The organism is Pandoraea capi (assembly GCF_902459735.1).
Lineage (GTDB): Bacteria > Pseudomonadota > Gammaproteobacteria > Burkholderiales > Burkholderiaceae > Pandoraea > Pandoraea capi.
Window position 1 is genome coordinate 114,719 of record NZ_CABPRV010000009.1, and the last position, 172,159, is coordinate 286,877.

The following is a 172,159-nucleotide window of genomic DNA, read 5'->3' on the forward strand; positions in this document are numbered from 1 at the left end:
GCCGTCGTGCGGCATGGCGGCGTGTGCGCCCGTACCTTTGACGACGATACGGAATTCGTTGCTCGACGCCTGCGTCGCCCCCACGCGCGCACCGAAGCTGCCGGCGGCGAGTCCCGGCCAGTTGTGCAGCGCGAACACGGCATCGACGGGGAATTTTTCAAAGAGACCGTCTTCGAGCATGGCCTTCGCGCCGCCACCGCCCTCCTCTGCCGGCTGGAAGATGAAGACGATGGTGCCGTCGAACGTGCGGTGTGCGGCGAGATGTTGCGCCGCGCCGAGCAGCATGGCCGTGTGACCGTCATGACCGCAGGCGTGCATCTTGCCCGCGTGTTTCGACGCGTGCTCGAACGTGTTCAGCTCCTGGATCGGCAGCGCGTCCATGTCGGCGCGCAGGCCGATGACCTTCTTGCCGGTGCCGTTGCGCAGCACGCCGACGACGCCCGTCTTGCCGAGCCCGCGCGTGACCTCGATACCCCACGATTCAAGCAGCTTCGCCACGATGTCGGACGTACGCGCTTCTTCGTAGCGCAGCTCGGGGTGCGCGTGGATATCACGTCGGATGGCTTGCAGTTCGGCCGAGCGTTCGGCGATTTCGGGAATGATGGACATGTGAGTCGTCTCTTGATGAATGCCCCGGATGGCGCGACGCGTGCCGGTCGAACCGACGATGTCGATGGCGTCGGTTGTGTCGGCCGGTCGGGCCATTGGACAGGGGCAGGTTTGGGAGGCATGTGACGGGCGCACCGGCGAAATCCATCGCCGGGCGCCGTGATGTCGTGCGGTAGTGCAGATCGTTCGTTGGTGGTGTTCGCGGCGGTTCTCAGAGCAGCGGCTGGCGCGAGCGGTCCTTGAGCAGCAGGATCGTGACGAGCCCCACGGCAGCACCGAAGATGCCGTAGTACACGACGGCGAGCTTGTCGCCCGTCCAGCCGATGAGCAGCGTGGCGATGGCGCCGGCGAATCCGCCGAAGATCATCACGGCGAAGTTATAGCCGATGGCCATCGACGTGGCGCGCACCCGCGAGGGGAACAGTTCGCACACGAACGCGCAGTAGGAGCCCTGGAACAGACCGAGAGAGAGCATCAGGCAGCACTGCACGAAGATCAGCATCGGCAGCGTCGGCACGTGACTCACGGCGAGGAACAGCGGATACGCGATGATCAGGCTGATGAGGGCCGAGGCGGTCATCGGCTTCTTGCGGCCGATGGCGTCGGAGATGCGGCCCGACGCGAACGTCCCCACGATATAGGCGATGGCCGCACACAGCGATGCGATGACGCTGCTCTTGAACGGAATGCCCAGCGACTTCGTCGCGTAGCTCGGCATGTAGTAGTAGAAGATGTACGTGCCGATGGTGCCGTACACGGTCAGACCGAAGCCTGCCACGACCTGACGCCAGTGGACGGTGATCGATTCGAGGAACGGCGAGCGCTTCTCGGCGTGCTGGTGCTTGCGGGCGTCCTTGAAGACGGGCGACTCGTCCAGACGCGAGCGCACGTAGAGGCCGACGGGCACGATCAGCAGACCGATCACGAACGGGATACGCCAGCCGAAGGCGTCGATCTGTTCGGGGGTCAGTGCCTGCGTGATACCGATCGAGACGATGGCGCCGAGCAGCATGCTGCATGCCTGCGCGATCATCTGGAAGCTGCCGTACACGCCGCGGCGCTCGACCGGCGCATGCTCGACGAGGAATGCCGTTGCGCTGCCGACTTCACCGCCAGCGGAGAACCCCTGAAGGAAGCGGCCGATGAGCATCAGCACGGGCGCGGCCATACCGATTTGTGCGTATGTCGGTGCGAAGGCGATCACGGCGACGCCGAGTGCCATGACGGAGATCGTCAGCAGGAGTGCGGCCTTTCGTCCGTGTTTATCGGCGTAGGCGCCGAGGACGATGCCGCCAAGCGGACGCGTCAGAAAGCCCACACCGAAGGTCGTCCATGCTGCGAGCAGCGCGGCCGTGGGGTTATCGCTGGGGAAGAACTGGCGCGCGATATTCGCGGCGAAGAATGTGAAGACGGTGAAGTCGAACCATTCGAGCGCGTTGCCGATGGTGGATACCGCGATGATGCCGACGTCGATACGCTTTCCCGAGCGCTCGCCGACGGCGGAGTTTGCGGCGCCGTCGCGCCCAACCGAAACTTCCATGGGGATACTCCTCTTCTATGAAGTGTTTTCGTGGCAAGCCGACCGCACTCGCTTCGCCCCATTCTGCTTGTGCCAAAAAACCAATAAAAGCTAGAATTTGTGATCCTTCATCGCAACTTTTTTGATGAATTGATCGGTGAGTTGGGAGACGGGTTTGGTGGCAGTTCGGGGGCGTTTCGGGGTTATTTCGAGGTTATTTCGAGGTTATTTCGGGGTTGCCTTGAGGTTGCTTTCAGGCGTCGGGCGAGATTGGGTCCGGGACTGGAGCGAATTCGAGGACTGACGCCGTGTGAGTCGGTGCGGTTGGGGATATTCAACAACGAGCGAACTATGAGCAATTTGCGATTTATGAGGACGTTTGCGGCGGTCGCGAGACACGGTTCGTTCGCATCAGCCGCCGAACATCTGGCGATGACGCAGTCGGCGGTGAGCATGCAGATGCGGGCGCTGGAGGAGGAGTTCGATCACCCGCTGTTCGACCGTGTCGGGCGTTCCGTCTCACTCAATGCCATGGGACGTGTGCTGCTACCACACGCCGAGCAGTTGCTGACGCAATACCAGACGATGCGCATGCTGGCCGCCGGGATCGAATCGACGGCGGGACCGGTGACGATTGGCGCGGTGGAGTCGGCGGTGAGCGCACTGGCGCGAGCGGTGACACAGATCAAGCAGGCGCAACCGCATCTGGAAATCCTGATTCAGACGGCCCGCTCGATAGAACTAACGGCAAAGCTCGACGCCGGCGAGATCGATTGTGCGGTGCTGGTGGAGCCGACGGGACGGCGTCCGGCGGGCGTCAGGTGGACGCCCTTGTATCGGGAGCCGTTGGTGCTACTAGCCTCCTCGGCATTGAAATCGGCGTCGGCCGCGAAGTTGCTGGAGACGGAGCGGTTTCTGCGGTTCGACCGCACGCAACGAACCGGCGCGCTGATCGATCGTGCCGTGCGACGTCAGCACGTGAAGGTAAGCGACTTTCTGGAACTGAGTTCGATTGAAGGGATCGTTGCGCTGGTGCGGCAACGTGTAGGTGTTGCCGTGGTGCCAATGCTGAGAAGCGCCACATGGGCGCAGGAAGACTCGCTACGCATCGTTCCCCTGCCCGGGGTGACGGAGCAGCGGAGTATCGGACTGCTGGAACGCAACCGTCACGACAAGATGGGGATCACGACGGCAATTGCGCAGCAGGTGATGGCGCAGGGGTGAGGGGGCGTCATGCCTAGAATTGAGCAGCTTTTCACTGGGTCAATACACGATCAAAAAATTCCTATAAATATCTTATTTCATGATGCTACAAGCGATCCATCATCTCGCACCCAGATAATTGCGGGGATACTATAAAAATAAACAGCTAATTCAACATCATTTTCGTCTTTTACCTGCGGCGGCCACCGCGAACGGAGCTTTTTAACGATTACTCCCGGTGGTTCCCGCCAGTGTGCACTCTCGTCAAATATTGTTAGGCTCGGGTGAGGATTTTTAGGCGAAACATAGCAGTCAGCACCAGGAGCAATGAACTTCACTCGGCCCTTCTCGAGCAACTCATAAACAACGCCGAAAAATGCCTCCTTTTTCTCCTCAAAAGTCATTTTTGGGTTCCACGCCCCGATCGAACTAAATAATCCGGAAATCCACAAACCGAACGAGTCTCTTAAGATATCGTCTAGGTGTTCAACGCCTGTCACTTGATCCCTCATCTAACAAATTTTATCTCGGGGTTGTAAGTTGTCCCCGTTGCTGCCTTAGGTATATCAATCGTCCACGCTTGCCCCGTTTGGCTTGATGATGTGGAGAAATCGCGCAGCGTGAAATTACCATTAGGGGTGTTGACGACGTATATAGTCCCCTTACCAGGAATCACTCGAGCGGGTGGCATCTTCGCGATCCCAACAAGTTCGAGAAAATACGCCTGCACTTGAGATTCTGTGGCACCGGCAAAAATCGCCGCATTACCAACGTTTGGAGCTTCGGAAAACGATACACCACCAATGTTTATAGTGCCCGGCGAATTCGACGAGAACAAGTTCTTTGTCTGCTGCAGCGCAGATACTGTCGCTCCGGCAGAAGATTGATTTTGATTGACGTAAACGTTCGGTAGGTCGATATCGCCACCGGCGGATACTCCAGCAGAATTCGATGCGCCGGCGCCCGCTGGACGTGTGAAAACCCCACGAGCCCCAACAATCAATCGCCCGATAAGCCATCCACCCACCAAACCGAGTACACCTGACCCCACGGTGGTTGCCGCGACACAACCTGTCGTCTGACAATCTGGGGTGTTCTGTACGAACTGCTGCAAGCTTTGGCCATTCAGATACAACTGTGCAACGTCATTACGCGCGGTCTGGCACGCCGCACTATCTCCACCGGGCACACACTGTGTCGCAACATCCAGCTTCGCTTGAATATACGCAGTCTGGGTCGCGGTCAACGTATCTCGATAGCAATTCATACTCTGCCCGCTACAAGCCTGCTTCTGGGCAGTCAGATACTGATACTTTCCACTCAGCGCATTGTTCGTCGCCTCGTTCTGCGCGGCAGTCGCACCAGCGTTCGGGTTCTGACCCAATAGCCCAGACAAGCCTGCGCCCGACAGCCCTGCCATCAACGCTATCCCCGCGTTAATCGCCGTATTGTCGTAACTGACCGTCTTGGTGATCGTGCCGTCACCATTGTCCGTATACGTGACGGTCTCCGCACCGTTGTACAAGGCGTCACGCAACAAAGGACTGAGCACCGCGCTGGTCGCTGCGCCAATCGCCCCTCCTCCGCATCCAGTGCCAGACGCCGCCGAGCTGGCACATCCCAATGCAGCGTGCGCCCCCACATATCCCAGTTGACCTAGCGTCTCCGGACCCAGCGACCCAATCTGATACGCCAGCGCAGCACTCAGATTGCTGACCCCGCTGGTCTTCAACGCATCAAGGAAACTCCCTCCCTGAATCGTCGACTGCACACCCGCTTGAATCGCCGACTGACCGAAAATCGCCAAACCTTGCGAGAGTAGTTTGTCCGCTGTCGTCGCCGCTGCGTTTCCTGCTGTACCGCCGACATAACTCGGATTAACGCCCGCCAAACTACTCAAGCTGTTGCTCGAACCGCCCAACGTTGTAACGCCGAGCCCTTCTCCCGCTGTGTACGTTATGCCGTTCAGCAATCCCGCCGTAATCGCGCCAGACAATCCGCTCGTGACTACCGAGCCGAAGTTGATCGATCCCGTCGTCGCCAATTGCGTGAACGCGGAACTCGTCATCGCCGTCAGACCTGCGCTCAATGCGATATTGCCTAGCCCTGCGCCAATCGCGATGCCTTCTGCCGTCGTCCCCGCCGCGGCCATCATCGTCGCTGTACCCGCCGTCGCGCCCGCGAGGTTACCCACCATTGCCGAGAACATCGGTCCCAACACCGCCGACATAGCGACGGCTGCGACGATCATCCCAACCTGCTGAATCCCGAAGTTGCCGCCCTGCTTTACGAAGTCCGTGTGCAGATCGTTTTGCAGGGTCTGCTGCACGAAGTTGTCGCCCAGTTGTGCGGCGACGCCCGCGATGAACGCTTGCGTTGCAGCTTGGTCGACTTCTCCGTTCTGTCCCAGCAGTTGCAGTGCGCCGCCGATCTGGTTGAACTGATCGACGTTTAGCGTCAGCCCGCCCGCTGCTGCACTCATGAAGCCGCCCGGTTGCACCATCGTGCCGGTTGTCTTCAGGTAACCCGCGTCCTGGATGTAGCTCCAGATCTCACCGACGTCCACCACGTTCGCGCGGTTCGTCAGCGTGCCGGTGTTTACCGTCAGAGAGCCACCCGACGTGATCGAGCCCGTGTTCAGGATGCTGCCGCCCGTCGCCGTGCTGCCGAAGTTCAGCGACAGATCGTTGCTCGCCAGAATCTGGCCGCCTGCCGACAGCGCCGTGAAATTCTCCGGCAGGTACACCTGCGGCATCAGTGCCGTCACTGTCGGGCACTTCGCGTTGCCCGTTGCGGCGCAACCCGGCTCGGGCACCGTCTGCTCGACGTACCACAGCATCGGTTGCGACAACCCTGCCACCTGCTCAGGTGTCAGCGCTTGACCCAACTGGATGTTGTTCGTCTTCGCGTACTCCACCGCGTTGCCGTACAGCACCAACTTCTGCTGGTCGTTCACCGTCAACTGCGACGTGCTGTCCGTCGACAAGCCATTGATGAAGCTCGCCTTGCCCGTTTGCGTCAGGGCGGCTTGCTGGAGTTGGATTGCCTCTTGTTGAGGCGAGAAGTAGAACGTCGTCGTGCTCGGTTGCAGCGACGCTGGCAGATTCGAAATCAGTACTTGCGGTGACACCGGATCGAGCGTTGCTCCCAATCCGCCCACGATGTAGCTCGGCCCGTTCTGCTGGCCCGTGGCCCCCGTCAGAATCGACGACCCTGCGCCGCCCAGGCTCGCCGGGATCGTCAGATTCAGACCACCGTTTGCCGGAGCCAGACTGATCACCTGCGGTGCGTTGCCCACCTGCGGCGTGTACGTGTTCGCCGTCGTGATGCCGTTGATCAGGCTCGTGCCCGTGAGCGACACCGACTGGCCCACCACGTTGCCCACGTTGACGATCTGACCGCCCGACGTCACCGTCAGGTTCGGTGCCTGGATCGTTGCGGCGATGTTGCCCACCGGCGTGGGCGGATTGATGACACCGCCTACGCTCGTGTACGCATCGCCGTACAGGGACGTACATTCCGCAGCACTGCCGCAACTCCACACGTCGTGACGTTTGTCCGACTCGAACATCCCCGTCTCTTGTACCCAATGCGAGTGCCAGTAGGCGTTGAGCGTCTGCGCGCTGTTCACTACGGGGCCGCTGACGTTGATCGTCGCGTTAAGGCCCGCCGTGATCAGGCTGCCGACGTTCGTCAGCGACCCCGCATTGATCGTCAGGTTGTTACCGGCACCGATGATCGACGAGTTGCCTGACTGCTGATCGACGTATGCTTCGCAGTAACTCTCCTTGTAGCCACCCGCAGTCATACAGCCCGAGTACTTTTCGAGCTTGCCGTAGTTCTCGTGCACCTGCACCGGCGGAGGCAACGTGTTGATGATGCCGCCCGCAACGTTCAACGTCAGGTTGTTACCCGCGAGGATGTTGCCCGACGTGTTCGTCAGCGAGTCCGCCGCTGTCGTGCCCGTGGCAGACGAGCCGACACCGCCGATCACGAGATCGTGACCCGCGATGAGATCGCCGTATTTGTTGTTGATCGTGCCCGCCGCAATCGTCAGGTTGTTGCCTGCGATGATCGCCGCGTTGTTCTGCGCGAAGGTGAATGATGTGGTGTTCGGGTTCTGCCCGCGAACGTCGTTGCCCCGGTAACAGGCGATGTTGCTCGTGCCCGCAGCACATCCGGCTTGCGACGAAAACTGCTGGGTATTCCCCCCTTGGTTGGTAACGCTCGCCGCGAAAATATTGACGTTGTTCTGGGCATAGATCATGCCCTCGTTCACCAGATTGCCGCCGTACAGATTGAGTGTGTTGGCCGCAGTGATCAGACCAAGCGACGTCGACCAGGAAATCGTCGACGTCGATGTCGGCGCAGCCGATCCGGTAGCGATACTGAATGAGACCAGTTGATGCGCCTGCTGCGCATCACCCAGATTCTGGTTCTGATAAGCCGGCACTTCAATCGTGCCAAGCGACGCGAGCTGTGCCAGAAACGCCGAGTATTGCCCCTGATCTACCGAGTTGACGACGTTGCTGGTCGTCGTCGGAGATACCGCGCCATTGGAGAGCGAGCCGACATTGAGCGTCATGTTACGGCCCGCGGCGATCTGCCCGCCTTTATTCGACAGACTCGCGGTCGTCAGCGAGATGTCGCCGCCCGCGATCATCACGCCCGCCGCGCCCATTTGCATCACCGTGGACGTCTGATTCACCGTGGGCAATGCAATCGCGACCGACGCTTGTGCACCCGGAATCGGCGCACCGCTCATCTGCCAATAGTCATAGTCGACGGCGTTGTCGCCAACCATCCGACTACCCCGCAGCTTGTTCATGTAGAACGTGCCGGAACCTGTCACCGGCGCGGCTGTACCAGCGTTACACGCCAGCAGAGAACCGGTAACCCCCGAACAACGGTCTCCGGTCCACGGGCTGACGTCGTCCCGCTTACCTTCCAGCGTAACGCCCGTCGGAGAAAGCAGGTCGCCGAGTGTTGCCGTAGCCGAGACATTCTTCCAACGCACATTCATGTCCCCTTCGCCACCGCCCGGCCCTTCGCTCAGCATCGAACTCCGCATGCCGATCACCGCACTCCAGATCAGACTCGGGTCCACCACCGTGGTCGTGGTGGTCACCGCACCCGACCCGGCCGCCTGATCGTTCACCACGGCTCCCGCATTCACCGTCAGGTTGTTCCCCGCGATGATCGTGCCGCCGATGTTGTTCAGCGTGCCCGGCATGTTGAACGTGATGTCGCCGGCGGCTTGCGTCTTCGCACCGATGTTCGTGAAGTTGCCGCCGGTCACGCTCAGGTTGCGGTTCGCTTCGATCACGCCACTGTTGACGACGTCCCCCGTCAACGACAGGTCGCGATCCGCGTGAATCGTCGCACCGGCACCATTGATGAGCGCCGCGTTCACCGTCACATCGCTGCCGCCGATCACGCTGCCGATGTTGGTGAACCAGCCATTGCTCGACAGCGTCAGCGCGCCATTGCCCTGAATCGTCCCGCTATTGATGAACGACGCCAGCCCCGTGAGCGAAACGTTAGCGCCGCCCAACTGCAACATCCCGGTGTTGTTGATGGCGTTGGCCGTGATCGACATCGTCCCGCCCGCTTGCAGCGCACCGCCCGTCACGTCGAATGTCGCGGCGCGCATCGACGCGGCAAGGTTGCGTGTCGCGGCAAGCTCGCCGCCCGCCGTCGTCACTGTGTCCGACCCGTTGACGGTCAACGCAAGATCCGCGCTCGCGGGCGTCGCGCTCGTGACATCACCCGCCAGAATCATGCCACCGTTGTTGTTCAACCCACCGACGTTCAGCGTGACGCCGTTCGCGCCCAGCAACGTGCCGCTGTTGGTCAACGCCCCGCCGCCCGTCACAGACGTCGTATCGCCGTTCATCAACCCGGCATTGGTAATGTTGCCTGTCGCGTTCAACGTCAGCGCCTTCGTCGACGCCAGTTGTCCCCCCAACTGGTTGACGATGTTGCCCGCGCGAATCGACAGCGGTCCCGCGCTGAGCACCGAGGCGCCCGTCGAGTTGGTGAACGTGCCGGTGCCTGCGTCGAACGTCGTCGCACCGTTGATCAGTGCGAGGCCGTGCGTGCGGATCCACTGCGTTGCCGTGACGTCCAGCGAACCGCCCACGATCATTGCGCCCGTGTCGACGCGCGCGCCCGCGAGCTTCGCGCCGTTCGTCACGAAGAGTTGCCCACCGCTCGCGTCGAACGAATCGGTCGCGGTGGCGGTGAAGGCCTTGGATGCCGTCGTCGCGCCGGTAATGACGACGTTTCCGCCTGTGAGCGCCATGTCGCCCACGACGGTGTTGGTGCCGCCCATCGTCAACGTCTGGCCCGCATGCAGCGTGACGGTGTCGTTACCGGACACGTCCACCACGCTCAGATTGCCGCTTTGTGCAGTGAGCGTCATGGCGCCCATGCTCGACAAGCCTTGCAGCGCGCTCAGATAGGTCGCTGCCGTCGCGTCGAGTGTGCCGCCGACGAGTGTCTTGCCAAGCGTCAGGCCGCCCGCCGTGCTCGCGAGCGTTAGCTTGCCCATCGACGTCAGCGCCCCGAGCGACGCATCGCCTTGCGCCTTGATGCCGAGATCGCCCGCCGTATCCACACTGCCCAGCGTCAGCTTGCCGCCCGAGGTGATCGCGACATCCTTGCCGAAGGTGAGCGCCGCGTTCGTACCAGCGATATCGCCGCCCGATTGCAGCGTCGCCAGCCCCTTGCCGATGAGATGCCCGTTGAGGGTCATCGCGCCGCCCGAGGTCAGCGTCGTGTCGCCATTGATCTGGCCAACGGTCTGCCCCGAAGTCTGCGCGCTGCCGAGCGCGAGCGCGCCGCCTGCGGTTGCCGCGAAGTTCTTGATGGCGGTGATCGGCCCGGCGAGCGTGAGGTTGCCCCCGGTCGCCGTGAGTGCGATGTCCTGATTCGCCGACAACGCACCGACCACGCTCAGGTCGCGTGCTGCGGTGACGGTCACACCGTCGCCCGCCGTTACCGCACCGCCCAGAACGACATCGCGTCCCGCCCCGATGGTCAAGCCGTTACCCGTGGCGATATCGCCCGTCACCCGGACGTCGCCCGTGCCGCCCGCCGTCAATGCCGCGGACTTGCCTGCCTGAACGGACCCTACCGACAAGTCGCCCGACGTGGACATCGTCAACGCATTACCTGCGACGACAGCGCCGGTGACTTGCGTCGCCTTGCCCGAGGTCGTGGTGAGACCGCCATTGCCGAACGTCAGCGAGGTTGCATTCAGATTGCCGCCTGCCTTCAGCACACCGGCCACGGCGTCTGCCACGTCGGCAGCGACGCCGCGCACATTGCCCAGCGTCATGTCGCCGCCCGATATCAGACGCACGAGGCCATTCGCCGTCGTGTCGCCCTGCATCGTCAGCGACTTGCCAGCATTGACGGAGAGATCGCCCTGCGCGCCGACGTTGCCCGTCGAGATCGCACCATTCGATGCCGTCAACGTGAGGTTGCGTTCCGACGCGGTGTCGCCCTGAAGACGAATGTCCCCCGACGTAGCGGTCAGCGTGACGTTGTCACCGCCAACGGTTTTGCCGGTCACCGACACGTCGCGCGCGCCGGTCATCGTCACGGTGCCGAGTGCTACGGCATCGCCGCTCACGCCCACGTCGCCACCGCCTGCGGTGCCGTCCGCCGTGACCGTCAGCGACTGCGTCGCCTGCACGTTGTGCAAGCCTGCATCGTTTGCGGCGTGGATGTCGACGTTCTTGCCTGACAACGTGCCCGTCAGCGCGGTGTTGCGTCCGGCATTCAATGTGACGTCACTGCCGAACACCGTCGCGCCATCGCCGTTGATGTCGTTACCCGCGCGCAATGCGCCGATACCTTGCACACTCGTCTGCCCGGCGAGCGTCAGGTCGTTGGCTGCCGAAGCGCGCAAATCGCCCTGGAGATTCAGCTTGCCGCCAAGCGACGCATTGCCGCCACTCGTCGCCAGCAAGGCGCCTGCCGTGGTGATGTCGCCGCTAATGGCGAGATCCCCCGTGCGCGTGAGCAACGACAGGTCGCCCAGCGTCAGGGCCGATCCGGTGACGGAGAGATTGCGCTGCGCGATCAGCTCGCACGCGGCGCCGCACGTCACGCTGCCCGCCAGCAGCACGTCGCGCGCTGCCGTTGCCAAGAAGGCGTTCGGCGACGATACCGCGCCGTTGAAGACGATATCGCCCGGGCCACCCAATACACCCTGCGCGCCCGCCGTGCCGGTCGTCGTCACCTTGATCCCGGCGGCGGAGTTCAGCACACCGAGCGTGGCATTGCCCCCCGCCGTCACGTCGATGCCATTGGCTTGCACGCCGCCCGTCAACTTCGTATCTCCGGCCGAAGCGAGCGTCGCCGTGCCCGTGAAGACGGCCTTGCCACTGCCATCGCCCGCGTCGAGCAGTGTGCGGCCCGCCGTCAGATTGGCGTTGACGCCGACGAGGACGGCACCGAGTTGCAGATCGCGACCTGCGTTCACCGCGATGTCGCGCAAGGCGCTCGTCGATGCGCCCAGCACGACGTCCTGCGCGGCACCGATGGAGACGTTCCCCCCGCCGCTGATGCCACCGCTGGCGAGCACGCTGCCGCCGCGTGCCGTCAGAAGTGCGTCGCCGACCGACTGGATCGCACCGGTCACCTTGATGTCGCGCTGCGCATCGAGCGTCGTCGTGCCGCCACCGCCCAATGTGCCGGTGACGCCGATGTCACGCGCAGCCTTCAACGACACGACGCCAGAGGCCCCCGTGCCGCCATTGACCGTGATGTCGCCGCCGCCCGCGAGACCGCTGGCGGTGAGCGTCAATGCGGCCGTCGATTCCGCATTCCTGACAGCGACGTTGTTGCCCGCCGTGATCGTCAGACCGCCGCCTTGCAGCAAGCCGTCATGGGCGACATCGCGGGTGGCGCTCACATCGAACGCACCCGTGAACGATGCCGTCCCAGCCCCGCTCACGTCGCGACCGGCATCGATCCGGCCTGTTCCCTGCCCGTTGATCGTGCCGGTGACGATCGTGTCGCGGCCCGACGTCAGCGTCGTATCGCCCGACACGACAGTCTCGCCACCCATCGCGACATCCGTGCCCGCCGACACGCCAAGCCGGTTACCCACGCCCAGCTTGCCCTGCTGATTGACGCTACCTTGCGTCGCCGTCAGCACGATGTCTTTAGCGGCCTGCACCGTGCCCGTGACATTGACGTCTCGCGCGCCGGTCAGCGTCGCCGTGTCGCCCGTCGCCAACGTGCCCGCCACGGTCACGTCGCGCGCCGCGCTCGCCTGCACTCCACCGACCACATTCGACGTGCCGTTCACCACGACATCGCCACCGCCCGCGTTGCCGCTTGCCGATACCGTGAAAGCGCCGTTGGACGTGACGCTCGACACCGTGGCACTGTTGCCTGCCGTCACGCTCACGCCATTGCCCTGCAACACGCCGGACAGGTTGACGTCGCGATTCGCACTGAGCTTCGCGGTATCGGTGAATGCCGAAGCACCGGCACCGACGAGGTCGCGCCCGGCCTGCATCACACCCGCCAATCCGACCAGCGCGCCGCCGAGCACGATGTCTTGTCCGGCCGTCACGGAAGCGTTGCCGATGGCACTCGTCTGCGGTGCGCCCAGCGTCACCGTCTGCCCGGCGTTCAGCGTCAACTGGCTGTTCGTACTCAGATTGGCGGTCGTCGACAGATTGCCGGACGAGGCCGTCATCGCGACATCGCCCACGGCCGTCACCCCGCCGTCGATCCGGACATCGCGCCCAGCCGTGACGCCGAGCTTGTCGTTCGCTGCGATGCTGCCGGTCGAGGTGACGAGCATGTCGCGCGCCGCGCGCAACGTGGCAACGCCGAACGACGCAAGCGGTCCCGCCACACGAATATCGCCGCTACCATCGAGACCGTTAGCCATGACGTCGAGCGTGCCGCCTGCCTGGACGTCGCCAAGTGTGACCGCGTTGCGGCTGGTGACGACGAGGTTCGCGGTCTGCAACTTGCCGCTCAGCGTGGCATTCGCGCCGGACGTCAACGACGTATTGCCGAGGAAGTGCGCACCACCGGTGATATCGAGATTGCCCCCGGCGTCGATCGTGCCCAGCCGTTGGCCGGACACATTACCTGCGACGCGTAGATCACCACCGGATTGCAGATTGACGTCGCCCGCTGCGGTCGCACTGCCCGCCACATCGAGCGTCGTACCGGCGTTCGCCTTGAGGTCCGCGCTCGCTTCGATAGCCCCAGGCACCGTGATGGCATTGCCCGCGGTAATCGACAGCGTCTTCGTCGTGCCCGCCGTTTGCAGCGAGCCTGCGACGCCAACGTTGCGCGCGGCGTTGAGCGTCACCGCGCCGCCACCGGCCGTCGTACCGTTGATGAGGATGTCGCGCGCCGCGTCGAGCGCCGCCGCACTGTAGAACGACACTTTGCCTTGCAGTGCGATATCACCACCGCCGGCCGTGCCCAACGCCCGCAGCACGGCCGTGCCGGTGCTCTGCATGTCGTTCAGCAACAGGCTGTTCTTCGCTTCGACGTCAAGCAAACCGGCCAGCAGCGTGCCGGTTAGCGAGACGTCGCGATCTGCGCGCAGCATGGCGGTCGTGCCGAAAGCCAGCTTGCCTTTGCCGGTGATGTCCGTACCCGCGCTAAGGGCGGCATCTGCCTGTCCGAGCAGCGTGCCGTCGACGTTCAACGCACCGTCTGCGCTCAATCGCGCGGTGCCCGTCGACGCGATATCACCCTGCACGTCGAGTCCGCCCTTTGACGTCATGTCCAACTGCGCGCCGGAGGCCAGCGTGCCATCGATACGCGTGTCGCCGGTGGATTGCGTCGACACGGCACTGTGCCCTGTCAGACGCGCACCTTGCGCAATCTGGAAATCGCCGCCGGTCACGACGGTAACGTTGCCGTTCGCGCCCGTGCTGTCCGTCACGACAAGACTGCGCGCGGCGTTTGCGGCGAGCGTGCCGGCTACCGTCACCGGCCCCGTCAGACGGATATCGCCAAGCGATGCGTCCTGCGTCGCCAGCGACAGATCGCCGCCGACTTGCGCTTCCTTGAGCGTGAGCGCCTTACCCGCGTTGAGTGTCGTGCTGTCGTTGGACTGGAGGTTGGCGAGCGTCAGATTCCCGCCCGCCCGGAGGTCCATCGCCTTGCCCGACTGAAGCGATCCCGTCGACGACACGTCGCCGGACGCCGTCAGACGATAGCCGGTCTCGCCGAGTCCGGTGCCGGTGAGCGCGACGTTTCCCCCACTGGTCATCTGCACCTGCTGCTGCGCCGCGTGGTTGGCAACGGTCAGATCGCCGCCGGACGACAGCGTGAGATCGCCGGCAGTCGACGCCAGATCGCCCGCCATGCGCACGCCGAGTCCGGCCGTCGTGCCGATCACCTGAATCTGTCCGGCGGTCATGGCGCCGAAGCGCGTGGCGTCGATGGCGAAGGCCTGCCCATTACCGCCATTGGCGAGCGCGCTCTGCACGGCCTGCGCCGTGTTTGCAGCGCCATTCGACGCCGTGACGTAACGCGTGCCGGTGCCGTCCACCGAGCCGGTCAGCACTTGCTGGTTGCCGGTGATGACGTTGATGCGCGTTCCCGCGTACAGCGGCGCATTCACGCCGACCGTCTGCCCGATCAGATCGATGCTACCGACGGTGCCTTCGATGCCGCTGCCCGGACCGTTCACACCAGCGTTGCCTTCCAACTGAATGTGGCCGCTGGTCACGTTGTAGCCGAGGGCCGTGGCATGGGTAAAGTCGGTCGGCGTGCCACCGGGGCCGGTAAGGAACTGCGGCGTACCGGTCGTCAACGTCACGCCGATCGTGTTCGTGAATCCCGCGCCCCGCACGGAGATACCGTTCGGGTTCGCGATGATGACGGTAGCCGGCGCACCGAACACTTCGAGCGGGCCGTTCAAGGCGCTCGCGTAAGCGCTGCCCGACGACGTCACCTGGTTGACGATGGTGCTTGCCGTGCGCCCTGTGAGGTTCGGGTTCGCGGCAATCGCGCCGCCGTTGAGCGACGTGCCGTTGAGCAGGCTGTTGTTAAGGATCAGGCCTGCCGCGTCGACGTTGAAACTCTGATACTGGTTGAGCGAGATCCCGGCCGCATTCGGCGCAGTGATGTTGACGACCGGCACACCGGCGCCGCTCGTGGTGATCTTCGGCGCGAAGACGACGGGGGCAGTCGGGTCGGTAATCGGTGCGGCCATTGCCTCACGCATGCCCACGTGAACACGCAATGTGGCGAGCGAGCGCAATACCGTCAACGCCGTCTCGTCGAAGCCCGGGCGGTTGGCAGCAAGTTCACGCGCGGCCGACTGACTGAGTTCGAACGTCACCGAAATCGGGCTGACGAGCAACGTCAGCGCCACGCTGGCCGCAATGGCGCGTTGCCACAGGCGGATCGCAGGCTTCTCGTCGAGACCGGGCAGCGGCGTGCTGTCATCGACCTCGGTCGATTGACGTACGTGATTCCCGACTTCGATGATCTCTCGCGAAGTTGCCTTCATGACGTGCCCTGTTTTTTCAATGACTTGCGCTGCCCGACAACGCCGCGCGCACAAGCGATACGCAGCCGTTCGCCGCGACGCTCACGATGGCCTTGGACGGCCCGCGACTCGTTCGGTGATGCGAAGCTTTCGACCCGCAGCCTGTGAGTCGCGCCCCGACGAGGTCCACGACCCACGGCCGAAGGCCAACGATTACTGCTGAATGCGTGCGCTCTTGACGAGATCGCCGATGATTTGCGCGGTCGCCTTCTCCATCGCGACCTGCTCAAGCTGCTTGCGCAGCAGTGGTGCGCTTTCCTCGAACTTCGGAATCTGCGTGGTGCGCTTGTCGTCGACACGAAGAATCCAGAGCTGGTCGCCGAGCTTCAGCGGCTCGGCAGACACGGCGCCCTTCGGCAGCTTCACCAGTGCTTCCGCAATCGGTTGCGGCCAGTTCTGCGTATTGCCTGCGCTGATCGGTGTCTTGAACGAGACCCAGTTCAACTGACCGCCTTGCGCGGCATTCGGGCCCTGGCTGTACTGGCGTGCCAACGACGCGAAGTCGGTGCCTTTCTTGAGTTCGTCGAGCACTGTCTGTGCCGTGACGGCGTCTCGCACTGCGATCACGCTCGCGTGGTACTCGTTCTCGCCCAGCGTGGCGACGACGGCGTCGTACTTCGCCTTCACGTCGGCATCGCTGACCGGCGCGGCGTTGAGATGTTCGGTCATGTAAGCGCGCGTGACGATCATCGTCTTCGCCGCTTCGAGGGCAGCCTGTACTTCAGGACGCGTCTCGTAGTGCTGCTTTTGCGCCGCCTGCTTGAGCAACTCGTTGGCAATCAGTTGCCCTTTGAACAGTTCACGCAACTGCGGACTGTCGGGCTGGCCGCTGGCCTTGACCATGGCGTCGACCGACACCTTCGAGATCACGACACCGTTGACGCTCGCCACGGCGTCCGTCGGCAACGGCTTGTTCTCGGATTGGCTGTCGGCGGTACCGGCGGATTTGCTCCCCGACTTGACCGACGACGGCGCCGCAGCCGATTTCGCGGCCATCGCCGGACCGGTGACAACGCTCAACACTGCGCAGACACCCGCAGCCACCCACACACGACTGAACTTCGCTTTCATGACAACCTCTCCCGCAACGTTGACGGACACCGCGAGCCGAGCGCCCGCACGTCCGCATCTTCCAATTCACCCCGCCCAGTTGAGCGTGACGAGAACGACACTGCCTTTCGGCCCAAGCGACGCCGGCTGTACGAGGGCGCGTCCGGCCATCAACTCGCCGGAAAACGTCTGCCCACGGAACTGCCACTGCGCGCGCACCCCTACGCCTGCGCCGACAAGCGTCGGCCAGCCGGCTTCGGCCACCAGATGCGCCTTGCCGCCGTCGAGGAACAGATACGGTTCCCAGCGAAGTCCCTGCCAGACGGGGGCGTTGGCCCACACCGCCTCGTTGCGGACGTAGAAACCGCTGTCTCCGGCGATGCCGCCTTGCAGAAAGCCACGGACGGAATCCGTGCCGCCGAGGAATATTTGCGCGTTGCCGAAGAGCGCTACGGGGCTGTATTGACCGGTGAGTGAGGTGCGCCACGTCCAGTAGGTCGGACCGAGCTGGGCAAGCGGCATCTGGACGGTGGTGCTGGCGTCCAGCTTGGTGAATTGCGCGTGGGCGTCTTGTTTCTGAATGCCGTCGAAGTCTCGCGTGGCGTCGAGCCACGGCAGGCCTTGCGAGATGCCGAGCGAGGCCGTCAACGCGCCGGGCAGGCCATTTCGCGTGAAGCGCCAGAGGCCGGAGACACCGACGCGCAGGATCGTGAGGTCTTGAGGCGAGAGGGGAATGTCGTTGACGTCACGCTCGGTCGACAGTTTGGTCAGCGTGGCATCGAGACTCAGCCGCCCGCTCGACGACCGGGTGAACACGGTATTCCATCCGAATATCTGACTGAGCGTGCGGCCATAGAGCAATGCGGTGCCGCCGATGATCTGCTGGTATTCGGAGAGCGCCGCCGTGTAGCTGAACGTCTGGTAGCCATAGGGCACCGCCGCCGAGACGACGAGCGCGTTGCTGTCGCGCGTGCCCGTGTAGGCGAGACTCAGGGACTCCTGCAAGCCGATGACGTTGGCGGCTTCCACCGAGGCACGGGTGCGCCATCGTCCGGTTGCCGTGCTGCCATAGTTGTCGACACCGACGTTGTAGTTCAGCCGGCTGCCGAACGGGTTCTGGATCGCGACGATCGACTCGCCTGCGGCCTGCCCGGGCAGGATCTGGATCTGCGCCTGATTGCGGCGCAGCCGGTTGATCTGATCGACGCCCTGTTCGAGCGCGGGAAGTTCGAGAACATCACCGACCGAGGCGGGGAAGGCCCACGCGGTGCCGGCGTCCGTGAGCAGACCGCCGCCGTCGCCCGGTTTGCCGTCTCCCGTCGGACGCAGCGCGCCACCGTTCAGCGTGAAGCCGCTGATGCGACCGGCCACGAGCGTGATGGCGAGCGTGCCGGACGACAGGTTTTGCGGCGTGGCGAGGTAGGCGCGCGTGGTGATGAGGCCATTAGCCACGAAGGCTTCCGTCAGACGTCGCAGCAGCAGATCGATGCGGCGCCGACCAAGCGATTTGTGCAGGAAAGGCGCCGCGATGCGATCGAGTTGCGACTGACTGAGGACGGCATCGCCTTTGAAGACGATATGGTCGATGCGGAAGGTCGGCTCCGGATCGGGGAGCGTTTCGACGTCGGCGTCTGCCGGGAGATCGGGCACTTGCGACGCCGCGCCGGGGGCCACTTCAATCTGCGCGGGTTGGCGATCGAGTTCACGCTGCAACTCGCGGTTGCGTTGCTCGTCGAGCAGACGCTGCCCAGGGTCCTGTTGCGGGACGATGCCCGGAGGGAGTGCAGGCACGGGCGGCAGACCCGGTGGCGTTTGCGCGAATGCCGGGGACACCATCCACACGACGGCGAGCGTGGCGGCGATGCGGCGTGCGGAGTGTACGCTGAGACGCGTTCTCAAGGTCATAAAGGTCATAACCCGAACCACGTCGTCAGACCGAGATGAGTGCCAATGCGCGCAGGTTCACGGTACGGCACGTATGCCGTCTCGATGCCCTGCGGCGCGCGCACGCCCTTCGCGCCCGTGATCACGCCGCCTTTGACGACACCCCGTCCTGTGAGCAGGACTTCACCCGATGCGGCCGAGAACAGACCACCGTCGTTCTGGGCGTAGATGGCGGCCCAGTGGTTGCCGAACCACGCTTTCAGCCCACGTGTGCCGTTGTAGGCCGTGTAGCCGAGCAAGCCCTGCGCCGTGACGAGTGGTGCGTCTACCGTCAGATCTCCGCCCCAGGCGATCACGTTGCCGCCGACGTTGCTGGCGCTTTGTCCCGCGTGCAAGGTGATGCTGCCCGCTGCCTGCATCTGCCCGCCGTAGGACGCCGTGGTGCTCGACGCCACCGCCTTGCAGAAAATGAAGCACGAACGCTGATACGACGCCTGCCCTGCCATGACGGCCTGATTGACGAGGTCGCTCGTGGCCGTCACGCGAATATCGCCGCCGTTGGTCAGCACCGTGCCGCCGTTGTTGTAGACGTTACGGCCGGAGAGTGTGACGTTGCCCGCGTCGGCAATGATGTAGGAGAGCTGGCCGGGCGCCGGAATCGCACCATAGTCGACGGAGAAGCCTTCGTCACGTGTCGAGAAGAGGAGCCAGCGGCGGCCGCTGGTCGCATAGGCGGTCGAGACACCGCCGTTGGCGCCCTCGATGTGGGAGATGACGTTGCTGAGATCGCCCTGCGCCTGCATCGATACCGATTGGTTCGATTCGATGCGCGCATTCAGGTTGACGATGTTGCCTGCGGCGCGCATTACGACGTCGTCGTTCACACCGAAAATGACGCCGAACGCGCCGCCCGGATTGCTTGGGTCCGATGTGTTGGTGATGGTGCCGGTTGCGTCTAACGTGATCGCGCCCGCCGACGACGTCAACGCGGAGTCGCGCGACACGCCCTGGATCAGGCTACTGACGTTCGTGACGTCACCCTGACTGTTGATCACGATGCCGCTACGCGACGACACCAGCGTCGACTGGATCGCACCGGCATTGGCGATGAACACGCCGTGACTCGACAGGTTGATCGAGCCACCGGCGAGTATCGAGGCGCCGCTCAGGGTTGTCTGTCCCTGCGACTGCCATGACAGGTTGTTCGCGACATTGATCTTGCTCGATGGCGCCAGCATCACGTCGCCCGCAGACGTCAATGTGAAGTCACCGGCATTCGCCATCAGCGCCCCGGCATGACGCACACCCGCGCCGAGGTCGGTCGTCAGCAACTGGATACGGCCCGAGGTGATGCTGCCGTTCGGCTCCACGTCGAGCGCGATGGCGGCGGGATTCGCTTGCTGGTTGTTGGCGAGCGAGACCCAGTCGTTGTTGTTGTCGTCCGGCGAAAAGCTGGTGTTGAGCGAGACCTTGCTGCTACCGGCGATCACGCGCACGTAGGCCGTGGGGGACGAGAAGTCGTTGGTAATGGGCGCGCTGACCTTGACGGTCTTGGCGATGAGTTCCAGCCCGATGAGCGTGCCCGCGAGACCGCCGCCCGCCACCTCGATGGTTCCCTGACTGGTGTTGAGCACGACGTTGCGCTGGTAGAGGCCGGGGGCGACGAGCACGTCGGTGAACGATACCTGCCCGGTGCTCAGCGCGACGTGGCCTGTGTTGACGAACGATCCGCCGTTGACGGTAATGCCGTTCGGGTTCGCGAGCACGACGTTGGCGCGCGGCCCGGTCACGGCGATCTGCCCCTGAATCAGGCTCGGCGACGTACCCGTCACTTCGTTGACGATGGTTCGTGCGTTGACGCCTGTGTTGTTCAGCGTCGCGCCAGCGCGATCGACGTTAAAACTGGTGTAGGTGTTGTGCGACACCCCGTAGACAGGGGGTGCGATGGCGACGTTCTGGCGGCCATCGGGACCGACGGTGACGGCAGTCGCCGTGCCGCCATCCGGGACAATGCCCGCGGCGTGACAATGCGCGGCCGCGACGAACATCGTCGTCAGGCCGAACCTAGTTACGCTTCGAAACTGCTGAAACCGCCGAATCCCCGAACTGCGTGTGGTGTGCCCGTCAATCTCGCCGGCCAACGGCGAGACTTCGCGCGTTGATTGCCAAGGCATCTGATCTTTCGTTTCTAGTTGTTTTACTGCTCGCAACATCCGACGGCCGTCACGAATGTGGCGCATCGCCACTTCGTCGACGTTCCCCGAACAGCCCATCGCGCGCCGGCTATCGTGTTGTGCCAGCTTTGCGCAACGTGCCGCGCCCGTCGGATTCCTAGCTGGTGAGAACCAGCCCAGAGAGAGCATTACGGATGCAGATTGAGATTTCTTTAGGGTTGCGACGTGATTTTTTTACATTTATTTGCGCACAGTCGGTATTGACTTGGATGATTGACCGAAGGGATGTTGCTGCGACCTCCATCTACGTTACGGTGCATAACATGATCGTATGCCATTGATTTATATATATTTCATTGGAACCCAAACGCTTACCGTATTGACATGAAATCTTGCGCAATTGACTATTTTTCAATAGGTGAATTTATTGTTTTCATAGAAATATTTCGGATTCCGGCGATAAGTCGACTCGTGACGACTAGGCATTCCGAATCTGCATGTCATACCGACCAGGTGACGCTCATCATCGTCGAGTGAGACGCCAAAGGTCCGGCGGAGCGTAACGGAGCTGGAGAAGATACTTGGCACACCCCACCTCAGCTAGTGGAAGCGATGCGCGGGGAGGAAGGGTTTGCTACGTCAGAATGGACCGGTCAAAAAAACGCGAACTTGCTCGTCTTCATGGCATGTCTTCCGTTTCAAACTGTCAAATTCATGCCGGATTTTCTACTTTTCAGCGGCACTGCTTTCTGGGGTAGGGTCAATTGTGGCCACTCTCAATCATTGATTAAATGCTACCCCTGTCCACTAAATCCTGGTAACTCCATTTGTTGTTTGTGCTATAGCCGATTTCGTACCCGAAAATATTGCAGAATTGCCACGATCCAGAAGACTAGAGCCATGAGAGAACCACGAATCAGAACGAACCGTACGTCTTCCATTCCCCACCGATACGCTCCACCGTAAAACATTACAGCCATCAGGACAGACGATACTTTGATCGCCGCGAAACATAGCATCGACAGGGCATAGGCCAATAGCAGTAGGAGCACTAGACGCATCAATTTTTTGCAGACTCCATTTGTAGTGGTCAACCCATCCCGGCTCACGCGTTATCGGGCAACGCTAAGAGACCGCTTCAAAATGACTATTACGTACGTACGAAGATGTTCTAGCAAGCGAGGGAGCAACTGAGTTTGAGGAGGGCTTTATGAGCGGTGCCTTACCCTTTACGGCCCACCTTCTCTAGGCAACGCCCACCCCCACATGAGTAGTTGAAACTCAGCCAATCGGTCTGCTACGTCCGCAAATTCAGGTATTTCCGACTCTATCTCCCAGCGTTCCAGCCAGTCCAGATGACGAGGTTGCATTATCAATCCCGCCTTCGTGTCGGATATCGCTTCGAGCAACGGCGGATAAGTTGCCAAAAAATCCACGTCCTTACTTTTGCCGTGATTTCTTTGAAGCGCGACCTCAAGCATTTCCGCATGCTCTTTCAATTTGACTGCATTCATTGCCTCAGACCTCTAATTTCCCCGATCTTGTTCGCGTTCGGATCTGTCCATTGACTGCGATTAGGGACCAAAACCTGTTGGGCGCCTCCGGGGGCAAAGTACGCTCCCTGTTGCACAGGCACAACTTCACTTGTGAACACCGTCGCGGGGGATCCCTGTTTCGGTGTCATTGAGTACACGTCAAACCCAAACTGCGAGCCTCTAATTCCTTGCTCTGCCGGGAGGCCCAACCTTGCCGCGATTTGATTGGAAGGAAGTTTGGATAACGAGTCATATTCTGCTTTCGTCATAAAGTAGGCAGAACTGTTACTGATAACATCGTTGCCGTTGATAGCCTTTGGCACCAACTTTATCAACTGGGTATCCGCCCCAACGGCGACCGCAGTAGGTAATGCAGTCCCGGTTTTTATAAGGCCGGCGGCGTAAACGTAAGCGCGGTCAAGAGGCAGTCCAGATAACACATGTGAATCCACAATAGCTTGCGCCTGCGCCGTCTTCATTAGTTCGGCAGAAGGCTGCAATCCCAGGACACCGAATTTCTCGGAAGGAATGTAAGACAGCCGAGATAGGTCATTCAATGCCGCAGTTTGTTTGGCCGAAATATTTTCCAGTACTGAACCCGTTAATGCCCCGCCCAAGCTAATTGCAGCATAGGTGAACGCAGCCGTCTGGGGACTTAGCCCCACACTCAGCAAGGCCTGCTTGCCATAAGTTGAATTAATGTCGCCGGTGTAGTGGTCAACCCATCCCGGACATTGAGTCAAGTTTTTCTTCTGCTACCGCAGGAGCTAGCCTCTCGTCGCACACAACCATTTTTCGTCAAACAAACAACATGGATGACAGACTCGGTGCCTCCTCCCGTAGGAATCTAACATGCACCTTAGAAAAAAAACCTTTTGATTGCCATAGCCCCCAAGATTGCGCACGCTATGGCAACACATACCCAATAGACGGTCCGATCTTTTGAACTCATTTTCTCCCATTGCTCTGGGGTTGGTCCTCCGCCTGCAGCCATAATTACCTCCCTTATTTCAACGGTTCCGTTACCTGAGTGGAATGCCCCCAAGGCTGTACGCCGACGGTGAGCGGACCTAGCGTACCGATGCCCAATTCAATCCCGGTCGCCCCTCCGTACGAATGGGTGATCGCACCACTAACGTTAACCCTAAAAGGTGTTGGAATGGAAATGAACATCTGATTGCCATCCCCTGCAAGGAAACTGCTAGTTCCTTTGGCGCTGTCAACACCAAAGATCCAGCCAACGGTGGCGCTTAAACCAGGCCGCCAAGAAATTGAAGATGGATTTGTTTGAGCCACGCCTCCTGATAGATAGGTAGATCCATCGTAGAAATTGATGACGCCGGTCACAACCCCAGATAAGGTCCCGGTATTCAATGTTCCGTAGTCGGGCTTAAGACCACGACCACTTGTGCCCAACCCTGCTGAATAGTCCCCCGTATTAAATCCCGGTGAAAACGGCCCGTTACCTTGACTATTCGGCAAATCGGCATGCGAGCGCCCAATACTCTCAGACGACGATACGTTCCAGCTGTACGGCGAACTTCCTCCCCCAGTACTCGCTGCGATCAAGTCGCGCAACGCATCGGGAGGTGGGGATAGCATCGCAGCATCCTGAACAAGATACTTGTTTCCGGACGCATCGACGAAAACACGCATGCCGGTACTATCGTAAATCTCCTTTGCCTTCGTGTCGGAATTGAGCGGCACTAGCATCCCTGTCCATGCGGTCTCGCCATAGGCGCTGTTATTGGCCGAGCGCATAGCATTTTTAATTTGATCTATCGAGATCGGAGATCCATCTTGGTTGACGATGCCTCTCCGCCTTGCATCCTCTAAGACTCTCTTAGCAAGCGCCTTTTCATCCGGATGCAACTGCCGATTAAACCGATCGACGTTATACCCGGTAAACGCCCCAGAACTCCCACCAACCGCTGCTCCCACCGCAGTACCAACGCCCGTCGCCACGATCTGGGCCAGCGCTTGATCGATGTCGGCGTTGCCTGTCGGATGAGCCTTCTGAATGTTCTCGCTAAGTTCGTTCAGTGTCCCGCCGAGCTTCGACGTCAACCCCGCGCCTAGCGCACCACCGAGCGCATTCCCGCCGCCTAAGCCCGCGATGATGGCGCCGCCCGCCGCGTGCATTGCCGCACGGTAGTCGCCGCCCTCCTTCCAGTCGTCGGCTTCCTTCTGATACTGCGCCTTCAATTCCGGATCGGTCGTGGCGTCGGCCAGCTTTTGTGCCGCGTCTCGCTTCTTATCTGCATACGTCCCGATATCGCGTGCCACCGCTTCCCCAGCCGCCGTCGCCGCCGCCATCAGACGTGACTGATCGTTAAGCAGGTTCTGCAAATCCGGTGTGCGGTTCACCGTTTCATTCAGATTCGACGTATCGCGATTCAGGCTCGCCAGATCCTGCGTCTGGTTCGCGCCGTTCGTCAGCGTGATCGTACCTTCGCTCACCCCGCTGCGCGTCACGCCTCGCTCACTACCGCTCTCCGACTGCGGCAGCATCGGTGCAAGGCCGCCCGTGTTCTTGCCCGAACTCGGCCCCGTCGTCCGCTCGTTTGCACCGCCATTGCCGAACGAGCCCCCACCGCCAAAACCGAAGCTGTTCGCGCTGTAGTCGGAATGGTTCTGGATGTCGGAGAACGTCAACGTGCCCGTCGTGAGTTGATTCTTTGACGGGTCTGCCGTACTGGCGATATACGAGCCTTTCAGATCCGTATTCCCCGCGACATTGATGTCGAATCCGCCAGAGCCCGCCTGAATCCCCGCTTGCTCAACCACACCCGCATAGTTGCCGCTCGCGTTACCGCGCGAATAGCTGAAGCTGCCCGAAGCGCCGCCCATGCTCGCGCTGAACCCGCCGCCCATGCTCTCTTGGTGCGCTGAACTCTCGCTCGTGTCTTGCACGCTGGCGATGTTCAGATCGCCGCCCACACGCGCAATCACCTTGTCCGCATTCACATTGCCGCCGACGATATTCGTATCGCCGCCGCTCACAATCACCGCAGTGTTGCTCGCATTGATGTGGGAGTTGTTCTGGAACGTCGAATCCGAGTTGGCGTCGCCGTTGGACTTCGAGAACGATGCCGATACACCCCAGCCACTCGTGCCAAACGACACACCGAAGCTGCCGCCCTTCGACTCGTTATCGCTGCGCGTCGACTCCGTGTCCTTGCTGCTGAGAATATTGACCTGGTTGTTGGCTTGCAGGAGAACGTCCTTCGCATCGATGTTCGAGCCGATGATGTTGACGTTACCTTTGCCCGACGCCGCGTCGCCAGTGGCGACAAACGCCGTCGTGCCGCCCGATCTGATGTTGCTCGACACGTTCTGCGTCGTATCGACGGATGATGTCGATCGGCTGCTCGACGAGCCAAAACTGAGCTCGACTTTGGCCTCCGGTGTTTTGCCTGCTTCGAGCATACTCAGCGCACCTTTGGCCTCGCCGAATGCACCCACCGCGCCACTTGCCGCAGCATACCCACGCAGCGCCGAGACACGCGCATCGCCCCCCGAATCCACCGCAGCCTTGACCTGATTCGTCACGTTTTGCACTGCGTCGATGACCGGCGACTTCACTGCCAACGTAAAACCCGAGCTCTTGAACTCATGCATCTCGTCATGATGCTGCTGATTAAGCGCAGATTCGATCGTGACGTTCTGACCGATGCCGGTGATATCGCCGGCCGCCATGATGTCGCTGCCTCTGACCCGCAGGTCGTTGCCCGCCACGATACTGACATTGCCGTTCAGGCTGCCGACCATGCTGCCTGTCTGCGTCACGCTGCTGTCGTTAGTCTGGTCACGTTGCTCGTTCTTGCCGTACGAAATACCCACACCGCCCGACGAACCCAAGCCAGAACTCTTCTTCTCGTAAAACGAGCTGCTCTGGCTTTCGTTCTGCGCCGACTCGATGCGCACATCGCGTCCGGCCTGCAAAGCGACGTCCTGCGTGCCAACGACCGTTGAACCACTCACGACGAGGTCCTGGCCCGCCGACACGCCCACTGCATTGCCGGACACGGTCGATCCGACCGCAATCGTCTGATGTGAGCTGGATGACGACGTCTCCTCCGTTTTGGAGAGAAATCCGGAACTGCTATCGTGCTGCCAATTCCGACTATCGTGGGTCTCCGTCACCGTGCCTATATTGACGTCCCCCGTCGCCGCCAATGCGATGGTTCCATTGCCCTGCGACGACACGGATGAACCCAGCACCGACAGATTTCCGGTGCCTGACGAGGCCGCGACCGGACTGATCTGATACGCGCCGAGCACGCCACCGACGGCACTCGCCTGCCCCGCGCCGATCAGCACGTGGTTGCCCCCGCTCACAGACGCACCATTGACCGCCTCGTCCAGCGACGACTTCGTGTACTGCAACGTGCCGCCGAAGGAACGCTCGTCGTGCGTGTGCGAATCCTTGACCGCCGTGACCGTGACGTCATTGCCCGCGAGTACCGTCGCATTGCCACCTGCGGCTACTGTCGTTCCGCTCAACGTGGTGTCGCGCCCTGAGACCGTCGTCAAATTTCCGCCAGCGGAGATCGCACTGCCGACGTTCTGCACAATGACATCACGACCACCGTTCTGCCCATCGGTCGTACCGACGATCTGCGACTGACCGACCGTCAATGTGTTGGCATTGATGTCGCGTCCCGCCGCAACCACCACAGCGCCATCGCTGGCGATCGCGCCCGCATTGAGGGTGACGTCGCGCGCCGCCACGGCGGTGGCGCTGTTCGATCCCGAGATGATGCCGACTGCACCGATACCGGTGGCCGATGCGGACGACGTAAAGCTGCCACCGTTGTCCGTCCCTGCCGTCTGCGTAAGCGTGGTGGATTCGTTGATGAGATCGCGGCCAGCCTGCACCACGACATCCTTGCCGCCGATGCGCCCGCCGGTGTTCCGGATATCGCCGAGCGACGAGAGCGCGGTCGTGCCACCGCTACCGATGACGCCGAGGTTGACGATGGCGTCGCCGAGAATCGTCGTCGCGGTGTCGCTGACGATCTGGCCACTGTTATTCACATCGCCCGTCGCGGCGAGCTTAACGCTGCCGCCCGAGACCAGCGCGCCCGTGTTCGTCAGATCGACGGTATTGGCCTGCGCCAGGTATACCTGCGGCACGAGCACGGACTGCACCGAGCCGTCGGGCAGCGTGACGTCTTGCGAGACCAGCCACACCATGTCGCTGGTCAGTTGCTTCATCTGAGCATCCGACAGCCCCACACCCACGCTCAGGCCAAATTGCTTTCCGTACGTCACACCGTTGTTGAGCAGCGCCGTGTATTCGTCGAGATGGTTGGTGTATCCCGCGAGCAGTGTCTTGCCGGTCAGCGCCGTGATCTGATCCCGCACCAATTGCGTTTCATAGAAGCCGTCGCCGATGCGCTTCTGCGTTGTCTGCGGATCGAGATTCAGCCCAGTGAGCATGTAGTCGCTGGAGATGAATTTGCCGTAATCGGTGAAACGCGAATCTGTGGCGACGAGATAGGTCTGCCCCGGTGCCGAACGCAATTGGAACAGCGCGTTTTTTGGCAAGGTCAAGCCGGGAATCGCCTGCGCAGACGAGCCGAGCGTCTGACGGTTGGCCACCGCGCCCGACAAGTTGCCCAACTGGGTTCCCGCCGCATTCCCCCCAGTCACGCCTGCGCTACCCACGGTGTTACCGGAAGGGTCCACGCTCGACACCGTGATGTTCCGACCAGTGGATTGCACTGACTGATTGCCCACGGCAATCGCCGGAAGCGATGCAAGTGTGGTCGGCGGCAACGGCGTGACGGGGTAGGCCACCGTCTGCTGGTCACTGTCGCCGCCCGATTTCTGATGCCAGTAGAAGGTCGACGTCTGCGTCTGTGTCACTGTCTCCTGCAAAGTGATGCCAACGTCGTTGACGGACCCGCCGGTCGCTCGTCGAATCAGATCACGCCCGGCCGTCATCGTCGACGACTGGTTGTTGATCGCACCGCCATCGGCATTGATGCGAATCGATCCCTGTGCCTGTAGCTTCGCTTCGGGAGATGCACTGATGAGTTCGTCACGCGTTCGTGTCGTCGTGACGATGCGCGTGATTTCGTTGTAGTCTCGCTGGTCGATCCCCAGATCGCCGCGGGAGATTGCCTGATCCGGCCGGATCATCGTGTTCGGGTCCCAATCCGGCCAGAACACGACACGGTAGCTGTCCCCGTTATCGACGATGCTGTTGAAGTACTGCGTCGGGTTCTTGCCGACGTCGCGCGTCTTGGTTGTCGAAGCGCACTGACCGTGATCGTCGCACGGACCCTGGCCTTGCGTCGTCATGTCCTGATACGACTCTTCGAGCGGCTTCGTCAGACTGAAGGTCTTCGCCGCGAGATTCACATTCGTCACCTGCGACTTCGGAATATCGACGGTCAGCGGTCTGGCAAGCGTCTGCAGCAGAGACGACGATATCGGTGCCCGGCCCCCGCTCCAGAACCATTCGGGGAACGTCAGGCTCATGTGCATCAGCGTTTCATCGCCACCCGTCAACCCCGCCGTGTAGAGACTGAAGCCCTGCGTCGTGGACTGCGGCGTTCCCGGCTGCGTCACGATGCTGGTGCGGGAGTTGTTGATGACGCGAGCCGCAATGTCCAGATTGCCGTCGGCAACGATGTTGGCCGAACGGTTGGTCAGCAGCGCCATCTGATTGGCGAGCAGCCCCTGCCCGTCGCGCGTGCCGTCACGCGCAATCTCGATGTCGCCTGTGCTGTAGAGCAATGCCCCGTCGTAGTTGGAGACGGAGTTGGACGCATATAGCGCGAGCCGCCTCGCGCCCCCCATAATCGCGGACGCGCTGCTGTTCTCGATATCGACGGCATCGATCTGCACGTCGTTACCCAGTACACCGTAGCCATTGAAGAAGTAGTTCGCCTTGAGCCGCACCGTATCGCCACTGATGTTGCCGGTATTGGAGAACAGGCTCGCAGCACTCAGTTGTGTCGTCGTCGCATTGATCGAGCCATTCGCGTTATTGACGATCTGGGCGGCTTGTACGTCGAGCGTGCCGGGCGCCGTGAGCGTGCCATCGTTGGTGAAGCGTCCCGTCGACGTGAGCTTGAGGATGCCGTCCGCACGCAGACGGTTGGCGGATGCGTTCACGTAGTCGCCGATGGCAGCAAGCGTCAGATTGCGACCCGCCGTCATTTGTCCCGCACCGTTCATGGCGCCGCCTACGCCCACGTCGCGGTTCGAGCGAATGACGCCGCTACCGTTATCGAGCGAAGCGACCTGCAACGAGACGTCGCCACGACTCTCGATGGTGCCGCCCGCATTGTTCAAGCGTGCGGTGGCTTGCGTCACCGTCAGTGACATGCCGCCGAACAACTGCCCCGCCGAGTTGTCGAGCAAGCCGACGACACCCAGCAGAACGTCTGCACCGCCAATGATCTTGCCGCCGGCGATGTTGCTCAGCGACGCCGCATTGACGTTCAGTTTGCCGTTGCCACCGATCGTTCCTCCGGCATTGCTCACGTCCCGAACAGCCGTCACGGTCGTATCGCCGTCGCCTGCATTCGTCAGTTGCCCGGACGCGTTCGCGACACTACCGACTGCTACCGTCAGCGTATCGTGTGCGCCGTTGGCACTGATGCGGCCACCGATATTGGTGAGCGTGCCGTTGGCATTCAGCTTGATGGCACCACCGGACTGCATCGATCCCGCCGTGTTGTCGATGTCGGTGCTCGCCGAAACCGTCAGACTATTCGCGCCGTACACCACACCGCCACTACGATTGACGATGTTCGCAGCGGCGGTAAGCCACACGGAATCGCCCGCACTCAGCTCGCCGCCCGTGTTATCGATACGCGCCGCCGAGATCCGGAGCGCGCCCAGACTTCCCAGCAGACCGGCTAGGTTTGTGACGTCACCCGTCGACACGACCGACAAGGTGCCGTTGCCGAGATGACTAATCTTCCCCTGGTCGTTGACCAGTTGTCCGACGTTCAGCGCCAGCTCGGCGGCCTTGGTCGCTACCGTGCCAGCACTGTTGTCCAGCGCGCCATCGACTTTGATGGTCTGACCCGAATCGCCGTATTGCTTGATCTCTCCCGAACGGTTGGACGCATCGCCCGACACCGACAACGACAAGGTGTCCGCGTCGATCAGCCCATGATCGTTGACGAGTTTTCCAGCGCGAAGGGTCGATGTCGTCGCGGAAATTACGCCCTGACGATTGGTCAGAGCACCATCGGCGCTCACATCGATTTGTGCGCCGGAGAGTGTCCCGTTGGTGTTGTCCAGTTGCCCGGACGTAAGGGTCATCGTCGTCGCGGCAACGAGTTGCGCGGCATTGATCAGGGAGCCGGCATGCAGGCGCAGGTCGCCGTTGGTGCCGATGACCCCGCCGGCTGCGCCGAGTCCGTTCGTGCCCGCCGCGTTGCGCAATTCGCCGTCGATGTCGATCGAATTGCCGTCGCCACCGAGCGATACTACGCGCCCGGCGGTGTTGTTCAGCGACGCACCCCTGACCTTGAGAAGCCCACCCGATTGCATCAAGCCGCGCTGGTTATCAAGACTTGCCCCGGTGACGTCAAGCCGCGTTCTCGCGGCCGTTTGTGCATCGGTGTTGTCGATACTGCCCAGCGCTGTCAACGTGATCGTGTCGGCCGCCAATGCCCCGTTGGCATTGAGGACGCCTTGCGCGGCCTTCACGCTCAGCGCGTTGGAAGCCGCGACAATGGCGCGCTGAAGGTCGATATCGCCTGCCCGCGACGTCAGCGACAAGCTTTGACTCGCATCCGTACGACTGCCGGAAAGGTCCAGCGCATCGGCGACGAATGTCATGTCGCCGCGAGCGACGTTGCGCCCGGTCGCGACCACCTTTCCGGAGGCCGTCACACTCAGATTGCCCGTGAGTGTCGGCTGACCAGCGGTGTCGATACCGGCTCCGAGCGTGCCGCGCGACGTCAGACCGGCGGCCTGCGCGATCAGATTCCCCGATGCGCTCAGCACACCGCTGTTATCGAGGATGCCGCCGGAGCGGATGTCCGCCAATCCGCCCGCATAGACGTTGCCCTGATTGTCGATGCCTGCCCGAGCGTTGAGGCCCACATTGCCCGTTGCTTCGATCTTTCCAGTCGAGACGAGCTTGCCCTCGGTCGTCAACGTGAGATCGCCAGCCTGCGCCGCAATCACGCCCTTGTTGGAAACGCCGACACCATTTTCCGTGCCCACGAGAAAGATGCGCTGCGCGTACATCCCGCCTAACTGACCGACGTCCACTGCCACGTCGGGTGCGACACCGTCGCCCGCCGTCTTCTGCACCGCAAGCGTTTCGTGATCGACACGATTCGTGCCCGTTACCACATTGAGTTGCTTTGCATGCAACGCAGCGTTGACCTGAACAGCGCGTGCGATGAGGTCGACCTGATCGACATTCGCCGCGTTCAGGCCGTCTCCCTGAATCACCAGACGCCCGCCATTGACCTGATAGCCGGCCAGGCTGCCGTCCCCGCCCATGATCGGGATACCGGTGGTCAGTACCGCACGCGTGGTGTTGATGAACCCGCCACCGTCGACCATGATCCCCGCGCTGTTCGCCACGACGACCTGCGCAGCCTTCCCGGCCACCTCAAGGTAACCACGTAACTGACTCGGCGAATTGCTGTTGACCTGATTCAGGATGACGCGGGCAGCCTGATCTCGCGCCAGATTCGGGTTGCCATTGACATACCCGGCCTGTTGCGTGTTCACGATCGTTGGCGAGTTATTGAGAATTACGCCTTGGCGCGGCACGTCGAATTGCGAGTAGACGTTTTTCGACACCCCGGCCGCCGTCGGCGCAGTGATGTTGACTTGCTGCAGTCCGTTTGCCGTCTGCACAACACCGGGCGCATTGGCTCCCGGAGCCGCGACGACCTGCGCGCGAACTGACACCGGCGCAACAACCTGCGCCAGAACAAGCGCGCGCACCATGGCGCGCTGGAGGCCGCCCTCTGCCCGATTTCCCCGAATCACGCCGTGGGCACGGCGATTGACTTGTGATTTCATCTGATCTTTTGTACGACTATTTTTAGTAGGGTCTTCGCCCGATTTCTACTTCTATCGATACAAACTTCGCATGTCGAATAGTACTCAATAATTTAGTATTTGTTTGTACAACTAAACTGCCTTTATGAAATAGACTTTTACCTGTAACATTCCGATAAATAAATAATCCAAAGCAAATAGCACGGGGATCATGTTAGAGTCCGACGCCTGATTTCGGCGGTCCACATCGGGACACGCCGCTCACACTTTGCTTCGCATTCCACCCCCCATCTTTGGATGGCGCGATAACGCTCGCCCTAGCACCGCGAATCACCACCGCCGCTTCGCAATGAATCTCGCTTCGCACCGCTCCGTAACGAATGTCCGTCGCCTGCTTTGCGCGCTGGCGGTGTCGTTCGCTTCGCTTCCAGGCGTTGCCCTTGCGCAAGCCGCGCCGCCGGCCGTAGATGCCGCCGCGACAAACGCCCGCCAGCAGCAGTTGCTTGAACAACAGCGCCAGGCGCAGGAACGCGCCGCCGCGATCAGTGCGCCAACGGTGCGCTCGGCGATTCCCGCTGCGGATGGATTCCCGACGCTTCCCGTAGAAGCCCCATGTTTTTCGGTCGAAAGATTTTCGCTGCACGTTCCAGAGATACTCCGCAAACGTGCGCAAGCCGCCGGTGCGTCATCGCTTCCTCTCGATCCATTTGCGTTCGCTACGGACTGGCTTGCGCACTATCGGGGCGAATGCGTCGGCCGCGAGGGCATTGCAGCGATAACAGCCGGGCTTACCAGGGCGATTCTGGCCAAGGGCTATGTGACAACACGCGTTCTCGTGCCCGAGCAGGACCTCACGACGGGAGAACTGAAGCTCACGCTCGTTCCCGGCCTCGTCGGGGACATCCGCTTCTCTGATGCATCGCAATACGGCACTTGGCAAACGGCGTTCCCCACACGCCCAGGCGATCTCCTCGAACTGCGCGATCTGGAGCAGGGGCTTGAGCAGATGAAGCGCGTGGCGAGTCAGGACGTGACGATGCAGATCGTGCCGACGGAAGCGCCCGGAGAAAGCGATGTCGTCATCGACGTCAAGCGAACAAAGCGATGGAGCGTCGTCGCCTCGGTCGACAACTCAGGGTCTCGCGATACGGGGAAATTGCAGGGTAGCCTCGCCCTCGGCATCGACAATCCCCTGGGTCTGAACGACATCCTGAATGTCGGCGCGACACATGATCTGTCGTTCGCTGACAAGCGCTTCGGATCGAACGGATGGAATGCTTTTTACTCGATTCCGTGGGGGTTTTGGACTGCGACTGTGGCTGCTTACGCCAATCGGTATAACCAACAAATCGCAGGTGTGAACGACACTTTCGTGACTCGTGGACAGTCGCAGAATCTCGATTTCAAACTGTCGCGGGTACTTCAACGCAGCCAGAGCAACGTGCTGAGTGCGCACGTTCGGTTAAGCAAGCGCTTTGGACGCAGTTTCCTCGAGGATGCAGAAATCGATCAGCAGTATCGGAACAATACTTTCATCGAGTTCGGTATCTCGAATCGTCGCTACATCGGTGTCGGGCAATTCGACGGCACCCTTGCTTATCGTCAAAGCGTGTCGGGGCTCGGGGCTGCGCCGGATAACGCCTTGCCTGGCACGCCAACGTATCGCTTCAAGATGGCGGTACTTGACGCGAACCTGTCACTGCCGCTCGGTCAATTGCCACTTCGCTACGTCACGACATTTCACGGGCAATTCACCGGCGACGTGCTGCACTACATCGACGACATGAGTATCGGCAGCCGCTATACCGTTCGTGGATTTGACGGTGAATCATCCCTTGCTGCGGAAAAGGGCTTTTACTGGCGCAACGAATTGCAGTGGGCACTCAGCGCGTCTGGCGTATCGCTCTTCGCCGGTGTGGATTACGGGCGTGTCAGCGGCCCCAACGCGCAGTACCTGGCCGGGACACAGCTTGCGGGCGCAGTCATTGGCGTACGCGGCAATACCAAGCTCCCATTCGGTTTTGTCACTGGTGAAGTCTTTGCCGGCACCCCAATCTATAAGCCAACTTCGTTTCAAACCGCACACGCTACTGTCGGATTCTCGCTTACCGCGCAGTTCTGATCGCGCACGGCGAGCGCATCCCAGCCCCAAATCGGGCGAGCCACTCGCTCAGGAATCCTGCCTCCTAATCAGGAAACGCCAGATTATTGCGCCTAACGCGCCGCCGACAAGCGGCGCCGCCCAAAAGAGCCAAAGCTGACCGAGGGCGTCAGTCCGGGCAAAAAGAGCGACTGCTGTCGAGCGTGCCGGATTGACCGATGTGTTGGTCACAGGGATCGAGATCAGGTGAATCAACGTCAGCGCCAGGCCGATGGCCAGCGGACCGAACCCGACAGGCGCGAGCTTATGCGTCGACCCAAGAATCACAATGAGGAAGCCGGCGGTTAGCGTGATTTCGATCAGCGCCGCCGATAACAACCCGTAGTTCCCCGGCGACAAATCACCATAGCCGTTAGACGCAAATCCGCCGGGTTCAAAACCGGGGGCGTCGCTGGCGATGACGTAAAGCAGTGCGGCGGCGGCCACGCCGCCGATCACCTGTGCGGCCCAATACGGGAGAACATCGCGCCAGGACATTCGCCCTGCGGCCGCTATGCCCAGCGTAACCGCGGGGTTGAAATGTCCACCGGAGATACCGCCAACGGCATATGCCATCGTCAGCACGGTTAGACCAAAAGCTAGTGCAACACCGGCAAAGCCGATACCAAGATTCGGAAAACCTGCCGCAAGCACCGCACTTCCGCAGCCGCCGAACACGAGCCAGAAGGTCCCAAATAACTCCGCAGTCAATTTCATTTTCATAGCAAACGCTTTAATTCAGGACTTCTTAAAACTTTTGGCTTCGCGTATATGCGCCGCCGACCTGCATCGCGCATCAATCCAGGATGAGATTTAATGACATCTGCGGCGATTTTTTACATGCAGAATGCTGGCCTTTTCCTGTTAATTCCCCGCAGTTGCATGGCATTCCGGATCACGTGTGCCCCGGAAATATCTACGCAATTTACGGCCACAACAGTATCAAAACTACTCCGCGGCGAATATGGGATTAGGCCCATTCTTGAAAGGAGAGGGGCAGACTTCCGCGCGCGTTCCGGGCTCGCGAAATCACAGGGGCGTGGAATTTCACTGCGCGAGCTGGATTGCGCAACGACCGAGCTATCGGAACCACGACGCCGTTGGGCGCCAGGAACGGGCCGATAAGGACGTTGAACGCGTGACGCTCCGCGAAGTTCTTCGTGCCGCGTTCAGTGATGGTGACGAAGTGCTCACGACCGGTGCCCTGTCGTCAGCTCGACGGCCTCGCAGGGGCATGGTGATTCACGACTCGCGCGGCAACGGCTTGAAAGGCCATCGCTGGGGACCAGATTGGAAACGCGTTGGTGATTTTAGAAACGCAAAGGGGTTACGAGAAATCTCGTAACCCCTTGCTGTATTTGGTGCCGGCTGCAGGACTCGAACCCGCCACCTGATGATTACAAATCAACTGCTCTACCAGATGAGCTAAGCCGGCGAAGTCGTGTATTGTAACCGATTCACCGGTCACTGCGACTACCTGTCAGTGCAAAATCGTTCGCTTTTGCTGTCATGCCGTGCGATGCCGAAAAAAGCATCACGCCAGCAGACCGGCATCGCGAATTACTTCACCACCTTCAGATGTGCGCGTCCGGCGTTGCCGCCAGCCGGGCTATTGCCGCCCGGGCGCGTCGGATCCGGATCGTCCTCGGCCAACTCCTGCGCCGGCGGTACCGCTTCCAGCTCCGGACTTTCGTCCGCACTTGCCTGCTTGTCGACCGGGAAAGCCATCCCCTGACCGTTCTCACGAGCATAAATCGCCAGCACGTTCGGCACCTGCACTTCCACCTTCTGTGAGATACCGCCGAAGCGAGCGCTGAATTCGATCCAGTCGTTGCCCATCTGCAAACCGCTCGTGGCGTCGAAGCTGATGTTCAGCACGATCTCGCCATCTTTCACAAACTCGCGCGGCACCCGCGTTTTGGCATCGACATGCACGGCCAGATACGGCGTGTAACCATTGTCGGTACACCACTCGTACAACGCGCGCAGTAAATAAGGCTTGGTAGACGTTTCAGGCATATAACCAACGTATCCCGCCGCGAAACCCGTCCATCTCACTCGACAGACCGGCATCGCCAGCGGGCAAATCAACACATTAACGACGCATGACCTTTTCGGACGGCGTCAGTGCTTCAATGTACGCCGGACGGCTGAAAATCCGCTCGGCATACTTCATCAACGGCGCAGCATTCTTCGACAACTCGATGCCGTAGTGATCCAGACGCCACAGCAGCGGTGCGATCGCCACGTCGAGCATCGAGAACTCTTCACCCAGCATGTACTTGTTCTTCACGAAAATCGGCGCCAACTGCGTCAGACGATCGCGAATCGATTGACGTGCCTTCTCGTGATTCTTCTCCGCAGCCTTGCCCTTCTCGTTCTCGAGCGCGCTCACATGCACGAACAACTCTTTCTCGAAGTTGAACAGGAACAGGCGCGCACGCGCACGCTGCACCGGATCGGCCGGCATCAGTTGCGGATGCGGGAAACGTTCGTCAATGTACTCATTGATGATGTTCGATTCGTACAGAATCAGGTCGCGCTCCACAAGGATCGGCACCTGACCGTACGGGTTCATCACCGCAATGTCTTCCGGCTTGTTGAACAGATCGACGTCACGGATTTCGAAATCCATGCCCTTTTCGAACAGAACCAGCCGGCAACGCTGGGAGAAGGGGCACGTCGTGCCCGAGTACAAAACCATCATAGCGCGTCTTCCTTAAAAACCAACGGGGCCGGGGCGGGAAATCGACGCTTCCCAAACCCTGGCCCCGTCGTACAGACGTTATTTTACTTCACGTCCTTCCAATAGGCCGAATTCAGGCGCCAGGCAAGTACCGTAAAGAGTCCCAGGAACAACAGAACCCAGACACCCAACTGCCGGCGCGTTCGCTGCGCCGGTTCCGACATCCAATCCAGATAAGATACCAAATCCGCCATAGCAGAATCAAATTCCACCGGCTTCATCGTCCCTTGAGTGATCTGCACGAACTGCGCCGGACCATGCTCCGCGCCCTCCACGTGCTTCAAACCCCGCTGTCCCTGCAACTGCCAGAACGGGTTCGGCATGCCCACATTGGGAAACGCCAGGTTGTTCCAGCCCGTCGGACGGGAATCGTCCCGGTAGAAGGTACGCAAGTAGGTGTACAGCCAGTCCGTGCCGCGTGCCCGGGCCTCGACCGACAGGTCCGGCGGCGCCGAACCAAACCAGTCCTTGGCGTCCGCCGCGCGCATGGCCACGGTCATCGTTTCGCCGATCTTGTCGGTCGTAAAGAGGAGATTGTTCTTGATCTCCGCTTCCGAGAGCCCCAGATCCTTGAGACGCGAATACCGCATCGACGCCGCCGAGTGGCAGTTCAGGCAGTAATTCACGAACAGCTTGGCGCCCCTTTGCAGCGATGCCAGATCGTCGATGCGATTGGGCGCAGTGTCCAGCGCCCCGCCTTCTTCAGCCATGGCCGGCGCCGTGAAGCCACTCAGGAGCGCCAGGATAAGCAACAGTTTTCTCATCTTGATATCCCTAGTCGTCGTTTGAGTGCGCTCAGTGCGCCGCGAAGGTCACGCGCTCCGGCACCGGCTTGAAGGTGCCGCGCTTGCTCCACAGCGGCATCAGCCAGAAGAATCCGAAGTAATACAGCGCACCGATCTGCGAGATGGCCGTCTTCACGGGCGTGGGGCCCTGAATCCCCAAATAGCCCAGCACGAAGAAAACGACGACGAGAATACCCAACAGCACCTTGTGGAATCCCGGACGGTAACGGATCGACTTCACCGGGCTATGGTCCAGCCACGGCAGGAAGAACAGCGTCACCACCGCACCGCCCATCACCACCACGCCCCAGAACTTGGCTTCCGTCAGGAACATGAACACCAGCAGCAACACGACACCGCCGGACGCCGCAACCTTGGTCGTCGCCGCGGCCTTGCCCTTGATCCACCAGACGGCGGTAACCAGCACCGCAACCCCCATCAACACGTACTTGAAGTCGTCGGTCGTGGCCCGCAGCATCGAGTAGAACGGCGTGAAATACCACACCGGGGCGATGTGCGGCGGGGTCTTGAGCGGGTCGGACGGAATGAAGTTATTGGCTTCAAGGAAGTACCCGCCCATCGTCGGCGCGAAGAACACGATGGCCGAGAACACCATCAGGAACACGCCCACGCCCATGATGTCATGCACCGTGTAGTACGGATGAAACGGAATGCCATCGAGCGGCCGGCCGTTGGCGTCCTTCTTGTCCTTGATCTCGACACCGTCCGGGTTGTTCGAGCCGACTTCGTGCAGCGCGATGATGTGCGCGACGATCAGCCCGATGAGCACCAGCGGGATCGCGATCACATGGAACGCGAAGAAGCGGTTGAGCGTGGCGTCCGAGACGACGTAGTCGCCGCGAATCCACAGCGACAGGTCCGGACCGATGAACGGGATGGCCGAGAACAGGTTCACGATCACCTGAGCGCCCCAGTACGACATCTGGCCCCACGGCAGCAGATAGCCCATGAACGCTTCTGCCATCAGGCACAGGAAGATCAGACAGCCGAACACCCACACCAGCTCGCGCGGCTTGCGGTACGACCCGTACAGCAGCCCCCGGAACATGTGCAGATAGACCACGACGAAAAACATCGAGGCGCCCGTCGAGTGCATGTAGCGGATGAGCCAGCCCCACGGCACTTCGCGCATGATGTACTCGACCGACGCGAACGCGAGGTTGGCGTCGGGCTTGTAGTTCATCACCAGAAAGATGCCGGTGAGGATCTGGATCACCAGCACCAGCATGGCCAGCGAGCCGAAGAAGTACCAGAAATTGAAATTCTTGGGAGCGTAATACTCGGACGCGTGGTCCTTCCAGAGCTGAGTGAGCGGGAACCGGCGATCGATCCAGCCCAGCAAGCCCGTCGTGTCGACCTGTTTGTCGGCGGCCATGATTACGCTTCTCCTTTTTCGTCTTTACCGATCACGATCTTGGTGTCGTTCACGAACATGAAACGAGGAACGTCGAGATTCATTGGCGCCGGCTTGTTCTTGAAGACGCGGCCGGACATGTCATAGGTCGAGCCATGGCACGGGCACAGGAAGCCCGGATCCTTGCCCAGCGCTGCCTCGGCGCCCGCCTGGTACGGCCCGGAAGGAATGCAACCCAAATGCGTGCACACGCCGATGACCACGAGGAGGTCCTTGTGCTCGACGCGCGCCCGGAATTCGTTCTTCGCGTATTCGGGTATCGGGAAGGTGAACGTCAGCTTGGAGTCCGGATCGGCCAGCTCAGCCGTCACTTTGGACAGCGAAGCCATTTCGTCCGGGGTACGACGCACGATCCAGACGGGAAGCCCCCGCCAGGCCACGGTCATCTTCTCGCCGGGCTTCAGGCCGCTGATATCGGCTTCGACGGGCGCGCCGCCAGCCTTGGCACGCTCCGAGGGTTGCAGGGAACTGACGAAAGGAACCAACGTTACAACGCCGCCCACGCCTCCAGCTACGGACGTTGCAATCAACAGGTTCCGGCGGTTGCTGTCGACGGCACATTTCTGATTGTCACTCATCACAAGCCCCACACGGTTGAATTTGTATTTCCGTCAACCTTAAATCATACGCGAGCGTAAATGCCTGAAACAACGGCAAAACGCCCCAGTCTCCTAGTGGTTTTCGCGTATTTTCAAAGGATTAACGTACCCTGCGGGTGGCTACCGCCCACCCGGGGTTTCGCTTCTGGGATGCTGCACGAGAACCGCTATGATCGCCGCTTTCGTTGACGCGTGCACGACATTTAGTCATCATTTTCCTTGTCTCGCCCCGGTGACATCGTGCGTGGCCTGTGGCAATCGCGTGACATTGATGGACGTTTTGATCGACGTCGCCGATGCCGTCATCCCGAGACCCGCATGAGATTACCGGTCAAATCAATGCCAATTCGAGATGGCTGGTGCAGCGATGCTCCCCCCGGCCATTCATCAAAATCAGCGGAGGAATGGCATGAGCTTCATGTCGGAATTCAAGGAATTTGCCGTCAAGGGCAACGTGGTCGATCTGGCCGTCGGTGTGATCATCGGCGGCGCGTTCGGCAAGATCGTCGATTCGGTGGTCAAGGACCTGATCATGCCGATCGTCGGTGCGATCTTCGGCGGGCTGGACTTCTCCAGCAAGTTCATCCTGCTGGGTTCGATCCCGCCGGACTTCAAGGGGAATCCGACGTCTTACGCCGACCTCACCAAGGCCGGCGTGGCGGTATTCGGGTACGGCAACTTCATCACCGTGGCCCTGAACTTCCTGATTCTGGCGTTCATCATTTTCCTGATGGTCAAGCAGATCAACCGCCTCAAGCGCCCGGCGCCGGAAGCCGCAGCCGCCCCGGCCCCGACGCCGGAAGACATCGTTCTGCTGCGCGAAATCCGCGACAGCCTCAAGAAGCAGAACGGGTAAAGCTCGGGCATCAGGTGTCCCATGGGGCCGGTCGGCGGCATGCTGGCCGCCCTTGCCCCCGCTCCCGCCAAGGGTCTCGGCAGATCACTCCCGTGCGCCCCCCTTGGGACGAGCGGCGCTATCAGGCCGGGTTCGGCATATCGAAGAAGCGATGTTCGAGACCGAACCGCCCGGCGAGATGCTCGCCAACGGCCCTCGCGCCGCCGCGCTCGGTCGCATGATGGCCCGCCGCGAGATATCCCACGCCGCTCTCCAGCGCGAGATGTTGCGTCGGCTCGGACACTTCACCGCTGATATACACGTCCGCCCCGGCAGCAATCGCCGCTTCGAAGAAGCCTTGCGCCCCGCCCGTGCACCACGCCACACGGCGAATTTCGCGCGCCGGATCGCCCAACATCAGCGGCTTGCGTCCCAATTGCTGATCGACGTGAGCGGCAAGGGCGGCCAGCGTCGTCGGTTGCGCCGGCGTGCCGAGCCATCCGAGTTGATCGGGGCCAAAGCGGCCGCCATCATCGGCAAACCCCAGCAATTTACCGAGTTGTGCGTTATTGCCCAGCTCGGGATGCGCGTCGAGCGGCAGGTGGAAAGCAAACAGGTTGATGTCGTGACCGATCAGCAGCCCGAGACGCTTGCGTTTCATCCCGGTAATCCGGGCATCTTCGTTCTTCCAGAAATAACCATGATGAACGAGAACAGCATCGGCGCCCCAGTCTCGCGCGGCCTCGAGAAAGGCCAGACTGGCGGTCACGCCGGTGGCGATCTTCTGGATCTGGTCGCGCCCTTCGACCTGTAGGCCGTTGGGGCAGTAATCGCGAAATTGCGCGATTTGCAGGGTATCGTTCAGATACAATTCGAGTTCAACACGATTCATATAAGGTCTCGCTCTTTCATGCTCAGACGCTTCTGGCTACTGTTCGCGCAAGCGGTCACCGTGCTGCTTGCGTTGCTCTTCATCATCGCCACTCTCAAGCCTCAGTGGCTGCAACGCCAGGGTTCGTTCGGCAAGCAACTGGCCAATCCGATCATCGCCTTGCAGGAAGTCGCACCAAGCCTGTCCGACAAGCCGGCAACCGGCTCGTACGCCGACGGCGCGCAAAAGGCCATGCCCGCGGTCGTCAGCATTTTTTCCAGCAAGGAACAAAAGCAGAATCGCGATCCGCGCCTCGATGATCCGCTGTTCCGCTATTTCTTCGGCGACGGCGGCGGCACGGTGCGTCAGGACCCGGTGTCGAGTCTCGGTTCCGGCGTGATCGTGAGCAGCGAGGGCTATATTCTCACGAATCACCACGTGGTGGACGGCGCCGACGAGATCGAAGTCGCGCTCGCCGACGGTCGCAAGGCTCGTGCAAAACTGGTCGGCAGCGACCCCGAGACCGATCTGGCCGTGCTCAAGATCACGCTCGACAATCTGCCCGCCATCACGCTCGGCAGGATGGATCAGGTGCGCGTGGGCGATGTGGTGCTCGCCATCGGCAACCCGTTCGGCGTCGGTCAGACGGTCACGATGGGCATCATCAGCGCGCTGGGCCGTAATCACCTCGACATCAGCACGTTCGAGAACTTCATTCAGACGGATGCCGCGATCAACCCCGGCAACTCGGGCGGTGCGCTGGTGGACGTGAACGGCAACCTGCTGGGCATCAACACGGCCATTTACTCGCGTAGCGGCGGCAATATGGGCATTGGCTTCGCGATTCCCGTGTCGACGGCCCGCTCGGTCCTGGAGAGCATCATCACGACCGGCGGCGTCACGCGCGGCTGGGTCGGGGTCGAGCCGCAGGACATCACGTCCGATATCGCCGAGTCGTTCGGGCTTCAGCAGGATTCGGGCGTCATCGTCGCGGGTGTCGTGCAGGGCGGTCCGGCCGACAAGGCGGGCGTTCAGCCGGGCGATATCCTGACGAAGGTGAACGACGAGTCGATTCGCGACACGACCGAACTGCTCAACGTCATCGCCCAGATCAAGCCGGGCGCGCAGGCCAAGCTGCATGTCACGCGCAAGAAGAAGGAGCTGGACCTGACGGTGACGATCGGCAAGCGTCCGCCACCGCCCAAGCGTGCGGTGCAGGACGACGAGGACGGCAACGACGAAAACAACGCCGACTGATCGGAACGACGCCCGGACGGATGTCCGGCGTCGGAGCACTGCCCCGGAGAAAGACAAGACGGCTGCGCTTCGGCGCGGCCGTTTTCGTTTGAGCGCCCGTGGACACGTGCCGTGACGTCTTAGCCGAACGACTGCCGAGCGCCATCCACGAATCGGCGCGCCGGTGACAGGTGCCCGGAGCCGTGCGTCGTGCGTCGTGCGTCGTGCGTCGTGCGTCGTGCGTCAGTATCTGCGGACAACAAAAAAGCACGGGACGATACCCGTGCTTTTTGTGGCGATGCTGCTTGGGAAACGGTCCCGCTGCATTACCGCCCGATCGGACGATTACGACGTGGCTTCCCCGTTCCCTTCGCTGTCGCTCTTCTCACCGCTCTGCGGCTGCTGTCCTTGCTTGATGAACAAACGGGCGGCAATCAGGCCGAGTTCGTAAAGAATACACAGCGGCACGGCGAGCAACAGTTGCGAGAGGATGTCCGGCGGCGTCACCACGGCCGCGAGCACGAACGCCCCGACCACCACGTACGGACGAATCTGCTTGAGCTTTTCGATACTCACCACGCCCATGCGCGCGAGCACCACGACGACCACCGGCACCTCGAACGTCACGCCGAACGCCATGAACATCGTGAGGACAAAACTCAGGTAATTGTCGATATCGGTGTTCATCTCCGCGCCCAACGGCTGGTTGTAATGCGCGATGAAGTGGAACACCGTCGGGAAAACAAGGAAGTACGCGAACGCCATGCCGATCAGAAACAGCGTGTAGCTGCTCACGACCAGCGGCATCACCAGCTTCTTTTCATGCTGATACAGGCCCGGCGCGATGAACGCCCAGATCTGATAAAGCACGATCGGCAGCGCGATCACGAACGCGACCATCAGCGTGACCTTCATCGGGACGAAGAACGAACCGGTGATGTCGGTGACGATCAGCTTGCCGTCGGCCGGCAGCGACTGCGTGAGCGGACGGGCAAGCAGCCGGAAGATGTCCGGCGCCCAGTAGACCAGCGAAAGGAACACCACGATCACCGCCGTACCCGCACGAATGATGCGGTTACGCAGCTCGATCAGGTGCGAGATGAAGGTCTCTTCGGCGCCCCCGTCGGGGATTTGTTTCTCGTCGCTCACGTCGACTTATCCAGGAATGAAGCCGGCACAGGGCCAGATGGCGGGAAGTTCGGGCGGTTGATCTCGGAAGCTCGCGCGGGGGTCTCGGCAGGTCTCGGAAGGCCTCGTGATCCCTCAGAAGAACTTGACGGGCCGGCGCAGCCTGGCCGGTGTGTGACGCGCCACGCGTGCCGCCCCCGACTGTACGCGCGTACGCGTGGTGCTCGCCTGCTTGAACCAGATGGGCGTAGCGGCACGACGCACGCGCCAGTTGCGGCGCTTGGTCGACGCACGAATGCTCGACGTCACCACCGGTTCGGCGAGATAGCTGTCGGAATACCCGGTCGCGGCATCGGTGCCGCCACCGGCGATTTCGCCGGAGGACGTGCCGGTCGCGCTCGCCCAGGCGTCGTTAAGCGACGCCTCCTGCTCATGCAACTGCTTCTGAACGGTGTTTTGAGCGCTGCGGGCCGCGTCCTCGAACTGGGTGCGCATATTGCGCAGCTCGTCGAGTTCCATCTCGCGGCTCACTTCCGCCTTCACGTCGTTGATGTAGCGTTGCGCGCGCCCGAAGAGCGCGCCCGCCGTGCGAGCGACCTTGGGCAGACGCTCAGGACCGATCACGACCAGCGCAACCACGCCGATCAACATCAGTTTGGAAAGACCGAGATCGATCATGTCGACGCCGGCTTAGCCTTGCTTGTGATTGCTCGCGTCCTTGGCCTGCACGTCGATGGTGGTCGAATCGCGCAGTTCCTTGGCAGCCGCCGGGTCTTCCTTGGCACCGGGGGCACCTTCGCCTTCCTTCATGCCGTCCTTGAAGCCCTTGACCGCTCCACCGAGGTCGCTGCCGATGTTACGCAGCTTCTTGGTGCCGAAAACCATCATCACGATCACCAGCACGATCAGCCAGTGCCAAATACTCAACGAACCCATGACCACTCTCCTTGCGTTTGCTGACCTCTGCCGCTTCGCGGCGAGGTTTTATCGAGCCCGACGGCCGGCGGCCTCATGGCCTGCCGCGCCGTGCGCTGTGTTTGCCCCGTGTTTCGCGACCACGTGCCCCATTGTGGCACATCACACGTCACGTCCAGCATCGTAACCGGGCACGGCGCCGGGTAGAAATAAATGTTTCGTGAAACCTTTCCCGATGCGGGAGCGTTGCACGTTCCCGGCATATAACGCGGCAAGATGTCGCGTTATTCCCGGAAAACCCGTCTTTCCTACGCGCTTACATGCGCTTCCATGGCCGAGGCCCGGCCAGAATGTGCATGTGAAGATGATAAACCTCCTGGCCGCCGCCGGGCCCGGTGTTCATCACGACGCGAAACCCGTTGCCCTCGATGTTCGACGCATCGCCGTCGAAGCGATACCCCTGCTCCGCCGCCAGCTTCGGCGCGAGCAGCATCATCTTGCCCAGCAGCGCCTGATCTTCCGGTTGGCAGTCTTGCAACGTGGCGATGTGCTTGCGCGGCACCATCAGCAAATGCAGGTCCGCCGCCGGATTGATGTCCTTGAACACCACGACATCGTCGTCGGCGTAGACCTGAGCGCTCGGGATCTGCCCGGCGACGATTTTGCAGAAGATACAGTTGTCATGCGTCATGCGTGTGTCGTCCTCTATGGCTCTTTGTACTTTGCGTGGGATCGAAGCGTCGCCCTGCCGTCAGACGCGCTTCACATACATGGGTTTACCGTCGTTCAGATAGAGCCAGCCCTTGACGATCCGGTACAGCGTCCAGATGAGCAACGCCCAGAGAATCGCAAAGCCGACAAGCACGAACGCCAGCGCGAAACCGATCACGCCCCAGACCACCGACCACCAGAAGGTGCGGATCTGCCAGGTGAAGTGGGAAGCGTAAAGCGTACCGACCGCGTCGTCGCGTTTGATGTAGTTGATGATGATGGCCACGATGGCCGTCACGCCGCCCGTGAGCCAGAACAAGGCATAGAGCGCGTAGAGCACGTGCGTGAGCTTGCGCATCGCACGCTCCTGCTCCTCGGTAGGCGCATTCACGATATTGGGCGGTTGAGCGGTATAGGAGGTATAGGGATGGTCCGGGCTGCCGGGGGAGCCGGACGAGCCGGGGCTATGCGGATCGTTCATGAAGCGCCTCCTACTGAGAGCCTGCGCGCCCCGACGTCACGAAACGGTCGGGGCAGCAGTGTCGGACAGATGAAAATGTCGCCGGCAAAACCGCAGAATCAGTCCGCGTGTTCGCCGCGCGTACCGCGTTGTGCTTTCTCGACAAGTCCCGACAATCCTTCGCGGCGCGCCAGCTCGGCGAGCACTTCGTTCGGACTCAGGTCGTGATGCGCGAGCAGTACCATGCAGTGGAACCACAGATCGGCAGTCTCGTTGACCAGCTTCTGACGCAGATCGTCGGCCCCGCCAATGCGGATGTCCTTGGCCGCGAGCACGACTTCCGTGGCTTCTTCGCCGATCTTCTTGCAAATGGCGTCGTCGCCCTTGTGGAACAGACGGGCAACGTACGACTTGTCCGGATCGCCGCCGCGGCGCGAGGCGATCACTTCGGCAACACGCTCGAGCGTATCGTTCATGGTGCTCACTTGTCGTAGATCTTGCTGGGGTCCTTGAGCACCGGCTCGACGGTGGTCCACTGACCTTCCTCGACGTTGCCCTCGAACTTCTGGAAGAAGCAGGAATGACGGCCGGTATGGCACGCGATCCCGTCGTTCTGCGTCACCTTGAGCAGCACCACGTCTTCATCGCAATCGAGACGGATCTCGTGCACCTTCTGCACGTGGCCCGACTCTTCGCCCTTGTGCCACAGACGCTTGCGCGAGCGCGAGTAATAGACGGCTTCGCCAAGTTCCACCGTGCGCGCCAGCGCTTCCCGGTTCATCCAGGCGAACATCAACACGTCGTTGCTGCCGACTTCCTGCGCGATCACGGGCACGAGGCCCTGCGCGTCCCAACTTACCTTGTTCAGCCAATCCTGGGTCATGATGCGTCGATTTCCGTTCAGAGGCGTACCGAAATGCCCTTGTCGGCCATGAAGCGCTTCGCTTCGCCGACCGTGTGCTCACCATAGTGGAAGATGCTCGCTGCGAGCACGGCGTCCGCATGGCCTTCGGTCACACCGTTGGCCAGATCGGCCAGCGACCCCACGCCGCCCGAGGCGATCACGGGAATGCTCACGGCATCGGACACCGCACGCGTGAGCGCCAGATCGAAGCCGCTCTTGGTGCCGTCGCGATCCATGCTCGTGAGCAGGATCTCACCGGCGCCCAGCGCCTCGATCTGCTTCGCCCAGGCCACGGCGTCGAGGCCTGTGTTCTTGCGCCCGCCGTGCGTGAAGACTTCCCAGCGCGGCGCTTCGCCGTCGGCTGAGACACGCTTGGCGTCGATCGCCACGACAATGCATTGCGAGCCGTACTTGGCAGCCGCGTCGGCCACCAGTTGCGGGTTCGCTACCGCCGACGAGTTCATGCTGACCTTGTCGGCACCCGCGTTGAGCAGACGTCGCACGTCCGCCACTTCGCGCACGCCGCCGCCCACCGTCAGCGGGATGAAGACCTGCGCGGCCACCGCTTCGATGATCGGCAAGATGAGGTCGCGTCCGTCGGAGGTCGCGGTGATGTCGAGGAACGTCAGTTCGTCGGCGCCCTGCTCGTCGTAACGGCGAGCGATCTCGACAGGGTCGCCCGCGTCGCGAAGTTCGACGAAGTTGACGCCCTTGACCACGCGGCCGGCCGTCACGTCCAGACACGGGATGATGCGTTTAGCGAGAGCCATGATGTTGGCAAGCGAGACGGCGCTAGCCGTCGTCCCGCTTATGCCGCTCCTTCGGAAAGCTCGTCCGCACGCGTTTGCGCCGACGAGAAATTCAGGTCGCCCGAGTAGATAGCACGGCCGCAGATGACGCCTTCGACGCCTTCACTTTCGACCTTGCACAGGGCATCGATATCGCCCAGATTCGACAGGCCGCCGCTGGCGATCACCGGCACCGTCACGGCCTGCGCGAGGCGCACGGTCGCGTCGATGTTGATGCCCTGGAGCATGCCGTCGCGGCCAATGTCGGTGTAGATGATCGACTCGACGCCGTAATCCTCGAACTTGCGCGCCAGATCCACGACTTCGTGGCCGGTGAGCTTGCTCCAGCCGTCGGTGGCGACCTTGCCGTCCTTGGCGTCGAGGCCGACGATGATGTGGCCGCCGAACGCGCTGCACGCATCGCGCAGGAAGCCCGGGTTCTTCACCGCCGCCGTACCGATGATGACGTACGACAGACCGTCGTCGAGGTAGCGCTCGATGGTACCCAGGTCACGAATGCCGCCGCCCAGTTGCACTGGGATGTCGGCGCCCACTTCCTGAATGATGGCGCGGATGGCCGCTTCGTTACGCGGCTTGCCAGCAAATGCGCCGTTCAAGTCCACCAGATGGAGACGGCGCGCGCCCTGATCGACCCAATGTCGGGCCATGGCGGCGGGGTCCTCCGAGAATACGGTGGCTTGATCCATGTCGCCTTGTTTGAGGCGAACACATTGACCGTCTTTAAGGTCGATGGCCGGGATGAGCAGCATAGGCAATCGTGAAACGTCGCTAGTGGGAAGTAAAAGGGATTCGCGAAGTACGCGGACAACACAAAACCGACCCCGGTCTTGCCGGACAACGGCGCATCGGGATCGGGTTCATCAACATGACACAGTATAAGCCGTGATGGAGAGCACGCTCTGGGAGGAAACCGGGAGCCACCATACCGCACGGGATTTCATCAGGGCTTCCACTGCGCAAAATTGCGATAAAGCGCAAGGCCGGCCTGGGCGCTCTTTTCCGGGTGAAACTGAGTGGCGAAGATATTATCTTGGGCCACAGCACAGGTAAAGGGCACTCCGTAGACCGTCTCGCCGGCCGTCAGTTCGGGCTTGGCGGGCACAACGTAGTAGCTGTGCACGAAGTAGAAGTAGCTGTCGTCGGGCACGCCGGCCCAGATCGGGTGACCGCCCTGCGTCTGGCGCACACGGTTCCAGCCCATCTGCGGCACCTTGAAGCGCGAGCCGTCGTCCTGCACCTGGCCCTCGAGGTCGAAACGCACCACGCGCCCCGGCAGCAGGCCGAGCGCGGGCGTGTTGCCCTCGTCCGACATGTCGAACAGCATCTGCTCGCCCACGCACACGCCGAACATCGGCTTGGTGGCAGCAGCCTCGACAACCGCCTCGCGCAGCCCCGATTCGTTCAGGCAGCCCATGCAGTCGCGCATCGCGCCCTGACCCGGCAGCACCACGCGGTCGGCGGCGCGAATCTCGGCGGCGTCGCTGCTGATGCTCACGTCGGCCTCGGGGGCTGCGGCCCGCAGCGCCTGATAGACCGAGCGCAGGTTGCCCATTCCGTAGTCGACAATCGCAATCTTATTCATCTCAAACCCGGCAGCAGTATTTTCAAACCATCGATAATGAATTCCACGGCCAGCGCCGAGAGGATCAACCCCATCAGACGCGTGCCGATGTTGATGCCCGTGCGCCCGAGCCAGCCTTCGATCCGGCTCGCACTGCGCAACGCCACCCAGCACACCGCCCCGACACCCACGCCGATCGCCATGAGCGCCAGAATCTGCGCCCAGCCGTGCGCGCGTCCCGAGTAGATGATCACGGTACTGATCGTGCCCGGACCGGTCAGCAGCGGGATCGCGAGCGGCACCACGGCGATGTTCGGCCGCTCCTCCGCTTCATGACGCTCTTCCGCCGTCGCCCGGGTGTTGCCCGTCTGCGCGTTGATCATGTTCACCGCCATGAGCAACATGATGACCCCGCCGCCGACTTCCAGCGACGCAATCGAGATGCCGAAGAAGCGGATGATCGTCTCACCGAACAGGCCCGACCCCGCGACCACAAGCGCCACGGCAATCGCCGCGACCTTAATCGTATGGCGCTTCTCTTCGCGCGTCTGCGCGGATGTCAGGCTGATGAACAGCGGGATCGCCCCAAGCGGGTTGATCAGCGCCAGCAGCGAGATGAAGAACTTGAAGGCGTCGAGCGTCATAGGAGGCCACCGGACGATCCGGAGCGCATGGGGCACGATCCCCGGCGTCCGGCCGGTCGATGAATCTTCGCAGGGGCGCCGGACTTTCGTCCGGCGGGCTATCCGGCGCGTGACGCCGTTCAGGCTGGCATCACGAACCGCTCACAGACCTTTCGCAACCTTCAGAGGCTACCCTTCGTGGACGGCACGACACCCGCCGCACGCGGATCGATCTCGACCGCCATGCGCAATGCGCGACCGAACGCCTTGAACACCGTTTCGCACTGGTGATGGGCGTTGATGCCGCGCAGGTTGTCGATATGGAGCGTGACGCCCGCGTGATTCACGAAGCCGCGGAAAAATTCGATGAGCAGGTCGACGTCGAAGTTGCCCACGCGAGCACGCGTGAAAGGCACATGGAATTCGAGGCCCGGACGACCCGAGAAGTCGATCACCACGCGCGAGAGCGCTTCGTCGAGCGGCACGTAGCTATGGCCGTAGCGCACGATACCTTTCTTGTCGCCGATGGCCTTGGCAACCGCCATGCCCAGCGTGATACCGACGTCTTCCACCGTATGGTGGTCGTCGATGTAGGTATCGCCCTTGGCCTCGATATCCATATCGATGAGGCCGTGGCGCGCGATCTGGTCGAGCATGTGGTCCAGAAACGGCACGCCGGTATCGAGGGTCTTACGGCCGGTGCCGTCCAGGTCGATCTTGACGCGTATTTGCGTTTCGCTGGTATCGCGAACGACTTCCGCAATGCGCATGATGGTGAGTTCTCGTCGTATAGCTTGTTAGAGCGATGCCGCCAGGGCGTTGACCATGGCTGCATTCTCCGTGGGGGTACCGACCGTCAATCTGAGGCAATTGGCCAGCAATACGTGCATTTTACCCACGTTTTTGATCAACACCTTGTGCGCGAGCAGGCCAGCGTGGGTTTTGTCGGCTTCCGGCACACGCACCAGCAGGAAATTGGCGTCGCTGGGGAACACCGTCACCCCGGGCAGCGCCGCCACGGCAGCCGCCAGCCGCGCGCGCTCAGCGCGCAATTCGGCCGCCTGGGCGTCGAGCACGTCGAGATGATCGAGCATGAATTCGGCGCATGCCTGCGTCAACACGTTGACGTTATAGGGCGGACGCACCTTGTCGAGCTGGTCCAGCCACTCGCTGCTGCCCGCGACATAACCCAGACGAATGCCCGCCAGGCCGAGCTTCGAGACGGTGCGCATGACCAGCAGGTTCGGGAATTCCATCACGCGCGGCATCCACGTCTTGCCGGCAAACGGCTGGTAGGCCTCGTCGATCACCACGAGCCCATTGCCGGCGGCGCGCACCAGCGTCTCAATATCCGCGTCGGCGAACAGGTTGCCCGTCGGGTTGTTCGGATACGCCAGATACACCACCGCGCCCGGGTGCGCCGCGATCGCACCCAGCATCGCCGACATATCGAGCGAAAAATCGGGACGCAGCGGCACGCCGACGAACTCGATGCCCGCAAAGCGCGACGACATCTCGTACATCACGAACCCCGGCATCGGCGCGATGACCGCCGCGCCCGGACGCGCCGTCGCCATGGCGATCATGCTGATGATTTCGTCCGAGCCATTGCCCAGCAGCAGCTTCGCCCCGGCCGGCACGCGCATCGTGCGGGCGAGCTTCTCCAGCAGCGCTTGCGGACGCGGCGCCGGGTAGCGGTTGAGCGCCACGTCGGCCAGCCGCTGCCCCAGCGCGGTGCGCAGCGCATCGGGCAGGCCGTAGGGATTCTCCATGGCGTCGAGCTTGAGGAAGCCGCTGGCATCGGGCACGGGGTACGTGCTCATGGCGAGCACATCGGGGCGGATCACTTGGCTGACGGACATGGCGATGAGTGTGAGGGAATGACGTTGGCCGAAGATGAGTGTCAGTTGAACGCGAACGTGAGCAACCCGGCGTCCGCACCGTCGATCTTGACGGTACAGCGTCGACCGGTCTCAACGCTGCCGAGCGCATCGGTAATACGCTGCACGCGCACGCCCGTCTGCCACGACAACGCCTGCGCCACGGCCGGGCTCACCCGGGTCCGAGACTCCTCGGCTTCGCAACGCATGGCGACGAGCCGGTTGCCCACACGGCCGAACACGCCGTGCGCGACCTCGTCGTCGGTGCCGCGCAGCGCGGTCTTGCCGTCCAGCCGCAGCACGTAGACGTCGTTATCGAACGCCTGACGTCGCACGCACACCGTCATCTTCTCGACGGAAGCGCCTTCGAACGTAGCGTGCTGACAGTAATTACCGGCCGCATGCGCGGCCGTGCTGGCAGCCAGGCCGAAGCCGAACAGGCCAACGATGGACACGACAGCGCGCAGCACAGCCCGCATCAAGCGGGCTGGCAGCGGCAGCAACAACAGGGAAAGGGAGGCGTTTGCGCGGGTCCGACGCCGGGCCGTGGCCGGCGTCGTTTGACAATACGCGGGCCGCAGGGCGTCGTCGCGCATGTCAGGACTCGTGGTGCAGACGGTATTCGGCGCTGCGCGCGTGCGCTTGCAGGCCTTCGCCGTACGCCAGTTCGGCCGCGATCTCGCCGAGCATGCGGGCACCGCCCTCGCTCACTTCGATGAGGCTCGAACGCTTGATGAAGTCGTACACACCCAGCGGCGACGAGAAACGCGCAGTGCGCGACGTCGGCAGCACGTGGTTCGGACCGGCACAGTAGTCGCCCAGGCTTTCGCTCGTGAACTTGCCGAGGAAGATCGCACCGGCGTGGCGGATCTTGTCGCCCCACTGCTGAGGCGTCTCGGCGGAGATTTCGAGGTGCTCGGGCGCGATCACGTTGGCGATCTCGCAGGCTTCCGCCATATCGCGCACCTTCACGAGCGCGCCACGGCCTTGCAGCGATGCGGCGATCACGTCGCGACGCGGCATGTCGTCGATCTGACGCTCCAGCGAGGCGTACACGCGGGCGATGTACTCGGCATCGGGGCACAGCAGGATCGACTGCGCGAGTTCGTCGTGCTCGGCTTGCGAGAACAGGTCCATCGCGACCCAGTCGGGGTCCGTCGAGCCGTCGCAGATCACGAGAATTTCCGACGGACCGGCGATCATGTCGATACCGACGGTACCGAACACACGACGCTTGGCCGCGGCCACGAAGGCATTGCCCGGGCCGACGATCTTGTCCACCGCCGGCACCGTCTCGGTGCCGTACGCCAGCGCGCCGACCGCCTGCGCGCCACCAATGGTGAACACGCGGTCCACCCCGGCGATGTGCGCCGCGGCGAGCACCAGCGGGTTCTGCACGCCATCCGGCGTGGGCACGACCATGACGATTTCCTTGACGCCCGCCACGCGCGCCGGAATGGCGTTCATCAGCACGGAAGACGGGTACGCTGCCTTGCCGCCCGGCACGTAGATGCCCACGCGATCGAGCGGCGTGACCTTCTGGCCCAGCACCGTGCCGTCGGACTCGGTGTACTGCCAGCTATGGCTGCCGCATTCGATGCGCTGCTTCTCGTGATAGGCACGCACGCGCGCGGCCGCAGCTTCGAGGGCTGCCCGACGCTTCGGCTCAAGGCTCTCGAGCGCGGCGGCCAGCACGTCGGCCGGCAGTTCCAGCGCCGCCATGTCGGGCGCGCTCAGACGGTCGAACTTGTTGGTGTATTCGATGACGGCCGCGTCACCGCGGGTCTTCACATCGGCGAGGATTTCAGCGGCCGCACGGTCGATGGCGGCGTCTTCGCTCGCCTCGAACGCGAGCACGTCGCGCAACTGCTTCGCGAAGCCTTCGGCGGTCGAATCGAGTTTGCGAATGTCGAGTTTCATACTGTTTGCCGGGACGCCTGCTCGAAGGCATCCAGAATAGGCTGCAACGACTCGCGCTTCAACTTGAGCGCAGCCTGATTGATCACGAGGCGGGACGAGATGTCCATGATCTCCTCCACTTCCACCAGATTGTTGGCCCGCAGCGTGCCGCCGGTGCTCACCAGATCGACGATCGCGTCGGCCAGCCCCACGAGCGGGCCCAGCTCCATCGAGCCATACAGCTTGATCAGGTCGACGTGCACGCCCTTGGCGGCGAAGTGCTCGCGCGCCACATGCACGTACTTGGTCGCCACCCGCAGGCGCGCGCCCTGACGTACCGCGTTGGCATAATCGAAGCCGTTCGGTACAGCCACAGACATGCGGCAACGCGCAATGTTCAAATCGATCGGCTGATACAGACCGCCGCCGCCGTGCTCGATGAGCACGTCCTTGCCCGCCACGCCGAAGTCGGCCGCGCCGTACTGCACGTACGTCGGCACGTCCGTCGCCCGTACGATGATGACGCGCAGGTTCGGATCGGTCGTCGGCAGAATCAGCTTGCGCGAGGTCTCCGGGTCTTCCGTGACTTCGATGCCGGCGGCTGCCAGCAACGGCAGCGTCTCCGTAAAGATACGCCCTTTCGAGAGCGCCAGCGTCAACGGTTGGGCTAGCGGCTTGGCCGACGTAGCCGACTTGGCGGAACTCATGCAATCTCTCCCTGGCGTGCTTCGACACGCCGGATTCGCGCGCCCACGGCGCACAACTTGGCCTCGATACGATGATAGCCGCGATCGAGGTGATGAATACGGTCGACGAGCGTGCGGCCATCGGCCGTCAGCCCCGCGACGATCAGGCTGGCGGACGCACGCAGGTCGGTGGCCATGACATGCGCACCGGACAGGCGCTCGACGCCCGAAATGCGCGCCGTGTTGCCTTCGATACCGATATTCGCGCCCAGACGCGTCAATTCCTGCACGTGCATGAAGCGGTTCTCGAAGATCGTCTCGACGACCTGCGACGCGCCTTGTGCAATGCAGTTCAGCGCCATGAACTGGGCCTGCATGTCGGTCGGGAACGCCGGGTACTCGGACGTCCGGAAACTCACCGCCTGCGCGCGACGATCCATCTGCACGCGCAGCCAGTCCGCACCGCCGGTTACGTTCGCGCCGGTTTCCCGCAGCTTCTCGATGACGGCGTCGAGCGTACCCGGAACCACACGGCGCAGCGTGATATCCCCGCGCGTGGCAACTGCCGCGCACAGGAACGTGCCCGCCTCGATACGATCGGGCACGACGTCGTGCGTCGCCCCATGCAGACGGGCCACACCCGTCACCACCAGACGATCGGTGCCGATGCCTTCGATCTTCGCGCCCATCTTCACGAGCAGATTGGCCAGATCGGTCACTTCCGGCTCGCGCGCGGCATTGGCCAGCACGGTCACGCCGTCGGCCAGCGTCGCCGCCATGAGTAGGTTTTCCGTACCCGTGACGGTGATCATGTCGGTCACCAGCGTCTCGCCGCGCAGACGCGACACGCGCGCGACGATGTCGCCGTGCGTGAGCGTGATCTCGGCGCCCATCTTCTGCAAGCCCTTGATGTGCTGATCGACGGGCCGCGCGCCGATGGCGCAACCGCCGGGCAGCGACACACGCGCTTCGCCGCAACGGGCGAGCAGCGGGCCGAGCACCAGAATCGACGCCCGCATGGTCTTGACCAGATCGTAGGGGGCTGCCGGTTCGGTGATGTGCGAAGCATCCAGCGTCACGGACTCGCCGTGGCGCTCGACCTTCACGCCCATGCGCGCGAGCAGCGTGAGCATGGTACGCACGTCATGCAGATCGGGGACATTGCCCAGCACCAGCGGCTCGGCCGTCAACAGGCTTGCACACAGAATGGGCAGCGCCGCGTTCTTCGCACCCGAGACCGTAATCTCGCCTGCCAGCCGCTCGCCGCCTTCGATTTCCAGGTGGTCCGCGGCCACTCGCTCGCCGGCGACAGTCTCACCGTTGCCGGCGGCGCCAGCGCTTTCTTGCGTAATCCTCATTGCGCCTGATACTCCGCCGGCGTGAGCGTCTTCATCGAGAGCGCGTGGATTTCGGCCTTCATGCGATCGCCCAGCGCGCCGTACACGAGCTGGTGGCGCGCGATGAGGCGCTTGCCTTCGAACTGTGCGCTCACGATGGTCGCGAAGAAGTGCTGACCGTCACCTTCGACGGCCACGTGCTCGCAAGCCAGGCCGGCTTCGATGTACTGTTTGATTTGTTCGGGGGTAGGCAGCATTGCTGATCCTGGAGAAGTTCAGTGACGCAGTTTGTAGCCGCGGCGCAGCAGATTGAGCGCCACGGTTGCGAGTATCAGGAAAGTCGCACCGACAACGGTGAGGCTCGTCGTCGGGGCCACGTCGGACACGCCGAAGAAGCCGTACCGGAACCCGTCGATCATGTAGAAGAACGGGTTGAAATGCGAGACAGCCTGCCACAAAGGCGGCAGCGAATGAATCGAGTAAAACACGCCCGCGAGGAACGTCGCCGGCATGATCAGGAAGTTCTGGAACGCGGCGAGCTGGTCGAACTTCTCGGCCCAGATGCCCGCGATCAGCCCCAGCGTGCCGAGAATCGCCGCGCCGAGGAAGGCGAAGCTAATGATCCACAATGGTGCGGCAAATGTGAGATGCGTGAACGTGACCGTCACCACGAAGACACCGAAGCCGACCGCCAGCCCGCGCACGACCGCTGCCAGCACGTACGCACCGAACATCTCCCAGTGCGAGAGCGGCGGCAGCAGCACGAACACGAGATTGCCCGTGATCTTCGACTGGATCAGCGACGACGAACTGTTCGCGAACGCGTTCTGCAACACGCTCATCATCACCAGCCCGGGCACGAGGAAGGACGTGTACGTGATCTGGTCGTAGACCTTCACGCGATCTTCGAGCACGTGGCCGAAGATCATGAGATACAGCAGCGCGGTGAGCACCGGCGCGGCCACGGTCTGGAAGCTCACCTTCCAGAAGCGCAGCACTTCCTTGTAGAACAGCGTGCGAAAGCCGATCATGCCGTCACCTCCTGTGCACGCGAGCCCGACATGATCTGCACGAATACGTCCTCGAGATCGGCCTTCTGAATGTCGATGTCCTCGACGATACCGCCCGCCGCACGGCAGGTGGCGAGAATGGATTCCACTTCGTCGCAGCCCGACAGACGCAACGCGAACTGATGCCCGCCCGTATCCTGGCCGTCGACCAGCAACGGACGCAGCTCGGCAGGCAACGTGCCTTGCTTGAAGCGCAGCACGAGGCGCGTGCCGGCGAACCGCTGCAACAGCGACGCGGTACGTTCGAGCGCTACGACTTCACCGCGCTTGAGCATGGCGATGCGGTCGCACAGCGCTTCGGCTTCTTCGAGGTAGTGGGTGGTCAGCACGATGGTGTGACCTTCGCGATTCAGGCGCGAGATGAACTTCCAGAGTGTCTGACGCAGTTCGACGTCGACGCCGGCGGTCGGCTCGTCGAGCACGATCACCGGCGGGCGATGCACCAGCGCCTGCGCCACCAGCACGCGTCGCTTCATGCCGCCCGAGAGCTGACGCATGTTCGCGTTCGCCTTGTCGGTCAGATCGAGGTTAGCCATCACTTCGTCGATCCAGTCGTCGTTACGCTTGAGTCCGAAATAGCCGGACTGAATACGCAGCGTTTCGCGCACCGAGAAGAAAGGATCGAAGACGAGTTCCTGCGGCACCACGCCGAGCTTGCGACGGGCGCTGCGGTAGTCGCGCACTACATCGTGACCGAGCACGCTGATGTTGCCCGAATCCGCGCGCGCAAGGCCCGCGAGAATGCTGATCAGCGTAGTCTTGCCCGCGCCGTTGGGCCCGAGCAGACCGAAGAATTCGCCTTCTTCGATCGAGAAGCTGACGCCTTTGAGCGCCTGCAACGCCTGATAGCGTTTTTTGACGTTACGGATTTCGATGGCGGCCATGGACTGCACGCACCCGTATCGACGGGTACGCCATTATTGTTTTTGGGATCGCATGCACTGCCATGATGGCAACGTCGATGCCCGGGAGGGGGTCACTGCCCAAAAGTCGGCAGAAAACCCCTGATTATAAAGGAAGCCGGTGGCGGCCGTGCTCACACCCGGGGGTCCGGCGCTGTAACCCCGGTAACGCAGGGATCGCGCCCAAGGTGCCTCACGGTGACTGCACGCCACCGCACATTCGCGCCAGTTCGCGCACGCCCATAAAAAAAGCGCCGTTCGGAGACGGCGCTTCTTCGTCAGGCGGCAGTGCGGCCAAACGAATCAGCTTGAGAGCAGATGGTCGACACCGTACACCAGCGCGAGACTGGCCAAGCCTGCCGGCAAGTTAGTGAACGCCAACGTCGCGCCCCGCCGACTCGCGTGACGGCGCAACGCCAGCAGCACCGCCAGCGCCGACGAGTCGAAACGCGTGAGCCCGGCGCAGTCGACCTGGGTCTCGCCTGCGTCGATGCGATCGATGGCCTGCGCGAGGACGTCGCCGGCAGTATCGTGAGTCAGGTCGGTCTGCAACGCGAGCATGGACTTACTTGCCACCTGCGAGTTGTTGGTTACGCTGGGTCAGGAACTGAATCAGCCCGTCGATGCCCGACTGGTTGATCTTCTCGCTGAACTGCGTCTTGTACGTCTGGATCAGCCAGGCGCCGAGCACGTTCAGGTCGTACAGCTTCCATTCGCCGGTTTGCGTCTTGTACAGACGGTAGTCGAGCTCGATCGGCTGACCGTTGTTGATGACGCTGGTGTACACCACGGCGTCGGTATCGCCGGGCTGACCGCGGAACGGCTTGTAGTCGACCTGCTGATCGCGAATCTGTGCGATGGCGCCGGCGTACGTGCGCAGCAGCAACGACTTGAACTGCGCGGTGAGTTGCTCACGCTGTTGCGGGGTGGCCTGGCGCCATGCCGGGCCGGTGGCCAGCTGCGTGGTCTTGGTGAAGTCCGCGTGCGGCAGGATCTTCTGCTCGACCAGACGCGTGATGCTGTTCAGGTCGCCCTTCTGGATGTTCGGGTCGCTCTTGGCGGCGGCCATCACTTCGGTGACGGTCTGCTTGACGAGCGCATCGGGGGCCTGAGCCTGTGCCATCGCCGAGCCAGCGGCGGTGTACGTCATGAAAGCCATGACGGGAATGAGCCAGAACTTCTTCATTGTGGACTTCCTCTTTCGAGTGACGAGTGTTGCGGGTTTGGATACCCGCGTCGCGTCGGGAGTTCTCGGAATGACGGCAGTGTCGTGTAACAAACTGTTGCCCCGCCATCGGGCAGGACATCTGCCGTCGACGCCCCGGCCTGCGGGGCGCCCCTTCATTTTTTCAGATCGACGCCGAAGGACTTGCGATCGACGACGCTAGCGACACATCAGCGAGTCGCGACCGGTAACATCAGCCGCTACCGGCGACTATCGAGACCCGCTCAGCGACGGAACGGCAGCCCCCCCGGCACCATCTTGCCCGGCACCGGCGAACCTTGCGGCACTTCCGACTCGCCTTGCGCGCCCGAAGCCGGCGCTGGTGCGCTGGCACCGGACGCAGGCTTGGCGGGCATCGGCTGACCGCTCGTACCGCCGGCTGCCCCGGCCGCACCTGCGGCACCATCTTCCTCTTCGTAGTTCGGCAGGGAGGCGTCGTTCGATGCACCGCCGTTGATCAGATACTTACGACGGGCCAGATACGCATCGCGCGTGAACGAGTACGGATCGAGCGCAGCGGCTTCGAGCAGGTTCGACGCGTCGAGCAGGTTGGCGCGCGTGTTCACGAGGCGAACGCCATACAGCGAGTAGCTCACCCAGTCCGGCTTGATGTACGAAGTCGGGTCGATGAACATGTTGCCGGCCATACCGACCGTGTCGCGCACCGTGCTCGGGCCGAGCAGCGGCAGCACGAGGTAAGGACCGTCAGGCACGCCCCACTTGCCCAGCGTCACGCCGAAGTCCTGACTGTGCTTGGGCAGACCGGCCGGCGTAGCGAAGTCGACCAGACCGCCGACGCCGAACACCGTGTTGATCGTGATACGCATCAGATCCTGCACAGCGGCCGTGACTTCCAGCTGAAGCAGGTTGTTGGCGAAGTTGTATACGTCGCCCACGTTGGAGAAGAAGTTCGTGACCATGTCACGCGCCGGTTCCGGCACGGTGAAACGGTAACCCTTCGCGACCGGCACGAGCACCGCTTTGTCGAGCGTGTCGTTGAACTTGTACATCGAACGGTTGAAACCTTCGACGGGGTCGGCGGGATTGGGATTGGTGACGGTGGCGCATCCGGCCAGCGCCAACGCGCCGGCGGCCAACACTGCCGAAGTACGGAAGCTGGTCATTTTCTCTTATTTTCCTTGGGTTGCCGTTGCTGCCCCTGGCGCCGGTGCGGGTGCCGTCGCCGGTGCCGCCGAAGCGCCGCCCGATTGGGCGCCGCCGGCGTCTGCTGCCTTGTTGTACAGGAACTGGCCGATCAGGTTCTCGAGCACGATGGCAGACTGCGTGAGCGTGATCGTATCACCGCCCTTGAGCATCTGATCATCACCCCCGGGTTCGAGCCCGATGTATTGCTCGCCGAGCAGACCCGACGTCAGAATCTTCGCCGACGAGTCCTTCGGGAACTGATATTGCGAATCGATGTTGAGCGTGACGTCGGCCAGGTAGCGCTTGTCGTCGAACTGGATCGACCCTACGCGGCCCACCACCACGCCGGCACTCTTCACGGCAGCGCGCGGCTTCAGACCGCCGATGTTGTCGAAGCGCACCGTCACCGGGTATGTATTCGAGAACGAAAGCGAACTCAGATTACCGGCCTTGAGCGCGAGGAACAGCAGCGCTGCGAAGCCGATAACCACGAACAGGCCAACCCAGAAGTCGAGGGGGTGTTTTTTCATTGTGTCAGTGTGCGCAAACTGTCTGTCTATCTATTGGCAGGCGAGCCGGCCCGTTAGCTGAACATGAGAGCCGTGAGCAGGAAGTCGAGGCCGAGAACCGCCAGCGATGCCTGCACGACCGTACGCGTCGTAGCACGCGACACGCCTTCCGGCGTCGGCTGTGCTTCGAAGCCCTGATAAAGCGCAATGAACGTGACGGCAATGCCGAACACGATACTCTTGACGACGCCGTTCGCGACGTCCGACCACACGTCCACGCCGCCTTGCATCTGCGACCAGAACGCGCCGGAATCCACGCCGATCAGTTGTACGCCGACGAGATAACCGCCGAAGATACCGATCGCCGAGAAGATCGCCGCGAGAATCGGCATGGCGATGACGCCCGCCCAGAAGCGCGGCGCGACCACGCGGGCGATCGGATCGATCGCCATCATCTCCATCGCGGTCAGTTGTTCGCCCGCCTTCATCAGACCGATCTCGGCGGTGAGCGACGTACCCGCACGCCCGGCGAACAACAGCGCCGTGACCACCGGTCCCAACTCGCGCACCAGCGAAAGCGCCACGAGCAGACCGAGCGCCTGCTCCGAGCCGTACTTGTTGAGTGTGTAATAGCCTTGCAGGCCGAGCACGAAGCCGACGAAAAGCCCCGAGACGGCAATGATCACGAACGAGTAGTTACCGACGAAGTGAATCTGATCGGTCACCAGACGCGGCCGGCGCAGCAACGCGCCGCTCGACGTGAGCATGCGCAGGAACATGCGGGCGCCGTAACCCAGGCGCTCGACGTGGCCGCGAACGAAACTGCCGATAGTGGTGATCATGCACGCGCTCCGATGCCGAAATCTTCCGCCAGCGGCGGCGCGGGATACTGGAACTTCACGGGGCCGTCCGGCTGGGCGTCGATGAACTGGCGCACCGTCGGATCGTTCGAGGCACGCAGCGCATCGGGCGAACCCTCGGCGGCAATGCGGCCTTCGCTAATGAAATAGATGTAGTCGGCGATGGCGAACGTCTCCGCAACGTCATGCGACACGATGATAGACGTCGCGCCCAGCGCGTCATTGAGCTTACGAATCAGGTTCGCGGTGATACCCATCGAAATCGGATCCAGCCCGGTGAACGGCTCGTCGTACATGACGAGATCCGGGTCCAGCGCGATAGTGCGGGCGAGCGCCACACGACGCGCCATCCCGCCGGAAATCTCGGCCGGCTTCATGTCGCGTGCGCCACGCAGGCCCACGGCATTGAGCTTCATCAGCACGAGATCGCGAATCAGGTCTTCGTCGAGACGGGTATGCTCGCGCAGCGGGAATGCGACGTTGTCGAACACCGTCATGTCGGTGAAGAGCGCGCCGAACTGAAACAGCATGCCCATGCGACGACGCAGGCGATACCAGCCATCGCGATCGAGCGTGGAGACGTCCGTGCCGTCGAAGTCGACTTCACCGCGACTGGCATGCACGAGCCCCCCGATCAGGCGCAGGACGGTCGTCTTGCCGCAGCCCGAACCGCCCATGACGGCAATGACCTTGCCGCGGGGAAACCGCATATTCAGCCCGGAAAGCACGAGACGTTCGCCATAACCGAAGCTGACGTCGCGTAATTCGAGCAGATTTTCCGGATTCGGGATAGGCACGTTTCAGATCTTATAGTGCGGCGCAAAACGCCAATTATAGGGGGGATTACCAATCGATGCCGTCCAAGCCCAATCGGCGAAAGCAAGGAACGGCGTAGCTCGGCGGGATTTTACAGGTCCCGCGCCGGTTCGCCGCATCACGTTCCAACGTGCGCAACGATGCAAAAACCTAACGGTGGCAAGGACTTATCTGCACGCGTCGGGACACCGGTGTTGCGCCGTTGCTACAATACGACGTTTCACGCAATAAATCGTTGATCGGGATGTCATCTCCCAGCCCCAAGCCTTTCCCTCCCATACGGTCGCATTCTGCGGTGACGCCGAACTTTCGGATCCGTCCGATGCGAATCGGCGACCTTCCCCACGTACTGGCAGTGCAGGCACTCGCTTACGGTGAGGTCATGCTCGAATCGGAAGCCACGCTCGCGTCGCGATTGCGACTGTCGCCGGGCACCTGCTGGGTCGCGGTCGATGCCGGGGTGACCCGCAACGACATTGCGGGCTATTTGTTCACGCACCCGTGGCATCTGAGCGCCCCGCCGCCGCTGGACACCATTCTCGACACCCTGCCGACACGCGCCGACTGCTGGTACGTGCACGACATGGCGCTGGCGCCGCGCACCCGGGGCGCGGGCGTCGCCGGTCAGCTCTACGCGGCCGCCCTGAGCGACGCGCAATCGCTCGGCTTGCAGGCATCGGCCCTTGTCGCGGTGCAGCAGTCACAGGGATTCTGGGCGCGCTTCGGCTACGAGGTGATGGCAGACGTCTCCCCGCAAATCGCCGCCAAACTCGCAGGCTACGGAAACGGCGCGGTATTCATGACCCGCACGCTGTAGCCTCCCGATCCTCGGCTGACGCCATCTCGCGGCCTGCACGGCACCGTCGCTGCGCGCATCACCGAACGCTCAGGACACGACCGGCTCAAGCCCGTCGCGCGAATGCCTGCTGCATCCCTTTCACCGCACCCGCCACATCGGACGCTTCCGTCACGGCCCGAACGACCGCCGCACTTCCCACACCGGTAGCGAGCACCTGTGACAGATTGGTCGCATCGATGCCGCCGATCGCCACGAGCGGGTAATGCGGTGCGATGAGCTTCACGTAACGCGCGAGCTTCGCCAGCCCTTGCGGGGCCGTGGCAATCACTTTGGTCGTGGTCGGAAACACGGCGCCGACGGCCAGATAGCTCGGACGGAAATGATGCGCGGCCAGCATCTCGTAATAGCCGTGCGTGCTGATGCCCAGACGCATGCCGCTCGCGTGCAGTGCGGCGACTTCGTCGGCCGAGAGCGCCGCCATGTCTTCCTGACCGAGATGCACCCCGTACGCCCCGGCTTGCGCGGCTTCGCGCCAGTGATCGTTGATGAACCACGCGCTGTCACGCGTCACACGTCGTCCGGCGGCAACCGTCCGCTCGATCTCCGAGCGCAACCTGGGATGCGCCGGATCCTTGATGCGCAATTGCACCGTGCCGACCTGAAGTTCGGCCATGCGCTCGCACCAGTCGGCGTCGGGCAGCACCGGATAGAGCCCGAGACGCGCCGGGCACTCGGGGAAGCGTCCCGGCGACGGCACTTGTCCGAGCACGGTAGGAAACGTCTCCAGCCGGGTCGGCCATGCGCCCAACGTATCGGCATCCCCTTCATCTCCCTTGCGCGCATGACTGCCGTCGGTGCGCCAGGCGCGGGCCAGCACGAGCGCATCGTGGGGTTCGAAACCGCAGTCGAGGAACGCGGCAAACGCCGGGAAGAACGACGGATCGTCGACGCCCGTCACGCGATAGACGCCGTCGCTCGTGTAGAGCGTGTCCTGCACATGCCCCTGCGCCGTCGCGCCGGTGCACAGCACGACCGCGCCGCTCGCACGCCACGCCTCTACCTTGACGGATGCCATCGTGCCCAACCCGTGCTCGGGCACGAGCGGCAGCCAGACCACGTCACCTTGGGTTGCGGCTTCGGGCGTGCTGGCATGCAGACGCCAGTCAGGCGACGTTGCGCTCGACGGCCACGGCGCGAGCCGTGCGCGAATCCCGTCGGCCGCCTGCCGCCATGCGTTCGCGAGAGGTTCGTCGGTAGGCAGGCACTGGACGTGCGAAAGCCCGGCGGCGCCAGCGTGCGTCGTCATGAAAAGTCCTTGTTGGTCTGATGTCCGGCAGTGGTCTGTCTGTGCAGGTCGCGATCAGGCGCCTGTCTGATGCCAGAACGGCACCCCGACGACCGGCGTGCTCGCTTCGGCGCTCTCGCGCTCGGCCATCGGCCCCGCGAGCCATGCGGCACGTCCGGCCTTGATCGCCCCGGCGAACGCCCCGGCCATCTCGACCGGCTGCGCGGCAAGCGCCACAGCGGTGTTGAGCAGCACGCCGTCGTAGCCCCACTCCATCACCTGACAGGCGTGCGACGGCAGGCCCAGACCCGCGTCGACGATCAGCGGCGTGTCCGGCAACCGGTCGCGCAGCAGACGCAGGCCATACGGATTGATCACGCCCTTGCCCGTGCCGATCGGGGCGCCCCACGGCATCAGCGCCTGACAGCCGACGTCCAGCAGACGGCGGCACAGCACCAGATCTTCCGTGCAGTACGGCAGCACCTTGAAGCCGTCACGAATGAGTTGCTCGGCCGCCGTCACGAGACCGAACGGATCAGGCTGAAGCGTGTAGTCGTCGCCGATGAGTTCGAGCTTGATCCAGTCGGTCTCGAAGACTTCGCGCGCCATTTGCGCCGTCGTCACCGCCTCCTCCACCGAGTGGCAACCGGCGGTATTGGGCAGCACCGGCACCGCCAGGCGGCGCAGCGTCTCCCAGAAATGCCCTTCGGACGCCTGCGCGCCCGTGCCCGACAACTGACGGCGCAACGCTACCGTCACCATGCCCGGCCGGGCGGCGTCGATCGAGTCGTTAAGCGCCTGCAGCGACGGGTAACGCGCCGTGCCGAGCAGAAAGCGGCTGCCGAAGCGGGTGTCGTAAAGCGTGAGCGCGTCGCGCGTGCTGCTGGCGGCCACGTTGTTCGATTCCGTGAATGCGTTCATTTCAGCCTCCGGCCACCGGTTGCACGACGTCGATCTTGTCGCCCTGCGCGAGCGCGCGCGCGGCGTATTGCGTCTTGGGCACGAACTGCCCGTTGATCGCCGCCGCGAACGGCGGTTTGGCGCCGTAGGCGGCGAGCGCCTCGGCCAGCGTCGCGGTCTCGGCCACGCTCAGTGTCTGTTGATTGATATGGATGTCCATCGCCTGCACCTTCCTCTCATGCCTGACGGAACAAGTCCGGCCAAGGCCGGCTCGCTCGCCACGTCTCCCAGTCGAACGCTTGCCCGATGCCCGTTGGCGCGCCCGTCGTTTGCATCAATGCCTGCGCCAGCGCGCAGGCTTCTCCCGTGACCGCCGGCGCCAGCAGATAGCCGTGACGGTAAAGACCGTTCACGCGCAGCAACCGCGCCCCGTCCCACTGCACACGCGGCAGATGGTCGGGCAGCGCCGGACGGCAATTGACGTTCAGCTCGACGATACGCGCCTCGCCGAACGCCGGATTCAGCGAGTGCGCAGCCGAGAGCAGTTCGAGCGCCGAGCGCACCGTCATCGGCGACATGTCTTCCGATTCGAGTTCGGTCGCGCCGATCACGTACAGATCGTTTTCCTTCGGTGCGATGTAGATCGGATAGCGCGGATGCAGCAAGCGCACCGGGCGTCGCAACCCGATCCCCGGCGCGTGAATGCGCACCACCTCACCGCGCACGCCGCGCAGTTGCGTGAGCGCCTCGCGGGCGCCCAGCCCCCGGCAGTCGACGACCAGACCGGCGTCGGGATATTCGCCTTCCGCGATCTCGGTATGCCAGTGCAGCTCGGCGCCCGCCTTTTCCAGCCCGGCGGCAAGTGCACGCAGTAACTGGCGGTTATCCAGTTGCCCTTCGTTCGGCAGCAGCCACCCTTCCTGGAAGCGCCCGGCGAGCGCCGGCTCGACCTCTTTCAGTTGCGCGCCCGCAATGCGCTCGACGCCACCGCGCAGCAGTTCCGGCGGCGCGTTGGCGCGCATGCGGCGATCGAACATGACGGCTTCGGCGCGGTCGGGCTGATGCCACACGACCAGCGTGCCGTTGCGTTGGAAGAAGACGTGTTCGGGCAGTCCGTCGATGAGTCCGGGCCAGCGCTCCAGACCGACGGCGCCCATCTCGACGATGCTCGGCTCGGCCACGGCGGCTTCGGCCAGCGGCGCGAGCATGGCGGCGGCCACCCAGCCGGCGGCTGACGAGCCATCGGCGTCGCCCCGCTCGTAGAGCGCCACGCGCGCACCGGCGCGAATCAGTTGCCAGGCCAGCAGACGGCCGGACAGCCCGCCGCCCAGCACGGCGACGTCGGGACGCCCGGCAGGACGTGAAGTGGCCGCGCTCATACGTGCTTAGCCGTGGAACGCGTGGAGCGCGCGCAAGCCATCAAGGCGCGCAGGCACTCACGGGAATTCGAAGGGTGTTGTGGAAGGCAACGCATGGGGTCCTTTCCTCATGAAAGCAAAGGACGAAACGGTGTTGGACACCTTACCCCACTGGAGGAGTCGGAAACTTCCCACGCCGGTATTACCCGGGTCGGGTGCAAAGGGTCTCTCTCAGCCCCGCATGATCTCTGACATGGTGACGCATGGTAAGCCATCGCCTGCGTCCCGCCTACGTCAGTTACGGAGCACCCCTGTTTCGCCCGGAGCCATTACAACATAGATGCCGACGCCCGTGCAAGCTGGCTTCCCGGGCGTTTGCACGCGATTTACCGTACTTGGCGTCTCGTTTTTCGACGAATCTCCTGGCCCTTGTAACGGTCCGTAAACTGAAAATCCCCGTCACACGCGTCTCAGGCCGTAAATCGTGCAACGCACCATCGGGAACTGCGGTCCAATCAGCCAAAGATGGCGCCCGACGGCGCTCGACAACGTAGCCACACCGCGGCCGCGCCGCCTGACGATCATGGCCAAGACGCCGATGTCCCCCACACCGCCCGCCGCCCCGGCCTCTGGCGTCACCGCCACGCCTGCGCCCAGACCGCCGAAGCATCCCAGCGCGTGGCAACTGATCCGGCCGTATTGGGTGTCCGAAAAGCGCTGGGAAGGCCGACGGCTGCTCGCCCTCGTCATCGCGCTCAATCTGGCGGTCGTGTTCATCAACGTGCGACTCAACGCGTGGAACGCCAGCTTCTACGACGCACTCGACAAACGTAACTGGCCGGTCTTCAAGTCGTCGCTCGCCGAGTTTGCAGTGCTAGCGTTCAGCTTCATCATCATCGCGACGTTTCGTACCTACTTCCGGCAGATGCTCGAAATCCGCTGGCGTCAGTGGGTCACCGACGCCAACCTGACCAAGTGGTTCGCCCATCAGGCGTATTACCGGATCGAGCGCGATCACCTCGCCGACAACCCCGACCAGCGTATTTCCGAGGACATCCGCACGCTCGTCAGTTCGTCGCTCGCGCTGTCGCTCGACCTGCTCACGACGCTCGTCTCGCTGTTCTCCTTCATCACCATTCTCTGGACGATTTCCGGCGCGCTGTCCTTCGCCCTCGGCGGCATGAACATCACGATCCCGGGCTACATGGTGTGGGTCGCGGCGTTGTACGCCATCGTCGGCTCGTTCTTCATCTTCAAGGTCGGCCGCCCGCTCGTGGGGCTGAGCTATCGCCAGCAGCAGGTCGAAGCCGACTTCCGTTTCCTGCTGGTGCGTCTGCGTGAATCGGCCGAGCAAGTCGCGCTCTATCGCGGCGAAGGCGCGGAGTTGTCGCGTCTGAAAGGCGCGTTCGGTGCGGTGCGCGATAACTGGTGGCAGATCATGGTCGTGACCAAACGCCTGATCTTCGCGAACTCGATCTATGCGCAGATCGCCATCGTCTTCCCGATCATGGCGGCCGCGCCGCGCTATTTCGCGGGCGCATTCACGCTGGGCGTGCTGATGCGCATCATCGGCGCCTTCGGTCAGGTGAGCGACGGCTTCTCGTGGTTCGTGAACAGTTTCCAGACACTGGCCGACTGGAAGGCGACAATCAACCGTCTGCGCGAATTCACGCGCGTGATCGACGAAGCCCCGCAAACGGCCCAAACGGCCCAGAAGGGCGGCATCTCGGTGGCGACGGTCAACGACGCCCCGGCCTACGCGGCGGCCGACCTTACGCTGTCGCTGCCCAATGGCACACCGCTGACGGTGGCGGGTTCGTTCGCGTTCGCGCCGGGGTCGCGCTGGCTGGTTCGCGGACGCTCGGGCTGCGGCAAGAGCACCATGCTGCGCGCGCTCGCGGGGCTGTGGCCGTTCGGCAGCGGACGCATCGAAGTCCCCGCCAACGCCCGCGTACTCTTCCTCTCGCAGCAGAGCTACCTCCCCATCGACACACTCAAGGCCGCGCTGGCGTTCCCGTCGCCGCCCGACACCTTCACGGACGCCGAATGCCGCGACGCATTGAGCGCGGTGAATCTGTCGCAATACAGCGACGAATTGCAGACCTCCGCGCACTGGGCACGACGCCTGTCGGGTGGCGAACAACAGCGACTCGCCGCCGCCCGCGCATTGCTGCAAAAGCCGGACTATCTGTTCCTCGACGAAGCGACCAGCGCGCTCGACGTCGAGACCGAAGCGGCCGTGTACGACGCCCTGCATGCCCGGCTGCCGGGCACGGCCATCGTGAGTGTGGCGCATCGGGAAACGCTCGGTCGCTTCCATCAGCACACCATGACGCTGCCGGCACTCGGTGGCGTCGAGTCGTCGCCGGTGGCGGCCGCGAGCTAGGTTGTCGATGTCGATCGGCACGATGGATCGGACGCCGGGGAGCACGCAGGCACGGGCGCTGCGCCCCGGTTGGTTCACTTCATAAATAATATTGACGCGTCTGGTCCGGCGCGCCGGGCGTTTGGCATAATCACGAGCACCCCTTAGGCTTCACCCGGGCTCACCGTGACTACCCCAGTTTCTTCATCCGGCCAGCCGATGCCCGTGCAGCCGCCCGCCGGACGCACCATCGTCGTGACCGGCGCCGCCTCCGGCATCGGTGCGGCCATCGCCCGCCGCCTCGCCTCCCCCGATTCCCGTTTGCTGTTGCACACCCGTGGCGCGTCAGATGAGAGTCAGGCGCGACTGGCGGACGTGCGTCGCCATTGCGAAGCCCTCGGTGCGCACTGCGCCGTGTGGCACGGCGATCTGACAGACACCTCGATGGCGGCTCGCCTCGTCGACGCCGCACACGACGCCTTCGGCCCCATCGACCAGTGCGTGAGCAACGCCGGTTTCGCAACGCGCCAGTCCGTGGCTGACATCGACGACGAGGCCTTCGCCCGCACGCTCGCCGCCATGCCGGGCGCGTTCGCCGCGCTGCTGCGCCACGCGCTGCCCGACCTGCAACGCTCGCCATTCGGGAGCGTCGTCGCCGTCAGCTCGTTCGTCGCGCACCGCTTTGCACCGAATCAGCCGGGCTTTCCGGCGACGGCCGCCGCCAAGGCCGCCATCGAAGCCCTCGCGAAAAGCGCCGCCGCTGAATACGCGCGCGCTGGAGTGACGATCAACTGCGTCGCGCCCGGTTACACGCGCAAGGACAGCGGCCACTCGGCGATCGATCCGGCCGCATGGCAACGCGCCGCCGATGCCACGCCGACCGGCCGGCTGTGCGAGCCCGACGACATCGCCGCGCTCGCCGTCTTCCTGCTCGGCCCGCACGCCCGGCAGATCACCGGACAAGTCATTCATGTCGATGGCGGTCTCACGCTGTGATGCCGTCCGCGATCCGTCATACCGCCATTAGCCACCCGCTTTCCCGAGTCAGACGTGGACTCAAACATCGATGCCATGCATCGAATGACAATCACCACACGTCACGCACATAACGACAAGCACACGATCCACCGAGGAGTCTTCATGGCATTTTTTTCCTGGTTCAACGAACTCAACACGAAGGAGCGCAAGGCCCTGTATGCGGGCTTCGGCGGCTATGCCGTCGACGCATTCGACTTCATGATCTATTCGTTCCTGATCCCCACGCTCATCGCCGCATGGGGCATGACGAAGGGCGAGGCCGGCATGATCGCGACCAGTTCGCTGATCTCGTCGGCGGTGGGCGGCTGGCTCGCGGGGATTCTCGCGGACCGCTTCGGCCGCGTGCGCGTGCTGCAATGGACCATCGCCACGTTCTGCCTGTTCACGTTCCTCTCCGGCTTCACGAACTCGTTCTGGCAGTTGCTCGTCACGCGCACGTTGCAGGGCATCGGATTCGGCGGTGAATGGACGGTCGTCACGATGATGATGGGCGAGATGATCCGCTCGCCGCAGCATCGTGCGAAAGCGGTCGGCACCGTGCAAAGCAGTTGGTCGGTCGGCTGGGCTGCCGCCGCGCTGCTGTACTGGTTCTTCTTCGCGGTGCTCGACGAAGGCACGGCATGGCGTGCGTGCTTCTGGATCGGCATCGTGCCGGCGCTGTGGATCACGTATGTGCGCCGCAATGTGTCGGACCCTGAGATCTTCACGCAGACGCGCCGCAAGATCGCCGAAGGCCAGTTGCAGGGCAACTTCACCCAGATTTTCTCGCGCGACCATCTGAAGACGACGATCCTCGGCAGCCTGCTGTGCACCGGGATGCTCGGCGGCTACTACGCGATCACCACGTGGCTGCCCACGTATCTGAAAACGGTGCGCGGTCTGTCGGTGTTCAACACGAGCGCGTACCTGATCGTGCTGATCGTCGGCTCGTTCGTGGGCTACATCGTCGGCGCGATTCTCTCCGACAAGCTCGGACGCCGCGGCGCATTCATCTTCTTCGCCATCGCCTCGTTCGTGCTCGGCATGGTCTACACGATGCTGCCCATTACCGACAGCGCCATGCTGTTGCTCGGCTTCCCGCTGGGCATCGTCGTGCAGGGGATTTTCGCGGGCATCGGTGCGTATCTCACCGAGCTGTATCCGAACCACATCCGCGGCTCGGGCCAGGGTTTCTGCTACAACCTTGGGCGTGGCATCGGCTCGTTCTTCCCGATTGCCGTGGGCACGCTCGCCCAGACCGGCTCGCTCGTGAAGGCCATCGGCATGGTGGCGGGCGGCGGTTATCTGCTGGTCGTCGTGTGCGCGTTGCTGTTGCCGGAAACGCGCGGCAAGTCGCTCGTCACGACCGACTTCGTGCATTAAGTTCGCCAGATGGCAAAACGGGACGCCGGATCGAACACCACGATCGACCGACGTCCCGCCGCCTCACCGGATAGCCATTTGTGTAAGCCAGCCCTCCGGAACCGCTTCAGTGCGCGCCGCTTATGTCGTTCTTTGCAGCGTCGCCACCTTCGTACCCCCGCCTACACACTGCCTGCCGTCGCCTCGGGCAAAGTGCCCGCCAATGTTCCGGCTAATGATCCGGCATAAGGCGTTTCCGGCAATCCCTGCACGCCGCATCGCACGGCAAATACGTGACCGTCGTGTTCGTTCGCGTTCGTCCCCGGACGAATGGACGTCACGAACAGCGTATCGAAATCTCGCCCCCCGAACGCGCACATCGACGGCTTCGACACCGGCAGCACGATCTCGCGATCGAGCGCCCCCGCCGGCGTGAATCGCAGCAGACGGCTGCCGTCGTTGGCACACGTCCAGTAACCGCCGTCGGCATCGACCGCCGCGCCGTCGGGGCGTCCCGGATACTGGTGCATGTCGACGAACAGACGCCGGTTGCTGATCGCACCGCGCTCGGCATCGAAGTCGAACGCCCACACGCGACGCACCGTCGGATGCGAGTCGCTCAGATACATCGTGCGGCTGTCCGGCGAGAAACCCAGACCGTTCTGCGTCACCAGACCGTCGACGAGCGGAGCGGACAGCCGTCCCTGCGCGTCGAAGCGGAACAGCGAACCTGCGTCGCTCGCGAGCGACATGTCGGCGACCATCGTCCCGGCCCAGAAGCGGCCCTGACGATCGCAACGTCCATCGTTGAAGCGCATGCCCGACGCCGGAAACACCGGCGCAGCGAGCCGTTCCCACGCGGACGTCGGCACCTGCCCCGGCGCGCCCAGCCGCACCGCGAACAGCCCGGTCTCGCACGCGGCGAGCAACGTGCCCGACGCGTCGAACGAGAAGCAGGCGACCTGCTCGGGGAATGTCCACTCGCGATGCTCACCGTCGGCGGGCGTCACGCGATGCAATTGCTTCGCGGGAATGTCGACCCAGTAGAGCGCCTGCTCGTCGGCGCGCCATAACGGGCTCTCGCCGACGGCGTGCGGCGCCGCACGCGACGGTTCGAGTCGCTCGATGGAGACGCCCGAGACACCCGACACGCCGGACACACTCACGCCTTCGGCTCCATCGGCCCCATCAATACGAACGGGCCGCCCTGGAAGCGCTGCGTCCAGTCGTCCATCTGCGGGTCCGGCGCCTTGGCCGGGAACAGACCGGCGAACTCGGCCGAGCTGTCTTGCGCACGGAAGCCGAGGAACGCCGCCTTGGTGTTGTCGACCCACAGCGTCGGGTTGTTCGACACGCCGTAAATGATCGCGTGACCCACACGGTTCGTGAACAGCGAGCAACGCACGAGTTCGACGAAATCGCGATAGCTCAGGTACGTCACCATCATGCGCGGGTTCTTCGGTTGTTCGAACGACGAGCCGATACGCAGACACACGGTCTCGAGACCGAAGCGATCGAAGTAGTAACGCGAGAGGTCTTCGCCGAAGCACTTCGAGATGCCGTACATGCCGTCCGGACGGTGCGGTGCGTCGATGTCGAGCACTTCCGTCACCGGATGGAAACCGACCGCGTGGTTCGAGCTGGCGTAGACGATGCGCTTCACGCCTTGCTTCTGCGCGGCGCTGTAGACGTTGTACAGCCCGAGGATGTTCGCCTGCATGATGTCGTCGAACGGCGCTTCGACGGACACGCCGCCGAGATGCACCAGGGCGTCCACCCCTTCGAGCAACGCATGGACGGCCGCGCGGTCGGCGAGGTCGACCTGCATGGCTTCTTCGTGCGAAGCTGTGTCGGTGATCGGCACGATGTCGCTCACGCGCACGATGTCCGCCCACTCGGCGAGTTTGCCGCGCAGTTGTTTGCCGAGATTGCCCGCTGCGCCGGTCAGCAGAAGACGACGGAAGGGTTTGCCGGAAGTCTGGCTCATAGTGATTCCTTATTGCTCCTGATTCATCGGTAAATCGCGATGCACGCTTGCCGCGCACGGCTTGTGGGTGACATCGCTACAACAAAACCGACGCCGCGCCGCACACCCAAGGGGGAGTGTGCAGCGCGGCGTACGTCAAATCTTCGGGTGACGATGGCGGGAATTGCGTCGTCCCGCATCATCGCACCGGACAGGCGAAGTTCGCTGGCTAGGCATTGGCCGTGCGACTCACGTCGACCTGGGTACGCGGGTTCACCGGCGCCGGCGTGGCCGTCCCCGAGATATGGGGCTTGACCACCGTCCACAGAATCACCGCGCCGATGATGTCGCCCAGGCCCAGCGCCACGAAGAACGGTGCGTAGCCCACTGCCGTCACAAACGTGCCGATCACCAGCGTGAAGAGCAGGTTGCCGATACCGGCGGACAGGCCCGCAAGGCCCGTGACCGTTGCCACTTCGTTACGCGGGAACAGGTCGGCCGACATCGAAATCACGGTGACGGACAACGTCTGGTGCGCAAAGCCGCCGAGGCACAGCAGGAAGATCGCCATCATCGGGTCTTTGACGAAGCCCACGCCGCACATCGCCGTCATGACGAGCGCGCCGATGGTGAACACCACGCGCTTGCCGTTGAAAATGGTGATCTTGAAATGCTTGTTCAGCCACACCGACACCGTGCCGCCCATCAGGCAGCCGATATCCGCCGCCACGAACGGCAGCCAGGCCGTGGCCGCAATCGTCTTCAGGTCGAAACCGCGCGCCTGATTGAGGTATAGCGGCATCCAGAACACAATCGTGCCCCACACTGGATCGGCGAAGAAACGCGGCAGTGCGATACCCCAGAAGTTGCGCTGACGCAGGATCGAGAGGAGGTTCGGCTTGCGGGCGTCTGCGGCGGCGTCGACAGCACGGCCTTCGTTGATGTAGTCCGACTCCGCCTGCGTGAGTGCCGGGTGATCGGTGGGATGGCGGTAGAACGCGAACCACAGCACGCCCCACACGAGGCCCAGCGCGCCGGCGATCACGAACGCCGTCTCCCAGTTGTAGCGCAGGATCGACCACGCGATGAGCGGCGGCGCGAGGATTGCCCCGATGGACGTGCCGATGTTGAAGATGCCCGCCGCGAGCGCGCGCTCCTTCGTCGGGAACCAGAACGCGGCGGCACGCATGCCCGCCGGAATGAACGACGCTTCGGCCAGACCCAGCAGACCGCGCAACACGAACAGGCCGATCCAGCCGTCAGCCAGACCGTGCAGCATGCACACCACCGACCACATCACGCCGCAAATCAGGAAGCCCAGGCGCAGGCCGATGCGGTCCATCAGATAACCGGTGATGGGGGCACCGATCGGATACAGCACAAGGAAGGCGCCCGTGATCCAGCCATATTGCTGGGTCGTGATGTGGAGATCCTTCATCACCGTGGGGGCGGCAACGGCAAGCGAGCTGCGTGCGAGGTAGTTCATGACCGTGCCGAGCGTCAGCAGTCCGATCATCCACCAGCGCAGGCCTTTGATCTTCAGTGCCATGATGGCTGTCTCTCTCCGTGGATATTTTTATGGCAAGCGAGTGGCTTGCTTGGAGAGGCATCCTACGTGAGACGATGTACGATGACAATGCTGAATTACGTCGTTTACGGATAATCCCCAGTCTTTTCGACGATTTGCGATGTCAGCGCCAAAAGCCTTATCATGCTTGAAGTTTGCACATGTTGGGAGAGTTTCTTCGCATGTGGAGGCGTCACAGTGACGTCCTGTTGTATGACGTCTTATATTTAGCAACCTACAGAATTTCACAGACCAAAGGGCGCTTGACGACCGGCGGCCTCACCAGGGGAACAGGCAAGAAAAAACCGTCCGGACGTTACCATCCGGACGGCTTCTTCACAGCGACGCAGATGCCTACCTCCGCGCCCCCTCCTCTCAACCTCACAACCACCCCGTATTTGTGGTTTTGGCAGGCATTACCGACACACCAGCTGAGTCATTCAGGCCCGGCGCACCCGAAGAAGGTGCGCCTCGAAACACTTGCCGGGACTCAGCGCGGCAGTTCCGAGTGGCCCATCAGGAACTCGTCCACCGCGCGGGCGCACTGGCGACCTTCACGAATCGCCCACACCACCAGCGATTGACCGCGACGCACGTCGCCGGCCGCGAAGACCTTCGGCAGGTTCGTCGTGTAGGCGCGCTCGCCTTCGGTCGACGAACGCACGTTGCCACGCGCATCCTTATCCACGCCGAACGCGTCGAGCACCGTTTGCAGCGGCGAGACGAAGCCCATGGCCAGCAGTACCAGATCGGCCTTGAGTTCGAATTCCGAGCCCGGCACTTCCTGCATCTTGCCGTCTTTCCATTCGAGACGCACGGCGATCAGCTTTTCGACCTTGCCGTTCTTGCCTTCGAAGCGCTTCGTCGCCACCGACCAGTCGCGCTCGCAGCCCTCTTCGTGGCTCGACGACGTGCGCAGCTTGGTCGGCCAGTACGGCCACACCATCGGCTTGTTTTCCTGCTCCGGCGGTTGCGGCAGCAGTTCGAACTGCGTCACGCGCTTGGCGCCATGACGATTCGACGTGCCCACGCAGTCGGAACCGGTGTCACCGCCACCGATCACGATCACGTTCTTGCCCGTAGCCAGCATCTGGTTCGCCAGCTTGTCGCCCGCGTTGACCTTGTTCTGCTGCGGCAGGAATTCCATCGCGAAATGAATGCCTTCGAGTTCGCGGCCCGGCACCGGCAGATCGCGCGGCTGTTCAGCGCCACCGGCGATGACCACGGCGTCGAACTGCGCCTGCAACTGCTCCGGCGAGATCGTCTCTTTGGAGAAGTTGTTGATGTGCGCTTCGGGGGCGTCCTTGCCCACGTAGACACCGGTGCGGAACGTCACGCCTTCGGCTTCCATCTGGCGCATGCGGCGATCGATCAGCCACTTCTCCAGCTTGAAGTCGGGGATGCCGTAACGCAGCAGGCCGCCCACGCGATCGTTCTTCTCGAACACGGTGACGTCGTGACCGGCGCGCGCGAGCTGCTGCGCCACCGCCATGCCCGCCGGGCCCGAACCGACGACGGCGACCGTCTTGCCGGTCTTGTGCCGGGCCGGTTGCGGCTCGACCCAGCCTTCGCTCCAGGCCTTGTCGATGATCGCGTGCTCGATCGACTTGATGCCCACGGCGTCGCTGTTGATGTTCAGCGTGCAGGCCGCTTCACACGGCGCCGGGCAGATACGTCCCGTGAATTCCGGGAAGTTGTTGGTCGAGTGCAGCACCGAGATGGCCGACTTCCAGTCCTGGCGATACACCAGATCGTTGAAGTCGGGAATGATGTTGTTGACCGGGCAACCGTTGCTGCAGAACGGAATGCCGCAGTCCATGCAGCGTGCGCCCTGCACCTTTGCCTGATCGTCGGAGAGCGCGAGCACGAACTCCTTGTAATGCTTGACGCGTGCCAGCGGTGCTTCGTACGACTCGCTCTGGCGCTCGAATTCGAGAAAACCTGTGACCTTGCCCATGTTTCTTCAGTCGGAAAGTTTTGTGGTTACCGTGCCTCACCCGCGCGCGGCACGCCTGCGGGGCCCTCACCCCGCGCGGCGTTGCCGCGCCAGCGGACTCAGGCCGCCAGTGCTTGTTTGTCGCCCGCCTTGGCCATTTCGCCCAACGCGCGTTTGTATTCGCTCGGGAAGACCTTTACGAACTTTCGGCGTGCGCCGTCCCAGTCTTCGAGCAGCGCCTTGGCGCGCGTGGAGCCCGTGTACTGGAAGTGACGCTCGATGAGCTCGCGCAGCAGCGCCTCGTCCGTCTGGCCGCGATGCCACAGGCCTTCGCTCACGGTGCGCTCCTGCTCACCGTGCGGCAGCACCGGATCGAGGGCGACCATCGCCGTGTTGCACTTGGCGGCGAACGTGCCGTCGACGTCGTACACGTAGGCCACACCGCCCGACATACCGGCAGCGAAGTTACGGCCAGTCTCGCCCAGCACGACCACCGTACCGCCCGTCATGTATTCGCAACCGTGGTCGCCCGTGCCTTCCACGACCGCCGTGGCGCCCGAGTTACGCACGCAGAAACGCTCGCCGGCCACGCCGTTGAAGAACGCTTCGCCTTCGATGGCGCCGATCATCACGGTGTTGCCCACGATGATGTTGTCTTCGGCATTGCCACGGAAGTCGTTGGTCGGACGCACGATGATGCGGCCACCCGACAGGCCCTTGCCCACGTAGTCGTTACCGTCGCCGACCAGATCCAGCGTGATGCCGCGTGCGAGGAACGCGCCGAAGCTCTGACCCGCCGTGCCCTTGAGCTGCACGTGGATGGTGTCTTGCGGCAGGCCTTCGTGACCGTAACGCTTGGCCACTTCGCCCGAGAGCATGGCGCCGACCGTACGGTTACGGTTACGCACCGGCTGGATGAACGAGACGTGCTCGCCCTTCTCCAGCGCCGGCAGCGCCTTCTCGATCAGTGCGTGATCGAGCGCACCGGCCAGACCGTGGTCCTGCGTCTCGACGTGCAGACGCGGCACGTCGGCTTCCACTTCCGGCAGATAGAAGATACGGGCGAAATCCAGACCCTTCGCCTTCCAGTGCTCGACACCGGCCTTGGTGTTGAGCAGATCGGCCCGGCCGATCAGGTCGTCGAACTTCGCGATGCCCAGTTGCGCCATGATCTCGCGCACTTCCTCGGCCACGAAGAAGAAGTAATTGACGACGTGTTCCGGCTTGCCCTGGAATTTCTTGCGCAGCACCGGATCCTGCGTCGCAACGCCGACCGGGCAGGTGTTCAGGTGGCACTTGCGCATCATGATGCAGCCTTCGACGACGAGCGGCGCCGTCGCGAAGCCGAATTCGTCGGCGCCGAGCAAGGCACCGATCACCACGTCACGGCCGGTCTTCATCTGACCGTCGGCCTGCACGCGGATACGGCCGCGCAGACGGTTGAGCACCAGCGTTTGCTGCGTCTCGGCCAGACCCAGTTCCCACGGCGTGCCGGCGTACTTCACCGACGAGAGCGGCGAGGCACCCGTACCACCGTCGTGACCGGCGATCACCACGTGATCGGCCTTGGCCTTCGCGACACCGGCAGCCACCGTGCCCACGCCGACTTCCGACACGAGCTTCACCGAGATCGACGACGACGCGTTCACGTTCTTCAGATCGTGAATGAGCTGCGCCAGATCTTCGATCGAGTAGATGTCGTGGTGCGGGGGCGGCGAAATCAGACCCACGCCCGGCACCGAGTAACGCAGCTTGCCGATGTATTCGGTCACCTTGTGACCCGGCAACTGACCGCCTTCGCCCGGCTTCGCGCCCTGCGCCATCTTGATCTGGATCTGGTCTGCGGAGACCAGATAGTCTGCCGTCACACCGAAGCGGCCCGATGCGACCTGCTTGATCTTCGAGCGCAGCGAGTCGCCGTCTTGCAGTTCGATGTCGGTCTCGATGACGTCGCGACCCACGATCGAAGCGAGCGATTCGCCCTTCTTGATCGGAATACCCTTGAGTTCGTTGCGATAACGACGCGGATCCTCGCCGCCTTCACCCGTGTTCGACTTGCCGCCGATACGGTTCATGGCGACGGCCAGCGTAGCGTGCGCTTCGGTCGAGATCGAGCCGAGCGACATGGCGCCCGTGGCGAAACGCTTCACGATGTCCTTGGCCGATTCGACCTGATCGAGCGGAATCGCGCGCTGCGGATCGACGCGGAACTCGAACAGACCGCGCAGCGTCATGTGACGCTTGCTCTGGTCGTTGATGAGGTTCGCGTATTCCTTGTACGTCTGGTACGAGTTCGAACGGGTCGAGTGCTGGAGCTTGGCGATGGCATCCGGCGACCACATGTGGTCTTCACCACGAATGCGGAACGCGTATTCGCCGCCGGCGTCGAGCATGTTCGAGAGCACCGGGTTGTCGCCGAAGGCGTCGCGATGCAGACGTACCGCTTCCTCGGCCACTTCGAAGATGCCGATGCCGCCGACGTTCGACGCCGTGCCCTGGAAGTACTTCTGGATCAGTTCCTGCGACAGGCCGATGGCTTCGAAAATCTGGGCGCCCGTGTACGACATGTACGTGGAGATGCCCATCTTCGACATGACCTTGTGCAGGCCCTTGCCCACGGCCTTCACGAAGTGCTTGATCGCCTTCTCGGGCGTCAGGTCGCCGCCTTGCTTGCGTGCGATCTGCGCGAGCGTTTCCATCGCCAGGTACGGGTGGACGGCTTCCGCGCCATAGCCCGCAAGCAGTGCGAAGTGGTGAACTTCACGTGCCGAACCGGTTTCCACCACGAGACCCGTGCTGGTGCGCAGGCCTTGTGCGACCAGGTGCTGGTGCACGGCGGACGTGGCGAGCAGCGCCGGCATGGCGACTTGTTCGCGGTTCGTCAGACGGTCCGAGACGATGAGGATGTTGTAACCCGACTTCACGGCGTCGACCGCTTCGGCGCACAGCGACGCGAGGCGGGCTTCGATGCCTTCCTTGCCCCACGCGACCGGATAGCAGATGTTCAACTCGTACGAGCGGAATTTGCCGCCGGTGTACTTGTCGATGTGACGGATCTTCGAGATTTCCTTGAAGTCCAGCACCGGCTGCGACACTTCGAGACGCATCGGCGGGTTGATGTTGTTCGTGTCGAGCAGGTTCGGCTTCGGGCCGATGAACGACACCAGCGACATCACCATGTTTTCGCGGATCGGGTCGATCGGCGGGTTCGTCACCTGCGCGAACAACTGACGGAAGTAGTGATAGAGCGTCTTGTTCTTGTTGCTCATGACCGCGAGCGGGCTGTCGTTGCCCATCGAGCCCACGGCTTCTTCGCCGTTGATCGCCATCGGCGTCATCAGCACCTTCACTTCTTCCTGCGTGTAGCCGAATGCCTGCTGCAAGTCGAGCAGCGGCGTTGCCGTGTCGTGATGCACGCCGGCTTCCTCGACCTTCGGCTCGATCTCGTCGAGCTTGATGCGCACGGCGTCGATCCAGCTCTTGTACGGCTTCGCGTTGGCGAGGTTGTCCTTGAGTTCCTTGTCGTCGATGATGCGGCCCTGATCCATGTCGATCAGGAACATCTTGCCCGGTTGCAGGCGCCACTTCTTGACGATCTTCGACTCGGGAATCGGCAGCACGCCCGATTCCGACGCGAGAATGACGACGTCGTCGTCGGTGATCACGAAACGCGCCGGACGCAGACCGTTACGGTCGAGCGTGGCGCCGATCTGACGACCGTCGGTGAACGCGATGGCGGCGGGGCCGTCCCACGGCTCCATCATGGCGGCGTGGTACTCGTAGAACGCGCGGCGGTTCTCGTCCATCAGCGTGTGCTGTTCCCAGGCTTCCGGGATCATCATCATCACGGCGTGGGCGAGCGGGTAGCCGGCCATCGTGAGCATTTCGAGACAGTTGTCGAACGATGCGGTGTCCGACTGACCCGGGTAGATCAGCGGCCACAGCTTTTGCAGATCGTTGCCGAGCACGGCCGACGAGATCGCGCCCGTGCGGGCATTGATCCAGTTCACGTTGCCCTTCACGGTGTTGATTTCACCGTTGTGCGCCACCATGCGGTACGGGTGCGCCAGCTCCCATGCGGGGAACGTGTTTGTCGAGAAACGCTGGTGAACGAGGGCGAGTGCCGAAACCGTGCGCGGGTCGGCCAGATCGCGGTAGTAGCGGCCGACCTGATCGCACAGCAGCAGGCCCTTGTAGACGATCGTGCGCGCCGACATCGACGGCACGAAGTATTCCTTGCCGTGCTTGAGTTTGAGCGCCTGAATACGGTGGCTGGCGGTCTTGCGGATGACGTACAGCTTACGCTCGAGAGCGTCCGTCACCATGATGTCCTGACCGCGACCGATGAAGATCTGACGGATCACCGGCTCGGTGGCCTTCACGTTGGGCGACATCGGCATGTCGCGATCGATCGCGACATCGCGCCAGCCCAGCACGACCTGACCTTCGGCCTTCACGGTGCGCTCCAGTTCCTGCTCGCAGGCCAGGCGCGACGCATGTTCCTTCGGCAGGAAGATCATGCCCACGCCGTATTCGCCGGCGGGCGGCAGGGTCACGCCCTGCCTGGCCATCTCTTCGCGGAAAAACTGGTCGGGAATCTGCAGCAGGATACCTGCGCCGTCCCCCATCAGCGGGTCGGCACCGACGGCGCCCCGGTGATCGAGGTTCTCGAGAATCTTCAGACCCTGCTCGACGATGGCGTGGCTCTTCACGCCCTTGATGTGCGCCACGAAGCCGACACCGCAGGCATCGTGTTCATTGGCCGGGTCGTACATGCCCTGTGCGTCCGGCGCCAAGTACGCCTCACCCGGCAGCGCTGCTGCCGTCGCAATCGGTTGTTGTTTCTTTTCCACGAGTTACACCGTCTCTTGGCGAGGCCGCCGCGCGCATGCTCGTCGCGGTCGACCGGGTTAAGTGGGGTTGGCCGGGCAGGCCAGCGCTGCGGATTCGCGTGCGTCGAAGGTCGTTCTCGTGCGTCGCCACAGGGGGCCGACTCAGCGCGCACGGTTTTCCGCATCGCACCAATCGGCCGAAGTTGGAATATACGCCATGAAATTCACAATGACAAAAGAATTTAAAGGGGTCAGATTCCAATTAAAAACCGCACCAAAAGCAGGCTTGTTTTTATTGGGGTCGGATTAAATTCGTGCGCAAGCGGATCGATAGAAAAATCCGTGATTTCAAATGCTTGGCGACGAGAGGAAGGGGAAGCGGCAGGCCGGAACCGACCTGCCGAAAAACAACGTCAGAGGGCTGAAGGCGTCGATTTGCGGGGGCGACCACGCGTCAGCGGACTCACCCGGCGATTGGCGGCCAGCGACATCCGGGCCTGATACTCGGGTCCGCCGAGGAGCCACCCCTTTTGCGTTGCTGTACGCAATGCGTCCACCTCGTGCGCCGGCAGTGGAATCGAGAACCCCTCCGCGTAAGCCCGTTGACGCTCGAACGGCGTATTGCCCAGCGCCCAGTAAAGCGCGTGATCGGTCACCAGACTGTCGACGGTTAGGCCGACGTGATGGTTGTAACTCGACCACAGGTAGTTACCCGGAGCATCGACCAGCCCCGCGCGCACCGGATTGAGTTCGACGTAACGGCTGGCGAGCAGCAAATAGTGCTCCGCCTCGATCACCGTGGCGCGATACCGGCCCTCCCATAGGGTGCCGGTGCGCTGATGACGCCGGTTGAAATAGAGCACGTAATAGCGGCCGACCGCCTGCAATGTCGCCGGCAAGCTGCGCTCGTCATTGGGTGTCGCGACCAGGTGCAGGTGGTTCGGCATCATGCACCAGGCATGAATCGCCAGACCATTGGCGCGCGCGGCGTCGCGCAGACGCTCGTGAAAAACGCGCCGATCCTCGTCGTCGACGAAGATGGCCTGCCGGTTATTGCCACGCAGAATCACATGCTGCGGCTGGCGCGGAATAAAGAGTCTCGGTAATCGGGCCATGCTGATTCAAATGTAATGCTTTAAAGCTCGACATCACGATTCACGAGAGAGATTTACCATGAAAAATCTCTTTAAATACTGATATCTAGCCAAACCCCGTCGATTCGTACAAAAGTTCTAGATCCGACGATTGCGCCCTGAAATCCCAAGCGCATAATGCATCGAAAAATAAATAAATAATCTTGGGAGGAAAGACAAATGACAACTCGGACCTATCGGTCCGCGGCGTGCCTTTGCGCGCTCGGACTCGGCATTTCCCTGGCGTCCACCAGCGCCAGTGCACAACAGGCCGGCGACAACGTCGTCAACCTCGGCTGGTTCCACATTGCCCCGCAGGACTCCAGCAAACCCATGACCACCAGCGTCACGCAGGAAGGGCTTACGCCCACCCTCGTGCCTTCGAACTTTACTTCACCTGGCAGCGGCGCGAAGGTCAGCAACGCCGATACCCTCGGCCTGGTCGTCACGCACTTCTTCACCGACAACATCGCGCTGCAAACGGTGGCGGGTGTTCCCGCCAAGTTCAAGCTGACCGGTCAGGGCGTGATTGCGCCCCCAGGACTGGCCGGCGCGCTCACGAGTATCGACCTCGGCGCGGCACAAAACAACCCGATCGTGCAAAGCGTGCGCCAATGGAGCCCGGCGCTCGTGCTTCAGTATTACTTCGGACAAGCCAATTCGACGTGGCGCCCTTTTCTGGGAGTCGGCGTGAGTTACACGTTCTTTACGAACGTGAATCTCAATCCGAGTTTTGAATCGGCGCTGAATCAGAATTTCGGCAGTGTGCTCGCTTTTACTTCCGGTCATAACGGTCCTACGACCGTCGAAGCCAAATCGTCGGCCTCATGGCAACCGGTATTCAATGCCGGCGTTTCTTATGCATTCGACAAGCACTGGGTGGCGAGCGCATCGGTCTCCTACTTGCCACTCAAAACCACTGCGAACATCAAGATCAAGGCGCAGGACGGAACAGTACTCTCGTCCTCGGACGCCGAAATCAAGCTCAATCCGATTGTGACGTTCGTATCGCTCGGCTACAAGTTCTAAACCCAGCAGGCGGGACGCTAATTGCGTTCCGCTAGCTGCGGCCAGAATATCGGACTCCGCAGTGAATTCCTAAAGCGTGCCTGACATATAAAGGCGCGCTTTTCTTTCGTCCAGCGCTTTTTTCTAAGGGCATTCCATAGGTCGATGCGCGGATACAACACCATTAGAGCGTGACCTCCAGACTCTTGCTATCCGCCACTTTGCACGGTCGGCATAATGGCCCTGAATTTCATTTAACGAAATTCTCGACAATAAAGAATCTTGAGCAGGAGACGAATCGATGAAGTTGAAGCATTTGACGATTGCTGCCGCGGCTATGCTGACGGCATCGGGGGCCGCCTTCGCACAGCAAGCCGGGGATAACGTTATCAACCTGGGTTGGTTCCATCTCTCGCCCCAGGTTTCGAGTGATCCGCTGCACGTGACCGGTTCGAATGTTCCGGGTCTGGCGGGGCTCGTGAACAGCCGTCTGGGTAATACGGGGGCTCAGGTCGACGACGCAGATACGCTCGGCCTCACGCTGACGCACTTCTTCACCGACAACATCGCAGTGGAAGGTGTTTTCGGGATTCCGCCGAAGTTCCGCCTGTACGGTCAGGGCAATCTGGCGCTTCCGGGCGGCGGATCACTGGCGTCGGCCAAGCAGTGGAGCCCCGCCCTGTTGCTGAAGTATTACTTCGGTCAGGCTAACGACACGTGGCGTCCGTTCGTCGGTATCGGTGCGAGCTACTTCTTCTACTCGAACATCGAACTGACGCCGGGCTTCCAGTCGCTGGCCAGCAACGCACTGACCGGTGGCCCGGGCGGAAACACGACGGCCTCGCTGACGAACTCCTGGGCACCGGTGTTCAACGCGGGTCTGAACTGGAACGTCGACAAGCACTGGACGCTGGCATTCTCGGTGTCGTACATCCCAGTGAGCACCACGGCCAAGCTGACGACGACCCGTGGCCCGATCACGACGACGAGCGAAGCCAAGGTCAAGCTGAACCCGGTGGTGACGTTCCTGTCGCTGGGTTATCGCTTCTAAGCTGCTGCAGTACAACGGAAGACGCGTCAAGTTGTACCAAAAACGCCGCCTCGTGCGGCGTTTTTGCATTTCTGACACTCCCCGTCATCGATCGCCCCCCAAGTCAGCGCATTCCGACACCATCTTCAGCCAAACGGCTGCAACTTTCTTTTTTGGCTGGCTGTCTTTCCAAGGTGTACGCACGCAAGCGGGCCGCGCCATAATGGCCGCTCGCCTCAGGGTTCCACCGGCGTCGGTCTCCCCCAGGTCTACCGGACGCCGCATTTCAATACCACCTCTTGGGAGTCTGAAAATGGGAATTGCCTCGAAAGCGGAAACGGCCCTCAACAGCGGCCTGGAAGATGCACGCTTCGCCGGACGACGCACGGCACGCGCAGCGCGCCTCGCGAGCAGCGATGTGTCCTCCCGCGTAAAGGATCTGCTCGACGATCTGGATCACGCATTGTCCAACGCCAAATCGGCGTCTGACGTCGAAGCACTGCGAGCTGAAATCGGCGACAAGTTGCGTCAGGCGCGCAGCGATTTTGGCGATGCACGTGCCAACTTGCGCCACCGCGCCAACGAAGTCTGGGAAGAAGCCGATGGGTACGTGCATGAACGTCCGTGGCAAACGGTCGGAACGGTAGCGGCGGTCGCGTTGGTCCTCGGCTTTATCGCCGGGCGCAGCTAATCCGTCGTTGCGGGATTCGCGACGACGCGAAGCCACCCATCGCTTCGTTGTCGCGGTAGTAATGCAAACAGCCGGCCATTGTTTATTGCCGGCTGTTTTTTATCGTGGGCTTGGTCGTCATCGCGCCCACGCCGTTAGGATCTCAATCGGGATCTCAGTCGCTCAGAGCGTCGGCTCGACGGCAAAGAGTCTTCGGTATTCCTTGATCGCGTAACGATCCGTCATCCCTGCGACGTAGTGGGCGATCCAGCGAGGCTGATCTGCCGGATTCTCTGGACGGTAGTTCGGCGGCAGCAACCTCGGGTCCGAGAGGAACGCGTCGAACAATTCCTGCACGATGCGCTGTGCCTTCGCGGCCATGCGCATCACGAGATAGTGCCGGTACAGGTTATCGAACAGAAACCGTTTGAGGCTGCCCGCCTGCTCCCGCATTTCGGGGCTGAACGCCACCAGCGGGCCTGAAGCGCGCACGTCATCCATGGAGAATGGCGACGCGTCTGCCACGCGCTGACGCGTCGTCGCAATCAGGTCGACGATCAGCGCGTTGATGATACGGCGGGTGGTTTCATGCACCAGACGACGCCCCGAGATGTCCGGCCACTCGCGCCTTGCCTCGGCGCAATAGCGATTCCACAGCGGCACTTCGTCGAGCTGTTCCAGCGCCAGCAAACCCGAGCGCACACCGTCGTCGATATCGTGATTGTTGTAGGCAATCTCGTCCGCCAGATTGGCGATCTGCGCTTCGATGCCGGGCTGGCGCCCCTTGAGAAAGCGCTCGCCCAGTTCACCGAGTCCCCGCGCATTCGCGCGTGAACAATGCTTGAGAATGCCCTCTCGCGTCTCGAAGCAAAGATTCAGGCCGTTGAAACCACCGTAGTGCTCTTCGAGTTCATCGACCACGATGAGGCTCTGAAGGTTGTGCTCGAACCCGCCGTATTCCTGCATGCACGCGTTCAGCGCGTCTTGTCCGGCGTGACCGAAAGGTGTGTGCCCGAGGTCATGCGCCAGCGCCACCGCTTCGACGAGGTCCTCATTCACCCGCAAATTCCGCGCAATCGAACGGCCGATCTGCGCGACTTCGAGGCTGTGCGTGAGACGCGTGCGGAACAGGTCGCCTTCGTGATTGACGAAGACCTGCGTCTTGTACTCGAGGCGACGAAACGCCGTCGAGTGAATGATGCGGTCGCGGTCACGCTGGAACTCGGTCCGCGTGGAGGGGGCCGCTTCCGCGAACCGCCTTCCACGTGACGCGTTGGAGCGCGCCGCATATGGGGCAAGCGACGCTTCGTAATCGATCATCGCCAGCCCTCCATGCTCAGACGTTGGCGCGCAGCGTAGCGCGGAGTTCGGCATCGGGCACGCTCGTCATGAACGCCTGCCCCAACCGGTTGAGCAGCACGAAGCGGATATCGCCGCCTTCGGCCTTCTTGTCGACACGCATGAGATCGATGTAACGGTCTTCGCCGAGATCCGGGCCGACGACCGGCAGTTTGGCCGCTGCGACCAGAGCCTTGATGCGGGGCACCATGGCGTCGTCGATGAATCCCAGGCGGGCCGACAGATCGGCGGCCATCACCATACCGCAGCCCACGGCCTCACCATGCAGCCACTCGCCATAGCCGAGCCCGGCTTCGATGGCATGGCCGAACGTGTGCCCGAAGTTCAATGTCGCGCGCAGTCCCTGCTCGCGCTCGTCGCTGGCCACAACGGCGGCCTTGATCTCGCACGAGCGCTGCACGGCATACGTGAGCGCCGCCGTGTCACGACCGTTCAGCAGGTCGATATTGGCCTCGATCCAGTCGAAATACTTCTCGTCGGCAATCACGCCGTGTTTGATGACTTCCGCCATCCCCGCGGCCAGTTCGCGATCGGGCAAGGTGGACAGCGTACCGATATCGGCCAGCACAGCGCTCGGCTGCCAGAACGCACCGATCATGTTCTTGCCCAGCGGATGATTGATCCCCGTCTTGCCGCCCACCGAAGAATCGACCTGCGAGAGCAGCGTCGTCGGTACCTGCACGAAGGGCACGCCGCGCATGTAGCAAGCGGCCGCGAATCCGGTCATATCGCCCACCACGCCGCCGCCCAGTGCGATCAGCGTGGCCTTGCGGTCAGCCTGAGCGCCGAGGAGCTCGTCGAAGATCAGGTTGAGCGTCTGCCAGTTCTTGTGGGCTTCGCCATCGGGCAGCACGGCGGTCACGACACGCTTGCCCAGCCGTTGCAGCGTTTGCGCAACCTGCTCGGCATACAGCGGCGCGACGGTCGTGTTCGTGACGATCACGGCATGCGTGCCGCGAATGTGCGGCGCAAACAACGCGTCCTGCTTCAGCAGTTCCGTGCCGATGTGGATGGGGTAGGCGCGCTCGCCAAGCTCGAGTTTCAGGGTAATCATGCCGCTTTCATGCCACTTGTTGGCTTGTTGTCATGTTCAGCGATAACGGTCGATGTCGGCCGATATCAGCGAGGAAAGGTATCACGCCCGGATGCCAGCGGCTCGGAAGGCACCGCACCGCCAGCGCTCGTCTGAGGCAAACCGATGTCACCTACGCTCTGCTGTCCCGCGTGCGCTGCGCTCGATATTGCACCGGAAGCACCGGGGGTATCGGTAGTACCAGAGGCATCAGGCATATCGTCACCGGCGCGGTTGGCGTCGTTGACATCCACTTCGCCAACGGCGTCACTGGAGCCGACAGCGGGATGCAGCGACGTCGTATCGCCTTGCGCCCCTTCCGGCATCTCCGAGGCGTCCGACGCCTCAGAAACCGCGAGATCCGCAGCGCTCGGAACGATGCCCGCGACTTCCAATTGCATCAGCACCATGTTGACCAGGGCGTTGACGCTCGGTCGTCCTGTTTCGATGATGAACGTCGCGCATTCGCGGTAAAGCGCATCGCGCTCCTGATAGAGCTGTTCGAGTCGTGCACGCGGATCGGCGGTTTGCAGCAACGGACGATTCTTGTCGCGACGTGTGCGCAACCAGAGGTCATGCGGATTGGCGCGCAGATACACCACCGTTCCGCGCGATTTGATGTACTCGCGGTTTTCCGCGCGCAGCACCGCGCCCCCGCCGGTGGCAAGGACAATTCCGCTGCGTTGAGTGAGTTCGTCGATGGTCTGGGTCTCGCGCTGACGAAAGCCTTCCTCGCCTTCGTGCTCGAAGATGACCGGAATGCGCACGCCGGTACGCGCCTCGATCTCATGGTCGGAGTCATAGAACTGCCGCCCGAGACGTCGCGCGACGGCGCGTCCAACCGTGGTCTTGCCCGCCCCCATCAGTCCGACAAGTATTACGTTTTCCAGCATAAATCGCTGATATTTGGGTTCCAATCCCTGATGATACCGGTATCTGCGTCGGGCGTGCGGAACGCGTCGCCTCGGGGAACACCCCGATGAGACGGGGATGCGCGGCCGGCAGGTCATCGAGAATGGGGCCTGGAATCGGGTCTCGCACGCTCTCCGTCACGGGCTCCGATAACCGGGAAGGCCCGACGGACGGCCTCCCCATCGGGCGAACAGCCGACTCAAGGCCGCTCGCCTCGGCCGACGCGTCGGCCTCTCGGCTGCCCTCCGGCACCACACTCGGCGTAAGGAACACCAGCAATTCCGTCCGGCGGTCTTCATTGGCGCGGTTACGGAAAAGCGCGCCGAGTAGCGGCACCTCGCCCAACCATGGCACGGCGGCACGACTGTCTCGGCGCACCTCCTGATAAATCCCGCCGATGGCGACCGTCCCGCCGTTTTCGACCTGGACCTGCGTGCGAACGTGCCGGGTATCGACAGCAAACCCCTCGACCACGGCCTGCCCGACACTGTCCTTTCGTACGTCGACGTCGAGAATCACCTGACCGTCCGGTGTGATCAGGGGAGTGACCTCCAGCCGCAACGTGGCTTTGCGAAACTGGACCGAGGCCACACCGCGACGTCCGCTACGCGTCTGATACGGCAACTCCGTACCCTGCTCGATGAGCGCTTGCACCTTGTCAGCGGTGACGACACGCGGCCGCGACACGACCCGCCCTCGGCCGCTCGTCTCCAGCGCAGAGAGTTCCAGTTGCAGAAAGCGGCTTGCGGACCGCCCGAACAGCGTGATCGCGAGGCTTGGCGGCGTCACACCTGCCAGCGCCGCCGCAGACAGCCCGACGTCCATTGCGCTACCCGGTGCGCTCGTTTCATCGCGATTCGTGCCCATCCCACCGGGCCCACCTGCCCCGCCAAATCCTCCAGCCTCCCTGTTCCCCCGACTCCCTCCGGCCGCGCCCGTCGAATCGGGTGCAAGTCGGAAATCGCCTGCACCGGTCGCAGCCGACAGCCGGCCTTCGGTACCCCCTGACCCGGCGCCCCCCTGACGCCCGGCAAGCCGCACCCCAAGCGACTCGCTGAACCGGTCATCCGCCTCGACGATGCGCGCCTCGATCAGCACCTGGCGGACAGGAACGTCGATGCGGGCAATAAACGACGCGAGCGCGTCGAGCTTTTCAGGCAGGTCAGTCACGAACAACTGGTTCGTACGCGGATCCGCGATCAGACTGCCACGCGAGGACAACAATCGCTGCCCCTTGCTGTCCTTTTCCCCAAGAATGATGTCTCTCAGCGCCAGCGCACGCGGGTAGTTCAGCGTAAAGCGCCGCGCCGCCAACGGCAGCAGCGCTTCGCGTTTCGCCGCCGCTTCCAGTTGCGTCTGCTCGTCGGCCAGCAAATCAGTGCGAGGCGCAATCCAGTCCACGCCATTGAGCGATTGCACACCGAGTCCCGCACTTCGGATCATGACGTCGAACGCCGTTGCGGCAGACACCCCCTGCACCTCCATGTCGAGACGCCCGGTCACGCGCTCGCCGATGACGACACTGCGCCCGGTCAGACGTGCGAACGCCCTCAACGCCTCGCCGGTCTCCACGCCACGGAGTGTCACGTCGACAGAGGCCGTGTCATGTTCAGGAGATGCGCCATCGCGCGTCAGCGCCTGATCGCGCCACGTCGCCGTGAGTCCGGTCGGGCCGGCACGCTGGAGGACGAGCTGCCGGGAGCCCAGACGCATCGAACCGACAGGCCCCGCCTCGTCGACCGACGCCGCCGCTGTTGACGCGACCATCGTGACCGCGTCCTGCGCCGCGCGGCGGGTTAGCGGCGTGCGAAAGACATCGATCGTATCCGAGGGCATTTGCCACTGCCGAGGCGGCTCAGGCAACGCGGGCCACGTCAGATTCGCCTGCACGTTGACCCGCCCCAGCTCGTCGGGACGCTGCCAAAGATAGGCGGACACCATGACGGTCAACGTCGCTTCCGTGTCTTCGGAATGGGCGGTGCCGCCCACCGGACCGGTGGGCATTCGAGGCCCTTGAATGGCAAACTGTCCGACCGCAAGGTGGCGCGGCACGGTGTCGATCTCGCCAAGCCAGCCAAGCAAGTTGGCGACAGTCCCCCGAACGCGCATCTCTGCCCGCTCGACCATAAGATCACCGGACGTTTCAGAGGGCCCCGGCCGGGCGAATTCCAGCACCAGCCCTGAACCTGCAACAAGCCGCTCAAGATCGGTACGCCAGGCGGCGACAGCCTCATCTGTGTCGTCGATTTCGTCGTTCGAGTCACTAGCGTCGCTCCGCCCGATCGCGCCCGCATCATTGCGCGTCTCACCACCCGTCGCCCACACCAGCGCGGACGGATCGTGCGATGCATGCTTAGACATTTCGGTTTTTCCCTTCGTTGTGCCTCCCTCCGCCATCGGTCTGGCGATCGGTAACAACCGTCGCCAGGCAATCGTCTCCGCCTCTGCATTTCGCAGCCGCGCGGCAATATCCGGCAGCCGACGTGCCGCGTCGTTGGCTCGTTCCAATGTTTGCCGCTCGACATCCAGATCGTTCCTCAAGGTCGCCCACGTCGGCAGTCCCACCAGCCACCATATCGACCAAGCCAGCGCGAGCCCGGCCATCCCGGCCAGCACCGCCAGCGCCCACTGCACAGACAATGCCCACTCTGCCGGCGAGATAGCCGTCCATCGACGCCATAGCGTGCCCCATCGCTCGCTCATGTCATGAAACGTGTCGCGAACGTCGTCCGGCGCGTGTTTGTCACCGTACATCGGGCACCTCCTCCGTTACCGGCCGATCAACGTCGGCATCGACGTCGGTCACTCCCGCCAACACCACCGGCGCAGGCACCTGCCGGAGTTCGATGCGTAACGTGAAACGACGCACGTTGGGCATAGCGGCAGACGCCTGCCCGGCGGCCCATTGCCGTCTGACGCTTTCCGGCACCACGCTCGACTCCACTTCTGCAACCTTGCGCACCCACGGTAACGCGCGCAACCGTTTCTGCGTCTCTCGCACACGCGACTGTGTCGTCGCATAGCCCTCCAGTCGCAGGTGCTCGTCGACCGTCTTCACCAACGTCAATCTGACACCGTCGGCACACGCCCTCATGACGTCCAGCAATCGCTGCGCGGCAGGTTGCCGCCGCCCGACCAAAGCGGACGTTGCCCTGCGATGCGCCTGCATCTCGCCAAGCTTGCGCACCGTGGTATCGAACGCCCTCACCTCGGCACTCAACTTCTCGCTCGCCGCTCGCAATGCCACACGTTGCAACTTCGACTCCCGACGTTGATGCTCATCCCAGGCAATGGGTCCCAACGATGCGAATGCGCCACACGCAGCAATACCCAGCCAGATACGCCATTGACGGCGGAAGTCGCGCTGTCGTCGCTGTGCCAACGTGGGAAGGAAGTCGAGCGGCGGCAATTCAGCACTCATTCGCATGACATGCCTCGCATCGACATGGCACGCAATGCGAGCCCAAACGGCACGGTGAGTACCGTCCGCTGCGCTGGCGCGTGGAAACGTGACATGGAAGAACCTGCGGGCGTCAGATGGCTCAGCGGATCGAAAGGACTGATTTCGACACCACATGTGGCGGCTATGGCTACGCAGATATCCTCAAGTTCGCTCGGACTTGCCCCTCTCGCCGTCACGTGAAGGATTTGCGGGACGACAGGCAACGCCCCCAACAACGTCCGCACTACGCTTGCCAGGGCTTCTGAATGGGCATTGACGCCGTCAAACCGCTCGCGAACGTCTGCGACACATGTCTGCCCGTTGAAAACCGCCAGATCGACCTCCTGCGCGTCGATTTGTAGCAACGCGACGGGCGGGACATTTGAATGTGCCGCCGACGCGGATTCCGGCGTCGATACGCCATGCATCTTCGTTCGGGCCCATCGGAATGCCCGACGCCCCGCCCTGTGCGCCGCATCCATTGCATGCGTGCGCAGCCCCGCCATTTCCAGCAAGGCAACCCTGTCATCCGCCAACGCCGCTTCACACGCGTACAACCTAAGGCGATGGCTGCCGGGCTCGGCCCACGTCACACCGATACGGCTTCTCGAATCGACAGTGCCGTCGCCGGGCAACAGCAGGGCAGCGCGCCGCTCGCACCATGCACGTAGCACGCGCGGCGGCAGATCAGCGGGATAGTCGATGACCTGGGTCCTGAGTCCCTGCGAGGGAAGCGCCACGACAATCGTGTCACCCTGCAAATCCTGCGGTTCGATTTCCAGCCGCTCCAGCAACTCGCCCAGCCTGCGCGCCAATGCTTCCGGCTTGGCAATCTGTGCGCCGTTCAACATGCCATCGTCGATGACGGCACTCCCACAAGCACTCAGCCCCCACGGCTCTCCCCCTGTCGTGCGTGCCATGCGAACGAATTGCATCCCCCCCGCGTCAAAGTGAATACCGCAAGCGCCGCCGTCGTTGCGGGGCAACGCCGCCGCCAGTTGATTGCCCACGTAACGCACACCGCGCAAAATCGCTGCGACCATGATTGCCTCCCGTCTCTCGCCCTATCGATGCGATCGATGCTAGCGGGCACGGTGCGACCGTCCAATCGGACGATTCCGAGTCTCGGCGTTAGCACGGCGAGAAAAATGCGCTTTCGGAATTTGCGCCGTTTTTCACTCGGCGGATTCTTAGTCCTCATAGGCGCGAACTCCGATTTCGGGGAGCTGCCGAGGGAGGTCACGGGTCGTTCGTTATAATCGGCCCATCGTTTTTTCCGGTTCCCCCATGGCAAGCACACCCCAAACCGAGACACCCCGCGACAAGCGCCCGCCCAAACCGCGCCGCTCCATCTGGCTGCGCCTCGCCCTTTGGTTCGTAGGCCTTATCGCCGCGATGGTCGTATGTGGCGCGTTGCTCGCGGGGTACATCCTGGTGGTGATGACGCCGCAATTGCCGTCGCTGGACACGATCGTCGATTACCGGCCGAAGATTCCGCTGCGTATCTATACGGCCGACGAGATCCAGATCGGTGAATTCGGCGAGGAGCGCCGCAATCTCGTGCGCTTTGCCGACATCCCCGATGTCATGAAGAAAGCCGTGCTCGCCATCGAGGACGATCGCTTTTATCAGCACGGTGGCGTCGACTTCATCGGCATCTTCCGTGCGGGCGTCGCCAACTTCACGCGTGGCGGCTCGTCGCAAGGGGCCAGTACGATCACCATGCAGGTGGCGCGCAACTTCTTCCTGTCGAGCGAGAAGACATACACGCGCAAGATTTACGAGGCGCTACTCGCCTACAAGATTGAATCGCGCCTGTCGAAGGATCAGATTCTCGAGCTGTACATGAATCAGATCTATCTCGGCGAGCGTGCTTACGGCTTCGCCAGCGCGGCCCGCGTGTATTTCGGCAAGGACCTCAAGGACATCACGCTCGCCGAAGCCGCGATGCTTGCCGGACTCCCGAAGGCACCGTCGGCCTATAACCCGATCGTCAATTACAAGCGCGCTCGCGTGCGTCAGGAATACATCCTCAAGCGGATGTATGACCTTGGGTATGCCTCGAAAGCCGAATACGAGCAGGCCATCGCGCAGGAACTGGTGGTGCGCGGGCTGGGTAGCGAATTCAGCGTGCATGCCGGCTATGTCGCCGAAATGGTCCGTCAGTTGCTCTACGCACAGTTCAAGGACGAGATTTACACGCGCGGCTTCAACGTCTACACGACGATCAATTCAGCCGATCAGGAAGCGGCTTACGAAGCACTGCGTGCAGGCGTGATGGCGTATGAACTGCGCCACGGCTATCGCGGCCCGGAAGCCAACATCGATTTGCCGAGTGACAAGGACGAGCGCGAACAGTTGATCGACGACACACTGGTCGAGCATCCGGACAGCGGTGACATGGTCGCGGCGGTCGTACTGTCGGCAGCCCCGCAGCAGGTCAAGGCGGTTCTGCTCAACGGCGACGACGTCACCGTCACGGGCGACGGGCTGCGCTTTGCGGCAACCGGTCTGAGCGCCAAGGCGCAACCGAAGCAGAAGATTCGCCCGGGCTCGGTCATCCGCGTCACGAAGGACGCAAAGGACAACTGGCGCATCGTGCAGATGCCGGACATCGAAGCGGCGTTCGTGTCGCTCGATCCGCAAAACGGCGCCATCCGCTCGCTGGTCGGGGGCTTCGACTTCAACCGCAACAAGTTCAACCACGTGACGCAAGCATGGCGTCAGCCGGGATCGAGCTTCAAGCCGTTCATTTACTCGGCTGCGCTCGAGAAGGGTTTTGCCCCCGCCACGATCATTAACGACGGCCCGCTGTATTTCACGGCGGCGCAGACGGGCGGGCAGCCGTGGGAGCCGAAGAACTATGGTGGCGGGTTCGACGGACCGGAGCCGATGCGCGTCGCACTCATGCGCTCACGCAACCTCGTGTCGATTCGTATCCTGCAAAGCATCACGCCGGGGTACGCGCAGAAGTTCATCGGCCGATTCGGCTTCGAGGCGGACAAGCATCCGGCCTACCTGCCGATGGCACTTGGCGCAGGCATGGTCACGCCGCTGCAAATGGCTAGCGGTTATGCCGTGTTCGCGAATGGCGGCTTCCGGGTGAACCCCTTTATCGTGGCGCGCATCACCGACTCGAAGGGCAACGTGATCATGGAGGAGAAGCCGACACCGGCAGGTGACGAGTCGATTCGGGCGATCCCGGCACGGAACGCGTTCATCATGAATTCGATGCTGCACGACGTGGCGACACGCGGCACTGCGGCCAAGACCAACGCACTCAAGCGCAGCGATCTCGCCGGCAAGACCGGGACGACGAACGATTCCCACGATGCGTGGTTCGCCGGCTATCAATCTCAGCTGGTGGGCGTTGCGTGGATCGGCTTCGATCAACCGCGCAATCTGGGGGATCGCGAAACCGGTGGTGGTCTGGCACTGCCGATCTGGATCGACTACATGTCGAAGGCGTTGCGCGGGGTGCCAGAGTCGACCCGTGCGATTCCGCCGGGCGTCATTCAGGCCAATGGGGACTATTTCTACGACGACTATCCGCCGGGGCGCGCCGTCAGCACGGTGGGGCTGAGCGCTGACACGGCACCGGACGGCTCGGCATCACCGGGACCGTCGGGCGCGCTGCCCGGCCAGATGCCGGCTCAGCCGGGCGCGGTACCTGCACCGTCGCACGTGCCGTCACCGGCACCAGCGCCGGTCGATCGTCAGGAGCGACAACGCATCCTGGATATGTTCAACAGCAAGCCCTGATATCGCTCAGGGCTTGCGGACTGGCTTGGGGGCGGCCGTTAGGCCGGTAACTCCTCAGCCAGCCTGAAACGTCACCGTCTCACCGGCTTGCTGCGATGCGAAGCGCGACAGGGCTTCGAACAACTCGGAGTCGTCGCGCGTATCGCGCCATTTGTCGCCTTTCAGGCGGAAATGGAAACCGCCCGAACGCGCAGCGATCCAGATCTCGCTCATCGGCGTTTGCACGTTGACGATGATCTTGCTGCCATCTTCGAATTCGAGCGTCAGTACGTTGCCCGTACGCTCGCAATCGATATCCACGTCGCTGTTGTCGACCACGCCTTCGACAGCCGCTTCGACCTGCGCCAGCACTGCCTCTGCGAGCGCCAGGAATTCACTTTCCGTCATGCTAAACTCCACGGTTTGCGTCATCGTTTGCATGCCGCACCACGCGGCGATACCCCCATGACTGCACCTATTCGAACCTGCGCGATTGTAGCGTCGATTGCCCTTCTGAGCGCACTGGCCGGTTGTGGCCAGGCCGGCCCGCTGTACCTCCCGGCGCCTCCCGTGAAACCGACGCCGCCGCCAGGTGCGCCGGTCCCGCCGCCGCCGCGTGTGGCCGAGCCGCAGCGCGGACCGTCGGTCGATGTGCCGCCGGCAACCATGCAACCGCCAGCCAAGCCGGAGTGAGCGGAATAAGCGAAAATTTGCCGACGATGGCCGACATCCGCGAGATCGGCCTCGACGCGCCGGGGCGAAATCCCCCCGACGCGACCGGCGCCCCCTAGTTGCCCAGTTGATTACCGAGTTTCTGCGATGTCCGACGCCATCTTCTCCTACCGCGACGACGTACTCCACGCCGAGGGCGTAGCCCTCCCCGCGCTTGCCGAACGCTTCGGCACCCCGCTCTACGTCTATTCGAAGGCGGCCCTGACGCAGGCCTATCAGGCCTATGCCAAGGCATGCGAAGGCCGTAACGCGGCAGTGCACTACGCAGCCAAGGCCAACTCGAACCTCGCAGTGCTCGGCGTCTTCGCCAAACTCGGCGCAGGCTTCGACATCGTGTCGGCCGGCGAGCTCGCGCGTGTCATCGCCGCGGGTGGCGATCCCAGGCGCGCCGTGTTTTCCGGTGTCGGCAAGCACGCGGACGAAATGCGCTACGCATTGGAAAAGGACGTGTTCTGCTTCAACGTGGAATCGCGCCCGGAACTCGACCGGCTCAATGCAGTGGCGGGGCAGATGGGCAAGCGTGCACGTGTCTCGTTGCGCGTGAATCCGAACGTCGACGCCAAGACGCACCCCTATATTTCCACAGGCCTGCGCGGAAACAAGTTCGGCGTGGCCTATGAAGAAGCGTTCGACGCCTATCGTGCGGCGGCCGCCATGCCGCACCTCGAAGTTGTCGGCATCGATTGCCACATCGGGTCGCAAATCACCGAGATCTCACCGTATCTCGACGCCGCCGACAAGGTCCTCGATCTCGTCGAAAAGCTCGAAACCGCAGGTATCTCGCTGCATCACATCGACGTGGGGGGTGGTCTGGGCATCACCTATACGGACGAAACCCCGCCGGATATCACGGCATTCGCCACGACGCTGCTCGACCACATCGCCAAGCGCGGTCACGGCCATCGGCAGGTGCTGTTCGAACCGGGCCGCTCGCTCGTGGGTAATGCCGGTGTACTGCTCACGCGCGTGGAGTTCCTCAAGCACGGCGAGACCAAGAACTTTGCCATCGTCGACGCGGCGATGAATGATCTGGCGCGTCCGGCAATGTACGAGGCGTATCACCGCATTGACCCGGTCGCACGCCGCACGGGCGAGGCAAGTACCTACGATGTCGTCGGCCCCGTTTGCGAAAGCGGTGACTGGCTCGGTCGCGACCGGGCACTGGCCATCGAGCCGGATGATCTGCTCGCGATTCGCTCGGCCGGCGCTTACGGCTTTACGATGAGCTCCAACTACAACACGCGTCCGCGTGCGGCCGAAGTCATGGTCGATGGCAACGACGCCTATCTCGTGCGCGAACGCGAGACGGTCGAATCGCTGTTTGCCGGCGAGCGGCTGCTGCCCGGCAACGTCTGAGTTCGCGGCCTGCGCAGCGCCCAGATCACGCGGGCGCCAAGCAGGCCCGCCACAACGATCGCATAGATCGCCGGTTGGGCAAGGTCGTTCTTGCCCGCCTTCATCCACCAGTAATGCAGGATCGCTAGCACGGCAATCGCGTAAATCGCGCGATGCAGTTGTTGCCAGCGCCGCCCGCCCAGCCATCGCACCATCGCGTGCGGGGACGTCAGCGCCAGCGGCACCATCAGCACGAACGCCGCAAACCCCACGGTGATAAACGGGCGTTTGCCGGTGACGTCGCGCAAGATACTCGTCCAGTCAAACCACTGATCCAGCCAGAAATACGTCGCGAAATGCAGCGCGCCGTAGAAAAACGCGAACAGTCCGAGCATGCGTCTGCATCGCAATAACCAGGTCATGCCGGTCATGCGGCGCACGGGGGTGATGGCCAGCGTGATGCAAAGCATCACCAGCGTCCAGGTCCCTGTCGATCGGGTGATGAATTCGACGGGATTTGCGCCCAACTGGTCCGTCACGCCATAGATGACAAGCCGCAGCAGCGGCACCAGCGCGAGCAGGAAAACCACCGCTTTGACACACACGAGCCAGCGTTGCGCGGGACGCCTGGTAACGCCGGCACGGGTCGCCGGGCCGACTGTCGGTGTCGCTTGCGCATCGTTGCGCCCGTGCCCGGGCTCGCCGGACGAATGAGAAGGGGATGTCGGCACGGCGTATCCGCTGGGAAGCTCAGAAGAATTTGCGCAGATCCATGCCCTGATACAGGCTGGCGACCTGTTCACCGTATCCGTTGAACATCAGTGTCTTGCGCTTGGGGGTGAAAATGCCGCCGTCGCCAATGCGACGTTCGGTAGCCTGACTCCAGCGCGGATGATCGACTTCCGGATTAACGTTCGAGTAGAAACCATACTCGTCCGATGCGGCACGATTCCAGCTCGTCAGCGGCATTTTCTCGACGAAACGGATCTTCACAATGGACTTGGCACTCTTGAAGCCATATTTCCAGGGCACCACCATGCGTACCGGCGCGCCGTTCTGATTCGGCAATACCTCGCCATACAGACCGAACGTCAGCAGCGAGAGCGGGTGCATGGCTTCGTCCATCCGCAAGCCTTCCACATACGGCCAGCTCAACACCGGATACGACAGCCCGGGCATCTGCTTCGGATCGGCCAGCGTGACGAACTCCACGTATTTCGCGTTGCCCGTAGGCTGCACCTGTTTGATGAGCTCGGACAGCGAGTAGCCAATCCACGGAATGACCATCGACCAGCCTTCCACGCAGCGGTGCCGATAGACGCGCTCTTCGAGCGGCGCCAGTTTGAGCAACGCATCGAGGTCGTAGACCTTCGGCTGTTTCACCGCTCCCTCGATGGCCACCTGCCACGGACGCGGCTTGAGCGTGCCTGCACGCCGCGCCGGGTCGGACTTGTCGGTGCCGAATTCGTAGAAGTTGTTGTAGGTGGTGACATCCTTGATGTCGGTCGGCTTGTCGGTGACGACATATCGCGTATTGCGTGTCGCCGCGAGCTTGCTCAGTCCGGTGCCCGGGCTGTCAGCCGCAAAGGCGCCCGAAGGCAGGAGGCCCAGTGCGGCGCCCCCGAGGCCCGTCAACCCGACGCCTGAAGCCTGCAGGAAACGCCGTCGCCCGGTCGCCACGTCACGCGGCGTAATGTGGCTCGCCGGGATGTTCGCCCCGCGCAGAAGCGACTTGTTCGTACTCATGATGTGCCCTCCAGGCTCGCCTGATGTGCCGATATTGCCGAGATGCCTCGTGCCCGGTATGACTGACGCGCGATTGACGTCGTTCCCGAGGTGACACTGCGGGAAATCATACGTCACGATGAAAAAAGCCGCCGGCACCTCGGTGCGGCGGCTTTTCGAGCCCGAACGGCCTGGATCGCCTGGATCGTCTAATTCAGACGCCAGCCTTATGCGTCAGAGCTGTCCGTAACTATGCAATCCCGACAGGAACATGTTCACGCCAAGGAACGCAAACGTCGTGATCAGCAGCCCCGTCAGCGACCACCACGCGGCGACCACGCCACGCAGCCCCTTCATGAGGCGCATGTGCAACCACGCTGCGTAGTTCAGCCAGACGATCAGTGCCCACGTCTCCTTGGGATCCCAGCTCCAGTAGCCCCCCCAGGCGTCTGCCGCCCAGAGTGCGCCGAGAATCGTCGCAATCGTAAAGAACGCAAAACCGACGGCGATCGCCTTGTACATCACATCGTCGAGCAATTCGAGCGATGGCAGGCGCGACGAGAAGAACCCGCTATCGACCGGCTTGCCCTTCGCAACCAGACGTTTGTTCTCGCTCGACTTGAGCAGATACGCCACGGCCACCATCGCCGCCAGTGCAAACGTGCCATAGCCGATGAAGTTCGCCGGCACGTGGATCTTCATCCACCAGCTCTGAAGCGCGGGTACCAGCGGCTGGATCTCGTAAGCGCTGCGCGCCACGCTGTACCAGAGGTTGAAACCCACGGCCGCGCTGATCACCAGCAACACGAACGGTCCGAGCGAGCGCGTTTCGTAGCGTTGCTCGTAATACAGGTAAAACAGCGCCGTGATCAGGCAGAACAGCACGAACACTTCGTACAGGTTCGAGATGGGGATGTGACCGACGTCCGCGCCGACGAGATACGACTCGTACCAACGCACCATCATGCCGGTGAAGCCGAGCAGCACGGCCGCCCAGCACAACGACGAGCCCACACTCGCCCCGAACGGCGAACGGGCCACCAGGCCGCCCCAGTAGAAGAGTGTCGACAGGAAAAACAGCGCGCTCATCCACAGAATGGCGGACTGACTCGACAGAAAGTACTTGAGAAAGAAGGCCTGATCGGCGCGCGCGAGATCATGGTGATACATCCCGATGCCCGAAAGCGCGAGGATTGCGATCCCGGCCATCAGCCAGCGCACTGAGCGCCAATGCCAGCCAAGCACGGCAAAAGTCGGCACCGCGAGCACCAGAATCGTGTGCTCGTAGTAATCCATGTAGTGACCGTAGCGGTTGAGCGCGAAACCCGCACCGATCGCCAGCGCAAGCGCGAACAACCAGTCGCCGATACTGCGGCGGCGCAGCCACGAGATCTCTGAATAGCCCTGGGATAACTCCATTTGTCTCACCCTCATCGTTTTGTGACGATCTCGTCCATCTCCGCCTTCGTGCGGGCGAATTCCTTTTCGAAGTCCAGTGTGCGACGCGTCGTCGACACCGCCATCAACACCGAACTGCCACCCTCCGGCGTGTCCTTGACCCACAGCCACAAACGCCGCTCGCGCACGTAGAACATCGAGAAAATGCCGAGCACCAGCAGTAAGCTGCCAAGATACACGATCTTTTTACCCGGGGATCGCGTGAGCTGAAAGACGCTGGCCTGGATTTGCTCGAACGAATCGAGCTGCAGGAAGACCGGTGCGTCGTACAGGAAATTGTCGGACAGCGCGTTGGTAGCCGTATGCACGAATCGCTCGCTCTCCGGCGCCGGCGCCATTTCGGGCTGACCGGCCTTCTCGCGGGCGACCTGCCAGAGCTGCCAGATCGCGCCGTCCAGAATGCGTCGGAACATGACCGCTGCGTTCGACTGCTGCTCCGGCGGTACCTTCTCGTTCACGAATTCGGCGATCGCCTGCAAACCGCCCGTCGCATGGCCATCCTTGCTCGCCGGAATCGCCCCCGCGAACAGATCCAGTTCACGCTTGGCACTCTCCTGCAACTGACCACGCAGTTCGGCAGACGTTTGCGCCGGCAGCGACTGCGCCGCGAACCGGCGCGCAGCCTCGCCGCGGGCACCGTCATCCTGAAGGGCGGCGCGCAACAGCATCCATTGCTTGACGGAGCCATCGGCGTCCGCCGGGATGCGCAGATACTGGAACGGGCCATCCGGGGTGTCACGCACCCCCGTCATGAATACACGCTCGCCGTCTTCCACCATAATCGGCAGCATGTAATTGCGGTACTCCTTCGCCTGACCGCTACGGTCGCGTACCTTGTACTGCACGGACGGGCCGACGTTGCGCAGGTCCTTGCTCAGATCGGAGCGCGCGCCGGAACCGAGTTGCGCACTCAGGTCATCGCGCAGCGACTTGCGGGCCACGCCGCGCACGTCGCGCTCGCCGCTGCCATTGCTGATGTTCTCGACGTTGATGGCGCGGAAGTCGCTGAACTCGACCGTGTACTCGTCCTTGCCGGCCGCACCGCCGCGCAGTTGGGTCGAGCCGCCGATGTCGCCGGAAAACGCGAAGGTACGATCCGTCGCGCCGCGCATGGGATAACCGGTGAGCTTCAGTTTGCTGCCGCCGTCCTCGAAGCTCGACTGATAGATCGCCACGCCCTTGTAAATGAACGGCTCGTTGACCTTCACAGTCGCGTCCATCGTCTTGCCGGTCTCGGGGTCGGTGACCACGATGTCGCTCGCGAAGAGCTTGGGCATGCCCGTCGAGTAGTAATCGACGTGGAATTTCTTCAGTTCGATGGCGAACGGCAGATCCTGCACCACCGAGCCATCCTGAAAATTCAGAATCGCCGTCGTCGATTTGCCGCCTTCCGGCACGAATGCGTAGCCGCGGAAAGCGGGGTTATTCGGCGAAAGTCGATGCGTCTCCGGAATCTGCGCGATCACGGCATTGCCTTGCAGCGGCGATTTGCCGAACAGCGCCATCTGGGCACGAATCAGCAGATCGCTGTCCACGAGGCCACCCAGACAGATGATGACGATCGCACTGTGCGCGAAGATGTAGCCGATCTTGTTGATCGCACCGGCTTTCGCGGCCACGAGCGTCGCGCCTTCGCGCTCACGCACGACGAAGCGGTAACCGCGATGTCCGAGATAGCCCGTCACCCGCTTGAGCAGATCGACACGCGACAACGGCCCGACGTATTCGGCCTTGTGACCGAACGCACGCAGGCTGCCTTCGCGCACGTGGTCGCGCCAGCTCCGAATGTCCGCGATCATCTTCGGCGCGTTGCGCACGATGCACAGCGTCGTCGACGCCATCAGGAAGAAGAGGATCAGCAGGAACCACCACGAGCTGTACACGGTGTACAGCCCGAGCGAGCGAAAGACGTCGGCCCAGAACGGACCGAACTGATTGACGTAATTGGGGTAAGGGTCGCCCTGCTTGAGCACGGTGCCAACGATGCTGGCAATCGCGAGCACGGTGAGCAGACTGATGGCGAAGCGCATCGAGCTGACCAGCTCGACGCCGTCGCGCACCCATCGTTGCGCTCCCTTGATCTGCATTCCGGAGGTACTGATGCTCATCCTGTTTCCGACAACAAAAAAGGGCGGGGACGCGTATCTCACGCGCCCGCCACCCTGTGTATGCTAAACCAGTTCGCTCCCGTCGCTCTGCGGCGCCGTGACTGGTTTCGTTATAAGTCAGCGAATATACCCTGACGTTCACATGGTGTCAGGGCAGGGCTCCCGATCATCACGCTTAGCGCAGACCGGCGATGTAATCCGCGACGGCTTTGATTTCCTTGTCTGACAGACGGCCACCGATCGTGTGCATCGGCGCGTTGTTGCCGCGCGTTTCGTCGCGGAACGCCACAAGCTGAGCCGCGGTGTATTCCGCCCACTGACCGGACAGACGTGGGTACTGCGACGGCATGCCTGCGCCCGTCGGGCCATGACACGCGGCGCAGGCCGGCACGCCCTTCTCCGCGATGCCGCCACGGTAAATCTTCTCGCCGAGCGGCACAGTGTCCTTGTTGCGGGCGGCCCCCGGTTTCGCCGTCTGTGACGCGAAGTACGCCGACACGTTGCGCATGTCCTGATCGGAGAGCGCCGCGACCATGCCAGCCATGATGGGGTTATTACGCGCGGGAGTCTTGCCGGGCTGCGCCTTGAAGTCGACGAGCTGCTTGTAGAGATATTCGGAATGTTGACCGGCCAGCTTCGGATAAGCCCCACCGGTGCTGTTGCCGTCGGCCGCGTGGCACGCGGCGCAGACCTGACTGGCAATGGCCTGTCCCCGGGCCAGATCGGGTTTGGCGGGCGCCTGAGGCTCGGCGGCCTGTCCTGCACCGCTCAGAAGAAAGCATGCCAGCGCCAACGGTGTTGCAGCGAGAGACTTCCACACTCCTCGGTTCATTCGCACACCTTATATCTGTTTTGTCGGGAAATCGGTCGTTCGAACTCACCGTCCGACGCCGCGTTTCTCCTCCAACCTCACGGCGCGCGAGACGTTCGGGCAAGCCCTGGCAAGGCCAAGGTTAACTTTCATATTGTACAATAAAGACTTTCCCCGGCTTTAGGGGATTCCATGTAGAAGGCCGCAGAACGGGGCTTCCCGGCCTGTCGCCGGCGGGCGTCGAACCTGCCGTTTTTGCGTGCCTGCGCCCGCGTTGCAGCCCGATGCCAATGGTTGCTGCGCTCCCCGGTTTCCGTCATGTCCCTACTTCATCAAGCCCGCTTCTTTACGACCGTCAATCATCTGCGCGACCTGCCGCCCACGGCCGTGCCCGAGGTCGCCTTCGCGGGCCGCTCGAACGCGGGCAAGTCCAGCGCGCTCAACATCCTGTGCAATCAGAAGCGTCTGGCGTTCTCCAGCAAGACGCCGGGCCGCACGCAACACATCAACTATTTCGAGATCGCTCACCTTGAGCACCTTTATGGCTACCTCGTCGATTTGCCCGGTTACGGCTATGCCGAGGTCGGCGGCGGCGTAAAGGTGCACTGGCAGCAGCTTCTCGGCGACTATCTGGTGCAGCGCCCGCAGTTGCGCGGCCTGGTGCTCGTGATGGACTCGCGCCGTCCGTTCACGGACCTGGACTGCGAGCTCATCGACTGGTTCATGCCGACGGGGCGCCCCATTCACGCGCTGCTGACGAAGGCCGACAAGCTCACGCGCCAGGAATCCACGAACGTGCTGCGCGAGACGCAAAAGCGCCTGTCCGCGTTGCCGCGCACCGATGGCCTGCCGTCCGACGATCCGTCTGTGCCGGCGCAATTCACGGCGCAGTTGTTCTCGTCGCTCAAGCGGACCGGTGTCGACGCCGCGCAGCGCGTGCTCGAGGACTGGCTCGCCATTCCGGCACGAGACACTGCGAAAAAGTAAGCCTTTCCTCGTCGGATGTCTCCCGCAGATCCGGCACATCCGGCGTATATCCTGACGTATCCGACGGGTGTCTTGCCGCGATGGCAAGACACTGACATCCGGTTCCGGTTTAGCGTTTTAAACGCCATTTTCGCTTGGCACGCCAGCTTTCTAAGGTAGACGTTCAACGCACATACCGAGCGCGACAAATCGTCGCGGCGGGCTGGGCCCTACATCGGTTGGTTCTGAACTGGATCGATGACGCGAAGCGACAGAGGGCGACCATCGTCCGAATGGACGATGCCGAAGAGAAACCGACAGAACGTGCGGCGTTCAGGGACGTTGCCTGACCATTGCCCGGACGTTGCAACGATTCGAGCGCACATAAAAAAACCGCCGTGTAGGCACGGCGGGTTTAAATAAGCCTTATCGTAGAACGACAGGCGCCCGCTCAGGGAGGAGAAGCGGGGGACGTCACACACAGTGCGAACATCCGGTTGGTATGATATACCATGCGTTCGAAAGTTTCCCGGCAAGCGCCCTTTTTTGCGCGCCTTCCCTCTTACGGAATCGTTGAGCCAGTCGCAACGACATCACCGTTTTCGGGACACGTCAAAACAACCGACTCGTGGCAATTTCCGACGCGCCATTCTTCGTCCAAAGGACCGATCGCATGAGTTCCTACCCCCTGCTTCGCCCGCGCCGCATGCGACGCGACGACTTCTCGCGCCGCCTGATGCGCGAAAACCATCTGACTTGCGACGACCTCATCTATCCGGTGTTCGTGCTCGAAGGCGAGAAGCGCCGTGAAGCCGTCGATTCGATGCCCGGCGTCGAACGGGTCTCCGTCGACGAACTGCTGCGCGTTGCCGACACATGCGTCACGCTCGGCGTGCCCGTCATCGCGTTGTTCCCGAACATCGAAGCCTCGCTCAAGACACCCGATGGCATCGAAGCCACCAACCCTGACGGTCTGATTCCTCGCGCCATTCGCGAGCTCAAGCGCAATTTCCCGGATCTCGGTGTGTTGACGGACGTCGCGCTCGATCCGTACACGAGTCACGGTCAGGACGGCGTGCTCGATGAGAACGGCTACGTCATCAACGACGTGACGACGCGCCTCCTCGTTCAGCAAGCGCTCACTCAGGCTGAAGCCGGCGTGGACATCGTCGCACCTTCCGACATGATGGACGGTCGCATCGGCGCGATCCGCGAAGCCCTGGAAGCCGGCGGCTACATCCACACGCGCATCATGGCGTATGCCGCCAAATATGCATCCGCCTTCTACGGCCCGTTCCGCGACGCCGTCGGCTCGGCGGCGAACCTCGGTAAGAGCAACAAGATGACTTACCAGATGGACCCGGCCAATTCGGACGAAGCGCTGCGTGAAGTCGCACTCGATATCGACGAGGGTGCCGACATGGTAATGGTCAAGCCGGGCATGCCGTATCTCGACATCGTGCGTCGTGTGAAGGATGAGTTCCGCTTCCCCACGTATGCCTATCAGGTGAGCGGCGAATACGCGATGCTAAAGGCCGCCGCGCAGAACGGCTGGCTCGATCACGACAAGGTCATGATGGAGTCGCTGCTCGCTTTCAAGCGTGCGGGCGCCGATGGCATCCTGACGTACTTCGCGCTGGACGCGGCACGCCTGATTCGCTCGCAAGCCTAAGCGAGCGCCTGCCGATATGGTGAGCGGGGACGTCGGACTGACGTTCCCGCCGAAAACGAAATATCGGCAATTTGTGGCGCTGTCCGATACCGCGACATCCACCTGAATAGCCGCATCAAACGGCGGGGCCGTATGCCTTGTCGAGGCTTCGGAGAAATTGATCCGCAGACTGAGCCCCAATGACGCGCGTCCCGGCGACTTCCTTGCCGCTTGCGTCGAAGAAGATAATCCCCGGCGGCCCAAACAATCCGAAACGCTTGAGTAATGCCTGATCGTCGGCGTTGTTGGCCGTCACGTCGGCTTGCACGAGCACCATTTGATCCAGACGCGCTTTGACACGCGGGTCGGTGAAAACAAAGCGCTCCATTTCCTTGCAACTAATGCACCAGTCCGCATAGAAGTCGAACATCACCGGACGCCCCGCCGTCGCCACCACCTGATCCAGCTCGGCGTTGCTGCGTACACGCTGGAACTTGACGCCTTCCGTTGTCGGCGCACCCGCATTGGCGCTCCCGGAAGCTACCGTCGACAACCCCGCCAACGGCATCAATGGATCGCGCGCGCCGGCCGCTGCGCCCACCAGAGCGACGGCCCCCAACAAGGCAACGGCAACGCCCAGGCCCTTAAGCAGACGACGGGCACCACTCGCGCCATCCGGTAAGTTGTCGAAAACGCGCATGAACGTGGCGGCAACCAGCAGGAGCACACCTGCCCCCAGCAACAGCACAGGCGTTGCCAGCAGCGGACGAACGATCCACAACGCCACACCGAGCAGAAGGAAGCCGAAGAAGCGCTTCACACCGTCCATCCAGGCCCCGGCGCGCGGCAGCAATGCACCGCCTCCACCAGCCAGAATCACGAGCGGTAACCCCATACCCAGCGACAGGGAGAAAAGCGTTGCGCCGCCGAACACCGCGTCTCCGGTCTTGGCGATGAATGCGAGCGCCGCTGCCAGCGGTGCCGTGACGCATGGGCTGACGATCAGCCCCGACAACACGCCCATCATCGCAGCGCCAATCCATTGCCCGGATTTTTGCTGGCGCGCGGCGTTGTCGATTCTGTCGCGCAATGCCGCAGGCAACTGAATCTCGTACATGCCGAACATCGACAGCGACAGGATGACCATCAGTAGGGCAAACAGTGCGAGGACCCACGGTGCTTGCAGGAACGCAATCAAACCTTGCCCGAGCAGGCCGGCGGCAACCCCGATGACCGTGTTCACAATGGCCATACCGAGGACGTAGGCGATAGCCAGACGCACCGCCTTGCCCCGACTCGCTTCCTGCCCGGCCACGATCGACAACAGAATCGGCACCATCGGCAACACACAAGGCGTGAAAGCTAATCCAACTCCGAGCGCAAAAAAGATAGCCAGAGCGAGCACAAAGCTACCGCCCGAGAGAATGCGCTCGGCTTCGCTGTAATCTTCGCGAGCCGACAACCATCCGCCCGAAGCGTTGGCGGGCACAACCGGCGCAGCGGCAGACGCATCATTCGCCGCCGACGAATTACCGCCCAACAGCGCCTGAGTTGCTGCGCCGGCGCCCGGCACCACACTCGCCCCACTCCCACCAGCGCTGCCCACCGCTGCCGCAGAGATCTTCAGCGGTTTGTCCATCGGCGGGTAACATAACCCCTTGTCCGCACAACCCTGCATGGTCACATTCAGCGTGAACGGGCCATTGGCCTTGCTGATCGGGATACGCACCTCGATCGGCTCGTGGTACACCTCCATGTCCTTCCCGAAAGTCTCGTCATGCTTGACTTCGCCTTTCGGAAATTCCGGTGTACCGAGCGTTACCGCAGGATTATCGGCAGCAAACGCAAATCGCTCCCGATAGAGGTAATAGCCCTTGGCGACTTCGAAGCGCAACAACACAGCCCCGGGCTGTTCCGTCTTCGACACCTTGAAGGCGACATCCGGGTCCAGGAAATCGTCGGCGGCATGGGCACGCCCCACGCCCACTGTCAGCACGATCAACAGCATCATCAGCGCGAACGACCACAGTTGCTGAGCGCGATGCTTCATTGCCTCACGGGTGAAGCCATGCGCTCCATCGAGCCCCGGTGCTGCCATCGTCTTCAGGTCAAACATGCAATTCCCCCCGCGTCTCATCCTCGACCCAACGCGCATACGCGGGCAACGCCACACTCGCCGGCCATGCGACGATCTCCGGGACGTCATAAGGATGGTGTTCTTTGATGTACTGCTCCAAAGCGCTGTAGCGCGCGGCAGTCGTTTTGATCATGAGCGGCACTTCGACGCTCGTTTCACGTTTGCCTTGCCAGCGATAGCTCGAGCGCACCGGCGCCAGTTGCTGGACGCATGCCGCCAGACGGCCAGCTAGCATGCCGTCCGTCGCCGCGTCGGCGCTAGCCTCGTCAGGGAAGATCGTCATGACAATAAGAAGGGCATCCATGATGTGCGGTAGACCGTTCAAGCGTAAGGTTGTTCACTGTACACCGACACTGCGGAACATGTGCGCATGGCAGGTGATTTCCAGACGCGTCCGAGCACTCGCTCAGACAACACCTCAAAATGAAAAAAGCCAGGTCGATGACCTGGCTTCTTCTTTACGGCTGACAGTCTTGAAAGACCGTTGCGCGAATCGCTTACTCAGCGACTTCCGGCGCTTCCGTGTCAACTTCCGGACGATCCAGCAGTTCGACGAAAGCCATCGGCGCATTGTCACCCACGCGGAAACCCATCTTCAGGATACGCAGGTAGCCGCCCGGACGGTTGGCAAAACGCGGGCCGAGTTCGTTGAACAGCTTCGTGACCATGTCACGATCGCGCAGGCGGTTGAACGCCAGACGACGGTTAGCCACGGAGTCCTTCTTGCCCAGCGTGATGAGGGGTTCGACGACCTTACGCAGTTCCTTGGCCTTCGGCAGCGTGGTCTTGATGGCTTCGTGCTGGAGCAGCGAGTTCGACATGTTACGCAGCATAGCCAGACGGTGGCTGCTGGTACGATTCAGTTTACGCAAACCATGACGGTGACGCATTTCAACTTTCCTTTAAACAGAGTTTTCGACCAAGCTCTTCTATCGGTGACAAACACCGCGGGCCGGTACCTTCGCATTCGGCCGTATCGGAACACTCCGACGCGCCGCACTTACGTAGCAACACGGCCGCCCAAGGGCGGCCATGTCATTACACTTTACTTCTCGAGACCAGCCGGCGGCCAGTTTTCGAGTTTCATGCCGAGCGTGAGACCACGCGAGGCAAGCACTTCCTTGATCTCGTTGAGCGACTTGCGACCCAGGTTCGGGGTCTTGAGCAATTCGTTCTCGGTACGCTGGATCAGGTCGCCGATGTAGTAGATGTTTTCGGCCTTCAGGCAGTTGGCCGAACGCACCGTCAACTCGAGATCGTCCACCGGACGCAGCAGGATCGGATCGATCTGCGGCGCACGCGACGGCGCTTCGCTGGTAGCTTCCGTGCCTTCCAGCGCAGCGAACACCGACAGCTGGTCGACGAGGATGCGAGCCGATTGACGGATCGCTTCTTCCGGCGACACAACACCGTTGGTTTCGATGTTCATCACGAGCTTGTCCAGGTCGGTACGCTGTTCCACGCGGGCCGATTCGACCGCATAGCTCACGCGCTTGACCGGCGAGAACGACGCGTCGAGGACGATACGGCCGATAACCTTGGCCGACTCGTCGCCATAACGGCGCACGTTACCCGGGACATAACCACGACCCTTCTCGATCTTGATCTGAACGTCGAGCTTGCCGCCCTTGGCCAGATGCGCGATCACGTGATCGGGGTTGATCAGTTCCACATCATGCGGCACTTCGATATCCGAAGCGCGCACCACACCTTCACCATCCTTGCGCAGCGTAACGGTGACTTCGTCACGGTTATGCAGCTTGAACACGACACCCTTGAGGTTCAACAGGAAGTTGACGACATCTTCCTGAACACCATCGATGGTGGAATATTCATGCACAACGCCGGCGATCGTCACTTCGGTCGGCGCATAGCCCACCATCGACGACAACAGCACGCGGCGAAGCGCGTTGCCCAAGGTGTGGCCATAGCCACGTTCGAACGGCTCCATCACGACTTTGGCGTGATGCTCACCGACCGGCTCAACCGCAATGATCTTGGGCTTCAACAAACTGGTTTGCATAGGTTTCCTTTTCAATACCCTCGGCTCGTTACACCGATAAGGCTGATGGGTGACAACCTGCACGGAACGCAAAACGCGCCGTGAGGCGCGTCAAGCATCATACGGATTAACGCGAATACAATTCGACGATCAGGCTTTCGTTGATGTCGCCCGCGATATCGCTACGTTCCGGCAGTGCCTTGAAAGTGCCTTCCATCTTCTTGGCGTCAACCGAAACCCAGATCGGGAAACCGACTTGCTCAGCCAGCGTCAGTGCTTCTTGAATACGCACTTGCTTCTTCGACTTTTCGCGCACGGCGATCACGTCGCCGGCCTTGACCTTGATCGACGGGATGTTCGACACGACACCGTTCACCACGATTGCCTTGTGGCCAACGAGTTGGCGCGCTTCAGCGCGCGTCGAGCCGAAGCCCATGCGGTACACGACGTTGTCCAGGCGCGACTCGAGCAGTTGCAGCAGGTTTTCACCCGTGTTGCCCTTGACGCGGTCGGCTTCCGCGAAATAACGACGGAACTGACGCTCAAGCACGCCGTAAATACGCTTGACCTTCTGCTTTTCGCGCAGCTGGTTGCCGTAGTCCGACGTACGAGCACCCGACGTGCGGCCATGCTGACCCGGCTTGCTATCCAGCTTGCACTTGTCGGCGAGCGAGCGACGTGCGCTCTTCAGGAAGAGGTCAGTACCTTCACGACGGGAGAGTTTGGCCTTCGGGCCGATATAACGTGCCACGGTTGTTCCTTTATCTCAAAATTTGACGTAATGAACTTTGTCCACTACGCAAGTCCGGTACCAATGTACCGGACGGTGGTCTTAGAAATTACTACGCGCACGGCCGAGACCGTGCGCGAACCCGCGATTATAGCAGGATTTTCTGAAGCGTCTTAGATACGACGACGCTTCGGCGGGCGGCAGCCGTTGTGCGGGACCGGCGTCACGTCCGAGATGGCCGTGATCTTGATACCCAGCGCATTCAGCGCACGAACCGCCGATTCGCGACCCGGGCCCGGGCCCTTGATGCGAACTTCGAGGTTCTTCACGCCGTATTCCAGTGCCACGCGGCCAGCCGACTCAGCAGCAACCTGGGCAGCAAACGGGGTCGACTTACGCGAACCCTTGAAGCCCTGGCCACCCGACGTCGCCCATGCCAGCGCATTGCCCTGACGATCGGTGATCGTGATGATGGTGTTGTTGAACGAAGCGTGGACGTGCACGACGCCTTCTGCAACGCTCTTCTTGACCTTCTTGCGAACGCGCTGCGAAGCGGCGTTGTTCTGTTGCTTAGCCATGAGTTCCTATCCTCTGGTTACTTCTTCAGCGAGACGCCGGCCTTACGCGGGCCCTTACGGGTACGCGCATTGGTACGGGTGCGCTGACCGCGGAGCGGCAGGCCCTTGCGGTGACGCATGCCACGATAGCAGCCCAGATCCATCAGGCGCTTGATGCTCATGGTCACTTCACGACGCAGATCGCCTTCGACCGTGTATTGACCAACCTGGTCACGCAGCTTTTCGAGATCGGCGTCGTCGAGGTCCTTGACCTTCTTCGAGTACGCCACGCCAGCGGCGTCGCAAATCTGACGAGCGCGCGTGCGACCGACACCGTAGATAGCCGTCAGGCCGATAGCGGTGTGCTGGTGGTTCGGGATGTTAACCCCTGCGATACGAGCCATTCGTAATTCCCCAACTAAATAGCGTTAAAGGCCGATTAGCCCTGACGTTGCTTGTGGCGCGGATCCGAGCTGCAGATCACGCGCAGCACGCCTTTGCGCTTCACAAACTTGCAATTGCGGCAGATGCACTTAACAGATGCCAAAACTTTCATGACAATTCCCTCTCTCTAATCACTTCGCCCGGAAGACGATCCGCGCACGCGACAGATCGTAGGGCGTCAACTCTACCGTCACCTTATCCCCAGGAAGGATGCGGATGTAATGCATCCGCATCTTGCCGGAAATATGTCCGAGTACTACATGGCCATTTTCCAGCTTTACCCGGAAGGTGGCATTGGGGAGGTTTTCAAGGACCTCACCCTGCATTTGAATAACGTCGTCTTTCGACATGATCCCGGATCAGCGAAGCGTCATGTTATTGCCGCCCTTGAAATTCGCCTTGCGGAGCAGCGACTCATACTGTTGCGACATCACATACGACTGCACTTGCGCCATGAAGTCCATCGTCACCACCACAATAATCAGCAGTGAGGTTCCACCGAAGTAGAACGGGACATTCCAACGCAACACCAGGAACTCAGGCAGCAAACACACCAGGGTGACGTATGCTGCGCCGGCCAGTGTGAGGCGCGTCAGGATCTTATCGATATACCGCGCCGTCTGGTCGCCCGGACGAATCCCCGGGACAAACGCTCCGCTCTTCTTCAGGTTCTCGGCGGTCTCCTTGCTGTTGAACACCAGTGCGGTGTAGAAGAAGCAGAAGAACACGATCGCCAGTGCGTAGAGCATCACGTAGATCGGCTGACCCGGCGACAACTTCGCCGCGATGTCCTTGAGCCAGCGCGCGTTATCACCCGCACCGAACCAGTTCGCGATCGTTGCCGGGAACAGGATGATCGACGATGCAAAGATCGGCGGAATCACGCCTGCCATGTTCAGCTTGAGCGGCAGGTGCGAAGCCTGACCACCGTAGACCTTGTTGCCGACCTGACGCTTCGCGTAGTTCACAAGGATCTTGCGCTGACCACGTTCCACGAAAACGACGAAGAACGTCACGAGTACCACGAGGGCACAGATCACGATCGCCGAGAACGGACCGATCGAACCGGTACTGACGAGCTCGAACAAGCCACCCACAGCGTTCGGCAAACCGGCCGCGATACCACCAAAGATGATGATCGAGATACCGTTACCAAGGCCGCGTTCGGTGATCTGCTCACCAAGCCACATCAGGAACATCGTGCCGGTCACGAGCGTGATCACCGTCGTCAGGCGGAACAACATGCCCGGATCGACGACGAGCCCCGGCTCGCTCTCCAACGTCACCGCGATTGCAGCTGCCTGGAAGAGCGCAAGCACCACCGTGAAATACCGGGTGTACTGCGTGATCTTGCGTTGTCCGGCCTGGCCTTCCTTACGCAATGCTTCCAATTGCGGCGAAACCATCGCCAGCAACTGCATGATGATCGACGCCGAAATGTACGGCATGATCCCCAGCGCGAAGATCGTGAAACGCGACAACGCACCGCCAGAGAACATGTTGAACATGCCCAGGATCCCGCCCGACTGGCGCTGGAACAACTGCGCCAGCTGATCGGGGTCGATGCCCGGCACCGGGATATGCGCACCAATACGGTAGACGATCAACGCCAGCAGCAGAAAAACCAGCCGCCGGCGCAGATCCGCATACTTCGGGCCCTGCGTACCAGGCTTAGCGAGATTAGGAGACTTGGCCAATGATGGCTCCGGGGTGTCCTAACTTACTCAGCGACCGAACCGCCAGCCGCCTGAATTGCCGTGAGCGCACCCTTGGTGACGCCCAGACCCTTCACAACGACCTTGCGGGTGATCTCGCCCGAGGCGATGATCTTGGCCGACAGCGACAGCTCGCTCACCAGACCGGCCTGCTTCAGCACCAGCAGATCGATCTCGTCGACCGGCAGGCTGTTCAGATCGGACAGACGAACTTCGCCCACGAAACGACGCGTCAACGACTTGAAGCCACGCTTCGGCAGACGACGTTGCAGCGGCATTTGACCGCCTTCGAAGCCCACCTTGTGGAAGCCACCCGAACGCGACTTCTGACCCTTGTGACCACGGCCGGCGGTTTTACCCAGACCCGAACCGATGCCACGGCCGACGCGGCGCTTGGCGTGCTTGGCGCCTTCTGCCGGCTTAATCGAATTCAATTCCATTTTGCCCTCGCTCAGTCGACGATCTTCACAAGGTACGAGACCTTGTTGATCATGCCCCGCACAGCGGGCGTATCCTGCAACTCGCTGACCGAATTGAGGCGACGCAGGCCCAGGCCCTTGACGGTGGCGCGATGTTCTTCGCGCGTACCGATCAGGCTCTTGACCAGCTTAACTTTCACAGTTTGCTGCGACATATTGATCACCCTTAGCCGAGGATCTCTTCCACCGACTTGCCACGCTTGGCGGCGATGTCAGCAGGAGTCGATTGTTTCTTCAGGCCGTCGAGCGTGGCGCGGACCAGGTTGTACGGGTTCGTCGAGCCAAGGCTCTTCGTCACCACGTTGGTCACGCCCATCACCTCGAACACCGCGCGCATCGGGCCACCAGCGATCACGCCGGTACCGTCCTTCGCCGGCGACATCAGGACGCGCGAGGCGCCATGCTGGCCGAGAACGTTATGTTGCAGGGTGCCGTTCTTCAAGGCGACCTTGAACATGTTACGGCGGGCTTGTTCCATTGCCTTTTGAACGGCAACCGGGACTTCCTTCGCCTTGCCCTTGCCCATGCCGATGCGGCCATCGCCGTCACCAACCACGGTCAACGCGGCAAAACCGAGAATACGGCCACCCTTCACAACCTTCGTGACACGGTTGACCGCGATCATCTTCTCGCGAAGGCCGTCGTCGCGTTCGTCAGCCTGAACTTTCGCTTGCATCTTTGCCATGACGGATCCTTACTTAGAACTTGAGGCCGGCTTCACGGGCTGCGTCGGCCAAAGCCTTGACGCGACCGTGATAGCGGAAGCCCGAGCGGTCGAAAGACACGCTTTCGATGCCGGCAGCCTTCGCCTTTTCGGCGATACGACGACCGATCAACGCAGCAGCGGCGGCGTTGCCACCCTTGCCTTCCTTGTCGCCCAGTTCCTTGCGCACTTCGGCTTCCAGCGTCGAAGCGCTGGCCAGCACTTGCGTGCCGTCTTCCGAGAAAACTTGCGCGTAAATGTGCACGTTGGTGCGATGCACGGAAAGGCGATGCACCTTCTGAGCTGCCAGCTTGATACGAGTCTGGCGAGCGCGGCGCACACGAGATTGTTTCTTGTCCATGTTTCGCACCCTTACTTCTTCTTGGTTTCCTTGAGGATCACCACCTCGTCCGCATAGCGGACGCCCTTACCCTTGTAGGGCTCGGGCGGACGGTAACCGCGAACTTCCGCAGCCACTTGTCCGATGCGTTGCTTATCAACGCCCTTGATGATGATCTCCGTCTGCGTCGGGGTCTCTGCCTTCACGCCTTCCGGCATGGCATGCACAACATCGTGCGAGAAACCCAGCTCGAGCTTCAGGTTGTTACCTTCAGCCTTGGCACGGTAACCCACGCCAACGAGTTGCAGCTTCTTTTCGAAACCCTTGCTCACACCGGTCACCATATTGTTGACCAGTGCACGTTCCGTACCATACAGCGCGTTCGCTTCGCGGCTTTCGTCGGCCGGGGCGAAGGTGATGGTGCCGTCTTCGATCTTGACGTTCACGAGGGTGTTCACGCCGCGGGTCAGCGAACCCAGGGCACCCTTGATCGTCAGCACATTGCCAGCCAGCGTTGCTTCAACGCCCTTCGGCAGTGCAATGGGACTCTTACCTACTCGAGACATTTCAACTCTCCTCGGTTAGGCCACGTAGCAGATGACTTCGCCGCCCACGCCGGTGGCGCGTGCCTTGCGATCCGTCATCACGCCCTTCGGGGTCGAGACGATTGCAACGCCCAGGCCGTTCATGACCTGCGGGATGTCGTTGCGGCTCTTGTACACACGCAGACCCGGGCGCGAAACGCGCTCAAGGCGCTCGATCACCGGACGGCCAGCGTAGTACTTCAGTGCGATGTTCAGCACCGGCTTGGTTTCTTCTGCTTCAACCGCGAAGTCTTCGATGTAGCCTTCGTCCTTCAGGACCTTGGCGATCGAGACCTTCAGCTTGGACGAGGGCATCTTCACCGATGCCTTCTCAACCATCTGAGCGTTGCGGATGCGAGTCAGCATATCGGCGATAGGATCGCTCATGCTCATGGTGCTTCTCCTATTACCAGCTTGCTTTGGTCACGCCCGGGATTTCGCCACGGAAGGCGATTTCACGGATCTTGTTACGGGCCAGGCCGAATTTGCGGAAGGTACCGCGCGGACGACCGGTCAGCTCGCAACGATTGCGTTGACGCGTCGGGTTGGCGTTACGCGGCAGCTGTTGCAGCGCCAGACGTGCTTCATAACGCTCGTCTTCCGACTTGCTGGTGTCTTCGATGATCGCTTTGAGGTCAGCACGCTTGGTAGCGTACTTCGCCGCCAGACGGGCGCGCTTCTTTTCGCGTTCGATAAGTGCCAGTTTAGCCACGATTACCTCAGTTACGGAACGGGAATTTGAACGCCGACAGAAGAGCCTTGGCTTCTTCGTCAGTCTTCGCAGTCGTGGTGATGCTGATGTTCAGACCACGCAGTGCGTCGATTTTGTCGTACTCGATTTCGGGGAAGATGATCTGTTCCTTCACACCGATGTTGTAGTTGCCACGACCGTCGAACGCACGACCCGAAATACCACGGAAGTCACGCACGCGCGGCAAAGCCACGGTGATGAAACGATCCAGGAATTCGAACATACGCTCGCCGCGCAGCGTCACCATCGTACCGATCGGGTAACCTTCGCGGATCTTGAAACCGGCGATAGCCTTGCGAGCCTTCGTCACCACCGGCTTCTGGCCGGCGATCTTCGTCAGGTCGCCAACGGCGTGCTCAATGATCTTCTTGTCAGCCACGGCTTGACCAAGGCCCATGTTCAGGGTGATCTTGGTGATGCGCGGCACTTCCATGACGGACTTGTAACCGAACTGCTTGGTGAGCTCGGCGACAATCTTGTCCTTATAGAATTCTTGCAAACGGGCCATTATCTATACTCCCTGCGACTTAGGCACCGACGACCGCACCGGTCGTCTTGAGGAAGCGGACCTTCTTGCCGTCTTCGACCTTGATGCCCACGCGCGACGGCTTGCCATTGGCATCCACCAGCGCCACGTTCGAAACGTGGATCGGCATCGTCTTGTCGACCACGCCACCTTGCGTGCCCTTCATCGGGTTCGGCTTCACGTGCTTCTTGGCAACGTTCACGCCCTCGACGACCAGCTTGTCACCATCAACGGCGAGAACCGTGCCACGCTTGGCCTTGTCCTTGCCCGTCAGAACGATGACTTGGTCACCCTTGCGAATCTTGTTCATGTGTCGGCTCCTTACAGCACTTCCGGGGCCAGCGACACGATCTTCATGAAGCGTTCGGTACGCAGTTCACGCGTAACCGGCCCGAAGATACGGGTGCCGATCGGCTCGAGCTTGGTGTTAAGCAGCACGGCGGCGTTGCCGTCGAATTTGACCAGCGAGCCGTCCTGGCGACGCACGCCCTTGGCGGTGCGCACGACCACTGCGTTGTAGATTTCGCCCTTCTTGACGCGACCACGCGGGGCAGCATCCTTCACGCTGACCTTGATGATGTCGCCAATGCCGGCGTAGCGACGCTTGGAGCCGCCCAGCACCTTGATGCACATCACTTCGCGCGCACCGGTGTTGTCGGCTACTTCGAGCCGGGTTTCAGTTTGAATCATGGTGTTATCTTCCCAACTTAATCCGACACCTGGGCGTCGGTCAGTCTTGGTCCCCGTCAGCACCAAAGGGTGCCGTTTGGGTTGAGTCGTTCAAAAGTGGACAACCTTGCTACCTCGACCAGACCCGTAGAGGATACGAATCGGCTTCGGAAGCCATCCACTCCCTTGCGAAACCAAAGACCGGTTTTGGCGAAAGAAGCGGAAAGTCCGGAATTATACAATGATAATTCCGGACTTGCAAGTCAAGCCTTCGCTTCAGACTGCCTTAGATGATACGGGCAGCTTCCACGAGACGGGCAACCGTCCAGGCCTTGGTCTTCGACAGCGGGCGGGATTCTTGAATCTCGACCAGGTCGCCTTCCTTGTACTGGTTGGTTTCGTCGTGCGCGTGGTACTTCTTCGAGCGCACGATGTACTTGCCGTAGAGCGGGTGCTTCATTTGACGCTCGATCAGCACGGTAACCGTCTTGTCCATCTTATCGCTGACGACGCGACCAACGAGGGTACGCTTCAGCGAAGTCTTAGCGGTATCGTTCATTTCTGGCTCGCCTTCTCAGTCAACACGGTACGCACACGCGCGATGTCCTTGCGCACCTTCTTCAGCTGGCTGGTGTTGCTCAGCTGTTGGGTGCCCGCTTGCATGCGAAGACCGAATTGGGCCTTCAACAGATCCGACAGTTCCTTGTTCAGGCCGTCGACATCCTTGGCACGAAGTTCGGATGCTTTCATTTCAAATTCTCCCTTCAGGCGCCAAGGCGACGTACGAAGAACGTCGTCTGAATCGGCAGCTTGGCTGCGGCCAGGCGGAACGCCTCGCGCGCCAGCGCTTCATCCACACCGTCCATTTCGTACAGCATCTTGCCCGGCTGAATCTCGGCGACGTAGTACTCCGGGTTACCCTTACCGTTACCCATACGCACTTCTGCCGGCTTTTGCGAGATCGGCTTATCCGGGAAGATACGAATCCAGATACGACCACCACGCTTGATGTGGCGGGTCATGGCACGACGAGCAGCTTCGATTTGACGAGCCGTCAGACGACCACGACCGACCGCCTTCAGGCCGAATTCGCCGAACGACACTTCGTTGCCACGGGTGGCGACGCCAGTGTTACGGCCCTTCTGCTCTTTGCGATACTTTCTGCGTTTCGGTTGCAGCATGATTATTCTCCAGTCTTGGCGTCGCCTTCAGGCTTGCCAGCCGGACGGCGTGCACCACCGCGCTTCGCACCGGCCTTGTCGCCAGCGTCGTCACGACGGGGGCGACGGTCGCCCGGACGCGCGTTGCGGCGCGGACGCTTTTCTTCGGCCGGCTCTTCAGCCACCGGAGCGTCGTTGCGGCCCAGCGTGTCACCCTTGTACACCCACACCTTGATACCGATGATGCCGTACGTCGTCTTCGCTTCCGAGGTTGCGTAGTCGATGTCGGCGCGCAGGGTGTGCAGGGGCACACGACCTTCACGGTACCACTCGGTACGAGCGATTTCGATGCCGTTCAGACGGCCGGCGCTCATGATCTTGATGCCTTGGGCACCCAGACGCATCGCGTTCTGCATCGCGCGCTTCATTGCGCGACGGAACATGATACGGCGCTCGAGCTGCTGAGCGATCGAGTCGGCGATCAGCTGCGCATCGGTTTCCGGCTTGCGGATTTCTTCGATGTTCACGTGCACGGGCACGCCCATGCGCTTTTGCAGCTCAGCCTTGAGGATTTCGATGTCCTCGCCCTTCTTGCCGATCACAACGCCCGGACGCGAGCTGAAAATCGTGATGCGAGCATTCTTGGCCGGACGTTCGATGACCACGCGGCCAACCGAAGCGTTCTTCAGCTTCTTCTTCAGGTAATCGCGAACGCCGATATCTTCCTGCAGCATTTTCGCGAAATCCTGGTTGTTCGCGTACCAACGCGAAGCCCAGTTACGACTGACAGCCAGACGGAAGCCAGTCGGATGAATTTTCTGTCCCATCGTGACCCCTTAGTTGCCCAGCGTCACAGTGATGTGACAGGTTTGCTTCTCGATGCGGTTACCACGGCCCTTGGCGCGCGCGGTGAAACGCTTGAGCGAGGTCGCCTTGTCAACGAAGATGCCCTTAACGCGCAGCTCGTCAATGTCAGCACCTTCATTGTGCTCGGCGTTGGCGATAGCCGACTCGAGCACCTTCTTGATGATGACCGCGGCCTTCTTCGGCGAGAAGGTCAGAACATTGAGCGCACGCTCCAGCGGCAGGCCGCGGATCTGGTCAGCGACCAGACGCGTCTTCTGCGCCGAGATACGGGCACCGCGATGAATTGCTTTCACTTCCATGATCGGCCCCTTATTTCTTCGCCTTCTTGTCGGCCGCATGGCCCTTGAAGGTACGGGTGAGTGCAAACTCACCCAGCTTGTGGCCGACCATGTTTTCCGTCACGTACACCGGCACGTGTTGACGGCCATTGTGTACGGCGATCGTCAGGCCGATGAAATCGGGCAGGACGGTCGAACGACGCGACCAGGTTTTGATCGGCTTCTTGTCACGCGATGCGGCTGCTGCTTCCACTTTCTTCAGCAGATGAGCGTCGCAAAACGGACCTTTTTTAACAGAACGAGTCATTTGCTAGCTCCAATTAACGCTTCTTGCGACGCTGAACGATCATGCTGTCGGTGCGCTTGGTCGAGCGGGTACGCTTACCCTTGGTATGCTGACCCCACGGGCTGACCGGATGACGACCAGCAGCCGTACGACCTTCACCACCACCGTGCGGGTGATCCACCGGGTTCATCGCCACACCGCGAACGGTCGGGCGAATACCGCGCCAACGCTTCGCACCGGCCTTGCCCAGTTGGCGCAGGCTGTGCTCTTCGTTACCGACTTCACCGATGGTCGCACGGCACTCGATGTGCACGCGGCGCACTTCACCCGAACGCAGACGCACTTGAGCGTACGTGCCTTCGCGTGCCAGCAGCATTGCCGACGTACCGGCGGCGCGGGCGATTTGCGCACCCTTGCCCGGCAGCAGTTCAATGCCGTGGATCGTCGTACCGACCGGAATGTTACGGATCGGCAGCGTGTTGCCAGCCTTGATCGGAGCTTCCGAGCCGCTCACCACTTGCTGGCCGACGGTCATGCCCTTCGGTGCAAGGATGTAACGACGCTCGCCGTCGGCGTAGCACAGCAGTGCGATGTTCGCGCTGCGGTTCGGGTCATACTCAAGACGCTCAACCTTCGCCGTGATGCCGTCCTTGTTACGACGGAAGTCGACGATACGGTAGTGCTGCTTGTGACCGCCACCCATGTGACGGGTGGTGATGTGACCGTTGTTGTTACGACCAGCGGTCTTGCTCTTGGTATCGAGCAGCGGGGCGAACGGCTTGCCCTTATGCAGATCCTTGTTGACGACCTTGACCAGCGAACGGCGGCCCGGCGACGTCGGTTTCGTTTTGACGAGTGCCATGATTACTTGGCCTCCGCTTCAAAATTGATTTCCTGACCCGGCTTCAAGCTCACGTAAGCCTTCTTCTCGTGGTCGCGACGACCCATGAAGCGGCCAAAGCGCTTTTGCTTGCCCTTACGGTTCAGGATTTGCACCGACTCGACTTCAACCTTGAAGAGAAGCTCAACTGCAGCCTTCACTTCTTGCTTGTTCGCGTCGCGTGCAACTTGGAACACCACTTGTTCATTCTTGTCAGCCACCAGCGTCGCCTTCTCGGAGATCACCGGCGCGAGCAAGACCTGGTACAGACGATGGTCGTTTTTACGCACGTCGCTCATGACAGCATCTCCTCAATCTTGGCGATCGCGCCCTTCGTCAGCAGCACCTTCTTGAAGTAGATGAGCGACAGCGGGTCGGCGAAACGCGGCTCGGTGACGGCAACGTGAGCCAGATTACGCGAGGCCAGGAACAGGTTCTCGTCCACGCTATCCGTGATCAGCAGCACCGACTCAAGACCCATGGCCTTGATCTTTTCAGCGAGCAGTTTGGTCTTCGGGGCATCAAGCTTGATGTCTTCGACGACCGACAGACGACCTTCACGGGCGAGCTGCGACAGAATCGAGCACACACCAGCGCGGTACATCTTCTTGTTGACCTTGTGGGTGAAGTTCTCTTCCGGCGAATTCGGGAAGATACGGCCACCGCCGCGCCACAGCGGGCTCGACGACATACCGGCACGAGCACGGCCCGTACCCTTCTGACGCCACGGCTTCTTCGTCGTGTGCTTGACCTGTTCACGGTCCTTCTGCGCACGGTTGCCGCTGCGGGCGTTGGCTTGATAAGCCACCACAACCTGATGGATCAGCGCTTCGTTGTAGTCACGGCCGAACACGACGTCCGACGCGTTGACCGCAGCGCCTTCCTGACCTTGCTCATTCAGGAGCTTCAGTTCCATTGTTACGCTCCCTTCGCGAGTTTGGCTTTGACGGCCGAGGTCACGAAAACCTTGCCTTCGTTGGCGCCCGGAACGGCACCCTTCACGAAGATCAGGCCACGTTCAGCGTCAATGCGCGCGATTTCGAGATTCTGCACCGTCGTGGTGACGTCACCCAGGTGACCCGTCATGCGCTTACCCGGGAACACACGGCCCGGATCCTGCGCCATACCGATCGAACCCGGCACGTTGTGCGAACGCGAGTTACCGTGCGATGCGCGGCCCGAAGCGAAGTTGTAACGCTTGATGGTACCGGCGTAGCCCTTACCGATCGAGGTGCCTTGCACGTCGACCTTCTGGCCCACTTGGAACAGATCGACGCCAACGACTGCGCCCGGCTGCAGTTCAGCAGCTTTGGCAGCGTCAACGCGGAATTCCTTGAGGATTTCACCGGCTTCGACACCCGCTTTCGCGAAGTGACCGGCGGCGGCTTTGACCACGCGCGAGGCGCGGCGATTGCCGAAAGTGACTTGAACGGCGGTATAGCCGTCCGTTTCATCCGTCTTGATTTGCGTCACGCGGTTGTTAGACACGTCGAGCACGGTGACGGGAATCGAATCACCGTCGTCCGTGAAAATACGCGTCATGCCAACCTTGCGACCGACAAGGCCAAGGCTCATGATTTTCTCCATTCCCGACTGCGATTGGCCGGGGCTAAATGACAAAAGGATGGTCCACGGACGTGGGCCATCTTTTCAAAACTACACTTGAGCCCGCCATTATAGGCGGACTTTTATCGCTTGACAAGTGTTGCTAAATCACATAACAAAAGCCCCGCCGGGTCCAGCATTGGCGGGGCTTTCAAGAGCGAAACCGCTCGCAAGCCTTACTGCAGCTTGATTTCGACGTCGACGCCAGCCGGCAGGTCGAGCTTCATCAGTGCATCAACGGTCTTGTCCGTCGGATCGACGATGTCCATCAGGCGTTGGTGCGTGCGGATTTCGAGCTGGTCGCGCGACGTCTTGTTGACGTGCGGCGAACGCAGGATGTCGAAACGCTCGATACGCGTCGGCAGGGGCACCGGGCCCTTGACGATTGCGCCAGTGCGCTTGGCGGTTTCGACGATTTCAGCTGCCGATTGGTCGATCAGGCGATAGTCGAAAGCCTTCAGGCGGATACGAATCTTTTGGTTTTGCATGGAAATTCTCCAAAGAGCATGGCAACCCTCGTTCGGGCGCCGGGTAAATCACAAAGAGCAAAAAACCTGCGAGAAGCGGTTACCGGCGAACCGGCAACCGCTTCATCAGATCGTCAATTAGGCAACGATCTTGGCAACGACGCCCGAACCGACCGTACGGCCGCCTTCGCGGATTGCGAAGCGCAGACCTTCGGTCATGGCGATCGGGGCGATCAGCTTGACAGCGATCGACACGTTGTCACCCGGCATCACCATTTCCTTGTCGGCCGGCAGGCTGATCGAGCCCGTCACGTCCGTCGTACGGAAGTAGAACTGCGGACGATAGTTGTTGAAGAACGGGGTGTGACGACCACCTTCGTCCTTCGACAGCACGTACACTTCGGCCGTGAATTCCATGTGCGGCTTGATCGAGCCCGGCTTGGCCAGAACCTGACCACGCTGAACGTCTTCACGCTTCGTACCGCGCAGCAGAATACCGACGTTGTCGCCTGCCTGACCTTGGTCGAGCAGCTTGCGGAACATTTCAACGCCCGTGCAGGTCGTCTTGTCGATGTGCGGCTTGTCGCCATCCATCTTGATACCGACGATTTCGATTTCTTCGCCGACCTTGACCACGCCCGACTCGATACGACCCGTCACCACCGTGCCGCGACCCGAGATCGAGAACACGTCTTCCACCGGCATCAGGAACGGCTTGTCGACAGCGCGCTCCGGCGTCGGGATGTACGAATCCAGTGCGTCGGCCAGGTTCATGATGGCCACTTCGCCCAGCTCGCCCTTGTCGCCTTCCAGTGCCAGCTTTGCCGAACCCTTGATGATCGGGGTGTCGTCGCCCGGGAAGTCGTACTTCGAGAGAAGTTCGCGCACTTCCATTTCGACCAGCTCGAGCAGCTCGGCGTCGTCGACCATGTCGCACTTGTTCAGGAACACGATGATGTACGGCACGCCAACCTGGCGGGCCAACAGGATGTGCTCACGCGTTTGCGGCATCGGGCCGTCAGCGGCCGAGCAAACCAGGATAGCGCCGTCCATCTGGGCAGCACCGGTAATCATGTTCTTGACGTAGTCGGCGTGGCCCGGGCAGTCAACGTGTGCGTAGTGGCGCGTAGCCGTTTCGTACTCGATGTGTGCCGTGTTGATCGTAATGCCGCGTGCCTTTTCTTCCGGCGCTGCGTCGATTTCGTCGTACTTCTTCGCTTCGCCGCCGAACTTGGCCGACAGAACCGTAGCGATAGCAGCCGTCAGGGTGGTCTTGCCGTGGTCAACGTGGCCGATGGTACCAACGTTCACGTGCGGCTTGGTCCGCTCGAATTTTTCCTTTGCCATTTCCGAATCCTCAGATACTGAATAGACGATTTAACAGTGTGATGAGCGTCGCACCTCATGGTGCGAACGCCCCTCAATTCAATTACTTGCTCTTGGCGCTGATGATGGCTTCGCTCACGTTCTTCGGAGCTTCAGCGTAGTGCTTGAACTCCATCGTGTACGTGGCGCGACCTTGCGTGGCCGAACGCAGTGCGGTCGAATAACCAAACATTTCCGACAGCGGGACTTCAGCGCGCACGATCTTGCCGCCGCCAACCATGTCGTCCATGCCCTGGATAATCCCGCGACGGCTCGACAAGTCGCCCATCACGTTACCCATGTAGTCTTCCGGCGTTTCGACTTCCACGGCCATCATCGGCTCGAGGATGACCGGCTTGGCGCGGCGCATGGCTTCCTTGAAAGCCATCGAACCGGCCATGCGGAACGCGTTTTCGTTCGAGTCCACATCGTGGTACGAACCGAACGTCAGGTGAACCGTGACGTCGACCACCGGGAAGCCGGCGAGAACACCGCTCTTGAGGGTGTCTTGAATACCCTTATCAACGGCCGGGATGTATTCACGCGGAATCACACCACCCTTGATCTCGTCGAGGAACTTGTAACCAGCGCCTTGCTCGCTCGGCTCAAGCGTAATGACAGCGTGACCGAACTGACCACGACCGCCCGACTGCTTGACGAACTTGCCTTCCACGTCGGCAGCCGTTGCGCGAATGGTTTCGCGGTAGGCAACCTGCGGAGCGCCGATGTTGGCTTCCACGCCGAATTCGCGCTTCATGCGGTCCACCAGAATTTCGAGGTGGAGCTCGCCCATACCCGAAATGATGGTCTGACCCGATTCTTCATCGGTCTGCACGCGGAACGACGGATCTTCCTGCGCCAGGCGGTTCAGGGCGAGGCCCATCTTTTCCTGGTCGACCTTGGTCTTCGGCTCGACAGCCTGCGAAATCACCGGCTCCGGGAACACCATGCGTTCGAGCACGATCGGTGCCGACGGGTCGCACAGCGTGTCACCGGTCGTTGCGTCCTTCAGGCCGACAGCAGCGGCGATGTCGCCAGCGCGCACTTCGTCGATTTCCTCACGCTGGTTCGCGTGCATCTGCACGATACGGCCCAGGCGTTCCTTCTTGCCCTTGACCGAGTTCAGCAGCGTGTCGCCCTTGTTCACGACGCCCGAGTAGACGCGGAAGAAGATCAGCTGGCCGACGAACGGGTCCGTCATGATCTTGAACGCCAGCGACGAGAACTTCTCTTCGTCCGAAGCGCGACGCTCAGCCGGCTGTTCCTTGTCGTCCGTGCCCTTGACCGGCGGAATATCCACAGGCGACGGCAGGAAGTCGATCACGGCGTCCAGCATACGCTGCACACCCTTGTTCTTGAACGCGGTACCGCACAGCATCGGCTGGATTTCGCATGCGATGGTACGCAGACGAATGCCTTCGATGATGTCAGCCTCGGAGAGGTCGCCCTCTTCCAGGTACTTGTTCATCATCTCTTCGCTCGACTCGGCAGCCGCTTCGACCATGCCTTCGCGCCACTTCTTCGCGTCGGCAGCCAGCTCGGCCGGGATGTCCGTGTAGTCGAACTTCATGCCCTGGGACGCTTCGTCCCAAATGATCGCCTTCATCTTGATGAGGTCGACCACGCCCTTGAAGCCTTCTTCAGCGCCGATCGGCACCACCACCGGCACCGGGTTTGCCTTCAGGCGAGTCTTCAGCTGGTCGTAGACCTTGAAGAAGTTCGCGCCGGTACGGTCCATCTTGTTGACGAATGCCAGACGCGGCACGCCGTACTTGTTGGCCTGACGCCAAACCGTTTCCGACTGGGGCTGCACGCCACCCACGGCGCAATACACCATGCAGGCGCCATCGAGAACACGCATCGAGCGCTCGACTTCAATCGTGAAGTCGACGTGACCCGGGGTGTCGATGATGTTGATGCGGTGCTTTTGATAGTTGTTGGCCATGCCGGACCAGAAGCAGGTCGTGGCAGCCGACGTAATCGTAATGCCACGCTCTTGTTCCTGCTCCATCCAGTCCATCGTCGCCGCGCCATCGTGCACTTCACCGATCTTGTGGTTCACACCGGTGTAGAACAAAATGCGCTCGGTCGTCGTGGTCTTACCTGCGTCGATGTGAGCGCTAATACCGATGTTGCGGTAGCGCTCGATAGGGGTTGTACGAGCCACTTTAAGCCTCTTTCAATGTAGCCGCCATTTTTGAGGGGGCTACTAACACAAACGGGCGAGGCGCAATTTCTCATGCGCACCCGCCCCGGTTTCTGCTCTAGGTACTGCTTGCCAGCGTCAGAAGCGGAAGTGCGAGAATGCCTTGTTGGCTTCGGCCATGCGGTGAACTTCGTCACGCTTCTTCATGGCGCCGCCACGGCCTTCCGAGGCTTCGATCAACTCACCTGCGAGGCGCAGGGCCATCGACTTCTCGCTACGCTTTTTCGCGGCCTCACGCAACCAACGCATCGCCAATGCCATACGACGCGACGGACGCACTTCGACCGGAACCTGATAGTTTGCACCGCCAACGCGGCGGCTCTTGACTTCAACCACCGGCTTCACGTTACCGAGAGCGGTGTTGAAGATTTCCAGCGGATCCTTGCCCGCCTTGGTTTGGATCTGCTCGAAAGCACCATAAACGATGCGCTCTGCAACCGACTTCTTGCCGGCAAGCATGAGCACGTTCATGAATTTAGCGACATCAACGTTGCCGAACTTCGGATCGGGCAACACTTCGCGCTTGGGGACTTCGCGACGACGCGGCATGATTTCTTCCTTAATAAATTCAGTCGGAGCCTGGCTCCAGGCCACCTACTAGCCGTTTTTCGGCCGAGTGACCACTTACTCAGTGACGATGTACCACCATCACCGAACGTATATCCGCCAAGCCGCTTAGGCCTTCGGACGCTTCGCGCCGTACTTCGAACGGGCTTGCTTACGGTCCTTGACGCCTTGCGTGTCGAGGCTACCGCGCACCATGTGGTAACGCACACCCGGCAAGTCCTTCACACGACCGCCGCGAATCAGCACGACCGAGTGTTCCTGCAGGTTGTGGCCTTCACCGCCGATGTACGAAATGACTTCGAAACCGTTCGTCAGGCGCACCTTGGCAACCTTACGCAGAGCGGAGTTCGGCTTCTTCGGCGTCGTGGTGTACACACGGGTGCACACGCCGCGACGCTGCGGGCAGTCCTGCAGTGCCGGGCTCTTGCTCTTGATTTGAGCAGAGGTGCGCGGCTTGCGGACCAATTGGTTAATCGTTGGCATTGTGATTTCCTAAACGTGTCAAAAGCATGAAAGCCAAGGCGGGCCGTCATGCGACTTTACTGCGTGCTCCCCGGCGACTCTTGCGGATTGTCCGCATCTAAACGCTTGATGCATAAGCACTTTGCATTAGGCACAGGCATACCGCCGGAAAAACCGGAGCCTGCGACTATACCTGCGACCTACGCAAGTGTCAACGCACTCTCGCGCAAATCTTCCACGTAAGTCGTTGATTGTTAACGTTCAAACGTGGCGCCAGGCGCCCGTCCGAGATGCGGCGCCCCCTCTCGAATTCAAGACTTGCGATGCCCATGTATGCAAACTACACTGCATACACCGTGTTTTCATACACAGAAATCCATACATAATACGGACATTGCGATGGAAACCTCCCACGACACGCTGCGGGCCACGTTCTGGAAACCCGCGTTGACCGCAGGCAAAGGCCCACGCTATCTGCGTCTTGCCAGCTTTATCGAGCAGTCCGTTGCCGACGGACGTCTGCGCCCCGGCGATCGCTTGCCGGCGCAGCGCGAGCTGGCGTCGTGGCTGGGTATCGATTTCACGACGGTCACCCGTGCCTACAATCGGGCGCGCGACCGCAGTGCCATCGAGGGTCGTGGTCCGCTGGGCACGTTCGTGAGTACGCCTCGCGTGGCGCTCGATCAGGTGCTGGATCTGGGGATGAACATCCCGCCCGCGCCGGCGGGCCTGTTTCTGGGGGAACTGCTGCAAAAGGGCGTCGACGAAGTGCTGCGGCACACCGACGCCTCGATGCTCATGGCCTACCAACTGGGTGACGGCGGTGTCGCCGACCGTCAGGCGGGCGCACTCTGGCTCACGCCGATGCTCGGTCAACTCGATCCGGCCGACGTGCTCGTCTGCCCAGGCGCGCAGGCCACGCTCGCCGCGCTGCTACTCATGGATACAGCGCGCGACGAAACCGTGCTGTGCGAGCCGATCGTCTATCCGGGCCTGCGCAGCGCGGCACGCTCGCTCGGTCGGCAACTGGAGAGCGTGGAAAGCGACGACGAGGGCATGCTGCCCGACGCCCTCGCCGCCGCCGCACAGCAACATCGCGCGCGCCTTGTCTATCTGAATCCCACGCTCCAGAACCCGACCACCCGCACGCTGTCCGAGCGCCGCCGCCGTGAACTGATCGCCGTCGCCGACCGGCTCGATCTGACGCTGATCGAAGACGATCCGTACTGGCGACTCACCCCGGACGCTCCGCCGCCGCTGGCGCGTCTCGCGCCGCACCGCGTGCACTACATCTCCACGCTCTCCAAGTGCCTCACGCCCGGCTTGCGCACCGCATACGTCCGGCTCGCGAGCGGACGTCAGCGTGACATCTTCCTGAGTACGTTGCACTCGTTCGCGCTGATGGCGCCGCCCTTGATGGCGGGGCTTGCCACGCAATGGATTCACGACGGCACAGCCGATCGCATCATGGATGGCGTCAAGGAAGCCGCCGCTCAACGTCAGGCCATCGCCGCCGAAATTCTGGGTGACGGGCAGGCCCGACCGATGCCGGGCATCCATTTGTGGCACGCGTTGCCCGCACCGTGGACGGCCCGCGAGTTGACGATCGCCGCGCGCGCCGAAGGGCTGGCCGTCACGCCGGCGGACGCCTTCTGTCTGAGCGCCGACGCGCCCAACGCCATCCGGATTTCGCTCGGTGGGGTACGCGATCCGGAGCGTCTTGCCAGCGCGCTCAAGCGTCTGAGGTCGTTGCTGCGCGAAGCGCCGCCGAGCCTGCGCGCGGCCATCGTCTGACGACAAGGGCGAGATCAGGAAGTCGGGATTGCGAACGCAGGCGTCCCGACGCGACAGCCCGAATTCGCGCAGCGGCAATACTCCGGCCACCACGGGAAAAGGCCCGTGACCTCAACCGGAGTTACAACGATGCCCCATGCTTTCGGCGGATGGTTGGCAGGCGCCATGGCGTTGCCCCAGGTGTCCCAGATATGGAACGGCGCGCCCGCCCCACAGGCGCATGTCCACGAACTCTCGACGACGCTCGCGCAGGTCAGCGTCGCCCCCCTCGCCCTCAGTACGACGCCCGTCAGCCTGCCGAGCCCACAACCGCCAGCGGCCTCGACGACCCAACGTCACGACTGGTCACGCCCACCCATCACCCGCGCGCAGGTCTTTGCGGAACGGCTGACCGACGTGCGGCCCGTGTGCGTCGTGGGAAGTCATGACGACCGAGAGAATTGCCTGCTCGACCTGCCACCCGGCGTGCATCTGGATGTCAGCGCGGCGCACCTCCTGCTGGCTGGCTGCGAGGCGTCGCTCCCGGTCGATTTGCGGACATCGCTGGCAGACGAGGGACGAAACGCCCACAAGCTGGACCGCGCGTTCCTCAAGGCGCACGTCGCCGAATCTCATGGCCGTTACGCCATTCCGACGCTGGAACGTCGCCTGATCAAGCGCTTCAATCAGATCTCGCCGGGGATGCTGCGGCTGCTGAACAGCACGGGGGCGTACATTGAAATACCGCAACTCTCGTTCCAGCACACCCTGACGAGCCAACAGGAAGCCCATCGGCATGGCATTCACGTCCCGTTCACCGACCGCGAGTTGCACATCCCGACAGGTGAGCCGAGGGCGCACGACGCAATGCTGGGGGCCTACATCCGCATTCCGACCGATGGCCAGACGCACACCTTGCTCGTGTCGCTCATGTCTGCGCTGACAGTCGAGCTGATCCGGCAAGACCCGCGGGCGCATGTCCATGCACAGCGCGACCGGATGTTCGGCAATGTTCCCGCCCACTTTCAGTCGACGAACCTGAAGATGCGCCGACTGCCACACGACGGCAATATCGCGCGCGCACTCGCCACGCATCTGCATGACGGGCATCGGCGCTACGGCGAGTTCGCATATGGGGCGTCGCGCGAGGTGCTTGCACCTACGTCGCATGCGGATGTCCGACAGCGCACCTGTGCGCCGCCTTCACCGCCTTCACTGCCTTCACTGCCTTCAGCGCCCTCAGCGCCCTCAGCGCCCTCAGCGCCCTCAGCGCAAGTGTTCACCACGCCCCCCAATTCCGCCCCGTCGACGCCCGCCAGACAAGACACCCCGCCGGCCCCGCGCAGCCGTCGCCTGTCGCGTCAAAACAAGCTTTCCGTCGAGGAACTCGCACAGGCGATTGCCGAAATCGAAAGGCTGGACAAGCAATACAAATCACAAGCCCGCCCGCGTTACGGCCGATAACGGCGACATCGCACAAACCGCAAGGCAGCGCGATCGGACGGGACGGATGACGGCACCCTGGCGCGAATGGCGGCTGGCGGCCGCCGACGCCAACTGAGCTGATCGATTGACGGCGGCGGCCCGCGCGGCAAACGCACCCGCGCCACGCGGGTCAGGCGTCAAGCTATCGAAACTCGCAGTCGTTTCTGTCGCGTCGGACGTAGCCGCTGTCACTCGCCACGTTTTACTTGCCGCGACGAATTCGTACACTCCCACATTTCAGCGGCCGCATTCGCGCCGCACGCGCTGACACGAGTCCTTTATCCGCCATGCAGGCAAGTTTCGAGAAAGACAGCATTCTGGTGCTCGATGTCGACGGCACGCTGACCGATTCGGTTCGCATCCATCAGCGCGCCCTGCTCGGCGCCATGGAGTCGCTGGCGTTCGAGGCACTGAACACGGATTGGGGTAGCTATCCCCATCACACCGATACCGGCATCCTGATTCACGCGCACGCTGAGAACGGCCGCGCACTGCCGCAACCGCACGACCTCGCCCGCTTCGAGCACGAGATCGACGAACGCTTCACCGCTCTGCTCAACGCCCACGGACTGGCGGAGATTCCGGGCGCACGAGCCTTCGTCGAGGCGGCCCACCGCTCGCGCTGGGGCGTGGTGTTCGCGACAGGCGGCATCCGTCAGGTGAGCCACCGCAAATTGCGTTCGGTCGCTATCGATTACACGGACGCCATGCTCATCACGGCGTCCGAGTACAGTTCGCGCGAGCAACTCGTCTCGGAAGCGATCAAGCGCGCGCAGGCCGGTTACGGCATCTCGCGCCCGCGCGCCGTGGTCTCGATCGGCGACGGCATGTGGGATCTGAAAGTGGCGCGCCAGCTCGGCATCGATTTCGTCGGCATCGGCTCGAAGCGCCAGCGCTCACCGTTGCTCGACGAAGGCGTCCCCGTCTACGACGACATGTGGGACGCCATGCACTGGCTCAATCCGAGCCGCGGGCGCGCGTCAGGTACTCGCTTGGCGTCACGCCCATAAAGCGGCGGAACATGGTGGAAAACGCGCTCGGGGTGTCGTAGCCGACTTCGAGCGCCACTTGCGTGATGGGCCGCCCGGCCCCGAGCAGCGGCAACGCCCCCAGCAGCCGCATTTGCTGACGCCACTCCCTGAACGGCAATCCGAACTCCGTCATGAAGCGCCGCTCCAGCGTGCGGCTCGACGCCCCCACTTCGACTGCCCAGTCCTGAAGACTGCGCGCGTCGGCGGGCATTGTCAGATAGGTATCGAATATCTTGCGCAGACGCACGTCGCGGGGCACCTGCAAGTGCAGCGGCGAGTCGCTCTTCCACTCGACTTCTTCGAGCAGCAGCGCGATGACCAGCGCGTCCTTGCCGTGCGGCGTCCAGTCGGGAGGTAGCGTCATCGCGCGCAGAATCAGCTCGCGCAACAACGCAGAGACGCGAATGACGACGGGCGAGTCGGGCGCCGTCATGCCACATCGCTCGACGTCGACATAGATCGTGCGCAACTCCACTTTGCCGCGCATCCGCACTTCATGCGTGACTTCCGCCGGAATCCATAAGGCGCGTTGCGGTGGAATGACCCAGAACGACGTGTCCGTGCGGACTTCGAGAATCCCTGTGCTCGCATACATCAATTGCGCGCGCCGATGGCTGTGAGGACGCACCACGTGGCCATCCGGATAGTCTTTCGCCAACACACCGACGGGACGGTCGTGAGCCTGAAACTCCAGGGGAATCGCACTGGTGATCGGCATTGGGGCCAAGCCTCAATAAGGCAAAACGGCGAAAATTGGGACATAAAGGGGGATATCGCCAGCGTAACACCGCCCACTCGCGCCAACCAAGCCGAATCCCTTACCGCGTCATTGCAAGCCGCGCACCGCTCAGAACGGTTTGACGATGACCAGCACGACGATCAGTGCCACCGAAATCAGCGTGACGGGCAGTGCGCGTCGGAACAGGGCCGGCGGTTGCTGACTGCCGTCGCGCTCCAGTCGCCGCAAGGTGGCCGACAGGTGTCCGTGCAATGCCGAGACGACGAGCACGAAAACCAGCTTTGCCATGAGCCACGGGGCGTGCCACCAGTTCGCCATGATCGCCAGCACCGGCCCCGTAATCCACACCACGATCAATGCGGGTGACGCCAGTCCGTAATCCGCGCGGCGCGCGGCCCGACGCCACTCGGGCTGGGCCAGTCGCCCACCCAGCGCCATCGTGACCAGCCCGGCGACGAACGCCATCACCGCCATCAGATGAACAGCCTTGATCCACAGATAGAGCATCGACGGTCTCCTTGGGGATTCGAATGATTATTTCTATCTAAGCAAGAGTTGCTTGTAATAAGTCGTCTTTATCGCAAAGAGTCGCGTTAATACACTTCAACTGTCGACGATGAATTGAACATCGCCCCCTTCAAAAGACAGGAGAATCATCATGAAGCGCACCCTTATTACCTCGGCTCTGGTTTCCGCAATGCTTGCTGTGTCGGCCGGTTCGGCCTTCGCCAGCGACGCCTTCGACGGTCCGTCGGAATTTTCGTGGGTCCCGCAAACCAGCGTGCTGACCCGCGCCCAGGTTCGTGAAGAACTGGTTCAGGCACAACAAGCCGGTCTCGTGGTGCAACACGACGCCGTGTATCCGAAGGCAGCCCCGAGCGCTCAACCGGCAACGGCCAGCGCCCCGGTCACGATCGGTTCGGTTGGCGGCCAGCAACGCGCCGGCACGACCTACTTCGGTTCGTAATGTAACTCGCCGCGCCGCGTACCTCTCCTTTGACGAGAGGCCGCGGCGCGGCGCGCGTTCTGCGCATAACGACGCACCGGTCCGCGGGTTGCACAGTGTGATCTCCGGTCTTCCCCGACCCAAGACTCCTGTCGCTGTGCGTAGCGGTTCCACGCACAGGACTTTGCCCGTCGCTCCGGCGACGGGCTTTTTTAGCCGGGAAGCCCGCGAACCCCGTCGTTCACCGACGCTCAGCCCGATGATCCGCGCAAGAACGAAGAAGCCCGCCGAAGCGGGCTTCTTTGCCATGTGCCACACGCATCGCCGCCCCGCATGACCGCGCAGGCAGCGAAACACGCCCGGCGACTGGCGAGGGACGAAACGCCCGATTACTTCGCGAACGACTTCGCGAGGAATTCGAGCGCGCGGCCGTGCGCCAAAGCGGCCGACGGCTGATGATACGACCCGCGCGACCAGCAGTTGAAACCGTGATCAGCGCTCGGGTACACGAACACTTCGGTGTTCGGGCGCGATTTCACCGCGTCGCTCACCTGCGTGACGATATCCGGCGTGATGTGGGCATCGAGCGCGCCATAGTGGAACTGCGTCGGCACATTCAGATTGGCCGCTTCGCCCAGATAGTTGTGGATGCCGCCGCCGTAGTACGGCACTGCGGCATCGACCAGCCCGCGCGCTGCGCTCAGATACGACAGCAGACCGCCGAAGCAGTAACCGATGGCGGCGACCTTGGCGCCAGCGTCGAGCTTGCTGCGCAGCGCTTTCACCGTGGCTTCGATATCCTTCACGGCCTTCTCGACATCGACCGACTTGCGCAGCTCCAACGCGCGCGCCATGTCGTCACCCGCATAGCCGAGTTCGATACGGGGTGCGGCGCGCCAGAAGATGTCCGGTGCGAGCACGACGTAACCGTCCATCGCATATTGATCGGCCACGCCACGAATGTGTTCGTTCACGCCGAAGATTTCCTGCACCAGCACAACGCCCTGGGCGTTCGTCGTCTTACCCGTCGGCGGCAATGCGAGGTAGGCGTCGAAGGTACCATCTGCGGTTTCGACTTTGATCCATTGACTGTTCGACACGGAAGTTACTCCATCAAAAAGGGGGAAATGCCTGCGCCCTGACATCGTGCAAACGCCCTTGGGGATCGGACGTGGCCGTTTGTGACGGCCGGACGCAGTGAGGCCGGATCAGTATAGGGATTTTTCCCTTCACGCACAGCGGATGAAGATGCCCGCCGGATAAGGCCTCTCAGCATGCTGTCCCGCGAACCGGGCGCATGTCGCTCGCAATTCTTCCTGGCCTCGTGCTGTGCGTCCCCTGCACTGTTTCGACGGACGAACCCACCCACGGCCGGATATCTCACATCGAAAGAAGAACGGCCAATCGCTGCGCCATGCCCGTCGCCCCCTCATGGCAACACGCACTTATGCGGCAAGCGCGGCTTCCAGCAGTTTCACCACGCCACCGAAACCGGCGACCTGCGCCGAATCGACACCGTAGAGCGCGCTCAGCGACGGGCCGGGGTTCAGGTAGTCCACCCGCACATCGTCGGCCGACGCCGCCCACACCATCACCTTCAACGGCAGTTCCAGTCCGGCATGCGGATTCGCAGCCATGACCGGCGTGCCGCCCTTCGGATTGCCGAAGAGCACCAGCCGCGTCGGACGCAGCGATGTCCCCGCCGAGGCCGCCGCCGCGCTCTGATCGATATCCGCAAAGATGGTCATGCCATGCTGCTTGAGCGCGTCGATCACGCGCGTGAGCGTGGCGTAGAAATCCACCGGGCTGCGCAGCGACGTCACGGTGGCGGGATGCGCGAATCCGGAATCCTGGGATCGTTGGCGCGATTGACCTGCATCGGTTGTCATGAAGGCTCCTTGGACGCTGAGGCAACACCGACAGGAAGCGCCCCGAGGCCGCTCGTGCCTGGCTTGAACCGCGGCGCCGGGATCGCATGCGTGTCGCGACCACGCCAGTGTACCGCCGCGCGCCCCGGCCCACCGGGAATGACATGACTGGCAGCATGCCGGCTTCACTCCCGGCTTCACTCCCGGTTGTGCACGCCTTACGCGGTTTGCTACCCCACGCTTTGCTCGCTCCCCTGTGCACCTTACACGTCGTTACCGCGCCGCTGTCGACGGCGTGTTGCGCGTTACGCTTGGCCCCGTCGTTCGATACTTTTGCGAACGCATTCGATACGGAGTCCATATGATTAAGTTTTCCATGCGTCATACCGTGGGCGCGCTTTCCCTGATGCTCGCGTTGACGACCCTTGGCACCGCGAGCGTGAGCGCCACCGCCGCGACCACCCCCGCGACCACCGATACGCTGCCTCCGGCGCGCGCACAAGGCGCCGTGCAGACCGCCGATCTGCGCAACACCGGCGAGATGCCGCCCCCACCCCCGGGCATGGGCCCGCACGGTCCGGGTCCGATGGGACCCATGGGACCGGGGGGGCCGCGCGGCCCCGGATTTGCCGCCATGCGCACGATCGAAGAGATTGCGCACCTCTACCGTGTCGGGGGACATCCGGAGAACGTCCTGCCGTTCTATCGCGAAACGCTGACGCAGACGCGCGATCCGATGCTGCGCCACCATCTGCGCGAGGCCATTGCTCGCGAGGAGCTCAAGCCTGCCGACACGGCGGCGGCCATCGCAACGCTGCGGGCACAACTGAGCGAGGACCTCGCGACGTTGCCCGCACCGGATGCCAAATGTCGCTAGGCGCGCCCCCTCCCCAACCGTCATTGCCGTGTATCGGGGGGGAAGACGTGCCGACGTGCCGACGTGCCGGCAGTCCGGTCAACGGGCACTGCGCCCGTCCGGCCCGTCAGGGCCGCCTGCCGCGTCAGAACAGATACTTCGCACCGACGTTCACGAGCACGCCGCGCATACCGGCGGTGCCGAAGCTCTTCTGGTACGACACCCTGCCGTATAGCGAGAAGCTGTCGCCCTGCACGCTGTTCACCCACAGCGAGAACAACATCGAATCGCCGTACTTGCCGGTCTGAAACATCGTCTCGCCGACTTGTACGCCCGTGCCGGCGACAAACGCGTGGATGACGTCGACACCGAAATACGGCGTCACCCGCCCTGTCCCGACGTCGAACGCACGCGTAAGACGAACGCCGAAGCGCCAGGTGCCGTTCTCGGTGAAGTGTTTGAGCAGATTGCCGCCGACCTGAATCGCGCTGCGAATCAGTGATTTATATTTTTCATTTCGGCATGCTTATCGTAATTTTAATTACCGAAATGTGGCGTTCTCGCCTCGGCGTTGAGCCGAATCATTGAGAGGCCGCACGACGCCGATTCGCTATTCGCGCGGCGTCTTCATGATCGTCTCGTTCCACTGCGGCAGCCACGCCAGCAGGAACTCGGCGAAGCCTTCGGCCGCCGGCGACGCGGCCCGGGACAGCGGACGATACACGCATACCTGACGAATCGTCTCCGGCGCGATCACGCGGCGCATCACCAGCCCGAACGATGGCGCGAGCGCCGCCACGTAACCGGGCGTAAGCGTCGCGGCAAGCCCCTGCGAGGCCACGCCGAGCGCCGTCGTCACGTTATCGACGACATCGATGGATGTGATCCGTGCATCCGGCGGCGCCGACAGCCGCATCTGCGCGACGCTGCGCTCGTGATCGCGTCCGGCGGCCACGAGCGGCGTGTCGCGCAGGTCCGTCCATCGCACACGCTTGCGTTGCGCGAGCGGATGCGACGGCGCACACCACAGCACCCAGGGACTGTCGAATGCAGGCGCACCGGCCACGTGCGCCCCCGTCGCCCGATTGGGTCCGATGGCGATGTCGAGATCGCCGTTGGCAACGTGATCGATGAGCGCATCGACCGGCGTATCGACGACCCGCACCACCACTTTCGGACGCGACGCCGTGTACTCGCGAATGGCCGCCGGCAACGCCATGCTCGCGAGCACCAGCGGCGCGCCCGCACGCACGATACCGGCGGCGCGATTGCGCAGGTCGTCGGCCGTCTTCTCCGCCGCCTGCACATGGCGCAGCACCGACTCGGCCGATGCCAGAAAATCCCGTCCCGCGCTAGAGAGCGCCACCCGTCGCGTGGTGCGGTCGAAGATCCGAAAGCCGATCACCGATTCCAGCTCGGCGACCAGTTGACTCACGGCTGACGACGTGAGGCCGAGGCGATTGCCCGCCTCGGCAAAGCTATGCAATTCGGCGATAGCGACCAGAGCTTCGAACTGGCGCAGCGTCACACGGGTCAGGGGCATGGCGTTTCGATTATCAAGTTTCGCTTACGAATGGACCAGAATCGATTGATTGTTCCGCAAAGGGGCGTCGCCCACAATCGATTTTCAAAATTCCCCACAGCGTTTTCCGACAGACCCTACCTGCTGAGTCCACCCAGCATCGAGACGGAGCGAGACCCCATGTTTTCCCACGTCGACGCCTATCCCGGCGATCCCATTCTCAGCCTGAACGAAGCGTTCGGCCACGATCCCCGCCAGCACAAGGTCAACCTGTCGATCGGCATCTATTTCGACGACGACGGCCGTCTGCCGGTGATGCAGGCGGTACGCGACGCCGAGTCGGCGGTGCTCTCGGACATCGGGCCCCGCCCCTACCTGCCGATGGCAGGCACGCCGGTCTATCGCGATGCAGTGCAGGCGCTCGTCTTCGGTGAAGACAGCGCCGCGCGTCGCGAGCAGCGCATCGCCACGTTGCAGACGCTGGGCGGCGGCGGGGCCTTGCGTGTGGGCGCGGACTTCCTCAAGCGCTACTTCCCGCAAAGCCCCGTCTGGATCAGCGATCCGAGCTGGGACAACCACCGCGTGGTGTTCGAGAGCGCGGGCTTTCCCGTGCAGTCGTATCCGTATTACGACGAAGCGACGGGCGGTCTGCGCTTCGACGCCATGATGGACACGCTGCGCACGTTGCCCCCGCACAGCATCGTGCTACTGCACGCGTGCTGTCACAACCCGACCGGCGTCGATCTGTCGTCTGCGCAGTGGCAGGCGCTGGTGCCGGTGCTGCGCGAACGCGGACTGATTGCGTTCGTCGACATGGCTTATCAGGGCTTCGGCGACGGGCTCGACGCCGATGCCTTCGCCGTGCGCGCCTTGACGGACGCGGGCGTGCCGACCGTCGTCGCCAATTCCTTCTCGAAGAACTTCTCGCTGTATGGCGAGCGCTGCGGCGCGCTGTCCGTGGTTTGCGCGACGGCGGACGAAGCGTCGCGCGTGTTCGGTCAGTTGATGGGCGCCGTTCGGGCGAACTACAGCAATCCGCCCACGCACGGCGCGCGGCTCGTCGCCCAAGTGCTCACGACACCCTCGTTGCGACGCGCGTGGGAGACCGAACTCGACGGCATGCGCACGCGTATCGCCACGATGCGCTCGCAGATTCACGCGCGTCTCGCGCCGCATGTGAGCGGCGAGAAGCTCTCGCGTTATGCCTCCCAGCGCGGGATGTTCACTTACACGGGGCTGTCGGCGGATCAGGCGGACACGTTGCGTGAGACGCATGGCGTCTACCTGCTTCGCTCGGGACGCATGTGCGTGGCCGGGCTCAACACACGCAACGTCGACACCGTGGCGCAGGCCATCGCGCATGTGCTGACGCGGTGACGCCACTGCCGGACCTGACACGACCATCGGGCAACACACGGCGCGCATGCCCGCCACCACAGTGCATGCAGACCACACGCGGGCGACCGCGACATAAAACAAGACTGCAAGATTGGAGACGACATGAATACTGCTTCGGCTACGGGCGTTGGCATCGATCGAGGTGCCACCTCCGCCCCCTCGCACACCTGGCGTGCGGTGATATCGGCGTCCATCGGCAACGCGCTGGAATGGTTCGATCTCGTCGTGTACGGCTTTTTCGCCGTCACGATCGCCAAGCTCTTCTTCCCTGCGCACGACGACACGACATCGCTGCTACTGACGCTCGGTACCTTCGGCGTGTCGTTCTTCATGCGTCCGCTGGGCGCCATCGTGATTGGTGTCTATGCCGATCGTCGCGGGCGTCGCGAAGCGCTGACGCTCACCATTCTGCTGATGATGGCCGGCACGGCGATCATTGCGTTCATGCCCACGTACGAAACCATCGGCGTACTCGCGCCAATGGGTATCGTGCTGGCACGCATGATTCAGGGCTTCTCGGCGGGTGGCGAGTTCGGCAGCGCGACGGCGTTTCTGGCCGAGCATGCGCCGCAACGGCGCGGCTTCTTCGCGAGCTTCCAGGTCGCGAGTCAGGGGCTGACGACACTGCTGGCCGCTGGCTTCGGTGCGGTGCTCACCAGCACGTTATCGCCGGAGCAGATGCAGAGTTGGGGCTGGCGCGTGCCGTTCCTGTTCGGTCTGATGATTGGCCCGGTGGCCTATTACATTCGCCGTCATGTGAGCGAGACGCCGGAGTTTCTGGAGTCGGAACCGACGCAGACGCCGCTGCGCGATACGCTGGGTCATCAGAAGATGCGTCTGCTGCTGGCCGTGGGCGCGGTCGTCGTGGCGACGGTGTCGACGTATCTGGTGCTGTACATGCCGACGTATGCGATCAAGCAGTTGGGCTTGCCGGCGTCGGTGGCATTTGCGGCGACGCTCGCCACGGGCATCGTGCAGATGATCCTGTCACCGGTCGTGGGCGCGTGGTCGGACCGTGTGGGACGTGCGAAACCGATGATGATCGCTGCGGCCTTGCTGCTGGTGTCGATCTGGCCGATGTTCTGGCTGCTCACCACGCACCCGAGCTTCGGCATGATGCTCGCGTTGCAAACGCTGCTGGGCGTGTTGATGACGATCTACTTCGCACCGTTGCCGGCGTTGGCCTCGGAGATTTTCCCGGTGAAGACACGCACGACGGGCCTGTCGCTGTCGTACAACCTGTCGGTGACGTGCTTCGGCGGCTTCGCCCCGTTCATCCTGACGTGGCTCATCACCGCGACGGGCAGCAAGCTGGCCCCGAGCTTCTACATGATGGCCGCCGCCGCCGCGGGCCTGATCGCACTGAGCCAGGTGTACCGGCATACGGGCGTGCGTTAAATGGCTAAGGCAACAGAGAGGGCGTAAGAAATGAAGAAGGGCACCGCAACGGTGCCCTTAGAGCGCTTTGAGATGCTGGAGAAGATCTGGCAATGCGATCTGAATAGTGTCCCAAACCACATCGAGGTTGATGTCGAAATACCCATGAGCGATGCGGTTACGCATGCCGCGCATCGCACGCCAGGGAATGTCGGGATGGGATTGGGCGAACTCGCTGTGCTGGTCCATGACCTTGGTCGCCGCTTCGCCGATGATAATCAGACTCATCACAACAGCTTGCTGCGTCCGCTTGTCATGGAGGAAGTCTTCCTTCGACAGACCATCAACGAAATCACATGCGTCGGCAGCCGCCTGACGCATGTGATCGAGATAATCCGGCAAACGCGACTGACTCATACCGGCCGTGCCTCTGCCAGCACAGAGTCCCTGAATTTGACGGGCAAATCCAGCGGGGTCAACACGTCGACGTGGATGCCGAGCATAGACTCCAGTTCGTCCTGCAAGCCGCCCAGATCGAAGAGTGTCGTCCCCGGCAAGGCATCGACCAGAATGTCGAGATCGCTATCGTCGCGATCCGTGCCATGCAAAACGGACCCAAAAACCCTGGGATTGGACGTGCGATGACGGCGTGCCGCTTCGCGGACGGCAACGCAATGGCGTTTCAACAGAACTGACGGTCGCATAGCTCACCTCACTTGCGTGGCTGACTCACCTTACCGGCGATAACCGTCAATATAACCCATGCATCCGCCCGAAGAGACGGGTCAGACCGAGCAGGGCGTCGATGTTCGGGGTCGGCACCGACACGCGCTGGCCGATCTCGCGCACGACGCCGACCAGCGCGTCGAGCTCGATCGGGCGGTTGGCTTCCACATCCTGCAACATCGATGTCTTGAACGCGCCCAGCTTCGCCGTCACCTGATGACGGTCCTCCGGCGACTGGTCGATCGCGCAACCGATCTTCGCCCCGATCACTGCCGCCTCGCGCATCGCCGCCGAACAGAACTCGCGCACCAGCGGGTCGTCCAGCAGACGGTCGATGGTCGCGCCCGTGATCGCCGACACCGGGTTCATCGTCAGATTGCCCCACAGCTTGTACCAGATGTCCAGCCGCACATTCTCCGACGCCTTCGCCTCGAACCCCGCCCGCGTCAGCAAGCCCGCGAGCCGCTGCACGCGCTCGCTGCCGCCACCGCCCGGCTCGCCGATGATGAGCCCCCGGCCCATCTTGTGATCGACCAGCCCCGGCTCCGGCGTCGAGGCGCTCGCGTGCACCACGCAACCGATCACGTGCGCCAGCGGTATGGCCGCACCGATCGCGCCGTCCGGATCCACGCTCGTCAACGGTGCGTCGCCAAACGGCGCCACCCCCTTGCAGAACCACCACGGCACCCCGTTCATCGCCGGCAGCACCAACGTCTGCGAGCCAAGCAACGGCACCACCGACGCGGCGACCTGCGCCAGTGCCGGTCCCTTCACCGCAATCACCACCAGATCCTGCTCGCCCAGCTTCGCTGCATCCTCCAGCGGGTGCGCCGCCGCCACGGGCGCCGTGGCGAGCGACTCGCCCTGCCGCACGCGCCAGCCGCGCTCACGCAGCGCCGCCAACGTCGCGCCGCGCGCGAGTGCGCTCACCTGCGCCTCCCCCGTCGCGGCAAGCTTCTGCCCGATCAGGCCACCGATGGCGCCTGCGCCAATGATCGTCACCTTCATCCGTTCACTCCGGTTGTTGTGCCGCGAGACGATAGTTCTCCTTGAATCGCTCCGGCACACGTTCGTCGAAACCCAGCGCCACCCGGCGCACTTCCGGACTGTCGCCCGGCGGATGCCCCACCCCGAGCGCCGCCGCCCGCGGCGCATCGATCTGCACCACCCGCCCCGAGAGACGCCCCAGCCCGGTGATCTCGCACTCCACCAGGTCACCCGCATCCACCGAGCGGGAGTGGCACGGCGTGCCCATCAGGATCACGTCGCCCGGCACCAGCGTGATGTGCCGCGCAATGTCCGCGATCACGTAATGCGGGCCCCAGATCGTCTCATCGCCGATGTGCGCTTCCTGCACCACGCGCCCGTTGCGATACGTGCGCAACGTCTGCTCGAACAGGTTCACCCCACGTACGATACCCGGCCCGATGGGCAGCAACGTGTCCGCGCCCTTCACCCGCAGCATCGAGCCCTGATCCGTGTCGCGAAAGTCCTGCAAGCCCATGTCCAGCGCCGGACAGAAACCCTCGATGTAATCCCACGCCTCATCGGGCAACACGTTACGGCACGTGCGCCCGATCACCACGGCGTACTCGCTTTCGTAGTTCAGATACCGGCAATCCGCCGGCTTCAGAATCTGACCGCCGTGACCGTTCAGCGACGTGGGCGGTTTGGTGAAGTATGTCGGCGTGTCCGTGGGCTTGGGCTTGTTACGCGTCTCCATGCTACGCGAGCGATACGAGATATGCACCGCGATAATTTTCGACGGATCCACGGGCGGCAGATGCGTCACCGTTTGCGGATCAACAAGACGACCGTCGTCGAGCCGCAGCAAGCCCTGCGGGTCGCCTCGGGCGTCATCAGCCTCGACGATCGTGCCCCAGAACGCGCTGCCGCCGAGCAGAATGCGTCGACGCTCGACACGCGGGCCGCGCATCACCTCGGGGAGTGCCTGTAACGGAAATTCGAAGTCCATCGTCGCGCCTCGTCAAACGGTGTCGAACCAGATGTGCACGTTGCCCGTGCCACGCGCGTTCTCGTAATCGGACAGCACCGTGCCCGCACTGCGGCAATCGGCGCCGCCGAGCGCCCCGACCATCTGCAAGTAATGCGCGCCGTGCGCTTCCCACGGACGCTTCCGGTAATCCGTATCCCAGTCGGCCAGAATCCGGTCGTGACGACCCTCGCGAAACGCTTCAATAGCCCGTTTGTCGCTCTCGATGTTCTCCGGACGCGACACATTGCTCTCATGGAAGATGCGCGGATGATTGGGCTTCCAGTCGAGACCGTTGAACTTGTGACTCAACGCGCCCGACGCCAGCATCACCACACGCAGATCGCTGCGACGAATCGCTTCGCCGATCACCTCACCCGATTGCAGGAAATGATGCGTATCGCAGTTCTGGCACGAACTCACCGTCACGATGGGCCAGGCATCGAGCCGCATCTGCTTGATGACGTTGATCGTCGGATAGTGACGCGGCAGATCCGGATGCTGCACCGCCCGCGCCCGCACGCTGCGCTCACGCGCCACGCCGTCGATGGCGAGCGCCAGTTCGGGGTGACCGCGATAGTCGTACGGCACGCCGTGCAGATACCACGGCATCTCGTCCGAGACATACATGCCCGAGTAACGCGGCCCGCCGTCGATCAGGTGATAGCCGGTCGTGAACCAGTGCGAATCGAAGATCACGATGACGTCCGGGCGCACCGCCGCGATGCGCTCCCGCACGCGCGCATACCCGGGAATCAGATCGGAATCCGCTCCCGCCCCCTGCAACACACGAAACTCCTCACACTGCATCAGGCCGGGGTGATGCGACACCAGCGCCGCGCCGACGATCTGTCCCATAGTGCTCTCCTCTCATCCTGTTGTTTTGCGGGCCGTCGCACACGTGTGGCTGCGGCCCGATAGAAGCCCGATGACCACGCAGATCAGCGATGGCTGAAGCTGGCCTTGAACGGCTGTTTCGGTACGACGACATCCTTCACGTCGCAGAAGAATTCGAAGCTCCAGTCGCCACCTTCGCGCCCGACACCGGAGCGTTTGATGCCGCCGAACGGCGCGGCCAGATCGCGAATACCGAAGCTGTTGATCCAGATGAAGCCGGTGCGAACACGCTCGGCAATCGCGATGGCATGCGCCTCGTCCCCATAGCAGACGCCGCCCAGCCCGTAGTCGGTGCCGTTGGCGAGATCGACGACTTCCTCGTCGCTCGTGAATGTCTGCAACGTGAGCACCGGGCCGAAGACCTCCTGCTGCACGATCTCGTCGTCCTGACGCAGATCGGTGAGCAACGTCGGCGCGAAGTACTGCGCACCGAAGGAATGCGGCGCACCGCCCCACAACACGCGCGCCCCGCCGGCCACTGCGCGCTCGACGAATACCTGCACCCGTTCGAGCTGGCGCATGTGGATGATCGGGCCGACCTCGGTCGCCGCGTCGCGCGGATCGCCCACGACGAGGTTCGCCACCACGTCGCGCAGCTTCGCAGTGAACGCCGCGGCGACGTCCGCATGCACCAGCAACCGCGTGCCCGCGAGGCACACCTGACCGGCATTGCGATACATCAGCGCGGCGGTGGCTGCTGCGGCATCCAGATCGGCGTCGGCCAGCACAATGAACGCCGACTTGCCGCCGAGTTCCAGACTGCACGGCACGAGATTGGCGGCAGCCGTCTTCGCGATCCATTTCGCGGTCGCGACCGACCCCGTGAACGAGATGCGCGCGAGACGCGCGTCGCTCACCAGCGCCGCCCCGGTCGTTGCCCCCGCACCCTGCAACAGATTGAAGACGCCCGGCGGCAGCCCGGCTTCGTGTGCGCAATCGGAGAGCAACGACGACGTCAGCGGCGCCCACTCCGGCGCTTTGAGCACCACGGTATTGCCGGACGCCAGCGCCGGGCCGATCTTCCACGTCGCGAGCATCAACGGCGAATTCCACGGCGTGATCACGGCGACCACGCCCGCCGGGTCATGACGCACGAGATGGCGCGCCTGTGGCGTCTCGATGACACGGTCCTGCAACGTGAGCGCGTGCTCGGCGAACCACGTGATGTTCTGCATGGCACGCGGCACCACGCCGTGCGCCATGCGTGAGCGCAGCACCCCGGCGTCGGCGCTCTCCAGCGTGGCGAAGGCGTCTGCACGGCGGCCGATGGCCTCGGCGAAGCGCTGGAGATACGGTTGACGTTGCGCCGCACCGAGCGCCGCCCACGCGGGAAACGCTGCGACCGCCGACGTCACCGCCGCGTCGACATGCGCCTGATTGCCGCTCGCGATCTCGCCGAGGAGTGTCTGGTCGATGGGCGATACACACGCGAATGTCTCGTCGGACGCCACGCGACGGCCGTCGATATAGTGATCCGGCGATACCGGTACGCCGGCAATCTCGATAGGGGGAGTGCTCATGCCATGTCTCGTTAAAAAGGGCTTGGGAGTCGGATGGCGCTCGGTGTCCTGCACCGCCATTCGCCTGTCGCTCACGCGCCTGCGTCGCGGGCGCCGTCGGTGAACTTGCTTGCCAGCGCACGACTCGCGCCCGCCAGCAAAGTCGTGTCGATGCCCACCGCGATGAACGTCACGCCGAGGTCGAGGTAGTGACGCGCCAGCGTCTCGTCGACACACAGGATTCCCGCCGCTTTGCCCGCGCGACGGATGCGGGCGATACCGTCCTCGATGGCCTTGCGCACTTCCGGGTGCGTCGCCTGACCGAGATAGCCCATCGACGCCGCCAGATCCGCCGGGCCGATGAAGACACCATGCACGCCGTCGACGGCGGCGATCTCGTCGACCTGCGCGAGAGCGTCGGCGGTCTCCACCTGCACCAGCAGACATGTCGTGTCGTTCGCGGCGTGCAGGTAGTCCTCGTAACGATTCCAGCGCGACGAGCGCGCCAGCCCGCTGCCCACACCGCGCGTGCCTTGCGGCGGATACCGTGTGGCGCTGGCCAGATCGCGCGCCATCGCGGCGGACTCGACCATCGGCACGAGCAAGGTCGTCGCGCCGATTTCCAGCACCTGCTTGATGAGCGCGGCGTCGCCATGCGGCAGACGCACCACCGGGTGCGTCGGATAAGGGGCGACGGCCTGCAACGTCGCGAGCATCGTGCGCAGGTCGTTGGGCGCATGCTCACCGTCGATCACCACCCAGTCGAAACCGCTGCCGGCACACAGCTCGGCGGCGTAAGGCGTCGCCAGTCCCATCCACAGGCCGATCTGTCGCTGGCCCTGCGCCAATGCCTGCTTGAATGCGTTCGGGGGTGTTTTCATGAGGTTGGCTCCATGGCACTCGATGGGATCGGTGTGCCCGATAGCGTCAAAATGGCCGTCCCCGACGAGGGGCCCTGGCCGGAATCCGTCGTCAGACGAAGCGCACGCCGATGGCGCCAAGCGGGCCGTAGTCGGCGTGGAAGACGTCACCCGCCGCGCATGCCACCGGACGCGTGAACGATCCGGCAAGGACGATTTCGCCCGCCTGCAATCCTTCGTCGAAGGCGCCGAGTTTGTTGGCAAGCCACGCGACACCGTTCCCCGGATGGTTCAGCACCGCCGCGCTCAGGCCCGACTCTTCGATCACACCGTTGCGGTAGAGCAGCGCGCCCGCCCAGCGCAGGTCGATGGCGTCAGGTCTGACCGGACGCCCGCCGAGCACGATGGCGGCGTTCGCCGCGTTGTCGGCAATCGTGTCGAAGACCTTGCGCGGCGCTTTCGTCTCGCGGTCGAACAGTTCGATGCGTCCGTCGATGAGTTCGAGTGCCGGCGTGACCCACGCGGTGGCGTCGAGCACATCGAACAACGTGACGCCCGGTCCCTTGAGCGGCTTGGCGAGAATGAACGCCAGCTCCACTTCGAGACGCGGCACGATGAAGCGGGCCGCTTCCAGCGTGGCACCGTCGGCAACGAGCATGTCGTCGAGCAGCGTGCCGTGATCGGGTTCGGTGATCTGCGCGGCCACTTGCATCGCGCGCGACGTCAGGCCGATCTTGTGCCCGATCACGCGACGCCCCTCGGCGAACTTCAGCGCCAGCCACGCCTGCGAAATCGCGTAGCTGTCGGCAATCGTCATCTCGGGATAGCGACGCGAGAACTGCATCACCGGGGTGCGGGTGCGCTCGGCCTCGTGCAACTCGCGGGCAAGGGACTGATGAATCGCAGGGTCGAGCCTGGGCATCGCGATGTCTCCGGTTGTCTTGGTTTTTCGTCCGACGTTTTTGTCCGACTTCTACGTCCGGCCTTCACGTCTGAACAGTCCCCTATTCTTGCGGCCCGCTGCGCCACCCACAATCAATCGATTCTGGGCGATTGATAAGCAAAACTGGATAATCGGATGCCCTTCAGTGGTGTCCGGATCGCCCCTCGATACCCCCACTGTCGCAACGCCGCCACACCCTAATCTATTCGTTGAATCAGGTTCGATAAAACCGATCACCCCCATTTCGTCCGACTTCTCCCGGTCTTTGAAGCCCTTTCCACGATAACGTCGTGCTTTCTCGACGACACCTGCCCCCTCACCCATGACTCGCGACCAATAGCTACCTGCATTCGCCCATACCCATTAAAAATGAGAGTGATTTGCATTTATAATCCGCGACGCTTTATTACAACGCATTACGTCACGACATATAACGATCCGACTGCCGCGGCACCACGTCTTCGCGCGTCTTTGCCAGCGGCTCGCTCGCCACACATTTGCAGTCACGAAGGTCAGCCAAGATGAAGATGTCCGTAAGTCGCCGTGCTCCTGCGCCCGCCGATACCACTCATATCGCCCGCGCTCAGGGGATTCATCGCTTCACCGCCCACACCCGTGTGCCCCGCGCGACTGCTTGCGCTGCGGCCTTGCTCATGGCAACGCTCGGCACCGCCCATGCGCAGCAGGCGACGACCGCCGCCGAAGCGAAGGCCGATGTGGAACTCGGCGCCGTCAATGTCTCGGGCGACTGGCTCGGCACGGGGCTGGACAACAGCGCCAAGACGTTCCCCGGCGCGCGCACGGTCGTGAAGAAGCAACAGATCGAAGAATCGGGCGCCACGAGCATCGGCGACGTGATGCGTCGCATCCCGGGCGTGCAGTCGACGGACAACTCGGGCACCGCCGGCAGCGCGATCTCGCTGAACATCGGCGTGCGGGGTCTCACCGGCCGTTACACGCCGCGCTCGACCGTGCTGCTCGACGGCATTCCGATGGCGGTCGCGCCGTACGGCCAGCCGCAGTTGTCGTTCGCGCCGGTCAGCCTGTTCAACATCGAGAGCATCGACGTCGTGCGCAGTGGCGGTGCCGTTCGCTACGGTCCGCAAAACGTGGGCGGCGTGATCAACTTCAAGACTCGCTCGATCCCGAATACGCCGGGCCTGACGGCCGATGCCACGGTGCGCGAGAACATCTACACCGCCGGTGGCGGCGCCAACACGCAATACAGCGCGTTCCTCGGCACGCAGATGGACAACGGTCTGGGCCTGGCGCTGCTGTACTCGGGCATGACCGGCCGCGACTGGCGCAAGGGCAGCGACGAGCGCGTGAACGACGTCGCATTGAAGTGGCGCTACGACATCACGCCGAGCCAGCAGGTGTACGGCAAGCTCTCTTACTACGACGTGAAGTCGAAGACACCCGGCGGCCTGACCGTCGCACAATTCAACGCCGATCCGTTCCAGAACACGCGTCCGAACGACTACTGGAGCGGCAACCGCACCGGCGTCGACTTCGGTTATCTGAATACGATCTCCGAGACGCAGGAATTCGAAGTCCGCACGTTCTTCAACTCGAGCTATCGCCAGAGCACGCTGGTCAACTCGACGTTCACGTCGACGACACACCAGCCGCGTAACTACGAGACGTTCGGTTTCGAGCCGCGCTTCACCCAGCGTCTGTTCTTCGGCCCGACGGCGCACGACGTGACCGTGGGGTACCGCTACATCCATGAGCGCTGCGACGACAACAACTGGACCACCACGCTCGCCACCGGCAAGAACTCGGCCACGCAGACGTTCAACAACTACACCAGCGCGAACGCGTTCTATATCGACGATCGCATGGCGTGGGGCAACTGGCGTCTGACGCCGGGCGTGCGTTACGAAATCATCAACTCGCAACGCGTGGACAACGCCAGCAACGCCACCTTCCGCTCGGATAACAACAAGGCGTTGCCGTCGGTGAACCTGTCGTATCTGGTGAACAGCGCGTGGACGGTCTTCGCGGACTACAGCACCTCGTTCGGTCCGGTGCAGAACACGCAATTGAACTCGATGTCGGCCACGAACCCGCTGGAGCCGGAACTGGCCCGCACGTATGAAATCGGTACGCGCTGGACGGATAGCCGCTGGAAGGCCGAGCTCACCGCGTTCAAGATGAAGTTCGACAACCAGATTCTGCAAGTGCCGGGCATCGTCCCCGCGACCTTCCAGAACATCGGCGCGACGAACCACGACGGTATCGAAACCGCCATCGATTACACTTTTGATCGCGACAGCGTGCTGCGCGGCCTGAACGTGTACGCGAACTTCACCTACACGCGTGCGATCCAGAAGTCGGGGGCCACCGCCGGTCTGGACGTGCCGTTCTACTCGCGCTTCACCGACACGCTCGGCGCACGCTACACGATCGGGCAGTGGACGTTCAACGTCTCGACCACGCACCAGAGCTCGCAGTACTCGGACCTCGCCAACACCGAAGCCGAGTCGGCCGACGGCAGCAACGGCAAGGTGCCGGGCTTCCGCCTGTGGAACCTGCAAGCGAACTACAAGATCCCGTTCTACAAGAACGCCGATGTCACGGTGGGCCTGAACAACGTCTTCGACAAGCGCTACTACACGCGTAACGTCGACGGCAACGCAGGCCGCATGGTCGGTGCGCCGCGCATGGTCTACGTGCAAGGGCACTTCGGGTTCTGATCGACGCCTGAGCAAGCGAAACCCCGCCCGGATCCGAGGGCGGGGGTTTCCTGTCAGATCAGCTTCCTTCTCTTCGGATTTTTCGGCTCGTAGTCGAGATCGCTCGAGTCGTCGTCTTCCTCCTCACTCTCATCACTCTCCTCGTTATCTTCCGACGCTTGCGACGGGTAGCGAGCATTGCGGCGAGCGCGACGGGGGAACATGTCCTCTTCATCGTCCTCGATATCCGACACCTCGTCGTCCCGGTCCGAAGCCGATTCATCCGATGCGCTTTGCGGGTCGATTTCGTCGAATTTTCGCTTCCGGTTGAGACTGCTCTGGATCTCGTTCGATATCGCGATCGTCACACGGTGCTTCAGTGCGACCGCGTCGGCATAACGTTGCGGCTTTTTCGATGGCTCGGCACGTGCCCGCTTTTTCGGGTTTCGTTTGCCCTGCCGGCGCTTCTTCTCCTGCTTCTCGGCTTTGCGGCGCAGGCGGTCGGACTCGACGAAGGCGTCCATCTCAAGCGCCAGATCGCGGGGCAGCCATGACGGGCGATTCGATGCCAGTGTCAGCATCTCCTTCTCGACCCACAAGTCGGCGTCATCGACTTCGGTCTGCGCACTCAGCGTCTTTTCCTCTTTCTCGACGTCCAGTAGCCGCCTGGGCATGGTGCCGCCGGCGAGCGTGCCGATGAAGTCGCGAGCGCCGCCGATGTCCGTCACGGGGCCAGTGCTCGGTGGCCAGTCGTCTTCCTCCTCGTCCTCCGGCTGATAACGGGCAAACTGGTCCGCCCAGTCCGTGGTCGACGTCGTCTGGTCCTTGTCCTGATCGAACAACCGAAGCGGCTGGTCGCCATATCCCGCGCGACGAAGGATCAGATAGGCATAGGCACGGCTCACCCGCCCGTTGGTGTCATGCAACGGATGCAGCACGCTGATCTGCTGTTGAACACGCGCCGCCAATCTGGCAATGCCATCTTCCTTTTCTTGCTCCGGGTCGACTTTGCGGCGCCCCTTCGGCCTGGGTTTCGGGGCAAGGATATCGTCGAATTCCTGCTTGCTTCGCGCCAGTAATTCGCCCAGCGCCGACGCCTTGTCCTCCTGCCGGTAACTCACATTGAACAGGCCCTTGTTGGCCTTTCCCTTGATGCTAGTCACCGAGAGGCCGTGATCGGTCAGCGTCTTTCGCTCCGGCGACGTAAGCTTCGCCGGAGCCCCCCAGAAAGACGGTTCCTCGTCTTCGGTAATGAACTCGACGCCACTGCTGGTTTCGCCCGACAAACGCGCCGTCACCGTGCGGAATCCCTCGATCGTCCAGATGTCGATGCCGTTGTCGGTGATGACGTCGTGCCACGCCTGCGCAGTCTTCCTCCCATAAGGGAATGCGAAGCTGGCGTCATGCTGCCCCTCCACGGTACCGCCGGTACTGTTGGAGATGAACCATGATTGCGTGCGCTGATCGATGTCCACGTCACCCAATCGTGTCAGCCACCGGTCGTTGCTGTTGAGCAGCGCTTCCTGACTCTGCTTGACCGCGTTGATCTGCGACGTCGACTGACCTTGCTCGACCATAGTGACGAGCCGAGTCACGCCCGCCCCGAAATTGCCGGCTTCCACGCTCAGGATTTTGAACGTCGCGCTGGCCCGGAAGACGACCTCTCGCTGCCCATGCCCGATATCCGGCGCCACGGGGCTGATCGGAATGCCGTTCATCCCTTTGGCGTAGATGCGGTAGCGATCCATCTGAGCGCCCTTCTTTGTCATGCCGCTTTTCGAAAACGCAACGGTCCCGCCCGCAGATTCACTGGCGCTCAGCGGCGTTCCCTGGCTGAACAGTTTGCCTGGCTGGAGCGAGTCGTTTCTCGGATAGGCCGCGTACAAGGTGCCCTCGATGGGTGCAATCCGCGCCAGCGTCGAATCCAGCAACGCGATGTCGTCGCCTTCGTGCTTCGGATTCTCACTTTTGGTCGAGATGTCGGCATCCATGCCCACATTGTTTTTCTGCACACCCGTCGCGGGCGACGCCCACTTGGTCAGAATGTCCAGCGCATTCTTATCCTGCTTCGCGTCCAGATGCTTGTACAACTGCTCGTCGCGCTGACGCAGGAAGGGATGATCCTCGATCAGTTCTTTGCGCTTCGTCCAGTCGATGGTCGAAACCTGACTGTACTTGGGCGGGCGGTAGGTGTCGGTATCGAGCGCTTTGCCCGACCTGATATCGACGATCGTCTGAACGTATGCGCCTTTGTCGGGCAACCCCGCTTCGGTGCCGATGGCGCGTGCGTCGCCGCGCAACGCGGCGAGATGGCTGTATAGCGCAACGAGGTAGTCGTTGTCCTCATCGGGCGTGTGGCTGATCAGGTCTTTGAGCTCACGCATCAATACGGCCGGCTTGTCCTTGTTTCGCAGCAGCATTCGCTTCTGCTGGACAGTCAGGTTGTCCCATGTCGTGAAGTCGACAGTTGGCAGGTGCTCCTCGAATTCACCTGGCTCATCGGGGTTCCAGGGTTGCTGCGCCTCGTCCGACTCCTCTCTTGCATAGGGAAAGATCGTCTGAAAATGCCTTGCGATGGCCGTCTGATGTTTCTTGACGTCGAAGCGTGACGTCATCGGAATGGCGCTGGCCGCCTGATCGAGCAGGCTAACGTCGTTCTTGGGATATTCGGACAGAGGTTTCGGCGCTTTGGCTCCGCGGCGCCCGGGGGGCGTCCGGGACGGTTTTGGCCGGAATGGCGCCAGCATTGCCCACGCCAGTTCGATGTTGTCCGGCAGCGTGATGTGTTCCGAAGACGTCTCGGCAGCGATCCACGTCCGCCGTATCTCGTCGAACGTCAGTCCGCTGACGTGCTTGAGCTTCGTCAGAAAGGCATCTTTCGTGTACTGCCGTTCGACGTCCGCCGAAAAATCGACGACACGCTGGATGGGAGCGGGGGATGAGAGTGGCGACGGCGAGGAGAGGCGCGGGACGGACGCCGACGGCACGGCCAGCGCCTGCTGCTGTGCCACCGCACGCGTGCGCGGGCTGGCATCGATGGTGGCACGCAATTGCGCGTGGGTGCGACTGGCCGGGCGATTGTCGGCGAGCGCGGAAGTCCCGGCGAGCGCATCGCCGACGACCGGCACACCCTCGGTGCGCACGCCCGTCGCAGGCCGTTGAACCTTCTCCCCATCGCTCATCGCTGCCCCGCATCATCCGTGTTTTTTATCGAACAACGTCTGCTGTGCTGCGCAAGTCTTTGTCATGCGGCTCGCCCCACCGCCGGGGCGAACTGAACTGCCGCGTGCTTACTTCGTGCGGCCGTAATCATCCTGGAAGCGCACGATGTCGTCTTCGCCGAGGTATGCCCCCGACTGCACTTCGATCAGCTCCAGCGGCACCTTGCCGGGGTTCTCGAGACGGTGCGTCGTGCCGACCGGGATGTACGTCGACTGATTCTCGGTGAGCAGAATCGTGTTCTCGCCATTGACCACGCGCGCCGTGCCTTTCACGACCACCCAGTGCTCCGAGCGGTGGAAGTGCATCTGCAAACTCAGTGACGCGCCCGGCTTCACCACGATCTTCTTCACCTGAAAGCGATCGCCCACACAGATGCCTTCATAGTCGCCCCACGGACGGAACACCCGTTGGTGGAAGACCGACTCCGAGCGACCGTCGGCAACGAGCTTCTCGACCACACGTTTGACGTCCTGCACGTGGTCCTTCGAGGTGATCATCACGACATCCGGCGTCTCGACGATCACGAGATTCTCCACGCCGATGGCCGCGACCATCCGGCTCTCGCTGCGCACGTAGCTGTTCTTCACGCCGTGCACGATGGCGTCGCCGATCAGGCTATTGCCGTTCTCGTCCTGCTCGGCAATCTCTGCGACCGCCGACCACGAACCAATGTCGTTCCATCCGAGCCCCTCGGCGTCGACCACGGCGGCGTGACGGGCTTTCTCCATCACGGCGTAGTCGATCGAGTCGGACGGGCAGGCCTCCAGGCTCGCCTTGTCCAGACGGAAGAAGTCGATGTCGACCGCGCCCTTGTCCACGGCAGCCGTGACCTGCTTGAGCATTTCCGGTGCGAGGCGTTCGAGCTCCGCCAGATAGGACGACGCCTTGAACATGAACATGCCGCTGTTCCAGTAGCAGTTGCCGGCGGCGATCAGCTCGGCCGCCTTGGCAGCGTCGGGCTTCTCGACGAACTGGTCGATCCGGTAACCGCTCGCGCACGCTTGCGTAGCGGCACCGCGTCGGATGTAGCCGTAACCGGTGTGCGGCGACGTCGGTGGAATGCCGAAGGTCACGAGGAAGCCATCGTCGGCAAGCGTCTTCGCAGCACGCACGGCCTCGTGGAACTTCGCTGTGTTCGCGATGGCGTGATCGGAGGGCAGCACGAGCAGCGTGGCGTCGGCGTCCTGGCGCAGCGCGATCAGCGCGGCTGCGGCCACCGCCGGCGCCGTATTGCGCGCGACGGGTTCGAGCACGATGGCGCCCGGCGTCGTATCGATGGCGCGCAATTGTTCCGCGACGAGGAAGCGCTGCTCGTTGTTGGAGATGACCAGCGGTGCGGCAGCGCCGCCCAGCGTGCCGATGCGTTTGATCGTCTGCTGGAGCAATGTGTCGGAACCGGCAAGTGCGAGGTATTGCTTGGGATAGCTGGCGCGCGACAGGGGCCACAGGCGGGTACCGCTACCGCCGCACAGGATGACAGGAGTGATTGCCATATTCCGGATCGTAGAAGGTCTTGAAAAACTACGTCACATCGCTTTGAGCAAGCGGAAATTATATCGTTACTTCAAGTACTTAAAATAACATTGCGACGACATCCGCATGTCGCGCGCATGCCAGTCGCGATCACTTTTACCGTCGCGCAAAAGAAAAACGGCACCCCGCAAAGGGTGCCGTTCTCTTGATGCCTTGCGCCAGTCCGGCGGTGCCCGCTTTCGCAAGCGCCGCCGTGCCTGGGACTACCGTCTGGCTTACTCTGCCGTCGGCTCTTCCACCGAAGTGGGGATCGGGGCAAACGCCTCTTCCAGAGCGATCTGGTCGTGACGCTCGCGATCCGACGTTTCGCGGGCCTTGCGGGCCTTGTGATACGCCAGACCCGTACCTGCCGGGATCAGACGGCCGACGATGACGTTTTCCTTCAGGCCACGCAGGTCGTCCTTCTTGCCCATGATGGCGGCTTCGGTCAACACGCGCGTCGTTTCCTGGAACGATGCGGCCGAGATGAACGAGTCCGTCGACAGCGATGCCTTCGTAATACCCAGCAGCACGTTGTCGTACTGCGCCGGACGCTTGTCCGCGGCATTCATGGCGTCGTTCTCGTAGAGCATGTCCGAACGCTCGACCTGCTCGCCGATGATGAAGCGCGTATCGCCGTTGTCGGTGATCTGCACACGACGCAGCATCTGGCGAACGATCACCTCGATGTGCTTGTCGTTGATCTTCACACCCTGCAAACGGTACACGTCCTGAACTTCATCGACGATGTAGCGCGACAGTGCTTCGATACCCTGCAAGCGCAGGATGTCGTGCGGGTCGGCCGGGCCGTCCACGATCATTTCGCCCTTGTTCACCACCTGACCGTCGTGCACCAGCACCTGCTTTTCCTTCGGAATCAGGAACTCGTGCTGGTTGCCGTCCAGATCGGTAATGACCAGACGCTGCTTGCCCTTCGTGTCCTTACCGAACGACGTCGTACCCGTGACTTCGGCCAGAATGCCGGCGTCCTTCGGTGCACGCGCTTCGAACAGTTCGGCCACGCGCGGCAGACCCCCGGTAATGTCGCGGGTCTTCTGCGCTTCGGTCGGGATACGTGCGAGCACTTCGCCCACCGGCACGTGCTGACCGTCCTTGATGGTGATCAGTGCGCCCACCTGGAAGCCGATCGTCACTGCGTGATCGGTACCCGGGATCTTCACTTCCACACCATTCTCGTCGAGCAGCTTGACCTGCGGACGCACGTTCTTCGACGCCGGACCACGACGCTTCGGATCGATCACGACCAGCGTGGACAGACCCGTCACATCGTCGATCTGCTTGGCAACCGTGACACCTTCCTCGACGTTCTCGAACTTGGCGAAGCCGCCGTGTTCGGTAATGATCGGGCGCGTCAGCGGATCCCACGTACCCAGTTGGGCGCCGGCCTTGACCTGCGCACCATCCAGTTGCAGCAGCGTGGCACCGTACGGCACCTTGTGACGCTCGCGCTCACGGCCATGATCGTCCGTGATCAGGATTTCACCCGAACGCGAGATCGCGATCTGCTCGCCGCGGCCGTTGGTCACGTAACGCATGGTCGCCGTGAAACGAACCGTACCGTTCGACTTGGCTTCGATCGACGAGGCCACTGCCGCGCGCGATGCCGCACCACCGATGTGGAACGTACGCATCGTGAGCTGCGTGCCCGGTTCGCCGATCGACTGCGCGGCGATCACACCGACCGCTTCGCCGACGTTCACACGCGTACCACGGCCCAGATCGCGGCCATAGCATGCGGCGCACAGACCGAAACGCGTATCGCAGGTCAACGGCGTGCGCACGCGCACTTCGTCGATACCCAGCGTTTCGATCATTTCGACGACGTCTTCGTCCAGCAGCGTGCCGGCTTCATACACCGTTTCCTGCGTCTCCGGATTCACGACGTCGGACACCGCCACGCGACCCAGGATACGGTCACGCAGGGCTTCGACCACTTCACCGCCCTCGACCAGCGCCTTCATCACCACGCCGTTGCTCGTGCCGCAATCGTCTTCGACCACGACCAGATCCTGCGTCACGTCGACCAGACGACGCGTCAGGTAACCCGAGTTTGCCGTCTTCAGTGCCGTATCAGCCAGACCCTTACGTGCACCGTGGGTCGAGATGAAGTACTGCAACACGTTCAGGCCTTCGCGGAAGTTCGCGGTAATCGGCGTCTCGATAATCGAGCCGTCCGGCTTGGCCATCAGGCCACGCATACCGGCGAGTTGGCGAATCTGGGCGCTCGAACCGCGAGCACCGGAGTCGGCCATCATGTAAATCGAGTTGAACGACTCCTGATCCACGGTGTTGCCATCGCGGTCGGTCGTCTTTTCCTTCGAGAGCTGCTCCATCATCGCCTTACCCACGGCGTCACCGGTAGCACCCCAAATGTCCACGACGTTGTTGTAACGCTCTTGCGCCGTGACCAGACCCGACATGTACTGACGGTCGTATTCCTTGACCTTCTTCGACGCTTCGCCGATCAGCTCTTCCTTCTTCGTCGGCACGAGCATGTCGTCGACGCAGATCGAGATACCGGCGCGCGTTGCCAGGCGGAAGCCCGACTGCATCAGCTTGTCGACGAAGATCACCGTCTCACGCAGACCGCAGCGGCGGAACGCCGTGTTGATCAGCTTCGAGATTTCCTTCTTCTTGAGCGACTTGTTCAGCACCGAGAACGGCAGGCCCGGCGGCAGAATTTCCGACAGGATCGCGCGGCCGACGGTCGTCGGGTACAGCGTGATCTTCGGCGTCTTCTCGCCCGTTTCCGGATCGACCGTGTACTCCGTGATACGCACGTTCACACGCGAAGCCAGTTCGACTTCCTTGTTGTCGTATGCACGCAGCACTTCCGAGACGTCGATGAACGACAGGCCTTCGCCGCGGCCGTTGATCTTGTCGCGGGTCGCGTAGTACAGACCCAGCACGATATCCTGCGACGGCACGATCGACGGATCGCCGTTAGCCGGGAACAACACGTTGTTCGAGGCCAGCATCAGGGTACGCGCTTCCATCTGCGCTTCGAGCGACAGCGGCACGTGAACGGCCATCTGGTCACCGTCGAAGTCGGCGTTGAACGCCGCGCAAACCAGCGGGTGAAGCTGAATTGCCTTGCCTTCGATCAGCACCGGCTCAAACGCCTGAATACCCAGGCGGTGCAGCGTCGGTGCGCGGTTCAGCATGATCGGATGTTCGCGGATCACATCTTCGAGGATGTCCCACACCACCGCCGTCTGGTTCTCGACTTCCTTCTTCGCGGCCTTGATGGTCGTGGCCACGCCCATCACTTCCAGCTTGTGGAAGATGAACGGCTTGAAGAGTTCGAGCGCCATCAGCTTCGGCAGACCGCACTGATGCAGCTTGAGCGTCGGGCCCACGGTAATCACCGAACGGCCCGAGTAGTCGACGCGCTTACCCAGCAGGTTCTGACGGAAACGACCGCTCTTACCCTTGATCATGTCGGCCAGCGACTTGAGCGGGCGCTTGTTCGCACCGGTCATCGCCTTACCGCGACGGCCGTTGTCGAGCAGCGAGTCCACGGACTCTTGCAGCATGCGCTTTTCGTTGCGCACGATGATGTCCGGGGCCTTGAGCTCGAGCAGACGCTTCAGACGGTTGTTACGGTTGATGACGCGGCGATACAGATCGTTCAGGTCCGAGGTCGCGAAGCGGCCACCGTCGAGCGGCACCAGCGGGCGCAGTTCGGGCGGCAGCACCGGCAGCACTTCGAGCACCATCCACTCGGGCTTGATGCCCGAGCGCTGGAATGCCTCGAGGACCTTCAGGCGCTTGGCGTACTTCTTGATCTTGGCTTCCGAGCCCGTGGCTTGCAGCTCGGCGCGCAGATGCTCGACCTGCTGGTCGATGTCGATCGAGCGCAGCAGCTCGCGCACGCCTTCCGCGCCCATCTCGGCACGGAATTCGTCGCCGTATTCCTCGACCTTGTTGTAGTAATCCTCCTCGGTCATGATCTGGCAACGCTTGAGCGGCGTCATGCCCGGTTCGAGGACCACATACGCTTCGAAGTACAGCACGCGTTCGATGTCGCGCAGCGTCATGTCGAGCACCATGCCCAGACGCGACGGGAGCGACTTCAGGAACCAGATGTGCGCGACCGGCGAGGCCAGTTCGATGTGGCCCATGCGCTCACGACGCACCTTGGCCAGCGTCACTTCAACGCCGCACTTCTCGCAGATCACGCCACGGTGCTTCAGACGCTTGTACTTGCCGCAAAGGCATTCGTAATCCTTGATCGGACCGAAGATCTTTGCGCAGAACAGACCGTCGCGCTCGGGCTTGAAAGTCCGGTAGTTGATCGTCTCCGGCTTCTTCACTTCACCGAACGACCACGAACGGATCTTGTCCGGCGAAGCCAGACCGATCTTGATCGCGTCGAACTGTTCGTCCTGCTGGACTTGCTTGAATAGATCGAGCAAAGCTTTCATTGCTTTCTCCTATTTGCCTGAACGCGATTAACCGCGCTCCAGGTCGATATCGATACCGAGCGAACGGATTTCCTTGACCAGCACGTTGAACGATTCCGGCATGCCGGCATCGATCACGTGATCGCCCTTGACGAGGTTTTCGTACACCTTCGTACGGCCCGTCACGTCATCCGACTTCACCGTCAGCATTTCCTGCAGCACATACGATGCGCCGTAAGCTTCCAGTGCCCACACTTCCATTTCACCGAAGCGCTGACCACCGAACTGAGCCTTACCGCCCAACGGCTGTTGCGTCACCAGCGAGTACGGACCGGTCGAACGTGCGTGCATCTTGTCGTCGACCAGGTGGTGCAGCTTGAGCATGTGCATGAAGCCGCAGGTAACCGTACGCTCGAAGGCTTCGCCAGTGCGACCGTCGAACAGCGTGACCTGGTTCTTCGACTTGGTCATGCCGAGTTCCTTCGCGATGTGATCCGGGAACGCCAGATCCAGCATGCGACGGATTTCCTCTTCATGCGCGCCATCGAACACCGGCGTCGCGAACGGGACACCGTTCTGCAGGTTGCGAGCGAGCGACATGACTTCGTCGTCCGACAGGCTGTCGATATCTTCTTGCTGACCGCTCTCGTTGTAGATCTTCGTCAGGAACTTGCGAACTTCCTGGACCTTGGTGTGCGCTTGCAGCATTTCGCCGATACGCCAGCCCAGACCCTTCGCTGCCCAGCCGAGGTGCGATTCGAGAATCTGACCCACGTTCATCCGCGACGGCACGCCGAGCGGGTTGAGCACGATGTCTGCCGGACGGCCATCGGCCATGTACGGCATATCCTCGATCGGCACGATCTTCGAGACCACACCCTTGTTACCGTGACGGCCGGCCATCTTGTCGCCAGGCTGCAGACGACGCTTGACCGCCAGGTACACCTTGACCATCTTCAGCACGCCCGGCGGCAGTTCGTCGCCTTGCGTGAGCTTCTTGCGCTTTTCTTCGAAGGCGAGGTCGAACGAGTGACGCTTCTGCTCGATCGATTCCTTGATCTGCTCGAGCTGTTGCGCACCTTCGTCTTCCGCCAGACGGATGTCGAACCAGTGGTAGCGATCCAGATCGGCCAGGTATTCCTTGGTGATCTTGGTGCCCTTGGCGAGCTTCTTCGGACCACCGTTGGCCGTCTTGCCCACCAGGAAACGCTCCAGACGCTGGAATGCGTCGCCTTCCACGATACGCAGCTGGTCGTTCAGGTCCAGGCGATACCCCTTCAGTTCATCGTCGATGATCTGCTGAGCACGCTTGTCGCGCTGAATGCCTTCACGCGTGAACACCTGCACGTCGATGACGGTACCGCTCATGCCCGACGGCACGCGCAGAGAGGTGTCCTTCACGTCCGAAGCCTTCTCGCCGAAGATCGCGCGCAGCAGCTTTTCTTCCGGCGTGAGCTGGGTTTCGCCCTTCGGCGTGACCTTGCCCACCAGCACGTCGCCAGCTTCGACTTCCGCACCGATGTACACGATGCCCGACTCGTCCAGACGGCTCAGTTGCACTTCCGCCAGGTTCGAGATGTCGCGCGTGATTTCTTCCGGTCCAAGCTTCGTGTCGCGAGCGACCACGTTCAGTTCTTCGATGTGGATCGACGTGTAACGGTCTTCCGCAACGACACGTTCCGAGATCAGGATCGAGTCTTCGAAGTTGTAGCCGTTCCACGGCATGAACGCGATCAGCATGTTCTGACCGAGCGCCAATTCACCCAGGTCGGTCGACGCGCCGTCGGCGATCACATCGCCTCGCGCCACCTTGTCGCCCACTTCCACGATCGGGCGCTGGTTGATGTTGGTGTTCTGGTTCGAACGCGTGTACTTGATCAGGTTGTAGATGTCCACGCCGACTTCACCGGCGACGGCTTCATCGTCGTTCACACGAATCACCACACGGCCTGCGTCGACGTAATCGACCACACCGCCACGGAACGCCTGCACGGTCGTGCCCGAGTCGACAGCCACCGTACGTTCGATACCCGTACCGACGACCGCCTTTTCCGGACGCAGGCAAGGCACGGCCTGGCGCTGCATGTTCGAACCCATCAATGCGCGGTTCGCGTCATCGTGCTCGAGGAACGGAATCAGCGAGGCAGCGACCGAGACGATCTGCGACGGGGCCACGTCCATGTACTGGATGCGGTCCGGCGTGACCATCAGCGTTTCGCCGGCTTCACGCGACGACACCAGTTCGTCGGTGAGTTCGCCGCTGGCGCCGATCGACGCGTTCGCCTGAGCGATCACGTAACGACCTTCTTCAATGGCCGACAGGTAGTCGATCTGGTCGGTGACCTTGCCGTCCACCACCTTGCGGTACGGCGTCTCGAGGAAGCCGTATTCGTTCAGGCGGGCGTACAGTGCCAGCGAGTTGATCAGACCAATGTTCGGACCTTCCGGCGTCTCGATCGGGCACACGCGGCCGTAGTGGGTCGGGTGCACGTCGCGGACTTCGAAGCCTGCACGCTCGCGCGTCAGACCGCCCGGGCCCAGTGCGGAAACACGACGCTTGTGCGTGATTTCCGACAGCGGGTTGGTCTGGTCCATGAACTGCGACAGCTGCGACGAACCGAAGAACTCGCGAATGGCCGACGAAATCGGCTTGCTGTTGATCAGGTCGTGCGGCATCAGGTTTTCCGACTCGGCCTGACCCAGACGTTCCTTCACAGCGCGCTCGACACGCACCAGACCGGCGCGGAACTGGTTCTCGGCCAGTTCGCCGACGCAACGCACACGACGGTTACCCAGATGGTCGATGTCGTCGACTTCGCCGCGGCCGTTACGCAGATCCACGAGGATCTTGATGGTCGCGAGAATGTCGTCGTCTTCCAGCGTCATCGGTCCGAGCACTTCGTCGCGGCCGACACGGCGGTTGAACTTCATACGACCCACCTTCGACAGGTCGTACGCTTCTTCGCTGTAGAACAGACGGTTGAACAGTGCCTCGACCGCATCTTCGGTCGGCGGCTCGCCCGGACGCATCATGCGATAGATCGCGATACGCGCGGCCGTCTGGTCGGCGGTTTCGTCGATACGCAGCGTGGCCGAGATGTACGAACCCTGATCCAGATCGTTCGTGTACAGCGTCTGGATATCCGACACGCCCGACTCGCGCAGCTTGACCAGCACGCTTTCGGTGATTTCGTCGTTGGCGTTGGCGATCACTTCGCCGGTGTCGCCATCGATCACGTTCTTCGCGAGCACACGGCCGAGGAGATAGTCTTCCGGCACCGAGATGAACTTGGTGTTGGCGTTCTCCAGGTCGCGGATGTGCTTGGCGTTGACGCGCTTGTCCTTCTGGACAATGACCTTGCCTTCGCGATCCGTGATGTCGAAACGTGCGACTTCACCACGCAGACGCTCCGGCACGAACTCCATCTGCGCGCCTTCCGGCATCAGCTTGAAGTTGTCGAACACGAAGAAGTTCGCGAGGATCTGTTCCGGCGTCAGGCCGATCGCCTTGAGCAGGATCGTGACCGGCATCTTGCGACGGCGGTCAACGCGGAAGTACAGGATGTCCTTCGGATCGAATTCGAAGTCGAGCCACGAGCCGCGGTAGGGGATGATACGCGCGGAGAACAGCAGCTTGCCCGAGCTGTGCGTCTTGCCCTTGTCGTGTTCGAAGAACACGCCCGGCGAACGGTGCAGCTGCGAGACGATGACACGTTCCGTGCCATTGATGACGAAGGAACCCGTCGAGGTCATGAGCGGAATTTCGCCCATGTACACTTCCTGTTCCTTCACTTCCTTGACTACCGGCTTGTTCGGCGATTCCTTGTCGAGAATCACCAGACGAACCTTGGCGCGCAGGGCCGAGCAGAAGGTCAGGCCACGCTGTTGACATTCCTTGACATCGAACGCGGGAGTGCCCAGCAAATAGCTGACGAACTCAAGGCGTGCGAACCCGTTGTGAGAAACGATCGGGAAAATGGAGGAGAAGGCTGCTTGCAGACCCTCCGGCTTCCGCTCCGATGCAAGCGCGTCGGCTTGCAAGAACGATGTGTACGAGGCGAGCTGGGTGGCCAGCAAAAACGGCACCTTGTGCACGGTCGGACGCTTCGCAAAACTCTTGCGAATGCGTTTCTTCTCGGTGAAGGAATAGTGCATTACGATCTCCGAATCACTACGCTGACGACGACGGCAGGCATCGTCAACGGGTGTTCATCGACTGAGACCAGACGTCCCCCACGGCGGGCTTGCCGCGGAGCAACGAGCTTGGTGGTTGGCCGCTACCAACCGCTGGCTGACGGCGACGGATGCCTGTGTTGCCCGTCGCCCGACCAAACTTGCCTTCTGCAGTCGCTTCAGAAGACAAAGAGAAAACCGTTACGGGCGTTTGCACGCTTGCCGTCGCGATTTTTTCTTTGGCCTCTCGGTTGCCACTTTCCCGCGGCGAACTTGCCGCTGTCGCACATCCCAGTGACGGAACACGCGTTTGAAACATCGCCAACCATTCGATATGGGGCGAAACCACTGTTATTTCAACAACTTGGCGAAACTTTACGCTGGCTTTCGAATTTGGATTCCCGATTTTGGGATTTGCATCTCCTGAAAGCACAAAAAGGCTGACGACATTTCGTCGCCAGCCTTCCCTACGCGCAGAGCCGAATTACTTAACTTCGACCTTGGCGCCGGCTTCTTCCAGCTTCTTCTTGGCTTCGTCAGCAGCAGCCTTGTCGACGCCTTCCTTGACAGCCTTCGGAGCGCCATCAACCAGATCCTTGGCTTCCTTCAGGCCCAGGCCGGTGATTTCGCGGACGGCCTTAATGACGCCGACCTTGTTTGCACCGACTTCTGCCAGGATGACGTTGAATTCGGTTTGCTCTTCAGCAGCAGCAGCACCGCCGCCAGCACCAGCCGGGCCAGCAACTGCCAGGGCAGCAGCCGACACGCCGAACTTCTCTTCGAACGCCTTGACCAGGTCGTTCAGTTCCATAACCGACATCGCGCCTACGGCTTCGATGATTTCGTCTTTCGTGATTGCCATTTGTAAAACTCCTAGATTGTGTTCGGACCGAAGTCAGCGATCGTGTAACCGAAGAGAGAATTAAGCAGCTTCCGCTTGCTTCTTCTCTGCCACGGCAGCCAGGACGCGAGCAAAGCCGGAAACCGGCGCTTGCATGACACCCAGCAACTTCGCGAGCAGTTCGTCGCGGCTCGGGATCGAGGCCAGCGCTTGCACGCCTGCCTTGTCCATCACCTTGCCGTCGTACGAGCCGGCCTTCAAGATCAACTTGTCGTTGCCCTTCGAAAAGTCGTTCAAGACTTTCGCAGCGGCTACGGGATCCGTCGAGATACCGTAGATCAGAGGACCGGTCATCTGCTCAGCCAGGTCAGCAAACGGGGTGTTTTCCACCGCGCGGCGTGCCAGCGTGTTCTTCAGAACGCGCAGGTAGACGCCTTGCTGACGCGCATTGGCGCGAAGCTTCGTCAGATCGCCAACCGTGATTCCGCGATATTCAGCCACAACGATGGTCGAAGCGCCGGCGACTTGCGCCGAAACTTCTGCCACGACGGCTTTCTTATCATCAAGATTAAGTGCCACGGTTAACCTCCAAAATTGACATCACCTCATGGTGATGCCGTTCCACTAACGGCTTACCGACATGTCTGGAGTTTCAACCCCCGCACCCGGTTTCCCTGGCACGACGGCTTGACTGCATAACTTGTTCGGGTTCGCCATCTGCGTTGGCTGGCGTATTAAGGGAGCGTCAGTGAATGCCCATTCCCGCCAACGGTCTTTGATAACCGGAAGCGATTTCCAAAGAAGCCGCTTCCGCCCAAAGTCTTTTGCTACCGGCTTTCGATCTCCAGGATCTCAGCCATCGCAGGGGACGCCATCACCCTGCGATTGCGATGATGTCGCTTAGGCCGACAGGCTGGCCTGATCCACGCGCACGCCAACGCCCATCGTGCTCGACAGGGCGATCTTGCGCAGGTAGACACCCTTGCTCGAAGCCGGCTTCGACTTCGTCAGGGCTTCCAGCAGGGCCGAAAGGTTCTGCTGCAGTGCTGCCGGTTCGAACGAAGCGCGACCGATCGTGGCGTGGATGATACCGGCCTTGTCGACGCGGAATTGCACCTGACCAGCCTTGGCGTTCTTCACTGCCGTGGCCACGTCCGGGGTCACCGTACCGACCTTCGGGTTCGGCATCAGGCCGCGCGGGCCGAGGATCTGACCCAGCGTACCGACGATACGCATCGTGTCCGGCGAAGCGATCACGATGTCGAAGTCCATGTTGCCGGCCTTGATCTGCTCGGCCAGGTCTTCCATACCGACGATTTCAGCGCCGGCAGCCTTGGCTTGCTCAGCCTTTTCGCCTTGGGCGAAAACAGCCACGCGAACCGACTTACCGGTACCTGCCGGCAGAACGACCGAACCGCGAACCACTTGGTCCGACTTCTTCGCGTCCACGCCCAGCTGGACGGCGACGTCGATCGACTCGTCGAACTTGGCGCTTGCGCATTCCTTGACCAGGGCCAGAGCGTCGCCGACCGGGTACAGCTTGTTGCGGTCGACCTTGGCGGCCAGTGCTTGTTGACGCTTAGAGATCTTAGCCATTACAGACCCTCCACCGTGATGCCCATCGAACGTGCGCTGCCAGCGATGGTGCGAACCGCGGCGTCCAGATCGGAGGCGGTAAGGTCAGGCATCTTGGTCTTCGCGATTTCTTCCGCTTGTGCGCGGGTGATCTTGCCCACCTTGTCGGTGTGCGGCTTGGCCGAACCCTTTTGCAGGTTGGCAGCCTTCTTGATCAGCACCGTTGCCGGCGGAGTCTTCAGGACAAACGTGAAGCTCTTGTCTGCGAAAGCGGTGATCACCACCGGAATCGGCAGACCCGGTTCGAGGCTCTGCGTTTGGGCGTTGAACGCCTTGCAGAACTCCATGATGTTCAGGCCACGCTGACCCAGGGCCGGGCCCACGGGGGGCGACGGGTTGGCTTTACCTGCAGGAATCTGCAGCTTGATAAAGCCGATGATTTTCTTTGCCATGGTTTACTCCGTAACGAATATGTGGCGCATATTCGGGGTTGAGTCATAGCGCGCTTTCGCCGGCAAACTGGCTACTGACGCTCCTCGGCGACGGGTGTCACCAACGCAAAAACGCGCCGGACGTCGCGCCGGCGCATTTTATTCTTAGATCTTTTCGACTTGTCCGAACTCCAGCTCTACTGGAGTTGCCCGTCCGAAGATGGTGACGGAAACACGGAGGCGGGATTTTTCGTAGTTCACTTCTTCCACCGAGCCATTGAAGTCCGTGAAAGGACCGTCCTTGACTCGAACCAGCTCGCCCACTTCGAACAACGTCTTGGGACGCGGCTTTTCAACCCCATCCTTGATTTGCGACATGATCTTGTCGACTTCTGCCTGACGAATCGGCATCGGGCGGTTACCCGTACCACCGATAAAACCGGTGACCTTGGGGGTATTCTTCACCAAGTGCCACGATTCGTCCGTCATTTCCATCTCGCACAGCACGTAGCCGGGGAAGAAACGACGCTCGGTGACCTTCTTATGGCCAGCCGTGGTTTCAACAACTTCTTCAGTCGGCACAAGAATCTGGCCGAAGTAGTCTTGCATGCCCTCACGCGTAATGCGCTCTTGCAGTTGCTTGGCTACGCTTTTTTCCATGCCGGAGTAGGCATGAATGACGTACCAGCGCTTTTTGCTCGGTGCAGCTCCGGTATCAGACATATCACTTCCAGCCAAGAATCAAAGAGAACACGGCCCATTCAATCGTTTTGTCGCTGATCCACAGATACAGCGCCATCACGATGACGAACACGAAAACAATCGCGGTCGTTTGGGCGGCCTCTTTACGGGTTGGCCAAACGACCTTACCCACTTCCCGATACGCATCCTTAGCGAAGGCCATGAAGCCTTTGCCCGTTTGCGACATCAATGCCACAAAAGCTGCGATTGCCAGAACGACGACGATGGCAGCGACACGCACATAAAGTGCCTGTTGCTCCAGGGCGTAGAACGCCACGACGCCAGCAATCACCAGCAGCCCGGCCAGAGCCAGCAGCAGCTTGTCGCCAGTCGTACGTACAGTTTCTACGGGAGAATTCGCCATTTCCAGCTTGCAGACAGTTGTTTGGCAGGGGCAGAGGGAATCGAACCCCCAACCTTCGGTTTTGGAGACCGACGCTCTGCCAGTTGAGCTATACCCCTAAAACAGCAGAGGGGCCAGCCGCCAAAAGCTGACCCCGTAAGCGCGGACCGTTAAGGTTCCGGCTTAAGCTACGATCGTTGCAACCACGCCGGCGCCGACGGTGCGGCCACCTTCGCGGATTGCGAAACGCAGACCTTCGGTCATGGCGATCGGAGCGATCAGCTTGACCGTGATCGAAACGTTATCGCCAGGCATGACCATTTCCTTGCCTTCCGGCAGGCTGATCGAACCCGTCACGTCCGTCGTACGGAAGTAGAACTGCGGACGATAGTTGTTGAAGAACGGGGTGTGACGACCACCTTCATCCTTCGACAGAATGTACACCTCGCCCGTGAAGTCCGTGTGCGGCTTGATCGAGCCCGGCTTAGCCAGAACCTGACCACGCTGAACTTCTTCACGCTTCGTACCGCGCAGCAGAATACCGACGTTGTCGCCAGCCTGACCTTGGTCGAGCAGCTTGCGGAACATTTCAACGCCCGTGCAAATCGTCTTGACCGTCGGAACGATACCGACGATTTCGATTTCTTCGCCGACCTTGATCACGCCCGATTCCACGCGACCCGTCACCACCGTGCCGCGACCCGAGATCGAGAACACGTCTTCCACCGGCATCAGGAACGTCTTGTCGATTGCACGTTCCGGCGTCGGAATGTACGAATCCAGTGCATCGGCCAGGGCCATGATGGCCACTTCGCCCAGTTCGCCCTTGTCGCCTTCCAGCGCCAGCTTGGCCGAACCCTTGATGATCGGCAGATCGTCGCCCGGGAACTCGTACTTGGTCAGAAGTTCACGCACTTCCATTTCGACCAGCTCGAGCAGCTCGGCGTCGTCGACCATGTCGCACTTGTTCAGGAACACGATGATGTACGGCACGCCAACCTGGCGGGCCAACAGGATGTGCTCACGCGTTTGCGGCATCGGGCCGTCAGCGGCCGAGCAAACCAGGATAGCGCCGTCCATCTGGGCAGCACCGGTAATCATGTTCTTGACGTAGTCGGCGTGGCCCGGGCAGTCAACGTGTGCGTAGTGGCGGTTAGCCGTTTCGTACTCGATGTGCGCGGTGTTAATCGTAATACCGCGTGCCTTTTCTTCCGGTGCAGCGTCGATTTCGTCGTACTTCTTGGCCTGACCGCCGAACTTCGACGACAGAACCGTAGCGATAGCAGCCGTCAGGGTGGTCTTGCCATGGTCAACGTGACCGATGGTGCCGACGTTCACGTGCGGCTTAGTCCGCTCGAATTTTTCCTTTGCCATTTCAGACTCCTAACGGGTTATCTATTGCCGAGTTGCTCGGCATGTTGATTGCCGCGCTTTCACTATCTTTTGGTGCCCATGGGCAGGATCGAACTGCCGACCTCTCCCTTACCAAGGGAGTGCTCTACCACTGAGCCACATGGGCGAATCCTGTACTGCTACTTCGTCTGCGCGTCACCTGGAGCGGGTGAAGGGAATCGAACCCTCGTCATAAGCTTGGAAGGCTTCTGCTCTACCATTGAGCTACACCCGCTTGGATTCCGACTCTCGCCACTTGGTAACAAGCGCCGGGAACTCTTGTTTCCGGCGCTCATTACTTCCGCATTCTGGTGGAGGAGGTTGGATTCGAACCAACGTAGGCGTAAGCCAACAGATTTACAGTCTGCCCCCTTTAGCCACTCGGGCACCCCTCCGCAGAGAATTTGCAATTATGGAGATGTCCCCCCGCCTTGTCAACACCTTCCACGCATTAAATATGCAGTTTTTGTGCCTGCGGCTCACCAAAATTTCGAAGCGTGCGGCAAGTTGTTGATTTTTCTGGATATCGGCAAGGTGGGAAGGTACTCGTTTGCGTCGTCAAACGCCGGTAAACAGGCGCCGGCGCCATACGTCGAGATGGCGGTTGAGACTATCCCGCCCCATATGGAATTCACGGCGCAGTTTCTGAGTGAGAGATCGCTTTGCCTTCTGCCGGCCGGTGATCGTCGTACCAAGGTCGTCGCCCCGGTCCACCACGATATCCGGCGACATCGAGATCATGCGAATCCCATGCTCCCAATTACGATTGATCATGTCGTCGACGGGGTGAATCATGCGTCTTCCATACCCCAGGAGCGCCAGTGCAGCCTCCCGACGAATCAGGTAGCCCTGCGTCCCACCGGGCTGCTTGCGATGATCGTGAAGCAAACTACCGTCTGGCAGCTGCGCAACCTTCCAACGCCCCGCAGACCCCGCGTCCTTCAGTCGCAGGATGCCCCATTGCACGGAAGCGTCCAGCGCCAGTACCAGACGACTGCCGAAATCTGGCGTCAGATCGATGTCGTCCTCCAGTACGCACCAGGCGTCATCGTTCGAGCGCGCAAGTTCTTCCCAGATGCGGTAGTGGCTGTCATAACAACCGACCTCTCCGAGCGTCAGGTGGCTGGCATACGTCCTCAGGCGAGCCGTCACATCGTATGTCGCAGGATATTCCGACATGCGCTCCGCATCGAAGAACCGAAATGGAATGCCGGCCTTCTGTAGTTGCCCAGTGATATGGGCACGACGATCATGGCTGTCGATCAGCGACACGACGACCACTGGCGGCAGTTTTAGCCCCGAAACCAACATTTTGCTATCCCCGTTTTTTTGTTCAGTCTCCGAAACTAATAGACGTCTCGGTTTGGTATTTAAAACGGGCATAGCATAAACGCCAAATATGTCGCATTGCGCTTAACGTCATTAATTTGGGCCCCCGCTGACAAACAGGGATTGTCAGCAGGGGCACTTCCCCCCACATCACGTCTCTTCTCGCACTAGCGCAGGAAATGCCCCGAAAGGGTTGCGCATACTGGCTCGGCCAGAGAATATGGATACGTGACTGCGACACGGGAGTACGAGAAGCACCCCTCGAATTCATCAAGATGAACTCGCTGTGATCTTGCGATGAGCCAAACAACGCGAGGACTGATGCCCCGCTTCTGCGGGCTCGGGGTAATCCGATCGCGCAAGAAACTGTCGGTAAGCGCCCGATTGCATATTCGATGGCGAGCGATATCAAAGTCAGAATCGATCCACCGAGGAGCGTCCGGCGCATTCAGCGGAGTCATCCGATCGAGGTCAGGTAGATCGTCACCGACGCTGGAACGTCAGGCTGTCGACCAAGCATCTGGTTTCAATGAAATGCAGCGCGTCGTCTTTCTTGAATTGAAGAAATCGACCTGCAGCGAACGCAGTTTGCCTAATCGGGCACAAATCGCATGACAACAAAATGCGTAGTCCGCTTTCGAAAGCTGT

The 172,159-nt window shown here is 62.0% G+C and carries 149 protein-coding genes, 5 tRNA genes, 1 pseudogene and 1 riboswitch (1 of these 156 only partly in view); of the genes and pseudogenes, 24 read left to right on the forward strand and 131 right to left on the reverse strand.

The window, feature by feature from the left end; all coding sequences use genetic code 11:
- Both PCA20602_RS18090 and PCA20602_RS18095 read right to left on the reverse strand, forming a co-directional pair.
- Positions 1-609, reverse strand: the 5' portion of a protein-coding gene (locus PCA20602_RS18090; protein ID WP_150722417.1) for a M20 aminoacylase family protein. 582 nt of this gene lie to the left of the window's left edge; 609 of the gene's 1,191 nt are visible here — the first part of the coding sequence; it begins with the start codon at positions 607-609; its stop codon lies beyond the left edge, outside the window.
- A gap of 211 nt (positions 610-820) precedes the next feature.
- Positions 821-2,149 (reverse strand): MFS transporter, encoded by a 1,329-nt coding sequence (locus tag PCA20602_RS18095; RefSeq protein WP_150722418.1) that lies wholly within the window; start codon positions 2,147-2,149, stop codon positions 821-823.
- 330 nt (positions 2,150-2,479) lie between these two features.
- Between PCA20602_RS18095 and PCA20602_RS18100 the strand changes: the two genes are divergently transcribed.
- Positions 2,480-3,352 (forward strand): LysR family transcriptional regulator, encoded by an 873-nt coding sequence (locus PCA20602_RS18100; protein ID WP_150722419.1) that lies wholly within the window; start codon positions 2,480-2,482, stop codon positions 3,350-3,352.
- A gap of 77 nt (positions 3,353-3,429) precedes the next feature.
- On the opposite strand, the gene PCA20602_RS18105 is transcribed toward PCA20602_RS18100, so the two are convergent.
- From PCA20602_RS18105 to PCA20602_RS18140, 8 genes are all read right to left on the reverse strand, one after another.
- On the reverse strand, positions 3,430-3,831 hold the full coding sequence (locus tag PCA20602_RS18105; protein ID WP_246182224.1) for a hypothetical protein: 402 nt from the start codon (positions 3,829-3,831) through the stop codon (positions 3,430-3,432).
- An 8-nt stretch (positions 3,832-3,839) separates the two neighbouring features.
- Positions 3,840-15,845, reverse strand: coding sequence for a two-partner secretion domain-containing protein (locus tag PCA20602_RS18110; protein ID WP_150722421.1), 12,006 nt, complete (start codon positions 15,843-15,845; stop codon positions 3,840-3,842).
- 192 nt (positions 15,846-16,037) lie between these two features.
- Positions 16,038-16,955: a peptidyl-prolyl cis-trans isomerase gene (locus PCA20602_RS18115; RefSeq protein ID WP_150722422.1), complete on the reverse strand. Its 918-nt coding sequence runs from the start codon at positions 16,953-16,955 to the stop codon at positions 16,038-16,040.
- 66 nt (positions 16,956-17,021) lie between these two features.
- Complete coding sequence (locus tag PCA20602_RS18120) at positions 17,022-18,839, reverse strand: ShlB/FhaC/HecB family hemolysin secretion/activation protein (protein ID WP_150722423.1); 1,818 nt, start codon at positions 18,837-18,839, stop codon at positions 17,022-17,024.
- Positions 18,840-18,844: 5 nt separating this feature from the next.
- Positions 18,845-20,992, reverse strand: a complete 2,148-nt coding sequence (locus PCA20602_RS18125; protein WP_246182225.1) for a filamentous hemagglutinin N-terminal domain-containing protein — start codon at positions 20,990-20,992, stop codon at positions 18,845-18,847.
- A 1,229-nt stretch (positions 20,993-22,221) separates the two neighbouring features.
- Entirely contained in the window at positions 22,222-22,506 is a 285-nt protein-coding gene (locus tag PCA20602_RS18130; protein ID WP_150722424.1) for a hypothetical protein, read from the reverse strand.
- A complete protein-coding gene (locus PCA20602_RS18135; RefSeq protein WP_150722425.1) occupies positions 22,503-23,270 on the reverse strand; it encodes a hypothetical protein in 768 nt (255 codons plus the stop codon). Before PCA20602_RS18135 ends, PCA20602_RS18130 begins: the two co-directional genes overlap by 4 nt.
- A gap of 262 nt (positions 23,271-23,532) precedes the next feature.
- Positions 23,533-32,547 carry a hemagglutinin repeat-containing protein gene (locus PCA20602_RS18140; RefSeq protein ID WP_150722426.1) on the reverse strand — a complete coding sequence of 3,005 codons (9,015 nt, stop codon included), beginning with the start codon at positions 32,545-32,547 and terminating at the stop codon, positions 23,533-23,535.
- Positions 32,548-32,875: 328 nt separating this feature from the next.
- Between PCA20602_RS18140 and PCA20602_RS18145 the strand changes: the two genes are divergently transcribed.
- Positions 32,876-34,648: a ShlB/FhaC/HecB family hemolysin secretion/activation protein gene (locus PCA20602_RS18145; RefSeq protein ID WP_150722427.1), complete on the forward strand. Its 1,773-nt coding sequence runs from the start codon at positions 32,876-32,878 to the stop codon at positions 34,646-34,648.
- A 48-nt stretch (positions 34,649-34,696) separates the two neighbouring features.
- On the opposite strand, the gene aqpZ is transcribed toward PCA20602_RS18145, so the two are convergent.
- The 7 genes from aqpZ to petA all read right to left on the reverse strand — a co-directional run bounded on the left by aqpZ (position 34,697) and on the right by petA (position 40,210).
- Entirely contained in the window at positions 34,697-35,389 is a 693-nt protein-coding gene (gene aqpZ / locus PCA20602_RS18150; protein ID WP_150722428.1) for an aquaporin Z, read from the reverse strand.
- Positions 35,390-36,025: 636 nt separating this feature from the next.
- A tRNA-Thr gene (locus PCA20602_RS18155) sits at positions 36,026-36,101 on the reverse strand.
- A 125-nt stretch (positions 36,102-36,226) separates the two neighbouring features.
- Positions 36,227-36,685 carry a ClpXP protease specificity-enhancing factor gene (locus tag PCA20602_RS18160; protein ID WP_150722429.1) on the reverse strand — a complete coding sequence of 153 codons (459 nt, stop codon included), beginning with the start codon at positions 36,683-36,685 and terminating at the stop codon, positions 36,227-36,229.
- Between the two features lie 76 nt (positions 36,686-36,761).
- The gene (locus PCA20602_RS18165; RefSeq protein WP_069342303.1) at positions 36,762-37,373 is read right to left on the reverse strand and encodes a glutathione S-transferase N-terminal domain-containing protein; all 612 of its coding nucleotides are present in this window, start codon (positions 37,371-37,373) and stop codon (positions 36,762-36,764) included.
- Positions 37,374-37,456: 83 nt separating this feature from the next.
- Positions 37,457-38,176, reverse strand: coding sequence for a cytochrome c1 (locus PCA20602_RS18170; RefSeq protein WP_150722430.1), 720 nt, complete (start codon positions 38,174-38,176; stop codon positions 37,457-37,459).
- Positions 38,177-38,207: 31 nt separating this feature from the next.
- Positions 38,208-39,593, reverse strand: coding sequence for a cytochrome b (locus PCA20602_RS18175; protein ID WP_150722431.1), 1,386 nt, complete (start codon positions 39,591-39,593; stop codon positions 38,208-38,210).
- Between the two features lie 2 nt (positions 39,594-39,595).
- Entirely contained in the window at positions 39,596-40,210 is a 615-nt protein-coding gene (petA, locus tag PCA20602_RS18180) for a ubiquinol-cytochrome c reductase iron-sulfur subunit (protein WP_150722432.1), read from the reverse strand.
- 430 nt (positions 40,211-40,640) lie between these two features.
- Here petA and mscL point away from each other — a divergent pair, with 430 nt between their 5' ends.
- The gene (gene mscL, locus PCA20602_RS18185) at positions 40,641-41,087 is read left to right on the forward strand and encodes a large conductance mechanosensitive channel protein MscL (protein ID WP_150722433.1); all 447 of its coding nucleotides are present in this window, start codon (positions 40,641-40,643) and stop codon (positions 41,085-41,087) included.
- A gap of 121 nt (positions 41,088-41,208) precedes the next feature.
- Here mscL and PCA20602_RS18190 read toward each other — a convergent pair whose 3' ends face one another.
- Entirely contained in the window at positions 41,209-41,958 is a 750-nt protein-coding gene (locus PCA20602_RS18190) for a Nif3-like dinuclear metal center hexameric protein (RefSeq protein ID WP_150722434.1), read from the reverse strand.
- An 18-nt stretch (positions 41,959-41,976) separates the two neighbouring features.
- Here PCA20602_RS18190 and PCA20602_RS18195 point away from each other — a divergent pair, with 18 nt between their 5' ends.
- Positions 41,977-43,194: a Do family serine endopeptidase gene (locus tag PCA20602_RS18195; RefSeq protein ID WP_150722435.1), complete on the forward strand. Its 1,218-nt coding sequence runs from the start codon at positions 41,977-41,979 to the stop codon at positions 43,192-43,194.
- A 324-nt stretch (positions 43,195-43,518) separates the two neighbouring features.
- Here the strand turns inward: PCA20602_RS18195 and tatC are convergent, their stop codons facing one another.
- The 26 genes from tatC to PCA20602_RS18330 form a co-directional block, all read right to left on the reverse strand.
- On the reverse strand, positions 43,519-44,322 hold the full coding sequence (gene tatC, locus PCA20602_RS18205; RefSeq protein WP_150722437.1) for a twin-arginine translocase subunit TatC: 804 nt from the start codon (positions 44,320-44,322) through the stop codon (positions 43,519-43,521).
- 114 nt (positions 44,323-44,436) lie between these two features.
- Positions 44,437-44,979 (reverse strand): Sec-independent protein translocase protein TatB, encoded by a 543-nt coding sequence (gene tatB / locus PCA20602_RS18210; RefSeq protein ID WP_150722438.1) that lies wholly within the window; start codon positions 44,977-44,979, stop codon positions 44,437-44,439.
- Between the two features lie 12 nt (positions 44,980-44,991).
- Positions 44,992-45,237 carry a Sec-independent protein translocase subunit TatA gene (gene tatA, locus PCA20602_RS18215; protein WP_069342312.1) on the reverse strand — a complete coding sequence of 82 codons (246 nt, stop codon included), beginning with the start codon at positions 45,235-45,237 and terminating at the stop codon, positions 44,992-44,994.
- 295 nt (positions 45,238-45,532) lie between these two features.
- Positions 45,533-45,907 carry a histidine triad nucleotide-binding protein gene (locus PCA20602_RS18220; RefSeq protein WP_069342313.1) on the reverse strand — a complete coding sequence of 125 codons (375 nt, stop codon included), beginning with the start codon at positions 45,905-45,907 and terminating at the stop codon, positions 45,533-45,535.
- A 60-nt stretch (positions 45,908-45,967) separates the two neighbouring features.
- Positions 45,968-46,285, reverse strand: a complete 318-nt coding sequence (locus PCA20602_RS18225; protein WP_069342314.1) for a DUF4870 family protein — start codon at positions 46,283-46,285, stop codon at positions 45,968-45,970.
- A gap of 221 nt (positions 46,286-46,506) precedes the next feature.
- Entirely contained in the window at positions 46,507-46,863 is a 357-nt protein-coding gene (locus PCA20602_RS18230; protein WP_150722439.1) for a phosphoribosyl-ATP diphosphatase, read from the reverse strand.
- 5 nt (positions 46,864-46,868) lie between these two features.
- Complete coding sequence (hisI, locus tag PCA20602_RS18235; protein WP_069342316.1) at positions 46,869-47,270, reverse strand: phosphoribosyl-AMP cyclohydrolase; 402 nt, start codon at positions 47,268-47,270, stop codon at positions 46,869-46,871.
- Between the two features lie 17 nt (positions 47,271-47,287).
- Positions 47,288-48,061: an imidazole glycerol phosphate synthase subunit HisF gene (gene hisF / locus PCA20602_RS18240; protein WP_039393600.1), complete on the reverse strand. Its 774-nt coding sequence runs from the start codon at positions 48,059-48,061 to the stop codon at positions 47,288-47,290.
- Between the two features lie 38 nt (positions 48,062-48,099).
- Positions 48,100-48,849, reverse strand: a complete 750-nt coding sequence (hisA, locus tag PCA20602_RS18245; RefSeq protein WP_069342318.1) for a 1-(5-phosphoribosyl)-5-[(5-phosphoribosylamino)methylideneamino]imidazole-4-carboxamide isomerase — start codon at positions 48,847-48,849, stop codon at positions 48,100-48,102.
- Positions 48,850-49,040: 191 nt separating this feature from the next.
- The gene (hisH, locus tag PCA20602_RS18250) at positions 49,041-49,682 is read right to left on the reverse strand and encodes an imidazole glycerol phosphate synthase subunit HisH (RefSeq protein WP_069342319.1); all 642 of its coding nucleotides are present in this window, start codon (positions 49,680-49,682) and stop codon (positions 49,041-49,043) included.
- Positions 49,679-50,305: a MarC family protein gene (locus PCA20602_RS18255; protein WP_150722440.1), complete on the reverse strand. Its 627-nt coding sequence runs from the start codon at positions 50,303-50,305 to the stop codon at positions 49,679-49,681. Before PCA20602_RS18255 ends, hisH begins: the two co-directional genes overlap by 4 nt.
- A 161-nt stretch (positions 50,306-50,466) precedes the next feature.
- Positions 50,467-51,054 (reverse strand): imidazoleglycerol-phosphate dehydratase HisB, encoded by a 588-nt coding sequence (hisB, locus tag PCA20602_RS18260; protein ID WP_047906164.1) that lies wholly within the window; start codon positions 51,052-51,054, stop codon positions 50,467-50,469.
- A gap of 27 nt (positions 51,055-51,081) precedes the next feature.
- Positions 51,082-52,146 carry a histidinol-phosphate transaminase gene (gene hisC, locus PCA20602_RS18265; protein WP_150722441.1) on the reverse strand — a complete coding sequence of 355 codons (1,065 nt, stop codon included), beginning with the start codon at positions 52,144-52,146 and terminating at the stop codon, positions 51,082-51,084.
- A gap of 41 nt (positions 52,147-52,187) precedes the next feature.
- Positions 52,188-52,760, reverse strand: a complete 573-nt coding sequence (locus tag PCA20602_RS18270) for a hypothetical protein (RefSeq protein ID WP_150722442.1) — start codon at positions 52,758-52,760, stop codon at positions 52,188-52,190.
- 1 nt (position 52,761) lies between these two features.
- Entirely contained in the window at positions 52,762-54,084 is a 1,323-nt protein-coding gene (gene hisD / locus PCA20602_RS18275; RefSeq protein ID WP_150722443.1) for a histidinol dehydrogenase, read from the reverse strand.
- A complete protein-coding gene (gene hisG / locus PCA20602_RS18280; protein WP_150722444.1) occupies positions 54,081-54,770 on the reverse strand; it encodes an ATP phosphoribosyltransferase in 690 nt (229 codons plus the stop codon). Before hisG ends, hisD begins: the two co-directional genes overlap by 4 nt.
- On the reverse strand, positions 54,767-56,107 hold the full coding sequence (gene murA / locus PCA20602_RS18285) for a UDP-N-acetylglucosamine 1-carboxyvinyltransferase (protein ID WP_150722445.1): 1,341 nt from the start codon (positions 56,105-56,107) through the stop codon (positions 54,767-54,769). Before murA ends, hisG begins: the two co-directional genes overlap by 4 nt.
- Positions 56,104-56,343 (reverse strand): BolA family protein, encoded by a 240-nt coding sequence (locus tag PCA20602_RS18290; RefSeq protein ID WP_044457291.1) that lies wholly within the window; start codon positions 56,341-56,343, stop codon positions 56,104-56,106. Before PCA20602_RS18290 ends, murA begins: the two co-directional genes overlap by 4 nt.
- An 18-nt stretch (positions 56,344-56,361) precedes the next feature.
- Entirely contained in the window at positions 56,362-57,117 is a 756-nt protein-coding gene (locus tag PCA20602_RS18295) for an ABC transporter permease (protein ID WP_139133194.1), read from the reverse strand.
- Positions 57,114-58,040, reverse strand: coding sequence for an ABC transporter ATP-binding protein (locus PCA20602_RS18300; RefSeq protein ID WP_150722514.1), 927 nt, complete (start codon positions 58,038-58,040; stop codon positions 57,114-57,116). The genes PCA20602_RS18295 and PCA20602_RS18300 overlap by 4 nt, the downstream gene beginning before the upstream one ends.
- Positions 58,041-58,361: 321 nt before the next feature.
- Positions 58,362-58,619, reverse strand: coding sequence for an STAS domain-containing protein (locus PCA20602_RS18305; protein WP_150722515.1), 258 nt, complete (start codon positions 58,617-58,619; stop codon positions 58,362-58,364).
- A gap of 4 nt (positions 58,620-58,623) precedes the next feature.
- Positions 58,624-59,244, reverse strand: a complete 621-nt coding sequence (locus PCA20602_RS18310; protein WP_150722446.1) for an MlaC/ttg2D family ABC transporter substrate-binding protein — start codon at positions 59,242-59,244, stop codon at positions 58,624-58,626.
- 263 nt (positions 59,245-59,507) lie between these two features.
- Positions 59,508-60,407, reverse strand: a complete 900-nt coding sequence (locus PCA20602_RS18315; RefSeq protein WP_150722447.1) for an MlaA family lipoprotein — start codon at positions 60,405-60,407, stop codon at positions 59,508-59,510.
- A gap of 6 nt (positions 60,408-60,413) precedes the next feature.
- Positions 60,414-60,959: an outer membrane lipid asymmetry maintenance protein MlaD gene (mlaD, locus tag PCA20602_RS18320; protein WP_150722448.1), complete on the reverse strand. Its 546-nt coding sequence runs from the start codon at positions 60,957-60,959 to the stop codon at positions 60,414-60,416.
- A gap of 53 nt (positions 60,960-61,012) precedes the next feature.
- Positions 61,013-61,780 (reverse strand): lipid asymmetry maintenance ABC transporter permease subunit MlaE, encoded by a 768-nt coding sequence (mlaE, locus tag PCA20602_RS18325; RefSeq protein ID WP_069342330.1) that lies wholly within the window; start codon positions 61,778-61,780, stop codon positions 61,013-61,015.
- On the reverse strand, positions 61,777-62,589 hold the full coding sequence (locus PCA20602_RS18330) for an ABC transporter ATP-binding protein (protein WP_150722516.1): 813 nt from the start codon (positions 62,587-62,589) through the stop codon (positions 61,777-61,779). Before PCA20602_RS18330 ends, mlaE begins: the two co-directional genes overlap by 4 nt.
- Before the next feature lie 347 nt (positions 62,590-62,936).
- Here PCA20602_RS18330 and PCA20602_RS18335 point away from each other — a divergent pair, with 347 nt between their 5' ends.
- Positions 62,937-63,431, forward strand: coding sequence for a GNAT family N-acetyltransferase (locus PCA20602_RS18335; protein WP_174981294.1), 495 nt, complete (start codon positions 62,937-62,939; stop codon positions 63,429-63,431).
- An 85-nt stretch (positions 63,432-63,516) separates the two neighbouring features.
- On the opposite strand, the gene PCA20602_RS18340 is transcribed toward PCA20602_RS18335, so the two are convergent.
- Genes PCA20602_RS18340 through PCA20602_RS18355 form a run of 4 tightly spaced genes read right to left on the reverse strand, consistent with a single transcriptional unit; the run spans position 63,517 to position 66,977 of the window.
- Positions 63,517-64,719 (reverse strand): thiamine phosphate synthase, encoded by a 1,203-nt coding sequence (locus PCA20602_RS18340; protein ID WP_150722450.1) that lies wholly within the window; start codon positions 64,717-64,719, stop codon positions 63,517-63,519.
- A 54-nt stretch (positions 64,720-64,773) separates the two neighbouring features.
- A complete protein-coding gene (locus PCA20602_RS18345) occupies positions 64,774-65,619 on the reverse strand; it encodes a thiazole synthase (RefSeq protein WP_069342331.1) in 846 nt (281 codons plus the stop codon).
- Between the two features lies 1 nt (position 65,620).
- Positions 65,621-65,818 (reverse strand): sulfur carrier protein ThiS, encoded by a 198-nt coding sequence (gene thiS / locus PCA20602_RS18350; protein WP_069342332.1) that lies wholly within the window; start codon positions 65,816-65,818, stop codon positions 65,621-65,623.
- A 16-nt stretch (positions 65,819-65,834) separates the two neighbouring features.
- Positions 65,835-66,977: an FAD-dependent oxidoreductase gene (locus tag PCA20602_RS18355; RefSeq protein ID WP_150722451.1), complete on the reverse strand. Its 1,143-nt coding sequence runs from the start codon at positions 66,975-66,977 to the stop codon at positions 65,835-65,837.
- Between the two features lie 150 nt (positions 66,978-67,127).
- Positions 67,128-67,279, reverse strand: a riboswitch (TPP riboswitch).
- 260 nt (positions 67,280-67,539) lie between these two features.
- On the opposite strand from PCA20602_RS18355, the gene PCA20602_RS18360 reads away from it, so the two are divergent.
- The 3 genes from PCA20602_RS18360 (at position 67,540) to PCA20602_RS18370 (ending at position 71,721) form a co-directional block, all read left to right on the forward strand.
- Positions 67,540-69,342, forward strand: a complete 1,803-nt coding sequence (locus PCA20602_RS18360; protein WP_246182226.1) for an ABC transporter ATP-binding protein/permease — start codon at positions 67,540-67,542, stop codon at positions 69,340-69,342.
- A 198-nt stretch (positions 69,343-69,540) separates the two neighbouring features.
- On the forward strand, positions 69,541-70,317 hold the full coding sequence (locus tag PCA20602_RS18365; RefSeq protein WP_150722518.1) for an SDR family NAD(P)-dependent oxidoreductase: 777 nt from the start codon (positions 69,541-69,543) through the stop codon (positions 70,315-70,317).
- Between the two features lie 144 nt (positions 70,318-70,461).
- Positions 70,462-71,721, forward strand: a complete 1,260-nt coding sequence (locus PCA20602_RS18370) for an MFS transporter (RefSeq protein WP_150722452.1) — start codon at positions 70,462-70,464, stop codon at positions 71,719-71,721.
- Between the two features lie 161 nt (positions 71,722-71,882).
- Here PCA20602_RS18370 and PCA20602_RS18375 read toward each other — a convergent pair whose 3' ends face one another.
- The 6 genes from PCA20602_RS18375 to PCA20602_RS18400 form a co-directional block, all read right to left on the reverse strand.
- Positions 71,883-72,851, reverse strand: coding sequence for an SMP-30/gluconolactonase/LRE family protein (locus PCA20602_RS18375; RefSeq protein WP_150722519.1), 969 nt, complete (start codon positions 72,849-72,851; stop codon positions 71,883-71,885).
- Positions 72,852-72,862: 11 nt separating this feature from the next.
- On the reverse strand, positions 72,863-73,687 hold the full coding sequence (locus PCA20602_RS18380; protein WP_150722453.1) for an NAD-dependent epimerase/dehydratase family protein: 825 nt from the start codon (positions 73,685-73,687) through the stop codon (positions 72,863-72,865).
- A gap of 208 nt (positions 73,688-73,895) precedes the next feature.
- Positions 73,896-75,215, reverse strand: coding sequence for an MFS transporter (locus tag PCA20602_RS18385; protein WP_069342337.1), 1,320 nt, complete (start codon positions 75,213-75,215; stop codon positions 73,896-73,898).
- 508 nt (positions 75,216-75,723) lie between these two features.
- The gene (locus PCA20602_RS18390; RefSeq protein ID WP_150722454.1) at positions 75,724-77,190 is read right to left on the reverse strand and encodes a glutamate synthase subunit beta; all 1,467 of its coding nucleotides are present in this window, start codon (positions 77,188-77,190) and stop codon (positions 75,724-75,726) included.
- A gap of 98 nt (positions 77,191-77,288) precedes the next feature.
- A complete protein-coding gene (locus tag PCA20602_RS18395) occupies positions 77,289-82,022 on the reverse strand; it encodes a glutamate synthase-related protein (RefSeq protein ID WP_425495686.1) in 4,734 nt (1,577 codons plus the stop codon).
- 392 nt (positions 82,023-82,414) lie between these two features.
- Positions 82,415-83,116 carry a transposase gene (locus PCA20602_RS18400; RefSeq protein WP_150722455.1) on the reverse strand — a complete coding sequence of 234 codons (702 nt, stop codon included), beginning with the start codon at positions 83,114-83,116 and terminating at the stop codon, positions 82,415-82,417.
- A 198-nt stretch (positions 83,117-83,314) separates the two neighbouring features.
- Between PCA20602_RS18400 and PCA20602_RS18405 the strand changes: the two genes are divergently transcribed.
- The 3 genes from PCA20602_RS18405 to PCA20602_RS25700 all read left to right on the forward strand — a co-directional run bounded on the left by PCA20602_RS18405 (position 83,315) and on the right by PCA20602_RS25700 (position 85,863).
- Positions 83,315-84,163 (forward strand): OmpW/AlkL family protein, encoded by an 849-nt coding sequence (locus PCA20602_RS18405; protein WP_150722456.1) that lies wholly within the window; start codon positions 83,315-83,317, stop codon positions 84,161-84,163.
- 280 nt (positions 84,164-84,443) lie between these two features.
- Positions 84,444-85,193 (forward strand): OmpW/AlkL family protein, encoded by a 750-nt coding sequence (locus tag PCA20602_RS18410; RefSeq protein ID WP_150722457.1) that lies wholly within the window; start codon positions 84,444-84,446, stop codon positions 85,191-85,193.
- Between the two features lie 292 nt (positions 85,194-85,485).
- The gene (locus PCA20602_RS25700) at positions 85,486-85,863 is read left to right on the forward strand and encodes an ElaB/YgaM/YqjD family protein (RefSeq protein ID WP_083253865.1); all 378 of its coding nucleotides are present in this window, start codon (positions 85,486-85,488) and stop codon (positions 85,861-85,863) included.
- Between the two features lie 162 nt (positions 85,864-86,025).
- Here the strand turns inward: PCA20602_RS25700 and PCA20602_RS18420 are convergent, their stop codons facing one another.
- The 6 genes and pseudogenes from PCA20602_RS18420 to PCA20602_RS18445 form a co-directional block, all read right to left on the reverse strand.
- Entirely contained in the window at positions 86,026-87,162 is a 1,137-nt protein-coding gene (locus tag PCA20602_RS18420) for a deoxyguanosinetriphosphate triphosphohydrolase (protein ID WP_150722459.1), read from the reverse strand.
- 16 nt (positions 87,163-87,178) lie between these two features.
- Entirely contained in the window at positions 87,179-88,255 is a 1,077-nt protein-coding gene (gene aroB / locus PCA20602_RS18425) for a 3-dehydroquinate synthase (RefSeq protein WP_150722460.1), read from the reverse strand.
- A gap of 392 nt (positions 88,256-88,647) precedes the next feature.
- Positions 88,648-89,166, reverse strand: a pseudogene (locus PCA20602_RS18430) (shikimate kinase); the annotation flags it as partial.
- Positions 89,072-91,888 (reverse strand): type IV pilus secretin PilQ, encoded by a 2,817-nt coding sequence (gene pilQ / locus PCA20602_RS26300; RefSeq protein WP_174981297.1) that lies wholly within the window; start codon positions 91,886-91,888, stop codon positions 89,072-89,074. The pseudogene PCA20602_RS18430 and the gene pilQ, both read right to left, overlap by 95 nt.
- Positions 91,889-91,928: 40 nt before the next feature.
- Positions 91,929-92,612: a PilN domain-containing protein gene (locus tag PCA20602_RS18440; protein WP_150722462.1), complete on the reverse strand. Its 684-nt coding sequence runs from the start codon at positions 92,610-92,612 to the stop codon at positions 91,929-91,931.
- A complete protein-coding gene (locus PCA20602_RS18445) occupies positions 92,603-93,637 on the reverse strand; it encodes a type IV pilus biogenesis protein PilM (RefSeq protein ID WP_174981300.1) in 1,035 nt (344 codons plus the stop codon). Before PCA20602_RS18445 ends, PCA20602_RS18440 begins: the two co-directional genes overlap by 10 nt.
- A gap of 277 nt (positions 93,638-93,914) precedes the next feature.
- Here PCA20602_RS18445 and PCA20602_RS18450 point away from each other — a divergent pair, with 277 nt between their 5' ends.
- A complete protein-coding gene (locus PCA20602_RS18450) occupies positions 93,915-96,389 on the forward strand; it encodes a penicillin-binding protein 1A (RefSeq protein WP_150722464.1) in 2,475 nt (824 codons plus the stop codon).
- Between the two features lie 54 nt (positions 96,390-96,443).
- Here PCA20602_RS18450 and cyaY read toward each other — a convergent pair whose 3' ends face one another.
- A complete protein-coding gene (gene cyaY / locus PCA20602_RS18455; protein ID WP_150722465.1) occupies positions 96,444-96,776 on the reverse strand; it encodes an iron donor protein CyaY in 333 nt (110 codons plus the stop codon).
- A gap of 57 nt (positions 96,777-96,833) precedes the next feature.
- On the opposite strand from cyaY, the gene lptM reads away from it, so the two are divergent.
- Both lptM and lysA read left to right on the forward strand, forming a co-directional pair.
- The gene (lptM, locus tag PCA20602_RS18460) at positions 96,834-97,061 is read left to right on the forward strand and encodes an LPS translocon maturation chaperone LptM (protein WP_150722466.1); all 228 of its coding nucleotides are present in this window, start codon (positions 96,834-96,836) and stop codon (positions 97,059-97,061) included.
- Positions 97,062-97,187: 126 nt separating this feature from the next.
- Positions 97,188-98,456 (forward strand): diaminopimelate decarboxylase, encoded by a 1,269-nt coding sequence (gene lysA / locus PCA20602_RS18465; RefSeq protein WP_150722467.1) that lies wholly within the window; start codon positions 97,188-97,190, stop codon positions 98,454-98,456.
- On the opposite strand, the gene msrQ is transcribed toward lysA, so the two are convergent.
- The 5 genes from msrQ to PCA20602_RS18490 form a co-directional block, all read right to left on the reverse strand.
- On the reverse strand, positions 98,384-99,166 hold the full coding sequence (msrQ, locus tag PCA20602_RS18470) for a protein-methionine-sulfoxide reductase heme-binding subunit MsrQ (RefSeq protein ID WP_150722468.1): 783 nt from the start codon (positions 99,164-99,166) through the stop codon (positions 98,384-98,386). The two genes, lysA and msrQ, sit on opposite strands and share 73 nt — an antisense overlap.
- A 19-nt stretch (positions 99,167-99,185) precedes the next feature.
- Positions 99,186-100,181 carry a protein-methionine-sulfoxide reductase catalytic subunit MsrP gene (gene msrP, locus PCA20602_RS18475; protein ID WP_150722469.1) on the reverse strand — a complete coding sequence of 332 codons (996 nt, stop codon included), beginning with the start codon at positions 100,179-100,181 and terminating at the stop codon, positions 99,186-99,188.
- A 213-nt stretch (positions 100,182-100,394) separates the two neighbouring features.
- Positions 100,395-101,579, reverse strand: coding sequence for a c-type cytochrome biogenesis protein CcsB (ccsB, locus tag PCA20602_RS18480; protein ID WP_150722470.1), 1,185 nt, complete (start codon positions 101,577-101,579; stop codon positions 100,395-100,397).
- An 11-nt stretch (positions 101,580-101,590) separates the two neighbouring features.
- A complete protein-coding gene (locus tag PCA20602_RS18485) occupies positions 101,591-103,726 on the reverse strand; it encodes a cytochrome c biogenesis protein ResB (protein ID WP_246182227.1) in 2,136 nt (711 codons plus the stop codon).
- 175 nt (positions 103,727-103,901) lie between these two features.
- Complete coding sequence (locus tag PCA20602_RS18490; protein WP_150722471.1) at positions 103,902-104,558, reverse strand: c-type cytochrome; 657 nt, start codon at positions 104,556-104,558, stop codon at positions 103,902-103,904.
- Between the two features lie 297 nt (positions 104,559-104,855).
- On the opposite strand from PCA20602_RS18490, the gene yihA reads away from it, so the two are divergent.
- Positions 104,856-105,524 carry a ribosome biogenesis GTP-binding protein YihA/YsxC gene (yihA, locus tag PCA20602_RS18495; RefSeq protein ID WP_069342355.1) on the forward strand — a complete coding sequence of 223 codons (669 nt, stop codon included), beginning with the start codon at positions 104,856-104,858 and terminating at the stop codon, positions 105,522-105,524.
- Positions 105,525-106,176: 652 nt separating this feature from the next.
- A complete protein-coding gene (hemB, locus tag PCA20602_RS18500; protein ID WP_150722472.1) occupies positions 106,177-107,175 on the forward strand; it encodes a porphobilinogen synthase in 999 nt (332 codons plus the stop codon).
- 115 nt (positions 107,176-107,290) lie between these two features.
- Here the strand turns inward: hemB and dsbD are convergent, their stop codons facing one another.
- The 35 genes from dsbD to rpsL all read right to left on the reverse strand — a co-directional run bounded on the left by dsbD (position 107,291) and on the right by rpsL (position 128,955).
- The gene (gene dsbD / locus PCA20602_RS18505) at positions 107,291-109,270 is read right to left on the reverse strand and encodes a protein-disulfide reductase DsbD (protein ID WP_246182228.1); all 1,980 of its coding nucleotides are present in this window, start codon (positions 109,268-109,270) and stop codon (positions 107,291-107,293) included.
- The gene (cutA, locus tag PCA20602_RS18510; protein ID WP_150722523.1) at positions 109,263-109,595 is read right to left on the reverse strand and encodes a divalent-cation tolerance protein CutA; all 333 of its coding nucleotides are present in this window, start codon (positions 109,593-109,595) and stop codon (positions 109,263-109,265) included. The genes dsbD and cutA overlap by 8 nt, the downstream gene beginning before the upstream one ends.
- Positions 109,596-109,788: 193 nt before the next feature.
- Positions 109,789-110,181, reverse strand: coding sequence for a 50S ribosomal protein L17 (gene rplQ, locus PCA20602_RS18515; protein ID WP_069342358.1), 393 nt, complete (start codon positions 110,179-110,181; stop codon positions 109,789-109,791).
- 155 nt (positions 110,182-110,336) lie between these two features.
- Complete coding sequence (locus PCA20602_RS18520; RefSeq protein WP_047906203.1) at positions 110,337-111,314, reverse strand: DNA-directed RNA polymerase subunit alpha; 978 nt, start codon at positions 111,312-111,314, stop codon at positions 110,337-110,339.
- Positions 111,315-111,420: 106 nt separating this feature from the next.
- Positions 111,421-112,044: a 30S ribosomal protein S4 gene (rpsD, locus tag PCA20602_RS18525; protein ID WP_069342359.1), complete on the reverse strand. Its 624-nt coding sequence runs from the start codon at positions 112,042-112,044 to the stop codon at positions 111,421-111,423.
- A 152-nt stretch (positions 112,045-112,196) separates the two neighbouring features.
- Positions 112,197-112,601 (reverse strand): 30S ribosomal protein S11, encoded by a 405-nt coding sequence (rpsK, locus tag PCA20602_RS18530; RefSeq protein WP_010804113.1) that lies wholly within the window; start codon positions 112,599-112,601, stop codon positions 112,197-112,199.
- A gap of 17 nt (positions 112,602-112,618) precedes the next feature.
- Positions 112,619-112,984: a 30S ribosomal protein S13 gene (gene rpsM / locus PCA20602_RS18535; RefSeq protein WP_069342360.1), complete on the reverse strand. Its 366-nt coding sequence runs from the start codon at positions 112,982-112,984 to the stop codon at positions 112,619-112,621.
- 35 nt (positions 112,985-113,019) lie between these two features.
- Positions 113,020-113,136 (reverse strand): 50S ribosomal protein L36, encoded by a 117-nt coding sequence (gene rpmJ / locus PCA20602_RS18540; protein WP_010804115.1) that lies wholly within the window; start codon positions 113,134-113,136, stop codon positions 113,020-113,022.
- 19 nt (positions 113,137-113,155) lie between these two features.
- Positions 113,156-113,374 (reverse strand): translation initiation factor IF-1, encoded by a 219-nt coding sequence (gene infA, locus PCA20602_RS18545; protein ID WP_010804116.1) that lies wholly within the window; start codon positions 113,372-113,374, stop codon positions 113,156-113,158.
- A 9-nt stretch (positions 113,375-113,383) separates the two neighbouring features.
- Positions 113,384-114,721 carry a preprotein translocase subunit SecY gene (gene secY / locus PCA20602_RS18550; protein WP_150722473.1) on the reverse strand — a complete coding sequence of 446 codons (1,338 nt, stop codon included), beginning with the start codon at positions 114,719-114,721 and terminating at the stop codon, positions 113,384-113,386.
- A gap of 23 nt (positions 114,722-114,744) precedes the next feature.
- Positions 114,745-115,179 (reverse strand): 50S ribosomal protein L15, encoded by a 435-nt coding sequence (gene rplO / locus PCA20602_RS18555; protein ID WP_039406343.1) that lies wholly within the window; start codon positions 115,177-115,179, stop codon positions 114,745-114,747.
- 11 nt (positions 115,180-115,190) lie between these two features.
- Entirely contained in the window at positions 115,191-115,373 is a 183-nt protein-coding gene (gene rpmD, locus PCA20602_RS18560; protein ID WP_010804119.1) for a 50S ribosomal protein L30, read from the reverse strand.
- An 11-nt stretch (positions 115,374-115,384) separates the two neighbouring features.
- Positions 115,385-115,903: a 30S ribosomal protein S5 gene (gene rpsE, locus PCA20602_RS18565; RefSeq protein WP_039393711.1), complete on the reverse strand. Its 519-nt coding sequence runs from the start codon at positions 115,901-115,903 to the stop codon at positions 115,385-115,387.
- A gap of 13 nt (positions 115,904-115,916) precedes the next feature.
- Complete coding sequence (gene rplR / locus PCA20602_RS18570; RefSeq protein ID WP_039393713.1) at positions 115,917-116,282, reverse strand: 50S ribosomal protein L18; 366 nt, start codon at positions 116,280-116,282, stop codon at positions 115,917-115,919.
- Between the two features lie 11 nt (positions 116,283-116,293).
- Positions 116,294-116,827, reverse strand: a complete 534-nt coding sequence (gene rplF, locus PCA20602_RS18575; protein WP_150722474.1) for a 50S ribosomal protein L6 — start codon at positions 116,825-116,827, stop codon at positions 116,294-116,296.
- 15 nt (positions 116,828-116,842) lie between these two features.
- Positions 116,843-117,238, reverse strand: coding sequence for a 30S ribosomal protein S8 (gene rpsH, locus PCA20602_RS18580; RefSeq protein ID WP_010804123.1), 396 nt, complete (start codon positions 117,236-117,238; stop codon positions 116,843-116,845).
- A gap of 13 nt (positions 117,239-117,251) precedes the next feature.
- On the reverse strand, positions 117,252-117,557 hold the full coding sequence (rpsN, locus tag PCA20602_RS18585; protein ID WP_069342363.1) for a 30S ribosomal protein S14: 306 nt from the start codon (positions 117,555-117,557) through the stop codon (positions 117,252-117,254).
- 7 nt (positions 117,558-117,564) lie between these two features.
- Positions 117,565-118,104: a 50S ribosomal protein L5 gene (rplE, locus tag PCA20602_RS18590; RefSeq protein WP_023593829.1), complete on the reverse strand. Its 540-nt coding sequence runs from the start codon at positions 118,102-118,104 to the stop codon at positions 117,565-117,567.
- Between the two features lie 19 nt (positions 118,105-118,123).
- On the reverse strand, positions 118,124-118,432 hold the full coding sequence (gene rplX, locus PCA20602_RS18595) for a 50S ribosomal protein L24 (protein ID WP_023593828.1): 309 nt from the start codon (positions 118,430-118,432) through the stop codon (positions 118,124-118,126).
- Positions 118,433-118,443: 11 nt separating this feature from the next.
- A complete protein-coding gene (gene rplN / locus PCA20602_RS18600; protein WP_010804127.1) occupies positions 118,444-118,812 on the reverse strand; it encodes a 50S ribosomal protein L14 in 369 nt (122 codons plus the stop codon).
- 265 nt (positions 118,813-119,077) lie between these two features.
- Entirely contained in the window at positions 119,078-119,350 is a 273-nt protein-coding gene (rpsQ, locus tag PCA20602_RS18605) for a 30S ribosomal protein S17 (protein ID WP_039393722.1), read from the reverse strand.
- Positions 119,347-119,541 carry a 50S ribosomal protein L29 gene (gene rpmC, locus PCA20602_RS18610; protein ID WP_010804129.1) on the reverse strand — a complete coding sequence of 65 codons (195 nt, stop codon included), beginning with the start codon at positions 119,539-119,541 and terminating at the stop codon, positions 119,347-119,349. Before rpmC ends, rpsQ begins: the two co-directional genes overlap by 4 nt.
- A gap of 14 nt (positions 119,542-119,555) precedes the next feature.
- Positions 119,556-119,972 carry a 50S ribosomal protein L16 gene (gene rplP / locus PCA20602_RS18615; RefSeq protein WP_010804130.1) on the reverse strand — a complete coding sequence of 139 codons (417 nt, stop codon included), beginning with the start codon at positions 119,970-119,972 and terminating at the stop codon, positions 119,556-119,558.
- Positions 119,973-119,974: 2 nt separating this feature from the next.
- On the reverse strand, positions 119,975-120,778 hold the full coding sequence (rpsC, locus tag PCA20602_RS18620) for a 30S ribosomal protein S3 (RefSeq protein ID WP_039393724.1): 804 nt from the start codon (positions 120,776-120,778) through the stop codon (positions 119,975-119,977).
- 9 nt (positions 120,779-120,787) lie between these two features.
- Positions 120,788-121,117 (reverse strand): 50S ribosomal protein L22, encoded by a 330-nt coding sequence (gene rplV, locus PCA20602_RS18625; RefSeq protein WP_039393726.1) that lies wholly within the window; start codon positions 121,115-121,117, stop codon positions 120,788-120,790.
- Positions 121,118-121,127: 10 nt separating this feature from the next.
- Positions 121,128-121,403, reverse strand: a complete 276-nt coding sequence (gene rpsS, locus PCA20602_RS18630; protein ID WP_010804133.1) for a 30S ribosomal protein S19 — start codon at positions 121,401-121,403, stop codon at positions 121,128-121,130.
- Positions 121,404-121,416: 13 nt separating this feature from the next.
- Complete coding sequence (gene rplB, locus PCA20602_RS18635) at positions 121,417-122,244, reverse strand: 50S ribosomal protein L2 (RefSeq protein WP_044457326.1); 828 nt, start codon at positions 122,242-122,244, stop codon at positions 121,417-121,419.
- A gap of 2 nt (positions 122,245-122,246) precedes the next feature.
- The gene (rplW, locus tag PCA20602_RS18640) at positions 122,247-122,561 is read right to left on the reverse strand and encodes a 50S ribosomal protein L23 (RefSeq protein WP_010804135.1); all 315 of its coding nucleotides are present in this window, start codon (positions 122,559-122,561) and stop codon (positions 122,247-122,249) included.
- Complete coding sequence (gene rplD / locus PCA20602_RS18645; RefSeq protein ID WP_010804136.1) at positions 122,558-123,178, reverse strand: 50S ribosomal protein L4; 621 nt, start codon at positions 123,176-123,178, stop codon at positions 122,558-122,560. The genes rplW and rplD overlap by 4 nt, the downstream gene beginning before the upstream one ends.
- Positions 123,179-123,180: 2 nt before the next feature.
- Entirely contained in the window at positions 123,181-123,837 is a 657-nt protein-coding gene (gene rplC / locus PCA20602_RS18650) for a 50S ribosomal protein L3 (protein WP_174981303.1), read from the reverse strand.
- A gap of 206 nt (positions 123,838-124,043) precedes the next feature.
- A complete protein-coding gene (rpsJ, locus tag PCA20602_RS18655) occupies positions 124,044-124,355 on the reverse strand; it encodes a 30S ribosomal protein S10 (RefSeq protein ID WP_010804138.1) in 312 nt (103 codons plus the stop codon).
- 117 nt (positions 124,356-124,472) lie between these two features.
- On the reverse strand, positions 124,473-125,681 hold the full coding sequence (gene tuf, locus PCA20602_RS18660; protein WP_150722476.1) for an elongation factor Tu: 1,209 nt from the start codon (positions 125,679-125,681) through the stop codon (positions 124,473-124,475).
- A gap of 82 nt (positions 125,682-125,763) precedes the next feature.
- Positions 125,764-127,866, reverse strand: a complete 2,103-nt coding sequence (gene fusA / locus PCA20602_RS18665) for an elongation factor G (protein ID WP_069343917.1) — start codon at positions 127,864-127,866, stop codon at positions 125,764-125,766.
- Between the two features lie 117 nt (positions 127,867-127,983).
- The gene (gene rpsG / locus PCA20602_RS18670) at positions 127,984-128,454 is read right to left on the reverse strand and encodes a 30S ribosomal protein S7 (RefSeq protein ID WP_017232357.1); all 471 of its coding nucleotides are present in this window, start codon (positions 128,452-128,454) and stop codon (positions 127,984-127,986) included.
- Positions 128,455-128,580: 126 nt separating this feature from the next.
- Entirely contained in the window at positions 128,581-128,955 is a 375-nt protein-coding gene (gene rpsL, locus PCA20602_RS18675; protein ID WP_010804142.1) for a 30S ribosomal protein S12, read from the reverse strand.
- 378 nt (positions 128,956-129,333) lie between these two features.
- On the opposite strand from rpsL, the gene PCA20602_RS18680 reads away from it, so the two are divergent.
- From PCA20602_RS18680 to PCA20602_RS18690, 3 genes are all read left to right on the forward strand, one after another.
- Positions 129,334-130,728: an aminotransferase-like domain-containing protein gene (locus PCA20602_RS18680; RefSeq protein WP_150722477.1), complete on the forward strand. Its 1,395-nt coding sequence runs from the start codon at positions 129,334-129,336 to the stop codon at positions 130,726-130,728.
- A 129-nt stretch (positions 130,729-130,857) separates the two neighbouring features.
- On the forward strand, positions 130,858-132,171 hold the full coding sequence (locus PCA20602_RS18685; RefSeq protein ID WP_150722478.1) for a hypothetical protein: 1,314 nt from the start codon (positions 130,858-130,860) through the stop codon (positions 132,169-132,171).
- A gap of 308 nt (positions 132,172-132,479) precedes the next feature.
- A complete protein-coding gene (locus PCA20602_RS18690) occupies positions 132,480-133,202 on the forward strand; it encodes an HAD family hydrolase (protein ID WP_069343914.1) in 723 nt (240 codons plus the stop codon).
- Here PCA20602_RS18690 and PCA20602_RS18695 read toward each other — a convergent pair.
- Together PCA20602_RS18695 and PCA20602_RS18700 are read right to left on the reverse strand one after the other, a co-directional pair.
- Positions 133,150-133,941, reverse strand: coding sequence for an AraC family transcriptional regulator (locus PCA20602_RS18695; RefSeq protein WP_150722479.1), 792 nt, complete (start codon positions 133,939-133,941; stop codon positions 133,150-133,152). The two genes, PCA20602_RS18690 and PCA20602_RS18695, sit on opposite strands and share 53 nt — an antisense overlap.
- A gap of 129 nt (positions 133,942-134,070) precedes the next feature.
- Entirely contained in the window at positions 134,071-134,469 is a 399-nt protein-coding gene (locus PCA20602_RS18700) for a CopD family protein (protein ID WP_150722480.1), read from the reverse strand.
- A 151-nt stretch (positions 134,470-134,620) separates the two neighbouring features.
- On the opposite strand from PCA20602_RS18700, the gene PCA20602_RS18705 reads away from it, so the two are divergent.
- Positions 134,621-134,929: a DUF4148 domain-containing protein gene (locus tag PCA20602_RS18705; protein WP_083254152.1), complete on the forward strand. Its 309-nt coding sequence runs from the start codon at positions 134,621-134,623 to the stop codon at positions 134,927-134,929.
- 368 nt (positions 134,930-135,297) lie between these two features.
- Here PCA20602_RS18705 and PCA20602_RS18710 read toward each other — a convergent pair whose 3' ends face one another.
- Together PCA20602_RS18710 and PCA20602_RS18715 are read right to left on the reverse strand one after the other, a co-directional pair.
- Positions 135,298-136,053, reverse strand: a complete 756-nt coding sequence (locus PCA20602_RS18710) for a dienelactone hydrolase family protein (protein WP_150722481.1) — start codon at positions 136,051-136,053, stop codon at positions 135,298-135,300.
- A 300-nt stretch (positions 136,054-136,353) separates the two neighbouring features.
- A complete protein-coding gene (locus tag PCA20602_RS18715; protein WP_150722482.1) occupies positions 136,354-136,797 on the reverse strand; it encodes a DUF302 domain-containing protein in 444 nt (147 codons plus the stop codon).
- Between the two features lie 340 nt (positions 136,798-137,137).
- Between PCA20602_RS18715 and PCA20602_RS25705 the strand changes: the two genes are divergently transcribed.
- On the forward strand, positions 137,138-137,653 hold the full coding sequence (locus PCA20602_RS25705) for a hypothetical protein (RefSeq protein ID WP_174981306.1): 516 nt from the start codon (positions 137,138-137,140) through the stop codon (positions 137,651-137,653).
- 124 nt (positions 137,654-137,777) lie between these two features.
- Here PCA20602_RS25705 and PCA20602_RS18730 read toward each other — a convergent pair whose 3' ends face one another.
- Together PCA20602_RS18730 and PCA20602_RS18735 are read right to left on the reverse strand one after the other, a co-directional pair.
- Positions 137,778-138,131 carry an autotransporter outer membrane beta-barrel domain-containing protein gene (locus tag PCA20602_RS18730; RefSeq protein ID WP_150722485.1) on the reverse strand — a complete coding sequence of 118 codons (354 nt, stop codon included), beginning with the start codon at positions 138,129-138,131 and terminating at the stop codon, positions 137,778-137,780.
- Positions 138,132-138,242: 111 nt separating this feature from the next.
- Positions 138,243-139,175 (reverse strand): LysR family transcriptional regulator, encoded by a 933-nt coding sequence (locus PCA20602_RS18735; protein WP_150722486.1) that lies wholly within the window; start codon positions 139,173-139,175, stop codon positions 138,243-138,245.
- Between the two features lie 159 nt (positions 139,176-139,334).
- Here PCA20602_RS18735 and PCA20602_RS18740 point away from each other — a divergent pair, with 159 nt between their 5' ends.
- Both PCA20602_RS18740 and PCA20602_RS18745 read left to right on the forward strand, forming a co-directional pair.
- Positions 139,335-140,531: an amino acid aminotransferase gene (locus PCA20602_RS18740; RefSeq protein ID WP_150722487.1), complete on the forward strand. Its 1,197-nt coding sequence runs from the start codon at positions 139,335-139,337 to the stop codon at positions 140,529-140,531.
- 123 nt (positions 140,532-140,654) lie between these two features.
- Positions 140,655-141,950, forward strand: coding sequence for an MFS transporter (locus tag PCA20602_RS18745; protein ID WP_150722488.1), 1,296 nt, complete (start codon positions 140,655-140,657; stop codon positions 141,948-141,950).
- A 57-nt stretch (positions 141,951-142,007) separates the two neighbouring features.
- Here the strand turns inward: PCA20602_RS18745 and PCA20602_RS18750 are convergent, their stop codons facing one another.
- From PCA20602_RS18750 to hpaH, 8 genes are all read right to left on the reverse strand, one after another.
- Positions 142,008-142,346, reverse strand: a complete 339-nt coding sequence (locus tag PCA20602_RS18750; protein ID WP_150722489.1) for a HepT-like ribonuclease domain-containing protein — start codon at positions 142,344-142,346, stop codon at positions 142,008-142,010.
- Positions 142,343-142,633 (reverse strand): nucleotidyltransferase family protein, encoded by a 291-nt coding sequence (locus tag PCA20602_RS18755; RefSeq protein WP_150722490.1) that lies wholly within the window; start codon positions 142,631-142,633, stop codon positions 142,343-142,345. The genes PCA20602_RS18750 and PCA20602_RS18755 overlap by 4 nt, the downstream gene beginning before the upstream one ends.
- Positions 142,634-142,679: 46 nt before the next feature.
- Positions 142,680-143,663: a 2-dehydropantoate 2-reductase gene (locus PCA20602_RS18760; RefSeq protein ID WP_150722491.1), complete on the reverse strand. Its 984-nt coding sequence runs from the start codon at positions 143,661-143,663 to the stop codon at positions 142,680-142,682.
- A gap of 4 nt (positions 143,664-143,667) precedes the next feature.
- On the reverse strand, positions 143,668-144,630 hold the full coding sequence (locus PCA20602_RS18765; protein WP_150722492.1) for a fumarylacetoacetate hydrolase family protein: 963 nt from the start codon (positions 144,628-144,630) through the stop codon (positions 143,668-143,670).
- Positions 144,631-144,642: 12 nt separating this feature from the next.
- A complete protein-coding gene (locus PCA20602_RS18770; protein WP_150722493.1) occupies positions 144,643-145,506 on the reverse strand; it encodes a DODA-type extradiol aromatic ring-opening family dioxygenase in 864 nt (287 codons plus the stop codon).
- Positions 145,507-145,589: 83 nt separating this feature from the next.
- On the reverse strand, positions 145,590-147,065 hold the full coding sequence (locus PCA20602_RS18775) for an aldehyde dehydrogenase family protein (protein ID WP_150722494.1): 1,476 nt from the start codon (positions 147,063-147,065) through the stop codon (positions 145,590-145,592).
- Between the two features lie 71 nt (positions 147,066-147,136).
- Positions 147,137-147,925 carry a 4-hydroxy-2-oxoheptanedioate aldolase gene (gene hpaI / locus PCA20602_RS18780; RefSeq protein WP_150722495.1) on the reverse strand — a complete coding sequence of 263 codons (789 nt, stop codon included), beginning with the start codon at positions 147,923-147,925 and terminating at the stop codon, positions 147,137-147,139.
- Positions 147,926-148,016: 91 nt separating this feature from the next.
- Positions 148,017-148,826: a 2-oxo-hept-4-ene-1,7-dioate hydratase gene (gene hpaH, locus PCA20602_RS18785; RefSeq protein WP_150722496.1), complete on the reverse strand. Its 810-nt coding sequence runs from the start codon at positions 148,824-148,826 to the stop codon at positions 148,017-148,019.
- Between the two features lie 674 nt (positions 148,827-149,500).
- Between hpaH and PCA20602_RS18790 the strand changes: the two genes are divergently transcribed.
- On the forward strand, positions 149,501-151,546 hold the full coding sequence (locus tag PCA20602_RS18790) for a TonB-dependent receptor family protein (RefSeq protein ID WP_246182229.1): 2,046 nt from the start codon (positions 149,501-149,503) through the stop codon (positions 151,544-151,546).
- Positions 151,547-151,599: 53 nt separating this feature from the next.
- Here the strand turns inward: PCA20602_RS18790 and PCA20602_RS18795 are convergent, their stop codons facing one another.
- The 16 genes from PCA20602_RS18795 to PCA20602_RS18870 form a co-directional block, all read right to left on the reverse strand.
- Positions 151,600-154,653 (reverse strand): hypothetical protein, encoded by a 3,054-nt coding sequence (locus PCA20602_RS18795; RefSeq protein ID WP_150722498.1) that lies wholly within the window; start codon positions 154,651-154,653, stop codon positions 151,600-151,602.
- A 162-nt stretch (positions 154,654-154,815) separates the two neighbouring features.
- A complete protein-coding gene (locus PCA20602_RS18800; RefSeq protein ID WP_150722499.1) occupies positions 154,816-156,240 on the reverse strand; it encodes a mannose-1-phosphate guanylyltransferase/mannose-6-phosphate isomerase in 1,425 nt (474 codons plus the stop codon).
- 255 nt (positions 156,241-156,495) lie between these two features.
- On the reverse strand, positions 156,496-160,707 hold the full coding sequence (gene rpoC / locus PCA20602_RS18805) for a DNA-directed RNA polymerase subunit beta' (RefSeq protein WP_150722500.1): 4,212 nt from the start codon (positions 160,705-160,707) through the stop codon (positions 156,496-156,498).
- Between the two features lie 27 nt (positions 160,708-160,734).
- Complete coding sequence (gene rpoB, locus PCA20602_RS18810) at positions 160,735-164,841, reverse strand: DNA-directed RNA polymerase subunit beta (RefSeq protein ID WP_150722501.1); 4,107 nt, start codon at positions 164,839-164,841, stop codon at positions 160,735-160,737.
- Between the two features lie 502 nt (positions 164,842-165,343).
- On the reverse strand, positions 165,344-165,721 hold the full coding sequence (gene rplL, locus PCA20602_RS18815; protein WP_023593799.1) for a 50S ribosomal protein L7/L12: 378 nt from the start codon (positions 165,719-165,721) through the stop codon (positions 165,344-165,346).
- 60 nt (positions 165,722-165,781) lie between these two features.
- Positions 165,782-166,279, reverse strand: coding sequence for a 50S ribosomal protein L10 (gene rplJ / locus PCA20602_RS18820; protein ID WP_010804162.1), 498 nt, complete (start codon positions 166,277-166,279; stop codon positions 165,782-165,784).
- Between the two features lie 321 nt (positions 166,280-166,600).
- The gene (rplA, locus tag PCA20602_RS18825; protein WP_069343893.1) at positions 166,601-167,296 is read right to left on the reverse strand and encodes a 50S ribosomal protein L1; all 696 of its coding nucleotides are present in this window, start codon (positions 167,294-167,296) and stop codon (positions 166,601-166,603) included.
- On the reverse strand, positions 167,296-167,727 hold the full coding sequence (gene rplK / locus PCA20602_RS18830; RefSeq protein WP_039393782.1) for a 50S ribosomal protein L11: 432 nt from the start codon (positions 167,725-167,727) through the stop codon (positions 167,296-167,298). The genes rplA and rplK overlap by 1 nt, the downstream gene beginning before the upstream one ends.
- A 144-nt stretch (positions 167,728-167,871) precedes the next feature.
- The gene (nusG, locus tag PCA20602_RS18835) at positions 167,872-168,429 is read right to left on the reverse strand and encodes a transcription termination/antitermination protein NusG (RefSeq protein WP_069343892.1); all 558 of its coding nucleotides are present in this window, start codon (positions 168,427-168,429) and stop codon (positions 167,872-167,874) included.
- A gap of 1 nt (position 168,430) precedes the next feature.
- The gene (gene secE / locus PCA20602_RS18840; RefSeq protein ID WP_069343891.1) at positions 168,431-168,811 is read right to left on the reverse strand and encodes a preprotein translocase subunit SecE; all 381 of its coding nucleotides are present in this window, start codon (positions 168,809-168,811) and stop codon (positions 168,431-168,433) included.
- 22 nt (positions 168,812-168,833) lie between these two features.
- Positions 168,834-168,909, reverse strand: a tRNA-Trp gene (locus PCA20602_RS18845).
- 64 nt (positions 168,910-168,973) lie between these two features.
- Positions 168,974-170,164, reverse strand: a complete 1,191-nt coding sequence (gene tuf, locus PCA20602_RS18850) for an elongation factor Tu (RefSeq protein ID WP_044457352.1) — start codon at positions 170,162-170,164, stop codon at positions 168,974-168,976.
- 70 nt (positions 170,165-170,234) lie between these two features.
- Positions 170,235-170,309: transfer RNA gene (locus tag PCA20602_RS18855), tRNA-Thr, on the reverse strand.
- Positions 170,310-170,343: 34 nt separating this feature from the next.
- Positions 170,344-170,417, reverse strand: a tRNA-Gly gene (locus PCA20602_RS18860).
- Between the two features lie 74 nt (positions 170,418-170,491).
- Positions 170,492-170,577 (reverse strand) — tRNA-Tyr (locus tag PCA20602_RS18865).
- Positions 170,578-170,740: 163 nt separating this feature from the next.
- Entirely contained in the window at positions 170,741-171,493 is a 753-nt protein-coding gene (locus tag PCA20602_RS18870; RefSeq protein WP_174981309.1) for a glycosyltransferase family 25 protein, read from the reverse strand.
- Between the last annotated feature and the right edge of the window lie 666 nt (positions 171,494-172,159).

Bases quoted from the DNA above. Each gene is read 5' to 3' on its own strand.
- PCA20602_RS18750 (WP_150722489.1), bottom strand. From the start codon at position 142,346: ATGAGTCAGTCGCGTTTGCCGGATTATCTCGATCACATGCGTCAGGCG.
- rpsS (WP_010804133.1), bottom strand. From the start codon at position 121,403: ATGACTCGTTCTGTTAAAAAAGGTCCGTTTTGCGACGCTCATCTGCTG.
- hisB (WP_047906164.1), bottom strand. From the start codon at position 51,054: ATGCGCATTGCGGAAGTCGTTCGCGATACCAGCGAAACGCAAATACGC.
- rplA (WP_069343893.1), bottom strand. From the start codon at position 167,296: ATGGCTAAGATCTCTAAGCGTCAACAAGCACTGGCCGCCAAGGTCGAC.
- rplE (WP_023593829.1), bottom strand. From the start codon at position 118,104: ATGGCCCGTTTGCAAGAATTCTATAAGGACAAGATTGTCGCCGAGCTC.
- mlaD (WP_150722448.1), bottom strand. From the start codon at position 60,959: ATGAAAAAACACCCCCTCGACTTCTGGGTTGGCCTGTTCGTGGTTATC.
- PCA20602_RS18705 (WP_083254152.1), top strand. From the start codon at position 134,621: ATGAAGCGCACCCTTATTACCTCGGCTCTGGTTTCCGCAATGCTTGCT.
- rplK (WP_039393782.1), bottom strand. From the start codon at position 167,727: ATGGCAAAGAAAATCATCGGCTTTATCAAGCTGCAGATTCCTGCAGGT.
- hpaI (WP_150722495.1), bottom strand. From the start codon at position 147,925: ATGAAAACACCCCCGAACGCATTCAAGCAGGCATTGGCGCAGGGCCAG.
- PCA20602_RS18370 (WP_150722452.1), top strand. From the start codon at position 70,462: ATGGCATTTTTTTCCTGGTTCAACGAACTCAACACGAAGGAGCGCAAG.
- PCA20602_RS18685 (WP_150722478.1), top strand. From the start codon at position 130,858: ATGCCCCATGCTTTCGGCGGATGGTTGGCAGGCGCCATGGCGTTGCCC.
- PCA20602_RS18450 (WP_150722464.1), top strand. From the start codon at position 93,915: ATGGCAAGCACACCCCAAACCGAGACACCCCGCGACAAGCGCCCGCCC.
- PCA20602_RS18870 (WP_174981309.1), bottom strand. From the start codon at position 171,493: ATGTTGGTTTCGGGGCTAAAACTGCCGCCAGTGGTCGTCGTGTCGCTG.
- PCA20602_RS18310 (WP_150722446.1), bottom strand. From the start codon at position 59,244: ATGAAGAAGTTCTGGCTCATTCCCGTCATGGCTTTCATGACGTACACC.
- PCA20602_RS18130 (WP_150722424.1), bottom strand. From the start codon at position 22,506: ATGAATGCAGTCAAATTGAAAGAGCATGCGGAAATGCTTGAGGTCGCG.
- hisI (WP_069342316.1), bottom strand. From the start codon at position 47,270: ATGACCCAGGATTGGCTGAACAAGGTAAGTTGGGACGCGCAGGGCCTC.
- rplW (WP_010804135.1), bottom strand. From the start codon at position 122,561: ATGAGCGACGTGCGTAAAAACGACCATCGTCTGTACCAGGTCTTGCTC.
- PCA20602_RS18230 (WP_150722439.1), bottom strand. From the start codon at position 46,863: ATGAACGATACGCTCGAGCGTGTTGCCGAAGTGATCGCCTCGCGCCGC.
- ccsB (WP_150722470.1), bottom strand. From the start codon at position 101,579: ATGGAGTTATCCCAGGGCTATTCAGAGATCTCGTGGCTGCGCCGCCGC.
- PCA20602_RS18295 (WP_139133194.1), bottom strand. From the start codon at position 57,117: ATGATCGGCTTTCGCACGCTGTTCTACAAGGAAGTGCTGCGCTTCTGG.
- PCA20602_RS18760 (WP_150722491.1), bottom strand. From the start codon at position 143,663: ATGAAGGTGACGATCATTGGCGCAGGCGCCATCGGTGGCCTGATCGGG.
- PCA20602_RS18710 (WP_150722481.1), bottom strand. From the start codon at position 136,053: ATGTCAGGGCGCAGGCATTTCCCCCTTTTTGATGGAGTAACTTCCGTG.
- PCA20602_RS18690 (WP_069343914.1), top strand. From the start codon at position 132,480: ATGCAGGCAAGTTTCGAGAAAGACAGCATTCTGGTGCTCGATGTCGAC.
- hisD (WP_150722443.1), bottom strand. From the start codon at position 54,084: ATGAAACTCGACATTCGCAAACTCGATTCGACCGCCGAAGGCTTCGCG.
- lptM (WP_150722466.1), top strand. From the start codon at position 96,834: ATGACTGCACCTATTCGAACCTGCGCGATTGTAGCGTCGATTGCCCTT.
- PCA20602_RS18775 (WP_150722494.1), bottom strand. From the start codon at position 147,065: ATGAGCACTCCCCCTATCGAGATTGCCGGCGTACCGGTATCGCCGGAT.
- rpsC (WP_039393724.1), bottom strand. From the start codon at position 120,778: ATGGGACAGAAAATTCATCCGACTGGCTTCCGTCTGGCTGTCAGTCGT.
- PCA20602_RS18740 (WP_150722487.1), top strand. From the start codon at position 139,335: ATGTTTTCCCACGTCGACGCCTATCCCGGCGATCCCATTCTCAGCCTG.
- hisG (WP_150722444.1), bottom strand. From the start codon at position 54,770: ATGAGTTCCGCCAAGTCGGCTACGTCGGCCAAGCCGCTAGCCCAACCG.
- PCA20602_RS18745 (WP_150722488.1), top strand. From the start codon at position 140,655: ATGAATACTGCTTCGGCTACGGGCGTTGGCATCGATCGAGGTGCCACC.
- rplO (WP_039406343.1), bottom strand. From the start codon at position 115,179: ATGGAATTGAATTCGATTAAGCCGGCAGAAGGCGCCAAGCACGCCAAG.
- thiS (WP_069342332.1), bottom strand. From the start codon at position 65,818: ATGGACATCCATATCAATCAACAGACACTGAGCGTGGCCGAGACCGCG.
- PCA20602_RS18170 (WP_150722430.1), bottom strand. From the start codon at position 38,176: ATGAGAAAACTGTTGCTTATCCTGGCGCTCCTGAGTGGCTTCACGGCG.
- PCA20602_RS25700 (WP_083253865.1), top strand. From the start codon at position 85,486: ATGGGAATTGCCTCGAAAGCGGAAACGGCCCTCAACAGCGGCCTGGAA.
- PCA20602_RS18335 (WP_174981294.1), top strand. From the start codon at position 62,937: ATGCGAATCGGCGACCTTCCCCACGTACTGGCAGTGCAGGCACTCGCT.
- rplR (WP_039393713.1), bottom strand. From the start codon at position 116,282: ATGGACAAGAAACAATCTCGTGTGCGCCGCGCTCGCCAGACTCGTATC.
- rplQ (WP_069342358.1), bottom strand. From the start codon at position 110,181: ATGCGTCACCGTCATGGTTTGCGTAAACTGAATCGTACCAGCAGCCAC.
- rpsQ (WP_039393722.1), bottom strand. From the start codon at position 119,350: ATGAACGATACCGCTAAGACTTCGCTGAAGCGTACCCTCGTTGGTCGC.
- PCA20602_RS18390 (WP_150722454.1), bottom strand. From the start codon at position 77,190: ATGGGCAAGGTCACAGGTTTTCTCGAATTCGAGCGCCAGAGCGAGTCG.
- PCA20602_RS18145 (WP_150722427.1), top strand. From the start codon at position 32,876: ATGAATCTCGCTTCGCACCGCTCCGTAACGAATGTCCGTCGCCTGCTT.
- mlaE (WP_069342330.1), bottom strand. From the start codon at position 61,780: ATGATCACCACTATCGGCAGTTTCGTTCGCGGCCACGTCGAGCGCCTG.
- PCA20602_RS18220 (WP_069342313.1), bottom strand. From the start codon at position 45,907: ATGACGCATGACAACTGTATCTTCTGCAAAATCGTCGCCGGGCAGATC.
- PCA20602_RS18160 (WP_150722429.1), bottom strand. From the start codon at position 36,685: ATGCCTGAAACGTCTACCAAGCCTTATTTACTGCGCGCGTTGTACGAG.
- rpmJ (WP_010804115.1), bottom strand. From the start codon at position 113,136: ATGAAAGTTTTGGCATCTGTTAAGTGCATCTGCCGCAATTGCAAGTTT.
- dsbD (WP_246182228.1), bottom strand. From the start codon at position 109,270: ATGTTTGACCTGAAGACGATGGCAGCACCGGGGCTCGATGGAGCGCAT.
- rplN (WP_010804127.1), bottom strand. From the start codon at position 118,812: ATGATTCAAACTGAAACCCGGCTCGAAGTAGCCGACAACACCGGTGCG.
- PCA20602_RS18485 (WP_246182227.1), bottom strand. From the start codon at position 103,726: ATGAGCATCAGTACCTCCGGAATGCAGATCAAGGGAGCGCAACGATGG.
- rpsG (WP_017232357.1), bottom strand. From the start codon at position 128,454: ATGCCGCGTCGTCGCGAAGTCCCCAAGCGCGAAGTGTTGCCCGATCCG.
- PCA20602_RS18755 (WP_150722490.1), bottom strand. From the start codon at position 142,633: ATGCGACCGTCAGTTCTGTTGAAACGCCATTGCGTTGCCGTCCGCGAA.
- PCA20602_RS18270 (WP_150722442.1), bottom strand. From the start codon at position 52,760: ATGCGCGACGACGCCCTGCGGCCCGCGTATTGTCAAACGACGCCGGCC.
- pilQ (WP_174981297.1), bottom strand. From the start codon at position 91,888: ATGAGCGAGCGATGGGGCACGCTATGGCGTCGATGGACGGCTATCTCG.
- rpoC (WP_150722500.1), bottom strand. From the start codon at position 160,707: ATGAAAGCTTTGCTCGATCTATTCAAGCAAGTCCAGCAGGACGAACAG.
- PCA20602_RS18095 (WP_150722418.1), bottom strand. From the start codon at position 2,149: ATGGAAGTTTCGGTTGGGCGCGACGGCGCCGCAAACTCCGCCGTCGGC.
- hisA (WP_069342318.1), bottom strand. From the start codon at position 48,849: ATGCTGCTCATCCCGGCCATCGACCTTAAAGACGGTCAATGTGTTCGC.
- rplD (WP_010804136.1), bottom strand. From the start codon at position 123,178: ATGGAACTGAAGCTCCTGAATGAGCAAGGTCAGGAAGGCGCTGCGGTC.
- PCA20602_RS18305 (WP_150722515.1), bottom strand. From the start codon at position 58,619: ATGCTCGCGTTGCAGACCGACCTGACTCACGATACTGCCGGCGACGTC.
- murA (WP_150722445.1), bottom strand. From the start codon at position 56,107: ATGAGGATTACGCAAGAAAGCGCTGGCGCCGCCGGCAACGGTGAGACT.
- tuf (WP_044457352.1), bottom strand. From the start codon at position 170,164: ATGGCAAAGGAAAAATTCGAGCGGACTAAGCCGCACGTGAACGTCGGC.
- rpsE (WP_039393711.1), bottom strand. From the start codon at position 115,903: ATGGCAAAGATGCAAGCGAAAGTTCAGGCTGACGAACGCGACGACGGC.
- PCA20602_RS18800 (WP_150722499.1), bottom strand. From the start codon at position 156,240: ATGGCAATCACTCCTGTCATCCTGTGCGGCGGTAGCGGTACCCGCCTG.
- PCA20602_RS18765 (WP_150722492.1), bottom strand. From the start codon at position 144,630: ATGGACTTCGAATTTCCGTTACAGGCACTCCCCGAGGTGATGCGCGGC.
- rpsM (WP_069342360.1), bottom strand. From the start codon at position 112,984: ATGGCTCGTATCGCAGGGGTTAACATCCCGAACCACCAGCACACCGCT.
- PCA20602_RS18400 (WP_150722455.1), bottom strand. From the start codon at position 83,116: ATGGCCCGATTACCGAGACTCTTTATTCCGCGCCAGCCGCAGCATGTG.
- PCA20602_RS18190 (WP_150722434.1), bottom strand. From the start codon at position 41,958: ATGAATCGTGTTGAACTCGAATTGTATCTGAACGATACCCTGCAAATC.
- secE (WP_069343891.1), bottom strand. From the start codon at position 168,811: ATGGCGAATTCTCCCGTAGAAACTGTACGTACGACTGGCGACAAGCTG.
- rpmC (WP_010804129.1), bottom strand. From the start codon at position 119,541: ATGAAAGCATCCGAACTTCGTGCCAAGGATGTCGACGGCCTGAACAAG.
- rplL (WP_023593799.1), bottom strand. From the start codon at position 165,721: ATGGCAATCACGAAAGACGAAATCATCGAAGCCGTAGGCGCGATGTCG.
- PCA20602_RS18735 (WP_150722486.1), bottom strand. From the start codon at position 139,175: ATGCCCCTGACCCGTGTGACGCTGCGCCAGTTCGAAGCTCTGGTCGCT.
- aroB (WP_150722460.1), bottom strand. From the start codon at position 88,255: ATGATTACCCTGAAACTCGAGCTTGGCGAGCGCGCCTACCCCATCCAC.
- PCA20602_RS18420 (WP_150722459.1), bottom strand. From the start codon at position 87,162: ATGATCGATTACGAAGCGTCGCTTGCCCCATATGCGGCGCGCTCCAAC.
- PCA20602_RS18300 (WP_150722514.1), bottom strand. From the start codon at position 58,040: ATGGCCGCCATCGAAATCCGTAACGTCAAAAAACGCTATCAGGCGTTG.
- PCA20602_RS18100 (WP_150722419.1), top strand. From the start codon at position 2,480: ATGAGCAATTTGCGATTTATGAGGACGTTTGCGGCGGTCGCGAGACAC.
- hisH (WP_069342319.1), bottom strand. From the start codon at position 49,682: ATGAATAAGATTGCGATTGTCGACTACGGAATGGGCAACCTGCGCTCG.
- tatB (WP_150722438.1), bottom strand. From the start codon at position 44,979: ATGATCGATCTCGGTCTTTCCAAACTGATGTTGATCGGCGTGGTTGCG.
- aqpZ (WP_150722428.1), bottom strand. From the start codon at position 35,389: ATGAAAATGAAATTGACTGCGGAGTTATTTGGGACCTTCTGGCTCGTG.
- PCA20602_RS18120 (WP_150722423.1), bottom strand. From the start codon at position 18,839: ATGACCTTGAGAACGCGTCTCAGCGTACACTCCGCACGCCGCATCGCC.
- PCA20602_RS18490 (WP_150722471.1), bottom strand. From the start codon at position 104,558: ATGAACCGAGGAGTGTGGAAGTCTCTCGCTGCAACACCGTTGGCGCTG.
- PCA20602_RS18125 (WP_246182225.1), bottom strand. From the start codon at position 20,992: ATGCCTTGGCAATCAACGCGCGAAGTCTCGCCGTTGGCCGGCGAGATT.
- rplB (WP_044457326.1), bottom strand. From the start codon at position 122,244: ATGGCACTCGTCAAAACGAAACCGACGTCGCCGGGCCGCCGTTCGCTG.
- petA (WP_150722432.1), bottom strand. From the start codon at position 40,210: ATGAGTGACAATCAGAAATGTGCCGTCGACAGCAACCGCCGGAACCTG.
- msrP (WP_150722469.1), bottom strand. From the start codon at position 100,181: ATGAGTACGAACAAGTCGCTTCTGCGCGGGGCGAACATCCCGGCGAGC.
- PCA20602_RS18110 (WP_150722421.1), bottom strand. From the start codon at position 15,845: ATGAAGGCAACTTCGCGAGAGATCATCGAAGTCGGGAATCACGTACGT.
- rpoB (WP_150722501.1), bottom strand. From the start codon at position 164,841: ATGCACTATTCCTTCACCGAGAAGAAACGCATTCGCAAGAGTTTTGCG.
- PCA20602_RS18290 (WP_044457291.1), bottom strand. From the start codon at position 56,343: ATGCTGCCTACCCCCGAACAAATCAAACAGTACATCGAAGCCGGCCTG.
- PCA20602_RS18700 (WP_150722480.1), bottom strand. From the start codon at position 134,469: ATGCTCTATCTGTGGATCAAGGCTGTTCATCTGATGGCGGTGATGGCG.
- rplV (WP_039393726.1), bottom strand. From the start codon at position 121,117: ATGGAAGTGAAAGCAATTCATCGCGGTGCCCGTATCTCGGCGCAGAAG.
- yihA (WP_069342355.1), top strand. From the start codon at position 104,856: ATGTCCCTACTTCATCAAGCCCGCTTCTTTACGACCGTCAATCATCTG.
- rplC (WP_174981303.1), bottom strand. From the start codon at position 123,837: ATGAGCCTTGGCCTTGTCGGTCGCAAGGTTGGCATGACGCGTATTTTC.
- PCA20602_RS18410 (WP_150722457.1), top strand. From the start codon at position 84,444: ATGAAGTTGAAGCATTTGACGATTGCTGCCGCGGCTATGCTGACGGCA.
- infA (WP_010804116.1), bottom strand. From the start codon at position 113,374: ATGTCGAAAGACGACGTTATTCAAATGCAGGGTGAGGTCCTTGAAAAC.
- PCA20602_RS25705 (WP_174981306.1), top strand. From the start codon at position 137,138: ATGATTAAGTTTTCCATGCGTCATACCGTGGGCGCGCTTTCCCTGATG.
- tuf (WP_150722476.1), bottom strand. From the start codon at position 125,681: ATGGCAAAGGAAAAATTCGAGCGGACCAAGCCGCACGTGAACGTTGGT.
- hpaH (WP_150722496.1), bottom strand. From the start codon at position 148,826: ATGCCCAGGCTCGACCCTGCGATTCATCAGTCCCTTGCCCGCGAGTTG.
- PCA20602_RS18315 (WP_150722447.1), bottom strand. From the start codon at position 60,407: ATGACCAGCTTCCGTACTTCGGCAGTGTTGGCCGCCGGCGCGTTGGCG.
- PCA20602_RS18115 (WP_150722422.1), bottom strand. From the start codon at position 16,955: ATGAAAGCGAAGTTCAGTCGTGTGTGGGTGGCTGCGGGTGTCTGCGCA.
- rpsL (WP_010804142.1), bottom strand. From the start codon at position 128,955: ATGCCAACGATTAACCAATTGGTCCGCAAGCCGCGCACCTCTGCTCAA.
- PCA20602_RS18355 (WP_150722451.1), bottom strand. From the start codon at position 66,977: ATGAGCGCGGCCACTTCACGTCCTGCCGGGCGTCCCGACGTCGCCGTG.
- cutA (WP_150722523.1), bottom strand. From the start codon at position 109,595: ATGGATGCCCTTCTTATTGTCATGACGATCTTCCCTGACGAGGCTAGC.
- mscL (WP_150722433.1), top strand. From the start codon at position 40,641: ATGAGCTTCATGTCGGAATTCAAGGAATTTGCCGTCAAGGGCAACGTG.
- PCA20602_RS18715 (WP_150722482.1), bottom strand. From the start codon at position 136,797: ATGACAACCGATGCAGGTCAATCGCGCCAACGATCCCAGGATTCCGGA.
- PCA20602_RS18385 (WP_069342337.1), bottom strand. From the start codon at position 75,215: ATGGCACTGAAGATCAAAGGCCTGCGCTGGTGGATGATCGGACTGCTG.
- lysA (WP_150722467.1), top strand. From the start codon at position 97,188: ATGTCCGACGCCATCTTCTCCTACCGCGACGACGTACTCCACGCCGAG.
- PCA20602_RS18770 (WP_150722493.1), bottom strand. From the start codon at position 145,506: ATGGGACAGATCGTCGGCGCGGCGCTGGTGTCGCATCACCCCGGCCTG.
- PCA20602_RS18380 (WP_150722453.1), bottom strand. From the start codon at position 73,687: ATGAGCCAGACTTCCGGCAAACCCTTCCGTCGTCTTCTGCTGACCGGC.
- PCA20602_RS18405 (WP_150722456.1), top strand. From the start codon at position 83,315: ATGACAACTCGGACCTATCGGTCCGCGGCGTGCCTTTGCGCGCTCGGA.
- PCA20602_RS18365 (WP_150722518.1), top strand. From the start codon at position 69,541: ATGCCCGTGCAGCCGCCCGCCGGACGCACCATCGTCGTGACCGGCGCC.
- PCA20602_RS18165 (WP_069342303.1), bottom strand. From the start codon at position 37,373: ATGATGGTTTTGTACTCGGGCACGACGTGCCCCTTCTCCCAGCGTTGC.
- nusG (WP_069343892.1), bottom strand. From the start codon at position 168,429: ATGTCTGATACCGGAGCTGCACCGAGCAAAAAGCGCTGGTACGTCATT.
- rpmD (WP_010804119.1), bottom strand. From the start codon at position 115,373: ATGTCGCAGCAAACTGTGAAAGTTAAGCTGGTCAAGAGCCTGATCGGT.
- PCA20602_RS18175 (WP_150722431.1), bottom strand. From the start codon at position 39,593: ATGGCCGCCGACAAACAGGTCGACACGACGGGCTTGCTGGGCTGGATC.
- PCA20602_RS18440 (WP_150722462.1), bottom strand. From the start codon at position 92,612: ATGCGAATGAGTGCTGAATTGCCGCCGCTCGACTTCCTTCCCACGTTG.
- PCA20602_RS18140 (WP_150722426.1), bottom strand. From the start codon at position 32,547: ATGAAATCACAAGTCAATCGCCGTGCCCACGGCGTGATTCGGGGAAAT.
- rpsJ (WP_010804138.1), bottom strand. From the start codon at position 124,355: ATGCAAAACCAAAAGATTCGTATCCGCCTGAAGGCTTTCGACTATCGC.
- PCA20602_RS18225 (WP_069342314.1), bottom strand. From the start codon at position 46,285: ATGCGCAAGCTCACGCACGTGCTCTACGCGCTCTATGCCTTGTTCTGG.
- hisC (WP_150722441.1), bottom strand. From the start codon at position 52,146: ATGTCCGTCAGCCAAGTGATCCGCCCCGATGTGCTCGCCATGAGCACG.
- PCA20602_RS18680 (WP_150722477.1), top strand. From the start codon at position 129,334: ATGGAAACCTCCCACGACACGCTGCGGGCCACGTTCTGGAAACCCGCG.
- PCA20602_RS18255 (WP_150722440.1), bottom strand. From the start codon at position 50,305: ATGACGCTCGACGCCTTCAAGTTCTTCATCTCGCTGCTGGCGCTGATC.
- tatA (WP_069342312.1), bottom strand. From the start codon at position 45,237: ATGGGTTCGTTGAGTATTTGGCACTGGCTGATCGTGCTGGTGATCGTG.
- PCA20602_RS18340 (WP_150722450.1), bottom strand. From the start codon at position 64,719: ATGACGACGCACGCTGGCGCCGCCGGGCTTTCGCACGTCCAGTGCCTG.
- PCA20602_RS18195 (WP_150722435.1), top strand. From the start codon at position 41,977: ATGCTCAGACGCTTCTGGCTACTGTTCGCGCAAGCGGTCACCGTGCTG.
- rplX (WP_023593828.1), bottom strand. From the start codon at position 118,432: ATGAACAAGATTCGCAAGGGTGACCAAGTCATCGTTCTGACGGGCAAG.
- PCA20602_RS18520 (WP_047906203.1), bottom strand. From the start codon at position 111,314: ATGCAAACCAGTTTGTTGAAGCCCAAGATCATTGCGGTTGAGCCGGTC.
- rplF (WP_150722474.1), bottom strand. From the start codon at position 116,827: ATGTCTCGAGTAGGTAAGAGTCCCATTGCACTGCCGAAGGGCGTTGAA.
- hisF (WP_039393600.1), bottom strand. From the start codon at position 48,061: ATGGCTCTCGCTAAACGCATCATCCCGTGTCTGGACGTGACGGCCGGC.
- PCA20602_RS18790 (WP_246182229.1), top strand. From the start codon at position 149,501: ATGGCAACGCTCGGCACCGCCCATGCGCAGCAGGCGACGACCGCCGCC.
- hemB (WP_150722472.1), top strand. From the start codon at position 106,177: ATGAGTTCCTACCCCCTGCTTCGCCCGCGCCGCATGCGACGCGACGAC.
- PCA20602_RS18695 (WP_150722479.1), bottom strand. From the start codon at position 133,941: ATGCCGATCACCAGTGCGATTCCCCTGGAGTTTCAGGCTCACGACCGT.
- rpsH (WP_010804123.1), bottom strand. From the start codon at position 117,238: ATGAGCATGAGCGATCCTATCGCCGATATGCTGACTCGCATCCGCAAC.
- PCA20602_RS18360 (WP_246182226.1), top strand. From the start codon at position 67,540: ATGGCCAAGACGCCGATGTCCCCCACACCGCCCGCCGCCCCGGCCTCT.
- PCA20602_RS18345 (WP_069342331.1), bottom strand. From the start codon at position 65,619: ATGAACGCATTCACGGAATCGAACAACGTGGCCGCCAGCAGCACGCGC.
- cyaY (WP_150722465.1), bottom strand. From the start codon at position 96,776: ATGACGGAAAGTGAATTCCTGGCGCTCGCAGAGGCAGTGCTGGCGCAG.
- rpsK (WP_010804113.1), bottom strand. From the start codon at position 112,601: ATGGCTAAGCAACAGAACAACGCCGCTTCGCAGCGCGTTCGCAAGAAG.
- rplP (WP_010804130.1), bottom strand. From the start codon at position 119,972: ATGCTGCAACCGAAACGCAGAAAGTATCGCAAAGAGCAGAAGGGCCGT.